Annotated in this window: 225 protein-coding genes and 4 pseudogenes (1 of these 229 only partly in view); 131 read left to right on the top strand and 98 right to left on the bottom strand. The window is 67.3% G+C overall.

Annotated elements, in window-relative coordinates; translation table 11 throughout:
* On the bottom strand, positions 1 to 964 hold the 5' portion of the coding sequence (locus AC5Y4N_RS01145; protein WP_499909451.1) for a patatin-like phospholipase family protein. Its footprint begins 65 nt before the window's first position; the window shows 964 of its 1,029 coding nt (coding positions 1-964); its start codon is at positions 962 to 964; its stop codon lies off the left edge, out of view.
* 19 nt (positions 965 to 983) lie between these two features.
* Entirely contained in the window at positions 984 to 1,409 is a 426-nt protein-coding gene (gene lpqV, locus AC5Y4N_RS01140) for a lipoprotein LpqV (protein WP_499909453.1), read from the bottom strand.
* 106 nt (positions 1,410 to 1,515) lie between these two features.
* Here lpqV and AC5Y4N_RS01135 point away from each other — a divergent pair, with 106 nt between their 5' ends.
* Together AC5Y4N_RS01135 and AC5Y4N_RS01130 are read left to right on the top strand one after the other, a co-directional pair.
* Complete coding sequence (locus AC5Y4N_RS01135; protein ID WP_499909455.1) at positions 1,516 to 2,088, top strand: cysteine dioxygenase; 573 nt, start codon at positions 1,516 to 1,518, stop codon at positions 2,086 to 2,088.
* Complete coding sequence (locus tag AC5Y4N_RS01130; protein ID WP_499909457.1) at positions 2,085 to 2,555, top strand: rhodanese-like domain-containing protein; 471 nt, start codon at positions 2,085 to 2,087, stop codon at positions 2,553 to 2,555. Before AC5Y4N_RS01135 ends, AC5Y4N_RS01130 begins: the two co-directional genes overlap by 4 nt.
* Here the strand turns inward: AC5Y4N_RS01130 and AC5Y4N_RS01125 are convergent.
* The 3 genes from AC5Y4N_RS01125 to AC5Y4N_RS01115 are packed head-to-tail and all read right to left on the bottom strand — an operon-like array spanning position 2,467 to position 6,022.
* Positions 2,467 to 4,173, bottom strand: a complete 1,707-nt coding sequence (locus tag AC5Y4N_RS01125) for an alpha/beta hydrolase (protein WP_499909459.1) — start codon at positions 4,171 to 4,173, stop codon at positions 2,467 to 2,469. The genes AC5Y4N_RS01130 and AC5Y4N_RS01125 overlap by 89 nt on opposite strands.
* Before the next feature lie 10 nt (positions 4,174 to 4,183).
* A complete protein-coding gene (locus tag AC5Y4N_RS01120; protein WP_499909461.1) occupies positions 4,184 to 4,957 on the bottom strand; it encodes an enoyl-CoA hydratase in 774 nt (257 codons plus the stop codon).
* A gap of 6 nt (positions 4,958 to 4,963) precedes the next feature.
* Positions 4,964 to 6,022, bottom strand: coding sequence for an enoyl-CoA hydratase/isomerase family protein (locus AC5Y4N_RS01115; RefSeq protein WP_499909463.1), 1,059 nt, complete (start codon positions 6,020 to 6,022; stop codon positions 4,964 to 4,966).
* A gap of 136 nt (positions 6,023 to 6,158) precedes the next feature.
* Between AC5Y4N_RS01115 and AC5Y4N_RS01110 the strand changes: the two genes are divergently transcribed.
* Positions 6,159 to 7,001, top strand: a complete 843-nt coding sequence (locus AC5Y4N_RS01110) for a Bax inhibitor-1/YccA family protein (protein WP_499909465.1) — start codon at positions 6,159 to 6,161, stop codon at positions 6,999 to 7,001.
* A 138-nt stretch (positions 7,002 to 7,139) separates the two neighbouring features.
* A complete protein-coding gene (locus tag AC5Y4N_RS01105; protein WP_499909467.1) occupies positions 7,140 to 7,988 on the top strand; it encodes a putative endonuclease domain-containing protein in 849 nt (282 codons plus the stop codon).
* Positions 7,989 to 8,053: 65 nt separating this feature from the next.
* Here AC5Y4N_RS01105 and AC5Y4N_RS01100 read toward each other — a convergent pair whose 3' ends face one another.
* Both AC5Y4N_RS01100 and AC5Y4N_RS01095 read right to left on the bottom strand, forming a co-directional pair.
* Entirely contained in the window at positions 8,054 to 9,271 is a 1,218-nt protein-coding gene (locus tag AC5Y4N_RS01100) for an acetyl-CoA C-acetyltransferase (RefSeq protein ID WP_499909469.1), read from the bottom strand.
* Positions 9,272 to 9,312: 41 nt separating this feature from the next.
* A complete protein-coding gene (locus tag AC5Y4N_RS01095) occupies positions 9,313 to 10,272 on the bottom strand; it encodes an SGNH/GDSL hydrolase family protein (protein ID WP_499909842.1) in 960 nt (319 codons plus the stop codon).
* Between the two features lie 195 nt (positions 10,273 to 10,467).
* On the opposite strand from AC5Y4N_RS01095, the gene AC5Y4N_RS01090 reads away from it, so the two are divergent.
* From AC5Y4N_RS01090 to AC5Y4N_RS01075, 4 genes are all read left to right on the top strand, one after another.
* Positions 10,468 to 11,520, top strand: coding sequence for an alpha/beta hydrolase (locus AC5Y4N_RS01090; protein ID WP_499909471.1), 1,053 nt, complete (start codon positions 10,468 to 10,470; stop codon positions 11,518 to 11,520).
* Positions 11,521 to 11,572: 52 nt separating this feature from the next.
* Positions 11,573 to 12,979 (top strand): cystathionine beta-synthase, encoded by a 1,407-nt coding sequence (locus tag AC5Y4N_RS01085; protein ID WP_499909473.1) that lies wholly within the window; start codon positions 11,573 to 11,575, stop codon positions 12,977 to 12,979.
* 106 nt (positions 12,980 to 13,085) lie between these two features.
* Positions 13,086 to 13,436: a DUF4190 domain-containing protein gene (locus AC5Y4N_RS01080; RefSeq protein WP_499909475.1), complete on the top strand. Its 351-nt coding sequence runs from the start codon at positions 13,086 to 13,088 to the stop codon at positions 13,434 to 13,436.
* A gap of 52 nt (positions 13,437 to 13,488) precedes the next feature.
* Positions 13,489 to 14,448: a hypothetical protein gene (locus AC5Y4N_RS01075; protein WP_499909477.1), complete on the top strand. Its 960-nt coding sequence runs from the start codon at positions 13,489 to 13,491 to the stop codon at positions 14,446 to 14,448.
* A gap of 20 nt (positions 14,449 to 14,468) precedes the next feature.
* On the opposite strand, the gene AC5Y4N_RS01070 is transcribed toward AC5Y4N_RS01075, so the two are convergent.
* Complete coding sequence (locus AC5Y4N_RS01070; RefSeq protein WP_499909479.1) at positions 14,469 to 15,638, bottom strand: acyl-CoA dehydrogenase family protein; 1,170 nt, start codon at positions 15,636 to 15,638, stop codon at positions 14,469 to 14,471.
* 107 nt (positions 15,639 to 15,745) lie between these two features.
* Positions 15,746 to 16,705, bottom strand: coding sequence for an NADP-dependent oxidoreductase (locus tag AC5Y4N_RS01065; RefSeq protein ID WP_499909844.1), 960 nt, complete (start codon positions 16,703 to 16,705; stop codon positions 15,746 to 15,748).
* Positions 16,706 to 16,803: 98 nt separating this feature from the next.
* Between AC5Y4N_RS01065 and AC5Y4N_RS01060 the strand changes: the two genes are divergently transcribed.
* Positions 16,804 to 17,391 (top strand): TetR/AcrR family transcriptional regulator, encoded by a 588-nt coding sequence (locus AC5Y4N_RS01060; protein ID WP_499909481.1) that lies wholly within the window; start codon positions 16,804 to 16,806, stop codon positions 17,389 to 17,391.
* Positions 17,392 to 17,544: 153 nt separating this feature from the next.
* Entirely contained in the window at positions 17,545 to 18,693 is a 1,149-nt protein-coding gene (locus AC5Y4N_RS01055) for a cystathionine gamma-synthase (RefSeq protein WP_499909483.1), read from the top strand.
* Here the strand turns inward: AC5Y4N_RS01055 and AC5Y4N_RS01050 are convergent.
* The 3 genes from AC5Y4N_RS01050 to AC5Y4N_RS01040 all read right to left on the bottom strand — a co-directional run bounded on the left by AC5Y4N_RS01050 (position 18,685) and on the right by AC5Y4N_RS01040 (position 20,498).
* The gene (locus AC5Y4N_RS01050) at positions 18,685 to 19,341 is read right to left on the bottom strand and encodes a GOLPH3/VPS74 family protein (RefSeq protein WP_499909485.1); all 657 of its coding nucleotides are present in this window, start codon (positions 19,339 to 19,341) and stop codon (positions 18,685 to 18,687) included. The two genes, AC5Y4N_RS01055 and AC5Y4N_RS01050, sit on opposite strands and share 9 nt — an antisense overlap.
* A 30-nt stretch (positions 19,342 to 19,371) precedes the next feature.
* A complete protein-coding gene (greA, locus tag AC5Y4N_RS01045; protein WP_499909487.1) occupies positions 19,372 to 19,860 on the bottom strand; it encodes a transcription elongation factor GreA in 489 nt (162 codons plus the stop codon).
* Between the two features lie 221 nt (positions 19,861 to 20,081).
* Positions 20,082 to 20,498 carry a DUF4307 domain-containing protein gene (locus AC5Y4N_RS01040; protein ID WP_499909489.1) on the bottom strand — a complete coding sequence of 139 codons (417 nt, stop codon included), beginning with the start codon at positions 20,496 to 20,498 and terminating at the stop codon, positions 20,082 to 20,084.
* A gap of 86 nt (positions 20,499 to 20,584) precedes the next feature.
* Between AC5Y4N_RS01040 and mca the strand changes: the two genes are divergently transcribed.
* The 4 genes from mca to AC5Y4N_RS01020 are packed head-to-tail and all read left to right on the top strand — an operon-like array spanning position 20,585 to position 24,080.
* On the top strand, positions 20,585 to 21,457 hold the full coding sequence (gene mca, locus AC5Y4N_RS01035) for a mycothiol conjugate amidase Mca (protein ID WP_499909491.1): 873 nt from the start codon (positions 20,585 to 20,587) through the stop codon (positions 21,455 to 21,457).
* A complete protein-coding gene (locus tag AC5Y4N_RS01030; RefSeq protein ID WP_499909493.1) occupies positions 21,454 to 21,726 on the top strand; it encodes a hypothetical protein in 273 nt (90 codons plus the stop codon). Before mca ends, AC5Y4N_RS01030 begins: the two co-directional genes overlap by 4 nt.
* Positions 21,710 to 23,704, top strand: coding sequence for a thioredoxin domain-containing protein (locus tag AC5Y4N_RS01025; RefSeq protein WP_499909495.1), 1,995 nt, complete (start codon positions 21,710 to 21,712; stop codon positions 23,702 to 23,704). The genes AC5Y4N_RS01030 and AC5Y4N_RS01025 overlap by 17 nt, the downstream gene beginning before the upstream one ends.
* A 10-nt stretch (positions 23,705 to 23,714) precedes the next feature.
* The gene (locus AC5Y4N_RS01020; protein WP_499909497.1) at positions 23,715 to 24,080 is read left to right on the top strand and encodes a nuclear transport factor 2 family protein; all 366 of its coding nucleotides are present in this window, start codon (positions 23,715 to 23,717) and stop codon (positions 24,078 to 24,080) included.
* 93 nt (positions 24,081 to 24,173) lie between these two features.
* On the opposite strand, the gene trhA is transcribed toward AC5Y4N_RS01020, so the two are convergent.
* Entirely contained in the window at positions 24,174 to 24,914 is a 741-nt protein-coding gene (gene trhA / locus AC5Y4N_RS01015; RefSeq protein ID WP_499909846.1) for a PAQR family membrane homeostasis protein TrhA, read from the bottom strand.
* Positions 24,915 to 25,068: 154 nt separating this feature from the next.
* On the opposite strand from trhA, the gene AC5Y4N_RS01010 reads away from it, so the two are divergent.
* Together AC5Y4N_RS01010 and AC5Y4N_RS01005 are read left to right on the top strand one after the other, a co-directional pair.
* Positions 25,069 to 25,863 carry a (2Z,6E)-farnesyl diphosphate synthase gene (locus tag AC5Y4N_RS01010; protein ID WP_499909499.1) on the top strand — a complete coding sequence of 265 codons (795 nt, stop codon included), beginning with the start codon at positions 25,069 to 25,071 and terminating at the stop codon, positions 25,861 to 25,863.
* Positions 25,864 to 25,913: 50 nt separating this feature from the next.
* Positions 25,914 to 27,305, top strand: a complete 1,392-nt coding sequence (locus AC5Y4N_RS01005) for a hypothetical protein (RefSeq protein WP_499909501.1) — start codon at positions 25,914 to 25,916, stop codon at positions 27,303 to 27,305.
* Here AC5Y4N_RS01005 and AC5Y4N_RS01000 read toward each other — a convergent pair.
* The 5 genes from AC5Y4N_RS01000 to AC5Y4N_RS00980 all read right to left on the bottom strand — a co-directional run bounded on the left by AC5Y4N_RS01000 (position 27,290) and on the right by AC5Y4N_RS00980 (position 31,665).
* Positions 27,290 to 27,766 (bottom strand): Rrf2 family transcriptional regulator, encoded by a 477-nt coding sequence (locus AC5Y4N_RS01000; protein WP_499909503.1) that lies wholly within the window; start codon positions 27,764 to 27,766, stop codon positions 27,290 to 27,292. The genes AC5Y4N_RS01005 and AC5Y4N_RS01000 overlap by 16 nt on opposite strands.
* A gap of 12 nt (positions 27,767 to 27,778) precedes the next feature.
* Positions 27,779 to 28,507: a 3'(2'),5'-bisphosphate nucleotidase CysQ gene (locus tag AC5Y4N_RS00995; RefSeq protein WP_499909505.1), complete on the bottom strand. Its 729-nt coding sequence runs from the start codon at positions 28,505 to 28,507 to the stop codon at positions 27,779 to 27,781.
* Positions 28,504 to 30,363, bottom strand: coding sequence for an adenylyl-sulfate kinase (gene cysC / locus AC5Y4N_RS00990; RefSeq protein WP_499909507.1), 1,860 nt, complete (start codon positions 30,361 to 30,363; stop codon positions 28,504 to 28,506). Before cysC ends, AC5Y4N_RS00995 begins: the two co-directional genes overlap by 4 nt.
* Complete coding sequence (cysD, locus tag AC5Y4N_RS00985; protein WP_499909509.1) at positions 30,363 to 31,280, bottom strand: sulfate adenylyltransferase subunit CysD; 918 nt, start codon at positions 31,278 to 31,280, stop codon at positions 30,363 to 30,365. The genes cysC and cysD overlap by 1 nt, the downstream gene beginning before the upstream one ends.
* A 172-nt stretch (positions 31,281 to 31,452) precedes the next feature.
* Positions 31,453 to 31,665 (bottom strand): (2Fe-2S)-binding protein, encoded by a 213-nt coding sequence (locus AC5Y4N_RS00980; protein WP_499909511.1) that lies wholly within the window; start codon positions 31,663 to 31,665, stop codon positions 31,453 to 31,455.
* Between the two features lie 129 nt (positions 31,666 to 31,794).
* On the opposite strand from AC5Y4N_RS00980, the gene AC5Y4N_RS00975 reads away from it, so the two are divergent.
* From AC5Y4N_RS00975 to AC5Y4N_RS00965, 3 genes are read left to right on the top strand one after another with little or no spacing between them, the layout of a single operon-like run.
* A complete protein-coding gene (locus AC5Y4N_RS00975; protein ID WP_499909513.1) occupies positions 31,795 to 32,583 on the top strand; it encodes an SDR family NAD(P)-dependent oxidoreductase in 789 nt (262 codons plus the stop codon).
* The gene (locus AC5Y4N_RS00970) at positions 32,580 to 33,395 is read left to right on the top strand and encodes an SDR family NAD(P)-dependent oxidoreductase (RefSeq protein ID WP_499909515.1); all 816 of its coding nucleotides are present in this window, start codon (positions 32,580 to 32,582) and stop codon (positions 33,393 to 33,395) included. Before AC5Y4N_RS00975 ends, AC5Y4N_RS00970 begins: the two co-directional genes overlap by 4 nt.
* Positions 33,392 to 34,489, top strand: coding sequence for a phosphotransferase family protein (locus AC5Y4N_RS00965; protein ID WP_499909517.1), 1,098 nt, complete (start codon positions 33,392 to 33,394; stop codon positions 34,487 to 34,489). Before AC5Y4N_RS00970 ends, AC5Y4N_RS00965 begins: the two co-directional genes overlap by 4 nt.
* Here the strand turns inward: AC5Y4N_RS00965 and AC5Y4N_RS00960 are convergent.
* Both AC5Y4N_RS00960 and AC5Y4N_RS00955 read right to left on the bottom strand, forming a co-directional pair.
* Positions 34,474 to 35,949, bottom strand: coding sequence for a class I adenylate-forming enzyme family protein (locus tag AC5Y4N_RS00960; protein ID WP_499909519.1), 1,476 nt, complete (start codon positions 35,947 to 35,949; stop codon positions 34,474 to 34,476). The genes AC5Y4N_RS00965 and AC5Y4N_RS00960 overlap by 16 nt on opposite strands.
* Positions 35,946 to 37,115, bottom strand: coding sequence for an acyl-CoA dehydrogenase family protein (locus AC5Y4N_RS00955; RefSeq protein WP_499909521.1), 1,170 nt, complete (start codon positions 37,113 to 37,115; stop codon positions 35,946 to 35,948). The genes AC5Y4N_RS00960 and AC5Y4N_RS00955 overlap by 4 nt, the downstream gene beginning before the upstream one ends.
* Positions 37,116 to 37,166: 51 nt before the next feature.
* Between AC5Y4N_RS00955 and fabG the strand changes: the two genes are divergently transcribed.
* The 5 genes from fabG to AC5Y4N_RS00930 are packed head-to-tail and all read left to right on the top strand — an operon-like array spanning position 37,167 to position 42,214.
* The gene (gene fabG / locus AC5Y4N_RS00950) at positions 37,167 to 37,955 is read left to right on the top strand and encodes a 3-oxoacyl-ACP reductase FabG (RefSeq protein WP_499909523.1); all 789 of its coding nucleotides are present in this window, start codon (positions 37,167 to 37,169) and stop codon (positions 37,953 to 37,955) included.
* Complete coding sequence (locus tag AC5Y4N_RS00945; RefSeq protein WP_499909525.1) at positions 37,955 to 39,169, top strand: acetyl-CoA C-acetyltransferase; 1,215 nt, start codon at positions 37,955 to 37,957, stop codon at positions 39,167 to 39,169. The genes fabG and AC5Y4N_RS00945 overlap by 1 nt, the downstream gene beginning before the upstream one ends.
* Complete coding sequence (locus AC5Y4N_RS00940; RefSeq protein ID WP_499909527.1) at positions 39,166 to 40,356, top strand: CoA transferase; 1,191 nt, start codon at positions 39,166 to 39,168, stop codon at positions 40,354 to 40,356. The genes AC5Y4N_RS00945 and AC5Y4N_RS00940 overlap by 4 nt, the downstream gene beginning before the upstream one ends.
* On the top strand, positions 40,353 to 41,546 hold the full coding sequence (locus tag AC5Y4N_RS00935) for an acyl-CoA dehydrogenase family protein (RefSeq protein ID WP_499909529.1): 1,194 nt from the start codon (positions 40,353 to 40,355) through the stop codon (positions 41,544 to 41,546). Before AC5Y4N_RS00940 ends, AC5Y4N_RS00935 begins: the two co-directional genes overlap by 4 nt.
* A complete protein-coding gene (locus tag AC5Y4N_RS00930) occupies positions 41,543 to 42,214 on the top strand; it encodes a GntR family transcriptional regulator (RefSeq protein ID WP_499909531.1) in 672 nt (223 codons plus the stop codon). Before AC5Y4N_RS00935 ends, AC5Y4N_RS00930 begins: the two co-directional genes overlap by 4 nt.
* Positions 42,215 to 42,269: 55 nt before the next feature.
* Here the strand turns inward: AC5Y4N_RS00930 and AC5Y4N_RS00925 are convergent, their stop codons facing one another.
* Genes AC5Y4N_RS00925 through AC5Y4N_RS00900 form a run of 6 tightly spaced genes read right to left on the bottom strand, consistent with a single transcriptional unit; the run spans position 42,270 to position 49,220 of the window.
* Positions 42,270 to 43,814: a class I adenylate-forming enzyme family protein gene (locus tag AC5Y4N_RS00925; protein WP_499909533.1), complete on the bottom strand. Its 1,545-nt coding sequence runs from the start codon at positions 43,812 to 43,814 to the stop codon at positions 42,270 to 42,272.
* Entirely contained in the window at positions 43,807 to 45,375 is a 1,569-nt protein-coding gene (locus tag AC5Y4N_RS00920) for a class I adenylate-forming enzyme family protein (RefSeq protein ID WP_499909535.1), read from the bottom strand. Before AC5Y4N_RS00920 ends, AC5Y4N_RS00925 begins: the two co-directional genes overlap by 8 nt.
* Positions 45,365 to 46,810 carry a class I adenylate-forming enzyme family protein gene (locus AC5Y4N_RS00915; protein ID WP_499909536.1) on the bottom strand — a complete coding sequence of 482 codons (1,446 nt, stop codon included), beginning with the start codon at positions 46,808 to 46,810 and terminating at the stop codon, positions 45,365 to 45,367. Before AC5Y4N_RS00915 ends, AC5Y4N_RS00920 begins: the two co-directional genes overlap by 11 nt.
* Entirely contained in the window at positions 46,807 to 47,586 is a 780-nt protein-coding gene (locus AC5Y4N_RS00910; RefSeq protein WP_499909538.1) for an enoyl-CoA hydratase/isomerase family protein, read from the bottom strand. The genes AC5Y4N_RS00915 and AC5Y4N_RS00910 overlap by 4 nt, the downstream gene beginning before the upstream one ends.
* Positions 47,583 to 48,389, bottom strand: coding sequence for an enoyl-CoA hydratase/isomerase family protein (locus AC5Y4N_RS00905; protein ID WP_499909540.1), 807 nt, complete (start codon positions 48,387 to 48,389; stop codon positions 47,583 to 47,585). The genes AC5Y4N_RS00910 and AC5Y4N_RS00905 overlap by 4 nt, the downstream gene beginning before the upstream one ends.
* 15 nt (positions 48,390 to 48,404) lie before the next feature.
* A complete protein-coding gene (locus AC5Y4N_RS00900) occupies positions 48,405 to 49,220 on the bottom strand; it encodes an enoyl-CoA hydratase/isomerase family protein (protein ID WP_499909542.1) in 816 nt (271 codons plus the stop codon).
* 96 nt (positions 49,221 to 49,316) lie between these two features.
* Between AC5Y4N_RS00900 and AC5Y4N_RS00895 the strand changes: the two genes are divergently transcribed.
* The 4 genes from AC5Y4N_RS00895 (at position 49,317) to AC5Y4N_RS00880 (ending at position 53,009) form a co-directional block, all read left to right on the top strand.
* Positions 49,317 to 49,970, top strand: a complete 654-nt coding sequence (locus AC5Y4N_RS00895; protein ID WP_499909544.1) for a hotdog family protein — start codon at positions 49,317 to 49,319, stop codon at positions 49,968 to 49,970.
* Entirely contained in the window at positions 49,967 to 50,764 is a 798-nt protein-coding gene (locus AC5Y4N_RS00890; RefSeq protein WP_499909546.1) for a FadR/GntR family transcriptional regulator, read from the top strand. Before AC5Y4N_RS00895 ends, AC5Y4N_RS00890 begins: the two co-directional genes overlap by 4 nt.
* Positions 50,765 to 50,792: 28 nt before the next feature.
* Positions 50,793 to 51,662 (top strand): enoyl-CoA hydratase/isomerase family protein, encoded by an 870-nt coding sequence (locus tag AC5Y4N_RS00885; protein WP_499909548.1) that lies wholly within the window; start codon positions 50,793 to 50,795, stop codon positions 51,660 to 51,662.
* A gap of 171 nt (positions 51,663 to 51,833) precedes the next feature.
* On the top strand, positions 51,834 to 53,009 hold the full coding sequence (locus tag AC5Y4N_RS00880; RefSeq protein WP_499909550.1) for a thiolase family protein: 1,176 nt from the start codon (positions 51,834 to 51,836) through the stop codon (positions 53,007 to 53,009).
* On the opposite strand, the gene AC5Y4N_RS00875 is transcribed toward AC5Y4N_RS00880, so the two are convergent.
* Positions 53,006 to 53,773 (bottom strand): TetR/AcrR family transcriptional regulator, encoded by a 768-nt coding sequence (locus tag AC5Y4N_RS00875; RefSeq protein ID WP_499909552.1) that lies wholly within the window; start codon positions 53,771 to 53,773, stop codon positions 53,006 to 53,008. The two genes, AC5Y4N_RS00880 and AC5Y4N_RS00875, sit on opposite strands and share 4 nt — an antisense overlap.
* A gap of 106 nt (positions 53,774 to 53,879) precedes the next feature.
* Between AC5Y4N_RS00875 and AC5Y4N_RS00870 the strand changes: the two genes are divergently transcribed.
* The 8 genes from AC5Y4N_RS00870 to AC5Y4N_RS00835 all read left to right on the top strand — a co-directional run bounded on the left by AC5Y4N_RS00870 (position 53,880) and on the right by AC5Y4N_RS00835 (position 62,480).
* Positions 53,880 to 54,677, top strand: a complete 798-nt coding sequence (locus tag AC5Y4N_RS00870; RefSeq protein WP_499909554.1) for an SDR family NAD(P)-dependent oxidoreductase — start codon at positions 53,880 to 53,882, stop codon at positions 54,675 to 54,677.
* Between the two features lies 1 nt (position 54,678).
* Entirely contained in the window at positions 54,679 to 55,686 is a 1,008-nt protein-coding gene (locus AC5Y4N_RS00865; protein WP_499909556.1) for a dihydrodipicolinate synthase family protein, read from the top strand.
* Between the two features lie 84 nt (positions 55,687 to 55,770).
* Positions 55,771 to 56,577, top strand: coding sequence for an enoyl-CoA hydratase (locus AC5Y4N_RS00860; RefSeq protein WP_499909558.1), 807 nt, complete (start codon positions 55,771 to 55,773; stop codon positions 56,575 to 56,577).
* Between the two features lie 13 nt (positions 56,578 to 56,590).
* Positions 56,591 to 57,790: an amidohydrolase family protein gene (locus AC5Y4N_RS00855; RefSeq protein ID WP_499909560.1), complete on the top strand. Its 1,200-nt coding sequence runs from the start codon at positions 56,591 to 56,593 to the stop codon at positions 57,788 to 57,790.
* A gap of 13 nt (positions 57,791 to 57,803) precedes the next feature.
* Positions 57,804 to 59,417, top strand: coding sequence for an acyl-CoA synthetase (locus AC5Y4N_RS00850; protein ID WP_499909562.1), 1,614 nt, complete (start codon positions 57,804 to 57,806; stop codon positions 59,415 to 59,417).
* Entirely contained in the window at positions 59,414 to 60,250 is an 837-nt protein-coding gene (locus tag AC5Y4N_RS00845) for an amidohydrolase family protein (protein ID WP_499909564.1), read from the top strand. Before AC5Y4N_RS00850 ends, AC5Y4N_RS00845 begins: the two co-directional genes overlap by 4 nt.
* Positions 60,251 to 60,252: 2 nt before the next feature.
* A complete protein-coding gene (locus tag AC5Y4N_RS00840; protein ID WP_499914351.1) occupies positions 60,253 to 61,293 on the top strand; it encodes an acyl-CoA dehydrogenase family protein in 1,041 nt (346 codons plus the stop codon).
* Complete coding sequence (locus AC5Y4N_RS00835; RefSeq protein ID WP_499909568.1) at positions 61,293 to 62,480, top strand: acyl-CoA dehydrogenase family protein; 1,188 nt, start codon at positions 61,293 to 61,295, stop codon at positions 62,478 to 62,480. The genes AC5Y4N_RS00840 and AC5Y4N_RS00835 overlap by 1 nt, the downstream gene beginning before the upstream one ends.
* A gap of 73 nt (positions 62,481 to 62,553) precedes the next feature.
* Here the strand turns inward: AC5Y4N_RS00835 and AC5Y4N_RS00830 are convergent, their stop codons facing one another.
* A complete protein-coding gene (locus AC5Y4N_RS00830; RefSeq protein ID WP_499909848.1) occupies positions 62,554 to 63,768 on the bottom strand; it encodes a CaiB/BaiF CoA transferase family protein in 1,215 nt (404 codons plus the stop codon).
* 35 nt (positions 63,769 to 63,803) lie between these two features.
* The gene (locus tag AC5Y4N_RS00825) at positions 63,804 to 65,015 is read right to left on the bottom strand and encodes a cytochrome P450 (RefSeq protein ID WP_499909570.1); all 1,212 of its coding nucleotides are present in this window, start codon (positions 65,013 to 65,015) and stop codon (positions 63,804 to 63,806) included.
* Between the two features lie 102 nt (positions 65,016 to 65,117).
* On the opposite strand from AC5Y4N_RS00825, the gene AC5Y4N_RS00820 reads away from it, so the two are divergent.
* Positions 65,118 to 66,263: a thiolase family protein gene (locus AC5Y4N_RS00820; protein ID WP_499909572.1), complete on the top strand. Its 1,146-nt coding sequence runs from the start codon at positions 65,118 to 65,120 to the stop codon at positions 66,261 to 66,263.
* 31 nt (positions 66,264 to 66,294) lie between these two features.
* Here AC5Y4N_RS00820 and AC5Y4N_RS00815 read toward each other — a convergent pair whose 3' ends face one another.
* From AC5Y4N_RS00815 to AC5Y4N_RS00805, 3 genes are read right to left on the bottom strand one after another with little or no spacing between them, the layout of a single operon-like run.
* Complete coding sequence (locus AC5Y4N_RS00815; protein WP_499909574.1) at positions 66,295 to 67,947, bottom strand: acyl-CoA synthetase; 1,653 nt, start codon at positions 67,945 to 67,947, stop codon at positions 66,295 to 66,297.
* Complete coding sequence (locus AC5Y4N_RS00810; protein WP_499909576.1) at positions 67,932 to 68,552, bottom strand: cysteine hydrolase family protein; 621 nt, start codon at positions 68,550 to 68,552, stop codon at positions 67,932 to 67,934. The genes AC5Y4N_RS00815 and AC5Y4N_RS00810 overlap by 16 nt, the downstream gene beginning before the upstream one ends.
* Complete coding sequence (locus AC5Y4N_RS00805) at positions 68,549 to 69,541, bottom strand: aromatic ring-hydroxylating oxygenase subunit alpha (protein WP_499909578.1); 993 nt, start codon at positions 69,539 to 69,541, stop codon at positions 68,549 to 68,551. Before AC5Y4N_RS00805 ends, AC5Y4N_RS00810 begins: the two co-directional genes overlap by 4 nt.
* 88 nt (positions 69,542 to 69,629) lie before the next feature.
* On the opposite strand from AC5Y4N_RS00805, the gene AC5Y4N_RS00800 reads away from it, so the two are divergent.
* Complete coding sequence (locus AC5Y4N_RS00800) at positions 69,630 to 70,646, top strand: NAD-dependent epimerase/dehydratase family protein (protein WP_499909580.1); 1,017 nt, start codon at positions 69,630 to 69,632, stop codon at positions 70,644 to 70,646.
* A 24-nt stretch (positions 70,647 to 70,670) separates the two neighbouring features.
* Here the strand turns inward: AC5Y4N_RS00800 and AC5Y4N_RS00795 are convergent, their stop codons facing one another.
* Positions 70,671 to 71,087, bottom strand: a complete 417-nt coding sequence (locus AC5Y4N_RS00795) for a nuclear transport factor 2 family protein (RefSeq protein ID WP_499909582.1) — start codon at positions 71,085 to 71,087, stop codon at positions 70,671 to 70,673.
* 1 nt (position 71,088) lies between these two features.
* On the bottom strand, positions 71,089 to 71,943 hold the full coding sequence (locus AC5Y4N_RS00790) for a hypothetical protein (RefSeq protein ID WP_499909584.1): 855 nt from the start codon (positions 71,941 to 71,943) through the stop codon (positions 71,089 to 71,091).
* 76 nt (positions 71,944 to 72,019) lie between these two features.
* On the opposite strand from AC5Y4N_RS00790, the gene AC5Y4N_RS00785 reads away from it, so the two are divergent.
* On the top strand, positions 72,020 to 73,081 hold the full coding sequence (locus AC5Y4N_RS00785; protein ID WP_499909586.1) for a TIGR03857 family LLM class F420-dependent oxidoreductase: 1,062 nt from the start codon (positions 72,020 to 72,022) through the stop codon (positions 73,079 to 73,081).
* Here the strand turns inward: AC5Y4N_RS00785 and AC5Y4N_RS00780 are convergent.
* Entirely contained in the window at positions 73,078 to 74,472 is a 1,395-nt protein-coding gene (locus tag AC5Y4N_RS00780; RefSeq protein ID WP_499909588.1) for a WS/DGAT/MGAT family O-acyltransferase, read from the bottom strand. The two genes, AC5Y4N_RS00785 and AC5Y4N_RS00780, sit on opposite strands and share 4 nt — an antisense overlap.
* A gap of 71 nt (positions 74,473 to 74,543) precedes the next feature.
* Between AC5Y4N_RS00780 and AC5Y4N_RS00775 the strand changes: the two genes are divergently transcribed.
* The gene (locus AC5Y4N_RS00775) at positions 74,544 to 75,629 is read left to right on the top strand and encodes an alpha/beta fold hydrolase (RefSeq protein ID WP_499909590.1); all 1,086 of its coding nucleotides are present in this window, start codon (positions 74,544 to 74,546) and stop codon (positions 75,627 to 75,629) included.
* On the opposite strand, the gene AC5Y4N_RS00770 is transcribed toward AC5Y4N_RS00775, so the two are convergent.
* Entirely contained in the window at positions 75,619 to 77,109 is a 1,491-nt protein-coding gene (locus tag AC5Y4N_RS00770) for an acyl-CoA carboxylase subunit beta (protein WP_499909592.1), read from the bottom strand. The two genes, AC5Y4N_RS00775 and AC5Y4N_RS00770, sit on opposite strands and share 11 nt — an antisense overlap.
* Before the next feature lie 64 nt (positions 77,110 to 77,173).
* Between AC5Y4N_RS00770 and AC5Y4N_RS00765 the strand changes: the two genes are divergently transcribed.
* From AC5Y4N_RS00765 to AC5Y4N_RS00755, 3 genes are all read left to right on the top strand, one after another.
* The gene (locus AC5Y4N_RS00765) at positions 77,174 to 78,226 is read left to right on the top strand and encodes an LLM class F420-dependent oxidoreductase (RefSeq protein WP_499909594.1); all 1,053 of its coding nucleotides are present in this window, start codon (positions 77,174 to 77,176) and stop codon (positions 78,224 to 78,226) included.
* Positions 78,219 to 79,037 carry an enoyl-CoA hydratase/isomerase family protein gene (locus AC5Y4N_RS00760; protein ID WP_499909596.1) on the top strand — a complete coding sequence of 273 codons (819 nt, stop codon included), beginning with the start codon at positions 78,219 to 78,221 and terminating at the stop codon, positions 79,035 to 79,037. Before AC5Y4N_RS00765 ends, AC5Y4N_RS00760 begins: the two co-directional genes overlap by 8 nt.
* A gap of 97 nt (positions 79,038 to 79,134) precedes the next feature.
* Complete coding sequence (locus AC5Y4N_RS00755; protein WP_499909597.1) at positions 79,135 to 79,545, top strand: hypothetical protein; 411 nt, start codon at positions 79,135 to 79,137, stop codon at positions 79,543 to 79,545.
* 69 nt (positions 79,546 to 79,614) lie between these two features.
* Here the strand turns inward: AC5Y4N_RS00755 and coaA are convergent, their stop codons facing one another.
* Complete coding sequence (gene coaA, locus AC5Y4N_RS00750; RefSeq protein ID WP_499909598.1) at positions 79,615 to 80,550, bottom strand: type I pantothenate kinase; 936 nt, start codon at positions 80,548 to 80,550, stop codon at positions 79,615 to 79,617.
* Positions 80,551 to 80,608: 58 nt separating this feature from the next.
* Between coaA and AC5Y4N_RS00745 the strand changes: the two genes are divergently transcribed.
* The 5 genes from AC5Y4N_RS00745 (at position 80,609) to AC5Y4N_RS00725 (ending at position 86,593) form a co-directional block, all read left to right on the top strand.
* Positions 80,609 to 81,805 carry a DUF885 domain-containing protein gene (locus tag AC5Y4N_RS00745; RefSeq protein WP_499909599.1) on the top strand — a complete coding sequence of 399 codons (1,197 nt, stop codon included), beginning with the start codon at positions 80,609 to 80,611 and terminating at the stop codon, positions 81,803 to 81,805.
* Positions 81,806 to 81,853: 48 nt separating this feature from the next.
* Complete coding sequence (locus AC5Y4N_RS00740) at positions 81,854 to 83,302, top strand: glycine hydroxymethyltransferase (protein WP_499909600.1); 1,449 nt, start codon at positions 81,854 to 81,856, stop codon at positions 83,300 to 83,302.
* A 69-nt stretch (positions 83,303 to 83,371) separates the two neighbouring features.
* Positions 83,372 to 84,196 carry an acyl-ACP desaturase gene (locus tag AC5Y4N_RS00735; protein WP_499909602.1) on the top strand — a complete coding sequence of 275 codons (825 nt, stop codon included), beginning with the start codon at positions 83,372 to 83,374 and terminating at the stop codon, positions 84,194 to 84,196.
* 187 nt (positions 84,197 to 84,383) lie between these two features.
* Positions 84,384 to 85,682 carry an RNA 5'-3' helicase PhoH2 gene (gene phoH2 / locus AC5Y4N_RS00730; RefSeq protein WP_499909850.1) on the top strand — a complete coding sequence of 433 codons (1,299 nt, stop codon included), beginning with the start codon at positions 84,384 to 84,386 and terminating at the stop codon, positions 85,680 to 85,682.
* A 74-nt stretch (positions 85,683 to 85,756) separates the two neighbouring features.
* Positions 85,757 to 86,593: a polysaccharide deacetylase family protein gene (locus AC5Y4N_RS00725; RefSeq protein WP_499909851.1), complete on the top strand. Its 837-nt coding sequence runs from the start codon at positions 85,757 to 85,759 to the stop codon at positions 86,591 to 86,593.
* Between the two features lie 45 nt (positions 86,594 to 86,638).
* Here AC5Y4N_RS00725 and AC5Y4N_RS00720 read toward each other — a convergent pair whose 3' ends face one another.
* Positions 86,639 to 88,060 (bottom strand): class II fumarate hydratase, encoded by a 1,422-nt coding sequence (locus tag AC5Y4N_RS00720; RefSeq protein ID WP_499909604.1) that lies wholly within the window; start codon positions 88,058 to 88,060, stop codon positions 86,639 to 86,641.
* Positions 88,061 to 88,082: 22 nt separating this feature from the next.
* Positions 88,083 to 89,114 (bottom strand): class II fructose-bisphosphatase, encoded by a 1,032-nt coding sequence (gene glpX, locus AC5Y4N_RS00715; protein WP_499909606.1) that lies wholly within the window; start codon positions 89,112 to 89,114, stop codon positions 88,083 to 88,085.
* 53 nt (positions 89,115 to 89,167) lie between these two features.
* Between glpX and AC5Y4N_RS00710 the strand changes: the two genes are divergently transcribed.
* Together AC5Y4N_RS00710 and AC5Y4N_RS00705 are read left to right on the top strand one after the other, a co-directional pair.
* A complete protein-coding gene (locus tag AC5Y4N_RS00710; protein ID WP_499909609.1) occupies positions 89,168 to 89,821 on the top strand; it encodes a DUF4245 domain-containing protein in 654 nt (217 codons plus the stop codon).
* 7 nt (positions 89,822 to 89,828) lie between these two features.
* Positions 89,829 to 90,632 carry a dienelactone hydrolase family protein gene (locus tag AC5Y4N_RS00705; protein WP_499909611.1) on the top strand — a complete coding sequence of 268 codons (804 nt, stop codon included), beginning with the start codon at positions 89,829 to 89,831 and terminating at the stop codon, positions 90,630 to 90,632.
* Here AC5Y4N_RS00705 and AC5Y4N_RS00700 read toward each other — a convergent pair.
* The 5 genes from AC5Y4N_RS00700 to AC5Y4N_RS00680 all read right to left on the bottom strand — a co-directional run bounded on the left by AC5Y4N_RS00700 (position 90,607) and on the right by AC5Y4N_RS00680 (position 95,067).
* Positions 90,607 to 91,743 (bottom strand): AI-2E family transporter, encoded by a 1,137-nt coding sequence (locus tag AC5Y4N_RS00700; RefSeq protein WP_499909613.1) that lies wholly within the window; start codon positions 91,741 to 91,743, stop codon positions 90,607 to 90,609. The genes AC5Y4N_RS00705 and AC5Y4N_RS00700 overlap by 26 nt on opposite strands.
* A 136-nt stretch (positions 91,744 to 91,879) precedes the next feature.
* Entirely contained in the window at positions 91,880 to 92,965 is a 1,086-nt protein-coding gene (locus AC5Y4N_RS00695) for a 3-beta-hydroxysteroid dehydrogenase (protein ID WP_499909615.1), read from the bottom strand.
* A gap of 58 nt (positions 92,966 to 93,023) precedes the next feature.
* Entirely contained in the window at positions 93,024 to 93,266 is a 243-nt protein-coding gene (locus AC5Y4N_RS00690) for an exodeoxyribonuclease VII small subunit (RefSeq protein ID WP_499909617.1), read from the bottom strand.
* The gene (gene xseA, locus AC5Y4N_RS00685) at positions 93,263 to 94,489 is read right to left on the bottom strand and encodes an exodeoxyribonuclease VII large subunit (protein ID WP_499909852.1); all 1,227 of its coding nucleotides are present in this window, start codon (positions 94,487 to 94,489) and stop codon (positions 93,263 to 93,265) included. The genes AC5Y4N_RS00690 and xseA overlap by 4 nt, the downstream gene beginning before the upstream one ends.
* 11 nt (positions 94,490 to 94,500) lie before the next feature.
* A complete protein-coding gene (locus AC5Y4N_RS00680) occupies positions 94,501 to 95,067 on the bottom strand; it encodes a lipid droplet-associated protein (protein ID WP_499909619.1) in 567 nt (188 codons plus the stop codon).
* Positions 95,068 to 95,154: 87 nt separating this feature from the next.
* Between AC5Y4N_RS00680 and AC5Y4N_RS00675 the strand changes: the two genes are divergently transcribed.
* Complete coding sequence (locus tag AC5Y4N_RS00675) at positions 95,155 to 96,156, top strand: 4-hydroxy-3-methylbut-2-enyl diphosphate reductase (RefSeq protein ID WP_499909621.1); 1,002 nt, start codon at positions 95,155 to 95,157, stop codon at positions 96,154 to 96,156.
* Positions 96,157 to 96,177: 21 nt separating this feature from the next.
* Here the strand turns inward: AC5Y4N_RS00675 and AC5Y4N_RS00670 are convergent, their stop codons facing one another.
* The gene (locus AC5Y4N_RS00670) at positions 96,178 to 97,266 is read right to left on the bottom strand and encodes a DUF6542 domain-containing protein (RefSeq protein WP_499909623.1); all 1,089 of its coding nucleotides are present in this window, start codon (positions 97,264 to 97,266) and stop codon (positions 96,178 to 96,180) included.
* A gap of 85 nt (positions 97,267 to 97,351) precedes the next feature.
* Here AC5Y4N_RS00670 and ychF point away from each other — a divergent pair, with 85 nt between their 5' ends.
* The 9 genes and pseudogenes from ychF (at position 97,352) to AC5Y4N_RS00625 (ending at position 105,158) form a co-directional block, all read left to right on the top strand.
* Positions 97,352 to 98,422, top strand: coding sequence for a redox-regulated ATPase YchF (gene ychF, locus AC5Y4N_RS00665; RefSeq protein WP_499909625.1), 1,071 nt, complete (start codon positions 97,352 to 97,354; stop codon positions 98,420 to 98,422).
* A 319-nt stretch (positions 98,423 to 98,741) separates the two neighbouring features.
* On the top strand, positions 98,742 to 98,876 hold the full coding sequence (locus AC5Y4N_RS00660) for a VOC family protein (RefSeq protein WP_499909627.1): 135 nt from the start codon (positions 98,742 to 98,744) through the stop codon (positions 98,874 to 98,876).
* Positions 98,877 to 98,978: 102 nt separating this feature from the next.
* Positions 98,979 to 99,227: a hypothetical protein gene (locus AC5Y4N_RS00655; RefSeq protein WP_499909629.1), complete on the top strand. Its 249-nt coding sequence runs from the start codon at positions 98,979 to 98,981 to the stop codon at positions 99,225 to 99,227.
* A 783-nt stretch (positions 99,228 to 100,010) separates the two neighbouring features.
* The gene (locus AC5Y4N_RS00650) at positions 100,011 to 100,589 is read left to right on the top strand and encodes a winged helix-turn-helix domain-containing protein (protein WP_499909632.1); all 579 of its coding nucleotides are present in this window, start codon (positions 100,011 to 100,013) and stop codon (positions 100,587 to 100,589) included.
* Positions 100,582 to 101,223 (top strand): hypothetical protein, encoded by a 642-nt coding sequence (locus AC5Y4N_RS00645; protein WP_499909634.1) that lies wholly within the window; start codon positions 100,582 to 100,584, stop codon positions 101,221 to 101,223. The genes AC5Y4N_RS00650 and AC5Y4N_RS00645 overlap by 8 nt, the downstream gene beginning before the upstream one ends.
* An 8-nt stretch (positions 101,224 to 101,231) precedes the next feature.
* Complete coding sequence (locus tag AC5Y4N_RS00640) at positions 101,232 to 103,409, top strand: ATP-binding protein (RefSeq protein WP_499909636.1); 2,178 nt, start codon at positions 101,232 to 101,234, stop codon at positions 103,407 to 103,409.
* Positions 103,410 to 103,663: 254 nt separating this feature from the next.
* Positions 103,664 to 103,809 (top strand): annotated as a pseudogene (locus tag AC5Y4N_RS00635) (type II toxin-antitoxin system VapB family antitoxin); the annotation flags it as partial.
* Between the two features lie 107 nt (positions 103,810 to 103,916).
* A complete protein-coding gene (locus AC5Y4N_RS00630) occupies positions 103,917 to 104,468 on the top strand; it encodes a VOC family protein (protein WP_499909638.1) in 552 nt (183 codons plus the stop codon).
* A 288-nt stretch (positions 104,469 to 104,756) separates the two neighbouring features.
* On the top strand, positions 104,757 to 105,158 hold the full coding sequence (locus AC5Y4N_RS00625) for a heme-binding protein (protein WP_499909640.1): 402 nt from the start codon (positions 104,757 to 104,759) through the stop codon (positions 105,156 to 105,158).
* On the opposite strand, the gene AC5Y4N_RS00620 is transcribed toward AC5Y4N_RS00625, so the two are convergent.
* Complete coding sequence (locus AC5Y4N_RS00620) at positions 105,155 to 105,313, bottom strand: hypothetical protein (RefSeq protein ID WP_499909642.1); 159 nt, start codon at positions 105,311 to 105,313, stop codon at positions 105,155 to 105,157. The two genes, AC5Y4N_RS00625 and AC5Y4N_RS00620, sit on opposite strands and share 4 nt — an antisense overlap.
* A 188-nt stretch (positions 105,314 to 105,501) precedes the next feature.
* Here AC5Y4N_RS00620 and AC5Y4N_RS00615 point away from each other — a divergent pair, with 188 nt between their 5' ends.
* Complete coding sequence (locus AC5Y4N_RS00615) at positions 105,502 to 105,741, top strand: hypothetical protein (protein WP_499909644.1); 240 nt, start codon at positions 105,502 to 105,504, stop codon at positions 105,739 to 105,741.
* 4 nt (positions 105,742 to 105,745) lie between these two features.
* On the opposite strand, the gene AC5Y4N_RS00610 is transcribed toward AC5Y4N_RS00615, so the two are convergent.
* Positions 105,746 to 106,003 carry a hypothetical protein gene (locus AC5Y4N_RS00610; protein ID WP_499909646.1) on the bottom strand — a complete coding sequence of 86 codons (258 nt, stop codon included), beginning with the start codon at positions 106,001 to 106,003 and terminating at the stop codon, positions 105,746 to 105,748.
* 88 nt (positions 106,004 to 106,091) lie between these two features.
* Between AC5Y4N_RS00610 and AC5Y4N_RS00605 the strand changes: the two genes are divergently transcribed.
* A complete protein-coding gene (locus AC5Y4N_RS00605; RefSeq protein WP_499909648.1) occupies positions 106,092 to 106,415 on the top strand; it encodes a putative quinol monooxygenase in 324 nt (107 codons plus the stop codon).
* On the opposite strand, the gene AC5Y4N_RS00600 is transcribed toward AC5Y4N_RS00605, so the two are convergent.
* Positions 106,412 to 107,107 (bottom strand): guanylate cyclase, encoded by a 696-nt coding sequence (locus AC5Y4N_RS00600; RefSeq protein WP_499909650.1) that lies wholly within the window; start codon positions 107,105 to 107,107, stop codon positions 106,412 to 106,414. The two genes, AC5Y4N_RS00605 and AC5Y4N_RS00600, sit on opposite strands and share 4 nt — an antisense overlap.
* A gap of 23 nt (positions 107,108 to 107,130) precedes the next feature.
* On the opposite strand from AC5Y4N_RS00600, the gene AC5Y4N_RS00595 reads away from it, so the two are divergent.
* Entirely contained in the window at positions 107,131 to 107,298 is a 168-nt protein-coding gene (locus AC5Y4N_RS00595; RefSeq protein ID WP_499909652.1) for a hypothetical protein, read from the top strand.
* On the top strand, positions 107,295 to 108,221 hold the full coding sequence (locus AC5Y4N_RS00590; RefSeq protein ID WP_499909654.1) for a hypothetical protein: 927 nt from the start codon (positions 107,295 to 107,297) through the stop codon (positions 108,219 to 108,221). The genes AC5Y4N_RS00595 and AC5Y4N_RS00590 overlap by 4 nt, the downstream gene beginning before the upstream one ends.
* On the opposite strand, the pseudogene AC5Y4N_RS00585 reads toward AC5Y4N_RS00590, so the two are convergent.
* Positions 108,218 to 108,990: pseudogene (locus AC5Y4N_RS00585) on the bottom strand (SDR family NAD(P)-dependent oxidoreductase). The gene AC5Y4N_RS00590 and the pseudogene AC5Y4N_RS00585 overlap by 4 nt on opposite strands.
* Entirely contained in the window at positions 108,987 to 109,787 is an 801-nt protein-coding gene (locus AC5Y4N_RS00580; RefSeq protein WP_499909656.1) for an enoyl-CoA hydratase/isomerase family protein, read from the bottom strand. The pseudogene AC5Y4N_RS00585 and the gene AC5Y4N_RS00580 overlap by 4 nt, the downstream one beginning before the upstream one ends.
* Positions 109,788 to 109,962: 175 nt before the next feature.
* Between AC5Y4N_RS00580 and AC5Y4N_RS00575 the strand changes: the two genes are divergently transcribed.
* Positions 109,963 to 111,336, top strand: a complete 1,374-nt coding sequence (locus AC5Y4N_RS00575; RefSeq protein ID WP_499909658.1) for an HNH endonuclease signature motif containing protein — start codon at positions 109,963 to 109,965, stop codon at positions 111,334 to 111,336.
* 10 nt (positions 111,337 to 111,346) lie between these two features.
* Here AC5Y4N_RS00575 and AC5Y4N_RS00570 read toward each other — a convergent pair whose 3' ends face one another.
* Positions 111,347 to 112,198 carry an alpha/beta fold hydrolase gene (locus AC5Y4N_RS00570; protein ID WP_499909660.1) on the bottom strand — a complete coding sequence of 284 codons (852 nt, stop codon included), beginning with the start codon at positions 112,196 to 112,198 and terminating at the stop codon, positions 111,347 to 111,349.
* A gap of 105 nt (positions 112,199 to 112,303) precedes the next feature.
* Between AC5Y4N_RS00570 and AC5Y4N_RS00565 the strand changes: the two genes are divergently transcribed.
* Positions 112,304 to 112,777 carry a VOC family protein gene (locus AC5Y4N_RS00565; protein WP_499909662.1) on the top strand — a complete coding sequence of 158 codons (474 nt, stop codon included), beginning with the start codon at positions 112,304 to 112,306 and terminating at the stop codon, positions 112,775 to 112,777.
* 26 nt (positions 112,778 to 112,803) lie between these two features.
* Positions 112,804 to 113,724 (top strand): alpha/beta fold hydrolase, encoded by a 921-nt coding sequence (locus AC5Y4N_RS00560; RefSeq protein ID WP_499909664.1) that lies wholly within the window; start codon positions 112,804 to 112,806, stop codon positions 113,722 to 113,724.
* Here AC5Y4N_RS00560 and AC5Y4N_RS00555 read toward each other — a convergent pair.
* Positions 113,721 to 114,527 carry an SDR family NAD(P)-dependent oxidoreductase gene (locus AC5Y4N_RS00555; RefSeq protein WP_499909666.1) on the bottom strand — a complete coding sequence of 269 codons (807 nt, stop codon included), beginning with the start codon at positions 114,525 to 114,527 and terminating at the stop codon, positions 113,721 to 113,723. The genes AC5Y4N_RS00560 and AC5Y4N_RS00555 overlap by 4 nt on opposite strands.
* 4 nt (positions 114,528 to 114,531) lie before the next feature.
* On the opposite strand from AC5Y4N_RS00555, the gene AC5Y4N_RS00550 reads away from it, so the two are divergent.
* From AC5Y4N_RS00550 to AC5Y4N_RS00530, 5 genes are all read left to right on the top strand, one after another.
* Positions 114,532 to 115,776: a WS/DGAT/MGAT family O-acyltransferase gene (locus tag AC5Y4N_RS00550; RefSeq protein ID WP_499909668.1), complete on the top strand. Its 1,245-nt coding sequence runs from the start codon at positions 114,532 to 114,534 to the stop codon at positions 115,774 to 115,776.
* Positions 115,777 to 115,798: 22 nt separating this feature from the next.
* Entirely contained in the window at positions 115,799 to 117,532 is a 1,734-nt protein-coding gene (locus AC5Y4N_RS00545; RefSeq protein ID WP_499909670.1) for a DUF3556 domain-containing protein, read from the top strand.
* 67 nt (positions 117,533 to 117,599) lie between these two features.
* Entirely contained in the window at positions 117,600 to 118,745 is a 1,146-nt protein-coding gene (locus tag AC5Y4N_RS00540) for a thiolase family protein (protein ID WP_499909672.1), read from the top strand.
* Positions 118,742 to 119,530, top strand: a complete 789-nt coding sequence (locus AC5Y4N_RS00535) for a crotonase/enoyl-CoA hydratase family protein (RefSeq protein ID WP_499909674.1) — start codon at positions 118,742 to 118,744, stop codon at positions 119,528 to 119,530. Before AC5Y4N_RS00540 ends, AC5Y4N_RS00535 begins: the two co-directional genes overlap by 4 nt.
* A gap of 3 nt (positions 119,531 to 119,533) precedes the next feature.
* Positions 119,534 to 120,049, top strand: coding sequence for a gamma carbonic anhydrase family protein (locus AC5Y4N_RS00530; RefSeq protein ID WP_499909676.1), 516 nt, complete (start codon positions 119,534 to 119,536; stop codon positions 120,047 to 120,049).
* Here AC5Y4N_RS00530 and AC5Y4N_RS00525 read toward each other — a convergent pair.
* Positions 120,046 to 120,390, bottom strand: a complete 345-nt coding sequence (locus AC5Y4N_RS00525) for a DUF7882 family protein (protein ID WP_499909678.1) — start codon at positions 120,388 to 120,390, stop codon at positions 120,046 to 120,048. The two genes, AC5Y4N_RS00530 and AC5Y4N_RS00525, sit on opposite strands and share 4 nt — an antisense overlap.
* Before the next feature lie 94 nt (positions 120,391 to 120,484).
* Here AC5Y4N_RS00525 and AC5Y4N_RS00520 point away from each other — a divergent pair, with 94 nt between their 5' ends.
* The 4 genes from AC5Y4N_RS00520 to AC5Y4N_RS00505 are packed head-to-tail and all read left to right on the top strand — an operon-like array spanning position 120,485 to position 124,458.
* Complete coding sequence (locus tag AC5Y4N_RS00520) at positions 120,485 to 121,633, top strand: NAD(P)H-binding protein (protein ID WP_499909680.1); 1,149 nt, start codon at positions 120,485 to 120,487, stop codon at positions 121,631 to 121,633.
* Positions 121,630 to 122,367: a CPBP family intramembrane glutamic endopeptidase gene (locus AC5Y4N_RS00515; RefSeq protein ID WP_499909682.1), complete on the top strand. Its 738-nt coding sequence runs from the start codon at positions 121,630 to 121,632 to the stop codon at positions 122,365 to 122,367. The genes AC5Y4N_RS00520 and AC5Y4N_RS00515 overlap by 4 nt, the downstream gene beginning before the upstream one ends.
* 7 nt (positions 122,368 to 122,374) lie before the next feature.
* Complete coding sequence (locus AC5Y4N_RS00510) at positions 122,375 to 124,150, top strand: N-acyl-D-amino-acid deacylase family protein (RefSeq protein WP_499909684.1); 1,776 nt, start codon at positions 122,375 to 122,377, stop codon at positions 124,148 to 124,150.
* A 44-nt stretch (positions 124,151 to 124,194) separates the two neighbouring features.
* Entirely contained in the window at positions 124,195 to 124,458 is a 264-nt protein-coding gene (locus AC5Y4N_RS00505) for a hypothetical protein (RefSeq protein WP_499909686.1), read from the top strand.
* On the opposite strand, the gene AC5Y4N_RS00500 is transcribed toward AC5Y4N_RS00505, so the two are convergent.
* Positions 124,455 to 125,273, bottom strand: a complete 819-nt coding sequence (locus tag AC5Y4N_RS00500) for an enoyl-CoA hydratase (protein ID WP_499909688.1) — start codon at positions 125,271 to 125,273, stop codon at positions 124,455 to 124,457. The two genes, AC5Y4N_RS00505 and AC5Y4N_RS00500, sit on opposite strands and share 4 nt — an antisense overlap.
* 78 nt (positions 125,274 to 125,351) lie before the next feature.
* On the opposite strand from AC5Y4N_RS00500, the gene AC5Y4N_RS00495 reads away from it, so the two are divergent.
* On the top strand, positions 125,352 to 126,125 hold the full coding sequence (locus tag AC5Y4N_RS00495) for a 3-hydroxyacyl-CoA dehydrogenase (RefSeq protein ID WP_499909690.1): 774 nt from the start codon (positions 125,352 to 125,354) through the stop codon (positions 126,123 to 126,125).
* Positions 126,126 to 126,129: 4 nt separating this feature from the next.
* Positions 126,130 to 127,128 (top strand): NAD(P)H-dependent flavin oxidoreductase, encoded by a 999-nt coding sequence (locus AC5Y4N_RS00490; RefSeq protein WP_499909692.1) that lies wholly within the window; start codon positions 126,130 to 126,132, stop codon positions 127,126 to 127,128.
* 65 nt (positions 127,129 to 127,193) lie between these two features.
* On the opposite strand, the gene AC5Y4N_RS00485 is transcribed toward AC5Y4N_RS00490, so the two are convergent.
* Entirely contained in the window at positions 127,194 to 127,325 is a 132-nt protein-coding gene (locus tag AC5Y4N_RS00485; protein WP_499909694.1) for a hypothetical protein, read from the bottom strand.
* A 162-nt stretch (positions 127,326 to 127,487) separates the two neighbouring features.
* Between AC5Y4N_RS00485 and AC5Y4N_RS00480 the strand changes: the two genes are divergently transcribed.
* The 3 genes from AC5Y4N_RS00480 to AC5Y4N_RS00470 are packed head-to-tail and all read left to right on the top strand — an operon-like array spanning position 127,488 to position 131,065.
* Positions 127,488 to 129,749, top strand: a complete 2,262-nt coding sequence (locus AC5Y4N_RS00480; protein ID WP_499909696.1) for an MMPL family transporter — start codon at positions 127,488 to 127,490, stop codon at positions 129,747 to 129,749.
* Positions 129,730 to 130,431, top strand: coding sequence for a TetR/AcrR family transcriptional regulator (locus AC5Y4N_RS00475; RefSeq protein ID WP_499909698.1), 702 nt, complete (start codon positions 129,730 to 129,732; stop codon positions 130,429 to 130,431). The genes AC5Y4N_RS00480 and AC5Y4N_RS00475 overlap by 20 nt, the downstream gene beginning before the upstream one ends.
* A complete protein-coding gene (locus AC5Y4N_RS00470; RefSeq protein WP_499909700.1) occupies positions 130,424 to 131,065 on the top strand; it encodes a class I SAM-dependent methyltransferase in 642 nt (213 codons plus the stop codon). Before AC5Y4N_RS00475 ends, AC5Y4N_RS00470 begins: the two co-directional genes overlap by 8 nt.
* A gap of 4 nt (positions 131,066 to 131,069) precedes the next feature.
* Here the strand turns inward: AC5Y4N_RS00470 and AC5Y4N_RS00465 are convergent, their stop codons facing one another.
* On the bottom strand, positions 131,070 to 131,783 hold the full coding sequence (locus AC5Y4N_RS00465) for an NAD-dependent deacylase (protein ID WP_499909702.1): 714 nt from the start codon (positions 131,781 to 131,783) through the stop codon (positions 131,070 to 131,072).
* Between the two features lie 39 nt (positions 131,784 to 131,822).
* Here AC5Y4N_RS00465 and AC5Y4N_RS00460 point away from each other — a divergent pair, with 39 nt between their 5' ends.
* Positions 131,823 to 132,197 (top strand): Rv1152 family transcriptional regulator, encoded by a 375-nt coding sequence (locus AC5Y4N_RS00460; protein ID WP_499909704.1) that lies wholly within the window; start codon positions 131,823 to 131,825, stop codon positions 132,195 to 132,197.
* Here the strand turns inward: AC5Y4N_RS00460 and AC5Y4N_RS00455 are convergent.
* Both AC5Y4N_RS00455 and AC5Y4N_RS00450 read right to left on the bottom strand, forming a co-directional pair.
* Entirely contained in the window at positions 132,194 to 133,033 is an 840-nt protein-coding gene (locus AC5Y4N_RS00455) for a class I SAM-dependent methyltransferase (RefSeq protein WP_499909706.1), read from the bottom strand. The two genes, AC5Y4N_RS00460 and AC5Y4N_RS00455, sit on opposite strands and share 4 nt — an antisense overlap.
* A gap of 12 nt (positions 133,034 to 133,045) precedes the next feature.
* A complete protein-coding gene (locus AC5Y4N_RS00450; RefSeq protein WP_499909708.1) occupies positions 133,046 to 133,564 on the bottom strand; it encodes a DUF1697 domain-containing protein in 519 nt (172 codons plus the stop codon).
* Between the two features lie 41 nt (positions 133,565 to 133,605).
* Here AC5Y4N_RS00450 and AC5Y4N_RS00445 point away from each other — a divergent pair, with 41 nt between their 5' ends.
* Positions 133,606 to 134,049, top strand: coding sequence for a PPOX class F420-dependent oxidoreductase (locus AC5Y4N_RS00445; protein ID WP_499909710.1), 444 nt, complete (start codon positions 133,606 to 133,608; stop codon positions 134,047 to 134,049).
* Here AC5Y4N_RS00445 and AC5Y4N_RS00440 read toward each other — a convergent pair.
* The gene (locus AC5Y4N_RS00440; RefSeq protein ID WP_499909854.1) at positions 134,046 to 135,233 is read right to left on the bottom strand and encodes an MFS transporter; all 1,188 of its coding nucleotides are present in this window, start codon (positions 135,231 to 135,233) and stop codon (positions 134,046 to 134,048) included. The genes AC5Y4N_RS00445 and AC5Y4N_RS00440 overlap by 4 nt on opposite strands.
* 46 nt (positions 135,234 to 135,279) lie before the next feature.
* On the opposite strand from AC5Y4N_RS00440, the gene AC5Y4N_RS00435 reads away from it, so the two are divergent.
* Both AC5Y4N_RS00435 and AC5Y4N_RS00430 read left to right on the top strand, forming a co-directional pair.
* Positions 135,280 to 135,849, top strand: coding sequence for an HhH-GPD-type base excision DNA repair protein (locus AC5Y4N_RS00435; RefSeq protein WP_499909711.1), 570 nt, complete (start codon positions 135,280 to 135,282; stop codon positions 135,847 to 135,849).
* 4 nt (positions 135,850 to 135,853) lie between these two features.
* Positions 135,854 to 136,000, top strand: a complete 147-nt coding sequence (locus tag AC5Y4N_RS00430) for a DUF1059 domain-containing protein (protein WP_499909713.1) — start codon at positions 135,854 to 135,856, stop codon at positions 135,998 to 136,000.
* A 107-nt stretch (positions 136,001 to 136,107) separates the two neighbouring features.
* On the opposite strand, the gene AC5Y4N_RS00425 is transcribed toward AC5Y4N_RS00430, so the two are convergent.
* Positions 136,108 to 137,292 (bottom strand): Rv1157c family protein, encoded by a 1,185-nt coding sequence (locus AC5Y4N_RS00425; protein ID WP_499909856.1) that lies wholly within the window; start codon positions 137,290 to 137,292, stop codon positions 136,108 to 136,110.
* Positions 137,293 to 137,442: 150 nt separating this feature from the next.
* Here AC5Y4N_RS00425 and AC5Y4N_RS00420 point away from each other — a divergent pair, with 150 nt between their 5' ends.
* Positions 137,443 to 138,687 (top strand): mannosyltransferase, encoded by a 1,245-nt coding sequence (locus AC5Y4N_RS00420; protein WP_499909715.1) that lies wholly within the window; start codon positions 137,443 to 137,445, stop codon positions 138,685 to 138,687.
* On the opposite strand, the gene AC5Y4N_RS00415 is transcribed toward AC5Y4N_RS00420, so the two are convergent.
* On the bottom strand, positions 138,632 to 138,916 hold the full coding sequence (locus tag AC5Y4N_RS00415; protein WP_499909717.1) for a 4a-hydroxytetrahydrobiopterin dehydratase: 285 nt from the start codon (positions 138,914 to 138,916) through the stop codon (positions 138,632 to 138,634). The two genes, AC5Y4N_RS00420 and AC5Y4N_RS00415, sit on opposite strands and share 56 nt — an antisense overlap.
* Before the next feature lie 26 nt (positions 138,917 to 138,942).
* Between AC5Y4N_RS00415 and AC5Y4N_RS00410 the strand changes: the two genes are divergently transcribed.
* Entirely contained in the window at positions 138,943 to 139,350 is a 408-nt protein-coding gene (locus AC5Y4N_RS00410) for an NUDIX domain-containing protein (protein ID WP_499909719.1), read from the top strand.
* On the opposite strand, the gene AC5Y4N_RS00405 is transcribed toward AC5Y4N_RS00410, so the two are convergent.
* On the bottom strand, positions 139,337 to 139,870 hold the full coding sequence (locus AC5Y4N_RS00405) for a DUF488 domain-containing protein (RefSeq protein ID WP_499909721.1): 534 nt from the start codon (positions 139,868 to 139,870) through the stop codon (positions 139,337 to 139,339). The genes AC5Y4N_RS00410 and AC5Y4N_RS00405 overlap by 14 nt on opposite strands.
* Before the next feature lie 225 nt (positions 139,871 to 140,095).
* Between AC5Y4N_RS00405 and AC5Y4N_RS00400 the strand changes: the two are divergent.
* From AC5Y4N_RS00400 to AC5Y4N_RS00350, 11 genes and pseudogenes are all read left to right on the top strand, one after another.
* Positions 140,096 to 140,188, top strand: a pseudogene (locus AC5Y4N_RS00400) (hypothetical protein); the annotation flags it as partial.
* 37 nt (positions 140,189 to 140,225) lie between these two features.
* A complete protein-coding gene (locus tag AC5Y4N_RS00395) occupies positions 140,226 to 140,612 on the top strand; it encodes a MarR family winged helix-turn-helix transcriptional regulator (RefSeq protein WP_499909723.1) in 387 nt (128 codons plus the stop codon).
* A gap of 132 nt (positions 140,613 to 140,744) precedes the next feature.
* The gene (gene typA / locus AC5Y4N_RS00390) at positions 140,745 to 142,628 is read left to right on the top strand and encodes a translational GTPase TypA (protein WP_499909725.1); all 1,884 of its coding nucleotides are present in this window, start codon (positions 140,745 to 140,747) and stop codon (positions 142,626 to 142,628) included.
* Positions 142,629 to 142,705: 77 nt separating this feature from the next.
* Positions 142,706 to 144,499 (top strand): ABC transporter family substrate-binding protein, encoded by a 1,794-nt coding sequence (locus AC5Y4N_RS00385; protein WP_499909858.1) that lies wholly within the window; start codon positions 142,706 to 142,708, stop codon positions 144,497 to 144,499.
* A 14-nt stretch (positions 144,500 to 144,513) separates the two neighbouring features.
* Complete coding sequence (mshB, locus tag AC5Y4N_RS00380) at positions 144,514 to 145,395, top strand: N-acetyl-1-D-myo-inositol-2-amino-2-deoxy-alpha-D-glucopyranoside deacetylase (RefSeq protein WP_499909727.1); 882 nt, start codon at positions 144,514 to 144,516, stop codon at positions 145,393 to 145,395.
* 128 nt (positions 145,396 to 145,523) lie between these two features.
* Entirely contained in the window at positions 145,524 to 145,973 is a 450-nt protein-coding gene (locus tag AC5Y4N_RS00375) for a hypothetical protein (RefSeq protein ID WP_499909729.1), read from the top strand.
* A gap of 52 nt (positions 145,974 to 146,025) precedes the next feature.
* Positions 146,026 to 148,599, top strand: coding sequence for a bifunctional FO biosynthesis protein CofGH (locus AC5Y4N_RS00370; protein ID WP_499909731.1), 2,574 nt, complete (start codon positions 146,026 to 146,028; stop codon positions 148,597 to 148,599).
* Between the two features lie 162 nt (positions 148,600 to 148,761).
* Entirely contained in the window at positions 148,762 to 149,649 is an 888-nt protein-coding gene (locus AC5Y4N_RS00365) for a type IV toxin-antitoxin system AbiEi family antitoxin (protein ID WP_499909734.1), read from the top strand.
* A 158-nt stretch (positions 149,650 to 149,807) separates the two neighbouring features.
* Positions 149,808 to 150,134 (top strand): ferredoxin, encoded by a 327-nt coding sequence (gene fdxA, locus AC5Y4N_RS00360; RefSeq protein ID WP_499909736.1) that lies wholly within the window; start codon positions 149,808 to 149,810, stop codon positions 150,132 to 150,134.
* 37 nt (positions 150,135 to 150,171) lie between these two features.
* Positions 150,172 to 151,260 (top strand): succinyldiaminopimelate transaminase, encoded by a 1,089-nt coding sequence (dapC, locus tag AC5Y4N_RS00355; RefSeq protein ID WP_499909738.1) that lies wholly within the window; start codon positions 150,172 to 150,174, stop codon positions 151,258 to 151,260.
* A 41-nt stretch (positions 151,261 to 151,301) separates the two neighbouring features.
* Positions 151,302 to 152,471, top strand: coding sequence for an MFS transporter (locus tag AC5Y4N_RS00350; RefSeq protein ID WP_499909740.1), 1,170 nt, complete (start codon positions 151,302 to 151,304; stop codon positions 152,469 to 152,471).
* A 2-nt stretch (positions 152,472 to 152,473) separates the two neighbouring features.
* On the opposite strand, the gene AC5Y4N_RS00345 is transcribed toward AC5Y4N_RS00350, so the two are convergent.
* Complete coding sequence (locus AC5Y4N_RS00345; RefSeq protein ID WP_499909742.1) at positions 152,474 to 152,977, bottom strand: Rv2253 family sensor-like surface protein; 504 nt, start codon at positions 152,975 to 152,977, stop codon at positions 152,474 to 152,476.
* 120 nt (positions 152,978 to 153,097) lie between these two features.
* Entirely contained in the window at positions 153,098 to 153,628 is a 531-nt protein-coding gene (locus tag AC5Y4N_RS00340) for an NUDIX domain-containing protein (RefSeq protein WP_499909744.1), read from the bottom strand.
* A 41-nt stretch (positions 153,629 to 153,669) separates the two neighbouring features.
* Here AC5Y4N_RS00340 and AC5Y4N_RS00335 point away from each other — a divergent pair, with 41 nt between their 5' ends.
* Positions 153,670 to 155,073, top strand: a complete 1,404-nt coding sequence (locus AC5Y4N_RS00335; RefSeq protein ID WP_499909746.1) for an acyl-CoA synthetase — start codon at positions 153,670 to 153,672, stop codon at positions 155,071 to 155,073.
* 81 nt (positions 155,074 to 155,154) lie between these two features.
* Here AC5Y4N_RS00335 and dapD read toward each other — a convergent pair whose 3' ends face one another.
* On the bottom strand, positions 155,155 to 156,108 hold the full coding sequence (gene dapD, locus AC5Y4N_RS00330; protein WP_499909748.1) for a 2,3,4,5-tetrahydropyridine-2,6-dicarboxylate N-succinyltransferase: 954 nt from the start codon (positions 156,106 to 156,108) through the stop codon (positions 155,155 to 155,157).
* A 55-nt stretch (positions 156,109 to 156,163) separates the two neighbouring features.
* Between dapD and dapE the strand changes: the two genes are divergently transcribed.
* Positions 156,164 to 157,225 (top strand): succinyl-diaminopimelate desuccinylase, encoded by a 1,062-nt coding sequence (dapE, locus tag AC5Y4N_RS00325; RefSeq protein ID WP_499909860.1) that lies wholly within the window; start codon positions 156,164 to 156,166, stop codon positions 157,223 to 157,225.
* Here the strand turns inward: dapE and AC5Y4N_RS00320 are convergent.
* Positions 157,210 to 158,466 (bottom strand): hypothetical protein, encoded by a 1,257-nt coding sequence (locus AC5Y4N_RS00320; RefSeq protein WP_499909750.1) that lies wholly within the window; start codon positions 158,464 to 158,466, stop codon positions 157,210 to 157,212. The genes dapE and AC5Y4N_RS00320 overlap by 16 nt on opposite strands.
* A 24-nt stretch (positions 158,467 to 158,490) precedes the next feature.
* On the opposite strand from AC5Y4N_RS00320, the gene log reads away from it, so the two are divergent.
* From log to AC5Y4N_RS00285, 7 genes are all read left to right on the top strand, one after another.
* Positions 158,491 to 159,057, top strand: a complete 567-nt coding sequence (gene log / locus AC5Y4N_RS00315; RefSeq protein ID WP_499909752.1) for a cytokinin riboside 5'-monophosphate phosphoribohydrolase — start codon at positions 158,491 to 158,493, stop codon at positions 159,055 to 159,057.
* Between the two features lie 47 nt (positions 159,058 to 159,104).
* Positions 159,105 to 160,895 (top strand): long-chain-acyl-CoA synthetase FadD6, encoded by a 1,791-nt coding sequence (gene fadD6, locus AC5Y4N_RS00310; protein WP_499909754.1) that lies wholly within the window; start codon positions 159,105 to 159,107, stop codon positions 160,893 to 160,895.
* A gap of 136 nt (positions 160,896 to 161,031) precedes the next feature.
* Positions 161,032 to 161,856, top strand: coding sequence for a dihydropteroate synthase (folP, locus tag AC5Y4N_RS00305; protein WP_499909862.1), 825 nt, complete (start codon positions 161,032 to 161,034; stop codon positions 161,854 to 161,856).
* Positions 161,853 to 162,794 (top strand): glucosyl-3-phosphoglycerate synthase, encoded by a 942-nt coding sequence (locus AC5Y4N_RS00300; RefSeq protein ID WP_499909756.1) that lies wholly within the window; start codon positions 161,853 to 161,855, stop codon positions 162,792 to 162,794. The genes folP and AC5Y4N_RS00300 overlap by 4 nt, the downstream gene beginning before the upstream one ends.
* Before the next feature lie 28 nt (positions 162,795 to 162,822).
* Positions 162,823 to 163,140 (top strand): DivIVA domain-containing protein, encoded by a 318-nt coding sequence (locus tag AC5Y4N_RS00295; RefSeq protein WP_499909758.1) that lies wholly within the window; start codon positions 162,823 to 162,825, stop codon positions 163,138 to 163,140.
* Positions 163,133 to 163,729 (top strand): DNA-3-methyladenine glycosylase I, encoded by a 597-nt coding sequence (locus tag AC5Y4N_RS00290; RefSeq protein ID WP_499909863.1) that lies wholly within the window; start codon positions 163,133 to 163,135, stop codon positions 163,727 to 163,729. Before AC5Y4N_RS00295 ends, AC5Y4N_RS00290 begins: the two co-directional genes overlap by 8 nt.
* Before the next feature lie 43 nt (positions 163,730 to 163,772).
* Complete coding sequence (locus tag AC5Y4N_RS00285; RefSeq protein WP_003931055.1) at positions 163,773 to 163,940, top strand: DUF3117 domain-containing protein; 168 nt, start codon at positions 163,773 to 163,775, stop codon at positions 163,938 to 163,940.
* A 31-nt stretch (positions 163,941 to 163,971) separates the two neighbouring features.
* Here AC5Y4N_RS00285 and glgA read toward each other — a convergent pair whose 3' ends face one another.
* Entirely contained in the window at positions 163,972 to 165,135 is a 1,164-nt protein-coding gene (gene glgA, locus AC5Y4N_RS00280; protein ID WP_499909763.1) for a glycogen synthase, read from the bottom strand.
* Between the two features lie 117 nt (positions 165,136 to 165,252).
* Here glgA and glgC point away from each other — a divergent pair, with 117 nt between their 5' ends.
* Positions 165,253 to 166,467, top strand: coding sequence for a glucose-1-phosphate adenylyltransferase (gene glgC / locus AC5Y4N_RS00275; RefSeq protein WP_499909765.1), 1,215 nt, complete (start codon positions 165,253 to 165,255; stop codon positions 166,465 to 166,467).
* 24 nt (positions 166,468 to 166,491) lie between these two features.
* Here the strand turns inward: glgC and AC5Y4N_RS00270 are convergent, their stop codons facing one another.
* The 4 genes from AC5Y4N_RS00270 to AC5Y4N_RS00255 are packed head-to-tail and all read right to left on the bottom strand — an operon-like array spanning position 166,492 to position 170,349.
* Positions 166,492 to 167,172 carry a methyltransferase family protein gene (locus tag AC5Y4N_RS00270; protein WP_499909767.1) on the bottom strand — a complete coding sequence of 227 codons (681 nt, stop codon included), beginning with the start codon at positions 167,170 to 167,172 and terminating at the stop codon, positions 166,492 to 166,494.
* Entirely contained in the window at positions 167,169 to 168,806 is a 1,638-nt protein-coding gene (locus tag AC5Y4N_RS00265) for an ABC transporter permease (RefSeq protein WP_499909770.1), read from the bottom strand. The genes AC5Y4N_RS00270 and AC5Y4N_RS00265 overlap by 4 nt, the downstream gene beginning before the upstream one ends.
* A complete protein-coding gene (locus tag AC5Y4N_RS00260; RefSeq protein WP_499909772.1) occupies positions 168,803 to 169,708 on the bottom strand; it encodes an ABC transporter ATP-binding protein in 906 nt (301 codons plus the stop codon). The genes AC5Y4N_RS00265 and AC5Y4N_RS00260 overlap by 4 nt, the downstream gene beginning before the upstream one ends.
* Positions 169,705 to 170,349, bottom strand: coding sequence for a TetR/AcrR family transcriptional regulator (locus AC5Y4N_RS00255; protein ID WP_499909774.1), 645 nt, complete (start codon positions 170,347 to 170,349; stop codon positions 169,705 to 169,707). The genes AC5Y4N_RS00260 and AC5Y4N_RS00255 overlap by 4 nt, the downstream gene beginning before the upstream one ends.
* 131 nt (positions 170,350 to 170,480) lie before the next feature.
* On the opposite strand from AC5Y4N_RS00255, the gene AC5Y4N_RS00250 reads away from it, so the two are divergent.
* The gene (locus AC5Y4N_RS00250) at positions 170,481 to 170,720 is read left to right on the top strand and encodes a hypothetical protein (protein ID WP_499909776.1); all 240 of its coding nucleotides are present in this window, start codon (positions 170,481 to 170,483) and stop codon (positions 170,718 to 170,720) included.
* Between the two features lie 5 nt (positions 170,721 to 170,725).
* Here AC5Y4N_RS00250 and AC5Y4N_RS00245 read toward each other — a convergent pair whose 3' ends face one another.
* The gene (locus tag AC5Y4N_RS00245) at positions 170,726 to 171,358 is read right to left on the bottom strand and encodes an O-methyltransferase (protein ID WP_499909779.1); all 633 of its coding nucleotides are present in this window, start codon (positions 171,356 to 171,358) and stop codon (positions 170,726 to 170,728) included.
* 181 nt (positions 171,359 to 171,539) lie between these two features.
* Between AC5Y4N_RS00245 and sigE the strand changes: the two genes are divergently transcribed.
* From sigE to tatB, 4 genes are all read left to right on the top strand, one after another.
* Positions 171,540 to 172,337 carry an RNA polymerase sigma factor SigE gene (sigE, locus tag AC5Y4N_RS00240; protein ID WP_499909781.1) on the top strand — a complete coding sequence of 266 codons (798 nt, stop codon included), beginning with the start codon at positions 171,540 to 171,542 and terminating at the stop codon, positions 172,335 to 172,337.
* 53 nt (positions 172,338 to 172,390) lie between these two features.
* Positions 172,391 to 172,786, top strand: coding sequence for an anti-sigma E factor RseA (rseA, locus tag AC5Y4N_RS00235; RefSeq protein WP_499909783.1), 396 nt, complete (start codon positions 172,391 to 172,393; stop codon positions 172,784 to 172,786).
* Between the two features lie 105 nt (positions 172,787 to 172,891).
* Positions 172,892 to 174,418 carry a serine protease HtrA gene (gene htrA, locus AC5Y4N_RS00230; RefSeq protein ID WP_499909785.1) on the top strand — a complete coding sequence of 509 codons (1,527 nt, stop codon included), beginning with the start codon at positions 172,892 to 172,894 and terminating at the stop codon, positions 174,416 to 174,418.
* Positions 174,418 to 174,828 (top strand): Sec-independent protein translocase protein TatB, encoded by a 411-nt coding sequence (gene tatB / locus AC5Y4N_RS00225; RefSeq protein WP_499909787.1) that lies wholly within the window; start codon positions 174,418 to 174,420, stop codon positions 174,826 to 174,828. The genes htrA and tatB overlap by 1 nt, the downstream gene beginning before the upstream one ends.
* Before the next feature lie 6 nt (positions 174,829 to 174,834).
* Here tatB and AC5Y4N_RS00220 read toward each other — a convergent pair whose 3' ends face one another.
* The 4 genes from AC5Y4N_RS00220 to AC5Y4N_RS00205 form a co-directional block, all read right to left on the bottom strand.
* Complete coding sequence (locus tag AC5Y4N_RS00220; RefSeq protein WP_499909789.1) at positions 174,835 to 175,980, bottom strand: Mrp/NBP35 family ATP-binding protein; 1,146 nt, start codon at positions 175,978 to 175,980, stop codon at positions 174,835 to 174,837.
* Between the two features lie 29 nt (positions 175,981 to 176,009).
* Positions 176,010 to 177,446 (bottom strand): lytic transglycosylase domain-containing protein, encoded by a 1,437-nt coding sequence (locus tag AC5Y4N_RS00215; protein ID WP_499909791.1) that lies wholly within the window; start codon positions 177,444 to 177,446, stop codon positions 176,010 to 176,012.
* 124 nt (positions 177,447 to 177,570) lie between these two features.
* A complete protein-coding gene (locus AC5Y4N_RS00210) occupies positions 177,571 to 178,116 on the bottom strand; it encodes a DUF1003 domain-containing protein (protein ID WP_499909865.1) in 546 nt (181 codons plus the stop codon).
* Positions 178,117 to 178,148: 32 nt separating this feature from the next.
* On the bottom strand, positions 178,149 to 179,447 hold the full coding sequence (locus AC5Y4N_RS00205; protein WP_499909793.1) for a magnesium transporter MgtE N-terminal domain-containing protein: 1,299 nt from the start codon (positions 179,445 to 179,447) through the stop codon (positions 178,149 to 178,151).
* Between the two features lie 24 nt (positions 179,448 to 179,471).
* Between AC5Y4N_RS00205 and AC5Y4N_RS00200 the strand changes: the two genes are divergently transcribed.
* Complete coding sequence (locus tag AC5Y4N_RS00200; RefSeq protein WP_499909794.1) at positions 179,472 to 180,437, top strand: HpcH/HpaI aldolase/citrate lyase family protein; 966 nt, start codon at positions 179,472 to 179,474, stop codon at positions 180,435 to 180,437.
* A gap of 2 nt (positions 180,438 to 180,439) precedes the next feature.
* Here AC5Y4N_RS00200 and AC5Y4N_RS00195 read toward each other — a convergent pair whose 3' ends face one another.
* A complete protein-coding gene (locus AC5Y4N_RS00195; protein WP_499909796.1) occupies positions 180,440 to 180,892 on the bottom strand; it encodes a DUF4190 domain-containing protein in 453 nt (150 codons plus the stop codon).
* Between the two features lie 17 nt (positions 180,893 to 180,909).
* The gene (locus AC5Y4N_RS00190) at positions 180,910 to 181,422 is read right to left on the bottom strand and encodes a DUF4190 domain-containing protein (RefSeq protein ID WP_499909798.1); all 513 of its coding nucleotides are present in this window, start codon (positions 181,420 to 181,422) and stop codon (positions 180,910 to 180,912) included.
* Positions 181,423 to 181,531: 109 nt separating this feature from the next.
* On the opposite strand from AC5Y4N_RS00190, the gene AC5Y4N_RS00185 reads away from it, so the two are divergent.
* The 6 genes from AC5Y4N_RS00185 to AC5Y4N_RS00160 all read left to right on the top strand — a co-directional run bounded on the left by AC5Y4N_RS00185 (position 181,532) and on the right by AC5Y4N_RS00160 (position 186,998).
* Complete coding sequence (locus tag AC5Y4N_RS00185) at positions 181,532 to 182,041, top strand: YflT domain-containing protein (RefSeq protein WP_499909799.1); 510 nt, start codon at positions 181,532 to 181,534, stop codon at positions 182,039 to 182,041.
* 121 nt (positions 182,042 to 182,162) lie between these two features.
* Positions 182,163 to 183,578 carry an ABC transporter substrate-binding protein gene (locus tag AC5Y4N_RS00180; protein WP_499909801.1) on the top strand — a complete coding sequence of 472 codons (1,416 nt, stop codon included), beginning with the start codon at positions 182,163 to 182,165 and terminating at the stop codon, positions 183,576 to 183,578.
* A complete protein-coding gene (locus AC5Y4N_RS00175; RefSeq protein ID WP_499909803.1) occupies positions 183,575 to 184,477 on the top strand; it encodes a carbohydrate ABC transporter permease in 903 nt (300 codons plus the stop codon). The genes AC5Y4N_RS00180 and AC5Y4N_RS00175 overlap by 4 nt, the downstream gene beginning before the upstream one ends.
* A complete protein-coding gene (locus AC5Y4N_RS00170) occupies positions 184,477 to 185,313 on the top strand; it encodes a carbohydrate ABC transporter permease (protein ID WP_499909805.1) in 837 nt (278 codons plus the stop codon). Before AC5Y4N_RS00175 ends, AC5Y4N_RS00170 begins: the two co-directional genes overlap by 1 nt.
* 3 nt (positions 185,314 to 185,316) lie before the next feature.
* Positions 185,317 to 186,492: an ABC transporter ATP-binding protein gene (locus tag AC5Y4N_RS00165; protein ID WP_499909808.1), complete on the top strand. Its 1,176-nt coding sequence runs from the start codon at positions 185,317 to 185,319 to the stop codon at positions 186,490 to 186,492.
* Positions 186,493 to 186,497: 5 nt separating this feature from the next.
* Positions 186,498 to 186,998, top strand: a complete 501-nt coding sequence (locus AC5Y4N_RS00160) for a suppressor of fused domain protein (protein ID WP_499909810.1) — start codon at positions 186,498 to 186,500, stop codon at positions 186,996 to 186,998.
* Positions 186,999 to 187,027: 29 nt separating this feature from the next.
* Here AC5Y4N_RS00160 and corA read toward each other — a convergent pair whose 3' ends face one another.
* From corA to AC5Y4N_RS00145, 3 genes are all read right to left on the bottom strand, one after another.
* Positions 187,028 to 188,122 carry a magnesium/cobalt transporter CorA gene (gene corA, locus AC5Y4N_RS00155; protein WP_499909812.1) on the bottom strand — a complete coding sequence of 365 codons (1,095 nt, stop codon included), beginning with the start codon at positions 188,120 to 188,122 and terminating at the stop codon, positions 187,028 to 187,030.
* 76 nt (positions 188,123 to 188,198) lie between these two features.
* Entirely contained in the window at positions 188,199 to 189,404 is a 1,206-nt protein-coding gene (locus AC5Y4N_RS00150; RefSeq protein ID WP_499909814.1) for a cytochrome P450, read from the bottom strand.
* 2 nt (positions 189,405 to 189,406) lie between these two features.
* The gene (locus AC5Y4N_RS00145) at positions 189,407 to 189,862 is read right to left on the bottom strand and encodes a 2,4'-dihydroxyacetophenone dioxygenase family protein (protein WP_499909816.1); all 456 of its coding nucleotides are present in this window, start codon (positions 189,860 to 189,862) and stop codon (positions 189,407 to 189,409) included.
* A gap of 121 nt (positions 189,863 to 189,983) precedes the next feature.
* Between AC5Y4N_RS00145 and AC5Y4N_RS00140 the strand changes: the two genes are divergently transcribed.
* Positions 189,984 to 190,973: a malate dehydrogenase gene (locus AC5Y4N_RS00140; RefSeq protein WP_499909818.1), complete on the top strand. Its 990-nt coding sequence runs from the start codon at positions 189,984 to 189,986 to the stop codon at positions 190,971 to 190,973.
* Here AC5Y4N_RS00140 and AC5Y4N_RS00135 read toward each other — a convergent pair.
* Positions 190,970 to 191,809, bottom strand: a complete 840-nt coding sequence (locus AC5Y4N_RS00135) for an SDR family oxidoreductase (RefSeq protein ID WP_499909820.1) — start codon at positions 191,807 to 191,809, stop codon at positions 190,970 to 190,972. The genes AC5Y4N_RS00140 and AC5Y4N_RS00135 overlap by 4 nt on opposite strands.
* A 66-nt stretch (positions 191,810 to 191,875) precedes the next feature.
* On the opposite strand from AC5Y4N_RS00135, the gene AC5Y4N_RS00130 reads away from it, so the two are divergent.
* On the top strand, positions 191,876 to 193,075 hold the full coding sequence (locus AC5Y4N_RS00130) for an NAD(P)-dependent malic enzyme (protein ID WP_499909822.1): 1,200 nt from the start codon (positions 191,876 to 191,878) through the stop codon (positions 193,073 to 193,075).
* The gene (locus tag AC5Y4N_RS00125) at positions 193,068 to 193,910 is read left to right on the top strand and encodes a glycine betaine ABC transporter substrate-binding protein (protein ID WP_499909824.1); all 843 of its coding nucleotides are present in this window, start codon (positions 193,068 to 193,070) and stop codon (positions 193,908 to 193,910) included. The genes AC5Y4N_RS00130 and AC5Y4N_RS00125 overlap by 8 nt, the downstream gene beginning before the upstream one ends.
* Here the strand turns inward: AC5Y4N_RS00125 and AC5Y4N_RS00120 are convergent.
* Positions 193,899 to 194,747, bottom strand: a complete 849-nt coding sequence (locus AC5Y4N_RS00120; protein ID WP_499909826.1) for an SDR family NAD(P)-dependent oxidoreductase — start codon at positions 194,745 to 194,747, stop codon at positions 193,899 to 193,901. The genes AC5Y4N_RS00125 and AC5Y4N_RS00120 overlap by 12 nt on opposite strands.
* Positions 194,748 to 194,890: 143 nt before the next feature.
* Here AC5Y4N_RS00120 and AC5Y4N_RS00115 point away from each other — a divergent pair, with 143 nt between their 5' ends.
* The gene (locus AC5Y4N_RS00115) at positions 194,891 to 195,301 is read left to right on the top strand and encodes a DUF732 domain-containing protein (protein ID WP_499912764.1); all 411 of its coding nucleotides are present in this window, start codon (positions 194,891 to 194,893) and stop codon (positions 195,299 to 195,301) included.
* On the opposite strand, the gene AC5Y4N_RS00110 is transcribed toward AC5Y4N_RS00115, so the two are convergent.
* Together AC5Y4N_RS00110 and AC5Y4N_RS00105 are read right to left on the bottom strand one after the other, a co-directional pair.
* Positions 195,298 to 198,942, bottom strand: a complete 3,645-nt coding sequence (locus tag AC5Y4N_RS00110) for a multifunctional oxoglutarate decarboxylase/oxoglutarate dehydrogenase thiamine pyrophosphate-binding subunit/dihydrolipoyllysine-residue succinyltransferase subunit (protein ID WP_499912803.1) — start codon at positions 198,940 to 198,942, stop codon at positions 195,298 to 195,300. The genes AC5Y4N_RS00115 and AC5Y4N_RS00110 overlap by 4 nt on opposite strands.
* A gap of 245 nt (positions 198,943 to 199,187) precedes the next feature.
* Positions 199,188 to 199,940 (bottom strand): hypothetical protein, encoded by a 753-nt coding sequence (locus AC5Y4N_RS00105; protein ID WP_499912766.1) that lies wholly within the window; start codon positions 199,938 to 199,940, stop codon positions 199,188 to 199,190.
* An 80-nt stretch (positions 199,941 to 200,020) separates the two neighbouring features.
* Between AC5Y4N_RS00105 and AC5Y4N_RS00100 the strand changes: the two genes are divergently transcribed.
* Positions 200,021 to 201,271, top strand: coding sequence for a multidrug effflux MFS transporter (locus AC5Y4N_RS00100; RefSeq protein ID WP_499912768.1), 1,251 nt, complete (start codon positions 200,021 to 200,023; stop codon positions 201,269 to 201,271).
* A gap of 200 nt (positions 201,272 to 201,471) precedes the next feature.
* Positions 201,472 to 203,418: an MFS transporter gene (locus AC5Y4N_RS00095; protein WP_499912805.1), complete on the top strand. Its 1,947-nt coding sequence runs from the start codon at positions 201,472 to 201,474 to the stop codon at positions 203,416 to 203,418.
* Here the strand turns inward: AC5Y4N_RS00095 and AC5Y4N_RS00090 are convergent.
* From AC5Y4N_RS00090 to AC5Y4N_RS00080, 3 genes are all read right to left on the bottom strand, one after another.
* Positions 203,415 to 204,767, bottom strand: a complete 1,353-nt coding sequence (locus AC5Y4N_RS00090) for an FAD-binding oxidoreductase (protein WP_499912770.1) — start codon at positions 204,765 to 204,767, stop codon at positions 203,415 to 203,417. The genes AC5Y4N_RS00095 and AC5Y4N_RS00090 overlap by 4 nt on opposite strands.
* On the bottom strand, positions 204,764 to 208,204 hold the full coding sequence (locus tag AC5Y4N_RS00085) for a TM0106 family RecB-like putative nuclease (protein ID WP_499912807.1): 3,441 nt from the start codon (positions 208,202 to 208,204) through the stop codon (positions 204,764 to 204,766). The genes AC5Y4N_RS00090 and AC5Y4N_RS00085 overlap by 4 nt, the downstream gene beginning before the upstream one ends.
* 105 nt (positions 208,205 to 208,309) lie before the next feature.
* A complete protein-coding gene (locus tag AC5Y4N_RS00080) occupies positions 208,310 to 208,873 on the bottom strand; it encodes an LppP/LprE family lipoprotein (RefSeq protein WP_499912772.1) in 564 nt (187 codons plus the stop codon).
* A gap of 78 nt (positions 208,874 to 208,951) precedes the next feature.
* Here AC5Y4N_RS00080 and AC5Y4N_RS00075 point away from each other — a divergent pair, with 78 nt between their 5' ends.
* On the top strand, positions 208,952 to 210,607 hold the full coding sequence (locus tag AC5Y4N_RS00075; protein WP_499912774.1) for a DEAD/DEAH box helicase: 1,656 nt from the start codon (positions 208,952 to 208,954) through the stop codon (positions 210,605 to 210,607).
* On the top strand, positions 210,604 to 211,743 hold the full coding sequence (locus tag AC5Y4N_RS00070) for an acyltransferase family protein (protein WP_499912776.1): 1,140 nt from the start codon (positions 210,604 to 210,606) through the stop codon (positions 211,741 to 211,743). The genes AC5Y4N_RS00075 and AC5Y4N_RS00070 overlap by 4 nt, the downstream gene beginning before the upstream one ends.
* 15 nt (positions 211,744 to 211,758) lie before the next feature.
* Here the strand turns inward: AC5Y4N_RS00070 and AC5Y4N_RS00065 are convergent, their stop codons facing one another.
* From AC5Y4N_RS00065 to tap, 7 genes are all read right to left on the bottom strand, one after another.
* A complete protein-coding gene (locus tag AC5Y4N_RS00065) occupies positions 211,759 to 212,127 on the bottom strand; it encodes an aminopeptidase (RefSeq protein WP_499912778.1) in 369 nt (122 codons plus the stop codon).
* Positions 212,128 to 212,190: 63 nt separating this feature from the next.
* Positions 212,191 to 212,772 (bottom strand): TetR/AcrR family transcriptional regulator, encoded by a 582-nt coding sequence (locus AC5Y4N_RS00060; protein WP_499912809.1) that lies wholly within the window; start codon positions 212,770 to 212,772, stop codon positions 212,191 to 212,193.
* Positions 212,769 to 214,010 carry a cytochrome P450 gene (locus tag AC5Y4N_RS00055; RefSeq protein WP_499912780.1) on the bottom strand — a complete coding sequence of 414 codons (1,242 nt, stop codon included), beginning with the start codon at positions 214,008 to 214,010 and terminating at the stop codon, positions 212,769 to 212,771. Before AC5Y4N_RS00055 ends, AC5Y4N_RS00060 begins: the two co-directional genes overlap by 4 nt.
* A gap of 44 nt (positions 214,011 to 214,054) precedes the next feature.
* Complete coding sequence (locus AC5Y4N_RS00050) at positions 214,055 to 215,419, bottom strand: FAD-binding oxidoreductase (protein ID WP_499912782.1); 1,365 nt, start codon at positions 215,417 to 215,419, stop codon at positions 214,055 to 214,057.
* Positions 215,416 to 216,981 carry a succinic semialdehyde dehydrogenase gene (locus tag AC5Y4N_RS00045; RefSeq protein ID WP_499912785.1) on the bottom strand — a complete coding sequence of 522 codons (1,566 nt, stop codon included), beginning with the start codon at positions 216,979 to 216,981 and terminating at the stop codon, positions 215,416 to 215,418. The genes AC5Y4N_RS00050 and AC5Y4N_RS00045 overlap by 4 nt, the downstream gene beginning before the upstream one ends.
* A gap of 125 nt (positions 216,982 to 217,106) precedes the next feature.
* Entirely contained in the window at positions 217,107 to 217,514 is a 408-nt protein-coding gene (locus AC5Y4N_RS00040; protein ID WP_499912787.1) for a dopamine receptor D4, read from the bottom strand.
* An 89-nt stretch (positions 217,515 to 217,603) separates the two neighbouring features.
* Positions 217,604 to 218,848, bottom strand: coding sequence for a multidrug efflux MFS transporter Tap (gene tap / locus AC5Y4N_RS00035; RefSeq protein WP_499912789.1), 1,245 nt, complete (start codon positions 218,846 to 218,848; stop codon positions 217,604 to 217,606).
* Between the two features lie 73 nt (positions 218,849 to 218,921).
* On the opposite strand from tap, the gene AC5Y4N_RS00030 reads away from it, so the two are divergent.
* Positions 218,922 to 219,746 carry a uracil-DNA glycosylase gene (locus tag AC5Y4N_RS00030; protein ID WP_499912791.1) on the top strand — a complete coding sequence of 275 codons (825 nt, stop codon included), beginning with the start codon at positions 218,922 to 218,924 and terminating at the stop codon, positions 219,744 to 219,746.
* 8 nt (positions 219,747 to 219,754) lie between these two features.
* Positions 219,755 to 220,792, top strand: a complete 1,038-nt coding sequence (locus tag AC5Y4N_RS00025) for an LLM class flavin-dependent oxidoreductase (protein WP_499912793.1) — start codon at positions 219,755 to 219,757, stop codon at positions 220,790 to 220,792.
* Here AC5Y4N_RS00025 and AC5Y4N_RS00020 read toward each other — a convergent pair.
* A complete protein-coding gene (locus tag AC5Y4N_RS00020) occupies positions 220,789 to 221,244 on the bottom strand; it encodes a nitroreductase family deazaflavin-dependent oxidoreductase (RefSeq protein WP_499912796.1) in 456 nt (151 codons plus the stop codon). The genes AC5Y4N_RS00025 and AC5Y4N_RS00020 overlap by 4 nt on opposite strands.
* A gap of 10 nt (positions 221,245 to 221,254) precedes the next feature.
* Positions 221,255 to 221,686 (bottom strand): HIT family protein, encoded by a 432-nt coding sequence (locus AC5Y4N_RS00015; RefSeq protein WP_499912799.1) that lies wholly within the window; start codon positions 221,684 to 221,686, stop codon positions 221,255 to 221,257.
* A gap of 31 nt (positions 221,687 to 221,717) precedes the next feature.
* On the opposite strand from AC5Y4N_RS00015, the gene AC5Y4N_RS00010 reads away from it, so the two are divergent.
* Positions 221,718 to 222,209: a DNA-deoxyinosine glycosylase gene (locus tag AC5Y4N_RS00010; RefSeq protein WP_499912801.1), complete on the top strand. Its 492-nt coding sequence runs from the start codon at positions 221,718 to 221,720 to the stop codon at positions 222,207 to 222,209.
* A gap of 387 nt (positions 222,210 to 222,596) precedes the next feature.
* Here AC5Y4N_RS00010 and AC5Y4N_RS00005 read toward each other — a convergent pair.
* Positions 222,597 to 222,801 (bottom strand): annotated as a pseudogene (locus AC5Y4N_RS00005) (hypothetical protein); the annotation flags it as partial.

Raw genomic sequence — 222,801 nt, 5'->3', positions numbered from 1 at the left:
ACGAATCGAGCGACTGGGCGGCGAGTGTGCGTCCCACGTCGATCACATCTGCGGCGCGATGGAAATCCAGACTTCGCGACGACGTGCGCGGCACCTCGATGAGGATGTCCGGTGGATACGCGGCGAGCTGATGACGGGCCAGCGCCGCCTGCATCACATCGATGGTGCGGTTCATCACCTCGAAACTGCCGAGTTTGGGCACCATCGCCGACGCCGTGGCCACGTCGTCGGATTCTGGGTCGGCCTCGGCCAGTTCCTCCTCCGCCTCGTCCTCGGCGGTCGAGCTGAACCGGCCGAGTACCGAACGCGCGGCCGGAGTTTCCAGAAGCGCCGACGTGCTGCGCACCAACCGGGTGAACCACTCCGCTGCCGCGTTGGGCTCCTCTGAGCGGCGGTAGCGCTCACTGCCGATGTCGTCGCCGTTGAGACTCACCGCTATCGTCACGTCGGCGTTCGCGCCCGCCAGCGGCCCGACCGGCAGCGGGTCCAGGATGCCGCCGTCGGCCAGGACCCGCCCGTCGGCGACGTACGGCGCGATCATCCCCGGTATCGCGATCGACGCGCGAATCGCCACATCGAGCGGACCGCGTTGCAGCCACAGCGATTTACCGGTGAGCAGGTCAGTGGTGACCGCGGTGTAGGGGATCGGCAGCTTCTCGATCTCCGCCTCGCCGACCAGGTCGCGAACCACGTCGAGCACCTTCTCCGCGCGGAAGAACCCCGGACCGCGCCAGGCCGGGTCGAGCAGCCGCAGTACCCCGCTCTGGCTCAGCGTCTTGGCCCAGTCCGTGAATTCGTCCAGGGCGCCGGCCACATGCAAACCGCCGACCAGCGCGCCCATGGATGAGCCTGCGACACCGACAATCTCGTAGCCGCGGTCCAGCAGCTCGGCGATCACCCCGATGTGGGCGTAGCCGCGCGCGCCGCCGCTTCCGAGTGCCAGCGCGACGCGCTTGCCGTCCATTTGGCCATTGTGCGCGCGCTCAGTCACAGCCGGCGTCCGCGGCCGCCTTCGCCGCCACGATCACCCCGGCCTGGCGTTCCGGAGTCAGCTTGGTCCACGGGGTGTTCCACGTGCCCTTCTCGCCGGTGACCGACGCCTGCACCATCGCCAGGTACGGCTCGATCTGAGCGTGCGGGTCGCCGGGCTTGTCCTTCATCCATTCGCGCGCCCAATGACAGGCCTGGTAGTACTCCTCTTCGGTGGAGCTCGCGGGCACGTTCACGGCGGTCGTCACGCCGGCCGGTGAGACCTCCACCTGCGCCGGCGCGGTCGACGGCGCGGCCTGCGGGGCGGACGTCGGCTTGGCTTGATCTGACGGTTTCTCCGACGTCGAGCAGCCGGCCAGCAGCGTCACCACCCCGACACCGGCCAACAGCAGACCCTGGAAGCAGCGCACAGCAGTCATGTGTGCCAGACTATTGGCCGTGATGGGACTCATCGGCACTCGGGAGTGTTGTCGGGCCTGACCGCCCGCCCCCCGATTCGTCCACCCATCCTTCGGAGTTTCTCCCATGTCTTTGGCTCTTCGCGCGAGCGGCTCGTCGTCGCCCGCCCGCCCCGCCGCGCTGCGTCCGTCGACCATTCCGGCGGTGCCCGGTCCCACGAGACTGCGGCTGCCCGATCTTCTGCACATCACCGACCGCGACGCCGACCACGTTCTCAGCGGCGACTACGACCACCTGTTCCCGCGCCACGGCATACCGGTGAACGAACGGTGGTTCACCCGGCTGCGCAGCGACGACGAACTCGACGTCTGGCTGATCAGCTGGGTGCCGGGTGAATCCACCGAATTGCACGACCATTGCGGCTCGCTGGGCGCACTCACCTTGCTCAGCGGTGCATTGACCGAAACCCGTTGGGCCGGTGAGACATTGCGCCGACGACGGCTGGTCGCCGGTGACCAGGCAGCGTTCCCGCTGGGATGGGTGCACGACGTCACCTGGGCCCCGTCGGACCACGCGCCGACGCTCAGCGTGCACGCGTATTCCCCGCCGCTCACCGCGATGTCCTACTACGACGTCACCGAGCACAACACGTTGCGGCGGGTCCGCACTCAACTCACCGACACTCCGGAGGGACAGTGAGCCGCATCGACGACGTCCTCTTCGCCGCCCGGCAGCGGCTGCAGCGGTTGGCTGCGCCTGAGGTGCCCACCGCGGTCCGCCGTGGAGCGGTGCTGGTGGACATCCGCCCGCAGGCCCAGCGCGAGCGTGAGGGCAGGGTGCCGTCCGCGCTCGTCGTCGAGCGCAACGTGCTGGAGTGGCGCTGCGACCCCACCAGTGACGCACGGCTGCCGCAGGCGGTCGACGAGAACGTCGAGTGGGTGGTGGTGTGCTCCGAGGGCTACACGTCGAGCCTCGCGGCCGCCGCGCTGCAAGACCTCGGCCTGCACCGCGCCACCGACGTCGTCGGCGGTTACTGGGCGCTTCGCGAGTCCGGTGCTCTGGTCGCGTTGAGGTCTGCTACTCGGGTGCTTTCACCACTTCGCGCAGGCGCCCGGTCTTCTCCGGCGTCCATCCGGGTGGCTGCAGCACTGCGGCCCACGCGTTGACCACGTCTTTGACGTAGCGGTGCCCGTGCCCGTCGGGCACGTCCACGGCGACCGCCATGTCGGCCGACACCTGCAGGAACGTCACCACCGGGAACCAGAACATGTCCTGCGGCCGGTCGTAACCCGGCGGTTCCTTCAGCCAGTCCGGTTCGGAGAAAAGCAGATCCGGATTCCACCACGTGATCGGGTCGGATGCGTGCTGCAGGTACACGATTCGCGGAATGCCCCACGGTTGGGCCGGACGAGCGAGGTTGTCGGACTGGGCGGCGAAGCGAACGTTGTAGCCCTGCTGGTAGATGGGCAGCCACTCGGGCGAACCGGGATCGCGGTTGGCGGTGGCCTCCTGCCACATCGTGTTGTTGAACGTCGGCCCGGAGAACAGCGCCCCGTCGGTGCGGGCCACGATGTTGTTGACCGACAGGAACGGCGCCTCTCCGCCGAAGGAGCCCAGGCTTTCCCCGAACACGACGAGCTTGGGCCGTTGGCCTTCCGGTAGCGCCCGCACCCGTGCGGCCACCGCCTCGAACAGCGCCTGACCGGCATGCCGAGCGTTCTCCTTGTCGACCAGAAACGACAGCCAGCTAGGCAAGAAGGAGTACTGCATCGACACGATCGCGGTGTCGCCGTTGAACATGTACTCGAGCGCGTCGGCCTCGGCCGCGTTGATCCAGCCGGTCCCGGTGGTCGTCGCGACGGCGACGACCTTGCGCTTGAGGCCACCTGTGCGGTCCAGCTCGCGTGCTGCGAGCTCCGCGGCGGCCTCGATGCCGTCGGCGGACTCCAGTCCGGCGTACGCGCGGATCGGTTCGGTAGCCGGTGCGCCGTTGAACTTCGACAGCTGCTCCACGGTCGGGGCGCCGTCGACAAAGATGCGGCCCTGGTTGCCCAGCGAGGCCCAGCTGACCAGCGAACCGGGTCCGCCCGAGCGCAGCGGGCTGGTGGGCGGCGGGCTGTCGGGATCCTGCTCGTTGTTGACCGCTTCGAAGGTGTTGTTCATCGTGCTCATCGCGAACCGCAGGACCACGCCGTTGAGGATCGCGACGAACAGCGCGACGACCAACAGCACTGCGACGACTGCCGAAACCCGGGGCGGCGCAACACGATTGAGTTGCCGAACCAGGAATCGGATAAAGCGCCCGATCAGCTGGCCGATTTCGACGAGCACGAACAGCGTGACGATGGCCAGGACTGCGGCCAGCGGATAGTCATGCCACTTCAGCCGGGGCACGCCGATGAGATCGCGGACGTGGTCCTGCCACACGTGAAACCAAACGACCATCGCCAGCGTGCCGACCACCCCGGCCGCCACCAGCACGAACCACGCGGCGCGCGGCGGCTTGGGGCTGCTGTCCCGCGACATCATGAACCGCACCAACCAGACGGCGAACACGCCGACGGCGTAGCCGGTGGCGCCGGCGGCGCCGCTCACGAGTCCCTGGAACAGCGGTCCGCGCGGCAGCAGCGACGGCGTCATCGACAGCCACAGGAACACCAGCCCGACAGCCGTTCCGGTGAACGTGTAATGCCGGACCCACCAATCGGGCTTTGCGGCCGTCTTTTCGGACGGCTCTTCGGCGGGCGCCTCGGGTGTTTCCTCCGGGGCCTCGGCTTCGGTCATGTCCCCATCTTCAGCGATGGGTGAAGTTGGGGGCGCGTTTCTCGACAAACGCCGCCATGCCCTCGCTTTGGTCGTCGGTGGCGAACGCGGCATGGAAAAGCCGCCGCTCGTACAGAAGTCCCTCGGACAGCGGTGTTTCGAACGCGCGGTTGACGGCTTCTTTGGCCATCCGCGCGGCCGACAACGACATCTGCGCGATGGTGGTGGCCACCGACATCGCTTCGCGCTGCAGGTCATCGGCCGGCACCACCCGCGACACCAGCCCACTGCGTTCCGCCTCGGCGGCATCCATGTTGCGCCCGGTCAGAATGAGGTCCATCGCTTTGGCCTTACCGATCGCGCGGGTGAGCCGCTGAGAACCGCCCATGCCCGGCAGCACACCGAGTTTGATCTCGGGCTGCCCGAATTTCGCGGTGTCCGCGGCGATCAGCAGATCGCACATCATCGCCAGTTCGCAGCCGCCACCCAGTGCATAGCCGGCCACCGCCGCGATCGTCGGCGTGCGCACGGCCGCGAACTTGCCCCAGGCGGCGAAGTAGTCGGACGCGAACACGTCGGCGAACGACAGCTCCGCCATCTCCTTGATGTCCGCCCCGGCGGCGAACGCTTTGGCGGAGCCGGTGAGCACGATCGCGCCGACGCCCGGGTCATTGTCGAATTCCGCTGCGGCCGTTGTGACTTCGGTCATCACCTGGCCGTTGAGGGCGTTGAGCGCCTCCGGGCGGTTCAGGGTGATCGTGGCAACGCGGTCCTGGCGGTCGACGAGGATGGTCTGGTAGGTCATCGGCTTTCAGCTTTCGTTCTCGAACGACAGGTCATTGTCGGCGGGGGCGAAGAACGCTTCGACGTCTTCGGCGCTGACCTCCGCCAGGGAGGCCGGCGACCACTTGGGGTTGCGATCTTTGTCGATGACCTGTGCCCGGATGCCCTCCACCAGGTCGTGTGAGCGAAGCGTCGCGCACGACACCCGATACTCTTGGCGCAGAACGTCTTCCAGCGTTTGCAGGTTCGTAGCGCGGCGCACCGCCTCCCGGGCCACCGAGACGGCGGTGGGGGAGCGGGTGGCGATCAGGTTGGCGGCGTCATTCGCCGGGCCGGCGTCGTGTCCGCGCAGCGCGGCGACGATGTCGGTGACGGTGTCGGGCGCGAAGCATTCGTCGATCCAGTTCCGTTGCACCACAAGCTCACTGGGCGGCGGTGCGACGGCGTGACGCTTCACCGCCGCGTCTACGCCGTCGTCGACGAGGGTCTTGACGAAGTCGTCGAGCGCAGTGTGCGGGACGTAGTGATCGGCGAAGCCCATCGCGATCGCATCCGACCCGGAGAACGGTGCGCCGGTGAGCGCGGCGTGCAGGCCCAGCCGACCCGGCGTACGCGCGAGGTAGTAGGTGCCACCGACGTCGGGGACGAAACCGATGCCCACTTCGGGCATCGCGATCTTCGACGTGTCCGTCACCACCCTGGTGTTGCCGTGCACGGAGATCCCGACGCCGCCGCCCATCACGATGCCGTCCATCAGCACGATGTAGGGCTTGGGATAGCGGGCGATGTAGGCGTTCAGCAGGTATTCGTCGTGCCAGAACTGCCGAGCCTCGGCGCCGCCGTCGTTGTGCACGCTGTGGTAGATCGCGACGATGTCGCCGCCCGCGCACAGCCCCCGGTCCCCGGCACCGCTGACCACCACCGCCCGCACGTCGTCGTCGTGAGCCCATTCACGCAACGCCTGGTGCATGGTGGTGACCATCGAATGGGTCAGAGAGTTGATCGCCTTGGGCCGGTTCAGCGTGAGGAAGCGGACACCGTCTTGGGCGCTGGTCACGATCTCGTCGGCAGAGCGGTCACCCGTCACGGGAAAGCAATCTAGATCGTCTCCCCAGGTGGCGCGGCCCCGGGTAAGGTTTGCCTGGGAAGAGGCCGGGAACTGATGACGAGGTGTCAATCGTTGGACGTTTGTTCTCGGTACACATTTAGGAGAGGAACCGACGGTGCGGGAGACCAGCAACCCGGTATTTCGATCGCTGCCTAAGCAGCAAGGCGGATACGCGCAGTTCGGGCCCGGCCACGCCGCCGGAGCACAGCAGGTTTATCAGGGCTATCAAACCGAGCCCTACGTGCAGCAGGGCGTTTCGCGCCCGCTGACCGTCGACGACGTCGTCACCAAGACCGGCATCACGCTGGGCGTGTTGTCACTAGTCGCGGTGGTGTCGTACTACCTGGTGGGTGTGAACACGGCCTTGGCTGGGCTGTTCACCATGGTGGGCGCACTCGGCGGCCTGGTTCTGGTCCTTGTCGCCACGCTCGCCCGCAAGCAGGACAACCCGGCGATTGTGCTGAGCTACGCGGCGCTCGAGGGCTTGTTCCTCGGTGCGGTCTCGTGGGTGTTCGGCAACTTCGTCGTCTCGGGCGTCAGCGCCGGGACGTTGATCACGCAAGCCGTCCTGGGCACTTTAGGCGTCTTCGCCGGCATGCTCGTCGTCTACAAGACGGGCGCCATCCGCGTAACCCCGAAGCTCACCCGGATGGTCGTGGCCGGCCTCTTCGGTGTGCTTGTGCTGATGCTCGGCAACCTGGTGTTGTCGCTGTTCGGCGTCAACGGAGGCGCTGGCATGGGGCTGCGCAGCGGTGGCGCACTGGCGATCGTGTTCTCGTTGGTTTGCATCGCGCTGGCGGCGTTCATGTTCTTGATCGACTTCGATGCCGCCGACCAGATGATCCGCGCCGGCGCGCCGGAGAAGGCCGCATGGGGCATCGCGCTGGGCCTGACGGTCACGCTGGTGTGGCTGTACCTGGAGATTCTGCAGCTGCTCAGCTACTTCTACCGCGACTGATTTTCTGCACGGAAGGGCCGGCACTACGGTGCCGGCCCTTCGTCGTTGAGTGTGCATCGAGGGCGCGGCCTACTCGACCTCTTGCACCCTCGCTGCACACTCAACTGCTCTGTCGGTCCGCGGTGGCAGTCTGCCGGCATGGGGGAGGGTCAACCGTTCATCGGCACCGAGGCGCTGGCGTCCGGTGCGCTGACACGGCATGAGCTGCGCCGGTACTACCGGGCCATCATGCCGAACGTCTATCTCGACAAGCGGGTGCAGCCAACGTTGCTCGGCCGCATCGCTGCCGCATGGCTCTGGTCTGGTCGAGCGGGGGTGGTAGCAGGCCTTGCAGCATCAGCACTGCATGGGGCGCGGTGGATCGACCGCGAAGTCCCTGTCGAGCTCGTGTGGTCGAACCCGCGAGCGCCACGCGGCGTCGTGACTCGCCGTGATGTCTTGCGAGACAACGAATTCGGCGTGGTGAGGGGATTCCCCGTGACCACGCCGGAGCGCACAGCGTCCGACTCGGGGCGGCGCGGGCGGCTCGATGAAGCCATTGCTCGACTCGACGCCCTAGGCAATGCCACCGGCATCAAGGCCGGCGACGTTCGTCGCGTTGCGGCTGATCATCCGCGCGTTCGCGGTCTTCGTCAGCTGGAGAAGGCGCTCGATCTGTACGACCCTGGCGCGGCGTCTCCGAAGGAAACGTGGTTGCGGCTATTGGTCATACGAGCTGGCTTTCCGCGACCGCAGACGCAGATACCGGTGCTCAGTCCCGACGGCCTGCGGACGTACTTCCTCGACATGGGTTGGAAAGACCTCAAACTGGCAGCTGAATACGAGGGCGACCACCATCGCGCCGACCCTGAACAGTACGGCTACGACATCCGCCGCCGAGACGATCTGCACGAGCTGGGCTGGACCGACATCAGGGTCACCAAACGACACGATTCCGCCGACGTCTTATGCCGACTCCGGCGGGCTTGGGACGCACGAACCCGTTGACTGTGCGCTAACGGCGCGGCCTACTCGTACTTTGGCGCCATAGCCGCACAATCAACGTCGCGATTTCAGCTCAGCCGCTCGATGACCATCGCCATGCCCTGGCCGCCGCCGACGCACATGGTCTCCAGGCCGAACGTCTTGTCGTAGGTCTGCAAGTTGTTCAGCAACGTCGCGGTGATGCGCGCACCGGTCATCCCGAACGGATGCCCGAGCGCGATCGCCCCGCCCGACACGTTCAGCTTGTCCTCGTCGATGCCGAGTTCACGCGCCGAGCCCAGTACCTGCACCGCGAACGCCTCGTTGATTTCGAACAGGTCGATGTCGCCGATCGACATGCCCGCATTCGCCAGCGCTTTGCGCGTCGCCTCGATCGGGCCGAGCCCCATGATCTCCGGCGAGAGCCCCGAAACGCCGGTTGCCACAATGCGCGCCAGCGGGGTCAGCCCCAGTTCGCGGGCCTTCTCATCGGACACGATCACCACCGCAGCCGCGCCGTCGTTCAGCGGGCACGCATTGCCCGCTGTCACGGTCCCGTTCGGCCGGAAGACCGGCTTGAGCTGGCTCACCTTCTCGTAGGTGGTGCCGGCCCGCGGGCCGTCGTCGGTGCTGACCACCGACCCGTCCGGCAGTGTCACCGGGACGATCTCGCGCTCGAAGAAGCCGTTGGCGATCGCCTGCTCGGCCCGGTTCTGCGAGCGCACCCCCCAGTGGTCCTGGTCCTCGCGGCTGATACCGGTAAGCAGCGCAACGTTTTCCGCAGTTTGGCCCATCGCGATGTACACGTCCGGTAGGACGCCGTCCTCGCGGGGATCGTGCCAGGAGTCGGCGCCCGCAGCGGCTTGGGCGGTGCGCTCCTCGGCCTCGGCGAACAACGGGTTGTGGGTGTCCGGCCAACCGTCCGAGGTGCCCTTGGGAAACCGCGACACGGTCTCGACGCCCGCCGACACGAATGCGCTGCCCTCGCCGGCCTTGATCGCGTGAAACGCCATCCGGGTGGTCTGCAGCGACGACGAACAGTAGCGGTTCACCGTGGTGCCCGGCAGGAAGTCGTAGCCCAGCTGGACCGCCACCGCGCGGCCGATGTTGAAGCCTGCTTCACCGGCGGGCTGGCCGCACCCCATGATCAGGTCGTCGAGGTCACGCGGGTCGAGCGCGGGCACCTTGTCCAGGGCGGCGCGCACCATCTGCGCGGCCAGGTCGTCGGGACGCATGTCAACCAGCGATCCCTTGGCAGCGCGGCCGATGGGGGAGCGCGCGGTCGAGACGATGACGGCTTCGGGCATGACGCCTCCTGAGGTCAGAGTTACCCCGAACCTAGTCCGCGTCAGTTGGCAGGCACCACGACGGGTGCCGGAACCCCAGTCGTGTGCCGGACAATCCGCGCGAGGCGCCGCAGTCTGTTGCGGAACGTCCTGGCTTCGGCCGCTTGCGACACCCACGGCAGCTCAGGCACCGGCCCGCCGGTCCACTCGCCCAACGCACTGCACAGGGCGGGAAACAGCTGTTTGGCCGCCAACGCATAACCTGCCGCGGACGGGTGGTACATGTCCTCGGAGAACAGCAACTCGGGAGCCTGCAGGAACTCCGGTGCCAGCAGGTCGGCCAGTGGCACCGGAACTCCCCCGGCGTTGCGCACCGCGGCGGCCTGCGCCCGCGCCAGCCGCAATCCCCGGGTCCGCGCGGCCCAGCGCAGCGGTTGCGGAATCGCGGTGATCACCCCGAAGTCGGGACAGGTGCCGACGACCACGACGGCGCCGCTGTCCCGCAAACGCTTGACTGCCGCGCCGAGACGACGCGCCGACGGGCCGACCCCGTTGAGCGCGGTGATGTCATTGGCGCCGATCATGATGACCGCGGCGTCCGGCGGCGGTCCCGCCACGAACATCGCGTCGACTTGACCGGACAGCCCTTTCGACGTTGCACCCGAAATTGCCTTGGTGCTCAAACGAATTCGTTTACCGGTCTCTTCCGCCAGGCCGCGGGCCAGAAGTACTCCGGGAACTTCGTCGGCGCAGTGGCAGCCGAAACCCGTTGCGGTCGAGTCGCCGAAGACCATCAGGTGCAAGTCGAACGGCACATCTCGCGACCAGCGCTCGACGGGACCGCCTCCGGGGGAGTAGACGCCGTCGGCGCGCGGCGGCGGTTCCCAGATCCGCGGGATCACGCTGCGCGCCTGATCTGCTTGCCCGTTCAAGAAGTTTCGCGCGCCCACATAAGCCCCGCCGGATGATGCGATGACGCCGATGGCCGCCAATGCGATGGTTGACCGCCGCGGCGCGCGCATGTGCACGAGCCGAGTTTACGTGGCGCACCCGCATCGACGCGCAGGTGAAACTCGGTGCGATCACGGAGAAATAGGAATCCGATATCAAAACACCTCAGCCGATCGTTGAACGCGCCGAAGGTGTCAAGCTAAGTTACCGGGAACTGACGGCGTGACCCCGTGGGGTACCGGCCTACAACGGCGTAGGAGTGTGAAATGACCGCACCAAGCAAGGTCTCGGGGTCGCCCCGCGCACACATCGGCGCAGCTCGCGCCCTGAAATCCCGTCGCTACCCAGTCAGCGACGGCGCGCCCGTCGAGGTCGTCGAAGACGGTCCTAGCATCGCCGGGCGGCTGGCTTGGCTGGGCGCCCGGCTAACAATTCGTCCGACGCTGACAGTTGGCAGCCACGTTCCGTTTCTGCCATGGCCGTGGGGGCTGATCGATTTCGCGGCGCGGGCGTTGCTGCCCATCCCCGGCACTGTGCGGGCAACCGTGAAGCTGCCGCAGTGCACCGCGCAGCTGGTCCGCGCCAAGGGTGTGCTGCCCGCCGACGGCAAGCGGCGCGTGGTCTTGTACATGCACGGCGGCGCGTTCCTCACCTGCGGAGTGAACACGCACGGCCGGCTGACGACAATGATCTCGCACTACGCCGACGCGCCCGTGCTGGTGCTGAATTACCGGATGATCCCCAAGCATTCGATCGGCCAGGCCATCGACGACTGCTACGACGGCTATCAGTGGCTGCGTGACCTCGGGTACGGGCCGGATCAGATTGTGCTGGCGGGAGATTCGGCCGGTGGCTACCTGGCCCTGGCGCTCGCCGAACGATTGCTTGCAGACGGCGAAGAACCGGCCGCAATGGTATCCCTGTCGCCGCTGATGCAACTGGAGACCGAGGCCAAGAAAGAGCACGCGAACATCCGCACCGATGCGATGTTCCCGCCCAAGGCTTTTGACGCACTGCTCGATCTCATCGCGATGGCAGCGTCTCGACGCGTGGTCGACGGCGAGCCCGAAGACGTCTACGAGCCACTGGATCACATCGAACCCGGCTTGCCGCGCACACTGATTCACGTTTCAGGTTCTGAAGTTCTGCTGTACGACGCACGGTTGGCTGCGCGGCGGTTAGCCGCTGCCGGGGTGCCGGTCGAGGTGCGGGTGTGGCCGGGGCAGATGCACGTGTTCCAGCTGTGCGCGCCGCTGGTTCCCGAAGCTGTGCGGTCGCTGCGGCAGATCGGCGGCTACATCCGCGAAGCCACCGACTAGCCTCGTTCGGTCCGCGCGACGGGCGCCGAACCGCGGCTGCGATCATGGACCCATGCGGATTGCGCAGCACATCGGCGAACTGATCGGCAACACCCCTCTGGTCGAGTTGCACTCGGTCGTGCCTGAGGGCGCCGGCCGGGTCGTGGCGAAGGTGGAATACCTCAATCCCGGCGGCAGCGTGAAGGACCGGATCGCCGTCAAGATGATCGACGCTGCCGAAGCGAGTGGTGAATTACGCCCTGGCGGAACGATTGTCGAGCCGACGTCGGGCAACACCGGCGTCGGGTTGGCGCTGATCGCCCAGCAGCGCGGCTACAAATGCATCTTCGTCTGCCCGGACAAGGTCAGCGAAGACAAGCAGAACGTGCTGCGCGCCTACGGTGCGGAGGTGGTGGTCTGCCCGACGGCCGTACCGCCCGGCCATCCCGACAGCTACTACAGCGTCTCGGACAGATTGGTCGACGAAATCGATGGCGCGTGGAAGCCAGACCAGTATTCGAATCCCAACGGACCCGCCAGCCATTACGAGACGACCGGACCGGAAGTGTGGGCTGACACCGACGGCGCCGTCACGCATTTCGTCGCCGGCGTGGGCACCGGCGGCACGATCACCGGCGCGGGCCGATACCTCAAGGACGTCTCGGCTGACAGACCGGAAGGACCGGTGCGCGTCATCGGTGCCGACCCGGAGGGCTCGGTGTATTCCGGCGGAAGCGGTCGCCCGTATCTGGTCGAGGGGGTGGGCGAAGACTTCTGGCCCGCCGCGTACGACCCGACTGTTCCCGACGAGATCATCGCGGTGTCCGACGCGGATTCGTTCGAGATGACCCGGCGGCTGGCCCGCGAGGAAGCACTGCTCGTCGGTGGGTCATGCGGCATGGCCGTGGTCGCGGCGGTGAAGGTGGCTGAGCGGGCCGGGCCGGATGCGTTGGTGGTAGTGCTGTTGCCCGACGGCGGCCGCGGCTACCTGTCCAAGATCTTCAACGACGACTGGATGTCGTCGTACGGGTTCTTGCGCACCCGCCTCGACGGCTCGGTGGCGCAGCCGACCGTCGGAGATGTGTTGCGCGGCAAGTCAGGTGCTCTGCCTGACCTGGTGCATACCCATCCGTCGGAGACGATCCGCGATGCGATCGGCATTCTGCGTGAATACGGTGTGTCACAGATGCCGGTCGTCGGAGCCGAACCGCCGGTAATGGCAGGCGAAGTCGCGGGCAGCGTGTCGGAACGCGAACTGCTGTCGGCGGTGTTCGAGGGCCGCGCCAAACTCGCCGACGCGGTGGCGCAGCACATGAGTCCGCCGATGCCGATGATCGGCACAGGGGAAATGGTCGGAACCGCCGCGAAGATGCTGCGTGAGTGCGACGCGCTCATGGTGGTCGAAGAGGGAAAGCCCGTCGGCGTCATCACCCGTCAGGATTTGCTCGGATTCCTGTCTGGCGCTGCGGCACGCAGCTAGCGGCGCAACGTTTTCGCCGTTTCGTCGCTTATACGGTTCTCCGACATCTTCTCGGGTATGGTGAGCACCGCTTCACCCGGCTACTTCACCTGAGTGGGAAGGCACCATGACCGACCAGCCGCCAGGAAGTTATCCGCCACCACCGCCCGGGGGCTACCCGCCGCCACCGCCACCTTCCGGAGGTGGGTATCCGCCACCTCAGTCGGGCTATCCCGGCGCTGCGCCGGCCGCTGGCACCAACGGCCTGGCGATCGCGTCGCTGGTCTGCTCACTTCTGGGCGTTTTCTGCATCGGTGTCCTGTCCATCGTCGGCATCGTCCTCGGCATCGTCGCGCTGAACCAGGTCAAGCAGACCGGCCAGCAAGGGCGAGGACTTGCGTTAGCCGGCATCATCGTGGGCGCCGTCTCGTTGATCATCGGCATCATCGTCGCTGTCGCCTTTTACTTCCCGAGCTGAGTCAGCCGCCGAAATCTAAAGGCGCACTGGTTAATTCGATCAAAGAGGAATCATGACCGAGCAACCACCCGGCGGGTATCCGCCGCCGCCTCCTCCGTCTTCCGGTGGTTATCCGCCACCCGGCCCGCCGCAAAGTGGTGGCTATCCACCACCGCCAGGTGGGTATCCGCCGCCGCCACAACAGGGTGGCTATCCGCCGCCACCGCCACCGCAAGGCGGTTACCCGCCGCCTCCGCCGCCCGGTGGCTATCCACCGCCCACTGCAAACTATCCGCCTGCCGCCGGCCCGGGCTACGGCGGCTACGGGGCAGGGCAGGGTTTCGACTTCGGCGAGGCGTTCTCGTGGGCGTGGAACAAGTTCAGCAAGAACGCCGGCCCGCTCGTCGTCGCAACGCTCATCTACGGCGTCATCGAATTGGTGGTTCTCGGCATCCTGATCGGGTTGATGATCGCGTTCTCGCCGGGAGCCGATTACACGTCGTCGGATTCCGGGTTCAGCTACTCCTGGAGCGCTTTCAGCGCCACCGGATTTCTCATCAACATCGTCGTCTCGTTCATCCTGATGCTCGTCGCGTACACGATCCAATCCGCCTACATCAGAGGCCTTCTCGAGCTCGCGGACGGGCATCACGTGACAGTGGGAACCTTCTTCCGGCCGCGCAACGTCGGCAACGTGGTCATTGCAGCGCTGATCGTCAGCGCGATCGTGTCCGTCGGCAACGCGCTGTGCTACCTCCCCGGCCTGATCGCGAGCTTCTTGCTCATGTTCACGATCATCGCGCTGCTCGATCGCAACCTCTCGCCAGTCGACGCGATCAAGAACAGTTTCGACACGGTGAAGAGCAATGTCGGTAACGCGTTGCTGGTCTGGCTTGTCGCCGGCATCATCACGGCCGTCGGCGCATTGCTGTGCGGTGTCGGTTTGCTGGTGGCGGCACCGTTGGCAAGCCTGCTGCTGGTGTTCACCTATCGCAGGCTCACCGGCAATCAGGTAGCGCCGATCACCCCGTAGCGAGCGGTCATCCCGAGCAGCTACCGAAACGCGCTGACCCCCGTCAGCGCTTCTCCGATCACGAGTTGATGCACCTCGGAGGTGCCCTCGTAGGTCAACACCGACTCCAAATTGTTGGCGTGCCGAATCACCGGGTACTCCAGCGTTATCCCGTTGGCGCCCAACAGAGTTCGGCACTGGCGGGCGATCTCGATCGCTTCTCGAACGTTGTTGAGTTTGCCGAGGCTGATCTGCTCCGGCCGGATCTTGCCCGCGTCTTTGAGAGCTCCCAGATGCAGCGCAAGCAGCTGCGCCTTGGCCAGTTCCACCGCCATGTCGGCGAGCTTGGCCTGCGTCAGCTGATAAGCGGACAGCGGCTTGTCGAACACCTCACGGGTTTTCACGTAATCAAGTGTCGCCTGCAGGCAATCCCGGGCCGCACCGACCGCGCCGAACACAATCCCGAACCTGGCTTCCGACAGGCACGCCAACGGTCCCGACAATCCCCGCGCCTCAGGCAGTTTCGCGTCTGCGGGCAACCGTAGATCGTCGAACGCCAACTCCGAGGTGACTGAGGCCCGCAGGGACAACTTGTGTGTCATCGTGCGCGCCGAAAAACCCGGGGTGTCCGTCGGAACGACGAAGCCCGCGATGCCTTCCTCGGTCCTCGCCCAGACGATCGCAACATCTGCGACGGTGCCGTTGGTGATCCACATCTTCGAGCCGTTGAGAATCCAATCGCCGCCGTCGCGCCGGGCGGTCGTGCGCATGCCCGCCGGATTCGACCCGAAGTCGGGTTCGGTCAGACCGAAGCAACCGATCACGTCACCGGTGGCCATCGCCGGCAACCACCGCTGGCGCTGCTCTTCGGAGCCGTGGCGGTAGATCGCGAACATCGCCAGCGACCCCTGCACCGACACCAGGCTGCGCAGCCCGCTGTCGACCGCTTCCAATTCCTGGCACACCAGCCCGTAAGCGGTGGCGCTCGAACCGCCGCAGCCGTAGCCCTTCAGGTGCATGCCGAGCAGTCCCAGCTTGCCGAAGTCGGCGGCCAACTCACGCACCGGAACCTCGCCGGCTTCGAACCAGTCCGCGATGTGTGGGCGCAAGCGCTCCTCGCCGAATCGGCGGACGGTGTTGCGCAACTCGATGTCCTCCGGCGACAGCAGCGAGTCGACGTCGAGGAGGTCGTCAATCCTGGCGGTAATCATGCCCCATGTGTACACCGCCGACACCGCACGGCGGCCAAGCGCACCCCCGAGCGCACGCGGACGTAGGCCCGTGAGATGGCGCCGGGGGGATGGCCGTCTGCTACGGACTAGATATCGATGACGACTTTGCCGTGCACATGCCGGCTGGCTTGAAGCTCGACCGCGGCGCGGATCCGCTCCATGGGGAAGGTGGCCGCGATGGGCACTCGAACCTGACCCGCTGCGACAAGACGAGCAATCTCCTCGACTGCGCCGGGAGCGGCGTTGCCGCCGGTGGCCCACGTAATGCCGTCGACCTGTGCGGCGATGGTGGTGATCCGCTCGTCGGGCACACCGAGTTCCCGGGCCGCCTGAACTGTCTCGGTTCCATACAGGTCGATAGCGGCGGTGAGGCCGGCGGGAGCCAGGGCGCGGACCCGCTCAACTAGGCCGTCACCGTAGGCGACGGGCTCGGCCCCGAGGGCGCGTAGGGCGTCGGCCGACGAGGGCGATCCAGTCCCAATCACTCGCGCGCCCGCGATCCGCGCGAGCTGGACGACGAACACACCGACTCCGCCTCCCGCGCCGCCGATGAGTAGCGTGTCGCCCGGGCCGGGATTGACCACATCGAGAGCGGCGGCGGCCGTGGACCCCGCGATGGCGAGGGTGGCGGCGGTGCGGTCGTCGAGGCCGTCGGGAGTGTGGTGGGCATCGCCGCCTGCCGAGACGGTTCCGCCGACATCGATGACCACGTAGTCAGCAACCGCGCGGGAGAGGGCGCCGCCGAACACCCGGTCACCGACCGCGAAGCCGGTTACACCCTCGCCGACCTGGTCAACGACGCCAGCGTAGTCAGTGCCGAATCCGCACGGCAGGCTCAGACCGAATCGGGCGGCGGTGTCTGCATCAGAGGTAATGATCCAGTCCATGGGATTCAGTCCGGCGCTCTTGACTCGCACGCGGATTTGCCCTGCGCCGGCGTTCGGTGCTGGCGCTTGGCGGAGGGTCAGCACCTCGGGGCCGCCGAACGACTCGAGGCGGACTACGCGGCCGGTGGACACCGGCGTGTCGACGCGTTGTTCCTGAATGCTCACTGGTCTCTCCTTCGAATGGGATGAGTGCAGCGAAAGTGGACTATGCTCCGGTTGTAGAAGTCACCTTACCACAAAACGGAGCGCGATCCACTTTGGACGACTCGGAGGATCGTCGGCCGCGAGCGGACGCGGCGCGCAACCGCGCCCAACTTCTCGAGGCGGCGACGCGCGTGTTCGCGTCCGCGGACATCGAGCCGTCGATGCGCGCAATCGCGCGCGAAGCCGGGGTCGGCATCGCCACCCTCTACCGGCACTTTCCGACCCGCGAATCGTTGGTCGACGCGGTCTACCGCGATCAGGTCGCGCGACTCACTACGGGCGCGCGCGATCTGCTCGCGCAGCTTCCCCCGCCGGCGGCGCTGCGGCGCTGGATGGACCTGTTCGGTGACTGGATCGCGACGAAGAACGGCATGCTCGACACGCTGGTCGCGATGGTCGAAGCCGGCGAGATCACCCACGCCCAAACCCGGACCCAATTGCTCGCGGCCATCGACGACATCCTCGAAGCCGGTCGCGCGACGGGCGAACTCCGTGCCGATGTCAGCGCCGAGGACATCGCCGCGGGCCTCATCGGGATCTTCACCATGGCGAAGCCGCCCGACCACGACGCCCGGGCGAGCCGCCTGTTGGACATCTTCATGGACGGGCTCCGCTCCACATCTTCCGCCGACCCGCTGTAGTTCCGTCCCGAGGAGTTGACCTGGCCTCACTCCAGAGAGCCGCACCCCCGGGCAGGCGAACGCTGGGCAGCTGGGATCCGACGAACAAGACGAACAAGTCGTGTCATGAACTGCTTCTGTCGGGGCCAGCGGGTCCCCATAGGCTTGTGGCTCATGAGCGAACAGCGCAAAGGCCTGTCCACGCGGCTGATCCACGCCGGCTACCGGCCCGATCCGGCGACCGGCGCCGTCAACACCCCGATCTACGCCAGCTCGACGTTCGCCCAGGACGGTGTCGGCGGCCTGCGCGGCGGCTTCGAATACTCACGCACCGGCAACCCCACCCGCGCCGCGCTGGAAACCGCGCTGGCCGCAGTCGAGGAGGCAACGTTCGGCCGAGCCTTCAGTTCCGGCATGGCGGCGACCGACTGTGCACTGCGGGCGATGCTGCGTCCCGGCGATCACGTCGTGATCCCCAACGACGCGTACGGCGGAACATTCCGGCTCATCGACAAGGTGTTCACGCTGTGGGGTTTGACGTACACCGCGGTGCCGCAGTCCGATCTGGACGCAGTGCGCGACGCAATCACCGGCGCGACGAAGCTGATTCTCGTCGAGACGCCGACGAATCCGCTGATGTCGATTGCCGACATCGCCGCAATTGCCGAACTGGCCCATGCGCACTCGGCAAAGGTGTTGGTGGACAACACTTTCGCCTCACCGGCGTTGCAGCGTCCGCTGACGTTGGGCGCTGACGTGGTCCTGCATTCCACCACCAAGTACATCGGCGGGCACTCCGACGTGGTGGGCGGTGCGCTGCTGACCAACGACGAGGAACTCGACACGGCATTCGGCTTCTTGCAAAACGGCGCCGGGGCGATCCCCGGCCCTTTCGACGCATACCTGACCCTTCGGGGTCTCAAAACGCTCGTGGTTCGGATGCAGCGGCACACCGAAAACGCCACCCACGTCGCCGAATTCCTCGCCGACCATCCCGCGGTCACCCAGACGCTCTACCCGGGGCTGCCAGGCCATCCCGGCCACGACGTCGCCGCGCGCCAGATGAGCGGATTCGGCGGCATGCTGTCTGTGCGGCTGCGCGGCGGTCGCCAAGCGGCACTTGAATTATGCTCTCGCACAGAGGTTTTCATTCTTGCGGAGTCGCTCGGCGGGGTGGAGTCGCTCATCGAGCACCCCGGCGCGATGACCCATGCCTCGGCAGCCGGGTCGCTGCTCGAAGTGCCCGACGACCTGGTCCGGCTGTCTGTCGGTATCGAAGACGTGGCGGATCTGATCGGCGATCTCGAGCAGGCGCTAGGTTAACGCGGGTCGCAGCGCCGACGCCGTCACCGCGAGGTTCACCTGGGGCAGGCCCGGCGCACCCGATTCGTCGACCCAGCATCCGGCGGCGATGTCGCCGGCACGGGCCTGCACCCAGCGCCAGCCTCGGTCGTTCAGGCTCAACAGGGCGCCCAGGCCGTCCGTGACGTGCAACAGCGAGATGATCGCCGCAGTCGCCGGAGTGGGGGCGCGCATGTCGAACAGCACGGAAAGCAGCTGCGCCCGGGCGTGGTCGACACGGGACCGATCAGCAATCGGCCACAGCCGAGAACCGTTGCGCTGCAGGTAGATTGGCCGAACATAGCCGCGGCCTTGCAGTGTGGTCAACAATGCCGGCTCGACGCCGCGGCGCAGCTTGGCCACCGCGGTCTGCGGTGTCAGCGGCCGGCGCTGCAGCCGCTGCGCCGCCGGATCAAGGATCGGGTCGCCCAGCTCCGGCCCCGCGAGCACCAACAGCCTTCCCGGCGGCATCGGTTCGCCGTCGACCGACGGGCGGATCCTGCACGCGTACGCCAGATCCAGCAGCACCGCAGCGGCCAGCAGCTTCTCGCGGCGCTCTCGTGCCAGCGCCGGCCGATTGGTCGCGTTGTCGAGCAGCAGCAGTAGAAGGTCTTCGGCGATGTGCGCCATGGGCGGGAACTCTAACCGCCCGGGGATCCCTTACTCGTGGTACGGCTCGGCGCTGAGCAGCTCTACTGTGGCCGTCTTTCCACTGGGCAGCTGATAGCTGCATTTCTCGCCGACCTTTTTGTCGATCAGCGCGGCGCCCAGCGGCGAGTTCGGCGAATACACCTCGAGCTTTCCGTCGGTGATGCCCTCCTGGCGGGTGCCAATGAGGAACTCCTCTTCGTCACCGTCGTCATAGCGCACTTTGACCACCGAGCCCGGCAGCGCCACGCCTGACTGCTTGGGTGCCTCACCGACCTTGGCGTTGCTCAGCAACTCCTGCAGCTGACGAATGCGCGCCTCCTGCTGGCCCTGCTCCTCACGCGCGGCGTGATATCCGCCGTTCTCACGCAGGTCGCCCTCTTCGCGCCGATCGTTGATCTCGGCGGCGATGACCGGGCGGTTGGCGATCAACTGGTCGAGTTCGGCCTTGAGGCGGTCATACGCCTCCTGGGTCAACCAGGTCACCTGGGTATCGGTCATCTTGTCGCGCTCCTTGCTCCTCGTGCCGCGAATGCTCGCGACAGCGGTTCACCGCCTCACTGCCGGGAGCATGCGGACACCCCGCGTGTATTGCCGTTTTGGCGGACTCGTAATCAGCGCAAATGCAGCAATACACGGTCCCAGCAGGAACCGTGTATTCATCGAGGGTACCACCGCGGCGTCACCGGGAATTCAGCGTTCGGCAATATTCGGGCCGACGCTCACGGCGCCACCAAATAGCCGGGGACGTCGTAGCCGCAGCCGTACACGTCGCCCATCACCGGTGGCCGGCTGGTCTTGACCACGGTGGTCACCTGCACCGCAGCTGATGTCGACGGCGGCACCAGGACCTCGCGCCGGCCCGTCTCGCTGCCGTCTTGGGATTTGGCGCGCACGATGCAGACGGCCGGTCGCGACGGGTCGTCGCGGGTGAGGTTGACGGTCACCTCCACGGTCTGGTCGTCGATCAGCCGGTACCCGGCAAGCGTGCCCTCGATGTCGCTGCGGCCGAGCCGGTGGTAACCGACCAGCGCGACCGTGACACCTATCGCGAGGACCGCCAGAGTCAGGCCGACGATGATCCAGCGGCGGGCGCGCCGTGGGGTTCGCCCGTACCGGGTGGACGGACGCTCGGTCATGTTTGGGTGCCCATCGGTCGAGGGGAGACAGTAGGACTGGAACTATAGGAACCGTCAAGACAGCGAAGGACCAGGGTAGAGCAGACGTGAGTGGATTTCGGTTGATGGCCGTGCATGCGCACCCGGACGACGAGTCCAGCAAGGGCGCGGCCACGACGGCGCGCTATGCCGCGGAAGGCAACCGCGTGCTGGTGGTCACGCTGACCGGCGGCGAGCGCGGCAGCATCCTCAACCCCGCGATGGATCTACCCGAGGTCAAGGCGCGAATGGCCGAGATCCGGCGCGACGAAATGGCCAAGGCCGCCGAGATCCTCGGCGTCGAACACCGTTGGCTCGGCTTCGTCGACTCCGGGCTGCCCGAAGGCGACCCGCCGCCGCCGCTGCCGGAAGGCTGTTTTGCGCTCGTCCCGCTCGAGGAGCCCACCGAGGCGCTGGTGCGCGTCATCCGCGAGTTCAAGCCGCACGTGATGACCACCTACGACGAGAACGGCGGCTATCCGCACCCGGATCACATTCGCTGCCATCAGGTTTCCGTCGCGGCGTTCGAAGCCGCGGGTGATCCGGACCGGTTTCCCGACGCCGGCGAGCCGTGGGAAGTGAAGAAGCTCTACTACAACCACGGGTTTCTGCGCAAGCGGATGCAATTGCTTCAAGACGAATTCGCCAAGCACGGTCAAAAGGGTCCGTTCGAAAAGTGGCTCAAGCATTGGGATCCCGAGCACGACGTGTTCGCCCACCGCGTCACCACGCGCATCGAATGCTCTGAGTACTTCAGCCAGCGTGACGACGCGTTGCGGGCCCATGCCACCCAGATCGACCCCAACGGCGACTTCTTCGCCGCGCCCATCGAATGGCAGCAACGGCTGTGGCCGACAGAGGAATTCGAGCTCGCTCGATCCAGGGTGCCGGTGGAATTGCCGGAGACCGACCTGTTCGCCGGAATCGAGCCCGAATCATGACCGGCATGGCGGCCGCGGCGCTGGTGCTGCTCGCCGACGACGCACCGCGCAACACCGGTCCGGATTTCGGTAAGGCGAGCCCGGTCGGCCTGCTGATCGTCGTGCTGTTGTTGATCGGCACATTCGCCTTGATCTGGTCGATGAACCGGCATTTGAAGAAGCTTCCGTCGCGATTTGACGGCGAAGAGACCAAAGCCCAAGAAGCGGACGCCGACGCCGACGCCGACAGCGCCGACAGTGAGGACTCGCGCCGTGAACCCGGCGGCTAACACTCTCGGCCAGGCCACGAGCCCGTATCTGCGTCAGCACGCCGACAATCCGGTGCACTGGCAGCAGTGGACGCCGGACGCGCTCGCCGAAGCCGCCGAACGCGACGTGCCGATCCTCCTGTCGATCGGTTATGCCGCCTGTCACTGGTGCCACGTGATGGCGCACGAGTCGTTCGAGGACGACGAGGTGGCGGCCGTGATGAACGCCAACTTCGTCTGCGTGAAGGTCGACCGGGAGGAGCGCCCCGACCTCGACGCGGTGTACATGAACGCCACGGTGGCGCTGACGGGGCAGGGCGGCTGGCCGATGACGTGCTTCCTGACTCCCGACGGCCGGCCGTTCTTCTGCGGCACCTACTACCCGAAACCTCAGTTCCTGCAATTGCTTTCGGCGGTGACCAACACCTGGCGCACGCGCCGCGACGACGTCGAGCAGGCCGGCGACCAGATTGCCGTCGAATTGCGCCGCATGTCGTCGGGACTACCGAGCGGCGGACCGGACGTCACGCCCGCGCTGTGCGACGGCGCGGTGCAAGCGATCTTGGCCGACGAGGACGTGGCGCGCGGCGGGTTCGGCGGTGCGCCCAAGTTCCCGCCGTCGGCGCTGCTGGAAGCGCTGCTTCGGACCTACGAACGCACGGGCGGCCCTGCGCCGCTGGCCGCAGTGCAGCGCACGGCGACCGCGATGGCCCGCGGCGGCATCTACGACCAGCTGGCCGGCGGCTTCGCCCGCTACAGCGTCGACGCGTCGTGGGTGGTGCCGCACTTCGAGAAAATGCTGTACGACAACGCGCTGTTGTTGCGGGCCTACGCGCATTGGGCGCGACGCACCGGTGACGCGCTTGCCCGCCGGGTCGCAGCCGAGACCGCACAGTTCCTCCTCGACGCGCTCGAGACCGGCGGGATGTTCGCGTCGTCGTTGGACGCCGACGCCGCGGGCCGGGAGGGCTCCACCTATGTCTGGACGCCAGCCGAGTTGCGCGACGTTTTGGGTAGCGACGACGGAGCCTGGGCGGCAGATGTTTTCGCGGTCACGCCGGAGGGCACGTTCGAGCACGGCAGCTCGGTGCTGCAACTCCCAGAGGATCCCGACGACGACGACCGGTTCGCCCGCGTGCGTGCCGCACTGCTGGCCGCGCGGCAGCGCCGCGTGCAGCCCGACCGCGACGACAAGGTGGTCACCGCCTGGAACGGCATGGCGATCACCGCGCTGGCCGAAGCGGGTGTCGCGCTGCGTCGCCCCGAGCTGATCGACGCAGCTGCGCGGTGCGCGGATGCACTGCTGATCCTGCATCTGGTCAACGGACGGCTGCGGCGTGCGAGCCTCGGCGGCGTGGTGGGGGACAGTCCCGCGATCTTGGAGGACTACGGAGCGCTGGCCACCGGTCTTCTGAATCTGCACCAGATCACCGGCGAAGCGTCGTGGCTGATGGCCGCCACCGACCTGCTCGACACCGCGCTGGCGCAATACGCCGACCCGGACAGCGCCGGCCGGTGGTTCGACACCGCAGCCGACGCCGAGCAACTGGTGGCCCGGCCCTCGGATCCGGCCGACGGCGCCACCCCCTCCGGCGCGTCGCTGATCACCGAGGCGCTGCTGACCGCCGGCTATCTTGCGCCTGACGGCGACCGGTACCGGCAGGCCGCCGAGCAGACACTGGCCGCACACGCTCTGCTGATCGAGCGGGCACCCCGCGCAGCCGGGCACTGGCTGGCCGTCGCCGAAGCGGCAGTCCGTGGGCCGCTGCAGATCGCGGTGGCATGCGAGTCTTCGTCGTCGCAGCTGCTGGCACAGGCTCGCGTGCTGGCACCCGGCGGCGCGATCGTCGTCGGCGGTCCCCCCGATTCGTCGGAACTACTCGCGGGCCGTGGCCGGGTCGACGGGGCCGATGCCGCCTACGTGTGCCGCGGGCCGGTCTGCGACGTGCCGGTCACTAGTGCCGAGCAGCTGGCGTCGGCGCTGGGCGCGCCCGTGTAGCCTGCGGCTCATGCCGAGTGACCCCGCCGCGACTGTGAACCGCTATCTCGACGTACTCGCCAAGGGCAGCGCCGACGACGTCGTCGCACTCTATGCGCAGGACGCCACGATCGAGGACCCGGTCGGCTCTGAGCTGCGCCGCGGGCACGCAGCCATTCGCGAGTTCTACGCTGCGATCGAGAACCTGGGCAAGCAAACCGAATTGGTGGCGCTGAAGGTCGGCCCAAACGAGGCGGCGTTCCTGTGGCGGCTGACCGTCGATATGGGCGACAACCGGACCCGCGTCGAGCCGATCAGCGTGATGACGTTCGACGACGACTCCAAGATCACGTCGATGCGGGCGTTCTGGTCGTCGGACGACCTCGCCCTCCTCTAGTCGCGTCGACTACTGCCGCGAGGGTGCGTGTCTGCCCACCGACACGCCGCCGGACGCGTACCGCAGCGCACGCTCGCGCCGATCGGCAGTGCGTCAGAAGACCGCGAACCACATCGCGATGTAGTGGCAGATCGCCGCCACCGCGGTGCACGCATGGAAGAACTCGTGATGGCCGAATGTGGTGGGCCACGGGTCGGGCCACTTCAACCCGTACAGCACGCCGCCGACGCTGTACAGCGCACCGCCGACCGCCAGCAGCACCGTCGCCGCCACCCCGGCGCCTTCCGTGATCGGCCCGATGAACCACACCGCCACCCAGCCGAGCACCAGATACAGCGGCACGCCGACCCATCGGGGCGCCGACGGCCACAACATCTTGAGCGCCACCCCGGCCAGCGCGCCACCCCAGACGATCCAGAACAACACCATCCCCCTGCGCTGCGGCAGTGCGAGCAGCGCAAACGGCGTGTAGCTGCCCGCGATGAACACGAAGATCATCGAGTGGTCGGCGCGCTTCATCCACTTGCGCGCGGTCGCAGACGTCCAGTTGACGCGGTGATAGGCGCCGCTGACCGCGAACATCGCGACGATCGTGAACGTGTAGATCAGCGTGGCCAGCCCGGCGCGCGTCGATTCGACCGCCCACGACACCGACACCAGCGCGGCGCCCGCGATCAATGCGACCACCGCGGCGTACACGTGAATCCACCCGCGCGCCCGCGGCTTGTTGAGGAACTGGGCGACCCCGTCGACGACGGCTTCGGGGAAGTCCTCCGCGTCAGGCCCCCGCGGGGTCGTCGAGGTGCGGGTGTCTCGCGTGGTTTCGAGGGCCATGTCACCTCCAGCGTCGTTCTTCGCGCGAGCGCTCATCGGCTCTTGTGTTCTCCTCGCGCGAGCGCTCATCGGTTGCTTGTTGCTCTTCGCGCGAGCGCTCATCGGCCACAGTTCACGACAGAATCTTCACCTCGTCACAGTAGTCTGGCTTCCCGTGGAGATCATTCCGCCGCGCCTCAAGGATCCGCTCTACCGGCTCTACGAGATGCGTCTGCGGCAGGGGCTCGAACGCTCGAAATCCGAGCTCCCCCGCCACATTGCGGTTCTCTGCGACGGCAACCGGCGCTGGGCCCGTGAGCTTGGTTACAACGACGTCAGCTACGGCTATCGCGTGGGCGCGGCGAAGATCGCCGAGATGCTGCGCTGGTGCGCCGACGCCGGCATCGAGATGGCCACGGTGTATCTGCTGTCGACCGAGAACTTGCAGCGCGATCGCGACGAACTCAACGCGCTGATCGAAATCATCACCGACGTCGTCGAGGAGATCTGCGCGCCGGCGTACCGCTGGAGCGTCCAGACCGTCGGCGACCTCGAGCTGATCGGAGAAGAGCCGGCCCGACGGCTGCGCGAAGCCGTCGAGTCCACGACGACGGCGCCTGCCGGAACCTTCCACGTCAACGTCGCGGTCGCCTACGGCGGCCGCCAGGAGATCGCCGACGCCGTGCGCGCACTGCTGTCCAAAGAGCTCGCCAACGGCGCAACGCCCGAGCAGATGATCGAGGCCGTGACCGTCGACGCGATCTCGGAAAACCTCTACACCTCCGGCCAGCCCGACCCCGACCTCGTCATCCGCACCAGCGGAGAACAGCGCCTGTCCGGTTTTCTGCTGTGGCAGAGCGCGTATTCCGAGATGTGGTTCACCGAGGCCTATTGGCCGGCGTTCCGGCGGGTCGACTTTCTGCGCGCGCTGCGCGACTACAGCGCTCGGCACCGCCGATACGGCATGTAGAGCCTTCTGCTCTTCGCGCACGCGGCTCACCGCGTGGGAGACTTTGAGCCATGGCTGCCCTGTCGGCGCTGGTGTTCACGCTGAGTTGGTGGCTGGGCCTGTACCTGCTGGCCCGCGACCCGCGTAAGCCGGTTCTGGTCCTCGCCGCGCTCGGGCTGACGAGTTTCGCAGCTGTGGTGGCGCTCGACGCGGTTCGGGTCGTCAGCACGGCGCACGCCGAGACGCTGAGCCGCGTCGAGATCTACCTCGTCGCGGTGCCCGCCGTCGCGTGGTTCGCGGTCCTTGTGGAGTTGTCACGGCCGTGCGACAGCTGGCGCAGCCGCGCTAGGGAGATCCTGCTGATTGCGGTCGTGGCCACCGGTGTGCTGGCGGCCGCGGTGATGGCCGGCAGCGTCGACGGGCCCCTGCGCGCCGGCCACTGGCTGATGTTCGCCGTGATCTCGGTGTCGACGCTCGGCGCGATGCTGGTCGCGGTCCTGCGCCGGAGGCAACCGGGCCCGGTCGCGGGTTTCGTGATCGTCGCGACGCTGTTCTTCGCGCTCGGCAACGCGATCCTGATCATCCCGCTGGGGTTGGTGCCCAGCTGGCTGGCGCTGGCGTCGACGGGGTTCGACGTGGCGCTGCTGGGAGTGGCGGTCGCGCTGTGGGACGCGTTCGACGAAGGCCAGGCGCTGCGCGCGGACATGCTGCGGTCGTTCGCAGCGACGGTCGTGGTCGCCACACTGTTCGGCGGGCAGGCGCTGATCGGGGTGGCCGTCGTCGCCGACGGCTCCGGCCGGACCGCGCTGACAGCGCTGCTGTTCACCAGCCTGGCCGTCGCGATCGGAATCCACGTGTTCGCCGACCCGCTCGCCGGGCTTCTGGACCGGCTGGCGTTCTGGCGCTCACCGACTCTGCGGGCCGACCGGGCCACGCTTCGCAGCACCGAGGCCGCGCTGCCGTTGCGCAAGGCCAGCCCACTCGACGACCTCGACGACGAGACGTTCGTGCGCTTGACCCGCCGCGCACTCGGCCACTACGGCGACCTGTCCAAGCTCGTGGCCAGCCCGCTGACCGCGCTGCCGGAGATCGACGAGCGGCTGGCCCGTCGCGGCGCGCCCGACCAGCCGCTGGAACGGGCCAACGAATTGAAGGCCCTGCTCGCCGACAGCATCGCCCGGCTCAAGCCCCGCGACGGCGGCGACTTCGGCACCACCGACGAATGGCGGTACTACAACGCGCTGTATTTCCCCTACGTCGTGGGGGTGCGGGCCTACGCGCAGAACGCCACCGCCGCAGGGCTGGATCCGGTAGCGCGGCGGGCGTGGCAGTGGTTCGTCACCGAGGTACCGCAGCGGTCGCTGCACAACTGGCAGAACGCGGCGGCGCGGCTGATCGCGGCCGACCTGCGTGGCCGCATCCCGGTCGGCCAGAACAGTCAAGCACCTCAACCCGTGCGGTGACCGCGCTGCCCTTCCTGGTCGAGGTAGTCCTGGGCGAGCTTGCCGACGTGGGCGGGCAGCTGTCCCGCCGCGACGTCGGCGAGGCTGGTCTGCTCGAGCACCGAACGCATGCTGGCCCGCAATGCGCGCCACACGTCCGTCAATGCGGTGGTGGCGCCGGAATAGGGCAGATCTCCCAGCCCGGTGTCGTGCACGCTGGCCAGCGGGCCATCGATCGAGCGCAGCACGTCGGCGACGCTGATCTCCGCCGCCGGGCGCGCGAGCTCGTAGCCGCCGTCGCGGCCGCGGCGGCTTCGGACCAAGCGGTCAGTGCGAAGGTCGGACAGGATGTCGACCAGAAATTGCGCGGGAATGCCCTGAGCGTGCGCTAACTCGTCGGTCTTGAGCAGCACGCCTTCGCCGACGGTCGCCAACTCGACCATGGCCCGCACTGCGTACTCCGCCTTGGCCGACATCCGCATACGCCGATTGTCTCAGCTGACCGCGGCCAGCACAGCGTCGGCCAACTCGGGTCGACAGACCACGATGTCGGGCAGCAACGGATCGGGCCGGTTGTACTCGAGCGCAGAGCCGTCGATGCGCGACGCGTGCAGGCCGGCCGCGCGCGCCACCGCAACCGGGGCGGCGTTGTCCCACTCGTATTGGCCGCCGGCGTGGACGTACACGTCCGCGACGCCTTGCGCGATCGACGCCACCTTGGCGCCGGCCGAACCCATTTCGACCAGCGTGCCGCCGAGACGGTCCCGCACGTCGAGCGCGATCGCAGGCGGGCGGGTGCGCGACACCACGATCCGCGGAGCCGACGGGGCGGGCGGCGGCGTGGGCACGTGCGGTGTGGCAAGCGTAATCCCTTGCGCGGGAAGAGCAACCGCTCCGGCCACCAGGTCGCCCGAGTGCCACAGCGCCACGTGCACCGCCCAGTCGGTGCGGCCCAATTCGGAGAACTCGCGGGTGCCGTCCAACGGGTCGACAATCCACACCCGGTCCGCCGACAACCGCGCGGGGTCGTCGACACCCTCTTCCGACAGCACCGCATCGCCGGGCCGCTCGCCAGCCAGCGCCGCCATCAAGAAGTCGTGAGATCGCTTGTCTCCAGCGGCTTTTCGCTCAGCGATGGACGCGTCGGCGAACTCTTCGCGCACGGCAAGCAGCAGCCGGCCGGCCTCGGTGGCCAACCGAGCCGCCACGTCATGGTCCGTCATTGCTGCGACTCGACCAGCGCGATGATCTCCTGCGCCAACTCGTCGAGGGTGCGATCGGGCGTCAGGCGCAGATCTGGGTTCTTCGGCGGCTGGTACGGGCTGTCGATACCGGTGAAGTGGGTGATTTCGCCGGCGCGCGCTTTGGCGTAGAGGCCCTTGGGATCTCGTCGTTCGCACTCGGCCAGCGGGGTATCGCAGAACACTTCGTAGAACGGTACACCGGCTTCCTCGTGGATGCGGCGGGCCATCGCCCGGTGCTCGGCCAGCGGGCTGATCGCCGGCACCAGCACCACCTGTCCGCAGTCGGCGAGCAGTGTCGCGACGTGCGCGAGCCGGCGCAGGTTCTCGGCACGGTCGGCCATCGAGAACCCGAGATCGGCGTTCAGGCCGTGGCGCAGGTTGTCGCCATCGAGCACGTAGGCGGGGCGTCCCGATTCCAGCAACCGGCGCTCGGCCAGCATGGCCGCCGAGGACTTGCCTGAGCCGGACAACCCGGTGAACCACACCGTGACTCCTCGTGACAACCGATCTGCCGCTGTCACAAGGGATTTGTGCCTGACAGTGTTCGGGCTCGACGCGCGCACGGCGGCATCACGGGCCGACATGTCCCGCAGCACCATACCGGCGGCCACGGTGCCGTTGGTGGCCTGGTCGATGAGGATGAACGATCCGGTGCTCGAGTTGCGCGTGTACTCGTCGAGCATCAGTGGAACCTGAGTGCGAACCGTGATCCGACCGAGTTCGTTGAGCTGCAACGCCGTTGCCCTCTTGTCGCGGTGCAACGTGTTGACGTCGAGCCGGTAGTGCAGCGCGGTGACGATCGCGCGGGTGGTCCGGGTGGTCTGCTTGATGACGTACTCGCGGCCGGGTTCCAGCGCCGAGTCGTCGGCCATCCAGCACACGGTCGCGTCGAATTCCTGTGTCACCCGCGGCTGGTTGTTGGTGCGCGCGATCATGTCCCCGCGGGAGATGTCGATGTCGTCGGCGAGCGTGATAGACACCGCCATCGGCGGAAACGCTTCTGTCACAGGGCCGGTCGGCGAGTCGATCGCGGTGATGCGACTGGTCTTGCCACTCGGCAGCACCACCACGTCGTCGCCGACCTGCATCACGCCGCTGGCGACGGTGCCGGCATAGCTGCGGTGGTCGCGGTGCTCGAGGGTCTGCGGCCGGATCACGTACTGGACCGGAAACCTGACGTCGACGAGGTTGCGGTCGCCGGCGATGTACACCTCTTCCAGGTGCGACAGCAGCGAAGGCCCCTCGTACCACGGCGCCTTGTCCGACTTGCTGACGACGTTGTCGCCGTGCAGCGCCGACATCGGGATCGTCGTCACGTCGTGCACGTCGAGGCGCGCGGCGAACGTGTGGAACTCGTCGCGGATCTTCTCGAATCGCTCTCGGTCCCAGTCGATCAGGTCCATCTTGTTGACGGCCAGCACGATGTGCTGCACGCCCAGCAGCGACGCCAGAAAAGCGTGCCGGCGTGACTGCTCGAGCAGCCCGTGCCGCGCATCGACGAGCACGATCACCAGCTGCGCCGTCGACGTGCCGGTGACCATGTTGCGGGTGTACTGGATGTGGCCCGGCGTGTCGGCGATGATGAACTTCCGCTTGGCTGTAGCGAAGTAGCGATACGCGACGTCGATCGTGATGCCCTGCTCGCGTTCTGAGCGCAGGCCGTCGGTCACCAGCGCGAGGTCGGTGTAGTCGTTGCCTCGCTCCTTGGACGTCCGCTCGACGGCCTCCAACTGGTCTTCCATCACGGCCTTGGAGTCGTACAGCAGCCGGCCGATCAGCGTGGACTTCCCGTCGTCGACTGACCCGGCGGTGGCGATGCGCAACAAAGTGGTCATCAGAAATACCCCTCCCGCTTGCGGTCCTCCATGCCGGCCTCGGAGATCCGGTCGTCGGCGCGGGTGGCGCCCCGCTCGGTCAGCCGCGCGACTGCGGTCTCGGCGATGATCTCGTCGACCGTCGCAGCGGTGGATTCCACGCAGCCGGTACACGTCACGTCGCCGACGGTCCGGAACCGCACGCTGGTTTCGAAGACCTCTTCGTCGGGCCGGGGCTGCATGAAGCGGTGCACCGCAAGCAACATGCCGTCGCGGACGAACACCGGCCTGCGATGGGCGTAGTAGATCGAGGGCAGCGTGATGTCTTCAGCACCGATGTAGGACCAGATGTCGTATTCGGTCCAGTTCGACAGCGGGAACACCCGGATGTGCTCGCCCTTGCGGTGCCGGCCGTTGTAGAGGTTCCACAGTTCGGGCCGCTGGGCTTTCGGATCCCACTGTCCGAACTCGTCGCGGAAGGAGAACACCCGCTCCTTGGCGCGGGCCTTCTCCTCGTCGCGACGGGCGCCGCCGAAAGCCGCGTCGAACTTGTTCTCGCGGATCGCGCGCAGCAGCGTTACGGTCTGCAGCGGGTTGCGCGAGGGCCCGGTCTCGACCACGCGGCCGGCATCGATGTCGTCTTGCACAGAGGCCACCACCAGCCGGATGCCGTGGGTGGCGACCAGTTGGTCGCGGGTGGCGATGACCTCGTCGAAGTTGTGCCCGGTGTCGACGTGCATCACCGGGAACGGCAGCCGTGCGGGCCGAAAAGCCTTGAGCGCCAAGTGAAGCATGACGATCGAGTCCTTGCCGCCGGAGAACAGCAGCACCGGCCGTTCGAACTCAGCAGCGACCTCGCGGATGATGTGGATCGCCTCGGCCTCCAGAGATCTCAGGTGGCTGAGCTCGTAGTGGCCTGCTTCGAGCAATGAAGCCATTGCGCCATCTCCCGGGTTAATCTGGTAAAGCTAGCCAAGATAATAATTTATGGAACCAGACGGCGCGCGGCGCTGTCAATATCGCGACTTCTTGCGCGAACGTGAGCTCACTGCGACGACACGCCGGAGCGGTCCGCAACCAGCTCACACTCGGGAAGATCGGTCGGCGCCGTCAGGCGCTGAGATGTTTGACCCGCGACCACAGGCCATGGCGCGGTGACGGGTCCGTCCGCGAGGCGATGATCGCCCGCACCGTGCGCCGGCAGCGGCCGCACTGGGACCCGGCGCCACAGGCCGCCGCCACCTGGCGTGACGTTGACGCGCCGCTGTCGACGGCATCGCGGACCGCCTCGGTGGTGACGCCTAGACACAGGCAGACGTACATCGTCGTGCGCGCTTCCCGTCGATGCGAGTAGGTAAGGCTACGTTAACGCACGTCGAACGGGTCCGTCCACCTTACCGAAAGGCTTACGGTTACAGTCAGAACCCGAGTCCCTCGTCCGGATGGAGGCAGATGCCCGACAACAGCACCCACCGCGCTGCGCTGGTCATCGGCGGAGCCTCAGGCATCGGTTGGGCGGTCGCGAAAGGCTTGGCGGGGAACGGCTATCGCGTCACGGTCGCCGATCTCAATGCCGACGGCGCAACCGCCCGCGCCGACGAACTCGGCGCACCACACACGAGTGCCGCCGTCGACGTCACCGACGAAGACTCGGTGGCCACGCTGTTCGAGCGCACCGGGCCGCTCGACGTCGTCGTCAACACCGCCGGCATCGGGGGAGTCGGCCGCATCACCGAACTGCCGGTCGAGCAGTTCCGGTCCGTGGTCGACGTCTGCCTGATCGGTGGCTTTCTGGTGATCAAGCACGCCGGACGTCATCTGCGCGACGGCGGGTCGCTGGTGTCGCTGACGTCGCTGAACGCGCGGCTTGCCGCTCCTGGCATGAGCGCGTACTGCGCGGCCAAGGCCGGCTTGGCAATGCTGACCCAGGTGGCCGCACTGGAATTGGCGCCGCGGGGGATACGGGTCAACGCAGTCTCACCGGGCTTCGTGGACACCCCGCTGACCGAAGGGGTGAAGCTGGTGCCCGGCACGCTCGAGGAGTACGTCGAGAACACTCCGCTCGGTCGCATCGGCACTCCGCAGGACGTGGCGGACGCGGTGCTGTTCATCGTGTCGGACAAGGCCTCGTGGCTGACCGGCGAGGTGATGGACCTCAACGGCGGCGCGCACCTGAAGCGCTACCCAGATGTGTTGGCGCACCTGGACAAGATGATGTCGGCCGCATCGGGGCCACAGTGACGGGCTTTCGCGGCAAGCAGGCCATCGTCACGGGCGGCGGCTCGGGGATCGGCGCCGCCCTGACGCGGGCCTTGGTGGCGGCCGGTGCCGACGTGCTCTGCACCGACATCGACGCGCAAGCAGCCGAACGCACGGTGTCAGAGGCGACGGGTCCGGGCAGTGCGATCTCCGCGCGCCTCGACGTCACCGACGCCGCCGCGGTACAGGCTGCCGTCGACGACGTCGTCGCGCGCACCGGCCGGCTGGACTTGATGTTCAACAACGCCGGCATCGTCTGGGGTGGCGACACCGAACTGCTCACGCTCGATCAATGGAATGCGATCATCGACGTCAACATCCGCGGCGTCGTGCACGGGGTCGCGGCGGCGTATCCGGTGATGATCCGGCAAGGACAGGGCACGATCGTCAACACCGCATCGATGGCCGGGCTGGTGCCGGCGGCCCGGCTCACCAGTTATGCCATGACCAAGCACGCCGTGGTCGGACTGTCCATGGCGCTGCGTTCAGAAGCCGCTGTGCACGGTGTCGACGTCCTCGTGATCTGTCCTGGAGCCGTGGAAACCCCGATCCTCGACAAAGGGGCTGTCGGCGACTTCGAAGGCCGCAACTTTTTCCTCACCGGCACCGGCAGGACGACGGGTTACGATCCCGACCGGCTGGCGCGCGACGTGCTGCGTGGTATCGAGCGGAAGAAAGGCATTGTCGTGGTTCCCAAACTCGCTTATGCCGGTTGGCTTTTCGTGCGGCTGTCACCCGCGCTGATGCAGCGCGCATCGCTGCGCATGATCGCGAAGCGGCGGCGGTCACGGTGAGTGTTCCGATCCCGCAACGGCCCACTGATGTGACCGCCGCGTGGCTGTCGGCGGCGCTGAGCGCCGGGGGGCAGGCGGTGCAGGTGCGCGACGTCGACGTCGCTGCGGTGGGTACCGGCCAGACCGGTGCGACGTACCGCGTGGCCGCCACCTACACCGCCAACCCTGCCGGTTTCCCTGAGACCTTCGTGATCAAGCTGCCGGTGCAGGACGAGGCCGTGCGGGGCGGCGTCACGCTCGGTTATCTCAGCGAGGTCGCGTTCTACGCCCGGGTGGCCGACAAGATGGGGGTCCCGACGCCAAAGTGCTTCTACTCCGACATCGCCAACGAGGGCGCGGAGTTCGTGCTGTTGCTCGAAGACATGTCGCCTGCGGTCCAAGGTGACCAGATCGCCGGGGCGACGGCCGACGAGGCGCGGCTCGCGGTGACCGCACTGGCCGGTTTGCACGGCCCGAGTTGGTGTGACCCGGCGTGGTTGACCATGGCCGAGGTGGCGATGCCGATGCCGGGTGACGAGCAGGCAATCAAAGGCCTGGGCGACATCGCGAAGATGGCCGTGGACATGACGCTGGACAAGCTCGGTGCGCACCTTGATCCGGCAGACCGCGAAACAGCCACGGCTGCAATGAATTTGGTGACGCCGTGGCTGATGGCGGAACCTGGCAGGTACTCGCTGATGCACGGCGACTACCGGCTGGACAACCTGCTGTTCGATCCCGACCGCAGCCGCGTCACGGTCGTCGACTGGCAGACCCTCGGCGTCGGACTACCCGCGCGGGACCTGTCGTATTTCACCGCGACCAGCCTGGTGCCCGAACTGCGGGCGCGGATCGAGCAACAGCTCGTCGACACGTACCACCACGCACTTGTGAGCTACGGAGTCAGCGGTTACGACCGCGAAACCTGTTGGCGCGATTATCGATTGGGCATGCTGCAGGCCCCGCTGCTGACATGTCTGGGCTGCGCGTTCGCCAGTACCACAGAGCGAGGCAACGCGATGATGGTGGTGATGCTGCAGCGCGGTTGCCAGGCCATCCGTGAGCTCGAGACGCTGGAACTGCTCGATCGGATCGCGGCTCACCGCGCCACGTAGAGCGCTGCCACATCGCCCGGCCTGACCTTCATCGCGGCGTTGCGTGGAAGTTTGTCGACGATCGTTACCGCCACCGGTACGTGGTGGCTGGGCAGCTCCGCGCGCACCCAGTCTTTGAGCTCGGCTTCCGGCGGTGCTGAGGCGCCTGGCCTGAGTTCGACTGCAGCGAAAGGCACTTGGCCGAGCCGCCGGTCCGGCACGCCGACCACGCAAGCGTCACGGACAGCGGGATGGTCCAGCAGCACCCGGCGCACGGTCTCGGGCAGGATCTTGAATCCGCCGCGGATGATCGCGCCGTCGCCGCGGCCGTGGATCGTGACGAAGCCGTCGGCGTCCACCGACGCGACGTCGGTGGTGCGGATCCAGTCCGGCCCGATCGCGTCGATGCGGGCCTCTAGAAACCCCTTCTCGTCCACGCCGAGTTCAACACCCGAGTCCGGGTCGACGATCCGGACGCGCACGCCGGGCAGGGGCTTGCCGACGCTGTCCCGCTTGCCGGCGCCGTACTGCCGGTACAGCTCGGGCGTCCACGCGCACGCCGATCCGGCGAATTCCGTTGCGCCGTAAGCCCATAGCAGCGGTATCCCGTATCGCTGTTCGAACTCGTCACGCAAGCTCGGTTCCAACGGAGCCGAGCCGCCGGCGAGGTATTCCAGCGAGGCCAGGTCCTGTCTCGCGACGTCCGCGTCGAGCAGCATTCTGATGATCGCCGGCTGCACGCCATTGCGCCGGATGCGGTAGGTCTTGACAGCGCGCACCCATTCGGTAACGGAGAACTTCTCCAGAAGTACGGTCCGCTTGCCGACGAACGGTCCGGTGAGCAGCTGGCATACTCCGATGCTGCCGAACGGCCAATACACCAGCTCGGGCGGATCGTCGGGCCGGGGATTATGGCCGACGGTCATCGACAGCACCGTGTGATGCAGCACGTGGGTTTTCACCGGTATGCGTTTGGGCGGGCCGGTGGTACCGCTGGTGAGAATATGGACGCCAGCTTCCGTTAGTGCCGGGTCGTACACTGCCGCGCCGCGCCGTGGCGTGGCCAACTCGACACCGTCGAGCGACATGACCACTGCCGCGGCGCCGGTCCGGGTAACCGCTTGTGCGACAGGCTCACTCCAGTCGTCGCGATCCAGCACCACCGCGGGCAGGCGCAGCGATTCGATGTCGCGCGCGATTGATTGCGCGGACTGGTACGAGTAGATCATCACGACGGGCCGGCGTGCCGCGACGAAGCCGAGGATCGCTGCCGCGTGCGGAACGCGGTTGCGGACGACAACGCCCACAGGGTCGGCGGGCAGAACATCGGCCTTCGTCAAGGCAGCGTCGAGTGCGTCGATGTAACCGGTGAAGTGGTTGCCGGAATACCACTTTCGCGCGAACTCGATGAATGGCCGCTCGCCGTAGTCGGCCAGCCGCTGCGCAAGCACTGCGGCGAAGTCGGCCGACGCGTCCGTCATCGCTGGCGCTGTGCAGCCCGAACGAGCCCGCCGCCGATGATCAAGCGCTGAATTTCACTGGTGCCCTCGTACAGCCGCAACAACCGAACGTCGCGGTAGATGCGTTCGACCGGCACTCCACGCATGTACCCGCTCCCGCCGTGGATCTGCACCGCGAGATCGGCCACCTTGCCTGCCATTTCGGTGCAGAACAGCTTCGCAGCCGACGGTGCGATCCTGCGGTCGGCGTTGGTCAGCCACAGCCGGGCGGCGTCGCGAACGAGAGCGCGTCCGGCCATCACCGCGGTCTGCTGGTCGGCGAGCATGGCTTGCACCAACTGGAATTCACCGATCGGTGTGCCCCCTTGGGTAGCGGTGGCGGCGTAGGAAATCGACTCGTCGAGCGCTCGCTGCGCGGCTCCCACCGCCAGCGCCGCGATGTGGATCCGGCCACGCGCCAGCGACGTCAGCGCCGCGCGGTAGCCGATGTCCTCGCTGCCGCCCACCAGCGCGCTATCCGGAACGCGCACATCGGTGAAGTTGACGTCGGCGGTCCAGGCGCCCTCCTGGCCCATCTTGTCGTCCTTGGCGCCCACCTCGACGCCGTCGGCGTCGGCCGGTACCAAAAACACCGCGATCCCGGCGCCCTTGTCGTCGGCGGGCCGCGTGCGGGCGAACACGACGAACAGCTGGGCCACCGGCGCGTTGGTGATGAACCGCTTCTGTCCGGAAATCACCCAATCACTGCCGTCGCGAATTGCTTTGGTGCGCAACCCTGAAGGGTTGGAACCGGCGCCGGGTTCGGTCAATGCGAACGACGCGACCACTTCACCGGAGGCGATGCCTTCCAACCAGCGCGCCTTCTGCTCGTCGGTACCGAAGCCGACCAGCACCTGGCCCGCGATGCCGTTGTTGGTGCCGAACATCGAACGCAGCGCCAGCGATGTGTAACCCAGCTCCATCGCCAGCTCGACGTCCTGCGCGATGTCGAGTCCCAACCCACCCCACTCCTGCGGGATCGCGTAGCCGAACAAGCCCATCTTCTTCGCCTGGTCGCGCAGGTCGTCCGGAACGCGGTTGTCGGCCATGATCTCCTGTTCCCGCGGCACGACGGCGGAGCGGACGAAGTCGCGGGTCTGCGCCAGGATGTCCTGAAAATCTTCGTCGCTGATCGCGTCAGTGGTCACGACTGCAGACTCCTCTCGGCGCAGCGAGGCGGCAACAGCGCCGAATCATATATGAAATATGATGCTCGTCGACCAGTGGGGCGAGGAGAGGTGGCAGGAGTGGGGTTGCTGGACGGTCAAACTGCGGTCATCACGGGCGGCGCGCAGGGTCTGGGTTTCGCGATCGCGGAGCAATTCGTCGGCGAGGGCGCCCGGGTGGTCCTCGGTGACGTCAACCTCGACGCCACGGAAGCGGCCACGCAGCGCCTGGGTGGCCATGGTGTCGCGGCCGCCGTGCAGTGTGACGTCACCCGAGCCGCCGACGTCGAAACCCTGGTGGCCGCCGCGGTGGAACGGTTCGGCGGGCTGGACATCATGGTGAACAACGCCGGGATCACCCGCGACGCAACCATGCGCAAGATGACCGAGGAGCAGTTCGACCAGGTGATCGCCGTACATCTGAAGGGCACCTGGAACGGCATGCGAAGTGCTGCGGCGATCATGCGGGAGAACAAGCGCGGCGCGATCGTCAACATGTCGTCCTTGTCGGGCAAGGTCGGCTTGGTGGGCCAGACCAACTATTCGGCCGCAAAGGCGGGCATCGTCGGGATGACGAAAGCCGCCGCCAAGGAGCTCGCTCACCTCGGTGTGCGGGTGAACGCGATCGCACCGGGGCTCATCCGGTCGGCGATGACAGAGGCGATGCCGCAACACATTTGGGATCAGAAGGTAGCCGAGGTGCCGATGGGCCGGGCCGGCGAGCCGCGTGAGGTCGCGACGGTAGCGCTGTTCTTGGCCAGCGACATGTCGTCATACATGACCGGCACGGTGCTGGAAGTGACCGGCGGAAGGTTCATGTGATGCGCGAGGCCGTGATCTGTGAACCGGTGCGGACGCCGATCGGCCGGTACGGCGGAATGTTCAAGTCGCTCAGCGCCGTCGAGCTCGCTGTCGCCGCATTGAATGGTCTGCTCGAGCGCACCGGGATTGCGCCCGACGCCGTGCAGGACGTCATCCTGGGCCACTGCTATCCGAGCAGTGAGGCACCGGCGATCGGCCGAGTCGTTGCGCTGGACGCAGGGCTGCCGGTCAGCGTGCCGGGCATGCAGATCGACCGCCGCTGCGGCTCGGGTCTGCAAGCGGTGATCCAAGCGTGCCTGCACGTGGCCTGTGGTGACCACGACGTCGTCGTCGCCGGCGGAGCCGAAAGCATGAGCAACGTCGCGTTCTATTCCACCGACATGCGCTGGGGTGGTGCGCGAACCGGAATCACCGTGCACGACGGGCTGGTTCGCGGCCGGACCACTGCCGGTGGACGCCACTACCCCGTGCCGGGAGGGATGCTCGAAACGGCCGAAAACCTACGGCGCGAGTACGGCATCTCACGCGAGGAGCAGGACGAACTTGCGGTGGCCTCGCATCAGCGGGCGGTGGCCGCACAGAAGGACGGCATCTTCGCCGAGGAGATCATTCCTGTAGCGGTCCGTAACCGCAACGGTGAGGAACTCGTCGACGCCGACGAACATCCCCGCGCCGACACGTCCATGGAGGCGTTGAGCAGGCTCAAACCTGTTCTGCTGAAACAGGATCCAGAGGCCACCGTGACCGCCGGCAACAGCAGCGGTCAGAACGATGCCGCGTCGATGTGTGTGGTCACCACACCACAGAAAGCTGACGAGTTGGGTCTCACGCCGCTGGTGCGGCTGGTGTCGTGGGGCGTCGCGGGTGTACCGCCCAACGTCATGGGCATCGGGCCGGTGCCGGCCACCGAGGTCGCACTCGCCAAAGCGGGTCTGAAGCTGGCCGACGTCGACCTCGTCGAACTCAACGAAGCGTTCGCAGCACAGGCGTTGGCCGTGATGCGGGAGTGGAAGTTCACCGCCGCTGATCGGGACCGGACCAATGTGCACGGCTCGGGAATTTCGCTCGGGCATCCGGTCGGCGCGACGGGCGGACGGATGCTGGCGACGCTGGCCCGCGAAATGAACCGGCGCGCAGTGCGTTACGGCCTGGAAACCATGTGCATCGGCGGCGGCCAAGGCCTGGCGGCGATCTTCGAACGGTGTGAGAGGTGACGTTGCCGCTGGCCGGCGTCACCGTCGTCGAAGTGTCGAGCTTCGTCGCCGCGCCGTTGTGCGGTGTGACGCTGGCGCAGCTCGGCGCTGAGGTGATTCGCGTGGATCCTATCGGCGGTGCGGCCGATTACCGCCGTTGGCCTCTCGCCGACAGCGGCACGTCGATCTACTGGACCGGCCTGAACAAGGGAAAACTTTCGGCCGCAATCGATTTGCGCAGCCCAGACGGCCAGCAGCTGGTGCAGCGGCTGATCGTCGAGGGCGACGGGATCGTCGTCACCAACGCCGCAGGCCTGGCCTGGCTGTCCTACAGCCGGCTCGCCGCCATGCGTGGTGATGTCATCGCCGTCCAGTTGCTCGGCCGCGGCGACGGCTCCACCGGCGTCGACTACACCGTCAATGCCGCGATCGGGTTCCCCTACGTCACCGGACCGGCGAACCACGCCGCGCCGATCAACCACGTGCTGCCCGCCTGGGATGTCTGCTGCGGCCTGTACGCGGCGCTTGCGGTCACTGCGGCGGTACGCCGGCGCGACCACAGCGGCGACGGCGCCGACGTCAGGATCGCGCTCGAGGACGTCGCACTCGCCGTGGGCGCAACGCTGGGCTTCCTCACCGAGCCGCAGATCACCGGTACGCAGCGGCCGCGGCTGGGCAATGCGATCTACGGCCAATACGGCCAGGACTTCACCAGCCGTGACGGCGCATCGTTCATGGTTGTGGTGTTGACCGCCAGGCACTTTCGCGACCTGGTCGAGGTGACCGGCACCGGGCCGGCGGTGTCGGCTGTGGCCGAGGCGCTCGGCGCGGACTTCACCTCGGAGGGCGACCGCTACCGCAACCGCGATGTGCTGTCGGGGTTGTTCAGGCCGTGGTTCGCCGAGCATTCGGCCGCCGAGATCACCGCCGAACTGTCGGCCACCACGGTCCTGTTCGAGCGGTACCGCACATTCGCCGACGTAGCCGCCGACGACCGGGTCGTCAACAACCCACTGTTCAGCCGCCTCGACCAGCCCGGCGTCGGCGAATACTTCGCGCCCGGCATGCCGGCGTCGATCGACGGCCAGCACCCCGCCACCGGGGCCGCCCCCGAGCTCGGCGCGCATACCGCCGACGTGCTCGCCGAGCGCCTCGGACTGAGTTCCGACGACATCACCAGCCTCAAAGACACTGGAGCCATCGCATGACCAGACTCGCCCAGACGTTGGGCCTCACCGAGTTTCAGACCGAGATCATCGCGGCGGTAAGGCAATTCGTCGACAAGGAGGTGATTCCCAACGCAGCGCACCTGGAGCGCACCGACACTTACCCGCAGGAGATCGTCGATCAGATGCGGGAGATGGGTCTGTTCGGGCTGATGATCCCGCAGGAGTACGGCGGACTCGGTGAATCGTTGCTGACCTACGCGCTGTGTGTCGAGGAGCTGGCCCGCGGGTGGATGAGCATCTCCGGCGTGATCAACACCCACTTCATCGTCGCGTACATGCTTCGCCAGCACGGCACCGATGCGCAAAAGCAGCGCTTCCTGCCGCGCATGGCGACTGGTGAAGCGCGCGGCGCGTTCTCGATGTCCGAGCCGGAGCTGGGCAGCGACGTCGCGGCGATCCGCACGAGGGCCAAACGGAATCCCGACGGCAACTACACCATCGACGGCCAGAAGATGTGGCTGACCAACGGCGGCAGCTCGACGTTGGTCGCGGTGCTGGTGCGCACCGACGAAGGGGCGGACAAGCCGCACCGCAACCTGACCGCGTTCCTGGTCGAAAAGCCGGTCGGCTTCGGCGAAGTGCTCCCCGGGCTGGTGATCCCGGGCAAGATCGACAAGCTCGGGTACAAGGGCATCGACACCACGGAACTGATCTTCGACGGCTATGCCGCCAGCGCCGACGACATCCTCGGCGGCACGCCCGGCCGCGGATTCTTCCAGATGATGGACGGCATCGAGGTCGGCCGCGTCAACGTGTCCGCGCGGGCGTGCGGGGTCGGTCTGCGGGCGTTCGAACTGGCCGTCCGGTATGCGCAGCAGCGCTCGACGTTCGGCAAGCCGATCGCAGAGCACCAGGCGATCGCGTTCCAGCTCGCCGAGATGGCGACGAAAGTCGAAGCCGCACATCTGATGATGGTGAACGCGGCGCGACTGAAAGACTCCGGTGAACGCAACGACCTGGCGGCCGGCATGGCCAAATATCTGACGAGCGAATACTGCTCGGAGGTCACCCAGCAGAGCTTCCGCATCCACGGCGGCTACGGGTACTCCAAGGAGTACGAGATCGAGCGGCTGATGCGCGACGCGCCGTTTTTGCTCATCGGGGAGGGCACCAGCGAGATCCAGAAGCAAATCATCAGCAAACGGCTGCTCGACGAATACCGGATATGAGTGCGCCGGAGTTCGTTGCGCGTCGGCAGTTGTCGCGCGATGTCGCACGGTACGTCCGGCGGCGCATCTTTCAAGGCGGCTACCGCGCCGGGGAGTACGTCCGTTTGGAGCAGTTGGCTGCCGAGTTGGGGGTGAGCGTCACGCCGGTGCGCGAGGCGCTGCTGGAACTGCGTGCAGAGGGCCTGCTGGTGCAGCAGCCACACCGCGGTTTCATGGTGGTGCCGGTGACCGGACGCGACATCGCCGACGTCGCAAGCCTTCAGGCGCACGTCGGAGGGGAATTGGCAGCGCGGGCGGCTACCAACATCACCGACGAGCAGCTGGTGGCGCTCAAAGACCTGCAGACTCGGCTGGAACAAGCCTATGAACAGCAGGACCACGAGCGCGCCGTGCGGCTGAACCACGAATTCCACCGTGCGATCAACGTGGCGGCCGATTCCCCGAAGCTCGCACAGCTGATGGGCCAGATCACCAGGTACGCTCCTGAAGCCGTGTTTCCCACCGTCGAAGGCTGGCCGGCCCAATCGGTCGATGACCACCGGCGCGTGCTTGCCGCGCTCGAGCAGCGCGAACCGGAGCGTGCCCGCGCGGCGATGGCCGAGCACTTCATCGCCGGGGTGGCGCCGCTGGTGGAACACTTGATGGCGCACGGCGTGGTCAGCCCCTGATTCATGCGCCTGCTGTGTCGTTGATACCCGGTTTTGCGCCGAAACCGTGTCTTGGCTACACACTCGACGCGGCCAGCAGGCTGCGCAGGGCAGCGACATCGACCTTTCCGGTGGCCCCGCGGGGAATCGCGTCGTCGCTGTCGAGCAGCAACCACACGGTCGGAATTTTGAACGCACTCAACAGCTTCCGGGCGGCTGACCTCAGCTGGCCCACATCTGTTGCCGTGGTGTCGCACACGACCACGGCGCCGACCTCCTCACCACGCGGCCCGCTGACGTTCGTGACGAACGCCTTAAGCACCCCGGTGATCGACTGCAGCGCCTCCTGCACTTCGCTGGGGTAAACGCTCGCGCCGGAGACTTTGAACATGTCGTCGGACCGGCCGTGGTAGAACATGAACCCGTCCTCGTCGAGGCGGCCCAGATCGCCTGTGCCGTAATATCCGTCGGCCGTGAAGACGTCCTCGCGGCTACGGCGGTAGATGCCACGCATCGTGTTCGGCCCGCGGATCTGGATCTCGCCGACAGCGCCGGCTGGGACCGGCGCACCTGTTCCGGGGTCGACGACGCGGACCTGAACTCCCGCGAACGGCTTGCCGCAGCTGCCCCAGGCGGACCGCGGCATGTCGGTGTCGGCGCGGTAGCCGCAGTACGGCCCGAATGCCTCGGTCATGCCGAACAGCTTCGCCCGCGCTCCGGGATGGGCTCGATGGGCGGGCGGCAGCAACGCTTCGAGGCTACCCGGACACAGCGAGGAGAGGTCCGCGCCAAGCGACACCGCGTGTCGCGCAAGCGCTTCAGCCTGCTCGGGCCAGCCGCGAAACAGCGTGACTCGCTCTCGCTCGAGCAGCCGCAGAGTGCTGAGCGGTTCAGGAATCGCCTCGGTGACCAGAGTCGCGCCCGCGCTCAGCGCGGACAGGATGCCACCGCCGAAGCCCCCGACCCAGAAGAACGGCATCGGCAGGTACAGCCGGGTAGTGGCATCGATGCAGCGGGCGTCGAGACCGGATCGCACGGCCGCCAACGCGTTGCCGTGGGAGTGGACGACTCCCTTCGGCGGACCGCTGCTGCCGGAGGTGAACATGACCGCCAACGGATCGCTGGGAGTCACCGCCGCCGTAAGTCCGTCGACGATCCGCATGGTCACGTGTCCTGAAGTCGGCAAGCTGTCGGTATCCCAAACACGCTGCAGGGCAGGCAGTGTCGGATTGCCGGCCAGACGCGGCCCGATCTCCGCACGCAACTCGTCGAGGTAGTGGTGACCACGGAACTCCTCGACGCTGATCAGTTGCTGCACTGAAGCCTTCTGTAGCTGGGCTATCAGCTCCCGCGCCTGCAGCAGTGTGCTCAACGGCACCAGCACCGCACCGATACGCGTCAACGCCACCGCGATCTGCACCCAGCGCACGCCGTTCGGCATGATAAGCCCTACCCGCGTGCCCTTTGCCACACCTGTTTCGACGAACGCGGCAGCCATCTCGCGCGTCGTTACCTCCAGTTCGGCGTAGCTGATCCGGGTCGTGGTATCAACCACCGCGGTGGCGCAGGGCGTTTCGGCCGCGCGACTCCGCACCAGGGCGTCGAGGGTGTCGTCAGGCATCGAACATCTCTACCAGTCTGCGGGTGTCGACCTTGCCGTTGGCCAGGACCGGTAGCTCCGATGGCGGCACCGCGACGATTCGGGTAGGGATCTTGTACGGCGAAAGTTCGGATTTCAACGCGTTACGCAACGCCGGCGCGTCGAAGTCGTCGGGGTCGGCGACCACCACCACAGCCGCGACCGCCTGGCCCCGCTGAGCATCGGGGATTCCGACCACATAGGCGGTGGCCCCGGTGAGCTCGGCGATCGCCCTCTCGACTTCCGCCGGAGCCACATTCGCCCCGGAAGTCTTGATCATCGCGCCGCGGCGGCCGACGAAGTAGTAGAAGCCTTCGTCATCGACACGCACGAGGTCGCCAGTGTGGAACCAACCGTCGGCGTCGAAGCAGTCCTCGCGGCTGAGTTTGTAGTAGCGCTGCATCACATAGGGGCCGCGGATGCACAGCTCGCCCATCTCACCCGGCCGCACATCGACTGACGAGTCGGGATCTATGACCTTGACGTCGAAGCCGGGCGCGGGCTTGCCGAACGAACCGCGCCGATGTTCCGGCTGTTCGCCCTCGTCCCCACTGATCAGCACCACGCTGCCCGCTTCGGTCAGGCCCAGCATGTTGTGGCGCAGTTCGGGATCGGCCGGACGCACCTCAGGCGCCATGATCGGGTACAGGTTGCCGCGCCGCATCGACGAGAGGTCGCGAGAGGCGAAGCTCGGGTGGCGCGCCAGGTGCTGTACGGTAGCCGTGAATCCATTTGCCATTGTGGGCTTCTCGGCTTCGAGAAGATCAAGTGTCTCGCCGGCGTCGACGGCATTCGAGCACACCAGAGTCGATCCGGCGACCAGCGTGGCCAGCAGCCCGAATGCGAACCCGCCGATCCAGAAGAACGGCGAGTTGCAGAACAGCCGGTCGACTGCGGTCAGTCCGCGAATGCGGTTGAGGTTGCGTTGGTGTCCCAGCAGTGCGGCGTGGGTGTGCATGACGCCTTTGGGGCTGGCGGTCGAGCCGGAGGTGTAGACGATCGCCAGTGTGTCGCAGCCGTCGACGTCGCGTTCGGTCGCCGAGAGCAGTGACTCGTTGACGGCGCCGGCAGACCCGATCAGGTGTTCGCAGGTGACGCCGACGTGCCGCAACAGAGGTACGGCGCCGAGGAAAAGCCTTCGGGCTGAATCGAACTCGATCTGCGGCGCTACGTCGGACAGCCGCTGGCGGTAATCGTGCGCGCGGAATGACGCGGTGGCGAGCAGGAATTCGACGTCGCTGTGACGCAGCTGCTGCTGGATTTCACGGCCGGTCGCCATGGTGGAGAACGGCACCACGACGGCGCCGATGCGCGCCGCGGCGAGCATGGCGACGACGAACGACACACCGTTCGGGTAGAGCAGCCCGACGTGGGTGCCCTTGCCGGCGCCGAGCGCGATCAACCCGCGAGCAAGCTGTGCCGAGCGTTGGTCTGCCTCTGCGTAGGTGATTCGCTCGTCGTCGCACACCAGAAGCAGGTGGTCGCCTCGGTCGCGTGACCGTACGGTCAGCACCTGGCCGACGGTCACCGAACTATCGGACATGCTCGCTGGCGAAGTACCGCCGAACCGCGCCGAGGTCGGGCTTGCCCGACGCAGTGCGCGGGATCGCATCGACGATCACGACTGCGGTCGGAATCTCGTACGGCGTCAGGCGATCACGCAAGAATCCGACCAGCTCGTCCATGTCGGCCGAGCAACCGCGTCTCAGTTCCACCATGGCGACCGGCGTCTCGCCGAGACGCTCGTCTGGTCGTCCGATGACGGCAGCACTGTGCACTGCCGGGTGTTGTTCCAGAGCAGCACGCACGGCGTCGGGAATGATCTTGAAACCGCCGCGGATGATCGCCTGGTCTGCGCGGCCGAGGACCCAGAGGAAGCCGTCGGAGTCGACGCGGGCGATGTCGGTGGTCCGGATCCACCCGGCGTCCGGTCCGAGCTGACCGGGTTTGACTTCCAACAGCCCAGCCTCGCCCGCCGGCAGTGGCGTGCCCGTCTCGTCGACCACACGCAGTTGTGCACCGAGCATGGCCCGGCCGGCGCTGCCGCGCTTGGCGGGCCAATATTGCTGATAGTCGGCGAGGGACCAGCCGGCCACGCCGCCGCCGAATTCGGTTGCCGCATAGGAAGTGAGCACCGGGATGCCGAACTTCTCCGTGAACGCGTCGGCATCGTCTGCGGACAGCGGCGCGGTGCCGGAGGTGACAGCGCGAATACCGGCCAGATCGTCACGGGTGAGGTCGGAGTGCAGCACCGTTCGCAGCGCTGCAGGAACCAGTGACACGGTCGCGGGGCGATGGGTGTGCACCGCCTGCGCCCAGCGGTGCAACTCGAAACGCTCCAGCAGCACGAACGACCTCGCCTCGGCGACACATTGCAGCACCCGGAACACGCCGCCGATATGCACCAGAGGCGAGTTCACGATCGCCACCCGACGCTGCAGCCCGGTTACCGGGGTCGGCCCCATGACGCTGTGCGCCAGCATGTCGTAGGTGAGGTCGATTCGCTTGGGCGGCCCCGTGGTTCCGCTGGTCAGCATCCGAACGGCGACACCGGCACGCCGAGCATCGAATCCAGCAACAGAGCGGGAAGCTCTGATGCACGGCTCCTCGTCCACGGCACCGATCGCCACTGTCGTGGCGTCGGTGGTGACCTTCGCCAAGTCGGCGGCTTCACCGACGAGCAATGGCACGGCAAGGTCGGCGACATCTGCTCTGAGTCGGTCGTCGCCGCGGGAGGGGTTGACCACCACCACGCACCCGCCCCTCGACAACACACCGAGCAAGGCCGCCACATGCGCCGGCCGGTTGCGCAGCATCATCCCGATCTGCATGCCGGCGTCGGCGAGCTCAGCCAGCCGCCGAGCCGCGTCGCGAACCTCGCCCCACGAAACCCACTGCCCGTCGAACTCGATCGCGGGCGCCTGCGGATCGAGGTCGAGTACGTCGGCGATGCGGCGGCTGAGCCGGTGACCGCTCACCGGATCCTCGGTTCAGTCGGTGGGGGTGTAGTGTCCGCCAGCTCAGCCTTCCCAAGCGGGTTGCCGAGCCGGGTGTAGATCAGTCCCTGCTCCAGCGCCGCCCGGTACGGCTTGTCCAGAGACTCCCAGATCGCCTTGACCGTGCCCTGGGTCGCCGACGGCGGCTTGGCGGCGATCGTCGCGGCGATCGCGTGTGCACGCTCCCAAAGCACTTCGGCGGCAACGACTTCCGACACCAGGCCGATCCGCAACGCGGTCTGCGCGCTGACGCGTTCGTCATTGCCCATCAAAGCCATTCGCAATGTCTCGCCCAGGCCGACGCGCCTCATCAACCCGATCGGCTCCAGCGCACAAACCAGTCCGGCGCTCACATGCGAGTCGAAGAACGTGGCATCCGAGGAGCAGATGACGACGTCGGACTCGTTGACGAAGTAGAACGCGCCCGCCGTGCACATCCCTTGCACGGCGCACACCACCGGCTTCCACATCTTCTGCCATTTCGGGCTCAGCGGTTCCCCGGGATCTTCGTGATGCCAGACGCTGGCCGGCTGCCCATACGGCGTCTTGACGTCTAGCCCGGCACTGAACGCCCGGCCACCCGCGGCGCGCAGCACCACCGCATTGACCGAGTCGTCGTGCTTGACCAGTTGCCACGCCTTGGCCATCTCCTCACACATCAACCGGTTGAACGCATTCAACGACTGGGGACGGTTCAGCGTGATCGTCGCGACCCGATCGGAGGTGTCGACGTCGAGCAGGATGGTCTCGAAGGTCATCGGCACTGCCAATTGGGTTGGCGCTTTTCGACGAACGCCTTGGGTCCCTCGATCGAGTCTTGAGTGTGCAGGTTGCGTTCGCGGAACGATTCGGCGAGCATCTCGGCCTCGTGCAGCGGAAGGTCCAGCCCTTTCAAGATGGCTAGCCTGGTGCCGCGAACTGCCAGCGGCGCATTGGAATTCACGATGTCGGCAATCTCGTGGGCCCGTTCCAGCAGGCGGTCGTGCTCGACGATCTCGGAGATCATGCCGAGTTCCCAGGCCCGCTGCGCGCTCATCCGCTCGTGCTTGCCCGTCAACGCCATGCGCAATGCGACCGACCGGGGCAGCACGCGGGCCAGCCGCACCATCTCCCGTGCGGCGACCAGTCCGATGCTGACGTGCGGGTCGAAGAACGTCGCCTTCTCTGATGCGATCACGATGTCGCCGGTGGTCACCCAGTCCAGGCCTGCCCCGCAGCACAGCCCGTTGATGGCCGCCAGCACCGGCTTGGCCATGGTCCGAAACGGTGGGGTGCCTTCCTGCGGGGCCTCCCACTGCTCGTAAGTGGACAGGTAGGACCGTTCGTTGACCACCTTGCCGTCGCCCGGGATGGCCTTCACGTCTGCGCCGGTGCAGAAGGCCCGGCCGGTGCCCGTGACGATCAGCAGCCAGATGTGGTCGTCGTTTTCGGCTTCGTGATAGGCGGAGCGCAACTCTGTGATCATGTGTGGGCTCAGCGCGTTGAGCGCGTCGGGCCGGTTCAGCGTGATGGTGGCGGTGTGCCCGTCGACTTCGTATCTGATGGTGTCGAACAACGACATCGAGTTCCCTTCGGGTCAGCGGCCTTGGAAGTCCGGCTCGCGCCGTTGCCGAAACGCCGTCAGGCCCTCTTTGAAATCAGCTGTGCGGCAGGATATTTCGAGGTTGTACAACTCTCGGTTCATCGCTTGGCTCAGTGTCGCGTGCTGGCTGTCCTGAATCGCTTGCTTCGCCAGCCCGATGGCGACGGTCGGTCCGCTGGCCAGACGCGCTACCAGGTTGTCGGCGGCTAAGTCGAGTTCGGACTCGTCGACACAGCGGTAGATCAATCCCCAGTTCTCGGCGTCGACGGCGGAAACCTTGTCGCCGAGCAGCAGCATCTGTCTGGCCCGGGTCAGCCCGACCAGTCGGGGCAGCAGCCAGGTGGCTCCGGAGTCGGGGGTGAATCCTCGTGCGACGAACGGTTCCCAGAACACGGCGGAGGTGGAGGCGACGGTGAAGTCGGCGGCGAGCGCGAGGTTGCAGCCCAGGCCCACGGCATAGCCGCGCACACTGCAGACCACTGGCAATTGAATGCTGTGGACGAGTTCGACCACGCGGTGCGCGGTGTGAGGGATGCGACGGACCAGATCGCCCGTGCGCGGCCGCCCGCCCTGGTTGGTGGCGACCCAGTCGGCGCCGGCGCAGAAGTCGGCGCCCTCGCCGGTGACGTGGACCGCGCGCAGCGAATCGTCGGTGGCGGCCTGCGTCAGCGTGCCGACGAGCGTGTCGATCATGCTGCGACTCAAAGCATTACGGCTGGCAGGGCGGTGCAGCGTCAGCCGCAGCACCGCACCGTCGCGCTGCGTGGTCACCGAACCCTCGGAGCCGGTGCTCGCAGCGTCGTCACTCACCGGAGGACCGCCCTTTCCATAGCGATACGGTTGCCCATACAGTAGGGTACTTCAGCACTATCCTGTAAAAGTTAGCAAGGAAAGGCCGTCTGTGGAATGGCCGACGACGATCGCCGGTTCGGTGAGCTTCCCTTGGCGCAGACGGTCGCCGCCGCGGCCGCCATTCGCCGGCTCACCGGGCTGCTGCTGTCGCTGGAGCACGAGCACCCGACTGTGCAGGCCATGCTGAGCCAATTCGCGGCTTGGGAGCGCGAGCTCGAGTCAGCAGTCCCACCCGACAGCACGCCGCGGCTCCGCTCGGACACTGCGCCGTCGCGCCGCGTCTACCTGGGCCATGCGTTCGACATCGGTGCATACAACCCCTGTTTTCCCGAATACCGCTTCGATGACCTCGACAGCCGGACCGCGTCGGGAACGGTGACGTTCCCGGTGGTCTACGAGGGGCCGCCGGGGCTCGTCCACGGCGGATTCCTCGCAGTGTTCTTCGATTGCGTTACCCAGCACCAGAATTGCGCCGCTGCGCTGTCGGGCCGCACCCGCTCACTCACGGTGACGTTCCGCCGGCCCACACCGATTCTCACCGAGTTGCGGTTCGACATCACCCGGTCGGAGGTCGACAGCTCGGTCACGTCGACCGCCCGACTATTGCTCGACGACGAGGTGCTGTGCACCGGTGAGATCGCGGCGGTGGCGCTGCCACCCGAGAAGCTATCGGGATCTCGGCTCGGCCGGCGGGGGGAGATTCGATGAGGCCACAGCTGCAACGCATCCGCCAACCGCGAGTGGCGGAGATCGTGGCGTCGCGGTTGCGCGACGACATCTTGTCGGGGCGCCTCAAGGAAGGCGACGTGCTGCCCTCGCAGGAGACGCTCTTTCACGAGTTCGGCGTCAGCCCGCCGGCGCTGCGGGAGGCCATCCACATCCTCGAATCCGACGGCTTGATCTCGGTGCGCCGCGGCAACGTGGGGGGTGCGGTGGTGCATCTGCCCTCCGCCGAGCGGACCGCTCACATGATCGGCATGGTGCTGCAGTCGCGTGCAGCCACCCCGGCCGATGTCAGCGAAGCCTTATTGCATCTGGAGCCGATCTGCGCGGGGATGTGCGCGGCACGCGCTGACCGCATGACCGAAGTGGTGCCGCATCTTGAAGCTGAGGTTCGCCGGCAGGCAGCAGAATTCGACGATGCCGCGCAGTTCGTCCCGAACGCGCGCAGCTTCCACGAAGCGATCGTCGCTCGATGCGGCAACGAGCCGATGATCCTGTTGATCGGTTCGCTGGAGCTCATCTGGTCTGCCCACGAGTCGGCGGTGTGGAGCGACGACGGGCACGGCGGTGCGCCGGCGGACGCCGCGGCGGCCCGCAGGACGAGGCGCGCAGCGCTGCGCGACCATCAGCTGCTGCTCGAGGCGATCCGCGACGGCAACCAGGCTCGGGCCATTCGCATCGCGCAGGCGCATCTGGCGGCGGCCCGGCGCACCACGCTTGCCTTCGGCAGCGATAAAACCATTGACGCCAGACGGATCTCGAGCAATGGCCAGCCATAGCAGCGGGCAAGAGGAAGGAGTCCGGCGGATGACTTCATCGGACGACGATCGCGTCCTGTTCGACGTCGATCGGGACAAGCGCATCGCCACGATCACGCTGAACAACCCGAAGCAGCGCAATGCCTACGACGCCACGATGCGCGACGCGATGGCCCGCTGCCTGGACGCGGTCGCCGACGACGACGACGTCACGGTGGTGGTGCTGCGCGGCGCGGACGGAGTCTTTTCGGCCGGGGCGGACATGAACAACGCATACGGCTGGTACGGCCGACGTTCCGAACCGGCCAAGGGCCGTCCCAGCCAGCGCCGCCGACTTGCCGTGGACCGCAAGTCTTTTGGCTTCTACCACAACCTGATGGGCTTTCCGAAGGTCACCGTGGGGGAGATCAGTGGCTGCGCGCTGGGCGGCGGTTTCGAAATGGCGCTGATGACCGACATCTCGGTGGTCGCCCGCGACACCAAGATCGGCATGCCGGCCACCCGCTTCCTCGGGCCCGCGCTGGGCAGCCTGCACATGTTCTTCCACCGCCTCGGCCCGGTGCTGGCGAGGCGTCTGCTGCTCACCGGCGACATCGTCGAGGCCGGCACGGTGGAACATCTCGGGGTCTTCACCGAGACCTGCGACGCAAAGCGCGTCGGGGCGCGCGCCCGGTACTGGGCCGAGAAGGCTGCGAAGATGCCGGCCGACGGGGTCGTGATCGCCAAGGAGGCTTTCCGGCTGGTCGAGCAGAGCCAGGCCTACCAGGGGGAAGAAGTGGCCAGTTACCTGTTCCACGCGTTCGGCACCAACCTGCAATTCGCCCCGGGCGAATTCAACTTCGTCAAGACCCGCGCCGAGGTGGGCACCAAAGAGGCGTTCCGCCGCCGCGACGAGTATTTCCACGTCCCGGAGCCGTGACCCGGCCGGCGCGCTTCGTCGAACGTGAGTCCACTGCGAAATTCCGGCCGAAATATCGCTATCACGTCACGCTCGGCGCTCAGCGTTGGTTGGCACGAGGCCGGACCGACCCGCCGCTACAGTATCTGCTAGTTTTGTAAAGTCTTTCCCACCGAGCTCGAGGCCACCACCATGCCCACACCCGTCATCGTCGGCGCCACCAGAACAGCGATCGGACGCTCCTTCAAGGGAACGCTCACCAATACGCCGCCCGAAACGCTGATCACCACCGTGCTGCCCGAGGTGATTCGCCGGGCCGGCATTGAACCCTCCGCCGTCGATGACGTTATCTTCGCCGAATCCCATTACGGCGGAGGCGATCTCGCCCGTTATGCGGCCGCGGCGTGCGGCATGGAGGACGTGCCGGGCCAGTCGGTGAACCGGCACTGCGCCGGTAGCCTCACCGCGATCGGCAACGCGGCGGGGGGAATCGGCTCGGGCATGGAGCGGGTGGTGGTGGCCGGCGGTGTGCAGTCGCTGTCGATGACGCCACTGATGAACCAGCGCATTCCCGGCCCCGAGCTGAAGTTCGAGGAACGGTGGCTGCCGCCCACGCATCCGGAGACGCCGGACGCGCCCGGGCGCGACATGTCGATCACGGTCGGGTGGAACACCGCCAAGGCGGTCGGCATCACGCGCGAGGAAATGGACGCGTGGGCTGCGCGCTCGCATCAGCGGGCCATCGCAGCGATCGACGCGGGCAAGTTCGCCGAAGAGATCGTGCCGCTCAAGGTGCAACTGCCCGACGGTTCGGTGGTGGACTTCAGCGTCGACGAGCACCCGCGCCGTGACACCACGGTCGAAAAGCTGGCCGCCCTCAAGCCGCTGCATCCGGAGATCGAGGGCTTCTCGATCACCGCTGGCAACAGCAGCGGCACCAACGACGCGGCGGCAGCGGTCGCGCTTGTCGACAAGGACTATGCCGACGCGGAGAAGCTGAGGGTGATGGCGACGGTGAAGGCGTGGGCGGCATCGGCTGTGCCGCCGAAGGATACGGGACTCGGTGCAGTCAAGGTGATCGGCAAGGTGCTGCAACGAGCCGGATTGTCACCGGCCGACGTGGCGCTGTGGGAGATCAACGAGGCGTTCGCGTCGGTGCCGATTGCGGCATGCCGCGAGTACGGCCTCGACGAGGAGCGGGTGAACTTCTCGGGCAGCGGCTGCAGCCTCGGCCACCCGATCGCCGCCTCCGGTGCCCGGATGGTGACGACGCTGGTGTACGAACTTCAGCGGCGTGGCGGTGGTATCGGAGTCGCAGCAATGTGCGCGGGCGGCGGCCAGGGCGGCGCCGTGGTGATCGAGGTCTAGCGCTTGGAGGTCTCGCGCTTCGCGGCTGCTTTGCGCGCGCGGCGCGGCGCAGCCTTGCGCGGCTTCTGGCCTTCCTCGATGAGCCGACTGGCGTGGTCGAGGATGCAGTTGAGCCCGTATTCGAAGTTCTTTTCGTCCGCCGCGGCCAGTCGGTGACCTTTGGCAGCCAGCCTGGCGATCAACGGCGTCGCCTGGGGATCAAGCGCTCTCGGCTCGAAAGTCGGTTCGCTGTCGTCCAATTCGCGCGTCTTCTGCTGCAGTCGCTCGAGCACGACGGTGCCGCGGACGTGCAGCGACACCGCCGAATAGGTGTCGAACGCGTCCTCCGGTGACAGACCGGCATCGACCAATGTTTCGATCGCCTTCTCCATCTGCTCCACACCCAACCGTCGCGCCTTCGCGCTGAGCGCCCCGCGGATGAGGATCAGGTCGGTCAGAATCGGGCTGCTCAGAAAGGTCTTACGCATCATGCGGGCGTGGTTGCGCAGCGATTCACGCCAATTGCCCGCTTCCACATAGGGCGTCGAGAACGTGAACTTTCGCAGCGCCCGGTCCGTCATCGCGTTGAGCAGGTCGTCCTTCTTGCGGAAATACCAGTAGATGCTCGTGACGCCGACGCCAAGATGCTTACCCAGCAACGGCATACTGAGGTTGTCGATGGAGACCTGGTCGGCAAGTTCGAAGGCGCCGTCGATGATGTCCTCGGGATTGATCGAACCGCGTTCGCGCCGCTGGCGTTTCTGCGCGGTTGCCTTTCCTGCCACGGTGGGCTACCTCCGTTCGATCTCCCGATTACTGTAACCCCTATAGTAAGCTTCCTCGTTACCGCCGCGTTCCACGCGTAGCGGGACGAAGGAAGGCGCCAGGGCCGTGGACCTCGGATTCGCAGACGCCACCGCCGTCGTCGTCGGCGGCGGCCGTGGGATGGGGCTGGCCACGGCGCGATGCCTGGCCGATGACGGGTGCCGGGTTGCGCTGGTCGGCCGCACACCGAACGTTCTCGACGAAGCGGCCGACGACCTGCGGCGTCGCGGCAGCCCCGACGCCGTGGGACTGGTCGCCGACGTCGGTGACGCCCACGCGGTGGAGCAGCTGTTCGCCGAGGTGAGCCGCCGCTGGAGCGGCAAACTCAATGTGCTGATCAACGTGGTCGGGCCCAGCGCGGTGGGCACCTTCGAGGACTTGACCGACGAGCAGTGGCGACAAGCCGTCGACGAAGGCGTGATGGGAATGGTGCACTGCGTGCGTGCGGCTCTGCCGCTGCTGCGGCGTGCCGAGTGGGCGCGGATTGTCAACTTCTCGGCCCACTCGACCCAGCGGCAGAGCGTGCTGCTGGCGGCCTACACGGCAGCCAAGGCAATGGTGAACAGCATCTCGAAGAACCTGTCGTTGCTGTTGGCCAAGGACGAGATTATGGTCAACGTGGTATCGCCCGGCAGCATCGCTTCGGAGTCGCTGGTCGGCTGGGCCGCGTCGGTCGGTGTGAACGGTAACGACCCGTATGCGTTGATGGACGCCATTGCCAAGCACTTCGGGCATCCGGCCCACCTGCCGCGAGCCGGATTTCCTGACGAAATCGGTCCTGTCGCAGCCTTTTTGGCCTCCCGGCGCAATTCATACATGACTGGCGCCAACGTCAACGTCGACGGCGGAAGTGATTTCACCTGACATGGCGACCGCACGAGAAGCCCGCGAATGGGCACGCACAGCGCTGAGGGGAATCGGCGACTCCCTGTACACCCCGTTCTGCGGGCGCGACGGCGACGAGATCGACTGGGATGCTTACCGCGCATTGGTTCGGTACTGCGTGGGCGATCTCGGCCACCCGATGCTGTGGGTGACCAGCGGCGTCGGCGAGTTCTGGTCGCTGACCACTGCTGAGCGAAAGCGGTTGCTGGAGTTGGCAATCGAGCAGGCGCGTGCCGTCAACCCCGATGTGGTGGTCCAGTCGTGCACCGCCGCACTGTCGGCCAAGGACTGCCTGGAATTGACACTGCACGCCCAGGAATCCGGTGCTGACATCGTCTACATCCAGACGCCGATGATGGAACTGCATGGCGGCGACGGCGTCCTGGCCTTCTTCCGCTACATCAGCGAACGCACCGACATCGCTTTGGGAATGTTCAACTCGCCGTCGTCGGGATATGTGCTCAGTGCCGCCGAAAGCGCCCGCATCGTCGCCGAGGTTCCCGCCGTGTGCGCGACCAAAGAGGGCGCCTTCCGCCCGGCGAACAGCCGGCTGCTGCACGAGCTGGCGCCCGAGTTGGTCATCTGGGAATGCGACACCACCGTGTACCGCGCGGGATGGCTCCGCCAGGGCATCGTCGGGCCCGCACAACTCGGCACCACCGGCTACCTCTACGAGACACCGCAGCGTCGAATCCTCAGCCACTACTGGGATTTGGTGTGGAGTGACAAGCTCGTAGAGGCGATGGATTTCGCGGTCGAGTCGGGACTGGACCAGTTCGGCGTCGACATCCGTTCGTGGTTCACCTGTTATCCCGGCCGCCCGGATTACTTCACGCACTGGGGTGCTGCGTTCAAGTACGCGGCCTCGCTGCTCGGGCTTCCCGTGGGGGACTATCCGCATTCCCGCCCGCCTCAGGTGCCGCTTCCAGAGGCGGGCAAGCGGCAGATCCGAAAGGCGTACACCCGCCTCGGTTTGATCGATCGGTGACCTTTTCGGACCCTGCGGAAGGCACTACCGATAGGTGTACAGTATGTGCATACATCAAGTTTGTGGGCATCAGAGGAGGTCGGCTTGGACAGCGCCGACGACGTGGTGCGCTACCAGGTGCGCGACAGCGGAGTCGCGGTCCTGACCCTGAACCGGCCCGAGCGCATGAACGCGTGGGGCGGCGGACTGGCCAGTGCGTTCTGGACATGTCTGGACCGCGCCGACGCCGACGCGGATGTCCGCGCGATCGTGATCACCGGCGCCGGGCGCGCGTTCTGCGCGGGCGCCGACATGGGCGACCTCTCCAGCATCGGGGACGCCACCGTGGGCGACACCGATGTCAGTGCGCTGGTCGGGGAACGCCACCCGCATGCGGTCGCCATGCTGCGCAAGCCGGTCGTTGCGGCGATCAACGGCGCATGCGCCGGCATCGGGCTGACCCAGGCGCTGATGTGCGATGTCCGATTCGCCGCGGAGGGCGCCAAGTTCACCACGTCGTTCTCGCGGCGGGGACTCATCGCCGAATACGGCATCTCGTGGATCCTGCCCCGAATCGTCGGCTGGGGGGCCGCGCTCGACCTGCTGCTGAGCGGCCGGGTTTTCTACGCCGACGAGGCCGCCGAGCTGGGACTGGTCAAAGAAGTGGTGCCCGCCGACCAGCTGATGCCGCGCGCGATCGGCTACGCCGAGGACATCGCCGCCAATTGCGCCCCCAGTTCTCTGGCGGTGATCAAGCAGCAGGTGTACGCAGACACTATGCGTGACGTATTCGAGGCGAGCGCGGTGGCAGAGAAGCTCATGCACGAGTCGATGCTTCGCCCGGACTTCATCGAGGGCATCACGAGCTTCTTCGAGAAGCGGCCGCCGAACTTCCCGGCTTTGACCGACTGAAAGGACTCTCACCATGGCGCTGGACTACAAGGCCATCGACGTCGACAACCATTACTACGAGCCGCTGGACGCGTTCACCCGGCACTTGGACAAAAAGTTCAAACGCCGCGGCGTGCAGATGGTCGGCGACGGCAAGCACACGCTCGCGCTGATCGGCGACAAGGTCAATCGCTTCATTCCGAATCCGACGTTCGACCCGATCATCGTGCCGGGCTGCCTGGATCTGCTGTTCCGCGGCGAGATTCCCGAAGGCGTGGATCCGGCATCGCTGATGAAGGTCGAGCGGCTCTCGGAGCATCCGGAGTACCAGAACCGCGACGCCCGTGTCGCGGTTCTGGACACCCAGGACCTCGAGACAGTGTTCATGTTGCCGACGTTCGCGTGCGGGGTCGAAGAAGCGCTCAAGCATGACATCGAGGCGACGATGGCGTCGGTGCACGCGTTCAACCTGTGGCTCGACGAAGACTGGGGATTCGACCGGCCCGATCACCGAATCGTCGCCGCGCCGATCATCTCACTGGCCGACCCCGAAAAAGCGCTCCAGGAAGTCGATTTCGTGCTAGCGCGAGGCGCGAAGTTGGTGTTGGTGCGGCCCGCGCCGGTGCCCGGTGTGGTCAAGCCGCGGTCGCTGGGTGACCCGCTCCACGATCCGGTGTGGGCGCGGCTGGCCGAGGCCGGGGTTCCGGTCGGGTTCCATCTGAGCGACAGCGGTTATCTGCAGATCGCCGGGATGTGGGGTGGCAAGTCGACGTTCGAAGCATTCGGCGGCTCGAATCCGCTGGACCAGGTCCTCGTCGACGACCGAGCGATTCACGACACGATGGCCTCGATGATCGTGCATGGCGTCTTCACCCGTCATCCGAAGCTACGCGTGGTGAGCATCGAGAACGGGTCGTATTTCGTGTACCGGTTGATCAAACGCCTCAAGAAGGCGGCCAACAACCACCCGAAGCTGTTCCCGGAGGATCCGGTGGAGCAGCTGCGCAACAACGTGTGGATCGCCCCGTACTACGAGGACGACCTGACGCAGCTCGCCGAAGTCATCGGTGTCGACAAGATCCTGTTCGGATCGGACTGGCCCCACGGTGAAGGGCTGGAGTCGCCGGTGTCGTTCACCGCGGAGCTCAAGGGATTCAGCGAGGGCGATATCCGGAAAATCATGCGCGACAACGCATTAGATCTGCTTGGCGTCAACGTGTCGTCCGCCGCCTAGTCGCACTGTACCGATGAGCGAGTGGACGCTAGGGGCGGTGCTGGACGCCATCGCGCAAGCCGTTCCGGACCGCGTGATGACGGTCTGCGGCGACCGGCGTAGCACGTACGCCGAATCGGCGGAGCGAACCCGTCGGCTGGCGAACTACCTCGCCGGCGAAGGACTTGGCGCGCACCACGAACGCGACACACTCGAGCGTTGGGAGTGCGGCCAGGACCGGGTCGCGCTCGTCATGCACAACGACCTGTACCCCGACATGGTGATCGGATGTCTGAAGGCCCGCACCGTGCCGGTGAACGTCAACCACTACTACACGCCTCGCGAAGTCGGGGAGCTGTTCGACTACGTCAAGCCGAGAGCAGTCGTCTACCACCGGTCGCTCGGTGCGAAGTTCGCCGACGTGCTTCCCTCCGGCGCCGTGCTGGTGTCGATCGACGACGGCAGCGCCATCCCAGAGCTACCTGGTGCCGTGACCCTGAAAGACGCACTCGCGCAAGGCGATACCGACCGCGGCCTCTCGCCGTCACCCGACGACCTGATCATGATCTGCACCGGCGGCACCACTGGCCGTCCCAAGGGAGTGCTGTGGCGGCAGTGCGACATGTACGTGGTGTCGATGAACGGCGCGGCGCATGACTCCGTCGACGAGATACGTGCCAAGGTGCAGGCCGGCGGGGCGCCGTGGTTCGCGGTGTCGCCGTTGATGCACGCGGCCGGCATGTGGACCGCCTTCGCGGCGATCATGAACGGTATCCCGGTGATCCTCTACGACAACCGCGGCACGTTCGACCCGCGCAGCGTGCTGCAGACCGTCGAACGTGAGAAGGTCGGGCTGATGACGATGGTCGGCGACGCCTACGCCGGACCGCTGGTCGACGAGCTGCGGCGCAACGCCTACGACCTGTCCTCGCTGTACGCGATCGGCACCGGCGGCGCCGCGACCAATCCGACGTACCAGCGCGCGCTGCTCGAGGCGATCCCGCAGATCACGTTGATCAACGGCTACGGATCGTCGGAAACCGGCAACATGGCGTTCGGCCACAGCCAGCGCGGGCATCACAGCGACACGTTCCAGTTCCGCGACGGCGGCCTCGTGCTCTCCGACGACTACACCCGCTTCCTCGAGCCCGGTGATCCGGAGATCGGCTGGGTCGCGCGTACGGGCCGAATCCCCTTGGGCTACTTCGACGACGAGCACGCCACCCGCAAAACCTTCCCCGAGGTCGACGGCGTGCGGGTGGTGATCTCCGGTGACCGGGCAAGCATCGAGCCCGACGGCACGCTGCGTCTTTTCGGCCGCGACTCGCTGGTGGTCAACACCGGCGGCGAGAAGGTGTTCGTCGAGGAAGTCGAGGAGGTGTTGCGCGCGTGCCCCGGCGTGGACGACGCGCTGGTGGTCGGGCGGCCCAGTGAACGCTGGGGCGAGGAATTGGTGGCCGTTGTCGCGCTGCGTGCCGACTGCGTCGAGGCCACCGATGCTCTTGCCGCGCACTGCGCATCGTCGCTGGCGCGGTTCAAGGTTCCGAAACAATTCGTCGTCGTCGACCAGGTGCGCCGACTCGGTAACGGCAAGGCCGACTACCGCTGGGCGAAAAGTGTTGCGCGCCAACAGGCTCCGGTGCCATGACACAGAATGTGATCGATTGCCTGGTGAACGTGCACTTCGGTGAAACCGAAGTCCAGCCCGCCTGGATGGTGAAAGTCCGCGACGACTACTTCAAGGGTCCGAAGTCGATGTTCGCCCCTGTCGAGTTGGCCGAGCTCCTCGACGAGATGGACGAGCAGGGCGTGCGTAAGGCGATTCTGATGGACAGCCTCGCGAAACCGTCGCTGACCGCGCGCAAGTTCGTGCAGGCCCGCCCGGACCGCTTCGCACTGGCGATGGGCGGTGTCAACCTGCTGCGGCCGATGCCGTCGCTGCGCGAGCTGGGCGCCGTCGCCGCCGACCTTCCCGTCGTGTATGCCGTTGTCGGCCCGAGCTTTTGGGGGGACGGCCAGTATCCGCCCAGTGACGCGGTCTACTACCCGCTGTACACCAAATGCGCCGAACTCGAGTTGCCGCTGTGCGTCAACACCGGGATACCCGGCCCCCCGATCCCCGGCGAGGTGCAGAACCCGATCCACCTGGATCGGGTTTGCGTGCGCTTTCCCGAGCTGAAACTGTGCATGATCCATGGTGCGGATCCCTGGTGGGACATCGCGATTCGGCTGCTGATCAAGTACCGCAATCTACGGCTGATGACGTCGGCGTGGTCACCGAAGCGGCTGCCGGAGACCTTGCTGCACTTCATGCGCACCCGAGGTTCCGACAAGGTGATCTTCGCCTCGGATTGGCCGGTGCTGCGCATGCGCCGGGTGGTGCCCGAGGCCCTGGCGCTCGAGCTGCCGGCCGACGTGCTGGACAACTACCTCTATCGCAATGCCCAAGAGTTCTTCTTCGGCGTGACCCAGGAGCAATGACCATGGACCGTTACGAACTGCGCCGGCTGGACTACAGCCTGACCGCCGACCACAAGGCGCTGCAGGAGGTGTATCGGCGGTTCTTCAAGACCCACTGCCCGATCGAAACCGTCCGCGCCGCCGAGGAATCGGGGTTCGACAAGAGCCTGTGGGAAAGGCTGTGCGCGATGGGCGCGTCGATGATGGCGCTCCCGGAGTCGTGCGGCGGAGATGGCGCGACGCTGGTCGACCTGACATTGGTCGCCGAGGAGATCGGCCGTTCGCTGGCGCCGGTGCCGTGGATCGACCACGTGTGCGCGGCCCGGCTGCTCGGCCGGCTGGGCGCCCTGGACGACCACGTGCTCAGCGGCAAGCAAGTGGCAGGACTCGACACCCAGCACGACGACACCGCCGGCGTGCGGTTGATCGGCACCGGCTCGATTGCCGACCACATCCTCGTCCGCGACGGTGACGACGTCGTGCGCCTCACGTTCGACACCCGCCCGGCGCGCGTCGACAACATCGGCCGGCTGCCGATGGCGTGGGTCGACCCGTCGGCGGCCGACAGCCGCACCGTCGTTGCCAGCGGTCCTGACGCGCTCGCGGAATATCAACGCGCACTTGATGAGTGGCGGCTGCTGACGGGCGCGGCGCTGGTCGGGCTCGTCGAGGAGGCGATGACGATCGCGGCGGAGTTCGCCAAGACCCGCTACACGCTGGGGGTACCGATCTCGACGCTGCAGGCGATCTCGCATCCGCTGGCCAACATCGCGATCACGGTGCAGGCCGGCCGCAACCTGGCGCGGCGCGCGGCCTGGTTCCTCGACAACGAGCCCGACGAGCGGCCCGAGCTGGCGCCGTCGGTGTTCGTGTTCATGGCCGAAGAGGCGGCCAAGGCCGCGACGATGGCGGTGCACGTGCAGGGTGGCCTCGGTGTATCGGTCGAAGCGGCCGCGACCGCCTACTTGGTGCGGGCTCGCGGGTGGCCGCTGGCCGGCGGCGATCCGGCGGCCAGCGCAAAGTACATCGCGCAGATAGTCGCGGCGCGAGAAAGCGGTCAGTGATGGACTTTTCGCGAGTCGAGCTGTCTGACGACGACAAGGCGTTCCTTCACGAGGCGCGCAGCTTTCTGCGCACGCACGTGACCGACGAGGTTCGGCGGCGCGACCGCGAGACCGGCGACAACTTCGACGAGGGCGTGCATCTGGCGCTCGGTGCCGCCGGGTATCTCGAGCGCGAATGGAAACCGGAGTCCGAGGGCGGGTTCTCCCGGGTGCGCCGGCGCATCTGGGAGCTCGAGAAGCGGCGCGCGCATGTGCCGTGGGTGACGTGGGGAACCACGGCGATGGTGGCGCGGTCGGTGGCGACGTTCGGCTCGCAGGAGCTCAAGGACGAAGTGCTGCCAGGCGTGTTCAGCGGTCACGTCCGGTTGTGCCTCGGCTACACCGAACCCGAGGGGGGATCGGACATCGCGACGTGCAAGACGCGCGCAGTGCGCGACGGTGGCGCGGACGCGAGGAGCACAAATGGCGGGAGCTGGGTGATCAACGGGTCGAAGATGTTCACTACCGGCGCGCACAACTGCCAGTACGTCTTCCTGATCACGAATACCGACCCCGAAGCGCCAAAACACAAGAGTCTGACCATGTTTCTCGTGCCGTTGAACTCGCCGGGTATCGAGATCCAGGGCGTGCGCACCATCGACGGCGACCGGACGAACATCGTCTACTACAGCGACGTCCGGGTCGACGACAAGTATCGGCTGGGGGAGGTGAACGGCGGCTGGACCGTGCTGCGCGAACCGCTCAACGTCGAACACGGCGCCGTCGCCGCGGCACCAGACGGCCTGGCCGATGTGTCGATCATGATGCACCAGGCCGGCTTCATGGCCGACGCCGCCGACAAGGCCGCGGCTAAGGCGAACGTCGCCGACGGGTCTGTGGCATATCGGTTGGGCCGCAGCGTCGCTCGAATGGAAGCCGCGCTGAGCGCACCGAGCATTTTCGGCCGGGTAGCGCTGGCGCAGACCATGCGTGACATCTCGCCGGAGCTGATGGACATCCTCGGCACCGCGTCGTCACTGCCCGTCGACACCGACGGAGCCGTCGACGACGGCGCGTCGGAGTACATCTACCGGTTCGCGCCGCTGGTCGGCATCTACGGCGGCACACTCGAGGTGTTCCGCAACATGATCGCCCAGCACGTTCTCGGTTTGGGCAAGCCCGCGTACGCGGCACCGGCGGCCCGTTAGCCTGAGCGTGCGCTGCGGTACGGCGCGTATCGGTGTGGCGGTGTACAGACACGCACGCTCGCGCACACGAGGCCTACGCGATAGCGCCGGATTCCTTGAGCTCGGCGATGCGGTCCCAATCCATGCCGAGCTCTATCAGCACCAGCTCCGTGTGCTCGGATGCCTGCGGTGCGCGGGTGGTCTGCAGCGGCTCGTGGTTGAACTGAACGGGTCCCCGCACGACTCGCAACGGCGGTCCGCCGTCGGCCGCCTCCACTTCCACCACCATGTCATTGGCCAGGGCCTGCTCGTCGGTGGCCAGGTCGATGAAGCTCTGAAACGGCGCCCACTGGCCCCGCATGGTCTTCAGGTGCTGGCGCCAGTACGCGAACGGCTTGGCGGCGAACGCCTTCGCGATCAGTTCGCTTGCCGCGTCGGCGTTTTCCATCAGGGACAGCACGTCGGAGAACCGGGGATCGTCGGCCGCCTCCGGAATGCCCAAGTGTTCGAACGTGTCTCGGATATAGCCGGTCGGACTGACGATGCACAGGTTGATGGTGCCGCCGTCAGACGTCTGGTAGTTGCCCAAAAACGGGTTCACCGCCGAGCCGCCGCTGTGCGGCATCTCCGCGCGCATGGTCTCGCCGGTCTCCATGCCGTGCGTCACGCTGGCGCCCGCCGCCCACCACGCTGTGCTCAGCAGCGACACATCCAGCTCGACGGCTTCTCCAGTGCGTTCGCGGTGCAGGAGTGCCGCCGAGATGCCGCCGGCGATCGTCATCCCGCCGATCGAGTCGCCGAATGCCGGAATGCCTTGGGTCAGAAAGCCCCCCAGCTCCGGCGGTGACAAGGCATGACCGACCCCGCTGCGCGTCCAGAATGCGGTGCCGTCATAACCGCCGACATCGCGCTCGGGGCCCTTGTCGCCGTAGGCGCTGCCGCGGGCGTAGATGATGTTCGGGTTCACCGCGCGGATGTGCTCGATGTCGAACTTGTTCTTCTGCCGCGCCGCGGGCAAGTAGTTGGTCAAGAACACATCGGAGGTCCGGGCGAGTTCGTAGAGCACCTCCTGGCCACCGGGCGTGGACACGTCGATGCCGACGCTGCGTTTGCCGCGGTTGGGGTGCTCGATCAGCGGGTGCCGGTCCGGATTGAGTTGATGGCCGCCCATGTTCACGAAGCCGCGCTGCGTGTCGCCACGGACGGGATGCTCGACCTTGATGACGTCTGCACCCCAGTCGGCGAGAATGGCCCCGGCCGCCGGGACGAACGTGAACTGAGCGACCTCCAGGACGCGGACGCCCTCCATGACCTTGACCACGTGAACCTCCTGTGGCGACGAGGCTAGCGCACGACGTCGAACGTCACCGGCAGCGCGGTGGGCGAGCGGAACGGGTTGCCGCGGATGTGCGGATCGCCGTCGGTGAGCAGGGTGATGTCGGTCAATCGGTCGAGCAGGCACTCCAGCGCGACGCGGGTTTCCAGCCGTGCCAAATGCAAACCCAGACAAGTGTGTTCACCCGCGGCAAACGAAATGTGCGGGATGGGTTTGCGGAAGATGTCGAACTCCTCAGACCGCTCCCAGCGGCGTTCGTCGCGGTTCGCCGAGCCGATGCACACGTCGATCATCGCGCCAGCCGGGATTTCGACACCGTCGAGTTCGGTGTCCTCGGTTGCGAAACGTTGCACGGACGTCAGCGGCGTCTCGTAGCGCAGGTTTTCTTCGATCGCCTTGCCCAGCAAGGTGCGGTTGGATTGCACCGCGGCGAACTGCTCCGGCCGGGTCAGCAGGTTGTAGAGCAGATTGCCCGACGAGCGGTACGTCGTTTCCAGGCCCGCCGGCAGTAGTAGTCGCAGAAACGAGTAGATCGCTTCGTCGCTGAGCTTTTCGCCGTCGATCTCGGCAGCGACGAGGTCGCCGATGATGTCGTCCGTCGGGGTCCGCTTGCGCTTCTCGATGTGCTGCAGGAAGTATTCCTTGAGGGCTGCCGACGCCTCGAATGCCCGCTTGTAGTCGACGTTATAGCTGATCAGTTGTATTGCGCGGCGGCGGAATTCGGTCAGGTCGGCTTCAGGCAGGCCTAGCAGCCGAGTGATCACGCGCGTCGGGAACTCGAACGTGAAGTTGCGCACCAGGTCGGCTTCACCGGCATCGGCGAACTCGTCGACCAACTCCTGACAGACCGGACGGACGATCTCGGGCTCCCACCGCGCCAGCGATTTCGTCTTGAACGCGGCCGAGACCAGGTTGCGGTGGTCGCGGTGCTGCTTGCCCTCCATCGCGAGAATGGTCTTGCCCATGAACAGCCCGATTGACGTGTCGTAGCCGGCCGAACTGAACACCCGGCCGTCCCGCAGCACGGTGTTGACCGCGTCGAACGACAACGCCGAGAAGATGTGCCGGGGTCTCATCGACTCGGGCAGCCTGGAGTAGTCGACGACGGGGCCCGCGAAGACGCCGCTGCGACGCCGCCATTCGGCGAAGAACGGATAGGGATCACGCTTCCACTCAGCGGCCCGGTCGGCCGGCAGGATCTCCTGGGCGTGCGTTTCCACAGCTGGTCTCCAGCGTTCGGTGTCGTGCGGTCGGCGAGGGCGGCCGCAGGTACGTACTGTAAATGTTACAGTATCAGACCACAGGAGGAGGTGGGTGCCGAGATGGTTGACGTGGCGATCATCGGGGTCGGGTTGCATCCGTTCGGGCGGTTCGGGGACAAGACCGCGATGCAGATGGGAGCTGACGCGATCTTCGCCGCGGTGGACGACGCCGGCGTGCAGTGGCGCGACATCCAGTTCGGTGTGGGCGGCAGCTGGACCGTGGCGAACCCGGATGCGATCGTCGGGATGGTGGGTCTCACCGGCATCCCGTTCACCGACGTGTTCAACGCATGTGCGACCGCGGCCAGCGCGGCGAAGGCGTGTGCTGACGGGATCCGGTTGGGCGACTACGACATCGGCATTGCGGTCGGTATGGACAAGCATCCGCGTGGCGCGTTCACCGAAGATCCGGCGCTTGTCGGCATGCCGAGCTGGTACGCGCAGAGCGGGCAATACCTCACGACGAAGTTCTTCGGCATGAAGGCCAACCGCTATCTGCACGAGCACGGCATCTCGCAGCGGACGTTGGCGCGGGCGGCGGCCAAGAACTTCCGCAATGGCGCGCTGAATCCGAATGCGTTCCGCCGCAAGCCGATTCCCGAAGACGACATTTTGAACTCGCCGATGCTGAACTATCCGTTGACGCAGTACATGTTCTGCGCACCCGACGAGGGAGCGGCGGCCGTGGTCATGTGCCGCGCCGACATCGCGCACCGCTACACCTCGACGCCGGTGTATCTGCGGGCCGTCGAAGTACGCACCCGCCGCTACGGCGCTTACGAAGTGAACACCACCTTCGCACCCGTCGAGGAGGACGCGTCACCGACGGTGTATGCGGCGCGGGCGGCCTTCGAGAAGGCCGGGGTGTCGCCGAGCGACGTCGACGTGATCCAACTGCAGGACACCGACGCCGGGGCAGAGATCATCCACATGGCCGAGTGCGGGTTCTGCGCGGACGGCGAGCAGGAGAAGCTGTTGGCCGACGGCGCAACCGAAATCGGCGGTGCGATGCCGGTCAACACCGACGGCGGACTGATCGCCAACGGCGAGCCGATCGGCGCGTCGGGGCTGCGGCAGCTCCATGAACTGGTGCGGCAACTGCGCGGCGAGGCGGGCGAGCGTCAGGTGCCCGGCGCGCCGCGGGTCGGCTTCGCGCAGCTCTACGGCGCACCCGGAACCGCGGCCGCGACCGTCGTCTCCCTGTGATTTCGGTGCGATTTCAGGCGCTGAGCGCCGGTTAGCGCCCCGAAATCGCTTGCTCGCGGGCCCAGCGGTAGTCGGCCTTGCCGGCGGGGCTGCGTTCGATCACCGGACGGAACACCACGGCCTTCGGAAGCTTGTAGCGGGCAATGGATTTCGCGGCGTGCGCGATCAGCTCGTCCTCCTCGACGCTTGCTCCGTCGGCAAGCGCGACGATCGCCACCACCTCTTGGCCCCAGCGTTCGCTCGGCCGCCCGGCAACGACGACGTCGGCGACCGCCGGGTGCGATGCAATCGAAAGCTCCACCTCCTCGGCGAAGATCTTCTCGCCGCCGGAGTTGATGGTCACCGAATCGCGGCCCAGCAGCTCGATGGCGCCGCTGTGGAGGTGGCGTGCCCGGTCGCCCGGCACCGCGTAGCGCACGCCGTCGATCACCGGGAAAGTGGCCGCGGTCTTGGCCGCATCGCCCTTGTAGCCAAGCGGGACATAGCCTCTCTGTGCCAGCCAGCCGATGCCGTCATGCCCCGGCGACACGATGGCGCTCAAATCTTCGGCGGCGACGCAGGTGTCCGGTCCGGGGTTGAACGTTCCGGTCGACACCGCACCCGTCAGCGACATGTGATGCATCTGCGCGCCGGTCTCCGAAGAGCCCACACCGTCGACCACCACCGCGTTGGGGAGCGCTTCGATCAGCCGTTCTTTGACCGAGGGCGTCAGCATCGCGCCGCCGTTGGCCACCACGGCCAGCGACGACACGTCGGCCGTCCCACGCTCGATCGCAGCCAGAAGCGGCCGCGCGATCGCGTCGCCCACCACGGTCACCACCGCCACTTTTTCCCGCTCGATGGTGCGGACCACCTCGTCGGCGTCCAACCGGTCGACCGTCGACGCGAACACCAGAGACTGTCCCGTCGTGATCGCGGTCATGACACCCCACTGCGCGGCGCCGTGCATCAGCGGCGGCAGGATCATGATCTTGGTACCCGGATTTTCCGCTGCACGCGAGGCGATTTCGTCGTAAGAGGTCATCACCTCGCCGGTGACCAGATTGCGGCCGCCGAACGATGTCACGAAGATGTCGTGCTGGCGCCACAGCACACCCTTGGGCATCCCGGTGGTGCCGCCGGTGTACAGCACGTACAGGTCGTCCGGCGACGGCTCGACGGGCGGCGGCTGCGGCGAGCCGGACTCGATGACGGTCTCGTAATCCACTGCGCCGTCGAGCAATTCGTTGCCGGAGCCGTCAGCGATCTGAATCAGCACTTTGAGGTTCGGCAGGTCGGGCAGCACTTCGGCGACCCGCGGCGCGAACGCGGCGTGGTAGATCAGTGCGGTGGTGCCGGCATCGGCAAGCAGGTACTGCAGTTCCGCCTTGACGTAGCGATAGTTGACGTTGAACGGGGCCACCCGCGCCCGCCACGCGCCGAGCATCGCCTCGACATACTCGTTGCCGTTGTAGGCGTAGATGCCGACGAGGTCCTGGCCCACCTCGTGGCCGGCCAACGCGGACCGCTCGGTGTGACAGCCCAGCCCGCGCGCGTGCAGATAGGACGCGAGCCGCGTCGACCGGTCGACGATCTGCGCATATGTGTACTTCTTGTCGCCCTGGGTGATCAGCGGCCGGTCGCCGATCACGGCTGCGACGGCGTCGGCCACCGCGGGCACGGTGAAGTTCACGATGTCGTCCATGCTCGGAGTAGATCATCCGTGGTGGTGATGGTCGCGAGCAGGGACAGGGTGTAGTCGACGACCGCAGTCCCGTACTCGGCGGGAAACCCGGCGACCGCGTCGCGTGGCAGCACCACCCGGTACGCCGCGTTGACCGCGTCCATCACCAGGTTGGGGATCGCGATGTTCAGTGAGACGCCGACGCCGACGATCGTCGACACCCCGAGATTGCGCAGGATAGCGTCGAGGTCCGTGCCGCCCATCGGGCCGACGCCATGCCAGCGGTACAGCACAATGTCACTCGGCTCCGGGCCCAGCTCAGGAAGCAGCGTCGCACCGTCACTGCCGGGCGCTATGTCGACACTGCCGCGGCCGGCCGAGAAGATCTTCGCGTTGTGGTTGGACCCGCGCCCGTCGGGGCGTCGCTGTACCAGGCAGTGCACCACCTGGACGCCGGCGGCGCGCGCCGCCGGCAACAGCCGCACGATGTTCGGCAGCGCCTCGCGGCGAGCCTCCTCGGCCAGCACCGCCAGACCGGCGTTGGGTCCCATCACCGCGCCTTGGCACTCCTGTGTGACGACGGCGGTGTGCTCGGGTGCGACCACCTCGGCGAGCGGCACCGTCACGCCGGGGTCTCGTAGAACTGCGTGGCCCACTTACGCAGGGCCATATAGGGTTTGGCATCGGTTTTGGACAGCGGTGGGCGCTCGATGTACTCCTGGTAGCGCCAGATGTCCAGGTCCTCCCAGACCGTGCGCAAGAACTGCTTCTCCACCTGCTCGCGAACCGCGGCGGGCGGAACGTCGGAGCTCTCGCCGGGCAGCTTCGGCCACCAGATCGAGTAGAACATCGTCGACAAGCCGTCGTCGACCGGCGTGACCGCGAAAATCAGCCGGTGGTTGGACGAGCCCTCGAACGCGCTGATCGCTCCGCCGAGCCCGAACATGTGGCTGTGGATACGCAACGCCATGGTGTCGGGGTCGTCGGCGCGGGCATCGGGCCAGCCGGTGAGGAATCGCCACTCGTGGTCGACGATGCGCCAGTCCAGGCACACCGGCGTCACCGTGGCCTTGTGCACGTAGTGGAAGTGCGCGCTGTCCGGGCCGTTCTCGGCGACGATCTGTGGATGCACCGGCTCGTTCTCGGTGCGTCGCGAAAACTCCGGATACGGGCGGTAATACGCGGACGGGTCGGTCTCGAATTGCGGGAAGGAGGTGAAGATGTCCGGCATCTGCCACTGCGGTTCCTTGCCCTGGGGCTGATGCCAGACGAACACGCAGTCGTACTGCTCCACCACCGGGTACACGCGCAGCCTCAACGCGCGGTTCGGCCGGTCAGGCTGGTAGGGGATGTAGCGGTTGGTGCCGTCGGGACCCCAGCGCCAGCCATGAAACGGGCACTCGACGCAGTCTCCGACGACTTTGCCGCCGTGGCCGATGTGGGCCCCGAGGTGACGGCAGTGCGCCTGCAGCACGTGCAGGTCACCGGACTGGTCGCGGTAGACCACCAGGTCGTCACCGAAGTAATGCAGTGGCCGGACCTCGCCGACGGGAAACTCCGCTGACCAGCCGATCATGAACCAGCCGGTGACCTTCCAGGTGAACGGAACCTTCACGCGCATCCCTCCGCTCAATCGATACCGAAGAGGTTACAGTATCGACATCGGGCGGCCAGCGGTCGTCGGCCACGATGAGAGGAGCGAGGTGGCGGGGAACAAGAAACTCGTCATCGGTGCGAGCGGGTTTCTGGGCTCGCATGTCACCCGGCAGCTCGTCGATCGCGGTGACGACGTGCGCGTGCTGGTCCGCAAAACGAGTGTTACTCAGGGCATTTCGGACCTCGACGTCGAATACCGCTACGGTGACATCTTCGACGTCGACGCGCTGCGCGAGGCGATGGCCGGCTGCGACGTGGTCTTCTACTGCGTGGTGGACACCCGGGCGTGGCTGCGCGACCCCGCGCCGCTGTTCAAGACCAATGTCGAGGGCCTGCGGCACGTGCTCGACGCCGCGGTCGACGCGAACCTCGAGCGGTTCGTGTTCATCAGCACGATCGGCACCATCGGCATCAGCGACAGCGGGCTTGCCGACGAGGACACGCCGTTCACCTGGTACGGCAAGGGTGGTGGCTACATCCAGTCGCGCGTACAGGCCGAGAACCTGGTGCTCGAATACGCGCGGGAGCGCGGCTTGCCCGCAGTGGTGCTGAACGTGTCCAACACCTACGGCCCGCGGGACTGGGCGCCTACCCCGCACGGCGGCCTGGTCGCGGCGGTGGCGGCCGGCAAGATGCCGGTCTACGTCAAGGGGCTGTCGTACGAGGTGGTCGGAATCGAGGATGCCGCGGCCGCGTTGGTGCTGGCCGCCGACAACGGCCGGGTCGGCGAGCGCTACATCATCTCCGAGCGGTTCATGTCCTGGCGCGACATCTTCAACACCGCCGCCGACGCGGTCGGCGCACCGCGGCCGCGGTTCGGTGTGCCGTTCTGGGCGTTTCCCGTGGCCGGGTTCGTCGGCGACATCGCGTCGCGGGTGCTGCGTCGTGATGTGCCGATCAACCGTGTCAGCGCACGGCTGGCCCACATCATGTCGCCGATGGACCACAGCAAGGCCGTGCGTGAACTCGGATGGCAGCCACGGCCCACGCCTGAGGCGATTGCTGCGGCCGCACGCTTCTACCAGGAGCGCCGTCGGCAGCGATCCGGCGCCCACCGAAAGTGACGTTTCGCAGTCAAAGTGCGCGCTTCACCGCTGCGCCATAATCGAGTTCGGTGCCACCCAGTCTGTCGAGACGAACCGGTGCCGGATCAGCCACTGGTCACCGACCGGCTCGAGCCTGTCGCGGTAGCGGCCGTAGTGGTCCAGGCCGATGTCGGTGACGACCGTGAAGTACGACGCGACTCGGGCGTGCTCCGTGGTGAGCTCCACGAACCGGATGTTCGTGAGGTTGTGCCGGACAATGCGTGCCGAAGACGTTATCCCGCTGAGGAATTCGATGATCGCGGAGCGCCCGCACAGCGGCTCCTCGCCCCGCAGCTCCAATTCACCGTTTTCACAAAATGTTTCGGCCATGTCGTGCAACCGCCCCGAATCACCCGACCAGTTGTAACCGGCGAGAGTGTCCCGGATGCGTTCGCGCGCGGCCAGCTCCCACGGCTCCACGTCAGGCCTTCTCGGCGCTGAACACGTAGGAACCCACGGTCGTCAGTCGGTCGTCGGCGCCTTCGTCGTGCATGACCACCCGAACCCCGACGGTGCCGTCGGCGCCGAGGAAAGCCTCACCGTCGACGCGGAACGGTCCGGCCTTGCCTCGTGCCACGAACATCACATGCGACGAAACACCTTGCACTAGCGGCGTTCGCACAGCATCGGCCGCCAGTTCCAGCGCCGCTGTTTCCAAGATCACGAACTGCGGGCCGATATGCAGTGCAGCGTCCGGCGAAGCGACTCTGTCCTCCAGTTCGGGAAGTGCCCACCGGCCGTCGGCGCGGCGGCGACCGCCGAAAACCTGCCACAGCGGGGGCATTCCGGCCGAGTCGGTCACCTCGATCGGATCGACCGTCATCTTTTTCAGGCCGTCCGGAGGAGTGCCGATGCTGATGCCCTGTCCCTGGGTCAGCGCCAGCACGCGCGGCGGATTGTCGGCGTCGACGATCTTCGACCGGCTGTACCCCATCTGCCGGCCTCGCTTGAGCTCCTCGGAGACGATCTCGATGCGGCGCACGTCGCGACCCGGATCGAGCACCTGGCAGGAGTGGATGACCGGGTTGGGCACCGCCTCGAGGTCCGACATGTGGCCGCCCTCGGGCGAGGCGATACCCAGCACCGCAAGCAGCAGCCCACCCGTCGCGTTGCGCATGTCGCGGCGCACCGTGACCGTGTTGTCGACCGGCCCCAGGTCCATCTGCGCGTACCTGCGGCCGATGTAGCGGTAGCTCAACAGCCCACCCCAGCGCCGACGAAGCTCGGCCGCGTACGCCTCCGGCTGATCGACCAGTTCACGAATGTCGCGTGGCATTCGACCTCCTAACGCCCATATATGATGACCCTTCCGCTCACCCGCGGCTGCACGTCGGCGCGCCGGAGGTTTTCGCATGACGCAACTGGACACCGCGAGTGCTCCCGTCCTCGACGAGCTCGGCTACTACCTGCTGGCCGGCGCCGGCGGGGAAGGGCCTGCGACGTTGACAGAGGAGGCCAGCCGCGGCGAACAGCTGGGGTTCGGCACGGCGTTCATCTCCGAGCGCTGGAACGTCAAGGAGGCGTCGTCGCTTGTGGGCGCGGCGTGTGCAGTCACCAGCCGGATGCAAATCGCCACGGCCGCAACCAATCACAACACGCGCCATCCGCTGATCACCGGATCGTGGGCCACCACCATGCACCGCCTCTCCGGTGGCCGGTTCACGCTCGGCATCGGCCGGGGCATCGCCGCGATCTACGGGGCATTCGGCATTCCCACGGTCACCACAGCGCAGATGGAGGACTTCGCCAACGTGATGCGCCGGCTGTGGCATGGGGAGGTGATCTTCAATCACGACGGGCCGATGGGCAAGTATCCGATCTTGTTTCTCGATCCCGATTTCCACGAGGACATCCGGCTGGCCATCGTCGCGTTCGGACCGGCCACGTTGGCGTTGGGTGGTCGGGCTTTCGACGACGTCATCCTGCACACGTACTTCACGCCGGAAACGCTGCAACGGTGCGTCAAGACCGTCAAGGACGCCGCCGAGACGGCCGGTCGCGATCCGGCCAGCGTGCGGGTGTGGTCCTGTTTGGCGACTGTCGGTGATCACCTTCCCGAGGAGTTGCGGCTGAAGAAGACCGTCGCCCGGCTGGCCACGTACCTGCAGGGCTACGGCGATCTTCTGGTGAAGACCAACGGCTGGGACCCTGGTGTGCTGCAACAGTTTCGGCAGGATCCCGTGGTGACGTCGATCGCCGGCGGAATCGACCACAAGGCCACCCCGGAACAGATCGAGCACATCGCGGCGCTGATCCCCGACGAATGGCTGCAGGTGTCGGCCACCGGGTCGGCGCAGCAGTGCGTCGAGCGGGTGCGCAAGGAATTCGACTACGGCGCCGACTGCGTGATCATGCACGGCGCCACACCCGACGAATTGGCCCCGATCGTCGAGGCGTACCGCCAGCCGGCCTAGCGCCGGCTGGCCAGACCCGCCCCGACTTCGAGGTCTTTCAGCGCCGGCTCGATGGCGTCGGCCATGTCGTCGATGTCGCGGGCGATCTCCGGGGTGGTGACGAATCCGAAGTCCATTGCGCCGCGGTACGAGAAGCAGGTGATGTTGAGGCCGATGTCGAGAACGAGCGGTCCGACCGGCATCAGCCGCTCCAGCATTGCCCCGGACAAGTAAAGCGGAAAGTCCGGTCCGGGGACGTTGGAGATCACGACGTTCACCGGCGCCAAGGACCGACCGATTCCGCTCGCGGTGTACGCGCGCGCGGCCAGTGACAGCAGCCCGGGCGGCGTCGTCTCTGTCAGGCCCATGATCTGATGTGCGGTCAACGCCTTCGCCATCTCTTTGGCGCCCTGGGAATTGGCGTAGATGGCCCTGATCCGTTCGGCGGGGTCGGCGATATCGGTGGCGAGCGAGATCGTCATCGTGCTGACCTGGTTGCCGATGTCGTTGTTCCCATCGGGACGGGTGGACACCGGAATTTGGGTCACCAGCGACTTGTCGGGAAGCTCGCCGCGGTCGTCGAGGTAGCGGCGCATCGCACCCGACACCAAAGCGAGCACTACGTCGTTGACCTTCACGCCGTAGGCGTCCTTGACCGCCTTCACCCGATCCAGGGGCACGCTGGCCCCGGTGACGCGCCGGTGCGGTGAGATCGGCGCGTTGAATCGTGTTGTCGGAGCGTCGAAGTAGCGCGGCGGCCTGTTCGCGATACCCCGAACGGCCAGCTGTTGGCGCACGGTCTGCTCCACCAGGCGCGCGATGCGGTAGGGGGTCTTGACGCCGACGTTGACCAGCCCGCCCAGGGCGCGCATCTCCGGCCGGGGCATTCGCACCCCGACCAGTGACCGGTCCACGTCGAGCGCGGGTGGGCGCGGCTCGGGCGTGACGTCCAGCAAGATCTCGCTGAGCCCCGCGCCCGACACCCCGTCGATCACGGCGTGATGCATCTTGGTGACAATCGCGGCGCGGCCGTTCTCGAGGCCTTCGATGAACCACAGCTCCCACAGCGGCTTGGAGCGGTCGAGCTTGTAGGACATCAATCGGCCCACGAGTTCGTTGAACTCCCGCCGCCCACCGGGCGAGGGGACCGCGATGTGGCGGATGTGGAAGTCGATGTCGAGATCGTGGTCTTCGACGAACCACGGCCGGTCCAGCCCGAGCGGCGCCCCGGCCACGCGCCAACGCAGCTGCGGAAGTTCGGGCAGCCGCGCGGCGATCAGCTTGCGCACCGACTCGAAGCTGAAATCCGGTGCGTCCGACGGGTCGCAGATCGCCGAAGCTCCCACATGCATGTGCCACGACGGGGACTCGGCGAACCAGAACGCTGCATCTGCACTCGACAACCGGTTCATGCTGTGACCTTACGCAGCTTGTGCCCGATCAGGTGGCCGGTCGGCGCATCAGCGCGTAATAGATTGCACTGATGGATGTCGCCTCGATCGTCAAGGAAGTCAGCGGCGTAGTCCCGCGTGCGATCGCCGGACTGGACACCTCCGACTGGTCACCCTCGCCGCGCGGTATTCGCCAGCTGGCGGAGGTGGTGCTGGATCAGGCGGCGCTGACCGGCATGTCACTGATCAGCGGACTCCCGACGCCGCCGGTTCGGTCGAGCGGATACAGCGCTGTGGCACAGGAGCTTTCGTCGCTCGACGTCGCCACGGCGCACGGCGAGCCGCCACCATTGCGGGTGAGCGCAGTGCGCCGGCAGAAGATCGGGCGGCTGTCGTACGAGAAACTGACCTTCGAGCACAAACCGGTACTGCCGCCGTCGCTGCGCGCAGAAGGCCTTGGCGAACCGGCGATCGCGGGCATGTACCTGTGCCGCCACACCGACGGTCCGCGACCGTGGGTGGTGTGGGTGCACGGCGCCGGCCAGGGCCAGCCCGTCGACCTGTTCTTCTCCCGCGCCGGGCGTCTGCACCAGCTCGGGTTCAACGTCGCGTTGCCGGTGCAGCCCGGACACGGATTTCGCCGCACTGCCGCCCCGGCCTACCCCGCCAGGGAGGCGCTGGCCAATGTCGCCGGCATGATGCGGGCGGTATCGGAGGTCCGCGCGATCGTGCGATGGCTCAGACCGCAGGCCAAATCGATTGCGGTGTCCGGTGTTTCGATGGGGAGCCCGGTGGCCGCGCTGGTGTCGCAGCTCGAGCCGCTCGACGCGGTCGCGGTGTACACGCCGATTCTGGGACTCAACGCGATGATCGCGCATCACCTGGCCCGCGGCGGCCCGTCGAGCGAGCGCTTCCGCCCGCTGCTGCAGTCCGACGAAGCTCGAGCGCTGGCAGCCGTGGTCGACCCCTTGGCCGTCGAACCCACGCCGCCACCGCACCGGCGGCTCGTGGTCGGCGCCTGGAACGACCAGATGGCGCTGCGCGAACCAGCGATCGCACTACACCAGCGGTGGCGAGGACGGCTCTACTGGTACGACGGCAGCCACGTGGGACACATCTTCTCTCGCCGAATTCAGGCGGTTACCGAGAAGTTTCTCGCCGAGGCGCTCACGGCGTAATCACCGTGCGGCTCACTGGTTCTGCGGCGGCCTGGCGGAAGTAGATCCCCCGCTGCAGGGCGGTGAGCAGCGCGTTGCGGGTCTCGCGCGGGTCGATGAGCTCGTCGAAACCCATGTGCGTTGCCGACCGGTACGACGCCTGCAGCTCGGCCTCCCGCAGCGCCGCCGCGACGTCTTGCTCTGCGTGCGACGCCCGGCTCAGCGCAGCGGCGCTCATCGCACCCATCGTGGCGCCCGGGTACGCGAACGTGGCCAGCTGATCGTCGAAACCGAGCAGCGACATCACCATCGACCCGAACCCGTACGCCTTACGCAACGTCACGTGCAGCTTCAATGTGGTGGCTGCCGTTTGCGCGGCGAACATCCTTGCGCCGCTTCGCAATACGCCGCTGCGCTCGGATTGGCTGCCCGGCAACATCCCCGGGTTGTCGGCGAGGAAGACGATCGGCAGGTGGAATGAATCGGCTACGGTGATGAAATGCGCGGCCTTGTCGGCGGCGTCGGCGTCGATCGACCCGGCGAGCACCTTGGGCTGATTGGCCACCACCGCGACCGGGTGTCCGCCCAGATGCGCGAGTGCGCAGATGATCGCCCGTCCGAAGAGCGGTTGCACCTCGAACCAGTCCGAGCGGTCGAACACGACGTCGAGCACGTCGCGGATGTCGTAGACCCGGCGGTTGTCGCGGGACACGATCTCGAGCAGCTCTGGCGTTTCCCGGGGCCCGCTGGTGTCACCGGCTTGCGACGGTGGATACGACCACGCGCTCGACGGGAAGTACGACAGGTAGCGGCGGATGCCGTCGAGCACCGCCGCGTCGTCGTCGGCGACGTTGTGGATGACGCCACTGGCCAGCGCGACGTTCGGTCCGCCCAGTTCCTCTTTCGAAATGTCCTCTCCCGTCGACTCTTTCACCACTGGCGGGCCGGCGGTGAAGATCGCGCCCTGGCGGCTCATGATCGTGAAGTCGCACACCGGGGCCACCAGCGCGCCGTGCCCGGCCGACGCGCCGAGCACCGCTGCGACCGTCGGCACCTTGCCCGAGCACTTCGCCTGGGCCAGCAGGTCGGTGGGTGAGCGCCCGTAGTGGCCGCCGGGCCGAAAGCCGGCGCCTTCCAGCAGCATGACGAGCGGAATCTTGTTGCGCAGCGCCAATTCGGCGAGCCGGTAGCGCTTCGAATTGCTGCCCGGCGCGATGGTGCCGGCCAACGTGGTGAAGTCCTCTGCGCCGATCATCACCGGCCGTCCGTCGACACAGCCGGAACCGGCGACGATTCCGTCGGCTGCGACGTCGCCGCCGACTAGCGTGCCGAATTCGGCGAAACTGCCCTTGTCGAGCAGATGGTCCACCCTGGCCCGGGCGTCGAGCTTGCCTTGGCTGCGGTGCTTGGCCAGCCGCTCCTCACCGCCCATCGCCCGCGCATGCCGACGGCGGCGGTCGAGGTCGTCGAGCGTCTCCTGCCAGCCGTGCGCGTTCGTCATGCCTCTCCTTCGCCCGCATCGGGCACTGGCGCCGCGTTGTACCGAATGGCTTACTGTATCTCGCATGACTGCCGGGACCGCGCCGCGCCTGAAGATCGACCGCGGCCTCCCCAGCGAACTCGACCGGGTGCCCGCCGCGGCGTCGGAGACAGAACGGCAAGGCTATGACGGGTGCTGGTCGGCGGAGATCAACCACGACCCGTTCCTGCCGCTGGCGCTGGCTGCCGAGCACACATCTCGCGTGGAGCTGGGTACCAGCATCGCAGTGGCATTCGCGCGCAACCCGATGACCGTCGCGAACATCGGCTGGGATCTTCAGGCCTATTCGCACGGCAGGTTCATCCTCGGGCTGGGCTCACAGATCAAGCCGCACATCGAAAAGCGCTTCAGCATGCCGTGGAGCCGGCCGGTGTCGCGCATGCGGGAATTCATCGTCGCCCTGCGGGCCATCTGGTCCAGCTGGCGAGACGGCACACCGCTGCGGTTCGAAGGCGACTTCTACACCCACAAGCTGATGACGCCGATGTTCGTGCCGGAGCCGATGGCCGACGCATTCCCCAAGGTGTTCGTCGCGGCGGTCGGCGAGGCGATGACCGAGATGTGCGGGGAGGTCGCCGACGGCATGATCGGGCACGCGTTCACCACCAAGCGCTACCTCGACGAGGTGACGATCCCGACGCTGCTGCGCGGCATCGAACGCTCCGGACGCAGCCGCACAGACGTCGAATTGATGTCCCCGGTGTTCGTCGTCACCGGTGAATCAGACGCCGACATCGCCGCCGCTGCGGCCGCGACGCGAAAGCAGATCGCGTTCTACGGGTCCACTCCGGCCTACCGCAAAGTACTCGACCTGCACGGCTGGGGTGAGCTGCACGACGAGCTGCACCGGCTGTCGCTTCGTGGCGAGTGGGACGCGATGGGATCGCTGATCGACGACGACGTCCTCGGCGCGTTCGCCGTGGTCGCGCCGATCGACGCGCTCGCGGCCGAACTGCGCAGCCGCTGCGACGGGGTGATCGACCGCGTGCTGATCAGCCTGCCGAAGACCATCCCCGAGGCGAGAGCCGTCGAGGTCCTCAGCGAATTACGCACACCCACAAGGAGTTTGCATGGCTGATAGCGCTCCGCGGCCGCCCGAGGGCGACTGGCTGGGAACACCGTTCCTGTCGTTTCGGCGGGAGGGGCCGTTCGCGGTCGTCACGATCGACCGCCCGGAGGCCCGCAACGCGCTGACCCCGGCGATGTACTTCGGCATCCGCTACGCGGTGGGGCGGGTCAACGCAGACCCCGATCTGGCCGGGCTGCTGATCACCGGCACCGGCGACGTGTTCGCCCCGGGCGGCGACATGGGCGGCGGCGGCGCCGACGATTGGATCACGTTCGGTGCGGCGCTGCAGATGGACATCACCCCGTTCGACTCGCTGCGCACGTCGGTCAAGCCGGTGGTGTCTGCGGTCAACGGCCTGTGTCAGGGCGGCGGGCTGCAAATCGCGTTGTGCAGCGACGTGGCGGTGGTCAGCGAGCGGTCCACATTTCGCGTGCCGGAGTTGTTCCGTGGCTACGCCGACACCTACTACAGCCAGATGCTGGCGCGTCTGATCGGTCCCGTGCGCACCCGGGACCTGATGTTCACCGGCCGGGAGCTGACCGCACAGGAGGCGTTGGACTGGGGCATGGTCGCCCGGGTGGTGGCGCACGACGACTTGTCGACGACGGCCCGCGAGGTGCTGACGCAGTGCTGCCGCACCGCACCGGGAGCGCGCGCGGTGATCAAGTCCAGCCTGGATTCCTACCTCGGCCTCTACGACCGGATCGGGATGACCACCAGCCTGTACTCGGCGGAGGCCGTGGAGGGGGTTCGGGCGTTCAAAGAGCGTCGCTCACCGGACTGGGTGCACCCGGATCTGCGCACCGGCGGGCGTCTCTGACCCGACTGGCAGTGTTTGGCAGTGCCGGGTGTGGGCCTGGCAGTGGCTGCTGAGCAGCATCGGAGGTGTTCGACCCCACCAGCTGCAAGGAGCACCGATGACCGCCATCACCACCCGCCCACTGTCCGCCTCCACCGACGCCCTGCTGCGGTTCGCGCTGCGCGCCGACGCGACGCTCACCGGGCTGGCCGGCCTGGCCGTCGCGGTATTCGCCAACCCACTGTCGGCGATCAGTGGCCTGTCGCCGACGACCGAATATCTGGTGGGCGCCGCGTTCGTGGTCTACGGCGTCGCGGTGTACTACCTGGCTGCGCTGCCGTCGCTGCGGGGCGTCGGGATCGGCGTCAGCCTGGCCAACGTCGTCTGCACAGTGGCGGCCTTGGTGCTCGTGCTGATTGACGCTGCTCCGCTGACCGAGGCCGGGATTGCCGTGACGCTCGCCACCGGCGTGTACACCGCGTTCTTCGCCTACCTGCAATACCTCGGAGTGCGCCGTCTTCGGGCGTGACTCCTCCATAGCCGGTGCGGGGCCTCGCGGGGTGGTACGTCAGCGAGCGCCCCGCGCCGGCGCTGGGCGTCAAAGCTTGCGCAGCCGCAGCCGGTTGATCGAGTGGTCGGCGTCCTTGCGCAGCACCAGCGTCGCGCGTGGGCGGGTGGGCAGAATGTTCTCGATCAGGTTGGGCCTGTTGATCGAGCGCCAGATCTCCCGAGCCGCTGCGACGGCCTGCTGGTCGTTGAGCGCGGCGTAGTGGTGAAAATGCGACGCCGGGTCGGCGAACGCGGTCGAGCGCATGGTGAGAAACCGCGAGACGTACCACTGCTCGATGTCCTCGATCCGGGCGTCGACGTAGATCGAGAAGTCGAACAGGTCCGACACCATCAGCGTGGGCCCGGTCTGCAGCACGTTGAGGCCCTCGAGAATGAGGATGTCCGGATGACGCACGGCGTGCATCTGGCCAGGAACGATGTCATAGAGCAGGTGCGAATACACGGGTGCGCAGACTTTGTCGGCGCCCGACTTGACCGCGGTGACGAACCGCAGCAGGGCTCTGCGGTCGTAGCTTTCCGGAAAACCCTTGCGGTGCATGAGGTTTCGCCGATTCAGCTCGGCGTTGGGATAGAGGAACCCGTCGGTGGTCACCAGGTCCACGCGCGGGTGGTGTTCCCAGCGAGCGAGCAGCGCCTGCAGCACGCGTGCCGTGGTGGACTTGCCGACGGCCACGCTGCCGGCCACGCCGATCACGAACGGCACCGGCCGCTCGCGCTGGCGTTGCTCACCGAGGAACTCCGCGGTCGCGGCGAACAGCCCCTGCCGCGCGGCGACCTGCAAGTGGATCAACCGGGCCAGCGGCAGGTAGACCTCGGCCACCTCGTTGAGGTCGAGCTGCTCGCCCAGACCGCGCAGCCGGAACAGCTCCTCCTCGGTGAGCGGCAGCGGCGTCGACTTGCGAAGTTCGCGCCATTGAGCCCGGTCGAACTCGACATACGGGCTTGGCTCGCTTGGCCGCGCCATGGCCTCATCCTTGCAAGGGGCCGTCGCCGGCTCCACCGGGGCCTCTACATTGTGATCAGTGGAACCCGACGCTGACATCTTCATCCGTGAATACCTCTTGCTGGGCCTGCGGTTCGACCGGATCGAGAGTGGCTACGTCGACGCCTTCACCGGCGACCCGGCGCTGCGCAGGATCGTGGACAACGAGCCGCCGCCGGAGCCGTCGCAGCTGGCGCGGCGCGCCGACGAGCTGCTGGGCCTGATCCCGGCAACTCTGGAACCCGAGCGGGCGGACTTCGTGGCCGCCCACCTGCGTGCGCTGGCCTGCGCCGGCCGCAAGTTCGCCGGCGAGCCCGTCGGCTTCGTCGACGAAGTGCGCGCCTACTTCGACGTGTCGATCGCCAAGGGCGACCCCGACCGGTACCGCGAGGCCCATGCACGGCTGGACGAAGCGCTGCGCGGCAGTGGTCGGCTCGCCGAGCGCATGCAGGCCTACCGCAGCGCCGATGAGATCCCGCCGCAGCGGCTGCGCGAGTGCATCGACGCCTTCTCCAGCGCGCTGCGCGACCGGGTCCGAGCGGTCTTTCCGCTGCCGGCCGGCGAGGTCGTCGAGTACGAAGTCGTCACCGACAAGCCGTGGTCGGGTTTCAACTACTACCTGGGTGACTATCGCTCGCGGGTCGCGGTCAACGCCGACCTCAAGCAGCAGATGGCGAATCTGCCGCGGCTGGTGGCCCACGAGTCCTATCCCGGTCACCACACCGAGCACTGCCGTAAAGAGGCCGGGCTCGTGAAGGGCCGCGGTCAGCAGGAGCAGACGATCTTTCTGGTCAACACCCCGCAGTGCCTGATGGCCGAAGGCCTCGCCGACCTGGCGCTGTACGCGGCCGTCGGCCCCGGATGGGGCACCTGGGCGGCCGACATCTACGCGGACCTGGGCCTGCGGTTCGACGGGCCGCGCGCCGAGGCGATCTCCGACGCGGCGGCCGAGTTGATCCCGGTGCGCCAGGATGCGGCGTTGATGCTGCACGACGAACACCGCGACGCCGACGACGTGGCCGCATACCTGCAGCGCTGGCTGCTGGTGGACGACGTGCGAGCGCGCCAGATGCTGCGGTTCCTCTCGTCGCCACTGTGGCGCGCCTACATCAGCACCTACGTGGAGGGATACCGACTGCTGCGCGGCTGGCTGGACGCCAGGCCGGCGGGAGTCGGCCTCGTCGAGCGGTTCACGCGGCTGCTCGACGAGCCGCTGATTCCGTCAGCGCTGCGCTGACTTGCGGACCTGCGAGGCTGTGCAGCAGCGGGCGATAGGCTGGCTGGCGTGACAGCTGACTCCGCCACCACAGCCCCCGACTACGTCGAGACCGCGACTGCGGCGTTTCGAGCCGCTCTCGAGGTGATGGAGTCCGTCGAACCCCGCATCGCCGCCGCCACCCGCAAAGAGCTTGCTGACCAACGGGATTCGCTGAAGCTGATTGCCAGTGAGAACTACGCCTCCCCGGCGGTGCTGCTGGCCATGGGCAACTGGCTGTCCGACAAGTACGCCGAAGGCACCATCGGGCACCGGTTCTATGCGGGCTGCCAGAACGTCGACACCGTGGAGTCGGTGGCCGCCGAGCACGCCCGCGAACTGTTTGGCGCGCCCTACGCCTATGTGCAACCGCACTCCGGCATCGACGCGAACCTGGTGGCCTACTGGGCGATCCTGGCCACCCGCGTCGAGGCGCCGGGCCTGGCGGACTCCGGTGCCAAGCACGTCAACGACCTGTCGGAGGCGGACTGGGAGCAGCTGCGCGCGAAGCTGGGCAATCAGCGACTGCTCGGGATGTCGCTGGATGCCGGCGGCCATCTGACCCACGGCTTCCGGCCCAACATCTCGGGCAAGATGTTTTACCAGCGCAGCTACGGTACCGATGCACAGACGGGACTGCTGGACTACGACGCCGTCGCCGCCGCGGCGCGCGAATTCAAGCCGCTGATCCTGGTCGCCGGTTACTCGGCGTATCCGCGCCGGATCGACTTCGCGAAGATGCGCGAGATCGCCGACGAGGTCGGCGCGACGCTGATGGTGGACATGGCGCACTTCGCCGGGCTGGTGGCGGGCAAGGTGTTCACCGGCGACGAGAACCCGGTGCCGCACGCGCACGTGACGACGACGACCACGCACAAGTCCCTGCGCGGGCCGCGCGGCGGCCTCGTGCTGGCCGCACCCGAGTACTCCGACGCGGTGGACAAGGGCTGCCCGATGGTGCTGGGCGGACCGCTGTCACATGTCATGGCCGCCAAAGCGATTGCGCTGGCCGAAGCCCGCCAGCCCGCGTTCGCCGACTACGCGCAGCGGGTCGCCGACAATGCCAAGGCGCTGGCCGACGGCTTCCTGCGGCGTGGCGCACGGCTGGTCACCGGGGGCACCGACAACCACATCGTGCTGCTGGACGTCACCTCGTTCGGGCTGACCGGGCGCCAGGCGGAGTCGGCGCTGCTGGACTCCGGCGTCGTCACCAACCGCAACGCAATCCCCGCCGACCCGAACGGCGCCTGGTACACCAGCGGCATTCGCTTCGGCACCCCGGCGCTGACCACCCGCGGCTTCGGCGCCGACGAGTTCGACCGGGTCGCCGAGCTGGTGGTCGACGTGCTGACCAACACCTCCGCGCAGGGGTCGTCGAAGGCGAAGTACACGCTGGGCGACGGCACCGCCGCCCGAGTGCACGCCGCGGCGGCCGAGTTGCTGGCCGCCAATCCGCTCTATCCGGGATTGACGCTGTAGGCCAACTCGTGATACGGCGCGCGGCGCCGGAATTTTACGATTCCCACAGACTTGGGTTACTGTAACCGCATGGCACAGAAACCTGTCATGACGCCTTTCATGGCGGCGCTCGAACCCGTTGTCGGAGAGAATTATCACCGGCACATCGACACCGCCGTGCCGTGGTACGCACATGATTTCGTGCCGTTCGACCGTGGCGAGAACTTCGCGTTTCTCGGCGGACGTGACTGGGATCCGTCGCAGGCGACGCTGCCCAGGCCGATCACCGATGCGCTGGAGATTTTCCTGGTGACCAAGGACAACCTGTCCGGCTACCACCGCGAGTTCGTCGAGCACTTCATCCTCGAGGACTGGTGGGGCATGTGGATCGGCCGGTGGACCGCCGAAGAGACTCTGCACCAGATCGCGTTGCGCGAGTACCTGATCGTCACGCGGGAGATCGACCCGGTGGCCAACGAAGCGGTGCGTGTGCAGCACGTGATGAAGGGCTACCGTGCCGACCACTTCAGCCGCATCGAGACGCTGGTTTTCATGGCGCTGCGTGAGCGTCAGCACGCGGTGTTCTGCCGGCGGCTGGCCGAGCGTATCGAGGACCCGACGCTGCGCGGCCTGATCGAGCGGATCGCCGGCGACGAGGAGCGTCACCTGCTGTTCTTCGAGAACCTGGTGCGCGAGTGCCTGCGGCTGGAACCCGACGAGACGGTTGGCGCGGTCGCCGCGCGGGCGGCCGAACTACAAGTCGTCGGCGCCGACATCGATGCCTACAAGGACAAGGTCGCCGCGGTCGCCGAAGCCGGCATCTACGACGAGAACCTGATGCGCCGAGGTATTGCCGAATCGATCGCGTCGTGGGGTCTGACCGACCGGGCAGAGCTCGCCGATTTCGTTCGCTGAGCGGTACGGGGGGCCGCGGCGCGGCCGCACCGGCGCGCCTGCGAGGCGGTGACGCCGCGACGGGGGTAGCGTCGCCTCTGATGGCTAGCGACACGCTCTGCTATCCGGGCGGCCCCCGGCCCTACGATGCCGACCCGCGGGGCCGCGCGGGCTCCAGGAGCTCTACGTGACCGAAGCGCCATCGCCTCTGCGGACCTACGTGCTCGACACCTCGGTGCTGCTGTCCGACCCGTGGGCGACCACCCGGTTCGCCGAACACGAAGTGGTGGTTCCGTTGGTGGTGATCAGCGAGCTCGAGGCCAAGCGCCACCATCACGAGCTGGGCTGGTTCGCCCGGCAGGCGCTGCGGCTGTTCGACGATCTGCGACTGGAGTACGGGCGGCTGGATCAGCCGATTCCCGTTGGGACACAAGGTGGAACGCTGCACGTCGAACTCAACCACAGCGACCCGGCAGTGCTGCCCGCCGGCTTCCGCACCGACACCAACGACGCGCGCATCCTGACCTGTGCGGCCAACCTCGCGGCCGAGGGCAAACGAGTCACGTTGGTGAGCAAGGACATTCCGCTTCGCGTCAAGGCCGGCGCGGTGGGCCTGCGCGCCGACGAGTACCACGCCCAGGACGTGATCGTGTCAGGCTGGACCGGCATGGCCGAACTCGACGCGTCCGCGGCCGACATCAACGCGCTGTTCGCCGATGGCGAGATCGACCTGCAGGCGGCGCGAGATCTGCCGTGCCACACCGGGATCCGGTTGCTTGGCGGTGCCTCGCACGCACTCGGGCGCGTCAATGCCGGCAAGCGGGTGCAGCTGGTGCGCGGCGACCGTGAGGTGTTCGGGTTGCGCGGCCGCTCCGCCGAGCAGCGGGTGGCGCTGGATCTTCTGCTCGACGAATCCGTGGGCATCGTGTCGCTGGGCGGCAAGGCAGGCACCGGGAAGTCGGCGCTGGCACTGTGTGCGGGTCTTGAGGCCGTGCTCGAGCGGCGTACGCATCGCAAGGTCGTGGTGTTCCGGCCCCTATACGCGGTCGGCGGCCAGGATCTGGGCTATCTCCCGGGCAGCGAGAGCGACAAGATGGGCCCTTGGGCGCAGGCGGTCTTCGACACTTTGGAAGGCCTGGCCAGTCCCGCGGTGCTCGACGAGGTGCTGTCGCGGGGAATGCTCGAAGTGCTGCCGCTGACCCACATTCGGGGCCGGTCGCTGCACGACTCGTTCGTGATCGTCGACGAGGCACAGTCATTGGAACGCAACGTGCTGCTGACTGTGCTGTCGCGGCTGGGGGCGGGCTCGCGCGTGGTGCTCACTCACGACGTCGCCCAGCGTGACAACCTGCGGGTGGGTCGCCACGACGGCGTCGCGGCCGTCATCGAAAAACTCAAGGGCCATCCGCTGTTCGCCCACATCACGCTGGTGCGCAGCGAACGGTCGCCGATCGCGGCGCTGGTCACCGAGATGCTCGAGGAGATCAGCCCCGGCGCGTTGCCGTAGCGGCGCTTCAAGCTCCGGCCGGTAAGCTGCCCCGCGTGCCGAGACGACCCGCGAGCCGCGTCAAGCCGTACTGGCTGACGCTGTGCGCAGCGGCTGGGGCAGTGGCGGTGCTGGTGATCGGCAGCGTGACCGGTCATGTGAAGCTGACCAGCGCCGACGACGTCGATTGTTCAAAGGTCAAGTGCGTGGCGCTGACATTCGACGACGGACCGAGCCCGTATACCGACCGCCTGCTGCAGATCTTGAACGACAGCGACGCGAAGGCGACGTTCTTCCTGATCGGCAACAAGGTGGCGGCCAACCCCGCGGGCGCCAAGCGGATCGTCGACGCCGGCATGGAAGTGGGCAGCCATACCTGGGAACACCCCAACATGACGACGATCCCGCCCGACGCGATCGCCCCGCAACTGTCGAAGGCCAGCGACGCGATCGCCTCGGCGACCGGTCAGCGCCCCAAGCTCTGGCGGCCCGCCGGTGGATTGACCAACGACGCCGTCAACCGGGTGGCCGCCCAACAGGGGCTGGCGGCGATCCTGTGGGACGTGATTCCGTTCGACTGGATCAACGACTCCAACACCGCGGCAACGCGGTACATGCTGATGACCCAGATCAGGCCAGGCTCGGTGGTGTTGTTCCACGACACGTACTCGAGCACGGTCGACTTGGTGTACCAATTTCTTCCCGTGCTGAAGGCCAACGGCTACCACATGGTCACGGTGAGCCAGCTGCTGGGCCCGAGAGCGCCGGGCAGTGTCTACGGCGGACGGGAAAACGGCCCGCCCGCCAACGATCTTCACGACATCCCGGCCGCGGAGATCCCGTCGCTGCCGAATACGCCGTCGCCCAAGCCGATGCCGAACTTCCCGATCACCGACCTGCCGGACCAGAACCCGGGCGGCCCGAGCCAGTGATTTCGGTGCGCTTTCCGGCGCGCAGCGCACGTTAGCGCACCGAAATCACTCCTTGACCTTGGCCATGGCGAGGACGTCGAGACGCCTGTCCAGCTCTTCCTCGGAGAGCTTGTCGCCGATCAGCCCGCGGTCGATGACGGCTTGGCGAATCGTCTTGTGCTCCTTGAGCGCTTCCTTCGCCACAGCGGCCGCCTCTTCGTAGCCGATCGCGGAGTTCAGCGGCGTCACGATCGACGGCGACGACTCGGCCAGCGTGCGCAGCCGCTCCTCATTGGCGACGAGCCCGTCGATGCAGCGCTCTGCGAACAGCCGCGATGCGTTGGCCAGCAGCTTGAGCGACTCCAGCACATTGCGCGCCATCATCGGGATGTACACGTTCAACTCGAATGCGCCGTTCGCACCACCCCAGGCGATTGCCGCGTCGTTGCCCACCACCTGCGCGGCGACCTGCGTAACCGCTTCGGGGATAACGGGATTCACCTTGCCCGGCATGATCGAGCTGCCCGGCTGCAGATCGGGCAGCTGAATCTCAGCCAAGCCGGTCAACGGGCCTGACCCCATCCATCGGATGTCGTTGGCGATTTTCGTCAGCGACACTGCGATGGTGCGCAGCGCGCCCGAGATTTCGACGAGCCCGTCGCGTGCGGCCTGCGCCTCGAACGAGTTGACGGCCGTGCGCAATTCGGCCAAACCCGTCTGCTCCCGCAGCACTTCGACAACCTTCTCGCCGAAGCCGTCGGGTGCGTTAAGCCCGGTGCCGACGGCGGTGCCGCCGATCGCCAGTTCACCGAGCCGGGGCAGCGCGGCGCGCACCCGCTCGATGCCGGCCTCGATCTGGCGGGCATATCCGCTGAACTCCTGGCCGAGCGTCACCGGCACCGCATCCATCAGGTGCGTGCGTCCGGACTTGACCACTGTGCGCCACTGGCGCGACTTGTTCGCCAGCGACTCGTGCAGCACCTCGAGCGCTGGAATGAGTTGTCGCACGGCGGCTTCCGTGGCCGCAATGTGTGTGGCGGTGGGGAAGGTGTCGTTCGACGACTGCGACATGTTGACGTCGTCGTTGGGGTGGACGGTGACGCCGTTGCGGGCGGCGATGCTTGCGATCACCTCGTTGGTGTTCATGTTGGAGCTGGTGCCCGATCCGGTCTGGAAGACGTCGATGGGGAACTGGTCGTCGTGCTGCCCGTCGGCGATCTCGGCGGCCGCGGCGATGATCGCGTCGGCCTTCTGCGGGTCGAGCAGCCCGAGGTCCTTGTTCACCTGGGCGCATGCGCCTTTGAGCAGGCCGAGGGCGCGGATCTGAGTGCGCTCCAGGCCGCGGCCGGAGATCGGGAAGTTCTCCACCGCGCGCTGGGTCTGGGCACGCCACAGCGCATCCTTGGGTACCCGAACTTCGCCCATGGTGTCGTGCTCGATGCGGTATTCGTCGGCGTCAGTTGCCTTCTCGACGGCAGCGTCGGTCATGAAGTTCCTCACTCGTGTGTTGTTACGGCAGCGGCTGGATGGCGTTGGTGTCACCGGTGAAGTCGATCGCCGAGTATTCGTTGAGTTTCGACAGCCGGTGGTAAGCCTCGATCATTCGCACGGTGCCCGACTTGCTACGCATGACGATCGACTGCGTGGTGCAGCCGCCGCCGTAGAAGTGGACGCCCTTGAGCAGATCGCCGTCGGTGACGCCGGTGGCGCAGAAGAAGACGTTGTCACCGGACACCAGCTCGGCGGTGTCGAGCACACGGTCGAGGTCGTGGCCCTTGTCGATGGCCTTCTGGCGTTCCTCGTCGTCCTTCGGCCACAGCTTCGCCTGGATCGCGCCGCCCATGCAGCGGATCGCGGCGGCGGCGATGATGCCTTCGGGAGTGCCGCCGATGCCCGCCAGCATGTCGGTGCTGGTGTTGGGACGGCATGCCGAAATCGCACCGGCCACGTCGCCGTCGGAAATCAGCCGGCACCGCGCGCCCGCAGCCCGCACATCGGCGATCAGCTGCTGATGGCGCGGCCGGTCCAGGATGCACACCGTCATATCCGAGACCGACATGTTCTTGGCTTTCGCCACCCGCCGCACGTTTTCTCCGATCGGCGCGGTGATGTCGATGACGTCGGCCGCCTCCGGGCCGACAGCGATCTTCTCCATGTAGTACACCGCCGACGGGTCGAACATCGTGCCACGCTCCGACACCGCGAGCACCGAGATCGCGTTGGCCAGGCCCTTGCTCATCAGCGTGGTGCCGTCGATGGGGTCGACCGCGAAGTCCACCTCGGGACCCCAGCCGTTGCCGACGTGCTCGCCGTTGTAGAGCATGGGCGCGTTGTCCTTCTCGCCCTCTCCGATCACCACGACGCCGCGCATCGAGACCGAGTTGACCAGTTCACGCATCGCGTCGACAGCTGCACCGTCGCCGCGCTCCTTGTCGCCGCGACCCACCCAGCGGCCCGCCGCCATGGCGCCCGCCTCGGTGACCCGGACGAGCTCCAATGCCAGATTTCGGTCGGGAGCTTCTCGTCGGCGAGGTTCCGTCATGCCGCGATTGTCCCAGAAAGGGGTGGACTGACGGGAGCTGGGATACTGGCGGCGTGAGCAGTCCGCAGGGGCCGGTGCCCAGGCCATCGAAGCCCAGACTGCTCCAGGACGGCCGCGACATGTTCTGGTCGCTGGCGCCGCTGGTGGTGGCCTGCATCGTGCTCGCCGGGCTGGTCGGGATGTGTTCGTTTCAGCCGCGCGGCCCGAAGAGCGGTCCGGCACCGTCCTTCGACGCTGCCGCCGAGATGCGTGCCGACGCGGCCCAGCTCGGATTTCCGATCCGCCTGCCGCGTCTGCCCGACGGCTGGCGCGCGAATTCGGGACGCCGCGACAGCATCGACGACGGCCGCACCGACCCGGCCACCGGCCGCAAGGAGCGGGCGGTGCTCTCGACGGTCGGGTATCTGGCGCCCAGCGGCATGTACCTCAGCCTGACGCAGAGCAACGCCGACGAGCACGAGCTCGTCGAGAAGATCAGCGCTGCTCAGTCGCTGGAGGAAGCGATGTACCCGACGGGTGCTCAGAACGTCGACGGCGTCAGTTGGGTGGTCTACGACGACCCGAAAAGCGACAAGCAGCTGTGGACCACACGCCTGGCCGGACCCGGCGGTGCGGCGCAAATCGCGATTGCAGGCGGCGCACCCGCTGACGAATTTCGTACGCTGGCCGCGGCCACGCAGTCACAACCGCCGCTCCCCGCGCGATAGGAGACCCATGACCGCACCGGAAGCTGACCTGACGGGTTGGACCGCAGCTCCGTTCACGGCCGAGGGCATCACCCATGACGTGTACCGCAAAGGGGACGGTCCCGGGGTGGTGCTGATCCCGGAGATACCCGGGCTCACCCCGCAAGTGCTGGCCCTGGGAAATCATTTGGTGGACAACGGCTTTACGGTCGCATCGCCGTCGCTGTTCGGGGAGCCGGGCCGCGCGATCAGCCTTGCTTACCTGGTACCGACGATGGCGCGGGCCTGCGTGGCGCGGGAATTCATGGCGTTCGCCACCAACGCTGAGCGGCCGGTGGCGCGCTACCTGCGGGCGCTGGCGCGCGACCTCAACGAACGCACTCCAGGCAAGGGCGTCGGCGTGATCGGCATGTGCTTCACCGGCGGCTTCGCTTTGGCGGCGGCCGTCGACGACAGCGTGCTGGCTCCCGTGCTCAGTCAGCCGTCGGTGCCGATCGCGCTCACTCCGGCGCAGCGCCGCAACCCCGGGCTCTCGGAGCGGGAGTTGCAGCGGGTGGTGCAGCGGGCCACCGACGAAGGCTTGTGCGCGATGGGGTTGCGGTTCACCGGCGACCCCGCAGTGCCGGCCGAGCGGTTCGAGACGCTCAGACAACGACTCGGTGATGCGTTCGAGGTGATCGAGATCGACTCGTCACCGGGTAACGAGCACGGCTTCGGCCGGATGGCGCATTCGGTGCTCACGGATCAGGTTCGAGAGCGGGACGGCCACCCAGCGTACGAGGCCCGCAAGCGCGTCGTCGCATTCCTCAAGGAACGGCTGGCTGCTCAATAGCCTTGCGGCGCAACGGCCATCGACGGGTCGGCCGGTCATCGTCCACTGCGGTTTCCAGCGGAACGCCTTTGTACACGGCGAGATAGACGCTGATCGTCGTCACGATCACGATCATCAGCACAGGACCGATCACGATGCCCCAAAAGCCGAACATCGCAATGCCGGAGAACACCGCGAGCAACATCAGCGCCGGATCAAGACGCGCAGCCCGCGGCACGAGGATCGGTCGCAGGAAGTTGTCGATGTTGGTCACCACCAGCAGGTGCCACAGCACGACGAAAACGCCGCCAAAGATGTTGCCGAACAACGCCATTCCGATGCCGAACGGGATCGTCACGATGCCGCCACCGAGCGGGATGATCGACAGCGCGGTCAGCAGGATCGCGAAGATGAAGAATCCATCGTGAAAGCCGGCGATGTAAATCGACAACGCCCCGGCCACACCTTGGCACGCCGCGATCACGAACTGGCCTCTGACTGTTCCGCGCACCATCGCGCCCATCTTGGTCAGGTACAGGTCGGTGACCTCCTCGCCCAGGGGATTGAGTCGCCGGATCAGCGTGATCAGCCTGTCGCGCTTGGTCAGTAGCGAGACGAACACGTACAAGAAGATGATCGCCGACGTGACGGCGCTGACGACGCTGCCTGCGGCGGTCTGCAGGAAGTCGAGCAGCCATTGACCGGCGTGCTGCGAGAGCGTCGTCACCCCTTTCCGCAACGACTCCTGCGTGACGTTGACGTCGACGAACGGCAGCTTGTCCAGCAGCCTGTTGACGCCCCGCAGAATCCTGTCGCCGAGTGAGCTCAGATCAGTGGCCGCCAGCCAGTTCGCGACGCTTTTGACCATGTGCGTGATCTGGACCGTGGCGAGCAAGACGAACAGTGCCGCCGGTATGACGACCGCCAACAGCGCGGCCAGCACGGTGATAGTGGCGGATAGGCCGGTGCTGAACCGTTTGGTGAGCCGCGTGAACAACGGGGTGAACAGGTAGGCGCCGACCGCCGCGACGACGACGAGAATGAAGTAGCTCCGCAGGAAGTAGGCGCCGAACGCCAGCGCGATAACGGTGACGACGGCCAGCGCTCGCTTCTGGCTCTCGGTGAAGTCCATCGGATGAACGTTAGCCAGCCGTGTCGATCATCGCGATGGCGAAGTAGCCCCGGCGCGAGCGTGCGCCGCGGTACGCACTTCTGCGGCGTGTCGGTGCGCAGACACGCACGCTCGCGGGGACGAGGGGAGGGGTGGGCTAGACCTTGGCCGGTTGCTTGCCTTGCGCTTTGATCTCGTTGTACAGCTCGATGTAGTACGGCAGGCACTCCTGCATCGCCTCTTCGGTGGTGTACAGCGGCTCGTAGCCCAGCTCGCGCCGAGCTTTCTCCACCGAGAAGTAGTTGTCGAGGTAAAGCCGTTCCACCGCAAGGGGTTCCAGCGGCGGTGCCGGCAGATTGAACTTGAAATGCAGCTGCTGCCACACCGTCATGACGAAGTGCACCAGGCGGCCGGAGATGCGAAACCGTGGCCAGTGCTCACCGCAGGCCTCGACGACCGGGCGGGCGAACTCGAACATGTTCACCGGATCGTCGTCGTTGATGAAGTACGCCTGACCGGGCGCGGTCCCGCCCGGAACCAGGTGCTGCGCCGCAAGGATGAAGCCGTGCACCAGGTTCGCGATGTACGAATTGTCAAGGCGCGCTTTCTTACTGCCGATCAGGACTTTGACCTGGCCGGTGACGACGCGCTCGAACACCTTGCGGAACATCGTCTGGTCGCCGCGGCCCCAGATACCGCTCGGCCGGATGGAACACGTCAGCAGCCCGTCGACGCCGTTCTGCGACAGCACGAACTTCTCGGCTTCCACTTTGGTCTCGGTGTAGAGGTCGGCGAATCGATCCGTGTACGGCAAAGTTTCGTCGCCGCCGGAGATCGCCTTGCCGCCGATGACGACGCTGTTGCTCGCGGTGTACACGAAGCGCTTCACCCCGGCTTTCTGCGCCGCATGCACAAGGTTCTTGGTGCCCTCGACGTTCACGGCGAAGCTGCGGCGCCGGTACTCCTCGGTGACCGACTTCCCGCCCATCAGCTCGATCAGCGCCGCCGTGTGAAAGATCGTGTCCACGCCTTCCACCGCGGCGGCCACCGCGTCGGGGTCGCAGATGTCACCGACCACTGTCTCGAGACCGGGACGGCCGCTAAGCGGCGACGGCACGCGGTCGAACGCGCGTACCTGGTACCCGCGGTCGAGCAGAGTGGCCACCAGATTGCAGCCGACGAACCCGGAGCCGCCGGTGACCAGCACCTTGCCCAGATCGGTCGTCAGTGAAGCGTCAGCCATGCCGGAAGCATAACTGAAACCTGTTCCAATTTCGAGAACTAGTTGCAAAAGAAACTAGTTAGCCAGCGCCGTCGCCGTCGCGCCCGGCCAGCGCATCCTCTACTCTCTTGCGGGCTCCGGCTAAGTGTTCCTCACAGCGTTTGGCCAGCTCTTCGCCTCTTTCCCAGAGCTTCAGCGACGTATCCAGATCGAGTCCGCCCTGCTCCAGCACGCGGACTACTTCCACCAACTCGTCGCGGGCTTCTTCATAGCCGAGTTCACTAATGGGTCTAGGCTCGGGGGCCGACGAGGGGTCTGTCATGACTGCTCTTCACCCGAACTGACGGCTCCGAATGCGCCGTCGGAGACCCGGATTCGCAGCTGCGTACCAGCCGGCGCCTGCGCGGCCGAACGCACCACCACCGGTGCAGCGCCCTCTGGGATCGCCTGTACCACCGCGTAGCCACGGGCAAGTGTCGCTGCCGGCCCCAGCGTGCCGAGGCGCGCCGACAGATGGCCGATCCGGTCGGTCTCTGCAGCGACCAAGCGCTTGATGTCGCGTCGTGCCGCGCTGCGTGCCCGCTCGATCTCCTCGCTACGGGCGGTCAGCATCTGCAGCGGTGCGGCCAGCACGGGCCGGGATCTCAGCTGATGGACCAGTCGCTCTTCTCGGCTCACCCAGTGCCGCAGCGCGCGTGCACTGCGACGGCATAGGTCGTCGAGAAGCGCCCGCTCGGCGGCCATATCCGGCACGATCCGCTTCGCCGCGTCGGTCGGCGTGGCCGCGCGCACGTCGGCGACAAGGTCGCAGATCGGGTTGTCGGGCTCGTGGCCCACCGCGCTGACTACCGGCGTGGTGCATGCCGCGATCAGCCGGCACAGCGTCTCGTCGGAGAACGGCAGCAGGTCTTCGACGCTGCCACCACCCCGGGCGAGCACGATCACGTCGACGTCCGGATGCGCGTCCAGATCACGCAACGCGTCGACAATCTGCGGCACCGCGTTGGGTCCCTGAACCGCGACGTTGCGCAGTTCGAACCGCACCGCCGGCCACCGGGTCGAGGCAACGGTCATCACGTCGCGTTGGGCGGCGCTGGCCCGTCCGGTGATCAGCCCCACCGCCGTGGGCAAGAACGGAAGCGGCCGCTTCAGCCGGACGTCGAACAGCCCTTCGGCGTCCAGCAGCCGTCGCAGCCGCTCGATCCGGGCCAGCAGCTCGCCGATACCTACCGCGCGAATCTCGCTGAGCCGCAACGAGAACGAGCCGCGCCCGGTGTAGAACGTCGGCTTGCCGCAGACGACCACCTGCGTACCTTCAGCCAGCCGGACCGGTGCTGCGAGCACGAGGTCGCGCGGGCAGGTGACCGTCAGCGACATGTCCGCGGCCGGATCGCGCAGCACCATGAACACGGTCTTGGAATCGGGCCGGATGTTGATCTCGGTGAGCTGACCTTCGACCCAGACCATCCCGAGCCGGTCGATCCATTTGGCCACCCGCGTGGCGACGGCCCGCACCGGCCACGGGTGCTCCGCTGAGTTCGGCAGCGCAGGAGCGGTCACTTGGCGGACGCGCGCGTGATCCTGTTGGCCAGCAGGGTCTGGAACGGCGCCCTGGCCTTGGTGGCTTCCTCGTAGGCCAGCAGCGCGTCGAGTTCGGTGACGGACAGCGATTGCAGCCGGGCCCGAAGCTGCGCCAGCGTGAGGTCGTCATAGCCGAGTTCGACGGCGATCTCCGGCGGATCTGTGGCGGCCGGTGTCGCGTCGTCGGCGTCCGTCGTCGTCTCCGCCGGCGGCGGGTCAGCCGAGTACAGGGCGAACCGGCCTTCGGCCCGCCGGTCGCGCTCGCTGCTCAGCGGGGTGACCTGTGCGGTGTCCTCGAGGTCCTCGTCGAAGGTGGCCCACTCCGGCTGCTCGTCTTTCGGCGGAAACAGGGTGTCGAGCGTCTCGTCGCCTTTGATCACCATGTCGGCGATGTTCTGCTGAACCCGCATGAACAGATGGGCGGCCTGGCTGACCAGCGTCATCGGGTACATCAGCAGCGTGTGGGGAAACTTGCGCGTCTCCTCGACGACAGTGGCTGCGGCACCGACCAGCAGCCGAACCCCGTATGGTGCATTGGCCATGTGGTCCAGCCTGCCCTAACGCTGGCGCATGTCAAAGCTTGCCCCGGCGTTTGGCGCGCAGGTGGCGCCGGACCGTACCCTGGCTCTATGCCGCCAACCGTCAACATGGGGATTCCTGGCGCCGCCAGCGGCGTGGCGCAGCGACCCACCGGCAAGCGAGTCCTGCTCGCCGAGCCGCGTGGCTACTGCGCGGGTGTGGACCGCGCCGTCGAAACCGTCGAGCGGGCGCTGGAGAAGCACGGGGCGCCGGTGTATGTGCGCCATGAGATCGTGCACAACCGACACGTCGTCGACACGCTGGCGAAGGCGGGCGCGGTGTTCGTCAAGGAGACCGACGAGGTGCCCGAGGGCGCCATCGTGGTGTTCTCCGCCCACGGCGTCGCGCCGACGGTGCACCAGTCGGCCGCCGAGCGCAATCTTCAGGTGATCGACGCCACCTGCCCGCTGGTCACCAAGGTGCACAACGAGGCCAAGCGGTTCGCCCGCGACGACTACGACATCTTGCTGATCGGCCACGAAGGCCACGAGGAAGTGGTAGGAACCGCCGGTGAGGCGCCCGAGCATGTGCAGTTGGTCGACGGCCCCGACGCCGTCGACGACGTGACCGTACGCGACGAGAACAAGGTCGTGTGGCTGTCACAGACCACACTGTCGGTCGACGAGACGATGGAAACCGTGCAGCGGCTTCGCGAGCGTTTCCCGAAGCTGCAGGACCCGCCCAGCGACGACATCTGCTACGCCACCCAGAACCGCCAGGTCGCCGTCAAGGCGATGGCCCCGGAGTGTGAGTTGGTGATCGTCGTCGGGTCGCGCAACTCGTCCAACTCGGTGCGGCTGGTCGAGGTGGCGCTGGGCGCCGGGGCGGCTGCCGCGTATCTGGTCGATTACGCCGACGACATCGATCCGGCCTGGCTCGACGGCGTCACCACGGTGGGCGTCACGTCGGGGGCTTCGGTGCCCGAGGTGCTGGTTCGCGGCGTGCTGGAGCGGCTGGCCGGCTTGGGCTACGACGTGGTACAGCCGGTGACCACTGCCAACGAGACGCTGGTGTTTGCGCTGCCGCGTGAAATCCGCCCGTCGCGGGCTTGATCGTCAAGCGCTGCAAGCGCTTCAGATGTCGTACTCCCAGGTCTCGGCTTCCCACGACCGCGAGCGTGGGCGCACGGGCTGGTCTTCCCGAGCCTCGGCGTCCGCGGGGCTGCTGCGGTAGCGGACCCGAGAGATCGGGTGGTGGGTGCCGTTGGTGACCGCGGAGTTGACCGAGGATCCGTTGCTGCCAGGACGCCGACGTGGCGGCACATCGAACGGCTCGAACGGGTCGTAGGAGTCGTACCGGCTGCGACGTTCGTGGGATGCTCGGCGTTCGTAGGGTTCGCGGCGCTCGTAGGGATTGCGGCGGTCGTAGGGCTCGCGCCGCTCGTACGGGTTGCGCGCGGAGCGGGCGGAAGCCGATCGGCGACGGGGCAGGTCGACGGGCTCATCGGGTTGCCGGCCCGCGTCGCGGCTTCGGCGTCGCCGCGGCTGCACGTCGTCCTCGTCGAGCGGCGTTCGTGCCCGTCGCGACCGGGTGGTCTCCGCGCGCTTTGCGGCTTTGGCGCGCTGCGCCGAACGCGTGGTCTTGGGCCGGTCGACCGCGTGGCGACGTTTCCGGGCCGGCTCCTTGTCCTTTTCCTCTTGGGCCGGTTCGTTGCCCGTGCGGGAGAACAGCCCAGCGATCTTGTCGGCGATGTCGGTCACCCGTACCGCCTTGGCCGGTTCCGCATCAGACGCGCGGTTAGTGAGGAACCAGCGCGCCAGCCCGATCAGCAGCACCGCCCCGGAGGTGAACAGCATCAGCGGAAACCGCTCGATCAGTGGATAGGCGCAGTTGATGACCACATCTTTGAGGCCGCTCAGCTTGCCGCCGTGGAACACGAAGTAGGCGCCGGGCACGCTGACGAACAGGATCATCGGGGGCTGCACGACGGCGGTGAACAACCCGGATTGCCGAACCGCCAGCACCGCCGCGACGCAGCCGACCGCATACAGCGCAGCGAACACGTGAGTCAGCTCATTGCCGCCGCCGGCGTCGAATGCGAAGCCGATGGCGGTGGCGATGACGGCGATCGCTACGGCACCCCACCACGGCACACCCGGCACATTCGGGTGCACGGAGCGGCGCTGCGCACTCACCACCGAAGCGTCCCGCTGTGCAGACACAGATAGACCGTACCGGTTGAACCGCAAAGTCCGCTGTCAAGCACGGCTGGGTGCGCATGTCGCAAATGCCTAGACTGTGGACGCTGTGAGTCTGAACCTGGGGATCGTCGGCCTGCCCAACGTCGGCAAATCGACGTTGTTCAATGCCCTGACACGCAACGACGTGCTGGCCGCGAACTACCCGTTCGCCACGATCGAGCCCAACGAAGGCGTGGTGGCGCTGCCCGACCCGCGGCTGGAGAAGTTGGCCGAGATGTTCGGGTCAGCGCGGATCGTGCCGGCGCCGGTGACGTTCGTCGACATCGCGGGCCTGGTCAGGGGCGCGTCCGAAGGCGCCGGCCTGGGCAACAAGTTCCTGGCCAACATTCGCGAGTGCGACGCAATCTGCCAGGTGGTGCGAGTGTTCGCCGACGACGACGTCGCCCACGTCTCCGGTGAGGTGAATCCGGCGTCGGACATCGAGGTCGTCGAGACGGAGCTGATTCTGGCGGATCTGCAGACGCTGGAGCGCGCCCTGCCGCGTCTGGAGAAGGAGGCGCGTACCCATAAGGACAGGCGGCCCGTGCTCGAGGCGGCGCAGGCCGCCGAGAAGGTGTTGAACGAGGGAACGACGTTGTTCGCCGCAGGTGTGGACACGTCGCTGCTGCGTGAGCTGAATCTGTTGACGACGAAGCCGTTTCTCTACGTCTTCAACGCCGACGAGGCGGTGCTGACCGATGCTGCGCGGCAGGCCGCGCTGCGGGAATTGGTGGCGCCGGCCGACGCGGTGTTCTTGGACGCCAAGATCGAGGCTGAGCTGTTGGAGCTCGACGACGAGTCCGCCGCCGAGCTGTTGGAGTCGATCGGCCAAACCGAACGCGGCCTAGATGCGTTGGCGCGCGCGGGGTTTCACACATTGCGTCTGCAGACGTTCTTGACGGCCGGCCCCAAAGAGGCGCGAGCCTGGGTGATCCACCAGGGCGATACCGCGCCGAAGGCGGCGGGGGTGATCCATTCCGACTTCGAGAAGGGCTTCATCAAAGCGGAGGTGGTGTCCTACGACGACCTGGTGGCTGCCGGGTCGATGGCGGCGGCCCGCGCCGCCGGCAAGGTCCGGATGGAGGGCAAGGACTACGTGATGGCAGACGGCGACGTGGTGGAGTTCCGCCACGGATGAAATGGCGACACAGAGCGTTCCTCGCGCGTCCGATGGCTGCACGAAAGGCTCGTAGCATGCCTACCGTTGCCCAGATCCACCTTGTCGTCGCCGACCGCGAACGGAGTTGCGCATTCTACGAACATCTGGGGATCGTGTTCTTGCCCCGGAATCGGCACGGCGAAGGTCCGGCCGAGGCGTGGGTTTCCTACAAACACCGGTGTCACGGTCGTTCTGCATTCGACGGGGGTCGCGTCATGGTGGGACGAGAGCGCGCCTTGGTCATCAGCCGGCGGGCCGCAATTCGACCTCGAGTTGCAGTCTGCGAAAGGCCTCGACGATGGTCGAGGCGCTCGCTGCCACCGGTGTGACGATCATAAAGCAGCCGACAAACATGCCCTGGGGAAAGCGCTCCGCGATCGTGCTCGACCCCGACGGCCACCGCGTCGGCTTGAAGGCAAAGGTAGTCTACTGAGCGCTGCTGACCCACGGCGACGTGGTTGCCGTCCGTCACGGACAAACGTCTGGCGGGGAAGGCCACCGCTAACAAGCAGCAGGCTTTGACCAAGGAGCAACAATGAGCGAGAAGAAGATTCGATCGTCGGCGGGCATCTCGGTGCATCGCATCGAACTGGCCGACGGCCAGCTGCCCGAGATGGCTTGCGGCGTCAACGGGGTGGCGCAACAGACATGGTTTCGGCCCACCCACATCGATGTGGAGTTCGACCCTAAGGGCGTAGTGGAGACACGTATCTATGGTTCCCAGATTAAGCAGGACGGCTCCTTGAGTGAGCGCGAACTTGACCACCGCTGGCGTCGGTTATGACCGCGAGCGCCGTCTTTGTTGCCACTTCGCGCTGCGGTCTGACGACGCTGCGGGCGGGATCCTCGCCGCAGTCTATTTCAAGTTGGGATTAACTCAGCTGGCGCGAGCCTTGCTTCGACGGCGTTGTGGTCGAATTCCGACACGGAGCGATACCTCAGGCCAAATAGATATTGTCTGACGCGTCGTGATGCGGTTCAGCCCGGTCGCGCTCAGTCAATCGCCCGCGCTTTGCGGAAGCACGCCGCCGATGCGCGATTTTCCCTGTAGCTCTTGCTTTCTCGGTTCACGGCGGCGGTGAGGTCCCGCAAGCTCGATTGCGGCGCTGGCCGCCGCTCGGCCGGTAGTCGCGTGAGAATCTAGGGCGCCGGATGGGCGACGTGGTTCGACGGCGCCATACGCACCCCCGCCCCCTCCACGGTAACCATCATTTGCCGCCAACTTGACGACGGCGGCGCTCTCCGGGGAGCGTCGGCCGAGCAATGCACGGCGAGCTCGTTGACGCCGAAGACGCACGCTCGTTCGCCGCCCGCTACTCGAGGCTGGCGCCGAGCTCGTCACCCAGACCATCGCCGCACGGCTGGCGTTCTTCGCCGCCGAGGCACCGGTGGCAGCATGGCGTCATCACAGCTGTGATACCCGGATTAGCCGCAAGCCGTCGGCGCCGCTTTTCACTTGACGTCTTATCCTGCCTCCAGTTGCAACCTCACTAATTATGGTTGCAATGGCTGGCCAGGGGCGGTTATATTTGTTTTCCGCGACCCAGCTAGTGCAACGGAGATTGCAATGTGCCCGACTATCGACTTGGACGCCGACATCTTCGAGTACTTGCAGGCGCGCGCCACGCCGCTCGTCGACACTCCGAGCACGGTGCTTCGGCGTGAGTTGGGACTACCGGATCCGTCGCGACGGCAGCCTAGTTCGGCAGCTGCCGCTCGGACGGAGGCTGGACTACCTAGTCGCTCGTCGGTGGCGGAAGAACGTCCCCCCGGCGCGAAACCAGGCAGAACAGGAAGAGTCAAGAAGCCCGGGGCTTTACGACCGCGCACTCGAGCGGCGGCGGGAACCTTGCTTCCCGAAGAACGGTACATCATTCCGTTGTTGAAGGTTCTGGACGACGCCGGCGGCAGTGCCGCTTTTCGTGACGTTGTCGATGCAATCGGCAAGGTGATGCACGACGACTTTCTGCCCGCCGACTTCGAGACACTCGGCTCCGGAGGGATTCGGTGGCAGAGCCGCTTGCAGTTTGTGCGCCTCCGTCTCGTCGAGCGCGGCCTGCTCGAGCGGAATTCGCCGCGCGGAATATGGGCGATCAGCGAGGCGGGCCGAAAACAGCTCGAGGAGAGTCGAGGCAGCGGTGAGTAAGCGGAAAGCCAAGGTGGCGAGTACGGCGGTCGACGCGGAACCGCCCGGCAAGGCGATGACCGAGCCGATCACAAACTCGGATGTTTTCCTATGGGCCCTTTACGAGTTGGGCGGGGACACCGACTTCGTCGACGTAGAAGACGTGTTCCTCAAGGCGTTCGACCTCGCGCCTCTCCGCTTGAGTTGGCGTACCAAGCCTGACCTCCCGGACTTGAAGAAGTGCTCGAAGGCGCTTCGGGATGCGGAGGGACGTACGCCAAAATTGCTTGTGAAGCGTGGACCTGAAATGCGGCGGCTGACGGTCGAGGGTCAACGATGGATCGAGGAGAACTTTGACCGCCTGGCGCAATCGCTGCGCAGCGACCGCACCGTGAAGGCCCCGCCAACGCGCGCGCCAGCAAAGCTCATCAGTGAAGCCCTTCGCAGTGCGGCGCACAGGATCTGGGCGGACCGCCGCGAGATCACCGACGAGAAGTGGCGCGTCGCGGAGATGCTCAAATGCGCGCCAGATAGCCCGCGGTCCGTCTTCAGTCAGCGCCTCGAAACCCTACGTGCCGCGGCATACGCGGCTGGCCACCATGACGCGTTGGAGTTTCTTGACTCTTTACAACACAAACGGCCCGAGTGGTTCTAGGAGGACACGTGGGCAAGAACCGGGTGCAGTATGGGGGCCGGGCGTTCACCCAGGACGCGCAGGCGGCGATGAAGGGCAACATCGTTCGCGCGCTGATCGAACTGATCACGAATGCCGACGACGCGTACGGATCTACCTCGGGTGGGAAGATCCGCGTCGAAGTCGAGCATCGTAGGAAGAGCCCCTGGAAGGTGGTTGTGAAGGATCGGGCCACCGGCATGCGCATGAAAAAGATGCGCAGGGTGTTCGGACAACTCGGTGCCAGGACGTCCGGGTTCGAAACCGGACAGGCTGTACGCGGCAACCTCGGTCGAGGTGCCAAAGACGTGGCAGCGTTCGGTCCCGTCACCTTCGCAAGTATTTGCGAGAACTACTACTCCGAGATGGTGCTCGAGCCGGACGGGACCTACGACGACCCAATCGAACGTCGCGCTACTGACAGCGACCGTCAGCGGCTGGGGATCCCGCGCGGGTCCGGCACCGTGGTGAGCATCACGGTGGACCCGCGATTCAGGTGTCCGCAGCACAGCACGCTCGTCGACAACTTGTCGAAGCACTACCAGCTGCGTGATATCAACTCTGATCCGCGCCGCGAGCTAACACTGGTCGACCTGAATAGTGGTGAGTCGGAATCGATTCGTTACGGTCTGCCGTCGCTCGCTGAGGAGGTCGCGTGCGACATTGAAATACCAGGATATGACGCGATCGCGTCACTTCAGATCTCAAGGCTGCCAGAAAGAGCCGACAAGCCGAGCAGCGACCCGCTGCGGCCGGAAGGCATTCTCATCAAAGGCAGCAGGGCGATTTACGAGAACACGCTTTTCTCCCTCGAATCCAATCCACACGCACACTGGTTCACCGGGTCGCTGACCTGCCCGACAATCGACACGCTCGCCCGCCAGTACGACGATCTCGAGGGCGGCAGCCAGGAGCACACCAGTGACAACCCCATGCCGATCATCACTCGAACCCGCGACGGTCTAGAGCACGAACACCCGTTCTATAAGGCTCTTCTTGAAGCCGCCGAGCCGCATCTGGCGCGCCTGGTGAAGGCGGAAGAGAAGAAGGCGCAGGAGGGCGGCGCATATGAGAGTGCGCGGCTCCGGCGAGCACTTGATTCGCTCGGCCGCGACCTGGCCCAACTGGTCGATTCAGACCTGCGCGAAGTCGACGAAGACGGCCTTGGCGGCGGCAGCGCGGCAGGTGATACGGAGCCCGTCCGAATTATCCCCGGCAGCCCGGTCCTCTACATGGGCGAAGACAAAACTCTGTCTGTCGTGGTGCTGAAGGATGTCGGGGTCGATGACTTTGACGTCGAAGTCGACCCCGAGGGTGTCATCGAAGTGTTGGATCAGCTTCCTATCGAACTCCGTCCACACCCCCGCCGCGATGACTGCTTGATCGGTCAGATCCATCTACGCCCGCTCATCGAGGACGAAGAGACGCTCTTGACCGTGACCTGCGGTGAAGTTGAGGCCGTGGCCTCGGTGTATGTACGGCCAGAGCGCGACATTCCCGCACCGACGCCTCCCGACGACCTAGAGTTCGTCCGCAGCAGGTACCAGCTCGCTCACGGACGCCGTCGATCGCTCGGCCTGCGCGCGCCGACCGATGTGATCAACGCCGCTGGGTCAACGCGCGTAAAGGTGATCTCGAATAATCCAGGCGTCGTAGTGCTCGGCGGGGAAACTGAGCTCATTTTCGACGAGGAGCAGCTTTGTTTCGTCGGCCGCGTAACGGTCGATCCGCGAGTCCTTGGAGCGACCGCCATTCTGACCGCAACCCTAGGGAACGCCGCCGCGACATGCGAGGTATCAGTGCGAGAAAGGGATGGAGGCGGCCCAGCATTGCAGATCAAGATCGTGGATGAAGCGCAGGGCCGCTACCGCGCTTACGTTGATCTGGTCAACGACATGACGATCATCAAGATCTTCGGCAGCCACCCGGCGATCAAGCGATATCTCGGTCCCGGCCCCGACTTCCCCAAGCAAGACACTACGGAGGCTCGTGCCGTTATCGCCGAAATCGTAGCCGGCGAGGCAGCCCGTCTCGTCATGAACAGGAAGTACAGGACGGCAGGGGAACTCGACGGTCCAGCTTTCTACGCCGAGCATTATTACTACCTCGACAAATACCTTGCCCGGTGCCACAAGTTGATGCTGAGCGACCTCGAAGGCGCTCAGTAAAGCGACGTTGCCCTATGAAAGATCTGAGTACAATGCCGACCTCGCCGTCTACTGCGCCGGCCACGCAAACCCTACCAACGCGCCGGCGGCGATGGGCGTCCTGCCCCATGATCTGCCCACCATGGGGCTTTCACGGCATGCGTCAGCCGACAGTGTGATAAGCATCTATTTGCGCATCAATTGATGCGAATTCGGATGACCCGAGGCGACCGTGAGGACTATTGGCGCTCGACGATGAATTGGTTGAGCGGGCGATGGAGTTGACCGGTATCGCGGAGAAGTCGGCCCTGCTGCGAGTCGGTCTCGAAACCCTCATCCGGGTCCACAGCGCTCGGCGGCTCGCGGCGCTCGGTGGAAGTGATCCGAAGGCGACGTCCCCCCGTCCCTTCGGACGTCGCCAACGCAGGGATGTTGTCTTCTTTGCAATCAGGTTGAGTGCCGTTCGGCCGTCGAGCACGCCTGGCAGTACTCGGTTCCTCGGTAGTCGTCGGGCATTCGGGAGGCATGATGCGGTGGCGCGGTGTCTGTCACGTCGAGTTCGCAGTACTGGACTATGAGAACTCGATCGCGTTCTACGACCAATTGTTCGGCTGGCTGGGTTACAGCAGCTTCTCCACGTTGAACATGGAATACCAATCCGTGTACTACATGACGCGGTATGTCAACCCGCACAGCTACATCGGGATTCAGCCGGCCCGGTCCGGAGAAAAGCTGACGCACACCGACCAGGCCGTCGGAATCAACCACATCGCGCTGTGGGCCCGGAGCAGAAGGGAAGTGGGTCGGTTCCATCGCGAATTCCTGAACAGGCGGAACATTCCTGTCACCGATCCGCCAACAGAGTATCCGCAGTATTGGCCGGGCTACTACGCGGTGTTCTTCGACGACCCGATCAACGGTATCCATTGGGAGCTCGCGTGGCTGCCGAAAGTGCCTACGCCTCGTCAAGTCTTATCGTTCTATCGGGCAATGCGGGCGGTCGCCAAGCGTCGACCCGACCTCGCCGACACGGTGCCCGGCATTCTGCAGCAAGCGAGGCGAACGCTGCCGGGCAGATGATCGACGAGACCAGCCTGCGGACGGCCGCCGAAGCGCACAACCTTACCTAACGATTCGATCACTATGCGGACAGGCCGGACTAAGAAAATGCAGAGAATCCTTAGAACATAAATGATAGACAATCGAAATTCGGCCATATTTGAGGCCCAGATCACGCGGAAATGGCGTAACGCTCGCTCTCAGTGAACAAGTGGCCGCTAGCAGCGCGTTTGCGTCGGTTTTCCTTCGGTTACCTTGGATTTCGGGCGGGGAAATCTGCGACCCATTCGCGATGTGAAGGAAATGATGATGAAAGTAAGTAGTAAAAACGTGCGCCGCGGCGTGGTCGGCGCTTGTGCCGGAAGCCTGCTTGGGGGACTCGCCGCCGCGACCATTGCGGCGCCGACGGCGACTGCCGCGCCCGACCAGTGCAGCGCCAGCCAGGTGGCCGGCACCGTGAGTTCAGTGACCGGTTCGGCGCGTCAGTACCTCGACACTCACCCTGGCGCCAACCAGGTGGTGACGGCTGCGTTCAACCAGCCGCGCCCGGAGGCTGAGTCCAACCTGCGTGCGTACTTCACGGCTCACCCGCAGGAGTACTACGACCTGCGCGGCATCCTGGCGCCGATCGGTGACACGCAGCGCCAGTGCAACGTGTCGGTGCTGCCGCCGGATCTGGCGTCGGCGTACAACCAGTTCATGGCTGGCTAGTTCGGCAGCTGGCGGCCCGTCGCGACTCTCGTCGCGGCGGGCCGTTGTGCGTGCGGGGAGCGGTACGAGTTCTCCATCAACATGCGGATGGCGTGGATCCGCTCCTGGTATGCCTGCTCGTGTGCGACCACCGCTCGGGCGTACTGCATATTCATGGTGGGTTGCTCTCCTCCCGCCTGCCGCGTTCACCTATAGGACCGCGCACGCGCTTGGAAGTGGACACTTTTTCGCGCAGGAACGCGTGATCTCTTGCAAAATGCAGCGCCGCGCTTGGCGCATCTTGGGGCGGCATGCTCCTCGCAACCCGTTCCCTGACGGGCCTCGATGGCTTAACGTGTCGTGAGTGGAGTCACAGCAACTAGGTGCCAGCGAGCTCGTGCCCGTTGAGGCCCTACGCTCAGGCGACCCGATCACCGACATTCACGGTGGGGGAGAGCACTACAAAGTTCTGGAGTCGAAGTGCGTCTGCGACGGCTGCGTCGTACTCGAGCTGGAATCCAAGGCCGACGATCGATTCCGAGTGATCGAGAAATCGTTTCCCAGCGGCTACCAAGTCGGCAGGTCACACCTGCGTCATTGGTGACGCTCTAGACCGCGGTGAGCCGCGGCTCTGTGGGTACCTCTACGGGATCGATGCGGTCGTTCACCGTCGTCAACGTGACATCCACCCGCTCCGCGGCCCGGTCGCACATGCCCCGCAGCCGCTGACTGGCGGCGCCCACGTCATCAGAGGCGACGCGCAGATAGGCGGTGACGTTGACGCGCAGCCGGTCGACGGCAAGAGCCAGCCGTTGACGCAGCCGGTCGTCGACCTCGACTGTGACATAACCGAACCGGATCCTCATGGCGCTGCTCCCCTCGGAGTGTTTGGTGTCAACGGTAGTGGAACCGGCGTCGTCGTGAGCGATACGGTTCACCGGGAAAGGGGCCAGCATGATCTTCATCGTCGTGAAGTTCGAGACGAAGCCGGAATGGACGGAACGTTGGCCGGAGCTCGTCGCGCCGTTCACCGAGGCAACCCGGGCTGAAGAAGGCAACCTCTGGTTCGAGTGGTCGCGAAGCCTCGAGAACCCGGCCGAGTACGTTCTCGTCGAGGCGTTCCGGGACGCCGACGCCGGCGCAGCGCACGTCAACAGCGAGCACTTCAAAGCCGCGCAGCGCGATCTGCCTCAGGCGCTGGTATCCACCCCCAAGGTGATTAGTCAGACCGTCGACGCCACGGGGTGGTCGCGGTTGGCGGAGATCGCGGTCGACTAGTCGACGATCACCGCGATCTCGTCGCCAAGCCGGTAGCCGTCAGCAAGCGGCAGCCGATCTCCACTCCAAAATGAGCCTGGGTCAAAATAATTCGAGTTCTTGTGCGTCGACAACAGTCCCATCTCCTCATAGGTGATCGCCACTGTCTCTGCGCAGTAGGCGGTTTCCAGGCCGGCTTGCCGTTGCCTTGCCTTCTTGCGTTCAGCGGCGCCACGAAATCTCCTGCCCGCCAGGGGAATTCCGAGGACGACGTCGGTCGGCTTCGGTGTCCGGCCGCGGAACCAGCGGGCCGTCAATCGAATCGTGCTCGGAAACGGTGTGCCGTCCATTCGGGCGATCACCCGCAGGAGCCGGTCCTCCTGCTCGCGAGTCGGCGGCGGCGTGAGCTGCCGCAGCCAGCACTTTTGCCCGTAACGCCGCATCCACTGCTCGACCGCCTCGCGTGCGTCGTTGAGTTGAACGCCTCGCTGCTGTTGGCCAGTCCACATGTCGGTGAGCTTGTTGCCCAGTTCGGCGTGCCACATCAGCGGCGGTAGATCGTCGATCGCGACCGTCATTCCGACGTGGTTCACCGGGCTGTTGGTCATCGACTGGATGGCTCGGTCCGGCCCGGACCGCCCGCGGAACAGCCAGATGTCGCCGGTCCTCGTTTCTTCCAGAGCTCGCTCGAGCGACACGGTGTGCTCGTCCACGGTCGCAGCATAAGCTGAGCGCAATGCGCAAGTGGGTGAAGTGGATCGGTCTGGCGGCGGTCGCCGGGGTGGCGGCCGGAGGGGTGCTGGTGGCTCGGGACCAGCGGCGCCGTAACGCGTACACCCCCGACGAGATTCGCGCGCGACTGCATCAACGGCTCGCGGAATCCGACGGCGGCGAGTCCCCGTGAGGGCGCCGTACTACGAGAGTCGCTTCATCCGTGCGAACCATCCCTCTGCCGCACAGGCGCTCTGGCTGCGGGAGACGTTGCTGCTGACAAGCAGTGGCGCCGAGAGTGCGGACGTCTGGGTGATGGTGTTCGACCCGGACGGATCCGGGAATTGCGCAGTGAAGCTGCCGTACCCCATCGAAGAGGTGTCAATTCAGGCCGATCCGTGGGCCGTATGGATCGGCGACACGTTCCTCGACGATGACGGCGCTCGTGGCGCGATTGCCGGTCCGCGCAGCGCGTCCTGGGATTTGCGAATCACAGGCGGCGGGCAGCCGGTGAAATTGTTGACGGAGCGGCGGTATTCGGCGCGCTTTCCGTCCGCGAAGACATCAGTCCGTGCCCCGTTGGCGCGTTTCGACGGGCATGTCACAGTGGACGATCTGCGTATTGACGTGAACGGCTGGACGGGAAGCGTCAACCACAATTGGGGCCGGCGGCACACGCCCGCATATGCCTACGGCCAGGTGTGCGGGTTCGACACCGCGGCATCGTCGTCCTTCGAAATCGCCACTGCCCGTGCAGGACTCGGCCCGGTGACCCTGCCACCGACAACCCTACTGGTGTTGCGGCATGACGGGCGTGAGCTCGCTGTCCGGTCGCTTGTGGCAGCGCGGCGCACAACGGGCGAATACCGGCCGTTCGCTTGGCGGTTCTCGGCCCGAGTCGACGACGTGGTGCTGCAGGGTTCCATCACCGCCGAGCCGCGGGATGTGATCGGACTCAACTACATGGACACGAACGGAAAGACGAAGTACTGCTACAACTCTGCGGTGTCGACGTGCCGACTGCGAGTCGGCTCTGTCGAACTCGTCGCCGCCCGGCGGGCCATGTTCGAAATTCTCACCGACACCCGGCTGGACACCGTGCCGCTGCCGGCTTAGTGAGTCACCATGCCGCCGTCGGCAAGCAGCACCTGTCCAGTGATGTAACTTCCGGCGTCTGAGGTGAGAAGCAATGCAGGACCCACCATTTCGTCTGGATCGGCGAGGCGCCTCAGCAGCGTCTCGTTGGCCGTCGCGTCGATGAACTCTTGCGGGTTGTTACGCATCATCTGCGTGTCCACTGGGCCGGGGGCGAGCGCATTGACCCGATCCCCTGCGGCGCAAAGGCTGCCGCCATCGAGCGAGTCAGTGCGAGCATCGCCGCCTTTCCGGCCGCATAGAGCGGCATGTTGCCAGAAAAGAGGAATGCGGCCGGCGAAATCAGATTGACGATCGCCGCGTGTTCGCTCTGCGCCAGATGAGGAAGTGCCTCCTGCACGAGAAAGAGCGGACCGGTGACATTGACAGACAAGGATTTGTGCCATGCCTCCGGGGTGATCTCGCCGAATTGCTGCAGCAGGGACGTCGCAGCGTTGTTGACGAGTATGTCGATGCCGCCGAATGCGCTTACGGCCTGCTGGACAAGGCTTTTCACATGATCGAGGTCACCCATGTGCGCGGCGACGGCTGCGACCCGTCCCGGCGCGTCTACTTCTAACGCCCGACGGGCATGTTCGCAGCGTTGCGCGGACCGGCCGGTGATGACGACGTTGGCGCCTGCGGCAAGGTGGCCCTGTGCGAGCGAGAAGCCTATTCCTCGGGTTCCGCCGGTGATGATCACAGTGCGGCCGGTGAGATCGAACAGGTCACGCAGTTTGTCGGCGTTCATGACTTGTCTTTCGAGGGTTTACCAGCGGCATCGGAGAAGGTCTGGCCTGTGATGGCGAAAACGCTAACTGCCGCGAGGATTTGGGTGCGGTTTTCCAGCGCGATGGCGGCTTCGACGTTCGCGGCGTCTTGGTTGGCGCGGAAAACCTGCTTGGTCATTTCCAGTCCGAACGAGGTGAAGGACAACAAGGTTTCGGCGATCTCGCGTGCCCGAGTCAGCAAGTGCTCGTCGTCGACCACTTCGGACACCAGGCCGATGCGTTCGGCCTCTTCGCCATCGACTTTCTTTGCGGTGAAGATCATTTCGGCCGCGCGGGTGGTGCCGATGAGCTTGGGCAGCGTGTAGCTGACACCGATATCGCAGCCGGACAGGCCGAGCTTGATGAACTGGGTGCAGAACATCGCGCTGCGCGCCGCGATGCGGAAGTCGCACGCGGCGGCGATGCCGAGGCCACCTCCGACGGCGGCACCGTTGACGGCGGCGATCACGGGCTGGGGAATGCCCATCACTTCAGGCACCAATGAGGCGATGAATTCTTGCGTACGCATGCCGGCCGCAGGGCCGGTTCGGGCTTCCGCGGTCGGTGCGATGGCCGGCTGCGACAGGTCCAGGCCGGAACAGAAGCCGCGGCCGGCGCCGGTCAGTATCACCACCCTGGTGTCGGATTCGGCGAGGGCGTCGAGCGTGGCGTGCAGTTGCGACACCATCTCCATGCTGAGTGCGTTGAGACGATCAGGGTTGTTGAGCGTGACGACGGCGAGGTCCGGCGTCGGTTGGTCGGTCAGGACGAGGTTCACATTCGTAATCTAGAGGCGCCCACCGTTCGGGTTAGCGGCGCGCTGAATAAGCCGGTCGTCGGTTCTTGTCAAGATCGGTTCCTCGATTTGTGGATGAATTCGGTTGCTGTGGATAAGTAGGTGTGAAACGTATTGGCGGGCAATGCTTGTCAGTGGGTGTCTCTAGATTCGGGGTATGAATTCGATCGCGTTCGAGGCGGCGGTGGCCGTCTATGACGCCGTGGATGCCGCGCTGGAGGCCATCACCGCGCTCGACCGCGACGGCTTGTCCACCGCCGAGCGGGTGGCGCTGTTGGAGCGTCACGAACGCTGGCGCCGACGCCTGCCGGCCCTCGAGCGTGAACTGCTCGCCGAGCTGACCCACGCCTCGCCCGGCGAGCTCGGCGGGCGCCTGCCCCAAGTGCTGGCCGACCGGCTGCGGATCTATCGGCGCGAGGCGGCGCGCCGCATCGACGACGCGGTCGACCTCGCACCGCGGAGCGCGCTGACCGGTGAACCGCTCCCGCCGAAGCTGGCGGCGACCGCGGCCGCCCAGAGCGCCGGAACCATCAGCGCCGAGCATGTGAAGATCATCCGGACGTTTCTGGCGCAGCTGCCGTGCTGGATCGACGAACCCACCCGCGCCACAGCCGAAGCGCGACTGGCCGCCATCGCCACCCGCCATCGCCCTGACGAACTGCAACGCGCCGCCGACCACTACACCGACGTGCTCAACCCCGACGGCGACTACTCCGACGAGCACCGCGCCCGCCGCCGCGCCATCACTATTTCGCCGCAAGCCCCCGATGGCATGTCCAAACTCACTGGCTGGCTCGACCCGCAGCTGCGCGCCGGCCTGGACGCCGTGCTGGCCAAATGGGCGGCCCCCGGCGCCTGTAACCCCGCCGACCCCACTACGACCGTCGACGGCCAGCCCGCGGCAGAAGCGGTCAGCGCCGATGAGCGCAGCACCGCCCAGCGCAACCACGACGCGCTCGCCGCGATGGTGCGCTCGACGTTGATGTCGGGTGAGTTGGGTTCGCATCAGGGCCTGCCGGTCACCATTACCGCCACCGTCGCGCTCGACGACCTCCAACGTCGAGCCGGCAAGGCCCACACCGGCTCAGGCAGCTGGCTGCCGGTCACCGACCTGATCCGCATGGCTGCCCACGCCTACCACTATCTACTCGTGTTCGACCAGGCCAGGCGGGTGCAGCTCTACAAGGGCCGCACCACCCGCCTGGGCACCCCCGAACAACGCCTGCTGCTCTACGCCTTAGAGCGCGGCTGCACCCACCCCGGCTGCGACGTACCGGCCTATTGGTGTCAAATCCACCACCTGCGCGACTGGGCCACCGGCGGCCCCACCGACATCGATAACCTGACCCTGTCCTGCGGACCCCACAACCGCGACGCCACCACTGGCTGGACCACCCGAAAACGCGCCGACGGCACCACCGAATGGATCCCACCCCCAGACCTCGATCACGGCCAGCCCCACACCAACACCTACTTCCACCCCGACCGCATGTTCGACGACGACGAAGACGATGAAAAAGAGTGTGGCTGAGGGCTTTTCGTCAGCGGGTGACGAACTGCACGACGGCGTCGGTGAAAGCGTCGTTGTCGTCTCCCGCTGCGGTGTGACCGGCGTCGGAAAGTTCGACGAATTCAGCAGTAGGGACCTTTTCGAGGAAATTTTTGACTCCCTCGACGCTGACCACGTCGGACAGCTTGCCGCGGATCAGCAGAATCGGAATGCGAAGGTCGATCGCCGCGCTTTCGAGTTTCTCGACACGCAGATGCGGATCGTCCTCCGGCTTGGTCAGCAGCTTCGGGTCCCAGTGCCAATACCAACGGCCGTTTCGTTGGCGCAGGTTCTTCTTCAAACCCTCCGGACTGCGCGGCCGCGTCCGGTGTGGCAGATATGCCGCGACCGCATCGGCAGCTTGCTCCAGGGAGTCGAAGCCGTGCACATGGCTGAACATGAAGTCGCGGATGCGTGCACTTCCGCTCTTCTCGAACCGCGGCACCACGTCGACGAGCACAAGCTTGCTCACCGTCGCCGGCCCGGCGGCATGGGCAGCAAGAATGCCGGTCAGCCCGCCCATGCTGGCGCCGATCAACGCGACGGGCCGGTCGATGGCGTCGATGACGCGCAGCACGTCGCCGCACAGTGTCTCGAGTGCGTAATCCGCGCCGGGCGCGCGATCACTGTCTCCATGCCCACGAGAATCGAGCGCCACCACATGGAAACCCTTGTCGGCCAATACCTGACCGGTGCTCTTCCACGAGAACCGGTTCTGCCCGCCGCCGTGGAGCATCAGAATCGAGGGCCGCCCGTCAGTGGACGCGTTGTGGTTCCACTCGTCGGCGACCAGCGTCACGTCGTTGACGCCGCAGTAGGTCACCACCTGAGGTGTGCTGCTCATCGGGTCACGGTAGCGGACCCGAGATCGACGGTCTCGTGGACGTCTGCCGCGATGAGTTTGGGTGACAGTGGCAGTCGATACCAGTGACCAGAGGAGGAGAACACCATGCCGTCCATCACCCCGTGCCTGTGGTTCGACGACAACCTCGAGGAGGCCGCGCAGTTCTACACGTCCGTGTTCCCGAACTCAAGAATCGAAGGCTTCGACCGCTATACCGAGGCGGGCCCTGGTACTCCCGGCCAGGTGGCGTCCGGCACATTCGTGCTCGACGGCACCCGCTTCACCGGCCTCAACGGTGGCCCGGTCTTCTCCTTCACCGAGGCGGTGTCGTTCATGGTGCACTGCAGGAACCAGGAGGAGGTCGACTACTACTGGGACCGGCTCGTCGACGGCGGCGAGGAGTCGCAATGCGGGTGGTTGAAAGACCGCTTCGGTTTGAGTTGGCAGATCGTGCCTGACCGCCTCTTCGAATTAGTCAACGATCCGGACCCGGCTCGCGCTGCGGCCGCCACCAAGGCGATGCTCGGCATGCGCAAGATCGTGATCGCCGAATTGGAGGCTGCTGCCGCCGCCGACTGACTCGGCGGTCCCGTTAAGCTGCCGCCATGGGTGAGCCCGGCTGGGTCGAGGTCGACGCGCCGACGGTAACGCTGCGCGGGCTTGCGTGGAGTCCTCGCCAGGGGGCCGGTGATGCGCCAATTGCATTGTGTCTTCACGGTTTTCCTGACACCGCGCATGGCTGGCGCAAAATCGCGCCGAAGCTCACGGCGGCTGGCTGGCGAGTGGTCGCCCCGTTCATGCGGGGATACGCACCGTCGACGATCCCGTCCGACGGCAGCTACCACGTCGGCGCACTGATGGACGACGCGTTGCGTGTCCTCGACGCTCTAGGCCCGACCGGGCGTGACGTGGTCATCGGCCATGACTGGGGCGCGATCGCCGGCGTGGGGCTGGCTGCGATGCCGGACAGCCCGTTCGCCAAAGCCGTCGTCATGTCGGTGCCGCCGCCCGCATCGTTTCAGCCGCTCGGCCGCATTCCGCACACCGGGCGGCTGGCCGCGCAGCTACCGCGTCAGCTGGCTCGCAGCTGGTACATCATGTACTTCCAGCTGCCGATGCTTCCCGAGCGCTCGGCGTCTTGGGTGCCGCGTCGCCTGTGGCGGCAATGGTCGCCGGGCTATCGCGCCGACGAAGATCTCCGCCATGTCGACGCGGCGATCGGCACCCCTGAGAGTTGGCGCGCCGCGCTGGGCCCCTACCGCGCCACCGTCCGCAACACCCGGCCACCCGAGCAGTACGCCGAGTTGCATCGGTACTGGCTCGAGGCGCCGACGCTGCCCACCCTCTACCTGCACGGTAGAGACGACGGCTGCGCTACCGCCGCATACACCGAGTGGGCGCAACGAATCTTGCCGCCAGGCAGCGCCGCACACGTCGTCGACGATGCCGGTCATTTTCTGCAACTCGAACAACCCGACGTCGTGGCCGGCCGCATCGTCGACTTCATCGGTCCGGCTGAGAGCTAAGAGCCCTTCAGTCCTGGGTGCTGACGAGCTACCAAGCCCACGATCAGTTCGCGCGGCGCGAAGCGCGGAAGCAACGCGGCGGCCCGGTTCGCCACCCCCGGCACCACCACACCCTTGCCCGCCGCCAGGCCCTCGATTCCGGCGAGTGCCACCTCCTCGGCGGTCTTCCACATCATTCGCGGCAGCGCCGCCTCGGCCTCTTCGTCGGGAATTCCGGCGGCCTCCCCGAAGCCGGTTTTCACCGGCCCCGGGCACAACGTCGTCGCGCTCACCCCGGTGCCGCGCAGCTCCCCGCGCAACGCATCGGTGTAGGACAGCACAAACGCCTTCGCCGCGCCGTACGACGCCTGACCGGGCACCGGAGCGAACGCGCCGGCCGACGCCACGTTCAGCACGGCACCCCGGCGCCGCTGCACCATGCCCGGCACGAACCGGCAACAGAGGTCGACGACCGCGGCCACATCGACCTCGACCACGTTGAGTTCCTTCTCCGCAACGGCTTTCGCGATCGGGCCGACCGTCGCCAACCCGGCGCTGTTGACCAGGATGTCAACCGTCAGGCCCAGCGCGGCCACCCGTTCCGGCAGCGCAGCTCGCTCAATGCGATCCGACAGGTCGGCGGGCAGCGGATGTGCCGGCGTGTCGAGCTCGCCGGCGAGTGCCTCCAGCTCCGCGGCGCGCCGGGCCACCAAGACGACGCGATGTCCACGCCGCGACAGCTCGCGGGCAATCGCCTCACCGATTCCTGACGACGCGCCGGTGATGAGCGCGGCGCTGCGTTCCGCGGGTCCTGGAAGAGTCATTCGTATGACCGTAGCCCTGACCGCCACCGACGCGCAGGTCTACTGGATGTCGGCCAAGATCCCCAACGACCAGTTCCTGCTCTATGCATTCGACGGCGAGCCAGCCGATCTCACCAGCGCTGTGGCGCAATGCATTCGGCGCGCCAGCGCCTGTTCAGACCTGAGGCTGCGCGTCGACGACAGCTGCCCGCTGACATATCCCAGATGGGTCGCCAACGACGTCACCACCGAGCAGGTGGTGGTCCACGGCGCGGCCGTCAGCTGGCAGCGCTGCCTGGATGCGGTCGCCGAACTGGGCCGCGACCAGCTCGACCTTCGCGGCGCCGCGTGGCGGCTGCACGTGTTCTGCCCGGTGCAGGGCGTGCCGGGTGCCTCGATGGCGTCGACGGTCGCGGTGGTCCAGATGGGTCACGCGCTCGGCGACGGCGTGCGCTCGTCGGCCCTCGCAGCCGTGCTGTTCGGGCGATCCTGCGACGCCGTGCCAGCCGTCACCCGAGGGCGCCGAGGATGTCTTGTGACGCGCGCTCTCGCTGCCGCCCGGGCGCGACGTCAACTCGACCGTGACACCGCCGCGGGCCTCGTCGCGCCGCCGCCACCACCGCGGCCCGCGTTGAGCGTCAACCGCAAGCCTGAAGGCACACCGGCGATCCGCACCTTCACCCGGCCCCGCGGTCAGCTGACTCCTACCGTCACCAGCGCAGTCCTCTCCGCGGTGTCCGAGGCGCTCTCGGCCTACCTGCGTGCCCGCGGCGAGGACCCGTCGACCCTGGGCGCCGAGGTGCCGATGGCCAAACCCGGTGTGCGCTATGCGAACAACCACTTCGGCAATGTCGGCGTCGGGCTGTACCCAGAGCTCCCGCGGACCAGCCGCGCGACGCGGATCGCCGCAGAGTTTGACCATCGTCGGCGCCGAGCCCGACATCCGGCGTTCGCCGCAGGCGACGCCGCGCTGGAAGCCGTTCCCGCCGTGTTGTTGCGCTGGGGCGTCGGGCAATTCGATGCGGATATCCGCTCGCCCGTCGTCATCGGCAACACCGTGGTCTCCAGCGTCAACCGTGGCGCAGCCGACCTGACCTTCGGCGGGCGGCCTGTGCTGCTCACCGCCGGCTACCCGGCGTTGTCACCGATGATGAGCCTGACCCACGGGGTGCACGGCATCGGCGACACGATTGCGATCAGTGTCCATGCCGCCGGATTGGACCTCGACAAGTACGTGAACAGGCTGTCGATGGCATTGCCGCAACACTAGAACACGTTCTAAATTCTGCCTCATGGGATTTCTGAAACCGGAACTGCCCGTCGTCGACTTCGAGGAATGGAGCAAGGGCACCCGCAGCGAAAAAATCCGGCCGATGGCCCGGCACTGGGCCGAGGTGGGCTTCGGCACACCCGTCGCAATGCACTTGTTCTACGTGGTCAAGATCCTGTTGTACATTCTCGGCGGCTGGCTGTTCGCGCTGGCCACCAAGGGCATCGACGGGTTCACCAACGTGGGCGCGTGGTGGTCGGAGCCGATCGTCTTCGAGAAGGTCGTGCTCTACACGATGCTGTTCGAAGTGGTGGGACTGGGCTGCGGCTTCGGGCCGCTGAACAACCGCTTCTTCCCGCCGATGGGCTCGATCCTGTACTGGTTGCGGCCGAAGACGATTCGGCTGCCGCCCTGGCCCAATCGAGTGCCGTTCACCAAGGGGGATAGCCGCACACCGGTCGACGTGCTGCTGTACGCAGCGCTTCTGGTGATGCTGCTGTGGGCGCTGCTGTCCGACGGCACCGGCGGCGTGCCGGGACTGCTGCCGACGTGGCAGATCGCCGTCATCCTCGGGCTCCTGGCCGTCGCGGGCCTGCGCGACAAGGTGATCTTCCTGGCCGCCCGCGGCGAGGTGTACGCAAGCTTTGCGGTGACCTTCCTGTTCGCGAGCGACGACATGATCGTCGCCTCCAAGCTCGTCTTCCTCGTGATCTGGATCGGCGCCGCCACGAGCAAACTCAACAAGCACTTCCCGTTCGTGATCTCGACGATGATGTCGAACAACCCGCTGATCCGCGCCAAGTCGATGAAGCGCAGATTCTTCGAGCACTTCCCCGACGACCTGCGGCCGGGGCGGGTGTCGCGGGTGATCGCACACGTCAGCACCGCGATCGAGATGCTGGTGCCCTTGGTGCTGTTCTTCTCCCACGGCGGCTGGCCGACGGCCATCGCAGCGTTCGTGATGGTGTGCTTCCACTTCGGCATCCTGTCTGCGATCCCGATGGGTGTGCCGCTGGAGTGGAACGTCTTCATGATCTTCGGGGTGCTCAGCCTGTTCGTCGCCCACGCCGACGTCGGTCTGGGTGACGTGAAAAACCCTGTCCCGGTTGCTCTTTTGGTCCTGGTGCTGGCCGCAACGGTGGCCCTGGGCAACCTGTTCCCGCGCAAGATCTCGTTCTTGCCCGGTATGCGGTACTACGCCGGCAACTGGGACACCTCGCTGTGGTGCCTCAAGCCGTCGGCGGCCGAGAAGATCGAACGCGGACTGGTGGCGATCGCCAGCATGCCGCAGAAGCAACTGGAGCGGTTCTACGGCAGCCCCGAGGCCGCGCAGATCCCGATCTACATGGGGTATGCGTTCCGGGGCTTCAACACTCACGGCCGCGCACTGTTCACGCTCGCGCACCGGGCGATGGCCGGACAGAACGAGGACGACTACGTGATCACCGACGGCGAGCGCATCTGCAGCACCGCGATCGGCTGGAACTTCGGCGACGGCCACATGCACAACGAGCAGCTGATCGCGGCGATGCAAAAGCGATGCCACTTCGAACCCGGCGAGGTGCGGGTCGTGCTACTGGACGCCCAGCCCATTCACACGCAGACGCAGCGGTACCGGCTGGTCGACGCGGCCACCGGGGAGTTCGAACGAGGTTACGTGAGAGTCGCCGACATGGTCGTCCGGCAGCCGTGGGACGACGACGTGCCCGTGCACGTCGACGAGTCCTCGACAGGGGCGTCGGCAAGCAGGAAGTGACCCCGCCGCAACCGCCTTCGCAGCCTGGTTGACAATCGACACACGTCAACTTTCGAAGGAGAAGCTCATGGCTGAAGCCGTCATCGTCGAAGCAGTACGTTCGCCGATCGGCAAGCGCAACGGCGGGTTGTCGGGTGTGCATCCCGCCGATTTGTCCGCGCAAGTCCTCAACGCGCTGGTTCAGCGGGCCGGGGTGGACCCCGAGATCGTCGACGACGTCATCTGGGGCTGTGTGATGCAGGCCGGTGAGCAGAGCATGGACATCGCGCGCACGTCACTGCTGGCGGCAGGATGGCCGGAGAGCGTGACCGGCGTGACCGTGGACCGCCAGTGTGGGTCCAGCCAGCAGTCGATCCACTTTGCCGCAGCCGGCGTGGTTGCCGGGCACTACGACGTCGTGGTGGCCGGCGGCGTCGAGTCGATGTCGCGAGTCCCGATGGGCGCCTCTCTGGCCGGCGGCGGAAACCCGTTCCCGCAGGCATTCATGGACCGCTACGGTGTGCACCCCAACCAGGGCATCGGTGCGGAGATGATCGCCGAGCGGTGGGGCTTCGATCGCACCGCGCTCGACGAGTTCTCCCTTGGGTCGCACGAAAAGGCTGCTGCTGCACAGGATTCCGGCGCGTTCGACGACCAGATCACCCCGATCAAGGACCAGGACGGGAACCCCGTGCTCAAGGACGAGGGCATCAGGCGCGGCACCCCGATGGAGAAGATGGCGCAACTGAAGCCCGCGTTCAAAGAGGACGGCGTGATCCACGCCGGCAACTCGTCGCAGATCTCCGACGGCGCGGCCGCAGTGCTGATCACCACCGACGAGAAGGCAAAGTCGTTGGGGCTCAAGCCCATTGCGAAGATCCACACCGCCGTCCTGGCCGGTGCCGACCCGGTGATCATGCTGACCGCGCCGATCCCCGCGACGCAGAAGGCCCTCAAGAAGTCTGGCCTGAGCATCAATGACATCGGCGTGTTCGAGGTCAACGAGGCGTTCGCGCCGGTTCCGCTGGCCTGGCTGCACGACATCGGTGCCGACGAGAAGAACCTGAACCCCAACGGCGGCGCGATCGCGCTGGGCCACCCGCTCGGCGGGTCAGGCGCCCGGATCATGACGACGATGGTTCATCACATGCGCGACAAGGGAATTCGCTACGGACTGCAGACCATGTGCGAAGGCGGCGGCCAGGCCAACGCCACCATCGTGGAACTTCTGTGAGCGAGCCTCCGGCGCTCGTCGAGCGTCGCGGCAACGTCGAGGTGATCACGATCAACCGTCCCGAAGCCCGCAATGCGGTCAACGGGGCGGTGAGCACCGCGGTCGGAGAGGCGCTGGAACACGCCAACAACGACCCCGACGTGTGGGCGGTGGTGATCACCGGCGCAGGGGACAAGTCGTTCTGCGCCGGAGCAGACCTCAAGGCCATCGCCCGCCGCGAGAACCTGTACCACCCCGAGCACGGCGAGTGGGGCTTCGCCGGGTACGTACACCACGTCGTCGACAAGCCGACGATCGCGGCCGTCAACGGCACCGCCCTCGGCGGCGGCACCGAGATCGCCCTCGCCAGCGACCTGGTGGTGGCCGACCAGAGCGCGACATTCGGTCTGCCGGAGGTCAAACGGGGACTGGTCGCCGCGGCGGGTGGGGTGTTCCGGATCGTCGACCACCTGCCGCGCAAGGTGGCGCTCGAGATGTTGTTCACGGGCGACCCGATCTCGGCGGCCGACGCTGCGCGGTGGGGCATGGTCAACGAAGTCGTGCCGGACGGGACGGCGCTGGAGGCGGCGCTGGCACTGGCGCAGCGCATCACCGTCAACGCGCCGCTGGCCGTTCAGGTGAGCAAGCGGGTGGCCTACGGCGTCGACGACGGCGTGATCACCGACGAAGAGCCGAAATGGGCGCGGCTGTTCAACGAAGTCAGAACGCTGATGAAGTCGCAGGACGCCAAGGAGGGGCCGCTGGCGTTCGCCGAGAAGCGCCAGCCCGTGTGGAAGGCCAGGTAGCGCATGCCGTTGATCGTGCCCGTGCGAGGCCGGACCCCGCACATCCATCCCGAGGCCTGGGTGGCCCCGAACGCTTCGGTGATCGGCCAGGTGACGGTCTCGGCCCGCGCCAGCGTCTGGTATTCGGCGACGCTGCGTGCCGAGGCCGAACCGATCCACGTCGGCGCCGGCACCAACATCCAGGACGGCGTCACCGTCCACGTCGATTCCGAATATCCCGTGCACATCGGAACCGGTGTGAGCATCGGCCACAACGCGGTGGTCCACGGCTGTGAAGTGGCAGACCATGTGCTGGTGGGCATGGGCGCAATCATCATGAACGGCGCGGTGATCGGCACCTGCTCGCTGATCGCCGCCGGCGCACTGGTGCCGCAGGGCATGGTGGTCCCGCCACGGTCGTTGGTGACCGGGGTGCCCGGACGCGTGCGGCGCGAACTCAGCGACGCCGAGGTGGCCACCAATCAGCAGAACGCGGCGGTCTACGAACGCCTCGCCGAGTTACACCGCGGAGCGTCTTAGAGCTTCTCGCGGAACGTCACCCAGACATCCCCGGTGTCGTGCACGCCGACGGGCCGGCTCATCGCATCCAAGATCGCGTCGACCTCCTTGTGGTCCAGCTCGACGGGAGGCAGCCGGTCGCCGTTGTCGTCACGGACGTCGTACTCGAACACCAGCTCGGCGAGCGGGTGCAGCCAGTGCGACACCGTCACCTCCTTGCCGTCGCCGTTCTGGTACGTACCGGTCAAGAAGAAGCCGCCGCCATGCTGGAAGCGGCGATGGATCGCGGCCTGCAGATGAGCCAGGAAATGGTTGGTGAACTGAAGCGGCAGCTCGCGATCTCCGCTACGCAGCGTGGCCAATCTGACGTCTCCTTCCGTGGGCAACTCAGCACAGCACTACCCACAGCCTAGGAAGACGGTGTCGCGGCCCGGCGAAATTGGGTAATCGCCTACGGTGACCAATGTGCGTGCTCTCGTCACCGGAGCCACCGGATATGTCGGATCGCGGCTCGTCGCGGCGTTGGTCCGCGACGGCCATCAGGTCGTTGCAGCGAGCCGAAATCCGGCCTCGCTCAAGCGGTTTGGCTGGTATGACGACATCCAGCCGGTCGCCCTCGACGCGGCGAACCTCGACGCGACCCGGGCGGCGTTGGCCGATGCCGGGCCCGTCGACGTCGTCTACTACCTGGTGCACGGCATCGGACAGCCGGGCTTTCGTGACGCCGACAACCGTGCGGCTGCCAACCTCGCGACCGCTGCCAAAGAAGCCGGAGTGCGGCGCATCGTCTACCTCGGCGGATTTGTGCCCGACGACGACGACCTCTCCGAGCACCTGGCCAGCCGCGCCGAGGTGGCGGCGTCGCTGTCGGTCGACGGTGGTGCGGAAGTGGTCTGGCTCGGCGCGGCGATGATCATCGGGGCGGGGTCGACGTCGTTCGAGATGCTGCGGTACGTCGGCGACCGCTTCCTGCTCTTTCCGCTGCTGCCGTGGGCGGCCAATCCGATGGATCCGATCTCAATCCGCGACGTCCTGTACTACCTTGTCGCCGTGGCCGACTCCGACCGCGTGCCCGCGGGCGGCTACGACATCTGCGGGCCGGAGACAACGACGTACCGGGACCTTCTGTTCGACTACGCCCGCGCGACCGGCAGCTGGCGGGCCGGGCTGCCTGTGCGTGGCATCGACACGGCTTTGGTGTCGCGGGTGACGGCGGTCGCGCTGCCGGTTCCCGGTGGTCTCGCCGCCGACCTCGTCGAGTCGCTCGACCACCCGATGACCGCCTCCGAGCACCGGCTGAGCGACCTGGTGCCCGACCCCCCGGGTGGGCTGACCCCGATCGCGGACGCGATCGCCGCGTCCGTCGCCACTCGCACGCCTCGGCCGGTCAACGAGCTCGCCGACCCGCATCACCTCGCCGATACCGACCCCGACTGGGCGGGCGGCGACGTGCTTGCGCTGCAGCGGCGGGTCCGCGCGGTGACCCCGGCGGCCGCCCGGCCAGCGCTGGAACTGGTCAACCTGGTGCCCGGCCCCGTGGCCGGGGTGCTTCGCACGGGGCTGGACATTCTTGCCGAACTCACGCCGAACGGAAAATCTGCATGACGCAACAGGCGCCGGAAACCACACGGCCCGGACTGCTGGGCGAAATCAAAGAGATCGCGACCACGGTCGCGGTTCCGTACCACGAGCCCCCCGCGGTGGTCGTTCGGCGGCGCATCGTCGTCGCGGTGTTCTTGGTGATCGGTGCCGTGGTGCTCGGGTTCTCGCTGAAACGGCCCGCCGGCGACGACTCGTTCTATTGGTCGACGTTCCTGCTGGCCGGGGTGTGGTTCGCCGGCGCATTGTTGTCGCGGCCGCTGCACCTCGGCTGCATCAAGTTCCGCGGCCGCAACCAGCGACCGGTCATCACCGGCACAGTGGTCGGACTGGCGCTGGGCGGTGCGTTTCTGCTCGGCGGCTTGGGCGCGCGCGAAATCCCGGCGGTCAACGACTACGTCACCCGCGTTCTCGAGTTCGCCGACCGCGGCTCGCTGCCGCTGGTTCTGATGATCACGCTGATCAACGGCATCGCCGAAGAATGCTTCTTCCGGGGAGCGCTGTACTCGGCGTTGGGCCGGTTCTATCCAGTGGTCTTCTCGACGCTGCTGTACATCGCCGCGACCCTGGCCAGTGGCAACCCGATGCTCGGCTTCGCCGCGGTCATCCTGGGCACGGTGTGCGCCCTTGCGCGCCGCGCGACCGGCGGAGTGCTGGCGCCCATCCTCATCCACTTCTGGTGGAGCGTGCTGATGGTGCTGGCGCTGCCGCCGATCTTCGGCCTCTCGGCAGGACGGTGACCGATTCATGACCTACGACGTCGTCCTCCGCAACGGCCTGTGGTTCGACGGAACCGGCGCCGCGCCTTCGCTTCGCACCATCGGCGTGCGCGACGGCATCGTCGCGCAGGTGTCCGCAGAGCCGCTGGACGAGACCGGCTGCCCAGAGGTGATCGACGCGGCCGGCAAGTGGGTGGTCCCCGGGTTCATCGACGTGCATACCCACTACGACGCCGAGGTGCTTCTGGATCCCGGCTTGCGCGAGTCCGTGCGGCACGGCGTCACCACGGTGCTGCTGGGCAACTGCTCGCTGTCGACCGTCTACGCCGACGCCGCCGACGCGGCCGATCTGTTCAGCCGCGTGGAGGCGGTGCCGCGCCAGTACGTGCTCGATGCGCTGAACGCCAAGAAGACGTGGTCGACGCCCGCCGAATACGTGCGGGCGCTCGACGATCTGCCGCTGGGGCCGAATGTCGCCTCGATGCTTGGCCATTCGGATCTGCGCACCTCGGTGCTCGGGCTGGGGCGCGCCACCACGGGCGACGTCAGGCCCACCGACGCCGAACTGGACAAGATGGCTCAGTTGCTCGAGGAGGCTCTGGACGCCGGGCTTCTGGGCATGTCCGGGATGGATGCGCCGATCGACAAGCTCGACGGCGACCGGTACCGCTCGCGAGCGCTGCCGTCGACCTTCGCGACGTGGCGTGAACGGCGCCGGCTGATCGCGGTGCTGCGCAAGCGTGACCGCCTACTGCAGAGCGCACCCAACGTCGAGAATCCGCTTTCGGGGCTGTTGTTCTTCGCCTCCAGCAGCCGAATGTTCGGCCGGCGCAAGGGCGTTCGGATGAGCCTGCTGGTATCGGCGGACGCCAAGTCGAACCCGGGCGCGGTGAAGGTGTTCGGGCCGCTGACCCGGCTGCTCAACAAGCTGTTCGACGCGAGCATTCGGTTCCAGCACCTGCCGGTGCCGTTCGTGCTCTATTCCGACGGCATCGCTCTGCCGGTGTTCGAAGAGTTCGGCGCGGGCACTGCCGCATTGCACCTGCGGGATCAGTTGCAGCGCAACAGCTTACTGGCCGACACCGAGTACCGTCGCCGCTTCCGTCGGGAATTCGACAAGGTCAAGCTCGGACCGACGTTGTGGCATCGCGACTTTCACGATGCGGTGATCGTCGACTGCCCTGACGTCGGCTTGGTGGGCAAGAGCTTCGGGCAGATCGCCGACGAACGCGGTCTGCACCCGCTGGATGCGTTCCTCGACGTGCTCGTCGAGAACGGCGAGCGCAACGTGCGGTGGACCACTGTGGTGGCCAACCACCGGCCCTCGCAGCTGGACAAGCTGGCCGTCGAGCCGACCGTGCACATGGGGTTCTCCGATGCCGGTGCGCATCTGCGCAACATGGCGTTCTACAACTTCCCGCTGCGGCTGCTCAAGCGTGTGCTGGACGCGCAGCACGCCGGAAAGCCGTTCATGACCGTCGAGCATGCGGTGCACCGGCTGACCGCCGAGGTGGCCGACTGGTTCGGGCTGGACGCGGGCACTCTGCGCGGGGGCGACCGCGCGGATTTCGTGGTGATCGATCCGGCTGGGCTCGACGACTCGGTGGACGGCTACTACGAGGAGCAGGTGCCGTTCTACGGCGGGCTGAGCCGAATGGTCAACCGCAACGACGCCGCCATCGTGGCCACAGGGGTCGGGGGCGCGGTGGTCTACCGCAGCGGCGTGTTCCGGGACGGGTACGGCACCACCTCCAAGTCGGGACGATTCCTGGGTGCGGAAGCCCAAGAGTCTGCCTTCACCTGAGGTGAGCGCGGGATCGCACTGCACGATCGGCTACCGTCGGCGTCATGTCTGAGGTTTCCGGTCACGACCGCATCGACGACGTCGCGCCAGGCGACATCATCGCGCTCGACCGCGGCACCGGAGAGCATCCGTACAAGGTGGTGTTCAAGGACGCCAACGACGGCGGGTACGTCGTCACGCTGGAAGGCGACGACGGTGAGACGTTCCAGGTAGACCTGAGATCCGGCACGACGGTCAAGCGGTCGCTGGCGGCCAAGTGGGAATCGTCGCAGAGCCCGACACCACACTCGGACGCCGGCGGCTCCTAGCGGTCCTTGAACGTGGGCGGGCGCCGCTGCTGGAATGCGGTTGTGCCCTCGATGAAGTCGTGCGACGTGATCAACACCGACTGGCCTTGCTTCTCGCGTTCGAACGCCGCCTCGAGCTCGGTCAGTGTCGCGGCGTTGATGGCCTCTTTGGTCTTGCGGAACGCCACCGCCGGCCCGTTGACCAGGGTCGCGACGACCTTGTCGACCTCGGCGTCGAATTTGCCGGCGGGATAGACGGCGGTGACCAGGCCCCAGTCCACCGCCTCGCGGGCGGAGATCCGTTCAGCCAGTAGTGCCATGCGCATCGCCCGTAACCGGCCGGCCGCCGCGGCCACCAGCGCAGACGAGCCACCGTCGGGCATCAAGCCGATCTTGGTGAACGCGAGCATGAAAAACGCGTTCTCCGAAGCCAATACGACGTCGCAGCCGAATGCCAACGAGGTCGCGACACCGGCCGCCGGGCCGTGCACCACCGCGACGGCCGGCTTCGGCAGCCTGGTGATGGCGCGAACCGCGCGGTTCGCTTCGTCGATGATCTTCGTGGGAGAGCTTGCGCCACCGCCCTTTTGATCTTCCTCGCTGATGCCCGCGCCGGAACTGAACCCGCGGCCGGCCCCGCCGAGGCGCACCACGCGCACGCGGTCGTCGTCACCCGCCTGTTCCACCCAGTCGGCGATCCCGGACAGCATCGCCTCGGTGAGCGAGTTCAGGCTTTCCGGACGGTTCATCGTGATCGATAGCACGCCACCGGCGAGCTCGAGCGAGAGGCCGTTGACAGCTCGATAGGCCTCGGTGCTGGAATCGAGGGTCGTCATGGCTACACCTTATGGCTCTGTTAAGTTCGACCAACCAGTAGGTCGGTACGGTGAGCGACCCAGGAAAGGAAACGATCAGTGGAGATCAAAGACGCCGTAGCACTCGTCACCGGCGGTGCGTCAGGCCTCGGGCTCGCGACGGCGAAGGCGCTGCTCGACGAGGGTGCCCAGGTGGTGATTCTCGACCTGCCGACCAGCAAGGGCGAAGAGGTGGCCAAGGAACTGGGCGACCGTGCTCGATTCGCACCTGCCGACGTCACTGACGAGGCGGCGGTGACCAAGGCGCTCGACCTCGCCGAGTCGCTGGGCCCGGTGCGGATCAACGTGAACTGCGCGGGCATCGGCAGCGCGGTGAAGACGCTGAGCAAGAACGGCCCGTTTCCGCTGGACGTGTTCACCAAGACCGTCCAGGTCAACCTGATCGGCACTTTCAACGTGCTGCGCCTCGCCGCCGAGCGCATCGCGAAGACCGAGCCCGTGGGTCCGCCGGACAGCCCTGAGCGCGGCGTGATCGTCAACACCGCATCCGTCGCGGCGTTCGAAGGGCAGATCGGCCAGGCCGCCTACTCGGCGTCGAAGGGCGGCGTGGTCGGAATGACCGTGCCGATCGCGCGTGATCTGGCCCGCGAGTTGATCCGGGTGTGCACGATCGCGCCCGGTCTGTTCAAGACACCGCTGTTGGGCTCGCTGCCCGAGGAGGCGCAGAAGTCGCTGGGTGCGCAGGTTCCGCACCCGGCCCGCCTGGGCGATCCTGCCGAGTACGCCGCGTTGGCCGTGCACATCGTCAAGAACCCGATGCTCAACGGTGAGGTGATTCGCCTCGACGGTGCGATCCGGATGGCCCCGAGGTAGCGGGATGATCAAAACCAAATTCACCGAGGCCTTCGGTGTCGAGCACCCGATCGTCCAGGGCGGCATGCAGTGGGTTGGTCGGGCGGAACTCGTTGCTGCCGTTGCGAATTCGGGTGCACTGGGCTTCATCACCGCGTTGACGCAGCCCACCCCGGCGGATCTGGCCAACGAGATCGCCCGCTGCCGGGAGCTGACCGACAAGCCGTTCGGGGTCAACCTGACGATTCTGCCGACGATCAATCCGCCGCCGTACGACGAATACCGCAAGGTGATCGTCGACTCGGGCATCAAGATCGTCGAGACCGCGGGCTCCAACCCGGCGCCGCACCTGCCGATGTTCCACGACAACGGGATCAAGGTGCTGCACAAGTGCACGTCGGTGCGGCACGCGGTGAAGGCGCAGAGCCTGGGCGTGGACGGCATCAGCATCGACGGGTTCGAATGCGCGGGGCATCCCGGCGAGGACGACATTCCGGGGCTGGTGCTCATTCCCGCGGCTGCCGACAAGATCGAGATTCCGATGATCGCCTCCGGTGGTTTCGCCGACGGCCGGGGCCTGGTGGCCGCGCTGGCGCTCGGCGCCGACGGCATCAACATGGGCTCGCGGTTCATGTGCACGGTGGAATCGGGAATCCATCAGAACGTCAAGGAAGCGATCGTCGCCGGCAGTGAGCTCGACACCGAGCTGATCTTCCGGCCGCTGCGCAACACCGCGCGGGTGGCCAGCAACGCGGTGTCGCGCGAGGTGGTGCAGATTCTCGACAATGGCGGCCAGTTCGAGGACGTCAAGGATCTGGTCGCCGGCGTGCGCGGGGTCAAGGTGTTCGAGAACGGCGACCTCGATGCGGGCATCTGGTCGGTGAGCACGGCGATGGGGCTGATCAACGACATCCCGACCGTCGGCGAGCTGGTGTCACGGATTGTGACCGAGGCGGAAGAACTGATCAGCGGGCGACTGGCCCGGATGATCGGATCGGACGAAGACGAAAAGGTTCCGGCATAGCCGGCTCGATCGGCATGAGCTGTCAGTAAGGCCGGCGCCGAGCAAACTTCGGCGCCGGCCTTCGGTCAGACGGCGGGTGCCAGCGGATGCCAGTCGTCGAGTTGCTCTGAGGTGTCGCCTTCTACCAACAGATCACCGTGGTAGAGGGCGTCGAAGTCAACTTTGATGACGTCGGCGCTGGTGTCATCGATCCACATGCCAGTGAGCGTATGGGCCGCCTCTAAGAAGACTTTGAGTCACGTTTCGGAAAACGGTGGCAATTCTTACCGACGGGTAGGGTCGAGCGGTTTGCCGTTGACCGCCATGAGTTATCGCTGATAAGTTACCGCCGATACGTATGTAGGGCGGAAGGACGTTGCGTGCTCGCCGGAATCGCTCGAATGGCCATCGCGGCGCCGCGGCGCGTCATCGCCGTCGCACTGCTTCTCATGGTGGGCACCGCGGTGTTCGGCATTCCCGTCACGAAGAGCCTGTCGGCGGGGGGTTTCCAGGACCCGACGTCGGAGTCGGCGCAGGCCGCGACCATGCTGTCACGCACCTTCGGGCAAGGCGACATGGAACTGGTGGTCAGCGTCACCTCCCCTGCGGGTGCTCAAAGCCCACAGGCACGCGCGGCCGGCCTCGACATCGCACGCCAGCTGCAAGAGTCACCGTTCGTCGCGCAGGTGACCTCGGCGTGGACGTCGGGTCCTGCCGCGGCGCCGGCGTTGATCAGCAAGGATGGCCAGACCGGGTTGATCGTCGCCGGCATCTCCGGCACCGAAAGCGAAGCCCAGCAGCGTGCCAAGGCCTTGGCCGCCCGGGTCGCCCATGACCGCGACGGCGTGACCGTCAAGGCCGGCGGCGAAGCCATGATCTACGTGCAGATCAACGGCCAGAGCGAAAAAGACCTGCTGCTGATGGAATCGATCGCGATCCCGCTCAGCTTCCTGGTCCTGGTGTGGGTGTTCGGCGGGCTGCTCGCGGCCGCGCTGCCGCTGGCGGTCGGCGGGTTCGCGATCCTCGGCTCGATGGCCGTTCTTCACGCGATCACGTTCGCCACCGACGTTTCGATCTTCGCGCTGAACCTGACCGTCGCGATGGGACTCGCGCTGGCCATCGACTACACCCTGCTGATCATCAGCCGCTACCGAGACGAGCTCGCCGACGGCCGTCCGCGCGACGAGGCGCTGATCCGGACGATGGCCACCGCGGGACGCACTGTGCTGTTCTCGGCGATGACGGTCGCGCTGTCGATGGTCGCGATGGTGTTGTTCCCGATGTACTTCCTGAAGTCGTTCGCCTACGCCGGTGTCGCGGTGGTGGCATTCGCCGCGGCGGCCGCGATTGTGGTGGCGCCGGCGGCTATCGCGCTGCTGGGCGAGCGGCTGGACTCGCTGGACGTGCGCAAGCTCGGCCGCCGAATTTCGGGGCGGCCAGAACCCGTCGCGAAGCCGGTGCAGCAGACGTTTTGGTACCGCTCGACGAAATTCGTTATGCGCCATGCCATTCCGGTAGGCGTCGTGATCATCGTGCTGCTGCTCGCGCTCGGTGCGCCGTTCCTGGGCGCCAAGTGGGGCTTCCCCGACGATCGCGTGCTGCCGCAGTCCGCGTCGGCGCGCCAGATCGGCGACAGCCTGCGCAGCGACTTCGCGGTGGACAGTGCCATGAACGTGACCGCGGTGATCCCCGACATGTCCGGGGTCAGCCCACAAGAGCTGGGCCGCTACGCCGCCGAATTGTCGACGGTGCCGGACGTCTCGTCGGTCTCCACGCCGGTCGGTACCTTTGTGCGTGGTGCGCCGGCCGGGCCGCCGTCCGCCGCCACCGGGATGAAGGACAACAGCGCGTTCGTCACGATCGGCAGTACCGCGCCGCTGTTCACCGCGGCCTCGGAAACGCAGCTCGACCGGCTGCACGCCGTCACCGGCCCCGGCGGCCACGACGTGCTGCTGACCGGTACCGCGCAGATCAACCGGGACAGCAGCCATGCGGTCACGTCTCGTATCCCCGCGGTGCTCACAGTGATCGCGGTCATCACGTTCGTGCTGCTGTTCATGCTCACCGGCAGTGTGGTGCTACCGCTGAAAGCCTTGCTGCTCAACGTCTTGTCGTTGACCGCCGCGTTCGGTGCACTGGTGTGGATCTTCCAGGAGGGCCACCTCGGGGCGTTCGGCACCACACCCACCGGCACGCTCGTCGCCAACATGCCGGTGCTGCTGTTCTGCATCGCGTTCGGGCTGTCGATGGACTACGAGGTGTTTTTGGTCTCGCGGATCCGCGAGTTCTGGCTGCAATCGCCGCAGACGCGCACCGACAACGACGAGAGCGTCGCGCTTGGTCTCGCCCGCACCGGCCGCGTGGTGACGGCCGCGGCGCTGCTGATGTCGATTTCGTTCGCCGCGCTGATCGCAGCGCAGGTGGCATTCATGCGGATGTTCGGCGTGGGTCTCACGTTGGCCGTGCTGGTCGATGCGACGCTGGTGCGGATGCTGTTGGTCCCGGCGTTCATGCATGTGTTGGGGCGGGCGAACTGGTGGGCGCCCAAGCCGTTGGCGCGTCTGCACGCGCGGTTCGGAATCAGCGAAGCGCCCGCGCTCGCGACGAGCGAGACGAAACCGCGTGTCCAGTCCCGCGCCTAGTTCCGATCGCAGGCGCCGATCTCCGCGCGGCGCCGGTGACCAGCTGCGCGACGAGATCCTCGACGCTGCCACCGAGCTGCTGCTGAAAACCGGTCAGGCCAAAGCGGTTTCGATCCGTTCGGTGGCCCAGCGCGTCGGCGTCACGCCACCGTCGATCTACCTGCACTTCAAGGACAAGGACGCACTGCTCGACGCGGTCTGCGCACGGTATTTCGAGAAGCTCGACGAAGAGATGCAACGAGCGACGATAGGGCAGACGACCACGATGGACGTGCTGCGCGCCCAGGGTCAGGCCTATGTGCGGTTCGCGTTGCAGACGCCCGAGTTGTACCGGATCGCCACGATGAGCGAGGGCCGCCCCGGCAGCGACGTGGATCTCACCCTCAACAGCTCGGCGTTCACCCACATGCGTGCCACCGTGCAAGCGTTGATGGACCAGGGCATCTACGTCCAAGACGACGCGACCACCACAGCGCTCGAGATGTGGACCGCCGCGCACGGCGTCGCGGCGCTGCTGATCGCCAAACCGTATCTGCCGTGGGGTGACGTGGAGCAGTTCACCGACCGGGTGCTGCGCGCGGTGTGCTGCGGCCAGATCGTCAGCGGGATAATCGGCTACGACGCCAGCCCACAGGACGCCATCAACACGATCATGAAAATCAAAGAGGCAGAACATGAGTGACGAAGCCATCCGCGTCGAGAACCCGCTGTTCGCCCGGATCTGGACGGTGCTGTCGCGCCATGAGCCGCCGAAACTGCGGGAGCTGCGTCGGCGAAACCTCGCCGGGCTCACCGGCCGGGTGCTGGAAGTGGGTGCAGGCACCGGCTCGAATTTCGTGCACTACCCGACCACGGTCGAGGAGGTGATCGCCGTGGAGCCCGAGCCGCGGCTCAATGCGATCGCCCGCCGAAGCGCCCACACGGCGCCGGTGCCCATCACCGTCGTGGATTGCGCGATCGAAGACTTGACGTCGGGCGCGCCGTTCGACGCCGTGGTGTGCTCGCTGGTGCTGTGTTCGGTCGAAGACCCCGAAGCCGTGCTGCGGCGACTGTTTTCGATGCTGCGGCCGGGTGGCGAGCTGCGCTATCTGGAACATGTGGCCAGCGGCGGTGTTCGCGGCCGGATGCAACGGCTGGCCGACGCGACGATCTGGCCGCGGCTGGCCGGCAACTGCCACACGCACCGCGACACCGAGCGGGCGATTGCCGCCGCGGGCTTCGTGCCGCAGACGGCCCGGCGCGAGTGGACGCTTCCGGGATGGGTCCCGGTGCCGGTGTCCGAGCACGCGCTGGGCCGGGCGGTGCGGCCCGCGTAGGTGCTCAGCCGACCAGCTCCACGATGCGGTCGAGCAACGTCGGGAGCGCACGCGCGGCGGTGTCGCGGACCGTGACGGTCGCGAAGTCAGACAGCAGCGTGGCGTCGGGGTTGACTTCGATGACGGGGATGCCCTGGGCCAGTGCAGCCGACGGCAAACCCGCTGCCGGGTAGACGATCCCGGACGTGCCCACCACGATCACCACGTCGGCGGCTGCCACAGCGTCGACGGCCTGCTGCCACGGCTCGTCGGGCAGTGGCTCGCCGAACCACACCACGCCAGGACGGATCCGGCCGCCGCAGTCGCACAACGGCGGGTCCACGGCGCCGACGGGTTCGGTCATCTGTGGCAGATCGCCGCGATACTCCTTGCCGCATTCCGAGCAGTGGAACTCGAACAGACTGCCGTGCAAGTGGGCGACATGGCGGCTGCCCGCACGCTCGTGCAGGTTGTCGATGTTCTGGGTGACGACGCGCACGTCGGCGTGACGCTGCCAGTCGGCCACGGCGTAGTGGCCGGGGTTGGGCTCGACGGACCGCACGAGGTGGTAGCGCCACAAGTACCACGCCCACACCACGTCGGGCTGTCGCAGCCACGCGGCCGGGCTGGCGAGCTCTTCAGGGTCGAAGGTCTCCCACAGGCCGGTCTGGGCGTCGCGGAACGTCGCAACGCCGCTTTCGGCCGACATCCCGGCACCGCTGAGCACCGTTACACGCACGGAATCCACGGTAGCGGCAGGTCGCGCTATGTTGAGCAGGTGTCCGAGTTGGCCGACTGGGTGCGGCTGGACAGCACGGCGGGCACACCGCTGTTCGATCAGTTGAGGACCCAGATCATCGGCGGCATCCGGGACGGCCGGCTGGCCGCGGGCACCCGGCTGCCGACGGTGCGCGCCTTGGCGAGGCGGCTCGGGCTGGCGGCCAACACCGTGGCGCGGACCTACCGCGAACTCGAGCTGGCAGGGTTGGTCGAGACGCGCGGCAGGCACGGCACTTTCGTTTGCGGCGCCGATCCCGGCGAGGCGGCGATGGCAGCGGCCGCGCGGTCATTCGTCGACGCGGCGCGTGCGCTGGGGGTCGGCGAGCAGGAGGCCCTGCGCTACGTCGAGACAGCGTTCCGGTCGCAGGGCTAACCGAACTCCAGCAGCGTCAGCGTCGGCCGGAACGGATCGAACAGCGGGAGTCGTTGCAGCGTCCACACCAGCACGTTGAACACGGGTCCGCGCCCGCGCGGCAAAGGCAAGTCGTGCACGGCCCGCACGCCCGGCACCGTGTTCACCAGCTCGGCGATCTGCGCCACCGACAAGCTGAACGGCATCGGGGGCACCCGGTAGCGCAGCGAGGTGCGAAAGCCGCGGCGGATCAGCGTGGTAGCCGAGTGCGGCGGCAGGTCGAACATCATCTGGCCGCCGGGGAATCGGCGCGCGCACTCGGTGATCAGGCCCATCGCCTCGTCGGGCTGCAAGTACATCAGCAGACCCTCGGCGGTGATGAACACGCCCGGCGCGGGGTCGACGTCGTCCATCCAGGAAAAGTCCAGTGCCGACTGCGCGCGTTCGGTGATCCGCTCGGAGCGCGGCAGCAACCGTCGGCGCAACTCGATCATCGGCGGCAAATCAACAGTGAGCCAACGGAATTCGTGACCGACGTCGGACGCGTCGAGCCGCCAGAAGCTGGTTTGCAGACCTTCGGCGAGCGCCACGACAGTGGCCGACGGATGCGCGGCGAGATAGCGCCGGGCGTTGTTGTCGAAAGCCAGCGCGCGCACCGCGACGTCTTGGCGCGGGCCCATGCCGAACTTGGCGAAGTCGTAGTCGATGGAGTCCATCAGCTTGATCGCCATCGGGTCGTCGATGATCCGATCCGGCCTGCGGGCTTCGTTTGCGCGCGCCCGCAACGTCATCAGTGCCGTCTCGGAGACGCCGGTCAGCGCGGTCGCGTCGGCGCGGTGGCCGTTCAGGGAGCTCATCGTCGCGCCAGTTTACCGGCGCAGGACCTTCTCGAGCGTGCGCAGGTTGCGGGTGGTGGTCGACGACTTGTAGCGCTTTTTGCCCATGGTCTTGCCCATCGCGCTGTCGAGTGTCTTCGACCGCGGCACTTGCCAGTAGATCACGCCGTTGCCGCGTTGAATCCGCTCGCCGGGGCCGGGGGACAGCGCTGCGAGTTCGTCGAGCACGTCGGGATCGGAGACGAACGTGACGTACGAGTGGGTGTCGGCCACCTCGCGTTCGAAGGGATAGCTGTCGGAGATCTCTTGCAAGGTGTCGAGGTCGTAGACCAGAACCCACGCGTCGTAGCCGAAGTTCTCGCGCAGCGCGGCTTCGGCGTTGGTGCGCACCGTGGCCGCTTTGGCCTTCGATTCCAGCAAGACATTCCCGCTCGCCAGGATGGTCTGCACCTTGTCGAAGCCCGCGTCGGTGAGCGCTTTGGCCACGTCGGCCATCTTGAGGTTGACCCCGCCGACGTTCACGCCTCGCAAGAACGCGGCGTAGCGAGTCATTGGGTCATCGTAAGCGCGGCACTTGGACGTAGGCTCGCACTATGGCGCCCCAGGCTTTCGACGACAAGCTGCTCGCCGTGATCCGCGGAAACTCGCTGGGCGTGCTGGCCACCATCAAGCGCGACGGGCGGCCGCAATTGTCGAATGTCTCCTACTACTTCGATCCGCGCACCTCGGTGATCGAGGTGTCGATCACCGAGCCGCGGGCCAAGACCCGAAACCTGCGCCGCGACCCGCGGGCGTCGATTCTGGTGAGCGCCGACGACGGCTGGTCCTATGCGGTGGCCGAGGGGACCGCAGAACTGAGCCCGCCGGCCGCGGACCCGCACGACGACACGGTCGAGGGCTTGATTGCGTTGTACCGCAACATCGCCGGCGAGCATCCCGATTGGGACGACTACCGCCGGGCGATGGTCACCGACCGCAGAGTCCTGATGCGGCTGCCGATCTCGCATGTGTACGGCATGCCGCCCGGGATGCGTTAGCGGCGCTGGGTCTCGCGGTGCTGCTGCACCAGGATCGCGCCAAGGCACACCGCAGCCAGCGCCGCGACCGCAACCGCGAAAGCTATTCCGGCAGTGCGCAATCCCCACGTCTCAGCCGCGAAGCCCTCGCCGATCACGGGCAGCGAGATCGCGATGTAGGCGACGACGAAGTACGTCGAACTCACCTCTGCGCGTCGATCCGGTGGCGTCTGCTCGGCCACGGCGGCCAGACCGCGGGTGAAACTGACGCCTTGCCCGGCGCCCGCCACCACGGCGCCGACAATCAGCAGCGGCAGGCTCGAAAAGCCAAGGGCCGCGGCGATGATCAGCATCCCGAACGCCAACGTCGCGCAGCCGACAGCCACCGCGCGCTGCGGGTCGATCCGCCCGGACATCAATTGGGCGATTGCCGACGCCGCGAAGATCGAGCACACGACCGCCCCAGCCACCGCATGGTTGCCGACGTCGATGATGCCTGCCAGAAACGACGGCGACACCGCGGTGAACAGGCCGAGCACGGCGAAACCCGCGAACCCGGCGGTGGCCGCGACGGCGAACACCGCGCGGACATGAGGCGGCACTGCGAGCCGCTGAAGGCCAATGCGGCCCGAGCGCGGGCTGGTTTCGGGCGCGACGAGCACACCGGCGGCGGCGAGCGTCATCAGCACGATGTGCACCGCGAACGACAGCGCCAGCGGAGCGGGCGCGTACTGCACCAGCAGTCCGGCCAGCAGCGGCCCGACGCCGAGGCCGCCGATGTTGGCGACGGTCGCGATCCCCGCCGCGCGGCCGCGCCAGTGTTCGGGTGCCGCCTCGATGACGGCGGCGGTGGCGGTTCCGGTGGCCACCCCCGCCGACAGGCCCGAGAGCAACCGGCCGAGCAGCAGGTCGTCGACGCCGTTGGCGGCCAGGAATGCGACTGCGCTACCGACCGCAAAAGCGATGGCCAACAACAACATCGGGCGTCTGCCCACCGCGTCGGACCAGCGGCCGAACAGCAGCAGTGCGGCCAGCACCCCGCCGGCGTACGTTGCGAACACCACGGTGGTGGTCAGCACCGAGAAGTGCATGCGCTCGGAGTACAGCGCGTACATGGGCGTCGGCAGCGTAGTGCCGAGCATGAGCGCGGCGAACACGTACGCCAACAGTGGAAAGGCGAACGTGGTCCGCCGGCTGGTATTCAGCGCCTGATACTCCTGTCGTCCTGGGTCGGGGCTCTAGACTAAGCCGGTGCCGAAGCTGCAGTTGGTGGGTGATCCGGCCGCCGATGCGTTGCTCGACGACAACCCGATGGCGCTGCTGATCGGGATGCTGCTGGATCAGCAGGTGCCGATGGAGACCGCGTTCGCCGGGCCGAAGAAGATCGCCGAGCGCATCGGCGGCATCGACGCCCGCGAGATCGCCGACTACGACCCGGAGAAGTTCGCCGCGTTGTGCGCGGAACGGCCTGCCGTGCACCGATTTCCGGGCTCGATGGCAAAGCGGATCCAGGCGCTGGCCCGCGAGATCGTCGACCGCTACGACGGCGACGCGGCCGCACTGTGGACGCAAGGCGATCCCGACGGCGCCGAGGTGTTACGCCGGCTCAAAGAGCTGCCGGGGTTCGGCGAGCAGAAGGCGCGGATCTTCCTTGCGTTGCTGGGCAAGCAGTACGGCGTCACGCCGAAGGGATGGCGTGCGGCTGCGGGTGAGTACGGCAAGGCCGGCAGCTACATGTCGATCGCGGACGTGGTCGACGCCGGCTCGCTGGAGAAAGTGCGGTCCTACAAGAAGCAGTTGAAGTCGGCAAAGAAGGGCTAGCTGAATGAAGACGCACATCAACTGTCCGTGCGGGGAAGCCATCACCGGTAAGGACGAGGACGACCTCGTCGAGAAGACTCAGGCGCACCTGGCCGAGGCGCATCCCGGCCTGGAATACGACCGCGACGCCATCCTGTTCATGGCGTACTGACGCCGGTTCGGCCCCGACGCGCGTTCGCATTCCCGCGAGCGTGCCCTCCTGTACACAAAGCGCCGGCGTGTCGCCGTGCAGACACGCCCGCTCGCGGGGATGAGGGGTTACGGCACGACCGTCGAGCCGATCGTCGGCAAGAACGTGCACTGCCGCTCGACGGTGGTGACCTGGCCGAAGATCGTCGACATGATGCTGCCTGAGCCGGTGTCGGCGATCGCCATCAACGTGGTCGGCCCGTTCGGGTTGATGTCGGGGTTCGGCTTGAGCGTCTCGGTGCCTGACTTGCCGGTGGTCAGGTTGACCCAGGTGACGTTCAGCGGAAGCTTCTGCTCGGCCGCCGGGCCCGGCGTGCCGACCGCAGTGAACACGTACGCGGTCTGACCCGCCTTCGGGCCGGGTTTCGGAATCGACGCCGGACCGGCCACCGAGATCGCGGTCGCGATCGCGTTGCCGCCGTCGGCCAGGCAGCCGTTGCCGATCGACGGGTACATGAACTCCTGCGTCGGCGGGGCGTCAGGCCCGAACGCAGCGGGCGCCGGGCCAGGCGCTGGGGCAGGTGTTTCCGGAGCCGGAGCCGGTGCAGGCGCTGCGGCCGCGGGTGCAGGCGCAGGGGCCGGGGCCGCGGCCGCAGCGGGCGCCGCGGGGGCTGCCGCGGGAGCTGGAGCGGCCGGGGGTGCAGGCGCACCGGGTGCCATCGCGGTCAGGGCCCGGCCGGTGGGGTCGGGCGCGGCCCCGGGCGCCGGTGCGAGCGCATTTCCGGTGGCCGGCCCGACGACATGGGCCGGATCGATCCCGGTGGGCAGATGCGGCACGGTTCCGGGCTCGACACCAGCCGGGGGAACGTGCACCAGCGGGCTTCCGACCGCAGGTTTGTCGGAGGGCGAACTAGGCGCCGACGGAAGCAGTTGGTTCAGGTTGCCGGGCAGGTTCACGTTGTTCGGCAACTTGATCGAAAGGCCCTGCGGCGGCGGGCCGCCGGGACGGCCCGGCTGCTGCACGAACTGGTTGACCGACGACGCCACCTGGCGCGAATCCGCCGGGGCGCCCGCATTGCTGGCGAATGCGGACGCGGCGTTCATCAGCATCGACGCGGCGCTGTCCGGGTTGGCTGCCGCCTGCTGAAGAACCGGGCTCAGCTGCTGGATCGCGGGCAGGCCCGGGGCCTGGGCGATGTCGATCGGGATCGGCGGCGGCAGCGGGTCGGCCGATGCCACCCCGGAGGTCGCCAGACCACCTATCGCCGCGGCCAGCGCGGCGATACCCGCGAACAGCTTCTGGGTGCAGGACACAGAACGTCTCTCGGTCTCGGTGGCAGGCATGCCTGCGAACGTATCGCGATACAGGAGTGACTCAAGTGACACATGTGTCGTTTATGCGACCGTTACGCACCTGAGTGCCTTCGGTGATGTCGGGTCCGACGGAAACCGGTCGCTAAAGTCATGCCGGTAGAAACCATCACTTCTGCCCCGGCCCCCATGCGCGCCCGGTTGGCCACCACCGTCCCGCCGCTGCTGCTTCTGCTGAGCATCGCCGTGCGGCTGGGATGGACCTACCTCGCACCCAACGGCGCCAACTTCGTCGACCTGCACGTCTACGTCGGCGGCGCAGCGACGCTGGGCACCGGCCAACCGCTCTATGACTTCGTCTACGCCGACCAGACGCCGGATTTCCCGTTGCCGTTCACCTACCCGCCGTTTGCCGCGGTCGTCTTCTACCCACTGCACCTGGTGCCGTTCGGCCTTCTGTCGTTCGCCTGGACCGTCGGGATCATCGCGGCGCTCTACGGCGTGGTCCGCGTCAGTCAGCTGCTCATCGGGCGGGGCGGCCACCGCGCGGCGATGTGCTGGACCGCCGTCGCCATCTGGATCGAGCCGTTGCGCAGCACCCTGGACTACGGCCAGGTCAACGTGATCCTGACGCTCGCGGTGTTGTACGCCGTCTACAGCAGGCGGTGGTGGTTGTCGGGGCTTCTGGTCGGACTGGCGGCCGGCATAAAACTGACCCCAGCGATCAGCGGTCTTTACTTCCTCGGCGTAAAGCGTTGGGCCACGGCGGTTTTCGCGGGCATCGTGTTCGCCGGCAGTGTCGTCGTCTCACTGTTGGTGGTCGGCGAGCAGGCCCGCTACTACTTCACCCATTTGATCTTCAACGCCGACCGGGTGGGATCAGTGGCCACCTCGTTCAACCAGTCCTGGCGCGGCGCCATCAGCCGGATCGTGGGGCACGACGCCGGATACAGCCTTCCGGTGCTGGTGGCGATCGCCGCGACCGCGGTCCTGGCGGTGCTGGCGTGGCGTGCGATCGGCGCGGGCGATCCGCATCAGCCGGACCGTCTCGGCGGAATCGTCGTCGTGGAACTGTTCGGCTTGCTGTTGTCGCCCATCTCGTGGACGCACCACTGGGTGTGGCTGGTGCCGACGATGATCTGGCTGATCCACGGCCAGCTGCGCGATCGCCGCGGGGCCCAGGTGCTGGGCTGGGGCTGGCTGGCGCTGACCGTCATCGGGCCGCCGTGGCTACTGAGTTTCGCGCAGCCGACGATCTGGCAGACCGGTCGACCGTGGTACCTGGCGTGGGCCGGCCTGGTCTACGTCGCGGCCGCGGTCGCGACGCTGGCGTGGGTGGCCACTACTGGCCGACGATCTCGTCGATCTCTTTCGCCAGCGCCAGATCCTTCTCCGTGATCCCGCCCTCGGAGTGCGTCGAGAGCGCGAATGTGACTGTGCGCCAACGGATGTCGATGTCGGGGTGATGGTCGGCGGCTTCGGCGCGCTCCGCGATGCGCCAGACCGCCTCGATGCCCGCAAGGAACGAGGGAAACTTCACCGAGCGGCGCAGCGCGTTGTCGACGCGTTCCCAGCCGCCGAGGTCGGACAGCGCGGCGTCCACTTCGTTGTCGGAGAGCACGGCCATACTGCGACCGTATACCGTTTGCGGCCATGGGACAGACACTCGTCGTGGCGGGTGCGCTGATCGTCGACGGGGCTCTTCTGGTGGCACAGCGGGCCCGGCCGCCCGAGCTGGCCGGATGCTGGGAGTTGCCGGGCGGCAAGGCGGGTCCCGGCGAGACGGACGCCGCAGCGCTGGCCCGCGAGCTTGCGGAGGAACTGGGCATCGAGGTGTCCGTCGGCCCGCAGGTCGGCGACGACGTCGCCCTCGCCGACACGATGACGCTGCGCGCTTACCGGGTCACGCAGACATGCGGCCGCCCCGTACACGCGCATGACCACCGCGCGTTGCGCTGGGTGCGCGCCGCCGAACTCGGCGAGCTGAATTGGGTGCCGGCCGACCGGGCGTGGATTCCCGATCTGACGCGGCTGCTGTCAGCAGACATCACGACCCGGTAGCGCGGTCCCACACCACCTGGCCGTCGGCGCGCAGACGCGCTCCCTGCGCCGGAGAATGGCCGACGAGCCGGCCGTCGTGCATGAGGTGCTCGACGGGTACGCCGCAGCGCAGCACCGCGACATCGGCGACGAGCCGCCGGTGACACCGCCACCACACGCTTTCGCTGCACATCATCGCCGTCTGCTGTCGGCCGGCTTCGTCGAGCAGACCCGTCAGCGCCTCGCTGAATTCGGCGGTCCGCGTGTACGCCGCGTACGCAGCGAACTGCGCCACCTGCCACCACGTATCTTCGGGCACCGCGCCTGAAGGCAGTCGGCGTCGGCCGCCCAGCCGAGGCTCCCAGCGATAGTGGATACCTATGTCAGACAACCAGATACGCAATTCGTCAGCCGCGACGTCGGGGTTGCGCCGGCTGTTCGGATAACGCCGAATATCCACCAGCGCTTCGACATTCGCGTCGCGCAGCAGTTCGCCCAGCGCATCGCGGCCCAGGGCGCCATGGCCGACGGAGATCAGCACCGCAGCGCGTCGGCCCGAGTCAGTAACGCATCGAGCTGCGGAGCATCGGTCCCGGCGAGCCGACGATGCGTGGCCGCGCCGACCCGGGCCGCCTGCAGCTTGGCGCGCTCGGCCGGCCCGCGGTACATCTGGTCGACGGTAGCCGTCCACAGGGTCAGCCAGCGCACCAAGTACTCGGCGGACAACGGCGTGCGGTGGTGGACGGGCAAGCCTGTGGACGCCTTGGCGCTACAGGGCTGGAACGCGCCCGTGACCGTCGACCGGCTGGACCCGTTCGTCGAACCGGATGTGTGTGTGGCGCGCCTGGGCGCCGACTGAGTTCGACGCCGGCGGTCGCGGCCTAGGGTCTGGAGTCATGGGCTTGCCCGACGAGGTGTACACGCGACTGCTGGCGCTGCGCACCGAGTTGCGCCGCTTCGAGCGGTGGAGCGCCGAACAGGCGCAATCGGCCGGGCTCACTCCGATGCAGCACCAGTTGCTGCTTGCGATCCGCGGCCACGCGGACCGGCGCGGCCCGACCATCGGCGAGGTCGCCGAATACCTGCTGTTGCGTCCGCACAGCGCAAGCGAGTTGGTCAATCGTGCCGTCGCCGCAGGCTTCGTCGACCGCGTGCGCGACAGCACCGACCAGCGGGTGATGCGGTTGCAACTCACCGAGGCGGGCGCGCAGCGCCTCGGGTCGCTGACGGCCATGCACGTCGAAGAATTGCAGCGGCTGGCCCTGCAGGTGCCCGAACCGTAAGCCGCTCAGCTCTGGTATCGCTCGTGGCAGACGACCTCCCGCAGCTGCATTACATCGTAATACGATATTTCTCGGCTCGGTCAGGTCGGCACGTGGCGGGGGCCACTTTCGCAGGGCTGCCACAATTTGCGGGTGGACTTCCGGAATGTCGCGATCGTCGCGCACGTCGACCATGGGAAGACAACGCTGGTCGACGCGATGCTGCGGCAGTCCGGCGCGCTCAGCCATCGCGGCGACGACGCGCTCGAGCGCGTTATGGACACCGGTGATCTCGAGCGCGAAAAAGGCATCACGATCCTGGCCAAGAACACCGCGGTGCACCGTCACCACAAAGACGGCAGCGTCACGGTCATCAATGTCATCGACACGCCCGGTCACGCCGACTTCGGCGGCGAGGTGGAGCGCGGACTGTCGATGGTCGACGGGGTGCTGCTGCTGGTCGACGCGTCCGAAGGCCCGCTGCCGCAGACCCGCTTCGTGCTGCGCAAGGCGCTGGCCGCGCACCTGCCGGTGATCCTCGTCGTCAACAAGACCGACCGGCCCGACGCGCGTATCGCCGAGGTCGTCGACGCCAGCCACGACCTACTGCTCGACGTCGCCTCCGACCTCGACGACGACGCCCAGAAGGCCGCCGAACACGCGCTCGGCCTGCCGACGCTCTACGCGTCGGGTCGTGCGGGCATCGCCAGCACGGTGGCACCCGCCGACGGCAACGTGCCCGACGGAACCAACCTCGACCCGCTGTTCGACGTGCTGCTCGAGCACATCCCGCCACCGTCCGGAGACCCCGACGCGCCGCTGCAGGCTCTGGTCACCAACCTCGACGCATCGGCGTTCCTGGGTCGGCTGGCGTTGGTGCGCATCTACAACGGCCGGCTGCGCAAGGGCCAGACCGTCGCGTGGCTGCGCGAAGACGGCGTCACGAGCGCCAAGATCACCGAGTTGCTCGCCACCGAGGGGATCGAACGAAAACCCACCAATGAGGCGCAAGCGGGCGACATCGTCGCGATCGCCGGCATCCCCGACATCATGATCGGCGACACGCTCGCCGACCCCGACGCGCCAAAAGCATTGCCGCGCATCACCGTTGACGAGCCGGCGATCTCAGTGACGATCGGCACCAACACCTCGCCGCTGGCCGGGAAAGTGCCGGGGCACAAGCTGACCGCACGGATGGTGCGGGCCCGTCTCGACCAAGAGCTCGTCGGCAACGTGTCGATCCGGGTCGTCGACATCGGCCGCCCGGACGCGTGGGAGGTGCAGGGCCGCGGGGAGCTGGCGCTCGCGGTGCTCGTCGAACAGATGCGCCGCGAAGGCTTCGAGTTGACCGTCGGCAAGCCGCAGGTGGTGACCAAGATCATCGACGGCAAACTGCACGAGCCGTTCGAGGCGCTGACCATCGACTGCCCGGAGGAGTACGTCGGCGTGGTCACCCAGCTGATGGCCGCCCGCAAGGGCCGGATGGTCGAGATGGTCAACCACACCACCGGCTGGGTGCGGATGGAGTTCGTCGTGCCGAGCCGAGGACTGATCGGGTTCCGCACAGACTTCTTGACCGAGACCCGCGGCACCGGAATCGCCAACGCGGTGTTCGACGGCTACCGGCCCTGGGCCGGGGAGATCAGGTCACGGCACACCGGGTCGCTGGTGTCCGACCGGGCAGGCACCGTCACCCCGTTCGCGTTGCTCCAACTTGCCGACCGCGGAACGTTTTTCGTCGAACCCGGCCAGGACACCTACGAGGGCATGGTCGTAGGGGTGAACCCGCGGGCCGAGGACCTCGACGTCAACGTCACCCGCGAGAAGAAGCTGACGAACATGCGCAGCTCGACCGCGGACGTCATCGAGACGCTGGCCAAACCGATCGAACTGGACCTCGAGCAGGCCATGGAGTTCTGCGCAGCCGACGAATGCGTGGAAGTGACGCCGGAAATCGTGCGCGTGCGCAAGGTCGAGCTGGACGCCACGGCCCGCGCACGTGCGAAGGCGCGCGCGAAGGCAGCCAACCGCGGATAGCGGACCGTCGTCATTACCCTGTAGTCGTGCCGGCCCCTTCGCTCCGCGTTGTCGTCGCTCTTGCCGGCGCACTCGCGATGCTCTCGGCCTGCACCGTCAGCCCGCCGCCTGCGCCGCAGAGCACGGACACGTCGCAGAATCCGGCGCCTCCGCCGGCGCGAGCCTTCCAGATCATCATGGGCATCGACTCGATCGGCGCGGGCTTCAACCCGCACCTGCTGTCAGACCAGTCGCCGGTGAGCGCCGCCGTCGCCGCGCTGGTGCTGCCGAGCGCATTCCGGCCAGTGCCCGACCCGACCACAAGCACCGGCTCGCGCTGGGAGATGGACACCACGCTGCTGCAATCGGCCGAGGTCACCAACACGAATCCGTTCACGGTCACCTACAAGATCCGGCCGGAGGCGCAGTGGACCGACAACGCGCCGATCGGTGCCGACGACTTCTGGTACCTCTGGCGCCAGATGGTCAGCCAGCCCGGGGTGGTCGATCCCGCCGGCTACAACCTGATTACTGCGGTGCAGTCGATCGACGGCGGAAAGCAAGCGGTGGTGACGTTCTCGTCGCCGTATCCGGCGTGGCGTGAACTGTTCAGCGACATCCTGCCGGCGCACATCGTCAAGGACGCTCCCGGCGGTTTCCCGGCCGGGCTGGCTCGGGCCATGCCGGTGACCGGCGGACAGTTCCGCGTGGAGAACATCGACCCGCAGCGCGACGAGATCCTGCTGGCCCGCAACGACAGGTTCTGGGCGGCGCAGGCGCTGCCGGACCACATCCTGCTGCGCCGCGCGGGCGCCCCGGCGGCGCTGGCCGACTCGATGCGCAACGGCGACACCCAGGTGGCCCAGGTGCACGGCGGCGCCGCCGCGTTCGCGCAACTGTCCGCCATTCCCGGGGTGCGCACAGCCCGCATCATGACGCCGCGGACCATGCAGATGTCGCTGCGGGCGGTTACCCCCAAGCTCGCCGACGCGCGGGTGCGCAAAGCGATCCTGGGGCTGCTCGACGTGGACCTGCTGGCTGCCGTCGGCGCAGGTAGTGACAACACCGTCACGCTCGCGCAGGCGCAGGTGCGCTCGCCGTCGGATCCTGGTTACGTGCCGACCGCGCCGCCGGCGCTGAGCAAGGACGCCGCACTGAGCCTGTTGACCCAGGCCGGATACGACATCGACACCGACGCGACCGCGCCGACGGCCTCGACTCCGCCGTCGGCCGGATCGCGCACCAACGAGCCGCCGCCGCCCACCCCGGAGTCGACGCGCGGGCGGATCAGCAAGGACGCCGTGCCGCTGACGTTGGTGATCGGTGTGGCAGCCAACGACCCGACCTCCGTGGCGGTCGCCAACACGGCCGCCGACCAGCTGCGCAGTGCAGGAATCGCGGCGTCCGTGCAACCGCTGGACCCGCCGGTGCTCTACGGCGACGCGGTGCCCAACAACCGGGTCGACGCCGTCGTCGGCTGGCACCGGGCAGGAGGCGACCTGGCCACCGAGCTGGCGTCACGCTACGGGTGCACGGCGCTGCCGGGGCCCGCGGCCAACGGCACCACCACCACGACGTCGCCCGCGGTCACCCCCGCATCCGGAACCGAGGGTGATCCGAGCGCTCCCATCCAGGTGCCCAACAACATCACCGGCCTGTGCGATCCGTCGCTTCAGCCGCGCATCGACGCAGCGTTGATGGGCCACGTCCCGATCGGCGAGGTGGTCAACTACGTCGAGCCCAGGCTGTGGGAGATGTCGACCGTGTTGCCGATCCTGCAGGACGCCACGATCGTGGCCGCCGGCCCGCGCGTCGAGAACGTCAGCTTGTCCGGCGCCGTGCCCGTGGGCATCGTCGGCGACGCGGGCCGCTGGGTGAAGATGCCGCAATAGGTCGCAGGTCTTCGATGTCTGACTCCGAACGTCGCCGGCCTTCCGGCTCCGACACACCACGGCTGCTGTTCGTCCACGCCCATCCCGACGACGAGACGCTGACCACCGGCGCGACGATCGCCCATTACGCCAGCCGTGGCGCCGACGTGCGGGTGGTCACCTGCACGCTGGGTGAGGAGGGTGAGGTGATCGGCGAGCGCTACGCGCTGCTGGCCGTCGACCACGCCGACCAACTCGGCGGCTACCGCATCGCCGAGCTGACGCGGGCGCTGGCGGCGCTGCGTGCCGGCGAGCCGACTTTTCTCGGCGGCGCGGGCCGGTGGCGCGATTCCGGGATGGCCGGTACGCCGCCGCGACGCCGGCAGCGGTTCATCGACGCCGGGGACGCGGCGGTGGCCGAGCTGACTGCGCTCGTCGAGACGTTGCGGCCGCACGTCGTCGTCACCTACGACCCCGGCGGCGGTTACGGCCACCCGGACCACGTCCACACCCACTCCGTGACCGCGGCGGCCCTCGCGCGCTCCGCGTGGGCCGTGCCGAAGTTCTACTGGACGGTGCTGTCGTCGTCGGCGGTCGACGCCGGCCTCGCAGCGCTCGGGGACGTTCCCGACGGCTGGATCAAACCGGCGCCGGGTGACATCACGTTCGGGTACCCCGACCACGAGATCGACGCGGTCGTCGACGCCAATGATCATCTGCCCGCGAAGATCTCGGCATTGCGCGCGCACGCCACCCAGGTCAGCGTCGCGCCCGACGGGCGGTCGTGTGCGCTGTCCAACAACATGGCGCTGCCGATCAGCGGCCAGGAACACTACGTGCTGGCGACGGGCACGGCCGGGCCGCGCGACGGCCGGGGCTGGGAAACCGACCTGCTGGCCGGGCTCGACCTTGGCTAGCAACCTTGGCTAGCCGCAGGCGCGCCGCGTAAGCTTCGACCACACCAGCGCCGCAAGGGAGGGACTGGCATGGACCCGGATCTGGATCCGCAACTGGAGTACTGGCAGTGGCATGCCGACAGCTTCCAGTGGGTGATCGGCTCGCTGGTGAGCGTTCTCGACAGCATCCCGACCTGACCGGTTCTCCCGGTGCCGCCGGCCTGCGTGGCCGGGCGGGTTCTGCCGTGCGCGCTGTCGTGCTGGTGCTGCTTGCGGTCGACGGCGTGATCTCCGCGGTGCTGGGTGCGATCTTTCTGCTCGTCTACCTCGGCAAGGTGCCGTTTCCCATCAGCGCGCTGGTCAGCGGGCTCGTCAACGCGGTGCTGGTCTGGGCCGCTTCGCAGTGGACGTCGTCGCGGGCCCTTGCGGCGCTGCCGCTGTGGACGTTTCTGTTGACGCTGGCCGTGATGACGTTCCCCGGCCCGGGCGGTGACGCATTCTTCGGCGGGCCCGGTTTCGGTCAGTGGGCGCCGGCGCTGCTGTTGATCCTCGGGGTCGTGCCGCCCGCGATCATGCTGCGACGCCGCCTACTACGCTGACATCCATGCCTGGCGCCCGGAAGATTTTGCATCCCACAGGAGTTACACCACCGTGGCGTTGACCCCCGGCGACGATCTCCCCCTGCTGCCCACCCCCGTGGTGCCACCCAAACCGACCGCGTCGGCGTTGCGTCGCGTATTGCGGCGGGCCCGCGATGGCGTGGCGCTCAACGTCGACGAAGCCGCTCTTGCGATGACGGCCCGCGGGGCGGACCTCGCCGACCTGTGTGCCAGCGCGGCCCGCGTTCGCGACGCCGGATTGCGGGCCGCCGGGCGGCTCAGACCGTCGGGGCGGCTGCCGATCAGCTATTCGCGCAAGGTGTTCATCCCGGTCACGCACCTGTGCCGCGACCAGTGTCACTACTGCACGTTCGTGACCGTGCCGGGAAAGCTGCGGGCCGCGGGCATGGGCATGTACATGGAGCCCGACGAGATCGTCGACGTGGCCCGCCGCGGAGCCGAATTAGGCTGCAAGGAAGCACTTTTCACGCTCGGTGACCGGCCCGAACAACGGTGGCAGGAGGCCCGGCAGTGGCTGACCGAACGTGGCTACGACAGCACCTTGGACTACGTGCGGGCGATGGCGATCCGGGTGCTCGAGGACACCGGACTGCTGCCGCACCTGAACCCCGGCGTCATGTCGTGGGCGGAGATGTCGCGGCTCAAGCCGGTCGCGCCGTCGATGGGCATGATGCTGGAGACCACGTCGCGGCGGCTGTTCGAGACCAAAGGCCTGGCGCACTACGGCAGCCCGGACAAGGATCCGGCGGTGCGGCTGCGCACACTGACCGACGCGGGGCGGCTGTCGATTCCGTTCACCACCGGATTGCTGGTCGGCATCGGCGAGACGTTGGTGGAGCGGGCGGAGACGCTCTTCGCAATTCGCAACGCGCACAAGGAGTTCGGGCACGTCCAGGAAGTGATCGTGCAGAATTTCCGGGCCAAGCCGGCGACCGCGATGCGCGCGGTGCCCGACGCCGACATCGACGACTTCGTCGCGACAATCGCCGTGGCCCGGCTGATTCTGGGCCCGAAAATGCGGATTCAGGCGCCCCCGAACCTGGTGTCGCGCAACGAATGTCTGGCTCTTCTCGGCGCCGGCGTGGACGACTGGGGTGGGGTGTCGCCGTTGACCCCCGACCATGTGAACCCCGAGCGACCGTGGCCGGCGCTGGACGAGCTGGCCGCGGTGACCGCGGAGGCGGGCTTCGAGCTCGTGCAGCGGCTCACCGCGCATCCGCCCTACGTGCTGGCCGGTGCGGCGTGGATCGATCCGCGGGTGCGCGGGCACGTCGCGGCGCTGGCCGACCCCGCGACTGGGTGGGCGCGTGACGTCAATCCAGTTGGGCGCCGGTGGCAGGAGCCCGACGCAGCGCTGCAGTCCAGCGGGCGGGTGGATCTCAATGCGGCGATCGACACCGAAGGCCGGTTGACGGAGGCCCGCAGCGACTTGGGCAGCGCGTTCGGCGACTGGGAGTCGGTGCGGCAGAAGGTCGCCGAGCTGGCGGCCCGCGCGCCGGAGCGGGTGGACGCCGACGTGCTGGCGGCATTGCGCTCAGCCGAGCGGGACCCGGCCGGCTGCACCGACGCGGAGTATCTCGCGCTGGCAACGGCCGACGGCCCTGGCTTGGATGCCGTTGCGGCATTTGCCAATTCGCTTCGGCGCGACGCCGTCGGGGACGACGTGACGTTCGTCGTCAACCGCAATATCAACTTCACCAACATCTGCTACACCGGCTGCCGGTTCTGCGCGTTCGCCCAACGCAAGGGTGACGCCGATGCCTACACGCTGTCCTACGACGAGGTGGGGGAGCGGGCGCACCAGGCGTATCTGGACGGTGCCACCGAGGTATGCATGCAGGGCGGCATCGACCCGGAGTTGCCGGCCACTGGATACGCGGAACTGGTGCGTGCCGTGAAGAAGCGGGTGCCTGACATGCATGTGCACGCGTTCTCGCCGATGGAGATCGTCAACGGAGCGGCGAAAAGCGGTGAGAGCATTCGCGATTGGCTGATCGGCCTGCGCGAGGCCGGGCTCGACACCATACCGGGCACAGCCGCTGAGATCCTCGACGACGAGGTCCGCTGGGTGCTGACCAAAGGGAAGCTGCCGACATCGGCGTGGATCGAGGTGGTGACGACAGCGCACGAGGTCGGGCTGCGGTCCAGCTCGACGATGATGTACGGCCACGTCGACACCCCCAGGCACTGGGTCGGGCACCTGCGGATCCTGCGTGAAATACAAGACCGCACAGGCGGTTTCACGGAGTTCGTGCCGCTGCCGTTCGTTCATCAGAACTCGCCGCTGTACCTGGCCGGTGGTGCCCGTCCCGGCCCCACCCACCGCGACAACAGGGCGGTGCACGCATTGGCGCGGATCATGTTGCACGGCAGGATTTCTCACATCCAGACCAGCTGGGTCAAGCTGGGGGTCGAGCGCACGCAGGTGATGCTCAACGGCGGCGCGAACGACCTGGGCGGCACGCTGATGGAGGAGACGATCTCACGGATGGCCGGCTCTGAATACGGCTCGGCCAAGACCGTGGCCGAGCTCGTCGAGATCGCCGCAGGCATCGGCCGGCCGGCACGCCAGCGGACAACGACGTACCTGCCGCTCGCCGCCTAGTCCCTCCCTGTGCCGCGAGCGTGCGTGTCTGCGCATCGACACGCCGGCACCTGCGTACCGGAGCGCACGTTCGCGCCGCGTCCGTTGTGCACATTTGCGCATTCATCCACAGGCTGACCGCCGGTATCCCTATGACCGGCAACGACGTTCGACGATGTGGTGATGGACGAAGATCTCAGGCGGCTGTTCTCGGACCAGCGAGGAGTGGCCACCAGCGGGCAGATTTTGCGGCTGGTCAGCCGAAGGACACTGGATCGGTTGGTGAATACCGGTGCGGTGGAACGCATGTGGACCGGCATCTACTGTCTGGGCGAACCGGATGACATCGCTCGATTGCGCGGCCTCGACCTGTCGTGCGGGACCGTCGTTCCGGTCTGCCTGGCAACCGCCGCGGCACTGTATGGCTTCGACGTGCAGGAGGACGCCGATCTGCATGTGCTGAATCCGCCGGGGCACCAATTGCGTTGCGCCGACGGCCTTGTGGTGCATCGCCGCGACGGCGCGCCTCTTCGGATCGTCGACGGACGCCCAGCCACGTCGCCGGCATGGACGGCTATTGAGGTGGCCCGCAGCCTGCGCCGCCCACGAGCTCTGGCAACCCTCGACGCGGCGCTGCGCAGCGGCGCGTGCAGCCGTCCCGACCTATGGCGCGCGGCAATCGAGCAGGCCGGCCGTCGAGGCATCGTCGCGGTCCGCGATCTGCTGCCACTCGCCGATCCTCGAGCCGAGTCGCCGATGGAAAGTGAAGCGCGGCTGGCCATGATCGACGGCGGCTTGCCGATTCCCCAGCTGCAGTACGAGATCGTCGACGCCAACGGCGAGCTGCGTCGAGTGGACTTCGCATGGCCTGAGCAACGGGTTGCAGTCGAATATGAAGGGCTGGACTGGCACAGCGGCGCGGAGGCGATGCGCGGGGACCGCAGACGCCAGATTGCCCTGATGGACGTGGGCTGGGTGGTCGTCGCGATCGTCTTCGACGACGTCAGGCATCGGTCGTGGGACTTCGTCGCGGCGATCGACCGACAGTTGCGTCGCACTCGTGCCGCGTGAGGGTGCGCTGGGGTGCGGTGCTGCTCGGCGCGTCGGCGCACAGACACGCACGCTCGCCGATACGAGGCGCCTGCGACAGCGCCAGTAGATGCAACGTCTAGTATCACGTACCAAGCAGCCCACGCCGAACATCGAGAAGAACTCTTGAGGAGAGCTCTGTGACGTACGTGATCGCCGAACCCTGCGTCGACGTCAAGGACAAGGCGTGCATCGAGGAATGTCCTGTCGACTGCATCTACGAGGGCGCCCGCATGCTCTACATCCACCCCGACGAATGCGTGGACTGTGGTGCGTGCGAGCCGGTCTGCCCCGTGGAGGCCATCTATTACGAGGACGACGTGCCCGACCAGTGGTCGCAGTACACCCAGTACAACGCCGACTTCTTCGAGGAGCTCGGCTCACCGGGCGGTGCGTCGAAGGTCGGCCTGACCGAGAACGATCCGCAGCCGGTCAAGGATCTGCCGCCGCAGGGCGAAAGCGCCTAGCCTGACCGACGCACGTCGCCCCATCGGCCGGCACAGGGTGTCGGCGGCACTGCCGGTGTTTCCGTGGGACACGCTCGCCGACGCGTGGGCGCAGGCCGCGGCGCATCCCGACGGCATCGTCGACCTGTCCGTTGGCACTCCGGTCGATCCCGTCGCGCCGGTGATCCGCGAAGCGCTGGCGGCGGCGAGCGCATCGCCGGGCTATCCGACCACGGCGGGCACCCCCGCGCTGCGCGAGGCGGCGGTCGCGGCGTTGGGCCGCCGATACGGGGTCGGCGGCCTCACCCCGGACGCGGTGCTGCCGGTGATCGGCACCAAAGAGCTGATCGCCTGGTTGCCGACGCTTCTGGGCCTGGGTCCCGACGACCTCGTCGTCGTCCCCGAGCTCGCCTACCCCACCTATGAAGTCGGCGCTCAGCTGGCCGGCGCGCGGGTGGCGTTCGCCGACTCGCTGACGCAGCTCGGCCCGCAACGACCGGCGATGGTGTACCTCAACTCGCCGAGCAACCCCACCGGCCGGGTGCTCGGCGTCGACCACCTTCGCAAGGTTGTCGGGTGGGCCCGTCAGCGCGGGGCGCTGGTGGTGTCCGACGAGTGCTACCTCGGCCTGGGCTGGGACGCCGAGCCGGTGTCGCTGCTCGACGACGCGGTGTCCGACGGCGACCACACCGGCCTGCTGGCCGCGCACTCGCTGTCGAAGAGCAGCTCGCTGGCGGGCTATCGGGCCGGTTTCGTCGTCGGAGACGCGGCGGTGGTGGCCGAGCTGCTGGCCGTGCGCAAGCACGCCGGGATGATGATGCCGACACCGGTCCAGGCCGCAATGGTTGCAGCGTTGTCCGACGACGCGCACGAACAGCAGCAGCGCGACCGCTACTCCCGGCGCCGCGACGTCTTGCTGTCCGCGGTGCGTGCGGCGGGCCTGACCGTCGACCACTCAGAAGCCGGCCTGTACCTGTGGGCCACTCGCGGCGAGCCGTGCCGCGACACCGTGTCGTGGTTCGCGCACCGCGGCATCCTCGTTGCGCCGGGGGAGTTCTACGGTGCGCGCGGGCGCCAGCACGTGCGGATCGCGCTGACCGCGACCGACGAGCGGATCGCCGCCGCGGCTGACCGGCTCGCGGCATAGCACCCATGTCGCCGAACCGCCGGCTGAGGCAGACTCTCGCAGTGACCGTTGACAGTCGGCGGACGTGGCTCACCCGCAACGTGCGCGTGCTCGCACTCGTGTCGTTTCTGCAGGACGCCGCCAGCGAGCTGCTCTACCCACTGCTGCCCATCTATTTGACCGGCGTGCTCGGTGCCCCGCCCGGGGTGGTCGGTGCCGTCGAGGGCGCTGCAGAAGGCGCCGCGTCGTTGACCAAGATCGCTGCCGGCCCGCTGGGCGACCGGTTCGCGCGGCGCCCGTTGATCGCCACCGGCTACGGCATGGCGGCGCTCGGCAAGGTGATCGTCGCTATGGCCGCCGCATGGCCGGGCGTGCTGGCGGGCCGGGTGGTGGACCGGTTGGGCAAGGGACTGCGGGGCGCGCCGCGCGACGCGCTGCTGGTCGACGGCATCGATCCGGCCGCGCGCGGCCGCGCGTTCGGATTCCACCGCACCATGGACACGGCCGGCGCGGTGGTCGGGCCGCTGCTGGGGCTGGCCGGCTACGAGCTGCTGGATCACCAAATCGCTCCGGTGCTCTACCTGGCCGTCATCCCCGCGGTGCTCTCGGTGCTGATGGTGTTCTGGGTGCGCGAACGCGTCCACGCGCGAGTGGCGAGGCCACCTGTGTTCGCCAACGTGCGGCAACTTCCCAGCCGCTACTGGAAGGTGACGGCCGCGCTGATGGCGTTCAGTCTGGCCAACTTCCCCGACGCACTGCTGCTGTTGCGTCTCAACGACATCGGGTTCGGCGTGGCCGGCGTGGTACTGGCCTATGTCGGCTACAACGCGGTGTACGCACTCGCCAGCTACCCGGCTGGCGCGCTAGCCGACAAGTTCACCCCGGCAACGGTTTTCGGCATCGGGCTGGCGTTCTTCGCGATCGGTTACCTCGGATTGGGGCTGACCACCGACGCGGCCCTGGCGTGGCTGCTGATCGCGGTGTACGGCGTATTCACCGCCTGCTACGACGGTGTCGGCAAAGCGTGGATTTCGACGCTGCTTCCCGACGAGCTGCAATCCAGCGGGCAAGGGGTCTTCCAGGGACTCAACGGTTTTGCGATCCTGTTCGCCGGCCTCTGGGCCGGCCTGTTGTGGGGTGCGGCCGGACAGCTGCCGTTGTTGATATCCGGCGGCGTCGGAGCGGTCTTCGCGATCGCTTTACTGCTCTTCGGCGCGCGACGCCGCCGTTGAGATCACGCGGGGAACGCCGCCACCGGCATCCATACGCTGCCCTCGCACGGTCCGCCGTAGATCTCCGTCATCCAGGTTCCGCTCAACGTTCCATCCGGCTGCGGTACGTAGTACGTCCACGACCGGGCCGGACTCCACACCTTGGGGACGCCGTCACCGACGAAACAATCCCATTGCCAGTCATAGACATTGGCCCATCGGCCGCCATCCCAGGTGTAGCGCTCGGGCAGCGGGACGGTGGGGTTGGCGGGACGCGGCCCGTCGACCACGGTCGCCACGCACGACGACCTCGAGCACTGCGTGACAAACGTCAGCTGTCCGCTGAACGGAGGTTCGGCTTGTTTGGCCGCTCGGCTGTTGCCGGTCTTCTGGTCGGCGTAGCCGACGAGCGTGTATTTGCCGTTCCATGAAGGTGTTTGCGCGTCGGCCGGTGCCGGACTCGAAGCGAGCACGACGAACAGGACTGCGCCGAGCAGCGCAGCCCATCTCCGCCAGAAGACACACATGATGGGCGAGTTTATGTGGCGTAACTGCCGACTCACGCCTCGCCGCCACGTCGTCGACGTCCCAGTTGGGTCACAATTCGAGTACGCCACAGCGCATTTCGGCTGCCGCCAAGCCGTCGGTCAGCGCAGCATGAACATCGCGAACGCGGCGATCGACTGCGCGTCGACGATCCCTCCGGAGCGGATCATCGACACCACGTCCTCGTGGGAGAACCACGCGCTGCGCATGTCCTGCTCCTCATGCTCCCGGTCGGCTTCCCCTTCGGTGATCCCGGTGGCCAAAAACACCCAGCCGCGTTGGCTCGACATGCCCGGTGCGACGTCGAGCTGGCCGAGCCGCTCGAACGACTCGGCCCGCAGCCCGGTTTCCTCGCTGAGCTCGCGGCGGGCGAGCTCGGTCGGTTCAGCCTCCGCTAGATCCGGGGCAGTTCCTTGGGGGAACTCCCAGCGCCGCGCGCCAACGGGGTAGCGGAACTGCTCGACCAGACGAAATCGCTTGCCGTCGTAGGGGATCACGAGAGCGTAGGTGGGCTTGTCGATCACCCCGTAGATGCCCACGCTGCCGTCCGGCCGGCGGATGTCGTCCTCTCGCACCACCATCCACGGACTGCGGTAGACCTCCCGGGAGCCGATGCGCTCGATGTGTGCCACGCCCGTCAGTATCGCGGGTTGCGGCGGGTAGCCTCGCTGGCGTGCTGCTGGCGTCGTTGAACACCGGTCCTGACGTCCACGACGCCGTGCGGATCGGCTCCCCGGAAGGACCCGTCGCGCTGAGCCGTGGCGACCTCGTCGGCGCCGCCACATCGGTGGCGGAACGGGTCGGCGGTGCGCACCGGGTCGCGGTGCTGGCCACCCCCACCGCGCAGACCGTGCTGGCCGTGACCGGGTGCCTGATCGCCGGGGTGCCGGTGGTGCCGGTGCCGGCTGACGTCGGCCACGCGGAACGTCGCCACATCCTGACCGACTCCGGTGCACAGGCGTGGCTGGGCGAGGCGCCCCCGGACGCCGAGGGGCTGCCGAACATCCCGGTGCGGCTGCATGCCCGCTCGTGGCACCGCTATCCGGAACCGTCGCCCGACGCCGCGGCGCTGATCATGTACACCTCGGGAACCACCGGACCGCCGAAGGGCGTCTTGCTGTCCCGCCGTGCGATCGCCGCGGACATCGACGCGCTCGCCGAGGCGTGGCAGTGGACCGCCGACGACACGCTGGTGCATGGGTTGCCGCTGTTCCACGTCCACGGGCTGGTCCTCGGCCTGCTTGGCTCGCTGCGGGTGGGCAACCGGTTTGTGCACACGGGCAAGCCGACTCCCGAGGCGTATGCGCAGGCGCGCGGCACGCTGTATTTCGGGGTGCCGACGGTGTGGTCGCGGATGGTCGCCGACCGGTCCGCCGCCGAGGCGCTGCGGCCGGCGCGGTTACTGGTCTCCGGCAGCGCGCCGCTGCCCGTGCCGGTATTCGAAAGGCTCGCTTCGCTCACCGGGCACGAGCCGGTAGAGCGGTACGGCAGTACCGAATCGCTGATCACGCTGAGCACCCGCGCCGACGGCGAGCGACGCCCGGGCTGGGTGGGTCTTCCGCTGCGTGGGGTGAGCACGCGGCTGGTCGACGACGACGACGCGCCAGCCCCCCACGACGGTGAAACCGTGGCGCGCCTGCAGGTGCGCGGGCCGATGGTGTTCGACGGGTACCTGGGCCGGCCCGATGCAACGGCTGCGGCGTTCACCGACGACGGCTGGTACCGCACCGGCGACGTCGCGGTGATCGACGCCGGCGGCATGCACCGCATCGTCGGGCGCGAGTCCACCGACCTGATCAAAAGCGGCGGCTACCGCATCGGGGCAGGCGAGGTGGAGACCGCGTTGCTGGGCCATCCCGCTGTGGCTGAGGCCGCGGTGGTCGGTCTGCCCGACGACGACCTGGGCCAGCGCATCGTCGCATTCGTGGTCGGCGACGTCGACTCGGCAGAGTTGATCGACTATGTCGCACAACAGCTTTCGGTCCACAAGCGGCCGCGTGAAGTCCGGCTGGTGGACGCGCTGCCCCGCAATGCGATGGGCAAGGTGTTGAAGAAGGAGCTCGCGACGTGGGATTGAGCTCTGCGCGAGCGTGCGCCGCGTGTCAGTCTCACCGGCGTGTCGCTGGCACGACACGCACGCTCGCGGTGGTCGAGGGAGCTAGTTGGCGTGCAGGGCGTCGTTGAGCGCGATGCCTTCGCGGTCGCGCGACACCACCTCGACCGCACCCGTCACCGAATTGCGGCGGAACAGTAAGTTGTTGGCGCCGGACAGGTCTCGCGCCTTGACCGTGCCGCCGTCCGGCGTCGCGACCTTGGTACCCGCAGTCACGTACAGCCCCGCCTCCACCACGCAGTCGTCGCCAAGGGAGATCCCCAGCCCCGCGTTGGCGCCGAGCAGACAGCGCTTGCCGATCGAAATCACTTGTGTCCCACCGCCGGACAGTGTGCCCATGATCGACGCGCCGCCGCCTATGTCGGATCCGTCGCCCACCACGACGCCTGCGGAGATACGACCTTCGACCATCGACGCGCCCAGCGTGCCCGCGTTGAAATTGATGAAGCCCTCGTGCATGACGGTCGTGCCGGGCGCCAGGTGCGCGCCGAGCCGCACCCGGTCGGCGTCAGCGACGCGCACTCCCGTGGGCAGCACGTAGTCGACCATGCGGGGAAACTTGTCGACGCCGTAGACGGTCACCGGGCCGCGCCGACGCAGCCGCGCCCGCACGGTGTCGAAACCCTCGACGGCACAGGGGCCGTGATTGGTCCACACCACATTGGTCAGCACACCGAAGATGCCGTCGACGCTCGCCCCGTGCGGCTTGATCAGCCGGTGCGAGAGCAGATGCAACCTCAGGTAGGCGTCATACGCGTCGGCGGGCGGATCGGCCAGCGTGCCGATGACCGTGCGCACCAGCACGGTTTCGACGGCGCGGTCGTCGTCGCGTCCAGCCAGCCCGGCGAGGTCGGCAGGCACCTCGGCCACCGACAGCCGCACCGTGCCGGCCGGATCGTCCACGTCGAGTTCCGGTGCCGGAAACCAGACGTCGAGCACCGCCCCGTCGGCGGCGATGGTCGCCAAACCCACACCCGCAGCAGAGGTCACGAGGCTCAACGTTACTGTGTGGCACTCGCAGCCGAATCGCCCGGCTAGCCTGATCCTCGTGGGCCTGAACTTGCGTGGCGATCCGGTGACGCTGACCGCCGCGCTCGTCGACATCCCGAGCGAGTCGGGGCGTGAGGCCCGCATCGCCGACGAGGTCGAGGCCGCGCTGCGTGACCAGACGAGCGGATTCGAAATCGTCCGTAACGGCAATGCGGTGCTGGCGCGCACCCACCTTGGGCGGCCTACCCGGGTGCTGCTGGCCGGTCACCTCGACACCGTCCCGATCGCCGGCAATGTACCCAGCCGCTTGACCGACGGGCAGTTGCACGGCTGCGGCACGGTCGACATGAAATCCGGCGACGCAGTGTTCTTGCACCTGGCCGCCACGCTTGTCGAACCGGCTCGTGACCTGACTCTGGTGTTCTACGACTGCGAGGAGATCGAAGCGGCGGCAAACGGTTTGGGCCGCATCGAACGCGATCTGCCTGACTGGCTGGCGGCCGACGTCGCGATCCTCGGCGAACCGTCCGGCGGCTACATCGAAGCGGGCTGCCAAGGCACGCTGCGCGTGGTCGTGACGGCCAATGGCACCCGCGCCCATTCGGCCCGACCATGGATGGGGGACAACGCAATTCACAAACTCGGCGCGGTACTGGACCGGCTCGCGGCATATCAGCCGCGACACGTCGACATCGACGGCTGCACCTACCGTGAAGGGCTCAGCGCGGTGCGCATCGACGGCGGCATTGCCGGAAACGTGATCCCCGACAAGGCGTCGGTGACCGTGAACTTCCGCTTCGCCCCGGACCGCAGCCTCGATCAGGCGCTCGCTCACGTACACGAGGTGTTCGACGGGCTCGACGTGCGGATCGAGCAGACCGACGCAGCGGCGGGGGCGCTGCCGGGGTTGTCGCATCCGGCCGCGGCCGCGTTGGTGGGTGCTGCGGGCGGACGGGTGCGCGCGAAGTTCGGCTGGACCGACGTGGCCCGGTTCGCGGCGCGCGGCATCCCGGCCGTCAACTACGGACCCGGCGACCCGAGCCTGGCCCACCGCGCCGACGAACGCGTGCCCGTCGAGCAGATCACCGCGGCCGTCGAGATGCTGCGCGACTACCTGAGCGCCTGACCCTGCCGCGCCGCGTCGGCGGCCACGGACTCGAGCCCGACGGCCGCCAGCTCCTCGGCGACCTCCCCGAGCGCGGCCGCGTCGCCGTCGGTCAAGGCTTGCGCGTGGGCCAGCGTGAGCCGTCCCAGCACACAGTCGACCTCCCCGGCCAGCCGCTGCGCGCGATAGATCGCCCGGGTGTCGCCCAGCCGCACCGAGTCCTGCAGCGCGCGCAGCGCTATCGCTGATTGCCCGCCGCGTTCGGCCGCCTGCACCGCCTCGCGAGCCGCATCGAGGGCCTCGGCCTTGTCGCCGCGGGCGAACTTCGTCCAGGCGCGGGCCAGTGCCAGTTCCGGCGTGAACAACGCCGACTTCATTCCGTGCCGCGACTCGGCCGCGCTCAGCGCCTTCGCCGCGCCTTTCTGGTCGCCCTGCTGGCCCAGAGCCTGCGCCAGCAGCATGAAGGCCAGCGGACCCCAGGAGTAGCCGGTCGGCGCCAGCGCGTTCGAGGCGACGTCGAGGACCTGCACAGCCGTACTGAATGTCCCCTGCGCGGTCGCGACGTACCCCACGAGCACCTCGCCGATCGCGCTGGCCGGCTGCTGGCCTTCGGCGGAGTCGGCGTAGCGCTGCGCCAACGACGCCGCCTCGTCGAGCCGGCCCGACATGAGCCGCGCCGTGATGCGGCCGAACCCGCTGGTGAACCGCAACAGCCCAGGGTGGCCGGCAGACACCGCCCGGGCCGCGAGCTCGTCGACGCGGCCGAACCGCCCGACTCGCGCCGACGACAACGCGGCCGCCGACGCCGCCCAGCCCACCGCCTGGTCGTCGGCGTGCGGTGACGCCAGCACCTCGTCCGCGAGCCGCAACGCGCGCAGCGGGGTACCGGCATTCATCGCGAACGTGGCGGCGAGCGCGTCCAGCGTGACCCGCGCCCCCGGCGCCGACACCCGGTTGCGCACGGTCTGTAGAAACGCGGCGGCCTTGGTTGGCTCCGAGAGCATCCAGAACTGGTTGGCGGCCCGCGGCAGCGCCCACGCCATCAGCTCGGTTTCGGACAGCTGCTGCGGGTCGACGCCGGCCAGCACTTCGTCGGCTTCACGGCCCCGGCCCTGCCATGCCAGAGCTTGAGCGAGCACCAGTCGCGCGTCCAGCGACTCCGACTCTTGCAGCGCGGCCCGGGCTAACCGCTCGCCGGCTTCCATGTCGCCGCGCCGCAACGCCTCGGCGGCCGCGGCCCCGGCGTCGGTCACCTGCTGCATGCTATGGAGGCTAGTTTGTCGGATGTGTCGGAGTCGGCGGAGTCGCGGGGTGAGTGGGCGGTTTGTGTGTACTGCGCGTCGGGCCCGCGCCACCCGGAGCTGTTGGCGCTGGCGGCCACAGTGGGCAAAGCGATCGCCGACCGGGGATGGACGTTGGTGTCGGGCGGCGGCAACGTGTCGGCAATGGGTGCGCTGGCCGACGGAGCACGTGCGCACGGCGGCCGCACCGTCGGCGTGATTCCGAAGGCGTTGGTGCACAAGGAAATGGCCGACGTCGACGCCGACGAACTCGTCGTCACCGACACGATGCGTCAGCGCAAGCAGGTGATGGAGGAGCGCTCCGACGCGTTCATCGCGCTCCCGGGCGGCATCGGCACGCTCGAGGAGCTGTTCGAGACCTGGACCGCCGGCTACCTCGGCATGCACGACAAGCCCGTGGTGCTGCTCGACCCCGACGGCCACTACGACGGGCTGTGGGCATGGCTCGAAGGACTGGTCGAGAAGGGATACGTCCACCCGGGTGCGATGACGCGCATCGTGGTGGCCCGTGACGTCGACGGCGCACTAGCCGCCTGCGCCCCCGCTGACTAGGCTTTCCGCCAGTTTGCGCCCGGCCTGCAGAGGGAAGATGAACCGTTATGGCGGAAAATGGCGAAGCGAAGGACAAATCAACCGTCGGTTTGCTTGACATAGCGACCCGGTTGCCCGGATTGATCATGGATGCCCCGGCCATCGTGCAAGGGGTGCTGACCGGGTTCATGGCCCGGCCCTCGGCGAAGACCTCGATCGGCAAGGTCTTCCAGGAACGCGCTGCCCGATACGGCGACAAGGCGTTCATCAGGTTCCAGGACGAGACCGTCACCTACCGCGAGGCGAACGAGACGGCCAACCGCTATGCGGCGGTGCTGGCGGCGCGCGGCGTCGGCCGCGGTGACGTCGTCGGGATCATGCTGAAGAACTCGCCGCGCGCCGTGCTGCTGATGCTGGCCGTGGTCAAGCTCGGCGCGATTGCGGGCATGCTCAACTACAACCAGCGCGGCAAGGTGCTGGCCCACAGCGTCGGGCTGCTGGACGCCAAGGTGCTGATCGGCGAGGAGGAGCTGCTGGAGGCGGTGCAGGAGTCCGGCGCCGACACCAACGAGACGCTCTCGGTCACCGAGCTGGACCGGCTCGCCGCCGACGCGCCTACCGACAACCCCGCCGTCACGTCGTCGATCCTGGCCAAGGACAAGGCGTTCTACATCTTCACCTCGGGCACCACGGGGATGCCGAAGGCCAGCGTGATGACGCACTACCGCTGGCTGCGCGCACTCGGTGGTTTCGGCGGCATCGGCATGCGGCTGAACAGCAACGACACCCTGTACTGCTGTCTGCCGCTGTACCACAACAACGCGCTGACGGTCGCGGTGTCGTCGGTGCTGAGCGCCGGCGCGACGCTGGCGCTGGGCAAGTCGTTCTCGGCGTCGAAGTTCTGGGACGAGGTGATCCGCTACGACGCGACCGCGTTCGTCTACATCGGCGAGATCTGCGGCTATCTGCTCAACCAGCCGGAGAAAGACACCGACCGCAAGCACAAGGTGCGGGTGATCGCCGGCAATGGGCTGCGGCCGGGCATCTGGGACGAGTTCACCAAGCGGTTCAACATCCCGCGGGTGTGCGAGTTCTACTCGGCCAGCGAGGCGAACACCGCGTTCGTCAACGTCCTCAACATCCCCAAGAGCGCCGGTATCTGCCCGACGCCGGTGGCGTTCGTCGAATACGACAACGAGACCGGCGACCCGGTGCGCGACGAGAACGGTCGGGTGAAGAAGGTCAAGAACGGCGAGCCGGGGCTGCTGCTGTCCAAGGTGAGCAACTTCCAGCCGTTCGACGGCTACACCGACAAAGAGGCCACGGAGAAGAAGCTGGTCCGCGACGCCTTCAAGAAGGGCGACGTCTGGTTCAACACCGGCGACCTGATGCGCGCGCAGGGCTTCGGGCATGCCGCGTTCGCCGACCGCCTCGGGGACACGTTCCGGTGGAAGGGCGAAAACGTCGCGACCACGGAGGTCGAGCACGCCGTGGCCCAAGACAGCAACGTCGAGGAAGTGACGGTCTACGGGGTCGAGGTCGAAGGCGCCGGCGGCAAGGCCGGGATGGCGGCGATCCAACTCAAGGAGGGCGCGGAGTTCGACGGTAAGGCGCTGGCCAAGACCGTCTACGAGAACCTGCCGCCCTACGCGATGCCGTTGTTCGTGCGTGTGGTCAAAGAGCTCGAGAAGACCTCGACGCAGAAGGTCAAGAAGGTCGACCTGGCCAAGCAGGGCTACGCCTCCGACGACATCGAAGACCCGATCTACGTGCTCAAGAGCCGCGAGGAAGGCTACGTCGAGTTCTACGACTCCTATCCCCAGGAAGTGAAGGACGGCAAGGTCCCCAAGAGCAAGTAGCCTCCGCGATTTCGGTGCGAGAACCGGCGCTGAGCGCCTGAAATCGCACCGAAATCGCGCGGGCGAGCGAGCCTGGCACCCTTGAGGGGTGCAAACGTTCTGCGGGCGACCGGTGGCGGGCGACCGAGCGCTGATCATGGCGATCGTCAATCGCACGCCCGACTCGTTCTACGACCGCGGCGCCACGTTCGCCGACAACGCCGCGAAGCAGGCCGTGCACCACGCGATCGAGCAGGGCGCCGACGTGATCGACGTCGGCGGAGTCAAGGCCGGACCGGGCCGGGCGGTGGACGCCGACGAAGAGATCGCCCGGGTGGTGCCGTTCATCGAATGGCTGCGTGGCGCGTACCCCCAGCAGCTGATCAGCGTCGACACCTGGCGCTCGGCGGTGGCCAAGCAGGCCTGCTCGGCGGGCGCCGACCTGATCAACGACACGTGGGCCGGCGCCGACCCGTACCTGCCCGACGTCGCCTCGGAGTTCGGCGCCGGTCTGGTGTGCTCGCACACCGGCGGCGCAGTCCCACGCACCCGCCCGTTCCGGGTCAGCTACGGCCACACCACCCGCGGCGTCGTCGACGAGGTGATCGCCGAAGTGAGCGCCGCAGCCGAGCGCGCGGTGCAAATCGGCGTGCCGCGCGACCGAATCCTCATCGACCCGACGCATGATTTCGGCAAGAACACCTTCCACGGGCTCGCTTTGTTGCGCCATGCGGAAGATCTTGTTAACACCGGGTGGCCAGTGCTCATGGCGCTGAGCAACAAGGACTTCATCGGGGAAACTTTGGGTGTGGGTCTGACTGAACGCCTGGAAGGCACGCTGGCCGCGACTGCGCTCGCAGCGGCGGCCGGGGTGCGGATGTTCCGGGTGCACGAAGTGGGCGCCACTCGGCGCGTGCTGGAGATGGTCGCGGCGATCCAGGGTGTGCGCCCGCCGACGCGCACGGTGAGGGGACTGGCATGACGACTGCTCCGGAATTGACCGACGTCACCATCGTCGACAAGTGGCTGGCCGAACGCAGCTGGAACCGGCCCAGCTGGACCGTGGCCGACTTGCAAGCCGCCAAGGCGGGCCGCACGGTCTCTGTGGTGCTGCCCGCGCTCGACGAGGAAGAGACCGTCGGCGGCGTCGTGGAGAGCATCGCGCCGATGCTCGGCGGGCTGGTCGACGAGCTGATCGTGCTGGACTCCGGCTCCACTGACGACACCGCGATCCGCGCCCTTGCGGCCGGCGCACGGGTGTTCAGCCGCGAGCAAGCGGTACCCGAGCTGCGCCCGCAGCCCGGCAAGGGTGAGGCGCTGTGGCGTTCCCTGGCCGTCACCACCGGCGACATCGTCGCATTCGTCGACTCCGACCTGATCGACCCCGATCCGATGTTCGTGCCGAATCTGATCGGGCCGCTGCTGACCACCGACGGCGTGCACCTGGTCAAAGGCTTCTACCGTCGCCCGCTGCGGGTCAGTGGCCGAGAAGACGCCAACGGCGGCGGCCGGGTCACCCAGCTGGTCGCCCGCCCGCTGCTGGCCGCGCTGCGGCCGGAGCTGTCCGCGGTGTTGCAGCCACTCGGCGGCGAGTACGCGGGCACCCGCGAACTGCTCACGTCCGTGCCTTTCGCGCCGGGCTACGGCGTCGAGATCGGCCTGCTCATCGACACCTACGACAAGCTCGGTCTCGATGCGATCGCGCAGGTGAACCTCGGTGTGCGGGCGCACCGCAACCGGCCGCTGACCGAACTGTCCGCGATGAGCCGGCAGGTGGTGGCCACGTTGCTGTCGCGCTGCGGCGTCAGCGACTCCGGGGTGGGGCTGACGCAGTTCTTCGCCGACGGCGCCGAGCTCACCCCGCGCGTGTCGGAGGTGTCGCTGGCCGACCGCCCGCCGATGAACACGCTGCGGCCGTAGCGGTTGCGCCGATGGCAGGATCGGTGACGTGACGCTGATCCTGCTCTACCTGCTGGTACTGGTGCTCGTCGCCGGGCTGCTGTTCGTGATCGCCAGCGCGGTGTTCGGCCGCGGCGAGCCACTGCCGCCGCTGCCGCGGGCCACGACCGCCACCGCGCTGCCTGCATCCGGCATCACCGGCGACGACGTGGACGCGGTCAAGTTCACGCAGACCCTGCGCGGCTACAAGACCAGCGAGGTGGACTGGGTGCTCGACCGGCTCAGCCGCGAGATCGAGCTGCTGCGCGGGCAGGTCTCGGCGTTGCAGGCGTGCACCGATGACGACGCCGAAAATTCACGTGACTGACGACGGCCGCGTGCGGTGCCCGTGGGCAAACAGCGGCGGCGCGCACGCGGCGATGTACCGCGACTACCACGACTACGAGTGGGGCCGCCCGCTTCATGGACGGGACGCACTGTTCGAGCGAATGTCGTTGGAAGCGTTCCAAAGTGGACTGTCCTGGCTGACGATCCTGCGCAAGCGGGAGAACTTCCGGCAGGCATTCTGCGGCTTTGCCGTCGAGAAGGTGGCGCGCTACACCGACCGCGACGTCGCGCGGTTGATGGCGGACACCGGAATCGTGCGCAACCGCGCCAAGATCGACGCGACGATCGCCAACGCGCGTGCGGCCGCGGCGCTCGACGTCGACCTGTCCGAGTTGCTGTGGTCGTTCGCGCCGTCGGGTTCGCGGCCGCGGCCAGCCACGCCCGCCGAAGTGGCGGCGCTGAGCCCGGAATCCACTGCGATGGCCAAGGAGTTGAAACGCCGCGGATTCAGGTTCGTCGGCCCCACCACGGCGTACGCGCTGATGCAAGCCACCGGCATGGTGGACGACCACCTGCAGTCGTGTTGGGTGCCGCCTGCGGGGTCTTTGCACACCAACGCTCGCGGATAAGGAACAATGGGGGCGTGAACGTGCAGTCTGGAGGGAGCGCTCGATGGCCGCGATGAAGCCCCGGACCGGCGACGGTCCATTGGAAGCAACCAAGGAGGGGCGCGGCATCGTCATGCGAGTACCGCTGGAGGGCGGTGGCCGCCTCGTCGTCGAACTCACTCCCGAAGAGGCCGCCGCGCTGGGCGACGAATTGAAGGGCGTCACCAGCTAACTCACGCTGTTGCGCTCCTCGCGCGCCCGGCTTAGGAGCTCACCTTGCGGTAGATCTCCAGCGTCTGTTCGGCGATGTGGGTCCACGAGAACTCGTCGATGCACCGTTGCCGGCCCGCCCGGCCGAACTGCTCCGCACGCGCAGGGTCGGCGACCAGCGAGTTGACGGCGTCGGCCAGTCCGACCTCGAAATCCGAAGGCGCGCCGGGGTCGTAATGCACCAGCAACCCGGTCTGGCCGTCCGACACCACTTCTGGGATTCCGCCCACGTCGGAGGCGACCACCGCCGTCGCGCATGCCATCGCCTCCAGATTGACGATCCCTAACGGCTCGTACACTGACGGGCACACGAAAACCGTTGCGGCGGAGAGTATTTCGCGAACCTTGCCGATCGGCAGCATCTCGCGCACCCAGAACACGCCGTGACGTGCCCGCGACAGGTTCTGCACGGCCTCGGTCACCTCGGCGGCGATCTCCGGCGTGTCGGGTGCGCCCGCGCACAACACCAGCTGCACGTCGTCGGCGAAGCGGTGCGCAGCCGCCAACAGATGCGCCACCCCTTTCTGGCGGGTGATGCGCCCGACGAACGCGACGATCGGCTTGCCGAGGTCCACACCCAATTCCGCGAGCACCGATTCGCCCGGTGCCGGCGGGGCGGGATGCCATACGTCGGTGTCGATCCCGTTGCGCACCACATGCACCCGGCTGGGGTCCAGCGCGGGATAGGTGGCCAGCACGTCGTCACGCATGCCGGAACTCACCGCGATCACCGCGGCCGCCGCCTCGATCGCGGTGCGTTCCACCCACGACGACACCCGGTAGCCGCCGCCGAGCTGCTCGGCCTTCCACGGCCGCCGCGGCTCCAGCGAATGCGCGGTGAGCACGTGCGGGATCCCGTACAGCAGGGCGGCCACATGGCCGGCCAGCCCGGTGTACCAGGTGTGCGAGTGCACGACGGTGGCGTCGTACGCGGCGTTGGCCATCACGAGGTCCGCTGACAGCGTGGACAAAGCCGGATTGGCGCCGCGCAGTGCGGGATCGGGCTGGTGAACGAACACGCCGTGCCGCGGAGCGCCCATGCAATGCACGTCGACGTCGCATAGTTTGCGCAGCTGCGCGACGAGCTCGGTGACGTGCACACCGGCGCCGCCGTAGACCTCTGGCGGATACTCCCGAGTCATCATCGCCACCCGCATGATGTGAACGTAGTGCCGCTCGGCGGCCGATGTACAACGCCGTTCGCTCCGGCGTTTGGAGCGCCCCAAATGGGGGGAATTCTGGTGGCAGCCAACAGTGACCGATAGGTTTGTCCCATGAGGGAATTGCCACATGTGCTGGGCATTGTCCTCGCCGGTGGAGAAGGCAAGCGGCTGTATCCGTTGACCGCAGACAGGGCAAAACCGGCAGTTCCCTTCGGGGGCGCTTACCGGCTGATCGACTTCGTGTTGTCCAACCTGGTGAATGCCAGGTATCTCCGGATCTGCGTACTCACGCAGTACAAGTCCCATTCCCTGGACCGGCACATCTCGCAGAATTGGCGGCTTTCCGGTCTGGCCGGCGAGTACATCACGCCGGTGCCCGCGCAGCAGCGGCTGGGGCCGCGCTGGTACACCGGCAGCGCTGACGCGATCTACCAGTCGATGAACCTGATCTACGACGAGGATCCCGACTACATCGTGGTGTTCGGAGCCGACCACGTGTACCGGATGGATCCCGAGCAGATGCTGCACTTCCACATCGAAAGCGGAGCGGGGGCCACGGTGGCGGGCATCAGGGTCCCGCGGGCGGAGGCAACGGCGTTCGGCTGCATCGACTCAGACGAGTCGGGCCGCATTCGCAACTTCATCGAGAAGCCGGCCGAGCCGCCCGGCACGCCCGACGATCCCGACCAGACGTTCGTGTCGATGGGCAACTACATCTTCACCACCAAGGTGCTCATCGACGCGGTGCGCGCCGACGCCGACGACGACACCTCCGATCACGACATGGGCGGCGACATCATCCCGCGGCTGGTGGCCGACGGGCGTGCGGCGGTGTACGACTTCGCCGACAACGAAGTGCCGGGCGCGACCGAGCGCGACCGCGGATATTGGCGCGACGTCGGCACGCTGGACGCGTTCTACGACGCGCACATGGACCTGGTGTCGGTGCACCCGATCTTCAACCTGTACAACAAGCGCTGGCCCATCCGCGGCGAGTCGGAGAACCTGGCGCCGGCGAAGTTCGTCAACGGCGGCTCGGCGCAGGAGTCGGTGGTCGGCGCCGGCAGCATCGTGTCCGCGGCATCGGTGCGTAACTCCGTTCTGTCGTCCAACGTGGTGGTCGACGACGGCGCGATCGTCGAAGGCAGCGTGCTGATGCCGGGCGTGCGGGTGGGCCGCGGCGCAGTGGTGCGGCACGCGATCCTGGACAAGAACGTCGTCGTCGGGCCGGGCGAAATGGTGGGTGTCGACCTGGAACGCGACCGTGAACGCTTCGCGGTCAGCGCCGGCGGCGTGGTGGCCGTCGGCAAGGGCATCTGGATCTAGCGGTCCGGGCCGATTTCAGCGACGTCACCACACGTACGGCACCAGACGGTAACGGACGTCGTCGGTGTATTCGCGGTAGCCGGCGAGCCCTTGATCCAGTGCCCGCTCCTCGTCGACGATCCGCATGGCGAGCATCGCGACGGCCGGCACGAGGGTCAGCAGCGCCCAGTAGGAACCGAGCGCCAGCGGCATTCCTGCCGACATGATCAGCGCCCCGGCGTACATGGGGTGCCGGACGAGGCCGTAGAGCCCTGTGGTGACCAGCTGTTGTCCATCTTCGATGGTGACGTTCGCTGCGGCATAAGCGTTTTGGATGACCACCAGTTGCGACATGGAGAATCCCGTCGCGACGAGGACGTCACCGGCGATCACTGCCCACAACGGCACGGTCGACCAGCCGAACCGGTAGTCGAGCGCGCTGATCACGATGCTCGCCAGGCCCGAGACGAACACGCCCGTGACGGCGATCTTCTGGGTTGTCCGGGTTTCGGCTGCAGGTCCGGCATGCATGCGACGCTCCAAGGCGGCCGGATTCGTCGCGAGCAGATAGATGGCCGGCACCACTGTGCATGCCATGAACACGGCGATGAAAACCCAGGCCTGCCAATATCGTAACGTCCCGGCGGGAATGAACAGCAGCGCACCCAAGCCCACCAGACCCAGCAGCGACGTGGTCGCGGCTCGTGCGGCAACCGTCGTCCTCATACGCGTAAATCCCTGCGGCCGAAGGCAATCGCGCCGAGCAAAGTCAGCACAAGATCGAGTACCAGCAACCACACCAGCGGCGTCGCGGTGAAGGTACCGGTGCCCACGAGCGGGGTCTGCCCGAACGGCTCGAGGTTCAGCAGCCACTGGGGGAGCCCGGACAACGACCCGAGCAGGTAAAGCGCGATGAACGCCACCAATACGCCCCAAGCCACCGGCGTGAAACGCGGGACGATCCCGAACAGAGCGACCGTGACCGCCGCCGACAGCCACACCGCAGGTATCTGCACGGCGGCGGTGCCCAGCACGAAGGACAACTTCGCGCCGATGTCGCCGGCCGCTGCGCCGTAAGTCACGCCGGCGACCAGGCCGGTGATCATCAGTGCAGTCGCCGATCCGAGCAGCGCAATGCCGAAATGGCTTGCCAGCCAACGTGTTCTGCTTACTGCGCCGGCCAACAGGGTCTCGGCGCGGGTACTCGACTCCTCGTTGTGCAGCCGCAGGGTCAGCGAGATCGCGAACGCCGACGCCACCATGGCGAGCATGCTGAACGCGACCGCCATGAACGCCTGCTCGAGCGCTCCGCTGCCGCCGAGGCGCGCCACGATCTCGCGCGCCGACGCACTGCCGAGCTCGTCGCCGATACCGTGCACGACGCTGCCGACCACCAACCCGTAGAGGCCCAGGCCGATCGTCCACAACGCAACCGCGCCGCGGTCGAGCCGCCAGGCCAGGCTCAGCGGCCCACGCAACCACGGTCGCGCCTCACCAGGGCCGGGCCGGTCGGCGATCAGGCCGGCGCCTACGTCGCGCCGAGACAGCAACCGGTAGGCGACGACCATCAGCACCGCGGTGGTGGCCAGGTGCAGCGTCAGCACCCAGTAGCGGTCGCCGGCGTACGGCCGCACCTGCAGTGACCACCCGAGCGGCGAAAGCCATGACATCGCCGACGCTCCGGCATCGCCGACGGCGCGCAGCGTGAAAGCGGCTGCCAGCACGGCGAACGCGGCACCGCGCGCGAAGCGGGCACTCGGTGACAGCTGCGCGGCGATACCGGCCACCGCGGTGAACACCAGCCCGGAGCAGGCCAGTGCGAGCCCGAATGCCAGCGAGCCGGTCGCCGGCACGTCCGTGGTGAGCAGCCCGGCGAATCCGACGAGACCGGTCACAATCGACGCACCCGAGGCCAGGATCAGCGCGGCGGTCAAACTCGCGTACCGGCCGACTGCTGTGGAGTCGATCAACTCCGTGCGGCCGTTCTCCTCGTCGCCCCGCGTGTGGCGGACCACTGTCAGGATGACGGCCACCGCGATCAGCGTGTGGAACATACCGGCCTTCCAGATCCCTACGGCGCCAAGGTTGTCCGCGTAGATTGCCCCGTAGAGTGCGCGCTGCGCGGGGCTGGCCATGATCGTCGCGGCGAATGCCGCTCGGTCTGCCTGACTGGGATAGACCGCCGCGATGCTGCCGACGTACACGGTGGCCAGCGGCACCGACAACAAAAGCACCCACAGCGGCAGCACGATCCGGTCGCGGCGCAGATACAGTCGCAGCAGAGCACTGGTGCCAGAGAACAGCGAGCCGCTTGGCAGCTCGTGGGCAGGGTGCCGACGCTCCAAAGTCGCGGTGCTCATGCGCTCACCTTCTGCGCCTCGTCGTCGACGTTGTAGTGCCGTAAGAACAACTCTTCGAGCGTGGGCGGCTGACTGGTCAGGCTGCGTACCCCGGCGTTGCCGAGCACCCTGACAAGCTCACCTAGCGCCTCGGCGTCGACTTGGGCTCGTATCGTGTTGCCGTCCACGGACACGTCTTCGACCCCGTCGATGCGGCTGATGTCGCCCGGGTCGCCGATCATCTCGGCCTTGATCGAGGTGCGGCTGAGGTGACGCATCGAGTCCAGCGTCCCGCTCTCCACCGTCTTGCCGGCGCGGATGATGGTCATCCGCTGACAGAGCGCTTCTGTCTCGCCGAGGATGTGGCTGGACAGCAAGATCGTGGCGCCGCGCTCGCGCGCTTCCCGCACACACTGCTGAAAGACGTTCTCCATCAACGGGTCCAGCCCGCTGCTCGGCTCGTCGAGGAGAAGCAGTCGGGCGTTCGACGAGAACGCCGAAACCAGTGATACCTTCTGGCGGTTGCCTTTCGAGTAGGTGCGCGCCTTCTTGTGCGGGTCGAGCTCGAAGCGCTCGATGAGCTCGTCGCGGCGCTTGGCGTCGATGCCGCCGCGCATCCGGCCCAGCAGGTCGATGATCTCGCCGCCGGTCAGCGACGGCCATAGCGTGACATCGCCTGGCACATAGGCGATTTCGCGGTGCAGAGCGACCGCGTCGGTCCACGGGTCGCCGCCGAGCACACGCACCGTGCCGCCGTCGGCTCGCGCCAGGCCCAGCAGGATCCGGATCGTCGTCGACTTGCCGGCGCCGTTGGGTCCCAGAAAGCCGTGGACTTCGCCGTCGTGCACTGTCATCTCGAAGCCGTCGAGCGCGCGTACGGTGCCGAAGTTCTTTGTCAGCCCGTGGATTTCGATCGCCGTCATCCGACTTCTCCTTGCTTGTCCAGTTGTTCTCGTCGCGCCACGAACGCGTCGTACATCGTGGTATCGGTCAAGAGCCCGTGCGAATAGACCTCCAGCGCCGGCAGGACCATCTCCTCGCCGTAGTCGTGCAACACCGCGGCCATGTCGGTCGGCTTGTCGTGCATCTGCAGATACATCAGAAACGCCCCGCCACCGGTCATGGCAAGGAACTTCGCGCGGGCCTTCGGGTCGCGGCTGGGCTTGATGGTGCCGGCTTGCACACCTTCTTCGATGTACTGCTCGGCGTTGTCGATCATTCGCTGCCAGAACGACTTCGCGAGCGCGGTGCCGGACTGCAGGCTACGCACCAGATACGCCATCAGCGGCGCGTAGGACTCCATTTCGGCGACCTGGGCGAACCAGGTCGCGGGGTCGGCCGACCGCAGCGACTCCGATTTGATGCTGCGGACCTCTTCGGCGATGTAGTCGTCGCAGGCCTTGCGTAAACCGTCTTTGGACCCGAAGTGGTGGATCACCAGTGCAGCACTGACACCGGCCGCTTCGGCGATGGCGCGCAGGCTCATCTGAAAGCCGTGCTGTCCCCACTGCTCGATGGCGGCATCGCGGATCTTCGCCGCCGCGGTGAGGTCGGCTGAACGCATGTTCAGTAGACTAAACGCGCGTTCAGTCCGTCGTCAAGGGAGATCGAGCGTCGTCGCAATGTCGGCGAAACGCCCCGCGGCATGCAGGCTCGGTGTCACGCTGTCAACACCAGAAGCGAAGTGGGGGTGAGATGGGCACACCATTGCAGGAAACGGCGCCGGACACCGTGTCGGCATTGCTACGGATGCTGAAGGTCAACCATGCGTCCGCCGAAAGCCAGGCGGCGGCACTGCGTAACTGGTTGCGCGCCAACGTAGCTGGGCCCGCGTTGCGTCTGAGCCTGCTGGCCAATGGCTACGGGGACATCTTCGACGAGGCCGTCGGTCGCCTGCCGCGTCACGCCCACCACGCGACCATGTACTCGGCCTGACGAATTCAGTCCCGGGCGGCAATCAAGATGCCGTCGCCGAGCGGCACCAGCACGGGGGTCAGCCGCTCGTCTTCGGCGATCAGGCGCGCCGCCTCGCGGACCGCGGTCACCTCGGGGTCGGCTGCCTCGGGGTCGCCCGCGCGGCCGCCGAGTGCCGCGCGATGCACCACGATCGCCCCGCCGGACCGCAGCAACCGGACGCCCTCGGCAATGAACTGCGGCTGGTCGATCGGATCAGCGTCGACGAAGACGAGGTCGTAGGACTCGTCGGCCAGCCGCTGCAGAACCTGTTGGCCCCGGCCGACGATCACGCGGGTGCGCGACGGGGCGATGCCCGCCTCGTTGAACGCTTGCTTGGCCAGCCGCTGGTGCTCCGGCTCCACGTCGATGGTCGTCAGCACGCCGTCGTCGGCCATGCCGCTCAACAACCACAACCCACTGACACCGGCACCGGTGCCTACCTCGGCGACCGCCTTGGCGCCCGACAGCCGCGCCAGCACAGAAAGCAGCGCACCCACCGCTGGAGTGACGGCGCCGGCGCCGGCGTCGACCGCGCGCTCTCTGGCGGCGGCGACAATCGGATCCTCCGAAATCGAGCCCTCGGCGTGTCCCAGGATTCCAAGCTGCGAGGCGACCATGCCCGCAGCGTAGAGCCAAAACCCGCCGGACCCGGACAGGCGCGCCAGAGAACCGACACGCCCGGTTCTCGGCGCGAATTTCGCCCGATCCGCCCAGCCAGTGGCCCTGATGGACGGCTTTCTCAGGGAAACTTCAGGTACCTCATATATCGGGCACACCGGCATGGGGAACGGTAAGCGGATGGCTCACCCAGGCTGGCTGTTCGGGAATAGCTCCGACGGACTCGACGTTGGCCGCTACGACGCATCATCGCCGGCGCCTGCCGGCAGCGACGAATTGCCGGCGGCCGCCGGCTCGGACCTGGAGGATCTCACGACCCGCACGCTAGCCCAGACCGTGGTGCCGCCTGCAAGCATGACGCACTTCGAGCGTTCCTTCGATTCCGGCTGGGTGGAGGAACCCGACGAGCCCCAAGGCACCGCGGTGTTCGACGCCACCGGCGACAAGAACGCCATGCCCTCATGGGACGAGCTGGTGCGCCAGCACGCCGATCGGGTGTACCGGCTGGCCTACCGGCTGTCGGGGAACCAGCACGACGCCGAGGACCTGACCCAGGAGACGTTCATCCGGGTGTTCCGTTCGCTGCAGAATTACCAGCCCGGAACCTTCGAGGGCTGGCTGCACCGCATCACCACCAACCTGTTCCTCGACATGGTGCGCCGGCGCGCGCGGATTCGGATGGAGGCGCTGCCGGAGGATTACGACCGCGTGCCCGCTGACGAGCCGAACCCCGAGCAGATTTACCACGACGCCCGGCTGGGGCCGGACCTGCAGGCGGCGCTCGATTCGCTGCCGCCGGAGTTCCGCGCCGCAGTGGTGTTGTGCGACATCGAAGGCCTGTCGTACGAGGAGATCGGCGCGACGCTGGGCGTCAAGCTGGGCACTGTGCGCAGCCGCATCCACCGTGGTCGCCAGGCGCTGCGGGACTACCTCGCCGCACACGGCAGCACCGAAGCCCCGGCCGCCGAATCTGTCTGAGCGCCGTGACCCGCGCTACATTCGAGGGTGCCACGTCCGCCAGAGGAGGGATCATGGCCGATCCAGGGCACGTGTTCAGGCGCGTGTTCTCGAGGCTGCCCTCGCCGTTCGCCTCGCAAACCGACGCGCCAGTCGGCCCGCGCCAATTCAGCTCTACTGAGCACCTGTCGACTGAGGCCATCGCCGCGTTCGTCGACGGGGAATTGCGGATGACGGCTCATCTGCGCGCCGCCAACCATCTGTCGCTGTGCCCGCAATGCGTGGCCGAGGTCGAAGGCCAGCGGCAGGCCCGCGCCGCGTTGCGTGATTCGCGGCCCATCCATGTGCCCACCTCGCTGTTGGGCGCGCTGGCGCAGATTCCGAACCTGTCCGAGCAACCCGAGGAGGACCCGGGCGGCACGGCCACCGACGAGTCAGGCATGCCGCGCGGTCGCCGCAAGCGCCGGTAGGGTGGACAGCACTTCACAGGCTATGAGCGCATCACGCGACGGACACCACAGTGCGATCAGCGCCCCGCCATGGCACGCCGTCCGCAGGCCCGAAAGAGGAGCCCGTTGAGCCCCGACAAGCACAACACCGACACCCCTGACGGCAGCCCGCCTCTCGGCTCGGGCGACGGCAACGCGTCCACCCGCCTGGCTCCCCGGCCGATCTCGCGGCCCCCGGTCGATCCTGCCGCCAGCCGCGCGTTCGGCCGCCCGGCCGGCGTCGCCGGCTCGTTCCTCGGCGCCGACAAGCAGCGCGACCAGGGCGAATACACCCCGCGCAACGCCCCGCCAGATCCCGTGCTGGCCGAGGCGTTCGGCCGCCCCTACCCGGGTGTCGAGTCCCTGCAGCGCCACCCCGCCGACGCGGGTGCGCTCGACGGCGAGCGCGACGACGAGACCGATGGCGCCGAGGACCCGTGGCGCGACCCGGCCGCGCCGGCGTCGCTGACCGCGCCGGCGTTGCCCCAGCCCCGACCGGTGGCGGCGAGTGGTGACACCGGCAAGCTCGGCGTGCGCGACGTGCTGTTCGGCGGCAAGGTGTCGTACCGCGCATTGGCGGTACTGGCGGGCATCGCGTTGGCGATCGCGTTCATCGGCGGCTGGGTGGGCCGCAAGACCGCCGAGGTGGTCGAGGCGTTCACCACGTCGAAGGTCACGCTGTCGACCAGCGGCAGCCAGCCGCCCGAGGGTCGGTTCGCACAAGTGGCCGCGGCCGTGGCCGACTCCGTCGTCACCGTCGAGGCGCTCAGCGACCAAGAGGGGTCGCAGGGCTCCGGCGTGGTGGTCGACGGCCGCGGCTACATCGTCACCAACAACCACGTCATCTCGGAGGCGGCCAACAGCCCGAGCCAGTTCAAGATCACGGTGGTGTTCAACGACGGCAAAGAGGTGCCGGCCAACCTGGTCGGCCGTGACCCCAAGACGGACCTCGCGGTGCTGAAGGTCGACAACGTCAACAACCTGACCGTCGCCCAGTTCGGCGACTCCGACAAGGTCCGCGTCGGCGACGAAGTGATCGCCGCAGGGGCGCCGCTCGGCCTGCGCAGCACCGTCACCGCAGGCATCATCAGCGCGCTGCACCGGCCGGTCCCGCTGTCCGGTGAAGGGTCCGACACCGACACCGTCATCGACGCCCTGCAGACCGACGCGTCGATCAACCACGGCAACTCCGGCGGTCCGCTGATCGACATGAACTCTCACGTCATCGGAATCAACACGGCCGGAAAGTCGTTGTCCGACAGCGCAAGTGGGCTCGGCTTCGCGATTCCGATCAACGAGGCGAAATCCACCATCGAAGCGCTGATCAAAGACGGCAAGGTCGTCCATCCCACGCTCGGCCTGACGGCCCGCTCGGTCAGCAACTCGGTGGCGTCCGGCGCGCAGGTGGCCAATGTGAAGGCCGGCGGACCCGCCGAGAAGGGCGGCATCCTGGAGAACGACGTGGTGGTGAAGGTGGGCGACCGAACAGTCGCGGACGCCGACGAGTTCGTAGTCGCGGTCCGTCAGCTCAAGATCGGCGAGCCGGCTCCGATCGAGGTGGTGCGCGACGGCAGGCATGTGACGTTGACGGTCACTCCAGCGCCGGAAAGCTGATGTTCGCCAACATCGGCTGGGGCGAAATGCTCGTGCTGGTGGTGATCGGGCTCGTCGTGCTCGGTCCGGAACGGCTGCCGGGAGCCATCCGCTGGACAGTCAACACGCTGCGCCAAGCCCGCGACTACGTCAGCGGCGCCACCAAGGACCTGCGCGACGAGCTGGGGCCCGATTTCGATGAACTGCGCGAACCGCTCGCCGAGTTGCAGAAGCTGCGGGGCATGTCGCCGCGTGCCGCGTTGACCAAGCATCTTCTCGACGGCGACGACTCGATTCTCACGGGCAAGTTCGACAAGCCGGCCGATGAGCGCTTGCGCGAAGAGCAAAAATTCCACCTACCACCGGACACGCCCGCGACGAAGCCCCAAACACCAGACGGCCCCGCGCCCTTCGATACCGACGCGACGTAGGCGCGCTCAGCGGCGGGCGGTGTCGATGCCCAGCGACAAGCCGGCCAGCCCGCGCCGGCGCGACGCCAGCGCGTCGGCAACCTTGTCGAGTTCTTTGCCAGCAGGCGAATCCGGCGCCGACAGCACCAGCGGCACGCCCGCATCGCCGGCGGTCACCAGCGCAGGATCCAGCGGCACCTGACCCAGCAGCGGAATCTCCGCGCCGACGGCCTTGGACAGCCGTTCGGCCACCTGGCGGCCACCGCCCTCGCCGAACAGCTGCATCGTGGACCCGTCAGGCATCAGCAGCCCGGACATGTTCTCGACTACCCCGACGATGCGCTGGCGGGTCTGCAACGCGATCGCGCCGGCGCGCTCGGCCACCTCGGCGGCCGCGATCTGCGGCGTGGTCACCACGAGGATCTCCGCGGTCGGGATCAGCTGGGCCACCGAGATCGCGACGTCGCCGGTGCCCGGCGGCAAATCGAGCAGCAGCACGTCGAGGTCACCCCAGTACACGTCGGCGAGGAACTGCTGAAGTGCGCGGTGCAGCATCGGGCCGCGCCACACCACCGGGGTATTGCCCTGGGTGAACATCGCGATCGAAATGACCCGCACGTCGTGAGCGACGGGAGGCAGGATCATCGACTCGACCTGCGTCGGCCGGTCGGTGACGCCCATCATCCGCGGGACCGAGTGGCCGTAGATGTCGGCATCGAGCAGCCCGACGGACAGGCCCCGGGCCGCCATTGCCGCCGCCAGGTTCACCGTCACGCTCGACTTGCCCACGCCGCCTTTTCCGGAGGCGACGGCATACACCCGGGTCAGCGAGCCGGGCTGGGCGAACGGAATCACCGGTTCGCGTTCGTCGCCCCGCAGCATCTTGCGCAGCTCGGTGCGCTGCTGATCGCTCATCACGTCGAGGCTGACCCGGACCGCGCCGGTGCCCGGGACGTCGGTGACGGCTCGGGTGACCCGTTCGGCGATCTCGGTCTTCTTCGGGCAGGCCGCGGTGGTCAGGTAGATCTCGACGTGCACGCCGCCGTCCGGCTCGATCGAAATGTTCTTGACCATGCCCAGTTCGGTGATGGGCCGGCGCAGCTCAGGATCGATCACCTTGGCCAGTGCTGAGCGCACGGCTGCCAACGTCAGGTCGGTGGGGTTTTCGGCCATCGCCGACGAGTCTACGGGCCGACCTCGGTTCAGCTGGCTGGGCCGGGCAGCGGTCCCGTCGACGGCGGCAACCCAGCTGCCGGCGTCTGCTCGGCAAGAGCGGGAGCGGGCGGCGCAGGCATGCCGGGCCACGGCGGCATTGCGGGTGCCGGCGCTGCGACGACCGGCATCGGCGCGGCCGGACCCGGCATCGGCGCGGCCGGACCCGGAAGCGGTGCGGCGGGACCCGGCAGCGGTGCGGCCGGCGCCGGGCCGGGCAGCCCGCCCGGCCACTGGCCAGCCGGCGCCATCCCGGGCAGCGGCGGCCCGAACGGCGTCGCAGTCGGCGGTGTGACGGCGGGCATGGAGTTGGGGCCGAAGCACACCAGCGTCGGGCAGGCAGGCGGTTGCTCCGGGTACTGGCTGGGGTCCATGCCCGGCGGTAGCGCCGGCATCTGGTTGGCGACGGACGTGTTGCCGAAGTTGACAAGCTCCATCTGGGTCATCGGATCGCCCATCGGCAAGCCCAGCACGTTGAGCGGCAGGCCAGGCCCGAGCCCCTCTGGCATGGACCCCTGTGCACCTTCGAGGTGCGCGTCACCCATCGGCGGAACCGGTCCGGTGATCGGCGGCAGATCGACGGGCACCACGCCGGTCGCATATGCCGCGGCCCAGCCCAGTACGTTGCGGGCATACGGCATCGAGTTGTTGTAGCGCAGGATCGCGCTCAGCACCTGCGACTGGTCACGCAGGTTCAGTCCGCCGCTGCACAGGTAGCGTGCCGCGGCCAGCGAGGAGTCGAACAGGTTCTGCGGGTCGGCCTTGCCGTCGCCGTCGCCGTCGGACGCATAGCGGGCCCAGGTGCCCGGCAGGAACTGCATCGGACCCATCGCGCGGGCGTAGGTCGGCTGACCGCTGGGCGCCATGCTCTGCACGATCACCTCGTTGCCCGGCAGCGATCCGTCCAGCGTCGGGCCGTAGATCGGGCGCACGGCGGTACCGCGAGCGTCGGTGGCGCCGTTGTTGGCGTGCAGCGATTCGATGCGCCCGATGCCGGCGAGCAGGTTCCAGCTGACGCCACAGGCCGGCTGGGCCAGCGACATCATCCGCTCGGCGTTGCGGTAGGCGGACAGCGCCATCGACGGAATGCGAAGAGCGCCAGGGGAATTGACGACGACCGCGGGCGGCGGCGCGGAGATCGACGCGGCCGCCACGTGGAAGCTCGACGGCGGGCGGCTGACCTGGACCACCGAGGGACCCGAGATGTCACCGCGGTTGGGCACCACCGCGGCCAGCGTCATCACGTTGGCGTCCTGGGTGGGCGGATGCACCAGCGGCGCCGGGTTCGGCGCAGCGGCGACAGCGCCGGCGAACACTACCGGCGCCACAACGATCAGGGCCGTCGCAGGCGTGCGAGCGGCTCGGGTAACCCGTCGGCGCGCCCACTCGAGGGCGTTGCGAGCCCCGGAGCCTCCCCCTTCGTGCACTCACACCGTCCTGACGTCGTCGGGCCTGTGAACTGAATCACCATACCTATTCGGAAACGAGATGTATGCACATTGGTCACTGTGAAATCTCCCGCACCAGAAAGACGCGCTGCGATCTCGCCGGCTACGTAGCGCGCTTCGCCCGCCGCTCGGCGAGATCGGCCTTGGCCGCGGCCTCCGGTTGCGACGAATCCGCCAGCGACTGCTCGATGACTTCGCGCAGCTCGTCGAGCTCGCGGCGAAGGTAGTCGCGGGTCGCCACTTCGCCGATCGCCAGGCGCAGCGCCGCCAGCTCCCGGGCCAGGTACTCGGTGTCGGCCTTGGTCTGGGCTGCTCGTCGGCGGTCCTCGTCGAGCGCCACCCGGTCGCGGTTCTCCTGCCGGTTCTGCGCCAGCAGGATCAGCGGCGCGGCGTAGGCGGCCTGCGTGGAGAACGCCAGATTGAGCAGGATGAACGGGTAGGGGTCCCAGCGCCAGCGCACCGCGCCGAGGTTCAGCCCGATCCAGACGACCACGATGATCGTCTGCCACAGCAGATAGCGGCCGGTGCCCAGGAAACGTGCGATCGACTCACTGAATCGCCCCACCGCCTCGGGGTCGAACGAAGGCGTCAAGCGGTGCCGGTAGGGCCGGGGGGTGTCGAGCCGCTGACGCGCCGACGCCGCGCTGATGGGCCGATCCGTCTGCGCTTCTCGCCTGCTGCTCACGTCACCCCCTCAGCGCTCGACGAGAGTTCGGGTTCCTCGAATTGCAGGCGCCAGTCGTCCGGCAGCAGGTGGTCGAGAACGTCGTCGACGGTCACGGCGCCCAGCAGGTGGTTCTGGTCGTCGACCACCGGCCCGCAGACGAGATTGTAGGCAGCGAAGTATCGGGTCACCGCCGCCAGCGACGACTCGGGAGCCAGGCTCGGCAGGTCGGTGTCCACCATGCCGCTGACCAGCGCCGCCGGTGGTTCCCGCAGCAGGCGCTGCAGATGTACGCAGCCCAGATAGCGGCCGGTCGGGGTGGCCGTCGGCGGCCGCGCGACGAACACCAGCGACGCCAGCGCCGGCGTCAGATCCGGGTCGCGGACTCGGGCCAGCGCTTCGGCGACTGTGGTGTCCGGCGCGAGCACCACCGGATCGGACGTCATCAACCCGCCCGCGGTGTCGGGGGAGTGGCTGAGCAGCCGGCGCACCGGCTCCGAGTCCTCAGGGTCCATCCGACGCAGCAGCACCTCGCGATCGACCGGGTTGATCACCTGCAGCAGGTCGGTGGCGTCGTCGGGATCCATCGCCTCGAGCACGTCAGCCGCGCGTTCGGTGTCCAGCTGCATCAGCAGCGCGCGCTGCTCGCTTTCGGACAGCTCCTGCAGCACGTCGGCGAGGCGTTCGTCGTCAAGTGCGTTGATCAGCTCGACGCGGCGCTTGGTGGGCAATTCGCGGATCGCTTCGGCGACCTCGATCGGGCGCTGGTCCTCGAACTGGTGCAGCAGCTGTGCCACTCCCTGGCCGGGCAGCGCCAGCGCCGACGGCGTCAGGCCCTGCACGTGCTGCCAGTCGACGACGTAGATGTTGCTGCGCCGACCGAGCCGGCGCGGGCTGCGCACCGCGACCTTGGTCACCACCCACTCGCGGGTACGCGTCTGCTCCACGCCCAGATCCACGACCACGACGTCCATGCCGGCCAGCTGCTCGAGTTCGGGATCGGTGACCCGCACGCGGGTCTCCACCACCTGGCCGAGCACCAGCACCTCACCGGGGCGCTGTGCGAACCGGCGCAGCGACACATTGGCCGTGGTGAGCGTGACCGCATTCGGCTCGATCGCGGTCACTCGGGTGATTGGAACGAAAATTCTTCGGCGCGTGAGCAATTCGACAACCAAACCCAACACGCGCGGCTGCTGGCGGACGATGCTGATGCTGATCACCACATCGCGCACCCGGCCGATCGACTCGCCGTCGGGGCCGAGCACGACCATGCCCGCCAGCCGCGCCGCGTACACCCTGTTCACCGCAGCCATGACTGCAAGGGTAGGAGTAATCCCGTGGATGAGACTGAGCAGACCGCCTATCGGCCGCGCCGGACCTGTCTTTCCGTGCCGGGCAGCAGCGCCAAGATGATCGAGAAGGCCAGGGGCCTGAGCGCCGACGAGGTGTTCGTCGACCTGGAGGACGCCGTCGCGGTCGACGCCAAGGAACAAGCCCGCACGCAGGCGGCGATCGCGCTGTCAGAACCCGGCTGGAATGCGAAGCTGCTCGGGGTTCGCGTCAACGACTGGACGACGCCGTGGACGTACACCGACGTGATCGAGGTGGTGTCCACCGCTGGTGCCGCGCTGGACATCGTGGTGCTGCCGAAGGTCAGCGACGTGTCACACGTTCAGGCGCTCGATCTTCTGCTGACTCAGCTGGAGATGACGCACGGCCTTCCGGTCGGCCGCATCGGCATCGAGGCGCAGATCGAGAACGCCCAGGGGTTGACGAACCTGGACGCGATCGCGGCCGGCCCGCGGATGCAGGCACTGATCCTCGGACCCGCCGATCTGATCGCCAGCCTCAACATGCGCACCCAACAGGTCGGTGAGCAGCCGCCGGGTTACGACGGCGACGCGTACCACCACGTTCTGATGTCGATTCTGATCGCCGCCCGCACGCACGGGATCGCCGCGATCGACGGGCCGTACCTGAAGGTGCGCGATGTCGACGGATTCCGAAGAGCCGCAGGCCGATCCGCGGCACTGGGCTATGACGGCAAGTGGGTGCTGCACCCCGACCAGATCGCGGCGGGCAACGAGATCTTCAGCCCGCGCCAAGACGAGTACGACCACGCCGAGCTGGTTCTCGAAGCCTACGAGTGGCACACCTCGGCGGCCGGGGGCGCGCGGGGCGCAGTGATGCTCGGCGACGAGATGCTCGATGAGGCCAGTCGCAAGATGGCGCTGGTGATCGCCGCGAAGGGCCGGGCCGCCGGCATGACGCGCCAAGGCGAACGGTTCCAGCCGCCGCGCTGAGGCTAGGTGTAGGACGAGGAGTCCGGGGACATTCCGATGAAAATCCAAAACGGTATGCCGAGCACCAGCGTGACCACGCCGACGATCACGGCCGCCAGCGCCATGCCGTGCCCGCTTTGGCCGGTGCGCGCAGTCTGACTCATCGCGACCACGCCCAGCACGATCCCGACGAGCGACGGAACGAAGCAGAAGCACAGCGGCACCCCCAGGCAGGCCGCCACGAGCGCACCGATCGCCATGCCGTTGGTGCCTTGCGGTCGCTGCATCGCGTACGGGTCGTACGGGTTCGCGCCGTATTGCTGGTACGGCGGCGGGAACGGCGGATATCCGGGAGGCGGGCCGGGATAGCCGGGAGGCGGGCCGGGATACGGTGGCGGGTATGGTGGCGGACCCGAAAACCCTTCCGTCGACGGGTATTCGAACGGACGGTCGGGGTCGTTGGGATCGTACGTCACGACTGACTCACGGCGGACTATGAAGAACCGAAGGCGAAGAGGCCGATGACGAGGATCGCGACGATGGCGAGCAGCAGCGTCACGGCACCGACGATGATCCCGGCAAGCGCCATGCCGCGGCCCTGTTCACCGGATTCCTTGATCTGGTTGATCGCGATGATGCCGAGCACGACGCCGACGATCGCGGCGATCACTCCGAATATCCCGCACAGGAAATCCAGAGGAATACCGATGATCGAGGCGACCAGCGAGCCGACGGCCAAGCCGTTCGTTTTCTGTTGGGGCGGATAACCTCCCGCGTAGGGCACGGGGGGATATCCGGGCATCGGCGGCGGCGGATAACCGCCCGGCGGCGGGTATGACGGCGGCGGGTAGGGCGGCGGATAGCCCGGTGGCCCATACGCGGGCGCAGGAGGCGGGGGATAGGTTGGCGGCGGCGACTGCGGCTGCTCGATCGGGGGCGGCTCGTATCCCCCCGAGGGAACGTCGTGCTCGCCGGGCCGCTGGCCCGGGTCGCCGGGTGTCGTCATGGCGATCAAAATAGCTTACGGGCTGGTGACGCGCGGACCTTCACCGACTTCGACGCCGGCCGGGGCACAATCGAGCGGTGCACCGCACACACGTGAGGAGACAGAACCGATGACGAGCCCATTCCAGGGGCAGACGCCCAACACACCGGGACCGGGGCCCAAAGGGCCGTCGCTGCCCACCCCGCCGAAGGGTTGGCCGATCGGGTCGTATCCGACATATGCCGAAGCGCAGCGCGCGGTGGACTACCTGTCCGACCAACAGTTTCCGGTGCAGCAGGTCACGATCGTCGGCGTCGACCTGATGCAGGTGGAACGCGTCACCGGTCGGCTGACCTGGCCCAAGGTGCTCGGCGGCGGCGTCGTCACCGGGGCCTGGCTGGGTATTTTCATCGGCCTGGTGCTCGGGCTGTTCACCGGGACGTTGCTGGTGCCACTGCTGTACGGGGTGGTCTCGGGTGTGGTCTTCGGGTTGATCACTTCAGCGGTCCCGTACGCAATGGCCCGCGGCACAAGGGATTTCAGCTCCACGATGCAACTCGTGGCCGGGCGCTACGACGTGCTGTGCGATCCGCAGAACGCCGAGAAGGCCCGAGACTTGCTGGCCCGCTTGACGTTATAGCCGCGCAGGTTGGCGCTACGCCGTTTTTCGGCGCAGGTCACGATTGCGCTGCAAGCGCCGCGAGGGGTTGGACATCGCGCGCGTCGGCCTTTACCGTTTGCGCGCGGGAAAGGAGGCGGCCGTGCGGGACAGGTGGCGCAGTGCACTGCGCCGGCTCTGTGCGGCGACGGCTGCCGCACTGACCGCGACGACTGTCGTGTCCGGCTGCTCCACCGCCGCCCACGGCACCGTGATCACGTTCTACACGCCGGCCGGCGACGCGAACACGTTCGCCGCGCTCGCCAAGAAGTGCACCGAGCAGTTCTCCGGGCGCTTCCGCGTCCAGCAGATGAGCCTGCCCAAAGGCGCCGACGACCAGCGGCTGCAACTGGCCCGCCGACTCACCGGCAATGACACGACGCTCGACGTGATGGCGCTGGACGTGGTGTGGACGGCCGAATTCGCCGAGGCGGGCTGGGCGTTGCCGCTATCCGACGACCCGGCGGGCCAAGCGGAGGCCGACGCGCGTGCCGACACTCTGCCCGGCCCGCTCGAGACCGCCGAATGGAACGACAAGCTCTACGCCGCACCGATCTCGACGAACACCCAATTGCTCTGGTACCGAGCCGATTTGGTGTCCACGCCCCCGACGGACTGGGACCAGATGGTGGCCGAGGCCACCCGCCTGCACAAGGAGGGCAAGCCAAGCTGGATTGCGGTGCAGGGCAGGCAGTACGAGGGCCTGGTGGTGTGGTTCAACACCTTGCTGGAAAGCGCTGGGGGACAAGTACTTTCCGACGACGGCAAGACGGTCACGCTGACCGACACCCCGCAGCACCGAGCGGCGACCGTCCGGGCACTGCAGATCATCAAGAACGTCGCCACCGCGCCAGGAGCCGACCCGTCGATCACCCAGACCAACGAAGAGACCGCGCGGCTGGCGGTGGAGCAGGGCAAGGCAGCGCTGGAGGTGAACTGGCCGTTTGTGCTGCCCTCGATCATGGGCAACGCGATCAAGGGCGGGGTGTCGTTCCTGCCGCTCAACCAGCGCGGCGACCTCGCCGGCGCGATCAACGACGTCGGCGACTTCGACGCCGACGACAGCCAGTTCGCCACCGCCTACGACGCAACCAAGGAGGTATTCGGCTTCGCGCCATACCCCGGCGTGCAGGCCGACCAGCCGGCCAAAGTCACTCTCGGCGGCCTGAACCTCGCCGTCGCCAAGACCACGCAACACCGCGCCGAGGCCTTCGAAGCGATCCGCTGCCTGCGCGACCTCGACAACGAGAAGTACCTGTCGACGCAGGGCGGGCTGCCCGCGGTGCGGGCGTCGCTGTACGACGATCCGCAGTTCCAGCTGAAATATCCGGCCTACGACATCATCCGGCGCCAGCTCACCGACGCCGCGGTGCGACCTGTGACGCCGAATTACCAGACCGTGTCGATGCGGATCGCCGCCGCGCTCGCGCCGATCACCGAGATCGATCCTGAAAAGACAGCGGACAAGCTGGCCGCCGAAGTGCAGAAGGCGATCGACGGCAAGGGGCTGATTCCGTGACAGCCACGACCGCCCCGGCGCGCAGCGAACGTCGAGCGCAGCTGCGGCTGGCCTACCTGCTGATCACGCCCGCGGTGCTGATGATGTTGGCGGTCGCGGCGTACCCGATCGGCTACGCGGTGTGGCTGTCACTTCAGCGGATCAATCTGGCCACGCCCGCCGACCGGGCGTTTGTCGGGCTGGCCAACTATCAGACCGTGCTCGCCGACCACTACTGGTGGACTGCTTTGGCGGTGACGTCGGCGATCACGGTGGTCTCGGTGACCATCGAGCTGTTCCTCGGCCTTGCGCTGGCGCTGGTGATGCACCGCACGATCTTCGGCAAAGGCGTGGTGCGCACCGCCGTGCTGATCCCGTACGGGATCGTGACCGTCGCCGCGTCGTACAGCTGGTACTACGCGTGGACGCCGGGCACCGGCTACCTCGCGAACCTGCTTCCGCAAGGCAGTGCTCCACTGACACACCAGATTCCGTCGCTGGCCATCATCGTGCTCGCCGAGGTGTGGAAGACCACCCCGTTCATGGCTCTGCTGCTGTTGGCCGGCCTGGCACTGGTGCCCGACGAGCTGATGCGGGCCGCGCAAGTGGACGGCGCGGGCGCGTGGAAGCGGCTGGTGAAAATCACGCTGCCGCTGATCAAGCCGGCCGTGCTGGTGGCCTTGCTGTTTCGCACGCTGGACGCGTTTCGGATCTTCGACAACATCTACATCCTGACCGCCGGCGCCAACAACACCGGTTCGGTGTCGATCCTGGGCTACGACAACCTGTTCAAGGCCTTCAACCTCGGGCTCGGTTCGGCGATCAGCGTGCTGATCTTCGTGTGCGTGGCGCTGATCGCGTTCGTCTTCATCAAGCTGTTCGGGACGTCGGCGCCCGGAGCGGACGACAGAGAGACCTGATGGCCGAACGGGTGAGCGCCGGGCGCAAAGCGTGGTGGGTGATTGTCGACGTGCTCGTGGTGGTCTACGCGCTGTTTCCGGTGCTGTGGATCCTGTCGCTGTCGCTCAAGCCGACCTCGACGGTCAAGGACGGCAAGCTGATCCCGGCGCAGATCACTTTCGACAACTACCGCGGCATCTTCAGCGGCGACCTGTTCGGCCCGGCACTGCGCAATTCGGTGGGCATCGGGCTGATCACCACGGTCATCGCGGTCGTGATCGGCGCGATGGCCGCCTATGCCGTTGCGCGCCTTGACTTTCCGGGCAAGCGATTACTCGTCGGCGTCGCACTGCTGATCGCAATGTTCCCCCAGATATCTTTGGTGTCACCGCTGTTCGACATCTCCCGCGCGCTTGGGCTGTTCAACACTTGGCCGGGGTTGATCATCCCGTACATCACGTTTGCGCTGCCGCTGGCCATCTACACACTGTCCGCGTTCTTTCGAGAGATCCCGTGGGATCTGGAGAAGGCCGCCAAGATGGACGGCGCCACCCCGTTCCAGGCTTTCCGCAAGGTGATCGTCCCGCTGGCGGCACCCGGTGTGGTCACCGCGGCGATCCTGGTCTTCATCTTCGCGTGGAACGATCTGCTGCTGGCGATTTCGCTGACGGCCACCACCGCGTCGCTCACCGCGCCGGTGGCGATCGCGAACTTCCCGGGCAGTTCGCAGTTCGTCGAGCCCACCGGATCCATCGCCGCCGGCGCAATCGTGATCACGGTGCCGATCATCGTTTTTGTTCTAGTCTTCCAGCGACGGATCGTCGCCGGGCTGACGTCCGGCGCAGTGAAGGGATAGCCGATGGCCGAGATCGTGCTGGACAGGGTGACCAAGAGTTACCCCGACGGCACCACCGCCGTGTCCGAGCTGTCCCTCGAGATCGCCGACGGCGAGTTCATCATCCTGGTCGGCCCGTCGGGCTGCGGCAAGTCCACGACGCTGAACATGATCGCCGGCCTCGAGGAGATCACGTCGGGGGAGTTGCGCATCGACGGGCAGCGGGTCAACGAGAAGGCGCCCAAAGACCGCGACATCGCGATGGTGTTCCAGTCGTATGCGCTGTATCCGCATATGACCGTGCGTCAGAACATCGCTTTCCCTTTGACATTGGCGAAGATGAAGAAGGCCGAAATCGCCCAGAAGGTCGAGGAGACCGCGAAAATCCTTGACCTGACCGAGCTGTTGGACCGCAAGCCCGCCAGCCTGTCCGGCGGTCAGCGGCAGCGCGTGGCGATGGGACGCGCGATCGTCCGCAACCCGAAGGCTTTTCTGATGGACGAGCCGTTGAGCAACCTCGACGCCAAGCTGCGCGTGCAGATGCGCAGTGAAATCTCCCGCCTGCAGCACCGCCTCGGCACTACCACGGTCTACGTCACCCACGACCAGACGGAGGCGATGACGCTGGGTGACCGCGTCGTGGTGATGCGCGCCGGAGTGGCCCAGCAGGTCGGGACTCCGCAGGAGCTCTACGACAAACCGGCCAACTTGTTCGTCGCCGGGTTCATCGGTTCCCCGTCGATGAACTTCTTTCCCGCGCAGCTGACCGATGTCGGGGTCCGCCTGCCGTTCGGCGAGATCACGCTCATGCCTGAGGTGCTCGACGTCGTCGCCCAACATCCCACGCCCGACAACGTCATCGTCGGCGTGCGGCCGGAGCATCTCGATGACGCTGCGCTGATCGACACGTTCCAGCGGCTGCGCGCGCTGGTGTTCGAAGCCGACGTCGAAATCGTCGAGTCGTTGGGCTCCGAGAAGGTGGTGCACTTCTCCACCGACGGTGCCTCGGCCCAGTCGGCTCAGCTGGCCGAACTGGCGGCCGACTCCGGAGTTGGCGAAAATGATTTCGTCGCAAGGCTTTCCGCCGAATCAGCCGCCGCGGCCGGTCAGCGCATCGAGTTGGCATTCGACATCACCAAGCTGGTGATCTTCGATGCCGACTCAGGGGTGAACCTGACGATTCCGCCCGCATCCGGGTGACCGACGTGCGTGCGCACCTACAGGCGCACTTCGCTGCCGGTGAGCCGGACACCGCGAGCGTCACGTTCGTGGGCGTCGCACCGATCGACGTGCTGCGGTTCGGTCCTGACGTCGACGGGGTGGTGCACTACGTGTCGGTTGCGGGCGACGCGGCCGCGCAGGTGGTGGTCAGCCTGAGGACCGCCACCCCGCTGCCCGGCTTGGCGCGCAGCGTCGCGGTGCTGGCAGCAGCGCCGGTCGTGGAGGGATTGGTGTTGACGGCCGACGCACTCGTCGACCTGGGCCACCCGCTTTGGCAGGGCGCCCCGTTCACGGCAGTCCTGTTGGGCCACAGCACCATTGAGCCGTTCGACGCGGTAGAGTTCTTCAGCGCGGTCCCGGTCACCGCCAATGAGGCGGCGTGGGTGCGGCTGAAAGGGCCCGCGGCGATGCGCCAGGCGTGGCGCGAGGACGGCGTCGACGTGCTCGACCCGGCGCGGCGGGCGGGCTCGCCCGGCGGGTGGTGACTGCGACAGACTCGACGACCGCGCGGCCGCTACAGCCACTCGTTGTTGCGGAATATGCGGTACAGCGTCAAGCAGACCACCAGCATCAACCCGAGCACTGCGGGATAGCCCCACACCCAATGGGTTTCGGGCATGTGGTCGAAGTTCATCCCGTAGATCCCGGCGAGCGCGGTCGGCACCGCGGCGATGGCCACCCAGGCCGAGATCTTGCGCATGTCGACGTTCTGCTGCATCGCGACCTTGCCGAGCGCTGCCTGCACCAGCGAGGACAACATCTCGTCGTAGCTGACGATCCGGTCGGACGCCGCGATGTTGTGGTCCAATACGTCGCGCATGTAGCGGCGCACCTCGATCGAGACCAGATCGTCGTTTTCGGCCAGCCGCTGCAGCGCCAACGTCAGCGGGCTCACCGACCGGCGTAGCTCGGCGACCTCACGCTTGAGCAGGTAGATGGCTTCGATGTTGGTGCGCTTGCGCGGCGAGAAAATGTCCAATTCCATTGCGTCGACGTCGACTTCGATCATGTCGGTGACTTCCAGGTAGTGGTCCACCACATGGTCGGCGATCGCGTGCATCACCGCGTACGGGCCCAGGTTGAGCATCGCGGGCGAAGTCTCCAGCCGCTTGCGCACGCCCGCAAGGCCGCTGAAGTCGCCGTGGCGGACGGTGACGACGAAGTCGCGGCCGACGAAGATCATGATCTCGCCGGTCTCGACCACCTCGCGCGCCTTGGCCATGGACTCGTGCTCGACGTATTTGACGGTCTTGAGCACCATGAACAGCGTCTCGTCGTAGCGCTCCAGCTTGGGCCGCTGGTGTGCATGCACCGCGTCCTCCACGGCCAGCTCGTGCAGGCCGAAAACATCAGCGACCGTCTGCATCTGGCGCTCGTCGGGTTCGTGCAATCCGATCCACACGAACGCCTCGTTGCCCGCACGCTCCAGCTCGTGCACCTTGTCCAGCGCGGCGGCGTGGGTGTACTTGCCCGGCAGGCGCTTGCCGTCCATGTAGACGCCGCAGTCCACCATCGCGTGCGCGACGGGAACATGGATGGAGCTGGGGTCGGCGGTCTTGCCGCGCACGGCCGGTCGCAACGACGGCGGCAACGAGGGAAACGATGGCATCGGGACCGGACCTCCCGTCGCAACGCAGTCTGACGCGACGATCATGCTACGCGCTTTCGCGGTCTGGCCGACGCTGTCAGGCGACGAGCCGCACGGGCAGGCGTTTGAACGAATTGTTCAGGTTCGAGCGGATTCGCACCGGCTCGCCGGTGATGTCGATGCTCGAGAACGTCGAGAGCAACTCGTCGAAGAACACCCGCCCTTCCAGGCGCGCAAGATGCACACCGAGGCAGAAATGACTGCCGATCCCGAACGACAAATGTGGATTCGGATGCCGGTGAATATCGAAGGCCTGTGGGCGATCGAAGACTTCTTCGTCACGGTTGGCCGACGTGTAGTACATCGCGACCTTGTCTCCGGCCGCAATGTATGTGCCGGCCAGTTCGGTATCGATTAGTGCTGTGCGCCGGAAGTAGTGCAACGGATTGTCGTAGCGGATGATCTCTTCGACGGCGCCGGGCAGAAGCGACGGGTCGGCCCTCAGCTCGGCGAGTTGATCCGGGTGACGAAGCAATGTGAGGAGCCCCGACGACAGAATGCCTTTGGTGGTGTCGTTGCCCGCGGTGACAAGCTGAACGAAGAAGCCGCCGAAGTCGACGTCGCTCATCGGCTTGCCGCCGAAGTCGGCGCTCAAAATCGCCGTGGTCAGGTCCTCGGTGCCACCCCGTTTTCGCCGCGCGGCTGCCAATTCGATTGCATACATTGCCATCTCGATGGTCGCCGCTTGGGCGTCACCTTCCGGGCCGGCCAGCTCCGGGTCTTGTCCGGAGGTGTTGCGTTCTGCCAGCTCATGCAAGTGGTCCCAGTCTTGCCGAGGCAAACCACACAGCTGACCGATCACGCGTGTCGGCAGTCGTGCGGCGACCTGGTGGACAAACTCGACGTCGCGACGCTCGCGTGCCTCGGCCATGATGCCCCGGCAGACGTCGCGTATCCGTTCCTCCAGCCCGGCGATCACGCGGGCGCGGAAGTGCAGCGACACCGGGCCTCGGTGCGCTGTGTGCGCGGGCGGGTCCATTGCCAGCAGCATGGTGCGCATCATCGCCAGGTTCTCCGGCGACAGATTTTCGACGACTACGCCGCCCTCACTGGCCGAGAAGATCTCCGGGTGGCGGCCCACCTTCGCCACGTCGGCGTGACGCAGCACCGCCCAGAAACCGGGCTCGTCGTCCATCGCCTGCCAGTGCACCGGATCAGTGCGCCTCAGCTCGGCCAGCGCCTCATGCGGCGCACCGTCGACGAACGCGTCGGGGTGGGCCAGATCGACGGAGGACGTCGTCACGGCTACCCGATCAACACATTCGGCCGAGGCAGCCCGGCCGCCTCACACAGCGCGACGTACGCCGCCAGGGTCAGGGCACCGTCGAGCACGCTCTCGACGTTGCCGTCCGCGTCGAGGTTCAAGTTCGCCCCGTACATCTGGAACCAGACGTGGGTGTCGTCCTCGAGCACCTCGAGCGTGTGCACCGATCCCGCAGGTTCGTACAGGAACGACCCTGCGCGGTTGACGTACTCGTATTCCTTGTATTTCCAGGCGCCCGAGGTCGTGTACGCGTACACCGGGCCGGTGTGCTTGTGGCGCTGTACTTCATAACCGGCTCCGAAAATGTTCTCCACGATCCACAGGCCCTCGGCCTCCTTCACCTGGACCACCTTGAGCTTGGAGCCGTCACCGATGTCGACGAACGGAAGATCGTCGGCGCCGATGTGCACGGCCGTCGGCACTTCGACTGTCGTCATCGCAAGGCCTCCTGAAAGATCGGCGTGAACTGACGGTACGCCTGGCCTACTGGTGCCCGGCGGCTTTTCGAGGTGCGCTAGTTTCGTCGGCGAACCCATCGGAGACGAGGAGCAACCTGACGTGAGCACAACTCCCCTCAAGGTCGCCGTCACCGGCGCCGCCGGCCAGATCGGCTACAGCCTGCTGTTCCGCCTGGCGAGCGGCTCGCTGCTGGGGCCGGACCGCGAGATCGAGCTGCGGCTGCTCGAGATCGAGCCCGCGCTGAAGGCACTCGAAGGTGTGGTGATGGAGCTCGACGACTGCGCGTTCCCGCTGCTGGCCGGCGTCGAGATCGGCGCCGACCCGAACAAGATCTTCGACGGCGCCAACCTGGCGCTGCTCGTCGGTGCCCGTCCGCGCGGGCCGGGCATGGAGCGCAGTGACCTCCTGGAGGCCAACGGCGCGATCTTCACCGCACAAGGCAAGGCGCTCAACGAGGTTGCGGCCGACGATGTCCGTGTCTTGATCACCGGCAACCCGGCCAACACCAACGCGCTGATCGCGATGAGCAACGCCCCCGACATCCCGCGCGAGCGGTTTTCTGCGCTCACCCGCCTGGACCACAACCGCGCGATATCCCAGCTGGCCAAGAAGACCGGTGCGAAAGTCACCGACATCAAGAAGATGACGATCTGGGGCAATCACTCGGCCACCCAGTACCCGGACATCTTCCACGCCGAAATCGGCGGCAAGAACGCCGCCGAAGTGGTCAACGACCAGAACTGGATCGAAAACGACTTCATCCCCACCGTCGCCAAGCGTGGCGCTGCGATCATCGACGCGCGCGGCGCCTCGTCGGCAGCGTCGGCCGCATCGGCGACCGTCGACGCCGCGCGCGACTGGCTGCTGGGCTCGCCCGAGGGGGACTGGGTGTCGATGGCGGTGGTCTCCGACGGCAGTTATGACGTGCCGGAAGGCCTGATCTCGTCGTTCCCCGTCACCACCAAGGACGGCAACTGGACGATCGTGAGCGGCTTGGAGATCAACGACTTCTCCCGCTCCCGGATCGACAAGTCGACCGCCGAGCTCGCCGACGAGCGCAAGGCCGTCACAGAGCTCGGGCTTATCTAGAGGATCGGCCTGCCGCCGGTCACCGCGATCCGCGCGCCGGAGATGTAGCTGCCCTCGTCGGAGGCCAGCAGCACGTAGACCGGCGCGAGCTCGGCGGGCTGACCGGCCCGCCCGAGCGGGGTGTCGTCGCCGAAGTTCTTGACCTTCTCCGGCGGCATCGTCGCCGGGATCAACGGGGTCCAGATCGGTCCTGGCGCAACGCTGTTCACGCGAATTCCCTTGTCGCCCAACAGCTGTGCCAGGCTGGCCGACAGGTTGGCGATCGCCGCCTTGGTGGCGGCATACGGTGCCAGCGTGGGGGAGGGCATGTCGGAGTTGACCGACGAGCTGCCGATGATCGACGAGCCGGGCGGCATGTGCGGCAGCGCCGCCTTGACGAGATAGAAGTACGCGCCGACATTGAGCCTGAACGTGTAGTCCCACTCCTCGTCGGAGATCTCGTCGAGGCTCTGGTGCGTCATCTGGAAGGCGGCGTTGTTCACCAGCACGTCGATGCTGCCGAATTCGTCGACGGCACGCTGGATCACAGCGCGGCAGTGCTCGGGGCTGGACAGGTCGCCGTCGACCAGCACGCATGTGCGGCCGGCCTCTTCGACGAGGCGCGCGACCTCGCGGGCGTCGTCGTGCTCGTTGAGGTAGGCGATCAGCACGTCGGCGCCTTCGCGGGCGAACGCGATCGCAACCGCGCGACCGATGCCGCTGTCCCCGCCGGTGATCACCGCCTTCTTGCCGGTCAGCTTGCCCGAACCGCGGTAGCTCTGCTCGCCGCAGTCGGGTACCGGATCCATCTGCGCTTGACTGCCGGGAACCTGTTGCTGTTGTTCGGGGAAACCCATGGCGCACGGATAGCCGATCCGGCGCCGTGAAAACCTGCGGGCAGCGGTTCAGTACGCTAGACCCCCGTGTCCGAAAAGCCCCACGCCAACGAAAACTCGCCAATCGTCATCGGAGATGACGAGATCTTCGAAGCGCATGTGGGAGGCAAGCTTTCCGTGGGGCTGAAGGCCCCGCTCGACACCCAGCGGGCGCTGTCGATCGCCTACACCCCCGGAGTTGCACAGGTCAGTCGTGCCATCGCGGCCGACCACACGCTGGCCGCCCGCTACACCTGGGCGCACCGGCTGGTGGCCGTGGTCAGCGACGGCAGCGCAGTGCTGGGCCTGGGCGACATCGGCGCGGCTGCGTCGCTGCCGGTGATGGAAGGCAAGAGCGCGCTGTTCAAGGCGTTCGGCGGGCTTGACTCGATCCCGATCGTGCTGGACACCAAGGACCCCGACGAGATCGTCGAAACCCTGGTGCGGCTGCGCCCCACGTTCGGCGCCGTCAGCCTCGAAGACATCTCGGCACCCCGCTGCTTCGAGATCGAGCGGCGCGTCGTCGAAGCGCTGGACTGCCCGGTCATGCACGACGACCAGCACGGCACCGCGATGGTGGTGCTGGCGGCGCTCAAGGGTGCCACCACACTGCTCGACCGCGACATGACGTCGCTGCGCGTGGTGATCTCCGGTGCCGGCGCCGCGGGCGTCGCCTGTGCGAATCTCCTTCTCGCAAGCGGAGTTTCGGACATCATCGTGCTCGACTCGCAAGGCATCGTCCATCCCAGCCGCGGCGATATGAACAGCGTCAAGGCTGAGCTGGCGCAACGCACCAACCCGGCCGGACGCACCGGCGGCATGGTGGAGGCGCTCGACAAGGCCGACGTGTTCATCGGGGTGTCGGCGGGTGTGGTGCCCGAGGAGCTGATCGCCACGATGGCGCCCGAGGGGATTGTGTTCGCGCTGTCCAATCCGGATCCGGAGATTCATCCGGATGTGGCCGCCAAGCACGCCGCGGTGGTGGCCACCGGCCGCAGCGACTTCCCCAACCAGATCAACAACGTGCTCGCGTTCCCCGGTGTGTTCCGCGGAGCCCTGGACGCCGGCGCGCCCAGGATTACCCAGAAGATGATGGTGGCCGCCGCCGACGCGATCTTCTCTGTGGTGGCCGACGATCTCGCGCCGGATCGGATCGTGCCCAGTCCGCTGGATCCGCGCGTGGCGCCGGCGGTGTCGGCGGCGGTGGCCGCCTCGGTAGAAGCCTCAGCAGACGCCTCGGGTGGCTAACCGCCTGCTCGGTGTGCTGCTGGCTGCGGTGCTGCTGCTGGCCGGCTGCGCCGAGCGGCCCGCGACTCGTGACGTGGTGGTCGGCGCCGGAACCGACGCCCGATCGGCAGTGCTCGCAGAGTTGTACGCGGCGGCGCTGCGGTCCTACGGCTCGGCGGCGAGGGTGGCACGCATGCCCGACCCGGTAGGCGCCCTCGAGGGCGGTGACGTGGACGTGGTGCCGGGGTTCACCGGCCAGCTGCTGCAACGGTTCGCCCCGGGGATCGCCGCGATCTCCGACAAGAGCGTCTACCACGCGCTGGTGTCGGCGCTGCCCGAAGGCGTGGCGGCCGGTGACTATGCCACCGCGGCGCAGGACAAGCCGGCGCTGGCCGTGACGACGAAGACCGCCGACGCGTGGGGCGGCCGGGATCTGAGCGCGGCGGTCCGCCACTGTGCGCAGGTGACGACGGGTGCGGTGGCCGGCGCGTGGCCACCGGCGAAGATTGGCAGTTGCACCCTCGCGCCGCCTCGCGAATTCCCAACGGCGGCGGCACTTTTCGATGCGCTCAGCGCGGGCCGGCTCATCGCGGCGTGGACTACCAGCGCTGCGCCTGACATTCCCGCCGACGTCGTGCTGCTGGCCGACCGCTCACCCCCGATGATCCAGGCCGAAAACGTGGTGCCGCTGTACCTCCGCAACAAGCTCACCGAGCAAGAAGTGCTTGCCGTCAACGGCATCGCCGGCGAGTTCGATACCACCGCGCTGGCCGACATGCGCCGCCAGGTCGACCAGGGGGCCGATCCCCGACAGGTCGCCGAGGCGTGGTTGGCCGCGCACCCGCTAGGTCGATGACCCGTACCGCGGCTTGGTCGGAATAGCGCGCGCGGTGACGGCGGCGAACAGCCGCTGATAGCCCGAGCCGGTCAGCCGCACGATCACGTCGAGCACCTTTGCGTCCGGGCCCACCAGGACGCGGGCCTTGTTCTTGCGCACCCCGTCGAGGATGATGCGTGCCGCCTTCTCGGGTGTGGTGTTGGCCAGCCTGGTGTCGAACCGGTGTGCCAGGTCGGCGACGTCGATGCCTTCGGCGGCGGTCATGTTGCGCGCGATCGCGGTCTTGATTCCGCCGGGGTGCACGGTGGTGACCTTCACCGGATGCTTGGCCAGAAGCATCTCCTGGCGCAGCGCCTCGGTGAATCCGCGCACCGCGAACTTGGCCGAGTTGTAGGCGGCTTGCCCGGGCACCGAGAACAACCCGAAGATGCTCGAGACGTTGACGACGTGTCCGTCGCCGGAGGCGATCAGGTGCGGCAGAAATGCCTTGGTGCCATTGACCACGCCCCAGAAGTCCACGTCCATCACGCGTTCGATGTCTTTGAATCCGCTGACCTCGACGTCGCCGGTGAACGCGATGCCGGCGTTGTTGTAGATCTGGTTGACCGTGCCGTAGTGGTCGTTGACGGCGTCGGCGTAGGCGAGCACGGCTTCGCGTTCGGTGACGTCGAGGCGGTCGGCCTTCACCGGTGCGCCGATGGCCTTGATCCGCTCCTCAGTGGCGGCCAGACCCTCGAGGTCGACGTCACTGATGGCCAGCTTGGCACCCGAACGCGCCAGTTCAATGGCCAGCGCCTGGCCGATGCCGGAGCCCGCCCCGGTGATTGCAACGACTTTTCCGGCGAACCCGTCCACTGAGCTCCTTACCCGTCTTGCGCGAGCGTGCGTGTCGCGTCAGCGACACGCCGATGTCGCTGACACTCTACGCACGCTCGGCAGGCGCGTGGACGGTCGGGCGATTCGGTAACGCCGGCCCGTCCGGTTACGATGCCCCAATCATGAAGCGCACTTTTGCTGCGGCCGTCGGGTCGCTCATTGTTTCCGGCGGACTCGCGGCCGCGGCGACCGGGGTGGCCGCCCCGGCGCAGGCCGACCCCGACAGCGACGCGTTCATCAGGAACCTCGCAGACGCCGGCCTGGGCAACGTCGACCCGGCATACGCGGCGCAGCTGGGTCAGCAGGTGTGCCCCATGCTGGCCGAAAGTGGCCAGAACACGGCGGACGTCGCGTCCAAGGTCGCCGACGCGGGCGGCATGTCGATGGGGCCCGCCACCATGTTCACCGGGATCGCGATCTCGCTGTGGTGCCCTGGAGCGATCGCGCGGATCGGCAACGGGCAGATCGACGGCTTGCCGGGCATCGACACCCTGCCGGCCCTCAACAGCCTCAACAGCATTCTCGCCCGCTAAGCGAACGCCTCGTCGAGAATCTCCTGCTGCTCGACCGCGTGCACTTTCGCCGAACCCGATGACGGCGCGGACATGGCCCGTCGCGAAATCCGTTTGATCCCTTGGAGTTCGGGCACCAGCTCGGGCAACGCCAAACCGAAGGTCGGCCACGCACCCTGGTTCGCCGGCTCCTCCTGCACCCAGAAGTACTCCTCGACGTTCGGGTATTGCTCGAGCGTGTTCGGTAGCCGGTAGCGCGGGATCGGGTACAGCTGCTCGACGCGCACGATCCCCACGTCCTCGCGCTTCTCCTTGGCTTTGCGCTGGGCCAGCTCGTAGTACAGCTTGCCGCTGACCAGAAGCATCCTCTTGACCTTGCTGCGGTCGCCGTCGCCCACGTCGTACATCGGTTCCTCGAGCACCGAGCGGAACTTCATCTCGGTGAACTCACGCAGCTCGCTGACCGCGGCCTTGTTGCGCAGCATCGACTTCGGCGTGAACACGATCAGTGGCCGGTGGATGCCGTCCAGTGCATGCCGGCGCAGCAGGTGGAAGTAGTTCGCGGGCGTCGACGGCTGCGCGACCGTCATCGAGCCCTCAGCGCATACCTGAAGGAACCGCTCGATACGGCCGGAGGTGTGGTCGGGCCCTTGGCCCTCGTGGCCGTGCGGCAGCAGCAGCACCACGTCGGACGTCTGGCCCCACTTGGCCTCGCCGGAGCTGATGAACTCGTCGATGATCGACTGGGCGCCGTTGATGAAGTCGCCGAACTGCGCTTCCCACAGCACCAGCGCGTCGGGGTTGCCCAGCGAGTAGCCGTACTCGAAGCCGACGGCGGCGAACTCCGACAGCGGCGAGTCATACACCATGAACTTGCCGCCCGTGGGGTTCCCGTCCTCGTCGGCGGCCAGCAGCTGAAGCGGTGTGAACTCTTTGCCGGTCTTGCGGTCGATGATCACCGAGTGCCGCTGGCTGAACGTGCCGCGGCGGCTGTCCTGGCCCGTCAGCCGCACGGTGCGGCCCTCGGCCACCAGCGAACCCAGCGCCAGCAGCTCGGCGAACGCCCAGTCGATCTTGCCGTTGTAGGCCATCTCGCGGCGCTTCTCCAGGCCGGGCTTCACGCGCGGGTGAACGGTGAACCCGTCGGGGAAGGACAGGTGCGCGTCGCCGATGCGGGCCAGCAGTGACTTCTCGACGGCCGTGGCCAGCCCGCGCGGCAGCTGCTGTTCGGCTTCCACCGACTCACTCGGCTCGATCTCGTGTTTCTCGAGTTCGCGCACTTCGTTGAAGACCTGCTCCAGCTGGCCCTGGTAGTCACGCAGCGCGTCCTCGGCCTCTTTGATCGAGATGTCGCCGCGGCCGATCAGCGCCTCGGTGTAGGTCTTGCGGACACCGCGCTTGGTGTCGATGACGTCGTACATCGCCGGCTGCGTCATCGACGGGTCGTCGCCCTCGTTGTGCCCGCGGCGGCGGTAGCAGATCATGTCGATGACGACGTCTTTCTTGAACTTCTGCCGGAAGTCCACCGCCAGCCGCGCCACCCAGACGCAGGCCTCCGGGTCGTCACCGTTGACGTGGAAGATCGGCGCGCCGATCATCTTCGCCACGTCGGTGCAGTACTCCGACGACTTCGCGTCGGAAGGCGATGTGGTGAAACCGATTTGGTTGTTGACGACGATGTGGATCGTGCCGCCGGTGCGATAGCCGCGCAGCAGCGCGAGGTTCAGCGTCTCGGCCACCACGCCCTGCCCGGCGAACGCGGCATCGCCGTGCAGCATCAACGGCAGCACGGTGAACCCGTCGTCGCCGTCACCTTTGTCCAGCAGATCCTGTTTGGCTCGCACCAAGCCCTCGAGCACCGGGTCGACGGCTTCCAGGTGCGACGGGTTGGCGGTCAGCGACACCTTGATGTCGTTGTCGCCGAACATCTGGATGAACTTGCCTTCGGCGCCGAGGTGATACTTCACGTCGCCGGAACCGTGCGCCTGCGACGGATTCAGGTTGCCTTCGAATTCGGAGAAGATCTGGCTGTACGGCTTGCCGACGATGTTGGCCAGCACGTTGAGCCGGCCGCGGTGCGGCATGCCGATCACCACTTCGTCGAGCCCATGCTCGGCGGACTGGTCGATCACCGCGTCCATCGCCGGGATGACGGTCTCGGCACCCTCGAGCGAAAACCGTTTCTGGCCAACGTATTTCGTCTGGAGGAAGGTTTCGAAGGCCTCGGCGGCGTTCAGCTTGCTCAGGATGTACTTCTGCTGGGCGACGGTGGGCTTCTCGTGCTTGACCTCGATGCGCTCCTGCAGCCACTTCTGCTGCTCGGGCTCGAGGATGTGGGTGTACTCGACGCCGATGTGGCGGCAGTACGCGTCGCGCAGCAGGCCGAGCACGTCGCGCAGCTTCTTGTATTCCGCGCCGCCGAACCCACCGACCTTGAACACGCGGTCGAGGTCCCACAGCGTCAGCCCGTGGGTCGCGATGTCGAGGTCGGGATGGCTGCGGAACCGGGTCTTGTCCAGGCGCAGCGGGTCGATGTCGGCCATCAGGTGGCCGCGGTTGCGGTACGCCGCGATCAGTTCGATGACGCGGGCGTTCTTGTCTTGGATCGAGTCGGGGTTGTCGGTGCGCCAGCGGACCGGCTCGTAGGGGATGCCCAGCTCGTGGAAGATGTCGTCCCAGAAGTCGTCGGAGAGCAGCAGCTGGTGCACCGTGCGCAGGAAGTCGCCGGATTCCGCGCCCTGGATGATGCGGTGGTCATAGGTCGACGTCAGCGTCACCAGCTTGCCGACGCCCAGGTCGGCGATGCGTTCTTCGCTGGCGCCCTGGAACTCGGCGGGGTACTCCATGGCGCCGACGCCGATGATCGCCCCTTGCCCGCGCATCAGCCGCGGCACGGAGTGCACGGTGCCGATGGTGCCGGGGTTGGTCAGCGAGATCGTCACCCCGCTGAAGTCCTCGGCGGTGAGCTTGCCGTCGCGGGCCCGCCGGACGATGTCCTCGTAGGCGGCGATGAACTGGCCGAACCGCATGGTCTCGGCCTTCTTGATCCCGGCGACCACCAGTTGGCGGCTGCCGTCTTTGCCTTGCAGGTCGATTGCGAGCCCCAGATTGGTGTGCGCCGGGGTGATCACAGTCGGCTTGCCGTCCACTTCGGCGTAGTGCCGGTTCATGTTCGGGAACTTCTTGACCGCCTGCACGATCGCGAACCCGAGCACATGGGTGAACGAGATCTTGCCGCCGCGCGTGCGCTTGAGGTGGTTGTTGATGACGATCCGGTTGTCGATCATCAGCTTGGCCGGGACCGCGCGCACGCTGGTGGCGGTCGGCACGTCCAGCGACGCCGCCATGTTCTTGGCCACCGCCGCCGCGGCGCCACGGATCACCTGCACCTCGTCGTCGGGCGCCACGCTGACTGCGGGCGCCTTGGCCGGCTTGGACTCCCTCTTCGGCTCCGGCTTGCTCTTGGGTTCAGCGTCTTTCGGTTCGGCTGACGCGGTCTTCGCCTGGCCGTCGGCTGCCGGCTTCGTGGTGGACTGCTGCTGCTTCTGCGGCGCGCTGTCGGTCTGCTGACCGTTGCCCGTCGGCTCGGGTGAGTAGTCGACCAGGAAATCGTGCCAACTCGGGTCAACCGACGAGGGGTCGTCGCGGAACTTGCGGTACATCTCTTCGACGAGCCACTCGTTCTGACCGAATGGCGAAGGTGAACTGCTCACAGCGGCTGCTCGCCTCGATTCCTCTGTCCGGGAAGCGTCCTGGAGGGCGCTTGCCCACCTCTGCTACTGGCGACGGTCTCTGCTGTTTCCGCCTCGGTAAAGGCTAACCCGTTGGTCTTCGCAGCGACCACGTGCGCGGTATTCCCGGCGTCGCCGTTTCTAACAGTACGCCCGTTCTGGGAGAGGTGCGTGGCCTAAGACGACGCGGTGGCCGACGGCAGCACGTGCAACGCGACGGGCCAGCGGGCCGGCGCAGGCCCAAAAGCCTTGCGCGCGTTGGCGATGATCTTCTTGGCCATCATCCGGTTACCGCCGCCGCCGATCGCGGCGCCGATGCCCATCGGCAACATCTTGCCGACGGCCATCACACCCCGCTTGAGTGTGTAGCGCTTCACGAAGTAGCGCAGCAGCCGATTGTTGAGTTGCGACACCACCGGCAACGGCAGCGACGCGGTGCTCTCGGCCAGCCAACCGCCGTTGGTGCGGCCCGGGCCGACCAGGTCGCGCACCGCGCGCTTGCTGTCCTCACCGACCAGCACGGCAAGCACCAACGCGCGCCGGTGCTCACGCTGATCGGCCGGGATGCCGTGCACTTCGGCCACGGCCAGCACGAAAAGCGCGGTCGTTTCCAGGAACAGCACGGTCTCGCCGGCCACCGCGGACAGCGCAGCCACCGTGCCGATGCCCGGGAGGGCGGCCGCCGAGCCCACCGCCGCCCCGCTGGCCATGGCCGCGGCCAGATAGCGCTTCTCGAGCATGGTGACGATCTCGGCCGGTGAGGCATCGGGATGCTGTCGTCGCAGCCGCTGCACGTACGCCGTGACCGCCGGTGCCTGAACGCGCGCCCCGCGCTCGAGGATGTATGACAGCGCTTTGGCGCCCGCCCCGGCGTTGTCGTCGGTGGCAGCGTTGAGCTGCGCTGGAGGGCGCGGGCGTGCGGCGTTCATGAGGCCTCCTGGCGGATCGCGTCTTTCCAGGCTACCGGCGGGTGGGAAGAAAATACCGGCGTGCGGTGCTGGTGTGGGTCATGGCAACATCGCGGGCTGTGGGTGTGACGAGCGAGGGCGAGCTGACGACGGGACGTCCCCTCACTCCGAGCCGCACCCGGATGATCGTCGTGCTCGGTGCCCTGGTCGCGCTCGGTCCGTTGACGCTCGACCTCTATCTGCCGGCGCTGCCGAGGATCACCGAAGAGTTGGCGGTGTCCTCGTCGGTGACGCAGTTGACGTTGACGGGGACGCTGGCCGGGCTGGCGCTGGGCCAGCTGATCGTCGGACCCTTGTCGGACTCGGTGGGCAGGCGCCGGCCGCTGATGGCCGGGATCGTGCTGCACATGATCGCGTCGCTGGTCTGCCTGGCGGCTCCCGACATCGCGGTGCTGGGCAGCGCCAGAGTGCTCCAGGGCGTCGGCGCGTCGGCGGCGATGGTGGTCGCGATCGCTGTGGTAGGTGACCTGTTCGACGACTCGGCCGCCGCCACGGTGTTGTCGCGGCTGATGCTGGTGCTCGGTGTGGCGCCGGTCGTCGCGCCGTCACTGGGGGCGGCGGTGCTGCTGCATGCGTCGTGGCACTGGGTGTTCGCAGTGCTCGTGATGCTGGCGGGTGGCCTGCTCGTGGTGGCCGCGCTGGCGTTGCCTGAAACCCTTCCGGTCGAGCATCGCCGGCCGTTGCGGTTGGGTGCGGTCGGCGCCACGTACCTTGCGTTGTTGCGCGATCTGCGGTTCGTGACCCTGGTGCTGGTCGCCGCGCTGGCGATGTCGGGGTTGTTCGCCTACATCTCGGGGGCCTCGTTCGTGCTGCAGGGCGGCTATGGGCTGACCCAGCAGGTGTTCGCGGTCGTGTTCGGTGCGGGAGCGATCTCGTTCATCACCGCATCGCAGATCAATGTGGTTCTGCTGAAACGGTTTTCGCCGCAACGCATCGTCGTGTTCGCGTTGGGCTTCGGCGTGGTGGTCGGCGCCGCGTTCGTGGCGCTGGCGCTGTCTCGCGTCGGCGGGCTGGTCGCCTTCCTGGTCCCGGTGTGGCTGATCCTGGGCTCGATGGGTCTGGTGATCCCGAATGCGCCGGCGTTGGCGCTGTCCCGCCATCATGAGGCGGCGGGAACCGCGGCCGCGCTGTTGGGTGCCGCACAGTTCGGCATCGGCGCAGCCGTCGCGCCGGTGGTGGGACTGCTGGGCAACGACGAGCGCGCGTTAGCCGCGGTGATGGCGGCGGGCGTGGTGGTGGCGCTGGTCGCGTTGGTCACCGTGATCCGCAGCACCGAGAACGCCTCGGCCTAGCGGCCGCTGGGTACCGTCGCATGCGGTTACTCCGGCGGAGTAGTTCGCGCCGGAATAGGGAATGATCTGCGCATGGCCGGTCACGTGACGTCGTGGGGCACCTCGGTGCTGGTGACGACGTGACCGCCGCTGAGCGCGACATACCACCGTGGGAGCGCGGGGAGCGCGACATACAGCCGTGGGAGCGCGGGGAGCGCGACATGCAACCGTGGGAGCGCGCTGAGCGCGACATGCAACCGTGGCGTGCGCTGTGGGCCATGATGGTCGGCTTCTTCATGATTCTGGTCGACTCGACGATCGTCGCCGTCGCCAACCCGCGCATCATGGAGAAGCTGAACACCGACTACGACGCGGTGATCTGGGTGACCAGCGCTTATCTGCTGGCGTACGCGGTGCCGTTGTTGGTGGCCGGCCGACTCGGTGACCGGTTCGGCCCCAAGAATCTGTACCTGGCCGGCCTGGCGATCTTCACCGCCTCGTCGCTGTGGTGCGGGTTGGCCGGTTCGATCGAGATGCTGATCGCCGCGCGGGTGGTGCAGGGCCTCGGCGCCGCGCTGCTCACGCCCCAGACGTTGTCGACGATCACCCGCATCTTCCCGCCGGAACGCCGCGGCGTCGCGATGAGCGTCTGGGGTGCCACCGCAGGGGTCGCCACGCTGGTCGGCCCGCTTGCCGGCGGCACCTTGGTCGACAGCCTGGGCTGGCAGTGGATCTTCTTCGTGAACGTGCCCATCGGGGTGCTCGGCCTGGTGCTGGCGGTGTGGCTGATCCCGGTGTTGCCGACGCAACGCCACCGCTTCGACGTGCCGGGCGTGCTGCTATCGGGCGCGGCGATGTTCCTGATCGTGTTCGGCCTGCAGGAGGGCCAGTCGCACGACTGGGCGCTGTGGATCTGGGCGACCATCGGCGGCGGCATCGCGGTGATGGGACTGTTCGTCTGGTGGCAGGGGGTGAACAAGAACGAGCCGCTGATCCCGCTGCGGATGTTCCGCGATCGCGACTTCTCGCTGTCGAATGTCGGGGTCGCGGTGATGGGCTTCATCGCCGTGGGCATGGTGCTGCCGCTGATGTTCTATCTGCAGGGCGTCTGCGGCTTGTCGCCTACCCGCTCGGCGTTGGTGACAGTGCCGATGGCGGTGTGCACCGGGCTGCTGGCGCCTATCGTCGGGCGCATCGTCGACCGGTCCCATCCTCGCCCGGTGGTCGGTTTCGGTTTCTCGATGCTGGCGATCGCGCTGACGTGGCTGTCCGCGGAGATGACGCCGAACACGCCGATCTGGCGGCTGGTGCTGCCGTTCGCCGCTATGGGCGTCGGCATGGCATTCGTATGGGCGCCGTTGGCCGCCACCGCGACTCGCAACCTGCCGCCGGATTTGGCCGGCGCGGGGTCGGGCGTCTACAACGCGACCCGGCAGGTGGGTTCGGTACTGGGCAGCGCGAGCATGGCCGCGATGATGACCTGGCGGATCAGCGAAGAACTGCCGCCGATGCCGGCAGGTACTCCGCGTGGCGGCGAGGGGGCGGTGAGCCAGCTGCCCGGATTCTTGCACCAGCCGTTCTCCGACGCGATGTCCACGTCGACGCTCTTGCCGGCGTTCGTGGCGCTGTTCGGGGTGATCGCGGCACTGTTCCTCATCGGGGGCCGAACCGCTGGTGTTGCGAAATCCATTGAGCCGCAACCATTTGACGATTCGGAGCCCCGCACCGACGCGATGCCGGTGATTGCCGCGCGCGCCGGCGACTCCGGCGGCTACTTCGGCGACGACGACGATTACCCGGAATACATCCTCGCGCCGCCGGATCCCGACAGCGGGCCGCAACCGATTCCTTCGCCGGATGCCGACGACTCCGACACCGAGCCGCTGGCCCTCCCTGCCGAGGCGGGCAGCGAGCCGGTCGAGCTGGGGGCCGACAACCCGTACCAGACGCTCTACCACGAGCCACCGGAGCGCTGGCTGCGTTCGGTGAGCGAGCCGATTGGCTTCGCGCACAACGGCTTTCGGGTACCTCATGGTAACGGATTGCCGGACGTTCCCGAGCAGCGGCGGCCAGGCAGGCACGCCGCCGACGACAGCGGGCCGACGTTCACGTGGTTCGATCCGGACGCCGACAGTTACGGCAGGCACGCGACTCCTGCCGGTGACTAGGCGAACAGCACCGCGGCGTTCAGGTAGCCGGTGGGGTCGAGGGCGTTCTTGATCGTCCGCATCGCGGCGATATCCGCCGGTTCGCGGGACATCCCGACGTAGTCGCGCTTGAGGCTGCCGACGCCGTGCTCAGAGCTGACGTTGCCGCCGCAGCCGGCGATCAGCGTCATCATCGCCGCGTACAGCGCCCTTTCACGCTCAGCAGTCATGCTGCAGCGCAACACATTCAGATGCAAGTTGCCCTCGGCGATGTGGCCGAACAGCACGGGGATCGCATCGGGTGCATGCTCGGCGATCAGGGCGGACGACTGCTCCGCGAAGGTCGCGATCGCCGGCAGCGGCAGCGAGACGTCGAACTTCAGCGGCGGCCCGAAGACGCCGAGGATGTCGGCGATCGCCTCGCGCAGCCGCCACATCCGCTGCTGCGCAACGGCATCCACGCCGACCGCCGGCTCCGCGGACAACGGCGCATCCGTCAGCGCATCGGCCAGTCGGTCCGACTGATCCCGGTCACCAGCCATCTCGATCAGCATCAGCCAGGGGGCCGCCACCGGAGACGCGACGTCCAGGTGCCGTGCGGTGAGCTCGAGCGCCCGCGCGTCGATCAGTTCCAGCGCCGCGATGCCGTCGAGATCGCGAAGGACCTGACCGGCCGCGGTCACCGCGGACAGGTCCGCAAACCCCGCCACCGCGGTGATCCGGTGCGCGGGCGTGGGGTGCAGCCGCACGTCGAGCTCGGTGATCACACCCAACGTGCCCTCGGCGCCGACGAACAGCGCAGCCAAGTCGTAACCGGTGTTGTCGCGACGAACAGCGCTGTGCCGCCGCAGGATCGAGCCGTCGGGCAGCACCACCTCCAGTCCGACCACCTGCTCGCCCATGTTGCCGTACCGCACGGTGCGCAGCCCGCCCGCGTTCGTCGATGCCATGCCCCCGACCGTCGCGGAATCGCGGGCGGCGAGGTCCACCCCGAACACCAGCCCGGCTCCAGCGGCGACGCGCTGCGCCGTCGCCAGCGGAACGCCCGCACCCAGCCGCAGCCGGCGCTCGCCGGTGTCGACGTCGCCGACTGCGGTGAGCCGTTCCGTGGACACCAACACGTCGTCGTGTTCGGGAACAGTGCCGGCCACCAACGACGTCCGCCCGCCCTGGATCGTGACGTGCGCGCCGGCGTCGCGGCATTCGGCCAGCACGGCCGCGATCTCGTCGGCGCAGGCGGGCCGCACCAGCGCCGCGGCGCGCCCGCGATAACGCCCGGTGTGGTCGAGGCTGCGCGCCGCGAGCACGTCCGGATCGGTGCTCAGGTAGCTGCCGCCGACGATGCCTGCCAGCCGCTGCGCCAAACTCATTGCGGCGTCTCGCCCGGCGACAAGGTGAGAAACGCGCCGAGGGCCACCAAGTCGTCGGGGCTGGCCGGCAGGTACTCGGTCAGCGACGGCGATCGCACGATCACGGCCCGATACTTGGCCCGGCTGATCGCGACGTTGAGCCGGTTGCGGTTGAGCAGAAAACCCATGCCGCGCGGAATGTCGTCGATGGTCGACGAGGCCATCGACAAGAACACCACCGGCGCCTGCCGGCCCTGGAACTTGTCGACGGTGCCCACCCGCACGTCGTCGAGCTTCGCCGCGTGCAAGTGCGACCGGATGCACAGCACCTGGGCGTTGTACGGCGCCACCACGAGCACGTCGTCCTCTGTCAGCGCGCGTGTGCCGTGCTCGTCGGTCCACGGCGTGCCGATCAGCGCTTGGATCTGCTCGACGATTGCCGCGGCCTCTTCGTCGCTCGCGGTGTCGTTGTCGCGGTGGTCCACGAACAGGGTGTGCACGCCCGGCGCATGACCGGCTAGTTCGCGATGCGCGGCGATGTCGTCGGGCCGCAGCCGATTCTCATACGACAGCGCCGAAACCGCTTGGCAGACAGCGGGATGCATGCGGTAGCTGCGTTCGAGGAAGTACCCGAACTCGTCGGGCAACACATCGCGGTCGTCGACCAGCCAGCCCAGCGCCGAGCGGTCCACCGGTTCCGGGTGGGTGCCTTGGCTGACTTCCGGCAGTTGTTGCGGATCGCCCAGTAGCAAAAGGTTCCTCGCGGCCAGGGAGACTGCGATGGTGCTGGCCAGCGAGAACTGGCCCGCCTCGTCGATGGTCAGCACGTCGAGGCTACGTGGTGGAACTCGGGCAGCGTTGGCGAAATCCCACGCCGTGCCGCCGATGACGCAGCCGGCGTGCCCGGCGATGAAGTCGGCGTACTTGTTCTCGGGAACTACTTGCCAGGCACGGTGATTGGTGTGTTCGGCGCCGGATTTCTTTCCCACCAGCGACGGATCGACACCCGCACCGACGATCTCGTCGAGCAGGTTTTCGACCACCGCATGCGACTGCGCGACCACACCGATGCGCCAGTGGTGCTCGTCGACCAACCTGGCGATCACCCGTGCGGCCGTATACGTCTTGCCGGTGCCCGGCGGACCGTGCACCGCGACGTACGAGTCGCTCAACGCCAGCAGCGCCGCCGTGATCGACTCGATGTGGTCGCCGAGCCGGGGGAGAGGCCCGCCGCCGGTCAGTGTCGGCGGCTGGCGGCGCAAGATGTCGATCACCGCGCCATGCGGCAACCGCGAGCAGGTGCGCAGCGACTCGGCGGCCTCCGCCGCGACCGTCTCGATCACCTGCTCCATGTTGTCTGTGGACACCGGAAATCCCGGCGTCAACGCCATCGGGAGGTTGTCGAACGGGCCCGCGTCGGGCTGCAGTTCACAGATCAGCACCTCGACGGGCAAACCGGCTGCGGCATCGACAGTTTCGAGCACCGTCGCCTTGCCTGCCGCGCGCCGGTCGGGGTGGGCGTCGTCGAGGCCCGGGGGCGCCGGGCGGTCGTAGAGCACGCACACATTACGGTCGAGCTGCCCGCCGCAGAGGCTGCCGTACAGCCGGACATGGCGTCGTGGCTTGCGTTTGCGCGGCGGCAGATGCCAATCGGCCTCCACGCGCGCGTCCTCGACGCGGAACACCCCCGAGGTGTCGGCCCACTCCTCGACCGGCCCGGTGAGCCGGTCGAAGTGGCTCCACCAGAAGGGTTTTCGTTCTCGTTGGTAGTAGCCGCGCGCGGCGGCGATCAATGCAGCCGCCATCTGGTCGGGTGAGCGGTGATCGCGGTCTGCTGCGTCTCCCGCGAAATCGTTCAGCAGACAAGCGATGTCATCGTCAGTGGGTACGGTTTCCCCCGGGGGCGCCGGCCGGGTCAGATGGGTGACCCCGTTCTCGAACGCCCGCAGCACCAGCCAGTCGCGGAGCTTGCGCGTCGACGTGCAGTCGTAGTGGTTGTAGTCCTCGATCTCCTTGAGCACGCTTGCTGCCTCGTCGTCGCGGCCGGCGTCACGCAGTGCGCAGTACCGCGCGTACTGGGTGATCGAGTCAGTTGCGGTGGTGACGTCTCCGCCGCGCAGCTGCTCACCCATGTACAGCGGCTCGATCGCCTTGAGCCCGTAAGATTCTGCGCCGACGAGGATGGCCTTGCGCACGATGGGATAAAGGTTCACCAGCACCTCGCTGCGCAGCAGCTCGTCGACCTCGTCTTCGCCGACGCCGTGGCGCGCGGCCAGCCGCAGCAACGCGGTCTTCTCGTACGCGGCGTAGTGGTAGATGTGCATGTTCGGGTAGCGCTTGCGGCGCTTGCGAACCATCGCCAGGAACTCGACCAGCGCCTCCCGTTCGCCGGGTCGATCGTGCGCCCACAACGGGTGGAAGGTGCCGTCGCGTTCGAGCACCCCGAACAGGTACTCCAGACCCCAGTCGACGCCATTGCTGGTCCACAGCGGATCGCCTTCGAAATCGAAGAACAGGTCGCCGTCGTCGATCGCGGGCAGCGCGCCGAGCGGATCCGGGTCGACGACGTCGTACTCGGCGACACCGGATTGCGCCTGGCGCACCTGTATGCGCGCCTGGGCGGTCAGCGTGGCAAGGGTTGCCGCAGCCATTCCGCCCACCGGGCCGGTGTGGTGGGCGAGTTCGATGACGGTGCTGATGCCCGCGCCGAGCAGTTTGGCCCGCTGGCTGGCCCGCATGCCGGCCACCAGCAGCAGATCGTCGGATGCCCGCAGATGCGGCGCGCAAGCCGCGCAGCGCATGCAGGCACGCAGTTGCGGGTCGCCCCAGCTGACCGGCTGTCCCGACGCGAGGTGGCGGTCGAGCAGGTCCTCGAGCGCCGCCCGCTGGCGCCGATACACCTCGACGAGCTCGTGCACCGGGTATTCCGCCACAGCCTGGTCGCCGAGGATCAGACCGACGGTGGGGCTCACCGGGGCGCCCATCGCGCGCAGCGCTTCGGCGTAGCCCGCGATCTGCAGCAGCGCTTCGACTTTGGCGTGCCGCGCCAGTTTGGTGTCGCGAATCTGATACGCACAGCTGGCGTCTTCCCGAACGAGGAAGTCGGCGAAGCCGACGAACCTGCCGTCGATCAGGGCCGCCTGGTACACCACCGCCGGTTGGCGAGCCAGCGCCTCGAGCGTCGCGCGCGCCGCTGCCTCGAACGACGCCACGGTGTATGCGGGCCGGCCAATGGTGACCACCCCGTCTCCGTAGCGGGCGACGTAGTCGTCGAGGATGCGGCGTTCGTGCGCACCGCCCAATTCGGCGGTGCGCCTGAGTAGTTCGTCGTCGTCGGTCTCGGGGGCGGGTCCGCGGCCGAGCTTGTGGTCGAACTCGCGCAACAACGCATACTCACACCTGGCGGCGGCGGCCAGGTCCGAGGCGCTGTAGTACACGCGGCCGTTGTCGACGAACACGGTGTCACTGTAGGTTTCTTCGCCGCGAGCGTGCATGTCTGTACACCGACACGCCGCGTTCGCCGTACCCCAGCGCACGCTCACGGCTCACCAGCGTGCGCGTGCTTACGCCGTGTTGGCGACCAGTTCCACGTTGTTGCCGTTCCACCGGAATCGCACCACGCTGTCCAGCCCGGGCATCCCGTTGGAGAATTTCAGCGCGACGGTGTCGCCGGTACTCGCCGACGAGTCGATCGCATTGAAGCCGAACGTGTCAGGCACCCCTGAGGGAATGAACTTGCCCTGGTGGAACATCACCGCGCGGGTGTTCGGGTTGTCGGCGTTGGTGTTGGCCCGCACGATCACCACCGACAGCTGCGCGCATTCGTTGTAGTTCCCGGCGACGGGCTCAGGGTTCCAGCGCTGGCCGCTGCGCGGGTCGGGCGGCAGGCTGGCGACGGCTTTGGCGATCTCAGGTGCCGCCAGGTTGACCGCGCAGGGGTCGTATGGGGCGGGCGGCGGTGGGGCGGGCGCCGCTGGCGGCGGCACGGGCGGTGCCGGGGGCCCAGCCGCCGGCGCAGTGCTACGCGGCTCCGGGGTCTTCGCGACGGTGGAATCCCCGGCGCCGCAGCCGGCCGACGCCACGGTCACCGCCGCGGCCACCGCGACGACGATCCCGATCCCTTTCACAAGTGCGCACCGTACCGTCGCGGTCCGCGATTCGATCGCAGGCGGGGCCGACTGCGCGGCCACTAGACTCATCTCACGATGACCTCCCCGGACCAGGACCTTTCGCGTCCTGCCACCTCGTTCGCCGACCTGCACATCCATCCCGCGGTGCTGGCCGCTGTCGACGACGTCGGCTACGAATCGCCTTCACCGGTCCAGGCGGCGACGATCCCGGCGATGATGGCCGGCTCCGACGTCGTCGGCCTGGCGCAGACCGGTACCGGCAAGACCGCCGCGTTCGCGATGCCGATCCTGTCGAAGATCGACACGTCGAGCACCGCGACGCAGGCGCTGGTGCTCGCACCCACCCGCGAGCTCGCGCTGCAGGTGGCCGAGGCGTTCCGCCGCTACGGCGCACATCTGCCTCGGATCAACGTGCTGCCCATCTACGGCGGTCAGTCCTACGGCGTGCAACTGGCCGGGCTCAAACGCGGCGCGCACGTGGTGGTCGGCACCCCCGGACGGGTGATCGACCACCTCGAACGCGGCACGCTGGATCTGTCTCGCCTGGACTATCTGGTGCTCGACGAGGCCGACGAAATGCTGCAGATGGGCTTCGCCGAAGACGTCGAACGCATCCTCGCCGACACTCCCGAGTACAAGCAGGTGGCGCTGTTCTCCGCGACCATGCCACCGGCCATCCGCAAGATCACCTCCAAGTACCTGCACGATCCGGTCGAGGTCACCGTCGAGGCGAAAACCGCGACGGCAGAGAACATCTCGCAGCGCTACATCCAAGTGGCCGGTCCACGTAAGATGGACGCCCTGACACGGGTGCTCGAAGTCGAGCCGTTCGACGCGATGATCGTGTTCGTGCGCACCAAGCAAGCCGCCGAGGAGGTGGCCGAAAAGCTCAGCGCCCGTGGGTTTTCCGCGGCGGCGATCAACGGTGACGTGCCGCAGGCGCAGCGTGAGCGCACCATCGCGGCGCTGCGGGACGGTGGCATCGACATCCTCGTCGCTACCGACGTCGCGGCCCGCGGCCTGGACGTGGAGCGCATCTCGCACGTGCTCAACTACGACATCCCTCATGACACCGAGTCGTACGTGCACCGGATCGGACGCACGGGCCGGGCCGGCCGCAGTGGCTCGGCGCTGCTGTTCGTCTCGCCGCGGGAACGGCACCTACTCAAGGCGATCGAGAAGGCGACACGCCAAAAGCTCACGGAGGCGCAGCTTCCCACCGTCGAAGACGTCAACGCACAACGGGTCGCCAAGTTCCGCGATTCGATCACCGACGCGCTCAGTGCGCCCGGCATCGAACTGTTCCGCAGCTTGGTCGAAGAATACGAACGTGAGCACGACGTGCCGATGGCCGACATCGCCGCCGCGCTCGCTTTGCAGTCGCGTGACGGTGAGCAGTTCCTGATGGCGCCGGAGCCGCCCGTGGAGCGGCGCAAGGAGCGTGCCGAACGCCCGGCCAAGCCGCGCCGCACCAACCAGAAGATGGCCACCTACCGCATCGACGTCGGCAAGCGGCACAAGGTCGGCCCGGGCGCCATCGTGGGGGCCATCGCCAACGAAGGTGGTTTGCACCGAAGCGATTTCGGCCACATCGCGATCCAATCGGACTTCTCACTCGTCGAACTTCCGGCGAAGCTGCCCCGCGAGACGCTCAAGGCCCTGGAGAAGACCCGCATTTCCGGCGTGCTCATCAACCTCAAGCCCGACCGCAGGAGACGGCCGACGCAATGACGGTGTCGCGGGAACTCGACGCGCAGGGTGGGCTGGAGTCGGTCTCGCGGGCCGAACGGGTGGCGTCTCTCACCGGCATCCGCGCCGTGGCCGCACTGCTGGTGATGGGCACGCATGCGGCCTACACGACGGGCAAGTATCCGCAGGGCTACTGGGGTTTGTTCTTCTCGCGCATGGAGATCGGCGTGCCGGTCTTCTTCGTCTTGTCGGGGTTTTTGCTCTTCAGTCCATGGGTGCGCGCAACCGAGCAGGACCGGCCGGCTCCGTCGATCGCCCGCTATGCCTGGCACCGGGTGCGACGCATCATGCCGGCCTATGTGGTCACGGTCGTCGCGGCCTATGTGGTGTACCACTTCCGTACCGCCGGTCCGAACCCCGGCCACCACTGGACCGGGTTGGTGCGCAACTTGACCCTGACCCAGATCTACACCGACAACTACATGTATTCCTATCTGCACCAAGGGCTTACGCAGATGTGGAGCCTGGCCGTGGAGGTGGCGTTCTACGTGGTGCTGCCGCTACTGGCCTATCTGCTGCTGGTGGTTCTGTGCCGCCGACGGTGGCAGCCGCGGCTGCTGCTGACAGGTCTGGCCGCACTCAGTCTGGTCACGCCGCTGTGGCTGATTCTGGTGCACACCACCGACTGGCTGCCCGATGGCGGACGGCTTTGGCTACCAACATATTTCGTGTGGTTTCTCGGCGGCATGATGCTGGCCGTCCTGGCCCCGATGGGCCGGCGCTGGCATGCCGGCGTCTGCCTGCCACTGGCGCTGGTGTGCTACCTGATCGTCTCGACGCCGATCGGCGGCGAGCCGACCACGTCTCCCACGAAGTTGTGGGAGGCGCTGGCCAAGGCGGCGTTCTACGCGGTGATCGCGACGTTGATGGTGGGACCGCTGGTTCTGGGCAACCGCGGCTGGTACGCCCGTGTACTGGCCAGCCGGCCGATGGTGTGGCTGGGCGAAATCTCCTACGAGATCTTTCTGATCCACCTCGTCGTGATGGAGATCGCGATGGTCGAGGTGCTGCATTGGCGGGTCTACACCGGCAACATGCTCGCGCTGTTCGCGGTCACGTTGACCATGACGGTGCCGCTGGCATGGCTGCTGCACCGCGCCACTCGCGTGCGCGCCTGACGTCGACGCGTGCCGTCAGCGGGCCGGTGCCCGACCGCGGATCAGGAACGAGCCACCCGCCAAGACCAATCCCAGCACTGCCACGGGGATCGCCCACTCGAGGCGGTTGTTGATCGCGTTCTTGCAGTTGTCCTCGTACTGGTGGCTCTGGGTCTGCGGCGCGACGTCCTGGATGACCGGCCCGATGACCGGGGTGTTGCCGAGCTGGTTCCCGACGGTCTCGTTGTCCTTGTCGCGCGCCGCTTGCAGGTCGCCACCGGCGATCGGAACTCCGCAGCCGACGCTGCCCCGATCACCCGAAGCGCTGGGCGGGACCAGCAAGAAGATGATCCCCACGATCGCTGCGATCGCCCCGACCAGCAATAACAACCGTTGCGCGTTCACCGTTTAACCCCCTGGGCTGTCGAATGTCTGAGCCTCGATACCCGGGCCCAGTTGCGTCCAAACCTAGCGTCGCGCCGGGGCGCCGACGACGGTCGGCACGACGAACTCCCGCAACAGGTGCCGTTCGTCGTCCTCGTCGCGGCCCGGGAACATCAACAGCGAGGTGATCACCCGGACCAGCCAGCGGGCGCGCCGCTCGACGACGGCCGGATCGTCGGCGCCAAGTGAGTTCAAGAACGCGGCCGTCAGCGCTTTGATCACCTCGGACTGCTCGGCCATCTCGCCGCCGATCGGCGGCTCGTTCGCCGCGAACCACGACGCCAGCGCCGGACTGCTGCGCACCATTCGCAGTGCGGTGGTGACACCGGCGATCAGCCGTTCGGCAGGGTCTTCGACGTCGCGGATCTGATCGGTGAGTTCCCGGTGCAGCCGGTAGGCCTCCCGGTTGACGAACGCGGTGTGCAGCGCCTCGCGGTTTTCGAAGTAGCGATACAGCGTCGCGCGCGAACAGCCTGCGGCACTTGCGATTTCCTGCATACCGACGGTCGCCGCGTCACGTTCGGCGAACAGCGTCGCCGCCGCGTCCAGGATGCGGTCGGCAGCCACCTCGCTGCGGTTATTGGCCAGCCAGTCGCGTGCCATCAGCTGGTAACCCGGAACGGCACCGACAGCGGACGGCGCACGTAGCTGCCGCCGGCCCAGACGATGCGGTCCTCGTCGACCTCGAAATCGGGGCAGCGGGTCAGCAGTTCGGTCAGCGCGACGCGGGCCTGCATGCGGGCGGCGGCCGCGCCGAGGCAGTGGTGAGCGCCATGGCTGAACGTCAGGATCTTCGCCGGGCGGCGTATCACGTCGAGTTCCCCTGCGTCATGGCCGTATTCGCGTTCGTCGCGGTTGGCCGACCCGTACAGCAGCAGCACCCTGCGCCCGGCCGGAATCGTGGTGTCGCCGACGGTGACGTCGCGGGTCGTCGTGCGCGCCAGCCCCTGCACCGGCGAGGTCAGCCGCAGCAGCTCGTCGACCGCGTCGGCGATCAGGTCCGGTTGCTGGGCCAGCAGCCTGCGCTGGTCGGGCCGCTGGTGGAGCAGTTGCACGGAGCCGCCGAGCATGCCGGTGGTGGTGTCGTTGCCTCCGGTGACCATCGTGAACGTGAACGCCAGCACTGACAGCGTGCCCGCGATGTCGCCGTCGGCCCCGACGCCGGCAGCCACCAGGTGTGACACCGTGTCGTCGCCCGGCTCGCGCCGTCTGCGCTCGATCAGCTCGGTGAAGTAAGCCATCATCGAGCCCACCGCGTCGCCTACCGATTCGAGCGCGTTGCCGATGCCCCCTTCGACGGTGTTGGCCGCGACGATCGCCTCGGTCCAGCCGTCGAACTGGTCGCGGTCCTCTTCCGGCACGCCGAGGTAGTGGGCGACGACCATCGACGGCAGCGGCTTGAACAGCTCGGTGACGATGTCGCCGCCGCCGGCCGCCAGTAGCTTCTCCAGCCGTTCGACGACGAATGCGCGCACCGCGGGCTCGACGGCCTGCACCTGGCGCGGTGTGAAACCGCGCGCCACCAGCTTGCGGAATTCGGTGTGCACCGGCGGGTCCTGCATCACCATCGGTGGATTGTCTTGCAGCCCAATCAATTCCAGTTCACCGTAGTTGACCGTCAGACCCTGTGCGGAGGAGAAGGTCTCGTGGTCGCGCGCTGCCGCCCACACGTCGGCGTGCCGAGACAGCACCCAATAGTCGTGGTCGGGCTTCTCCGGCGGGACGACGTGGTGGACGGGATCGTGGTCGCGCAGCGCCCTGTACATCGGCCACGGATTGGGCCAGGTCTGCGCGCTCGCGAGCTGGAACGCCACCGGAGAATTGTGAGACAGAACCGCCGTCATGTCTCATAGCATCGACAAGCTACGGGCGCCTGTCAAGACAACGGCTAGATCGCCGCGCCAGGGTTGAGAATGCCCGCCGGGTCGAGTGCGTCCTTGATGCGGCGGTTCAGCGCCATCGCGTCGGGCCCCAGCTGACCGGCCAGCCATGGTCGCTTCAGCCGACCCACCCCATGCTCACCGGTGATCGTGCCGCCCAGCTGCACGGCGAGATCCATGATCTCGCCGAACGCCAGCTCGGCGCGCTGGCTCATCGCGGCATCCGACGGGTCGAACACGATCAGCGGGTGGGTGTTGCCGTCGCCGGCGTGCGCGATCACCGAAATCATCACGTCGCGGTCGGCGGCGATTCGGGCCACCCCGGTCACCAGATCGGCCAGCGCCGGCAGTGGCACCCCGACGTCCTCGAGCAGCAGCGAGCCCTTCAATTCCACCGCAGGGATTGCAAAGCGGCGCGCGGCGACGAACGCCTCGCCCTCGTCGGGGTCGTCGGTGGAGAACACCTCGGTGGCCGCATGCTCGGCGAAAACCGAGGCCATGAAGTCGGCGTCTTGCCCGGCTGCGCCACGCTCGTCAGAGGCGGCCACCAGCATCGCAGCGGCGTTGCGGTCCAGCCCCATTCGCAGTTTGTCTTCGACGGCGTTGATCGCGACGGCGTCCATGAATTCGAGCATGGCCGGGCGGATCTTCGCCGTCACCGCCAGCACCGCGCGCATGGCGGCCTCGACGGACGAGAACGTGGCCACCACGGTGCTCTGCGGCTGTTGCGGTGGCAGCAGCCGCAGCGTCACCTCGGTGATCACACCCAGTGTGCCCTCACTGCCGACGAACAGCTTCGTCAAACTCAGCCCTGCAACGTCTTTCAGTCGTGGGCCGCCCAGCCGCACCGCAGTGCCGTCGGCCAATACCACCTGCAGTCCCAGCACGTAGTCCGTCGTGACGCCGTACTTCACGCAGCACAGCCCACCCGCATTGGTGGCGATGTTGCCGCCGATGCTGCAGATCTCATACGACGACGGGTCCGGCGGATACCACAGCCCGTGTTCGGCGACCGCGTGTTTCACCTCGGCGTTGAACAGCCCCGGCTGCACGACGGCCGTGCGGGTGACCGGGTCGACGGTGATGTCGCGCATCCGCTCGGTGGACAGCACGATGCCGTTGTCCAAAGCTGTTGCACCACCTGACAATCCGCTGCCGGCGCCCCGCGGCACGACTGGGACACGATGCCGCGTGGCCCAACGCAGCACCGTCTGCACGTCCTCGGTGCGGCGCGGCCGGATCACGGCCATCGGCTTGCCCGCGGCGGGGTCTGCCGCACGGTCCTGCCGGTACGACTCGGTGATCGCCGGATCGGTCACCACCATGCCGTCGGGTAGCGAGGCGATCAGTTCGGCGAGGACGTCTGCGGTCATTTGACGCCCGGCAGCCGGCGCAGCGCGCGAAGGCCGGTCGTCATCACGCGTGCGTAGCGGTCGGCGCGCAACCACGGCGGCGGCCCTACTGGGAGCAGCTTCTCGATCGCAATCGTTTGCGGCTCAGTGTATTTCAAGATGCCATGCTCTCCGTGGCGCCGCCCGAGGCCGGAATCCTTCATGCCGCCCATCGGGGCGTCGATCGACCCCCACGCGGCGGCGTAGCCCTCGTTGACGTTGACGGTGCCCGCCTGCAGCCGAGTCGCGACACGCCGCCCGCGCGCCGGGTCGGAAGTCCAGACGCTGAAGTTCAGGCCGAACCGGCTGTCGTTGGCCTTCGCGATCGCCTCGTCCTCGCTGTCGACGCGGTAGAGCGACACCACCGGCCCGAACGTCTCGTCGGCGAATGCGGTCATGCCCTCGCGCACGCCGGTGAGAATCGTCGGCTCGTAGAAGAACGGACCGATGTCCGGCCGCGCCCGGCCACCCGCCAGCACGGTCGCGCCCTTGCTCACCGCGTCGTCGACGTGATGTGTGACGGTCTGCAACTGCGTCTCGTTGATCAGCGAGCCCATGTCTGCCGAATAGTCAAGCGCAGCAGACAGTTTCATGGCCTTGGTGGCTGCGACGAACCGGTCGACGAAGTCGTCCCACAGCGGCGTCGGGACGTAGATCCGCTCGATCGAGATGCACAGCTGGCCCGCGTTGGAGAACGCGGCCCGCACCGCGCCGGTCGCTGCCTTGCCGACGTCGGCGTCGTCGAGAACAAGCAGCGCGTTCTTGCCGCCCAGTTCCATCGAGCAGTCGATCAGGCGTTCGCCCGCTTGGGCCGCCACCTTTCGTCCGGTTTCGGTGGAACCCGTGAACATCAGGTAGTCGCTCTGCTGGATGATCGGCGTGCCCAACTCGGAGCCGGGCCCGGTGACCATCTGCACCAGGCCGGCCGGCATCCCGGCCTGCTCGAGCAGCTGCACCGCCCACAGCGCTGAGAACGGGGTGCGGTCGTCGGGCTTGGCGAGCACGGCGTTGCCGGCGACGAGCGCCGGAAGCGCATCGCTGATGCCCAGCGTCAACGGGTAGTTCCACGGCGAGATGATGCCGACCAGGCCTTTGGGGTGGTGGTGTTCCCACACCTCGGTCAGCATCAACTGCACCCCTTGACGGCGTTTGGGGCTGAGATAGGCCTCGGCGGTGTTGGCGTAGTAGCGCGCGGTCAGCGCAACGTCGGCGACTTCCTCGAATGCGTGCCTGCGGGCCTTGCCGTTCTCGAGCTGGATGATGTCGAGGATCTCGTCCTGGTGCTGCAACACCAGGTCGTGCAGCCGCAGCAGCACCTCCGCGCGCTCCTGCACCGGCCGGGCCGCCCACTGAGCCTGCGCCTCGCGGGCCCGGCGCGCGGCGGCGGCGACGTCGTCAGCGGTGCAGTGCGGCACGCGGCCCAGCGGCTCGCCGGTCATCGCGTTGGTGACTTCGCGATAGGCGCCGGTGTTGGTGCTGTCGACCCGCGCCGCAAGCTTCCCCAACAGCGGGCCAACGGAAATGGGCTCGCGAACCGTGGTCATCGACGATCCTTCCTCGAATCAGGCGGCACAGCCGACAGTGCGCCGGTCACCTCCATGCTTCCCTTGTGGAGGAGTCGAGGAAAGGTCGGGGGGCTACAGAGGGAAAGGGAGTGGCGACGGAACGCTTAGGGAGTCGGCGCAGCGGCGGGCGGCTGTGGACCGGGCGCGACGCCCGGCGGAGGAGCGGCGTCCGGGTTCATCGGCCGCTGCGCCAGCAGAAGAAGGCCGTCCTTCCAGGTGAGGTCTCGATCCTGGATCGCGTTCCAGATGCCCCGCAGATACGACATGCGCGGACCCTCGTTGCTCGGCGTGTCCGTGGTTCCCGGTGGCAGGTTCTCGGGGCTGGTCAGATGCGGCACCGAAGCTGGTTGAGGAGCGGTGGCTGAGTCCGGGGCAGAGGCCTGGGCGACGACGTCCGGCGACGGCGGGATATCGGGCGTCGGCGGATCGGCCAACGCGGCCGGCGCCGACAGAAACGCCGCAGTACAGGCGGCAGCGCCGAGGCCCGCTGCCACTCGGGTGTCGATCTTCATCGTCAACCTCTCGTGTCCCTGCCTAAGGCTTCGTTGCGACGACACAATCGTTACAGGTGACACCTATTCTGCGGGCGGCCTCGCCGCTGTCAATTCGGTACCGGCTCCGGATCGTGCCGGTCCAGCTCGCGCAGGGAGGGCAGCCGCAGCGAAACCAGCCCGACTGCCATCATCGGGACCGCCAGGGCCAAAAAGGTCGTGCGCAGCCCGAATGCGTCGGCCAGCGGACCGGCCAGCATGAAGCCCAACGGGCCGGCCGCATACGCCAGCGAGGTCATCACGCCGACGACCCGGCCGCGCAGCGGCGGCGGCGACTTGGTCTGCATCACGTAGTTGTAGATCGGCGCGATCGGCCCGTACACCAGACCGACCACTGCGCACAGCAGCAGGATCACCGGCAGTGGCGGCAGCACGGAGATCGCGGCGGTGCAGACACCGAGGGTCAGCGTCGCCACCAGCAGCGTCACGCGGCGGCTGATCCGCCGCACCAGCAGCGGGTAGCCGAGAGCGCCGACGAGCCCGCCGACGCTCAGAGCCATCAGTACCCACCCGAGCTGGGCGGGTTCGTCGCGATCGGTGAAGTACTTCGGAAACAGCACGCTTTCCATCGGCAGGTACAGCCCGGTCATCGCCAGCTCGATCAACGCGAGCGTGCGCAGCACCTTGAGGTTCCACACGAACCGCAGCCCCTCGGCCATCCCGGACCAGGCGCTGTCGGGGCGTTCGTGAACCGCGGGCGGCCCGGCGCCCTCGAGCCGCAGCACGGCGACCGCGACGATCGAGAGCACGAACGTCGCAGCGGTCACCCACATCGTGTTGATGCCGCCGATCGTCGCGATCAGCAGCCCACCGAGGCCTGGTCCGACGATGTAGGCGACGTTGAACACGGCTTCGTACAAGCCGTTGGTGCGGTCCAGCGTCCATCCCGCACGCGCGGCCGCCTCCGGAAGCATCGACTCGCGCGCGGTGATTCCGGCCGGGTCGAACAACGCGCCCAACGCGGCGAGCAGGGCCAGCACAGTCACGTTGACCGCGGTTTCGCCCAGCACCAACGCCAGCACCGGGATCGCCGCCACCGTCGCCGCCGACATCACATCCGAGACGATCGAAATGCGTTTCCTGCCAAAGAAATCCACGGCGGTACCGGCCAGCAGTGTCGAGAACAGCAGCGGCAGCGACGCCGCGCCGGCCACCACCGAGGCCTGCAGCGCACTGCCGTTGCGCTGCAGCACCAGCCACGGGAACGCGACGATGCTGATGCCGTTTCCGGCCGCAGCCACCAGTGCGGCGAACAGCAAAAGGGAGACCGGCGCGCGTGACGTGGTGGATTTCATGGGGTTTCTGCCCGGAATCTAGCAGCGGGCATCCGGGTGGACGACCGAATTTCCGGGCGGGCACAGTGGACCGGTGCTGCCTCATCCGCGTCTCGGCACGCCTTTCGACTCCCCGGTGCCGCCCGGCTGCGGCTGGCCCGGCGATCCAGCGACGCCGAAGACGCCCGTGGCCTCAACCCCCGAACAGGTGGCCGCTCTCGCCGCGGATGTTTCGGCCGTCGCGGATCTGGACGCGATGGTGTCGGTGTGCCGGGCCTGCCCGCGGCTCGTGGAATGGCGTGAGCAGGTGGCCCGGGTGAAGCGCAAATCCTTTGTGGCAGAACCATATTGGGGTCGCCCGATACCAGGGTGGGGATCCGAGGAGCCACGCGTGCTCATCGTCGGGTTGGCGCCGGCGGCCCATGGGGGCAACCGCACCGGCCGGGTGTTCACCGGTGATCGATCCGGGGACGTGCTGTATGCCGCTCTGCACCGCGCCGGCCTGGCCAACCAGGCGCTGGCCGTCGACGCCGCCGACGGGCTGGCGCTGATCGGCACCCGCGTCGCAGCCGCCGTGCGCTGCGCTCCACCCGCCAACGCCCCCACTCCGGAGGAGCGGCAGACGTGCAAGCCCTGGCTGGATGCCGAGTGGCGGCTGGTGGGCCGCTACGTGAAGGTGATCGTCGCGCTCGGCGGGTTTGCCTGGCGCGCCGCCCTGCAGATGGTGGGAGCTGGCTCGCCGGCGCCGCGCTTCGGACACGGCGCCGAAGCGACCGTTGGCCCCGGCCTAGTGCTGCTCGGCTGTTACCACCCGAGTCAGCAGAACACGTTCACCGGCAAGCTGACTCCGGCGATGCTCGACGACGTGTTCACCCGGGCCAGGGCGGTGGCGGGAATTCCGGATTCACCGACGCGTTGAAGAAACCGATGCAGCTTTCTGTTCTCGATCTCGTTCCGGTGCGTGCGGACCAGTCCACGGCCGACGCGCTCGCTGCGACGGTGCGGCTCGCCCAGGCGGCCGACCGGCTCGGCTACACCCGCTACTGGGTGGCCGAGCACCACAACATGCCGTCGGTGGCGGCCACCAGTCCGCCCGTGCTGATTGCACTGCTCGGGGCGCACACCTCGCAGCTGCGGTTGGGTTCCGGCGGTGTGATGCTTCCCAACCATGCGCCGCTGGCCGTCGCCGAGCAGTTCGCGCTGCTCGAGGCCGCTTACCCCGGGCGCATCGACATCGGTATCGGCCGCGCGCCGGGAACCGACCCGGTGACGTCGTACATGCTGCGCGGACCCGCCGGTCGCGACGATTCGGACATCGACAAGTTCCCCCAGTACCTCGACCATGTCGTGGCGCTGATGAGCCCATACGGGGCGCAAGTGGCCATTCCCCGTCAGCGCTACCTCCTCAAGGCCACCCCGGCGGCGGTCAGCGAGCCGCGGCTGTGGCTGCTCGGGTCGTCGGCGTACTCGGCGCATCTGGCGGCCGCCAAGGGCCTGCCGTACGTGTTTGCACACCACTTCACCGGCAAGGGCACCGAGGAAGCGCTGCGGATCTACCGGTCCGAATTCGTACCCAGTGAGCTGGCCTCGGAGCCGGTGACGTTCTTGACCGTCAACGCCTCAGTGGCGCCGACCCGGGAGGAGGCCGAGGCGCTGCTGCTGCCGAACCTGCAGATGATGGCGCGACTGCGCACCGGGCAACCGCTCGGCCCGCTCGATCTCGTCGAGGACGCGCAGGCTGCCCGGATCAGCTCAGCCGAGCAGGCGATCGTCGACGCCGGACTCGAACGCGCCGTCGTCGGCACCCCAGCTGAAGCGGCCGCGCAGGTGCGGGCGCTGGCTCAACGTTTCGACGTCGACGAAGTGATGGTCCACCCCGTCGCATCTGCCCACCGGGGTACCGACCCGGCGACAAGCCCCGGCCGGGAGATGACGCTGGAATTGTTGGCCAAGGAACTTTTCTAAGCGGTCTTGGCTTTGAGTTCGAAGATCGGAATCGGCCGCGACGTCCGGCGCTGATAGCCCTTGTAACGGTTGCTGTTGTTCTTGTTGACGATTTCCCACAGCCGCTCATAGTCGGGATCGTCAGGAGTGACGCAGCGGGTGCTCACCGGGAAACGCCTTGTGCCGACGTTGATTTCGGCATTCGGGTTCTTTCGCAGGTTGTGGTACCAGCCGGGATAACGCGGCGATCCGCCGTTGGACGCGACGATCAGGTAGGCGTCGCCGTCGCGCGCGTACGTCAACGAGTTCGTCCGCGGTTGCCCCGTCTTGGCGCCGGTGGTGTGCAACAGCAGCATCGGCGGGACGCCGGGGAACTTGTGCCCGATCCGGCCATCGGTCCGCTGGTAGAGCTGATCGTGAAGCCGCAGCAGCCGCGCACCGACGTTCTTTTCGACCCACTCGGAGACACCCATGGCGCAAGTCTTACTGGTCGGCGTCTATCCGCGCCAGCGCATCGCGCAGGATGCGTGCGGTCTCCTCGCGGTCGTGGTCGCGGCGCAACACCACGCCCTTTGCAAACGACAACTTGTCGCCGTTTCTGCGGGGCACAACGTGAAGGTGGATGTGGAACACCGACTGGAAGGCGGCGCTGCCGTCGTTGATCACGACGTTGTTGCCGTCGGCGCCGAGTTCCGACGCGCGGGCAGCCAGCCCGATGCGCTGGCCGATCGCGACCATGTCGGCCAGCGTCTGCGCAGGGGTGTCGGTCAGGTCGACGGTGTGCCGCTTCGGCAGCACCAGGGTGTGTCCTCGCGTGAACGGGCGGATGTCGAGGATCGCCAGGTAGTCGTTGTCTTCGTAAATCCGGATCGCAGGCGCGTTGCCCGCGACGATCTCACAGAACACGCATGACATCCCGCCACCGTAGCGGTCGTAGGGTGAGGCGGTGCCGAGTGGTCTGCCGCCCGTCGTCGATTCACGCACCCGCGTTCTGGTCTTGGGCTCGATGCCGGGTGAGGTGTCGCTGCGGATGGGCGAGTATTACGCGCATCCGCGGAATGCCTTCTGGCGCATCATGAGCGAGCTTCTCGGTTTCGATGTATCCGCCGACTATGCAGCTCGGCTCGATGCATTGTTGTCGGCCGGCGTCGGGCTGTGGGACGTGTTGGACAAGTGCGAGCGGGTCGGCAGCCTGGATTCGGCGATCGTGCGAGAAGGCATGAGGGCCAACGAATTTGGCGCCTTGTTCGCCGAACATCCGCGCATTCACCGCGTTTGCTTCAATGGCGCGAAGGCTGAGCAGGTGTTCCGCAGGCTTGTCGCCCCGTCGTTGACGTCGTTGCCGGTATGCATTCGCTTGCCGTCGACGAGCCCGGCCAACGCAGCGGTCTCGTACCGCGACAAGGTGCGCGCGTGGCGTGCTGCGGTCGACGATTGACGCGCGCGGCCGGATCGGGCTAGCACGCATCGGGACTGCTCGACGGACTCGACGGTGCGGCGGCGCGGGATCGCCGTTCCGCCGGTCCGGATGATCTAGACGACGGCGACGCGGGTGATGCTCGTCTGTCCCAGCCGGCTCCTCTGTTCGAAGCAATGCTGAATCTCATTGCCAACAACCGCAATTCGGACTTGCCACGGTTGCGCGTAGGCGTCGCGAGCGGGTCTGCGGTAAGCGGGGCGGGGGACTGCTTCGAAAGCCCGGTCAACATCGCGAGCCGGGTGCCTTCTGCCGCCCGACCGGCCGCGGGTGCGCGGCGCCCCCATCGGGCATGATTGTGCCGCTTGGCTTTCGAGGACATGACCCGTCTGCCGGGTAGAGGGCACCTCAGTTGTTGGTCGGTGGTGGTTGGGGTTGGAAGGGTTGGTACCACCACCACTGGGCGCGCTCACCGGTGGGCCCCGGACAGGGCGGCACCGCGGGCGGGGGTTGGGTTGGTGGGCGGGCCAGCGAGGCGGCGCTCAGTACTCGCCCAGCGTTGTCGGTGACGACGAGCGCGTCGGCGGGCCCGGTGATGGTGATCAGGCCGCGA

Source organism: Mycobacterium sp. NGS19, assembly GCF_059813155.1.
This window is presented reverse-complemented; position numbering and strand designations above follow the sequence as displayed.

What these genes read in the sequence shown, in the direction of transcription:
- lpqV (WP_499909453.1), bottom strand. Translation starts at nt 1,409, where the DNA reads ATGACTGCTGTGCGCTGCTTCCAGGGTCTGCTGTTGGCCGGTGTCGGG.
- AC5Y4N_RS01135 (WP_499909455.1), top strand. Translation starts at nt 1,516, where the DNA reads ATGTCTTTGGCTCTTCGCGCGAGCGGCTCGTCGTCGCCCGCCCGCCCC.
- AC5Y4N_RS01125 (WP_499909459.1), bottom strand. Translation starts at nt 4,173, where the DNA reads ATGACCGAAGCCGAGGCCCCGGAGGAAACACCCGAGGCGCCCGCCGAA.
- AC5Y4N_RS01120 (WP_499909461.1), bottom strand. Translation starts at nt 4,957, where the DNA reads ATGACCTACCAGACCATCCTCGTCGACCGCCAGGACCGCGTTGCCACG.
- AC5Y4N_RS01105 (WP_499909467.1), top strand. Translation starts at nt 7,140, where the DNA reads ATGGGGGAGGGTCAACCGTTCATCGGCACCGAGGCGCTGGCGTCCGGT.
- AC5Y4N_RS01100 (WP_499909469.1), bottom strand. Translation starts at nt 9,271, where the DNA reads ATGCCCGAAGCCGTCATCGTCTCGACCGCGCGCTCCCCCATCGGCCGC.
- AC5Y4N_RS01095 (WP_499909842.1), bottom strand. Translation starts at nt 10,272, where the DNA reads ATGCGCGCGCCGCGGCGGTCAACCATCGCATTGGCGGCCATCGGCGTC.
- AC5Y4N_RS01090 (WP_499909471.1), top strand. Translation starts at nt 10,468, where the DNA reads ATGACCGCACCAAGCAAGGTCTCGGGGTCGCCCCGCGCACACATCGGC.
- AC5Y4N_RS01085 (WP_499909473.1), top strand. Translation starts at nt 11,573, where the DNA reads ATGCGGATTGCGCAGCACATCGGCGAACTGATCGGCAACACCCCTCTG.
- AC5Y4N_RS01080 (WP_499909475.1), top strand. Translation starts at nt 13,086, where the DNA reads ATGACCGACCAGCCGCCAGGAAGTTATCCGCCACCACCGCCCGGGGGC.
- AC5Y4N_RS01075 (WP_499909477.1), top strand. Translation starts at nt 13,489, where the DNA reads ATGACCGAGCAACCACCCGGCGGGTATCCGCCGCCGCCTCCTCCGTCT.
- AC5Y4N_RS01070 (WP_499909479.1), bottom strand. Translation starts at nt 15,638, where the DNA reads ATGATTACCGCCAGGATTGACGACCTCCTCGACGTCGACTCGCTGCTG.
- AC5Y4N_RS01055 (WP_499909483.1), top strand. Translation starts at nt 17,545, where the DNA reads ATGAGCGAACAGCGCAAAGGCCTGTCCACGCGGCTGATCCACGCCGGC.
- AC5Y4N_RS01050 (WP_499909485.1), bottom strand. Translation starts at nt 19,341, where the DNA reads ATGGCGCACATCGCCGAAGACCTTCTACTGCTGCTGCTCGACAACGCG.
- greA (WP_499909487.1), bottom strand. Translation starts at nt 19,860, where the DNA reads ATGACCGATACCCAGGTGACCTGGTTGACCCAGGAGGCGTATGACCGC.
- AC5Y4N_RS01040 (WP_499909489.1), bottom strand. Translation starts at nt 20,498, where the DNA reads ATGACCGAGCGTCCGTCCACCCGGTACGGGCGAACCCCACGGCGCGCC.
- AC5Y4N_RS01030 (WP_499909493.1), top strand. Translation starts at nt 21,454, where the DNA reads ATGACCGGCATGGCGGCCGCGGCGCTGGTGCTGCTCGCCGACGACGCA.
- AC5Y4N_RS01020 (WP_499909497.1), top strand. Translation starts at nt 23,715, where the DNA reads ATGCCGAGTGACCCCGCCGCGACTGTGAACCGCTATCTCGACGTACTC.
- trhA (WP_499909846.1), bottom strand. Translation starts at nt 24,914, where the DNA reads ATGGCCCTCGAAACCACGCGAGACACCCGCACCTCGACGACCCCGCGG.
- AC5Y4N_RS01005 (WP_499909501.1), top strand. Translation starts at nt 25,914, where the DNA reads ATGGCTGCCCTGTCGGCGCTGGTGTTCACGCTGAGTTGGTGGCTGGGC.
- AC5Y4N_RS01000 (WP_499909503.1), bottom strand. Translation starts at nt 27,766, where the DNA reads ATGCGGATGTCGGCCAAGGCGGAGTACGCAGTGCGGGCCATGGTCGAG.
- AC5Y4N_RS00995 (WP_499909505.1), bottom strand. Translation starts at nt 28,507, where the DNA reads ATGACGGACCATGACGTGGCGGCTCGGTTGGCCACCGAGGCCGGCCGG.
- cysC (WP_499909507.1), bottom strand. Translation starts at nt 30,363, where the DNA reads ATGACCACTTTGTTGCGCATCGCCACCGCCGGGTCAGTCGACGACGGG.
- cysD (WP_499909509.1), bottom strand. Translation starts at nt 31,280, where the DNA reads ATGGCTTCATTGCTCGAAGCAGGCCACTACGAGCTCAGCCACCTGAGA.
- AC5Y4N_RS00980 (WP_499909511.1), bottom strand. Translation starts at nt 31,665, where the DNA reads ATGTACGTCTGCCTGTGTCTAGGCGTCACCACCGAGGCGGTCCGCGAT.
- AC5Y4N_RS00975 (WP_499909513.1), top strand. Translation starts at nt 31,795, where the DNA reads ATGCCCGACAACAGCACCCACCGCGCTGCGCTGGTCATCGGCGGAGCC.
- AC5Y4N_RS00960 (WP_499909519.1), bottom strand. Translation starts at nt 35,949, where the DNA reads ATGACGGACGCGTCGGCCGACTTCGCCGCAGTGCTTGCGCAGCGGCTG.
- fabG (WP_499909523.1), top strand. Translation starts at nt 37,167, where the DNA reads ATGAAATATGATGCTCGTCGACCAGTGGGGCGAGGAGAGGTGGCAGGA.
- AC5Y4N_RS00945 (WP_499909525.1), top strand. Translation starts at nt 37,955, where the DNA reads ATGCGCGAGGCCGTGATCTGTGAACCGGTGCGGACGCCGATCGGCCGG.
- AC5Y4N_RS00935 (WP_499909529.1), top strand. Translation starts at nt 40,353, where the DNA reads ATGACCAGACTCGCCCAGACGTTGGGCCTCACCGAGTTTCAGACCGAG.
- AC5Y4N_RS00930 (WP_499909531.1), top strand. Translation starts at nt 41,543, where the DNA reads ATGAGTGCGCCGGAGTTCGTTGCGCGTCGGCAGTTGTCGCGCGATGTC.
- AC5Y4N_RS00925 (WP_499909533.1), bottom strand. Translation starts at nt 43,814, where the DNA reads ATGCCTGACGACACCCTCGACGCCCTGGTGCGGAGTCGCGCGGCCGAA.
- AC5Y4N_RS00920 (WP_499909535.1), bottom strand. Translation starts at nt 45,375, where the DNA reads ATGTCCGATAGTTCGGTGACCGTCGGCCAGGTGCTGACCGTACGGTCA.
- AC5Y4N_RS00910 (WP_499909538.1), bottom strand. Translation starts at nt 47,586, where the DNA reads ATGACCTTCGAGACCATCCTGCTCGACGTCGACACCTCCGATCGGGTC.
- AC5Y4N_RS00905 (WP_499909540.1), bottom strand. Translation starts at nt 48,389, where the DNA reads ATGTCGTTGTTCGACACCATCAGATACGAAGTCGACGGGCACACCGCC.
- AC5Y4N_RS00895 (WP_499909544.1), top strand. Translation starts at nt 49,317, where the DNA reads ATGGCCGACGACGATCGCCGGTTCGGTGAGCTTCCCTTGGCGCAGACG.
- AC5Y4N_RS00890 (WP_499909546.1), top strand. Translation starts at nt 49,967, where the DNA reads ATGAGGCCACAGCTGCAACGCATCCGCCAACCGCGAGTGGCGGAGATC.
- AC5Y4N_RS00885 (WP_499909548.1), top strand. Translation starts at nt 50,793, where the DNA reads ATGACTTCATCGGACGACGATCGCGTCCTGTTCGACGTCGATCGGGAC.
- AC5Y4N_RS00880 (WP_499909550.1), top strand. Translation starts at nt 51,834, where the DNA reads ATGCCCACACCCGTCATCGTCGGCGCCACCAGAACAGCGATCGGACGC.
- AC5Y4N_RS00865 (WP_499909556.1), top strand. Translation starts at nt 54,679, where the DNA reads ATGGCGACCGCACGAGAAGCCCGCGAATGGGCACGCACAGCGCTGAGG.
- AC5Y4N_RS00855 (WP_499909560.1), top strand. Translation starts at nt 56,591, where the DNA reads ATGGCGCTGGACTACAAGGCCATCGACGTCGACAACCATTACTACGAG.
- AC5Y4N_RS00850 (WP_499909562.1), top strand. Translation starts at nt 57,804, where the DNA reads ATGAGCGAGTGGACGCTAGGGGCGGTGCTGGACGCCATCGCGCAAGCC.
- AC5Y4N_RS00845 (WP_499909564.1), top strand. Translation starts at nt 59,414, where the DNA reads ATGACACAGAATGTGATCGATTGCCTGGTGAACGTGCACTTCGGTGAA.
- AC5Y4N_RS00840 (WP_499914351.1), top strand. Translation starts at nt 60,253, where the DNA reads ATGGACCGTTACGAACTGCGCCGGCTGGACTACAGCCTGACCGCCGAC.
- AC5Y4N_RS00835 (WP_499909568.1), top strand. Translation starts at nt 61,293, where the DNA reads ATGGACTTTTCGCGAGTCGAGCTGTCTGACGACGACAAGGCGTTCCTT.
- AC5Y4N_RS00830 (WP_499909848.1), bottom strand. Translation starts at nt 63,768, where the DNA reads ATGGAGGGCGTCCGCGTCCTGGAGGTCGCTCAGTTCACGTTCGTCCCG.
- AC5Y4N_RS00820 (WP_499909572.1), top strand. Translation starts at nt 65,118, where the DNA reads ATGGTTGACGTGGCGATCATCGGGGTCGGGTTGCATCCGTTCGGGCGG.
- AC5Y4N_RS00815 (WP_499909574.1), bottom strand. Translation starts at nt 67,947, where the DNA reads ATGGACGACATCGTGAACTTCACCGTGCCCGCGGTGGCCGACGCCGTC.
- AC5Y4N_RS00790 (WP_499909584.1), bottom strand. Translation starts at nt 71,943, where the DNA reads ATGCCACGCGACATTCGTGAACTGGTCGATCAGCCGGAGGCGTACGCG.
- AC5Y4N_RS00785 (WP_499909586.1), top strand. Translation starts at nt 72,020, where the DNA reads ATGACGCAACTGGACACCGCGAGTGCTCCCGTCCTCGACGAGCTCGGC.
- AC5Y4N_RS00780 (WP_499909588.1), bottom strand. Translation starts at nt 74,472, where the DNA reads ATGAACCGGTTGTCGAGTGCAGATGCAGCGTTCTGGTTCGCCGAGTCC.
- AC5Y4N_RS00775 (WP_499909590.1), top strand. Translation starts at nt 74,544, where the DNA reads ATGGATGTCGCCTCGATCGTCAAGGAAGTCAGCGGCGTAGTCCCGCGT.
- AC5Y4N_RS00770 (WP_499909592.1), bottom strand. Translation starts at nt 77,109, where the DNA reads ATGACGAACGCGCACGGCTGGCAGGAGACGCTCGACGACCTCGACCGC.
- AC5Y4N_RS00765 (WP_499909594.1), top strand. Translation starts at nt 77,174, where the DNA reads ATGACTGCCGGGACCGCGCCGCGCCTGAAGATCGACCGCGGCCTCCCC.
- AC5Y4N_RS00760 (WP_499909596.1), top strand. Translation starts at nt 78,219, where the DNA reads ATGGCTGATAGCGCTCCGCGGCCGCCCGAGGGCGACTGGCTGGGAACA.
- AC5Y4N_RS00755 (WP_499909597.1), top strand. Translation starts at nt 79,135, where the DNA reads ATGACCGCCATCACCACCCGCCCACTGTCCGCCTCCACCGACGCCCTG.
- coaA (WP_499909598.1), bottom strand. Translation starts at nt 80,550, where the DNA reads ATGGCGCGGCCAAGCGAGCCAAGCCCGTATGTCGAGTTCGACCGGGCT.
- AC5Y4N_RS00735 (WP_499909602.1), top strand. Translation starts at nt 83,372, where the DNA reads ATGGCACAGAAACCTGTCATGACGCCTTTCATGGCGGCGCTCGAACCC.
- AC5Y4N_RS00720 (WP_499909604.1), bottom strand. Translation starts at nt 88,060, where the DNA reads ATGACCGACGCTGCCGTCGAGAAGGCAACTGACGCCGACGAATACCGC.
- glpX (WP_499909606.1), bottom strand. Translation starts at nt 89,114, where the DNA reads ATGACGGAACCTCGCCGACGAGAAGCTCCCGACCGAAATCTGGCATTG.
- AC5Y4N_RS00705 (WP_499909611.1), top strand. Translation starts at nt 89,829, where the DNA reads ATGACCGCACCGGAAGCTGACCTGACGGGTTGGACCGCAGCTCCGTTC.
- AC5Y4N_RS00700 (WP_499909613.1), bottom strand. Translation starts at nt 91,743, where the DNA reads ATGGACTTCACCGAGAGCCAGAAGCGAGCGCTGGCCGTCGTCACCGTT.
- AC5Y4N_RS00695 (WP_499909615.1), bottom strand. Translation starts at nt 92,965, where the DNA reads ATGGCTGACGCTTCACTGACGACCGATCTGGGCAAGGTGCTGGTCACC.
- AC5Y4N_RS00690 (WP_499909617.1), bottom strand. Translation starts at nt 93,266, where the DNA reads ATGACAGACCCCTCGTCGGCCCCCGAGCCTAGACCCATTAGTGAACTC.
- AC5Y4N_RS00680 (WP_499909619.1), bottom strand. Translation starts at nt 95,067, where the DNA reads ATGGCCAATGCACCATACGGGGTTCGGCTGCTGGTCGGTGCCGCAGCC.
- AC5Y4N_RS00675 (WP_499909621.1), top strand. Translation starts at nt 95,155, where the DNA reads ATGCCGCCAACCGTCAACATGGGGATTCCTGGCGCCGCCAGCGGCGTG.
- AC5Y4N_RS00660 (WP_499909627.1), top strand. Translation starts at nt 98,742, where the DNA reads ATGGTCGAGGCGCTCGCTGCCACCGGTGTGACGATCATAAAGCAGCCG.
- AC5Y4N_RS00655 (WP_499909629.1), top strand. Translation starts at nt 98,979, where the DNA reads ATGAGCGAGAAGAAGATTCGATCGTCGGCGGGCATCTCGGTGCATCGC.
- AC5Y4N_RS00650 (WP_499909632.1), top strand. Translation starts at nt 100,011, where the DNA reads ATGTGCCCGACTATCGACTTGGACGCCGACATCTTCGAGTACTTGCAG.
- AC5Y4N_RS00630 (WP_499909638.1), top strand. Translation starts at nt 103,917, where the DNA reads ATGCGGTGGCGCGGTGTCTGTCACGTCGAGTTCGCAGTACTGGACTAT.
- AC5Y4N_RS00625 (WP_499909640.1), top strand. Translation starts at nt 104,757, where the DNA reads ATGAAAGTAAGTAGTAAAAACGTGCGCCGCGGCGTGGTCGGCGCTTGT.
- AC5Y4N_RS00620 (WP_499909642.1), bottom strand. Translation starts at nt 105,313, where the DNA reads ATGAATATGCAGTACGCCCGAGCGGTGGTCGCACACGAGCAGGCATAC.
- AC5Y4N_RS00610 (WP_499909646.1), bottom strand. Translation starts at nt 106,003, where the DNA reads ATGAGGATCCGGTTCGGTTATGTCACAGTCGAGGTCGACGACCGGCTG.
- AC5Y4N_RS00605 (WP_499909648.1), top strand. Translation starts at nt 106,092, where the DNA reads ATGATCTTCATCGTCGTGAAGTTCGAGACGAAGCCGGAATGGACGGAA.
- AC5Y4N_RS00595 (WP_499909652.1), top strand. Translation starts at nt 107,131, where the DNA reads ATGCGCAAGTGGGTGAAGTGGATCGGTCTGGCGGCGGTCGCCGGGGTG.
- AC5Y4N_RS00575 (WP_499909658.1), top strand. Translation starts at nt 109,963, where the DNA reads ATGAATTCGATCGCGTTCGAGGCGGCGGTGGCCGTCTATGACGCCGTG.
- AC5Y4N_RS00570 (WP_499909660.1), bottom strand. Translation starts at nt 112,198, where the DNA reads ATGAGCAGCACACCTCAGGTGGTGACCTACTGCGGCGTCAACGACGTG.
- AC5Y4N_RS00565 (WP_499909662.1), top strand. Translation starts at nt 112,304, where the DNA reads ATGCCGTCCATCACCCCGTGCCTGTGGTTCGACGACAACCTCGAGGAG.
- AC5Y4N_RS00560 (WP_499909664.1), top strand. Translation starts at nt 112,804, where the DNA reads ATGGGTGAGCCCGGCTGGGTCGAGGTCGACGCGCCGACGGTAACGCTG.
- AC5Y4N_RS00555 (WP_499909666.1), bottom strand. Translation starts at nt 114,527, where the DNA reads ATGACTCTTCCAGGACCCGCGGAACGCAGCGCCGCGCTCATCACCGGC.
- AC5Y4N_RS00550 (WP_499909668.1), top strand. Translation starts at nt 114,532, where the DNA reads ATGACCGTAGCCCTGACCGCCACCGACGCGCAGGTCTACTGGATGTCG.
- AC5Y4N_RS00545 (WP_499909670.1), top strand. Translation starts at nt 115,799, where the DNA reads ATGGGATTTCTGAAACCGGAACTGCCCGTCGTCGACTTCGAGGAATGG.
- AC5Y4N_RS00540 (WP_499909672.1), top strand. Translation starts at nt 117,600, where the DNA reads ATGGCTGAAGCCGTCATCGTCGAAGCAGTACGTTCGCCGATCGGCAAG.
- AC5Y4N_RS00530 (WP_499909676.1), top strand. Translation starts at nt 119,534, where the DNA reads ATGCCGTTGATCGTGCCCGTGCGAGGCCGGACCCCGCACATCCATCCC.
- AC5Y4N_RS00515 (WP_499909682.1), top strand. Translation starts at nt 121,630, where the DNA reads ATGACGCAACAGGCGCCGGAAACCACACGGCCCGGACTGCTGGGCGAA.
- AC5Y4N_RS00510 (WP_499909684.1), top strand. Translation starts at nt 122,375, where the DNA reads ATGACCTACGACGTCGTCCTCCGCAACGGCCTGTGGTTCGACGGAACC.
- AC5Y4N_RS00505 (WP_499909686.1), top strand. Translation starts at nt 124,195, where the DNA reads ATGTCTGAGGTTTCCGGTCACGACCGCATCGACGACGTCGCGCCAGGC.
- AC5Y4N_RS00500 (WP_499909688.1), bottom strand. Translation starts at nt 125,273, where the DNA reads ATGACGACCCTCGATTCCAGCACCGAGGCCTATCGAGCTGTCAACGGC.
- AC5Y4N_RS00490 (WP_499909692.1), top strand. Translation starts at nt 126,130, where the DNA reads ATGATCAAAACCAAATTCACCGAGGCCTTCGGTGTCGAGCACCCGATC.
- AC5Y4N_RS00485 (WP_499909694.1), bottom strand. Translation starts at nt 127,325, where the DNA reads ATGTGGATCGATGACACCAGCGCCGACGTCATCAAAGTTGACTTCGAC.
- AC5Y4N_RS00470 (WP_499909700.1), top strand. Translation starts at nt 130,424, where the DNA reads ATGAGTGACGAAGCCATCCGCGTCGAGAACCCGCTGTTCGCCCGGATC.
- AC5Y4N_RS00455 (WP_499909706.1), bottom strand. Translation starts at nt 133,033, where the DNA reads ATGAGCTCCCTGAACGGCCACCGCGCCGACGCGACCGCGCTGACCGGC.
- AC5Y4N_RS00450 (WP_499909708.1), bottom strand. Translation starts at nt 133,564, where the DNA reads ATGACTCGCTACGCCGCGTTCTTGCGAGGCGTGAACGTCGGCGGGGTC.
- AC5Y4N_RS00445 (WP_499909710.1), top strand. Translation starts at nt 133,606, where the DNA reads ATGGCGCCCCAGGCTTTCGACGACAAGCTGCTCGCCGTGATCCGCGGA.
- AC5Y4N_RS00430 (WP_499909713.1), top strand. Translation starts at nt 135,854, where the DNA reads ATGAAGACGCACATCAACTGTCCGTGCGGGGAAGCCATCACCGGTAAG.
- AC5Y4N_RS00420 (WP_499909715.1), top strand. Translation starts at nt 137,443, where the DNA reads ATGCCGGTAGAAACCATCACTTCTGCCCCGGCCCCCATGCGCGCCCGG.
- AC5Y4N_RS00415 (WP_499909717.1), bottom strand. Translation starts at nt 138,916, where the DNA reads ATGGCCGTGCTCTCCGACAACGAAGTGGACGCCGCGCTGTCCGACCTC.
- AC5Y4N_RS00410 (WP_499909719.1), top strand. Translation starts at nt 138,943, where the DNA reads ATGGGACAGACACTCGTCGTGGCGGGTGCGCTGATCGTCGACGGGGCT.
- AC5Y4N_RS00395 (WP_499909723.1), top strand. Translation starts at nt 140,226, where the DNA reads ATGGGCTTGCCCGACGAGGTGTACACGCGACTGCTGGCGCTGCGCACC.
- AC5Y4N_RS00385 (WP_499909858.1), top strand. Translation starts at nt 142,706, where the DNA reads ATGCTCTCGGCCTGCACCGTCAGCCCGCCGCCTGCGCCGCAGAGCACG.
- mshB (WP_499909727.1), top strand. Translation starts at nt 144,514, where the DNA reads ATGTCTGACTCCGAACGTCGCCGGCCTTCCGGCTCCGACACACCACGG.
- AC5Y4N_RS00365 (WP_499909734.1), top strand. Translation starts at nt 148,762, where the DNA reads ATGGACGAAGATCTCAGGCGGCTGTTCTCGGACCAGCGAGGAGTGGCC.
- AC5Y4N_RS00345 (WP_499909742.1), bottom strand. Translation starts at nt 152,977, where the DNA reads ATGTGTGTCTTCTGGCGGAGATGGGCTGCGCTGCTCGGCGCAGTCCTG.
- AC5Y4N_RS00320 (WP_499909750.1), bottom strand. Translation starts at nt 158,466, where the DNA reads ATGCAGCAGGTGACCGACGCCGGGGCCGCGGCCGCCGAGGCGTTGCGG.
- fadD6 (WP_499909754.1), top strand. Translation starts at nt 159,105, where the DNA reads ATGGCGGAAAATGGCGAAGCGAAGGACAAATCAACCGTCGGTTTGCTT.
- folP (WP_499909862.1), top strand. Translation starts at nt 161,032, where the DNA reads ATGGCGATCGTCAATCGCACGCCCGACTCGTTCTACGACCGCGGCGCC.
- AC5Y4N_RS00300 (WP_499909756.1), top strand. Translation starts at nt 161,853, where the DNA reads ATGACGACTGCTCCGGAATTGACCGACGTCACCATCGTCGACAAGTGG.
- AC5Y4N_RS00285 (WP_003931055.1), top strand. Translation starts at nt 163,773, where the DNA reads ATGGCCGCGATGAAGCCCCGGACCGGCGACGGTCCATTGGAAGCAACC.
- glgA (WP_499909763.1), bottom strand. Translation starts at nt 165,135, where the DNA reads ATGCGGGTGGCGATGATGACTCGGGAGTATCCGCCAGAGGTCTACGGC.
- glgC (WP_499909765.1), top strand. Translation starts at nt 165,253, where the DNA reads ATGAGGGAATTGCCACATGTGCTGGGCATTGTCCTCGCCGGTGGAGAA.
- AC5Y4N_RS00270 (WP_499909767.1), bottom strand. Translation starts at nt 167,172, where the DNA reads ATGAGGACGACGGTTGCCGCACGAGCCGCGACCACGTCGCTGCTGGGT.
- AC5Y4N_RS00265 (WP_499909770.1), bottom strand. Translation starts at nt 168,806, where the DNA reads ATGAGCACCGCGACTTTGGAGCGTCGGCACCCTGCCCACGAGCTGCCA.
- AC5Y4N_RS00260 (WP_499909772.1), bottom strand. Translation starts at nt 169,708, where the DNA reads ATGACGGCGATCGAAATCCACGGGCTGACAAAGAACTTCGGCACCGTA.
- AC5Y4N_RS00255 (WP_499909774.1), bottom strand. Translation starts at nt 170,349, where the DNA reads ATGCGTTCAGCCGACCTCACCGCGGCGGCGAAGATCCGCGATGCCGCC.
- AC5Y4N_RS00250 (WP_499909776.1), top strand. Translation starts at nt 170,481, where the DNA reads ATGGGCACACCATTGCAGGAAACGGCGCCGGACACCGTGTCGGCATTG.
- AC5Y4N_RS00245 (WP_499909779.1), bottom strand. Translation starts at nt 171,358, where the DNA reads ATGGTCGCCTCGCAGCTTGGAATCCTGGGACACGCCGAGGGCTCGATT.
- sigE (WP_499909781.1), top strand. Translation starts at nt 171,540, where the DNA reads ATGGCTCACCCAGGCTGGCTGTTCGGGAATAGCTCCGACGGACTCGAC.
- rseA (WP_499909783.1), top strand. Translation starts at nt 172,391, where the DNA reads ATGGCCGATCCAGGGCACGTGTTCAGGCGCGTGTTCTCGAGGCTGCCC.
- tatB (WP_499909787.1), top strand. Translation starts at nt 174,418, where the DNA reads ATGTTCGCCAACATCGGCTGGGGCGAAATGCTCGTGCTGGTGGTGATC.
- AC5Y4N_RS00220 (WP_499909789.1), bottom strand. Translation starts at nt 175,980, where the DNA reads ATGGCCGAAAACCCCACCGACCTGACGTTGGCAGCCGTGCGCTCAGCA.
- AC5Y4N_RS00205 (WP_499909793.1), bottom strand. Translation starts at nt 179,447, where the DNA reads ATGGCTGCGGTGAACAGGGTGTACGCGGCGCGGCTGGCGGGCATGGTC.
- AC5Y4N_RS00190 (WP_499909798.1), bottom strand. Translation starts at nt 181,422, where the DNA reads ATGACGACACCCGGCGACCCGGGCCAGCGGCCCGGCGAGCACGACGTT.
- AC5Y4N_RS00185 (WP_499909799.1), top strand. Translation starts at nt 181,532, where the DNA reads ATGACGAGCCCATTCCAGGGGCAGACGCCCAACACACCGGGACCGGGG.
- AC5Y4N_RS00170 (WP_499909805.1), top strand. Translation starts at nt 184,477, where the DNA reads ATGGCCGAACGGGTGAGCGCCGGGCGCAAAGCGTGGTGGGTGATTGTC.
- AC5Y4N_RS00165 (WP_499909808.1), top strand. Translation starts at nt 185,317, where the DNA reads ATGGCCGAGATCGTGCTGGACAGGGTGACCAAGAGTTACCCCGACGGC.
- corA (WP_499909812.1), bottom strand. Translation starts at nt 188,122, where the DNA reads ATGCCATCGTTTCCCTCGTTGCCGCCGTCGTTGCGACCGGCCGTGCGC.
- AC5Y4N_RS00145 (WP_499909816.1), bottom strand. Translation starts at nt 189,862, where the DNA reads ATGACGACAGTCGAAGTGCCGACGGCCGTGCACATCGGCGCCGACGAT.
- AC5Y4N_RS00135 (WP_499909820.1), bottom strand. Translation starts at nt 191,809, where the DNA reads ATGGGTTTCCCCGAACAACAGCAACAGGTTCCCGGCAGTCAAGCGCAG.
- AC5Y4N_RS00115 (WP_499912764.1), top strand. Translation starts at nt 194,891, where the DNA reads ATGAAGCGCACTTTTGCTGCGGCCGTCGGGTCGCTCATTGTTTCCGGC.
- AC5Y4N_RS00110 (WP_499912803.1), bottom strand. Translation starts at nt 198,942, where the DNA reads ATGTACCGCAAGTTCCGCGACGACCCCTCGTCGGTTGACCCGAGTTGG.
- AC5Y4N_RS00105 (WP_499912766.1), bottom strand. Translation starts at nt 199,940, where the DNA reads ATGAACGCCGCACGCCCGCGCCCTCCAGCGCAGCTCAACGCTGCCACC.
- AC5Y4N_RS00100 (WP_499912768.1), top strand. Translation starts at nt 200,021, where the DNA reads ATGGCAACATCGCGGGCTGTGGGTGTGACGAGCGAGGGCGAGCTGACG.
- AC5Y4N_RS00095 (WP_499912805.1), top strand. Translation starts at nt 201,472, where the DNA reads ATGCAACCGTGGGAGCGCGCTGAGCGCGACATGCAACCGTGGCGTGCG.
- AC5Y4N_RS00090 (WP_499912770.1), bottom strand. Translation starts at nt 204,767, where the DNA reads ATGAGTTTGGCGCAGCGGCTGGCAGGCATCGTCGGCGGCAGCTACCTG.
- AC5Y4N_RS00075 (WP_499912774.1), top strand. Translation starts at nt 208,952, where the DNA reads ATGACCTCCCCGGACCAGGACCTTTCGCGTCCTGCCACCTCGTTCGCC.
- AC5Y4N_RS00070 (WP_499912776.1), top strand. Translation starts at nt 210,604, where the DNA reads ATGACGGTGTCGCGGGAACTCGACGCGCAGGGTGGGCTGGAGTCGGTC.
- AC5Y4N_RS00055 (WP_499912780.1), bottom strand. Translation starts at nt 214,010, where the DNA reads ATGACGGCGGTTCTGTCTCACAATTCTCCGGTGGCGTTCCAGCTCGCG.
- AC5Y4N_RS00050 (WP_499912782.1), bottom strand. Translation starts at nt 215,419, where the DNA reads ATGACCGCAGACGTCCTCGCCGAACTGATCGCCTCGCTACCCGACGGC.
- AC5Y4N_RS00045 (WP_499912785.1), bottom strand. Translation starts at nt 216,981, where the DNA reads ATGACCACGGTTCGCGAGCCCATTTCCGTTGGCCCGCTGTTGGGGAAG.
- AC5Y4N_RS00040 (WP_499912787.1), bottom strand. Translation starts at nt 217,514, where the DNA reads ATGAAGATCGACACCCGAGTGGCAGCGGGCCTCGGCGCTGCCGCCTGT.
- tap (WP_499912789.1), bottom strand. Translation starts at nt 218,848, where the DNA reads ATGAAATCCACCACGTCACGCGCGCCGGTCTCCCTTTTGCTGTTCGCC.
- AC5Y4N_RS00025 (WP_499912793.1), top strand. Translation starts at nt 219,755, where the DNA reads ATGCAGCTTTCTGTTCTCGATCTCGTTCCGGTGCGTGCGGACCAGTCC.
- AC5Y4N_RS00020 (WP_499912796.1), bottom strand. Translation starts at nt 221,244, where the DNA reads ATGGGTGTCTCCGAGTGGGTCGAAAAGAACGTCGGTGCGCGGCTGCTG.
- AC5Y4N_RS00015 (WP_499912799.1), bottom strand. Translation starts at nt 221,686, where the DNA reads ATGTCATGCGTGTTCTGTGAGATCGTCGCGGGCAACGCGCCTGCGATC.